The sequence below is a fragment of the Pseudomonas sp. HLG18 genome, assembly GCF_051903985.1.
In the GTDB taxonomy this organism is placed as follows: domain Bacteria; phylum Pseudomonadota; class Gammaproteobacteria; order Pseudomonadales; family Pseudomonadaceae; genus Aquipseudomonas; species Aquipseudomonas fluorescens_BT.
In genome coordinates, this window is record NZ_CP195831.1 from 1474563 (window position 1) to 1701496 (window position 226934).

Annotated in this window: 207 protein-coding genes, 2 tRNA genes, 3 rRNA genes, 4 pseudogenes and 1 riboswitch (2 of these 217 cut by a window edge); of the genes and pseudogenes, 115 read left to right on the forward strand and 101 right to left on the reverse strand. The window is 59.8% G+C overall.

Annotation, left to right across the window (positions count from 1 at the left end; all coding sequences use genetic code 11):
- The 6 genes in view from ACSPX5_RS06680 to ACSPX5_RS06705 are tightly spaced (at most 15 nt apart) and all read left to right on the forward strand, a layout consistent with a single transcriptional unit that may run on beyond the window.
- A protein-coding gene (locus ACSPX5_RS06680) for an amino acid adenylation domain-containing protein (RefSeq protein WP_439821231.1) crosses the window boundary here: on the forward strand, positions 1–2816 show its end. 6193 nt of this gene lie to the left of the window's left edge; the window shows 2816 of its 9009 coding nt (coding positions 6194–9009); its start codon lies off the left edge, out of view; the stop codon is at positions 2814–2816.
- Complete coding sequence (locus ACSPX5_RS06685) at positions 2813–6925, forward strand: amino acid adenylation domain-containing protein (protein WP_439821232.1); 4113 nt, start codon at positions 2813–2815, stop codon at positions 6923–6925. The genes ACSPX5_RS06680 and ACSPX5_RS06685 overlap by 4 nt, the downstream gene beginning before the upstream one ends.
- Positions 6922–16020 carry an amino acid adenylation domain-containing protein gene (locus ACSPX5_RS06690; RefSeq protein WP_439821233.1) on the forward strand — a complete coding sequence of 3033 codons (9099 nt, stop codon included), beginning with the start codon at positions 6922–6924 and terminating at the stop codon, positions 16018–16020. The genes ACSPX5_RS06685 and ACSPX5_RS06690 overlap by 4 nt, the downstream gene beginning before the upstream one ends.
- The gene (locus tag ACSPX5_RS06695) at positions 16017–16700 is read left to right on the forward strand and encodes a hypothetical protein (RefSeq protein WP_439821234.1); all 684 of its coding nucleotides are present in this window, start codon (positions 16017–16019) and stop codon (positions 16698–16700) included. The genes ACSPX5_RS06690 and ACSPX5_RS06695 overlap by 4 nt, the downstream gene beginning before the upstream one ends.
- Positions 16697–16903 (forward strand): MbtH family protein, encoded by a 207-nt coding sequence (locus ACSPX5_RS06700; RefSeq protein ID WP_207867573.1) that lies wholly within the window; start codon positions 16697–16699, stop codon positions 16901–16903. The genes ACSPX5_RS06695 and ACSPX5_RS06700 overlap by 4 nt, the downstream gene beginning before the upstream one ends.
- Before the next feature lie 15 nt (positions 16904–16918).
- A complete protein-coding gene (locus ACSPX5_RS06705; RefSeq protein WP_439821235.1) occupies positions 16919–17788 on the forward strand; it encodes a TauD/TfdA dioxygenase family protein in 870 nt (289 codons plus the stop codon).
- A 42-nt stretch (positions 17789–17830) separates the two neighbouring features.
- Here ACSPX5_RS06705 and ACSPX5_RS06710 read toward each other — a convergent pair whose 3' ends face one another.
- The 5 genes from ACSPX5_RS06710 to ACSPX5_RS06730 all read right to left on the reverse strand — a co-directional run bounded on the left by ACSPX5_RS06710 (position 17831) and on the right by ACSPX5_RS06730 (position 22381).
- Positions 17831–18520, reverse strand: a complete 690-nt coding sequence (locus ACSPX5_RS06710; RefSeq protein WP_439821236.1) for a hypothetical protein — start codon at positions 18518–18520, stop codon at positions 17831–17833.
- On the reverse strand, positions 18489–19475 hold the full coding sequence (locus ACSPX5_RS06715; protein WP_323162111.1) for a GSCFA domain-containing protein: 987 nt from the start codon (positions 19473–19475) through the stop codon (positions 18489–18491). The genes ACSPX5_RS06710 and ACSPX5_RS06715 overlap by 32 nt, the downstream gene beginning before the upstream one ends.
- An 86-nt stretch (positions 19476–19561) precedes the next feature.
- Positions 19562–20077, reverse strand: a complete 516-nt coding sequence (locus ACSPX5_RS06720) for a GNAT family N-acetyltransferase (RefSeq protein WP_439821237.1) — start codon at positions 20075–20077, stop codon at positions 19562–19564.
- A 238-nt stretch (positions 20078–20315) separates the two neighbouring features.
- Positions 20316–21365 (reverse strand): NAD(P)-dependent alcohol dehydrogenase, encoded by a 1050-nt coding sequence (locus tag ACSPX5_RS06725; protein ID WP_085708518.1) that lies wholly within the window; start codon positions 21363–21365, stop codon positions 20316–20318.
- Positions 21366–21463: 98 nt separating this feature from the next.
- Positions 21464–22381 carry a LysR family transcriptional regulator gene (locus ACSPX5_RS06730; protein ID WP_323162109.1) on the reverse strand — a complete coding sequence of 306 codons (918 nt, stop codon included), beginning with the start codon at positions 22379–22381 and terminating at the stop codon, positions 21464–21466.
- 125 nt (positions 22382–22506) lie between these two features.
- Between ACSPX5_RS06730 and ACSPX5_RS06735 the strand changes: the two genes are divergently transcribed.
- The 6 genes from ACSPX5_RS06735 (at position 22507) to ACSPX5_RS06760 (ending at position 28254) form a co-directional block, all read left to right on the forward strand.
- Positions 22507–23265, forward strand: coding sequence for a 5-oxoprolinase subunit PxpA (locus tag ACSPX5_RS06735; RefSeq protein ID WP_439821238.1), 759 nt, complete (start codon positions 22507–22509; stop codon positions 23263–23265).
- An 85-nt stretch (positions 23266–23350) separates the two neighbouring features.
- Positions 23351–23596, forward strand: a complete 246-nt coding sequence (locus ACSPX5_RS06740; protein ID WP_169429973.1) for an acetyl-CoA carboxylase — start codon at positions 23351–23353, stop codon at positions 23594–23596.
- Between the two features lie 10 nt (positions 23597–23606).
- Entirely contained in the window at positions 23607–24980 is a 1374-nt protein-coding gene (locus ACSPX5_RS06745) for an acetyl-CoA carboxylase biotin carboxylase subunit (protein ID WP_323162108.1), read from the forward strand.
- Positions 24977–25849, forward strand: coding sequence for a 5-oxoprolinase subunit B family protein (locus tag ACSPX5_RS06750; RefSeq protein WP_439821239.1), 873 nt, complete (start codon positions 24977–24979; stop codon positions 25847–25849). The genes ACSPX5_RS06745 and ACSPX5_RS06750 overlap by 4 nt, the downstream gene beginning before the upstream one ends.
- Positions 25846–26820, forward strand: coding sequence for a biotin-dependent carboxyltransferase family protein (locus ACSPX5_RS06755; protein ID WP_439821240.1), 975 nt, complete (start codon positions 25846–25848; stop codon positions 26818–26820). The genes ACSPX5_RS06750 and ACSPX5_RS06755 overlap by 4 nt, the downstream gene beginning before the upstream one ends.
- Positions 26821–27003: 183 nt before the next feature.
- Positions 27004–28254, forward strand: coding sequence for a purine-cytosine permease family protein (locus ACSPX5_RS06760; protein ID WP_439821241.1), 1251 nt, complete (start codon positions 27004–27006; stop codon positions 28252–28254).
- A 92-nt stretch (positions 28255–28346) separates the two neighbouring features.
- Here ACSPX5_RS06760 and ACSPX5_RS06765 read toward each other — a convergent pair.
- The 3 genes and pseudogenes from ACSPX5_RS06765 to ACSPX5_RS06775 form a co-directional block, all read right to left on the reverse strand.
- Positions 28347–28493: pseudogene (locus ACSPX5_RS06765) on the reverse strand (LysR family transcriptional regulator); the annotation flags it as partial.
- 136 nt (positions 28494–28629) lie between these two features.
- Positions 28630–29499 carry an AraC family transcriptional regulator gene (locus ACSPX5_RS06770; protein ID WP_323162106.1) on the reverse strand — a complete coding sequence of 290 codons (870 nt, stop codon included), beginning with the start codon at positions 29497–29499 and terminating at the stop codon, positions 28630–28632.
- A 122-nt stretch (positions 29500–29621) separates the two neighbouring features.
- Positions 29622–31589 carry an alkyl/aryl-sulfatase gene (locus tag ACSPX5_RS06775; protein ID WP_439821242.1) on the reverse strand — a complete coding sequence of 656 codons (1968 nt, stop codon included), beginning with the start codon at positions 31587–31589 and terminating at the stop codon, positions 29622–29624.
- Positions 31590–31693: 104 nt separating this feature from the next.
- Here ACSPX5_RS06775 and ACSPX5_RS06780 point away from each other — a divergent pair, with 104 nt between their 5' ends.
- The 8 genes from ACSPX5_RS06780 (at position 31694) to rrf (ending at position 41865) form a co-directional block, all read left to right on the forward strand.
- A complete protein-coding gene (locus ACSPX5_RS06780; protein ID WP_439821243.1) occupies positions 31694–32605 on the forward strand; it encodes a LysR family transcriptional regulator in 912 nt (303 codons plus the stop codon).
- 104 nt (positions 32606–32709) lie between these two features.
- A complete protein-coding gene (locus ACSPX5_RS06785; RefSeq protein WP_439821244.1) occupies positions 32710–34908 on the forward strand; it encodes an OsmC domain/YcaO domain-containing protein in 2199 nt (732 codons plus the stop codon).
- An 80-nt stretch (positions 34909–34988) separates the two neighbouring features.
- Positions 34989–35444: a VOC family protein gene (locus ACSPX5_RS06790; RefSeq protein WP_207867596.1), complete on the forward strand. Its 456-nt coding sequence runs from the start codon at positions 34989–34991 to the stop codon at positions 35442–35444.
- A 95-nt stretch (positions 35445–35539) separates the two neighbouring features.
- Positions 35540–36046, forward strand: coding sequence for a peptide-methionine (S)-S-oxide reductase MsrA (gene msrA / locus ACSPX5_RS06795; protein WP_169429986.1), 507 nt, complete (start codon positions 35540–35542; stop codon positions 36044–36046).
- A gap of 56 nt (positions 36047–36102) precedes the next feature.
- Positions 36103–36318 carry a helix-turn-helix domain-containing protein gene (locus tag ACSPX5_RS06800; RefSeq protein WP_439821245.1) on the forward strand — a complete coding sequence of 72 codons (216 nt, stop codon included), beginning with the start codon at positions 36103–36105 and terminating at the stop codon, positions 36316–36318.
- Positions 36319–36845: 527 nt separating this feature from the next.
- Positions 36846–38382 (forward strand): 16S ribosomal RNA (locus ACSPX5_RS06805).
- 311 nt (positions 38383–38693) lie between these two features.
- Positions 38694–41584 (forward strand): 23S ribosomal RNA (locus ACSPX5_RS06810).
- A 165-nt stretch (positions 41585–41749) separates the two neighbouring features.
- Positions 41750–41865: ribosomal RNA gene (gene rrf, locus ACSPX5_RS06815) — 5S ribosomal RNA — on the forward strand.
- The 16S, 23S and 5S rRNA genes sit together here, the layout of an rRNA operon.
- 147 nt (positions 41866–42012) lie before the next feature.
- Here the strand turns inward: rrf and ACSPX5_RS06820 are convergent.
- The gene (locus ACSPX5_RS06820; RefSeq protein WP_169429987.1) at positions 42013–43569 is read right to left on the reverse strand and encodes a sensor domain-containing diguanylate cyclase; all 1557 of its coding nucleotides are present in this window, start codon (positions 43567–43569) and stop codon (positions 42013–42015) included.
- A 226-nt stretch (positions 43570–43795) separates the two neighbouring features.
- Here ACSPX5_RS06820 and ycaC point away from each other — a divergent pair, with 226 nt between their 5' ends.
- On the forward strand, positions 43796–44428 hold the full coding sequence (ycaC, locus tag ACSPX5_RS06825) for an isochorismate family cysteine hydrolase YcaC (protein ID WP_169429988.1): 633 nt from the start codon (positions 43796–43798) through the stop codon (positions 44426–44428).
- Positions 44429–44504: 76 nt separating this feature from the next.
- Here ycaC and ACSPX5_RS06830 read toward each other — a convergent pair whose 3' ends face one another.
- Positions 44505–45494 (reverse strand): zinc-dependent alcohol dehydrogenase family protein, encoded by a 990-nt coding sequence (locus ACSPX5_RS06830; RefSeq protein WP_439821246.1) that lies wholly within the window; start codon positions 45492–45494, stop codon positions 44505–44507.
- Positions 45495–45619: 125 nt separating this feature from the next.
- Between ACSPX5_RS06830 and ACSPX5_RS06835 the strand changes: the two genes are divergently transcribed.
- From ACSPX5_RS06835 to ACSPX5_RS06845, 3 genes are all read left to right on the forward strand, one after another.
- A complete protein-coding gene (locus ACSPX5_RS06835; protein ID WP_439821247.1) occupies positions 45620–46519 on the forward strand; it encodes a LysR family transcriptional regulator in 900 nt (299 codons plus the stop codon).
- A gap of 88 nt (positions 46520–46607) precedes the next feature.
- A tRNA-Arg gene (locus ACSPX5_RS06840) sits at positions 46608–46682 on the forward strand.
- A gap of 24 nt (positions 46683–46706) precedes the next feature.
- Positions 46707–48983, forward strand: a complete 2277-nt coding sequence (locus ACSPX5_RS06845) for a hypothetical protein (protein WP_439821248.1) — start codon at positions 46707–46709, stop codon at positions 48981–48983.
- A 116-nt stretch (positions 48984–49099) separates the two neighbouring features.
- On the opposite strand, the gene ACSPX5_RS06850 is transcribed toward ACSPX5_RS06845, so the two are convergent.
- The 4 genes from ACSPX5_RS06850 to xylA form a co-directional block, all read right to left on the reverse strand.
- Positions 49100–50236 (reverse strand): sugar ABC transporter permease, encoded by a 1137-nt coding sequence (locus ACSPX5_RS06850; protein ID WP_323161957.1) that lies wholly within the window; start codon positions 50234–50236, stop codon positions 49100–49102.
- On the reverse strand, positions 50237–51793 hold the full coding sequence (xylG, locus tag ACSPX5_RS06855; protein WP_439821249.1) for a D-xylose ABC transporter ATP-binding protein: 1557 nt from the start codon (positions 51791–51793) through the stop codon (positions 50237–50239).
- Positions 51794–51871: 78 nt separating this feature from the next.
- Complete coding sequence (gene xylF / locus ACSPX5_RS06860; RefSeq protein ID WP_169429994.1) at positions 51872–52873, reverse strand: D-xylose ABC transporter substrate-binding protein; 1002 nt, start codon at positions 52871–52873, stop codon at positions 51872–51874.
- 143 nt (positions 52874–53016) lie between these two features.
- Positions 53017–54333 carry a xylose isomerase gene (gene xylA, locus ACSPX5_RS06865; RefSeq protein ID WP_439821250.1) on the reverse strand — a complete coding sequence of 439 codons (1317 nt, stop codon included), beginning with the start codon at positions 54331–54333 and terminating at the stop codon, positions 53017–53019.
- A gap of 188 nt (positions 54334–54521) precedes the next feature.
- Between xylA and ACSPX5_RS06870 the strand changes: the two genes are divergently transcribed.
- Positions 54522–55697 carry a XylR family transcriptional regulator gene (locus tag ACSPX5_RS06870; RefSeq protein ID WP_439821251.1) on the forward strand — a complete coding sequence of 392 codons (1176 nt, stop codon included), beginning with the start codon at positions 54522–54524 and terminating at the stop codon, positions 55695–55697.
- Positions 55698–55705: 8 nt separating this feature from the next.
- Here ACSPX5_RS06870 and ACSPX5_RS06875 read toward each other — a convergent pair whose 3' ends face one another.
- The 5 genes from ACSPX5_RS06875 to ACSPX5_RS06895 form a co-directional block, all read right to left on the reverse strand.
- Positions 55706–56968 carry an NAD(P)/FAD-dependent oxidoreductase gene (locus ACSPX5_RS06875; RefSeq protein ID WP_439821252.1) on the reverse strand — a complete coding sequence of 421 codons (1263 nt, stop codon included), beginning with the start codon at positions 56966–56968 and terminating at the stop codon, positions 55706–55708.
- Positions 56958–58550 carry an aldehyde dehydrogenase (NADP(+)) gene (locus ACSPX5_RS06880; RefSeq protein ID WP_439821253.1) on the reverse strand — a complete coding sequence of 531 codons (1593 nt, stop codon included), beginning with the start codon at positions 58548–58550 and terminating at the stop codon, positions 56958–56960. Before ACSPX5_RS06880 ends, ACSPX5_RS06875 begins: the two co-directional genes overlap by 11 nt.
- A 79-nt stretch (positions 58551–58629) precedes the next feature.
- Positions 58630–59577 (reverse strand): dihydrodipicolinate synthase family protein, encoded by a 948-nt coding sequence (locus ACSPX5_RS06885; protein WP_439821254.1) that lies wholly within the window; start codon positions 59575–59577, stop codon positions 58630–58632.
- Positions 59578–59632: 55 nt separating this feature from the next.
- The gene (locus ACSPX5_RS06890) at positions 59633–60559 is read right to left on the reverse strand and encodes a 4-hydroxyproline epimerase (RefSeq protein ID WP_207867809.1); all 927 of its coding nucleotides are present in this window, start codon (positions 60557–60559) and stop codon (positions 59633–59635) included.
- Between the two features lie 22 nt (positions 60560–60581).
- Positions 60582–62213 carry an APC family permease gene (locus ACSPX5_RS06895; protein ID WP_439821255.1) on the reverse strand — a complete coding sequence of 544 codons (1632 nt, stop codon included), beginning with the start codon at positions 62211–62213 and terminating at the stop codon, positions 60582–60584.
- A 222-nt stretch (positions 62214–62435) separates the two neighbouring features.
- Between ACSPX5_RS06895 and ACSPX5_RS06900 the strand changes: the two genes are divergently transcribed.
- The 3 genes from ACSPX5_RS06900 to ACSPX5_RS06910 all read left to right on the forward strand — a co-directional run bounded on the left by ACSPX5_RS06900 (position 62436) and on the right by ACSPX5_RS06910 (position 64216).
- Positions 62436–63206, forward strand: coding sequence for a helix-turn-helix domain-containing protein (locus ACSPX5_RS06900; protein WP_439821256.1), 771 nt, complete (start codon positions 62436–62438; stop codon positions 63204–63206).
- Positions 63207–63270: 64 nt separating this feature from the next.
- A complete protein-coding gene (locus ACSPX5_RS06905; protein WP_169430003.1) occupies positions 63271–63543 on the forward strand; it encodes a hypothetical protein in 273 nt (90 codons plus the stop codon).
- A 46-nt stretch (positions 63544–63589) separates the two neighbouring features.
- A complete protein-coding gene (locus ACSPX5_RS06910) occupies positions 63590–64216 on the forward strand; it encodes a DUF3885 domain-containing protein (RefSeq protein ID WP_439821257.1) in 627 nt (208 codons plus the stop codon).
- A 73-nt stretch (positions 64217–64289) separates the two neighbouring features.
- On the opposite strand, the gene ACSPX5_RS06915 is transcribed toward ACSPX5_RS06910, so the two are convergent.
- Positions 64290–64610: a hypothetical protein gene (locus tag ACSPX5_RS06915; RefSeq protein ID WP_169430005.1), complete on the reverse strand. Its 321-nt coding sequence runs from the start codon at positions 64608–64610 to the stop codon at positions 64290–64292.
- 140 nt (positions 64611–64750) lie between these two features.
- Here ACSPX5_RS06915 and ACSPX5_RS06920 point away from each other — a divergent pair, with 140 nt between their 5' ends.
- The 25 genes from ACSPX5_RS06920 (at position 64751) to ACSPX5_RS07040 (ending at position 96341) form a co-directional block, all read left to right on the forward strand.
- The gene (locus ACSPX5_RS06920; RefSeq protein ID WP_439821258.1) at positions 64751–66877 is read left to right on the forward strand and encodes a TonB-dependent receptor family protein; all 2127 of its coding nucleotides are present in this window, start codon (positions 64751–64753) and stop codon (positions 66875–66877) included.
- Between the two features lie 148 nt (positions 66878–67025).
- Positions 67026–67982, forward strand: a complete 957-nt coding sequence (locus ACSPX5_RS06925; protein WP_439821259.1) for an AraC family transcriptional regulator — start codon at positions 67026–67028, stop codon at positions 67980–67982.
- Between the two features lie 141 nt (positions 67983–68123).
- The gene (gene benA / locus ACSPX5_RS06930; protein WP_439821260.1) at positions 68124–69479 is read left to right on the forward strand and encodes a benzoate 1,2-dioxygenase large subunit; all 1356 of its coding nucleotides are present in this window, start codon (positions 68124–68126) and stop codon (positions 69477–69479) included.
- Complete coding sequence (gene benB / locus ACSPX5_RS06935; protein ID WP_439821261.1) at positions 69479–69967, forward strand: benzoate 1,2-dioxygenase small subunit; 489 nt, start codon at positions 69479–69481, stop codon at positions 69965–69967. Before benA ends, benB begins: the two co-directional genes overlap by 1 nt.
- Positions 69968–70013: 46 nt before the next feature.
- A complete protein-coding gene (gene benC / locus ACSPX5_RS06940; RefSeq protein WP_439821262.1) occupies positions 70014–71021 on the forward strand; it encodes a benzoate 1,2-dioxygenase electron transfer component BenC in 1008 nt (335 codons plus the stop codon).
- A gap of 27 nt (positions 71022–71048) precedes the next feature.
- The gene (locus ACSPX5_RS06945; RefSeq protein WP_207867793.1) at positions 71049–71810 is read left to right on the forward strand and encodes a 1,6-dihydroxycyclohexa-2,4-diene-1-carboxylate dehydrogenase; all 762 of its coding nucleotides are present in this window, start codon (positions 71049–71051) and stop codon (positions 71808–71810) included.
- 22 nt (positions 71811–71832) lie between these two features.
- Positions 71833–72954, forward strand: coding sequence for a muconate cycloisomerase family protein (locus ACSPX5_RS06950; protein WP_439821263.1), 1122 nt, complete (start codon positions 71833–71835; stop codon positions 72952–72954).
- A gap of 18 nt (positions 72955–72972) precedes the next feature.
- Positions 72973–73263, forward strand: coding sequence for a muconolactone Delta-isomerase (gene catC, locus ACSPX5_RS06955; protein ID WP_439821264.1), 291 nt, complete (start codon positions 72973–72975; stop codon positions 73261–73263).
- Positions 73264–73304: 41 nt separating this feature from the next.
- Positions 73305–74219 carry a catechol 1,2-dioxygenase gene (gene catA / locus ACSPX5_RS06960; protein ID WP_439821265.1) on the forward strand — a complete coding sequence of 305 codons (915 nt, stop codon included), beginning with the start codon at positions 73305–73307 and terminating at the stop codon, positions 74217–74219.
- Between the two features lie 321 nt (positions 74220–74540).
- Complete coding sequence (locus ACSPX5_RS06965) at positions 74541–75056, forward strand: Hcp family type VI secretion system effector (protein WP_439821266.1); 516 nt, start codon at positions 74541–74543, stop codon at positions 75054–75056.
- A gap of 127 nt (positions 75057–75183) precedes the next feature.
- On the forward strand, positions 75184–78090 hold the full coding sequence (locus ACSPX5_RS06970) for a type VI secretion system Vgr family protein (protein ID WP_439821267.1): 2907 nt from the start codon (positions 75184–75186) through the stop codon (positions 78088–78090).
- Entirely contained in the window at positions 78087–82808 is a 4722-nt protein-coding gene (locus tag ACSPX5_RS06975) for an RHS repeat-associated core domain-containing protein (protein ID WP_169430017.1), read from the forward strand. Before ACSPX5_RS06970 ends, ACSPX5_RS06975 begins: the two co-directional genes overlap by 4 nt.
- Before the next feature lie 8 nt (positions 82809–82816).
- Positions 82817–83257 carry a hypothetical protein gene (locus tag ACSPX5_RS06980; RefSeq protein ID WP_169430018.1) on the forward strand — a complete coding sequence of 147 codons (441 nt, stop codon included), beginning with the start codon at positions 82817–82819 and terminating at the stop codon, positions 83255–83257.
- Between the two features lie 86 nt (positions 83258–83343).
- Positions 83344–83607 (forward strand): PAAR domain-containing protein, encoded by a 264-nt coding sequence (locus ACSPX5_RS06985; protein WP_169430019.1) that lies wholly within the window; start codon positions 83344–83346, stop codon positions 83605–83607.
- A gap of 130 nt (positions 83608–83737) precedes the next feature.
- Positions 83738–84133, forward strand: coding sequence for a hypothetical protein (locus ACSPX5_RS06990; protein ID WP_169430020.1), 396 nt, complete (start codon positions 83738–83740; stop codon positions 84131–84133).
- Positions 84134–84382: 249 nt separating this feature from the next.
- A complete protein-coding gene (locus ACSPX5_RS06995) occupies positions 84383–85435 on the forward strand; it encodes an isopenicillin N synthase family dioxygenase (protein ID WP_439821268.1) in 1053 nt (350 codons plus the stop codon).
- 27 nt (positions 85436–85462) lie between these two features.
- Complete coding sequence (locus tag ACSPX5_RS07000) at positions 85463–86272, forward strand: MetQ/NlpA family ABC transporter substrate-binding protein (RefSeq protein ID WP_439821269.1); 810 nt, start codon at positions 85463–85465, stop codon at positions 86270–86272.
- Entirely contained in the window at positions 86269–87069 is an 801-nt protein-coding gene (locus ACSPX5_RS07005) for a methionine ABC transporter ATP-binding protein (RefSeq protein ID WP_439821270.1), read from the forward strand. Before ACSPX5_RS07000 ends, ACSPX5_RS07005 begins: the two co-directional genes overlap by 4 nt.
- Entirely contained in the window at positions 87066–87737 is a 672-nt protein-coding gene (locus ACSPX5_RS07010; protein WP_207867780.1) for a methionine ABC transporter permease, read from the forward strand. The genes ACSPX5_RS07005 and ACSPX5_RS07010 overlap by 4 nt, the downstream gene beginning before the upstream one ends.
- Positions 87738–87745: 8 nt before the next feature.
- Positions 87746–89302 carry a sugar ABC transporter ATP-binding protein gene (locus ACSPX5_RS07015; RefSeq protein WP_439821271.1) on the forward strand — a complete coding sequence of 519 codons (1557 nt, stop codon included), beginning with the start codon at positions 87746–87748 and terminating at the stop codon, positions 89300–89302.
- On the forward strand, positions 89295–90320 hold the full coding sequence (locus ACSPX5_RS07020; protein ID WP_439821272.1) for an ABC transporter permease: 1026 nt from the start codon (positions 89295–89297) through the stop codon (positions 90318–90320). Before ACSPX5_RS07015 ends, ACSPX5_RS07020 begins: the two co-directional genes overlap by 8 nt.
- A 31-nt stretch (positions 90321–90351) precedes the next feature.
- Positions 90352–91407, forward strand: coding sequence for a substrate-binding domain-containing protein (locus ACSPX5_RS07025; protein ID WP_439821273.1), 1056 nt, complete (start codon positions 90352–90354; stop codon positions 91405–91407).
- Between the two features lie 9 nt (positions 91408–91416).
- Positions 91417–92082: a sulfite oxidase-like oxidoreductase gene (locus ACSPX5_RS07030; protein WP_439821274.1), complete on the forward strand. Its 666-nt coding sequence runs from the start codon at positions 91417–91419 to the stop codon at positions 92080–92082.
- 387 nt (positions 92083–92469) lie between these two features.
- Positions 92470–94857: a TonB-dependent receptor plug domain-containing protein gene (locus ACSPX5_RS07035; RefSeq protein ID WP_439821275.1), complete on the forward strand. Its 2388-nt coding sequence runs from the start codon at positions 92470–92472 to the stop codon at positions 94855–94857.
- 56 nt (positions 94858–94913) lie between these two features.
- A complete protein-coding gene (locus tag ACSPX5_RS07040; RefSeq protein ID WP_439821276.1) occupies positions 94914–96341 on the forward strand; it encodes an APC family permease in 1428 nt (475 codons plus the stop codon).
- Here the strand turns inward: ACSPX5_RS07040 and ACSPX5_RS07045 are convergent.
- Complete coding sequence (locus ACSPX5_RS07045) at positions 96275–96736, reverse strand: DUF3574 domain-containing protein (protein ID WP_439821277.1); 462 nt, start codon at positions 96734–96736, stop codon at positions 96275–96277. The two genes, ACSPX5_RS07040 and ACSPX5_RS07045, sit on opposite strands and share 67 nt — an antisense overlap.
- A 390-nt stretch (positions 96737–97126) precedes the next feature.
- On the opposite strand from ACSPX5_RS07045, the gene ACSPX5_RS07050 reads away from it, so the two are divergent.
- A complete protein-coding gene (locus ACSPX5_RS07050; RefSeq protein ID WP_439821278.1) occupies positions 97127–97636 on the forward strand; it encodes a hypothetical protein in 510 nt (169 codons plus the stop codon).
- A 62-nt stretch (positions 97637–97698) separates the two neighbouring features.
- Here the strand turns inward: ACSPX5_RS07050 and ACSPX5_RS07055 are convergent, their stop codons facing one another.
- Positions 97699–98289: a helix-turn-helix domain-containing protein gene (locus tag ACSPX5_RS07055; protein ID WP_439822007.1), complete on the reverse strand. Its 591-nt coding sequence runs from the start codon at positions 98287–98289 to the stop codon at positions 97699–97701.
- Between the two features lie 53 nt (positions 98290–98342).
- Positions 98343–98504, reverse strand: coding sequence for a hypothetical protein (locus tag ACSPX5_RS07060; protein WP_166673434.1), 162 nt, complete (start codon positions 98502–98504; stop codon positions 98343–98345).
- 336 nt (positions 98505–98840) lie between these two features.
- On the opposite strand from ACSPX5_RS07060, the gene ACSPX5_RS07065 reads away from it, so the two are divergent.
- Positions 98841–99503, forward strand: a complete 663-nt coding sequence (locus tag ACSPX5_RS07065) for a hypothetical protein (RefSeq protein WP_439821279.1) — start codon at positions 98841–98843, stop codon at positions 99501–99503.
- 88 nt (positions 99504–99591) lie between these two features.
- Here ACSPX5_RS07065 and ahr read toward each other — a convergent pair whose 3' ends face one another.
- Positions 99592–100623, reverse strand: coding sequence for an NADPH-dependent aldehyde reductase Ahr (gene ahr, locus ACSPX5_RS07070; RefSeq protein WP_439821280.1), 1032 nt, complete (start codon positions 100621–100623; stop codon positions 99592–99594).
- Positions 100624–100677: 54 nt separating this feature from the next.
- A complete protein-coding gene (locus tag ACSPX5_RS07075) occupies positions 100678–100920 on the reverse strand; it encodes a hypothetical protein (protein ID WP_169430027.1) in 243 nt (80 codons plus the stop codon).
- Between the two features lie 163 nt (positions 100921–101083).
- Here ACSPX5_RS07075 and ACSPX5_RS07080 point away from each other — a divergent pair, with 163 nt between their 5' ends.
- The 3 genes from ACSPX5_RS07080 (at position 101084) to ACSPX5_RS07090 (ending at position 102708) form a co-directional block, all read left to right on the forward strand.
- A complete protein-coding gene (locus tag ACSPX5_RS07080; protein ID WP_439821281.1) occupies positions 101084–101731 on the forward strand; it encodes an ATPase in 648 nt (215 codons plus the stop codon).
- 86 nt (positions 101732–101817) lie between these two features.
- Positions 101818–102159, forward strand: coding sequence for a hypothetical protein (locus tag ACSPX5_RS07085; RefSeq protein ID WP_115077529.1), 342 nt, complete (start codon positions 101818–101820; stop codon positions 102157–102159).
- A gap of 156 nt (positions 102160–102315) precedes the next feature.
- The gene (locus ACSPX5_RS07090; RefSeq protein ID WP_439821282.1) at positions 102316–102708 is read left to right on the forward strand and encodes a DUF1801 domain-containing protein; all 393 of its coding nucleotides are present in this window, start codon (positions 102316–102318) and stop codon (positions 102706–102708) included.
- Between the two features lie 50 nt (positions 102709–102758).
- Here the strand turns inward: ACSPX5_RS07090 and ACSPX5_RS07095 are convergent.
- From ACSPX5_RS07095 to ACSPX5_RS07115, 5 genes are all read right to left on the reverse strand, one after another.
- Positions 102759–102833 (reverse strand) — tRNA-Gln (locus ACSPX5_RS07095).
- Between the two features lie 201 nt (positions 102834–103034).
- On the reverse strand, positions 103035–104498 hold the full coding sequence (locus tag ACSPX5_RS07100; RefSeq protein WP_439821283.1) for a GDL motif peptide-associated radical SAM/SPASM maturase: 1464 nt from the start codon (positions 104496–104498) through the stop codon (positions 103035–103037).
- A gap of 104 nt (positions 104499–104602) precedes the next feature.
- Entirely contained in the window at positions 104603–105181 is a 579-nt protein-coding gene (locus tag ACSPX5_RS07105) for a DUF1842 domain-containing protein (protein WP_439821284.1), read from the reverse strand.
- Positions 105182–105223: 42 nt separating this feature from the next.
- On the reverse strand, positions 105224–105856 hold the full coding sequence (locus ACSPX5_RS07110) for a DUF1842 domain-containing protein (protein ID WP_085708430.1): 633 nt from the start codon (positions 105854–105856) through the stop codon (positions 105224–105226).
- A 34-nt stretch (positions 105857–105890) separates the two neighbouring features.
- Positions 105891–106076 (reverse strand): DUF1843 domain-containing protein, encoded by a 186-nt coding sequence (locus ACSPX5_RS07115; protein ID WP_085708738.1) that lies wholly within the window; start codon positions 106074–106076, stop codon positions 105891–105893.
- A gap of 549 nt (positions 106077–106625) precedes the next feature.
- On the opposite strand from ACSPX5_RS07115, the gene ACSPX5_RS07120 reads away from it, so the two are divergent.
- Positions 106626–107543 carry a LysR substrate-binding domain-containing protein gene (locus tag ACSPX5_RS07120; RefSeq protein WP_439821285.1) on the forward strand — a complete coding sequence of 306 codons (918 nt, stop codon included), beginning with the start codon at positions 106626–106628 and terminating at the stop codon, positions 107541–107543.
- 39 nt (positions 107544–107582) lie between these two features.
- On the opposite strand, the gene leuD is transcribed toward ACSPX5_RS07120, so the two are convergent.
- The 3 genes from leuD to ACSPX5_RS07135 all read right to left on the reverse strand — a co-directional run bounded on the left by leuD (position 107583) and on the right by ACSPX5_RS07135 (position 110155).
- Positions 107583–108191, reverse strand: a complete 609-nt coding sequence (leuD, locus tag ACSPX5_RS07125) for a 3-isopropylmalate dehydratase small subunit (RefSeq protein ID WP_169430035.1) — start codon at positions 108189–108191, stop codon at positions 107583–107585.
- 3 nt (positions 108192–108194) lie between these two features.
- Positions 108195–109616, reverse strand: a complete 1422-nt coding sequence (gene leuC, locus ACSPX5_RS07130) for a 3-isopropylmalate dehydratase large subunit (RefSeq protein WP_439821286.1) — start codon at positions 109614–109616, stop codon at positions 108195–108197.
- 116 nt (positions 109617–109732) lie between these two features.
- On the reverse strand, positions 109733–110155 hold the full coding sequence (locus tag ACSPX5_RS07135) for a RidA family protein (protein ID WP_439821287.1): 423 nt from the start codon (positions 110153–110155) through the stop codon (positions 109733–109735).
- A gap of 134 nt (positions 110156–110289) precedes the next feature.
- Between ACSPX5_RS07135 and ACSPX5_RS07140 the strand changes: the two genes are divergently transcribed.
- Positions 110290–111231: a LysR family transcriptional regulator gene (locus ACSPX5_RS07140; protein WP_439821288.1), complete on the forward strand. Its 942-nt coding sequence runs from the start codon at positions 110290–110292 to the stop codon at positions 111229–111231.
- Here ACSPX5_RS07140 and ACSPX5_RS07145 read toward each other — a convergent pair.
- From ACSPX5_RS07145 to ACSPX5_RS07180, 8 genes and pseudogenes are all read right to left on the reverse strand, one after another.
- A pseudogene (locus ACSPX5_RS07145) lies at positions 111194–111391 on the reverse strand (LysR substrate-binding domain-containing protein); the annotation flags it as partial. The gene ACSPX5_RS07140 and the pseudogene ACSPX5_RS07145 sit on opposite strands and share 38 nt — an antisense overlap.
- 11 nt (positions 111392–111402) lie before the next feature.
- Positions 111403–112065 carry a glutathione S-transferase family protein gene (locus tag ACSPX5_RS07150; RefSeq protein ID WP_439821289.1) on the reverse strand — a complete coding sequence of 221 codons (663 nt, stop codon included), beginning with the start codon at positions 112063–112065 and terminating at the stop codon, positions 111403–111405.
- A gap of 30 nt (positions 112066–112095) precedes the next feature.
- Positions 112096–112503, reverse strand: a complete 408-nt coding sequence (locus ACSPX5_RS07155) for a RidA family protein (protein ID WP_439821290.1) — start codon at positions 112501–112503, stop codon at positions 112096–112098.
- 24 nt (positions 112504–112527) lie between these two features.
- Positions 112528–113022, reverse strand: a complete 495-nt coding sequence (locus ACSPX5_RS07160; protein ID WP_439821291.1) for a PaaI family thioesterase — start codon at positions 113020–113022, stop codon at positions 112528–112530.
- Positions 113023–113136: 114 nt separating this feature from the next.
- Complete coding sequence (locus ACSPX5_RS07165) at positions 113137–113421, reverse strand: FecR/PupR family sigma factor regulator (protein ID WP_169430042.1); 285 nt, start codon at positions 113419–113421, stop codon at positions 113137–113139.
- A 184-nt stretch (positions 113422–113605) separates the two neighbouring features.
- Positions 113606–113674 (reverse strand): annotated as a pseudogene (locus tag ACSPX5_RS07170) (hypothetical protein); the annotation flags it as partial.
- A gap of 7 nt (positions 113675–113681) precedes the next feature.
- Positions 113682–113853: riboswitch (yybP-ykoY riboswitch) on the reverse strand.
- A gap of 29 nt (positions 113854–113882) precedes the next feature.
- Positions 113883–115274 (reverse strand): ATP-binding protein, encoded by a 1392-nt coding sequence (locus ACSPX5_RS07175; RefSeq protein WP_439821292.1) that lies wholly within the window; start codon positions 115272–115274, stop codon positions 113883–113885.
- Positions 115271–115933 (reverse strand): response regulator, encoded by a 663-nt coding sequence (locus ACSPX5_RS07180; RefSeq protein ID WP_169430045.1) that lies wholly within the window; start codon positions 115931–115933, stop codon positions 115271–115273. The genes ACSPX5_RS07175 and ACSPX5_RS07180 overlap by 4 nt, the downstream gene beginning before the upstream one ends.
- Positions 115934–116103: 170 nt before the next feature.
- Between ACSPX5_RS07180 and ACSPX5_RS07185 the strand changes: the two genes are divergently transcribed.
- From ACSPX5_RS07185 to ACSPX5_RS07205, 5 genes are read left to right on the forward strand one after another with little or no spacing between them, the layout of a single operon-like run.
- The gene (locus ACSPX5_RS07185) at positions 116104–116370 is read left to right on the forward strand and encodes a PepSY domain-containing protein (protein ID WP_114882494.1); all 267 of its coding nucleotides are present in this window, start codon (positions 116104–116106) and stop codon (positions 116368–116370) included.
- Positions 116370–116915, forward strand: a complete 546-nt coding sequence (locus ACSPX5_RS07190; protein ID WP_207867762.1) for a cytochrome b/b6 domain-containing protein — start codon at positions 116370–116372, stop codon at positions 116913–116915. Before ACSPX5_RS07185 ends, ACSPX5_RS07190 begins: the two co-directional genes overlap by 1 nt.
- A 51-nt stretch (positions 116916–116966) precedes the next feature.
- A complete protein-coding gene (locus tag ACSPX5_RS07195) occupies positions 116967–118262 on the forward strand; it encodes a sialidase family protein (protein WP_439821293.1) in 1296 nt (431 codons plus the stop codon).
- Positions 118262–118864, forward strand: a complete 603-nt coding sequence (locus ACSPX5_RS07200) for a hypothetical protein (RefSeq protein ID WP_207867760.1) — start codon at positions 118262–118264, stop codon at positions 118862–118864. The genes ACSPX5_RS07195 and ACSPX5_RS07200 overlap by 1 nt, the downstream gene beginning before the upstream one ends.
- A gap of 3 nt (positions 118865–118867) precedes the next feature.
- The gene (locus tag ACSPX5_RS07205; RefSeq protein ID WP_439821294.1) at positions 118868–120901 is read left to right on the forward strand and encodes an LTA synthase family protein; all 2034 of its coding nucleotides are present in this window, start codon (positions 118868–118870) and stop codon (positions 120899–120901) included.
- 35 nt (positions 120902–120936) lie between these two features.
- Here ACSPX5_RS07205 and ACSPX5_RS07210 read toward each other — a convergent pair whose 3' ends face one another.
- Positions 120937–122613 carry an MFS transporter gene (locus ACSPX5_RS07210; RefSeq protein ID WP_439821295.1) on the reverse strand — a complete coding sequence of 559 codons (1677 nt, stop codon included), beginning with the start codon at positions 122611–122613 and terminating at the stop codon, positions 120937–120939.
- A 227-nt stretch (positions 122614–122840) separates the two neighbouring features.
- On the reverse strand, positions 122841–123224 hold the full coding sequence (locus ACSPX5_RS07215) for a DUF6124 family protein (RefSeq protein ID WP_439821296.1): 384 nt from the start codon (positions 123222–123224) through the stop codon (positions 122841–122843).
- 450 nt (positions 123225–123674) lie between these two features.
- On the opposite strand from ACSPX5_RS07215, the gene ACSPX5_RS07220 reads away from it, so the two are divergent.
- From ACSPX5_RS07220 to ACSPX5_RS07230, 3 genes are all read left to right on the forward strand, one after another.
- Positions 123675–124106: a DNA methylase gene (locus ACSPX5_RS07220; RefSeq protein ID WP_439822008.1), complete on the forward strand. Its 432-nt coding sequence runs from the start codon at positions 123675–123677 to the stop codon at positions 124104–124106.
- The gene (locus ACSPX5_RS07225; RefSeq protein WP_439821297.1) at positions 124103–124834 is read left to right on the forward strand and encodes a DUF72 domain-containing protein; all 732 of its coding nucleotides are present in this window, start codon (positions 124103–124105) and stop codon (positions 124832–124834) included. Before ACSPX5_RS07220 ends, ACSPX5_RS07225 begins: the two co-directional genes overlap by 4 nt.
- Positions 124835–124935: 101 nt before the next feature.
- Positions 124936–125316, forward strand: coding sequence for a RidA family protein (locus ACSPX5_RS07230; RefSeq protein WP_007955413.1), 381 nt, complete (start codon positions 124936–124938; stop codon positions 125314–125316).
- 120 nt (positions 125317–125436) lie between these two features.
- Here ACSPX5_RS07230 and ACSPX5_RS07235 read toward each other — a convergent pair whose 3' ends face one another.
- Together ACSPX5_RS07235 and ACSPX5_RS07240 are read right to left on the reverse strand one after the other, a co-directional pair.
- Complete coding sequence (locus ACSPX5_RS07235) at positions 125437–126327, reverse strand: ATP-binding cassette domain-containing protein (protein ID WP_439821298.1); 891 nt, start codon at positions 126325–126327, stop codon at positions 125437–125439.
- 148 nt (positions 126328–126475) lie between these two features.
- Positions 126476–127006 carry a hypothetical protein gene (locus tag ACSPX5_RS07240; protein ID WP_439821299.1) on the reverse strand — a complete coding sequence of 177 codons (531 nt, stop codon included), beginning with the start codon at positions 127004–127006 and terminating at the stop codon, positions 126476–126478.
- A gap of 333 nt (positions 127007–127339) precedes the next feature.
- On the opposite strand from ACSPX5_RS07240, the gene ACSPX5_RS07245 reads away from it, so the two are divergent.
- Positions 127340–129328, forward strand: a complete 1989-nt coding sequence (locus tag ACSPX5_RS07245) for a peptidase U32 family protein (RefSeq protein WP_323161910.1) — start codon at positions 127340–127342, stop codon at positions 129326–129328.
- A gap of 60 nt (positions 129329–129388) precedes the next feature.
- Here the strand turns inward: ACSPX5_RS07245 and ACSPX5_RS07250 are convergent, their stop codons facing one another.
- Positions 129389–130699: an MFS transporter gene (locus tag ACSPX5_RS07250; protein ID WP_207867989.1), complete on the reverse strand. Its 1311-nt coding sequence runs from the start codon at positions 130697–130699 to the stop codon at positions 129389–129391.
- Positions 130700–131052: 353 nt separating this feature from the next.
- Between ACSPX5_RS07250 and ACSPX5_RS07255 the strand changes: the two genes are divergently transcribed.
- Entirely contained in the window at positions 131053–132078 is a 1026-nt protein-coding gene (locus ACSPX5_RS07255; protein WP_439822009.1) for a GlxA family transcriptional regulator, read from the forward strand.
- 21 nt (positions 132079–132099) lie between these two features.
- Here the strand turns inward: ACSPX5_RS07255 and ACSPX5_RS07260 are convergent, their stop codons facing one another.
- Together ACSPX5_RS07260 and ACSPX5_RS07265 are read right to left on the reverse strand one after the other, a co-directional pair.
- Positions 132100–133164, reverse strand: coding sequence for an alpha/beta fold hydrolase (locus ACSPX5_RS07260; RefSeq protein ID WP_439821300.1), 1065 nt, complete (start codon positions 133162–133164; stop codon positions 132100–132102).
- 210 nt (positions 133165–133374) lie between these two features.
- Entirely contained in the window at positions 133375–133569 is a 195-nt protein-coding gene (locus ACSPX5_RS07265; RefSeq protein ID WP_007955366.1) for a PLDc N-terminal domain-containing protein, read from the reverse strand.
- A 166-nt stretch (positions 133570–133735) separates the two neighbouring features.
- Here ACSPX5_RS07265 and ACSPX5_RS07270 point away from each other — a divergent pair, with 166 nt between their 5' ends.
- The 4 genes from ACSPX5_RS07270 (at position 133736) to ACSPX5_RS07285 (ending at position 136238) form a co-directional block, all read left to right on the forward strand.
- The gene (locus ACSPX5_RS07270) at positions 133736–134572 is read left to right on the forward strand and encodes an AraC family transcriptional regulator (RefSeq protein WP_439821301.1); all 837 of its coding nucleotides are present in this window, start codon (positions 133736–133738) and stop codon (positions 134570–134572) included.
- Positions 134573–134623: 51 nt separating this feature from the next.
- Positions 134624–135220, forward strand: coding sequence for a LysE family translocator (locus tag ACSPX5_RS07275; protein WP_439821302.1), 597 nt, complete (start codon positions 134624–134626; stop codon positions 135218–135220).
- 105 nt (positions 135221–135325) lie between these two features.
- Entirely contained in the window at positions 135326–136021 is a 696-nt protein-coding gene (locus ACSPX5_RS07280) for a tRNA (adenine(22)-N(1))-methyltransferase (protein ID WP_439821303.1), read from the forward strand.
- A 52-nt stretch (positions 136022–136073) separates the two neighbouring features.
- Positions 136074–136238: a DUF2986 domain-containing protein gene (locus tag ACSPX5_RS07285; RefSeq protein WP_169430071.1), complete on the forward strand. Its 165-nt coding sequence runs from the start codon at positions 136074–136076 to the stop codon at positions 136236–136238.
- A gap of 55 nt (positions 136239–136293) precedes the next feature.
- On the opposite strand, the pseudogene ACSPX5_RS07290 reads toward ACSPX5_RS07285, so the two are convergent.
- From ACSPX5_RS07290 to ACSPX5_RS07315, 6 genes and pseudogenes are all read right to left on the reverse strand, one after another.
- Positions 136294–136410, reverse strand: a pseudogene (locus tag ACSPX5_RS07290) (fluoride efflux transporter CrcB); the annotation flags it as partial.
- A gap of 27 nt (positions 136411–136437) precedes the next feature.
- Positions 136438–138084, reverse strand: coding sequence for an alkaline phosphatase D family protein (locus ACSPX5_RS07295; protein WP_439821304.1), 1647 nt, complete (start codon positions 138082–138084; stop codon positions 136438–136440).
- A 137-nt stretch (positions 138085–138221) separates the two neighbouring features.
- A complete protein-coding gene (locus tag ACSPX5_RS07300) occupies positions 138222–140606 on the reverse strand; it encodes a DUF3772 domain-containing protein (RefSeq protein ID WP_169430073.1) in 2385 nt (794 codons plus the stop codon).
- A 117-nt stretch (positions 140607–140723) separates the two neighbouring features.
- A complete protein-coding gene (arsH, locus tag ACSPX5_RS07305; RefSeq protein ID WP_085604534.1) occupies positions 140724–141413 on the reverse strand; it encodes an arsenical resistance protein ArsH in 690 nt (229 codons plus the stop codon).
- Between the two features lie 11 nt (positions 141414–141424).
- On the reverse strand, positions 141425–141895 hold the full coding sequence (locus ACSPX5_RS07310) for an arsenate reductase ArsC (RefSeq protein ID WP_207867972.1): 471 nt from the start codon (positions 141893–141895) through the stop codon (positions 141425–141427).
- Between the two features lie 9 nt (positions 141896–141904).
- Entirely contained in the window at positions 141905–142252 is a 348-nt protein-coding gene (locus ACSPX5_RS07315; protein ID WP_169430076.1) for a metalloregulator ArsR/SmtB family transcription factor, read from the reverse strand.
- Positions 142253–142406: 154 nt separating this feature from the next.
- On the opposite strand from ACSPX5_RS07315, the gene ACSPX5_RS07320 reads away from it, so the two are divergent.
- Entirely contained in the window at positions 142407–142835 is a 429-nt protein-coding gene (locus tag ACSPX5_RS07320) for a hypothetical protein (protein ID WP_169430077.1), read from the forward strand.
- The gene (locus ACSPX5_RS07325) at positions 142832–143347 is read left to right on the forward strand and encodes a hypothetical protein (protein WP_439821305.1); all 516 of its coding nucleotides are present in this window, start codon (positions 142832–142834) and stop codon (positions 143345–143347) included. Before ACSPX5_RS07320 ends, ACSPX5_RS07325 begins: the two co-directional genes overlap by 4 nt.
- A 116-nt stretch (positions 143348–143463) precedes the next feature.
- Here the strand turns inward: ACSPX5_RS07325 and ACSPX5_RS07330 are convergent, their stop codons facing one another.
- Complete coding sequence (locus ACSPX5_RS07330; protein ID WP_207867968.1) at positions 143464–144084, reverse strand: LysE family translocator; 621 nt, start codon at positions 144082–144084, stop codon at positions 143464–143466.
- 328 nt (positions 144085–144412) lie between these two features.
- Here ACSPX5_RS07330 and ACSPX5_RS07335 point away from each other — a divergent pair, with 328 nt between their 5' ends.
- On the forward strand, positions 144413–144889 hold the full coding sequence (locus ACSPX5_RS07335; protein ID WP_169430080.1) for a hemerythrin domain-containing protein: 477 nt from the start codon (positions 144413–144415) through the stop codon (positions 144887–144889).
- Between the two features lie 276 nt (positions 144890–145165).
- Here ACSPX5_RS07335 and ACSPX5_RS07340 read toward each other — a convergent pair whose 3' ends face one another.
- The 4 genes from ACSPX5_RS07340 to ACSPX5_RS07355 all read right to left on the reverse strand — a co-directional run bounded on the left by ACSPX5_RS07340 (position 145166) and on the right by ACSPX5_RS07355 (position 147601).
- Complete coding sequence (locus tag ACSPX5_RS07340; protein WP_439822010.1) at positions 145166–146083, reverse strand: AraC family transcriptional regulator N-terminal domain-containing protein; 918 nt, start codon at positions 146081–146083, stop codon at positions 145166–145168.
- Between the two features lie 81 nt (positions 146084–146164).
- Positions 146165–146422, reverse strand: coding sequence for an Atu4866 domain-containing protein (locus tag ACSPX5_RS07345; protein WP_439821306.1), 258 nt, complete (start codon positions 146420–146422; stop codon positions 146165–146167).
- A 24-nt stretch (positions 146423–146446) separates the two neighbouring features.
- On the reverse strand, positions 146447–146659 hold the full coding sequence (locus ACSPX5_RS07350; protein ID WP_439821307.1) for a hypothetical protein: 213 nt from the start codon (positions 146657–146659) through the stop codon (positions 146447–146449).
- Positions 146660–146836: 177 nt separating this feature from the next.
- Positions 146837–147601: an SDR family NAD(P)-dependent oxidoreductase gene (locus ACSPX5_RS07355; protein WP_011333890.1), complete on the reverse strand. Its 765-nt coding sequence runs from the start codon at positions 147599–147601 to the stop codon at positions 146837–146839.
- Positions 147602–147885: 284 nt separating this feature from the next.
- On the opposite strand from ACSPX5_RS07355, the gene ACSPX5_RS07360 reads away from it, so the two are divergent.
- Complete coding sequence (locus tag ACSPX5_RS07360; protein WP_439821308.1) at positions 147886–148830, forward strand: helix-turn-helix domain-containing protein; 945 nt, start codon at positions 147886–147888, stop codon at positions 148828–148830.
- 180 nt (positions 148831–149010) lie between these two features.
- A complete protein-coding gene (locus ACSPX5_RS07365; RefSeq protein ID WP_439821309.1) occupies positions 149011–149745 on the forward strand; it encodes an SDR family oxidoreductase in 735 nt (244 codons plus the stop codon).
- Between the two features lie 66 nt (positions 149746–149811).
- Here ACSPX5_RS07365 and ACSPX5_RS07370 read toward each other — a convergent pair whose 3' ends face one another.
- From ACSPX5_RS07370 to ACSPX5_RS07385, 4 genes are all read right to left on the reverse strand, one after another.
- Positions 149812–150729 (reverse strand): bifunctional helix-turn-helix transcriptional regulator/GNAT family N-acetyltransferase, encoded by a 918-nt coding sequence (locus ACSPX5_RS07370; RefSeq protein WP_439821310.1) that lies wholly within the window; start codon positions 150727–150729, stop codon positions 149812–149814.
- A 57-nt stretch (positions 150730–150786) separates the two neighbouring features.
- A complete protein-coding gene (locus tag ACSPX5_RS07375) occupies positions 150787–151479 on the reverse strand; it encodes a phytanoyl-CoA dioxygenase family protein (RefSeq protein WP_439821311.1) in 693 nt (230 codons plus the stop codon).
- Positions 151480–151559: 80 nt separating this feature from the next.
- Positions 151560–152597, reverse strand: coding sequence for an alpha/beta hydrolase family protein (locus tag ACSPX5_RS07380; RefSeq protein ID WP_439821312.1), 1038 nt, complete (start codon positions 152595–152597; stop codon positions 151560–151562).
- A gap of 18 nt (positions 152598–152615) precedes the next feature.
- Positions 152616–153047 (reverse strand): bleomycin resistance protein, encoded by a 432-nt coding sequence (locus tag ACSPX5_RS07385; protein WP_207867947.1) that lies wholly within the window; start codon positions 153045–153047, stop codon positions 152616–152618.
- Positions 153048–153258: 211 nt separating this feature from the next.
- On the opposite strand from ACSPX5_RS07385, the gene ACSPX5_RS07390 reads away from it, so the two are divergent.
- The gene (locus ACSPX5_RS07390) at positions 153259–153705 is read left to right on the forward strand and encodes an anti-virulence regulator CigR family protein (RefSeq protein ID WP_439821313.1); all 447 of its coding nucleotides are present in this window, start codon (positions 153259–153261) and stop codon (positions 153703–153705) included.
- 33 nt (positions 153706–153738) lie between these two features.
- Here the strand turns inward: ACSPX5_RS07390 and ACSPX5_RS07395 are convergent, their stop codons facing one another.
- On the reverse strand, positions 153739–154221 hold the full coding sequence (locus tag ACSPX5_RS07395; RefSeq protein ID WP_169430090.1) for an HIT family protein: 483 nt from the start codon (positions 154219–154221) through the stop codon (positions 153739–153741).
- 155 nt (positions 154222–154376) lie between these two features.
- Here ACSPX5_RS07395 and ACSPX5_RS07400 point away from each other — a divergent pair, with 155 nt between their 5' ends.
- From ACSPX5_RS07400 to ACSPX5_RS07410, 3 genes are all read left to right on the forward strand, one after another.
- On the forward strand, positions 154377–154679 hold the full coding sequence (locus ACSPX5_RS07400) for a DUF7660 family protein (RefSeq protein WP_169430091.1): 303 nt from the start codon (positions 154377–154379) through the stop codon (positions 154677–154679).
- Between the two features lie 51 nt (positions 154680–154730).
- Positions 154731–154991 (forward strand): hypothetical protein, encoded by a 261-nt coding sequence (locus ACSPX5_RS07405; protein ID WP_169430092.1) that lies wholly within the window; start codon positions 154731–154733, stop codon positions 154989–154991.
- 75 nt (positions 154992–155066) lie between these two features.
- The gene (locus ACSPX5_RS07410) at positions 155067–155465 is read left to right on the forward strand and encodes a DUF695 domain-containing protein (RefSeq protein ID WP_169430093.1); all 399 of its coding nucleotides are present in this window, start codon (positions 155067–155069) and stop codon (positions 155463–155465) included.
- Between the two features lie 101 nt (positions 155466–155566).
- Here ACSPX5_RS07410 and ACSPX5_RS07415 read toward each other — a convergent pair whose 3' ends face one another.
- The 3 genes from ACSPX5_RS07415 to ACSPX5_RS07425 all read right to left on the reverse strand — a co-directional run bounded on the left by ACSPX5_RS07415 (position 155567) and on the right by ACSPX5_RS07425 (position 157858).
- Positions 155567–155866, reverse strand: coding sequence for a hypothetical protein (locus ACSPX5_RS07415; protein WP_169430094.1), 300 nt, complete (start codon positions 155864–155866; stop codon positions 155567–155569).
- Positions 155867–156031: 165 nt separating this feature from the next.
- Complete coding sequence (locus tag ACSPX5_RS07420) at positions 156032–156940, reverse strand: alpha/beta fold hydrolase (RefSeq protein WP_169430095.1); 909 nt, start codon at positions 156938–156940, stop codon at positions 156032–156034.
- 174 nt (positions 156941–157114) lie between these two features.
- Entirely contained in the window at positions 157115–157858 is a 744-nt protein-coding gene (locus tag ACSPX5_RS07425; protein ID WP_169430096.1) for an NYN domain-containing protein, read from the reverse strand.
- Between the two features lie 468 nt (positions 157859–158326).
- Between ACSPX5_RS07425 and ACSPX5_RS07430 the strand changes: the two genes are divergently transcribed.
- Positions 158327–158584, forward strand: coding sequence for a DUF2790 domain-containing protein (locus ACSPX5_RS07430; RefSeq protein ID WP_169430097.1), 258 nt, complete (start codon positions 158327–158329; stop codon positions 158582–158584).
- Positions 158585–158629: 45 nt separating this feature from the next.
- Here the strand turns inward: ACSPX5_RS07430 and ACSPX5_RS07435 are convergent, their stop codons facing one another.
- From ACSPX5_RS07435 to ACSPX5_RS07455, 5 genes are all read right to left on the reverse strand, one after another.
- Positions 158630–159565, reverse strand: a complete 936-nt coding sequence (locus tag ACSPX5_RS07435; RefSeq protein ID WP_439821314.1) for a LysR family transcriptional regulator — start codon at positions 159563–159565, stop codon at positions 158630–158632.
- A 72-nt stretch (positions 159566–159637) separates the two neighbouring features.
- Positions 159638–160588, reverse strand: coding sequence for an aldo/keto reductase (locus ACSPX5_RS07440; RefSeq protein WP_169430099.1), 951 nt, complete (start codon positions 160586–160588; stop codon positions 159638–159640).
- A gap of 22 nt (positions 160589–160610) precedes the next feature.
- Positions 160611–162029 carry an efflux transporter outer membrane subunit gene (locus ACSPX5_RS07445; protein WP_439821315.1) on the reverse strand — a complete coding sequence of 473 codons (1419 nt, stop codon included), beginning with the start codon at positions 162027–162029 and terminating at the stop codon, positions 160611–160613.
- 18 nt (positions 162030–162047) lie between these two features.
- A complete protein-coding gene (locus ACSPX5_RS07450) occupies positions 162048–163514 on the reverse strand; it encodes a DHA2 family efflux MFS transporter permease subunit (protein WP_207867934.1) in 1467 nt (488 codons plus the stop codon).
- On the reverse strand, positions 163514–164638 hold the full coding sequence (locus tag ACSPX5_RS07455; protein ID WP_323161886.1) for an HlyD family secretion protein: 1125 nt from the start codon (positions 164636–164638) through the stop codon (positions 163514–163516). Before ACSPX5_RS07455 ends, ACSPX5_RS07450 begins: the two co-directional genes overlap by 1 nt.
- A gap of 228 nt (positions 164639–164866) precedes the next feature.
- On the opposite strand from ACSPX5_RS07455, the gene ACSPX5_RS07460 reads away from it, so the two are divergent.
- The 7 genes from ACSPX5_RS07460 (at position 164867) to ACSPX5_RS07490 (ending at position 170933) form a co-directional block, all read left to right on the forward strand.
- Positions 164867–165490, forward strand: coding sequence for a TetR/AcrR family transcriptional regulator (locus ACSPX5_RS07460; RefSeq protein WP_169430102.1), 624 nt, complete (start codon positions 164867–164869; stop codon positions 165488–165490).
- The gene (mug, locus tag ACSPX5_RS07465; protein WP_439821316.1) at positions 165487–166038 is read left to right on the forward strand and encodes a G/U mismatch-specific DNA glycosylase; all 552 of its coding nucleotides are present in this window, start codon (positions 165487–165489) and stop codon (positions 166036–166038) included. The genes ACSPX5_RS07460 and mug overlap by 4 nt, the downstream gene beginning before the upstream one ends.
- 73 nt (positions 166039–166111) lie before the next feature.
- Complete coding sequence (locus ACSPX5_RS07470; protein WP_169430104.1) at positions 166112–166606, forward strand: hypothetical protein; 495 nt, start codon at positions 166112–166114, stop codon at positions 166604–166606.
- Positions 166607–166898: 292 nt separating this feature from the next.
- Complete coding sequence (locus tag ACSPX5_RS07475; RefSeq protein WP_439821317.1) at positions 166899–167420, forward strand: AidA/PixA family protein; 522 nt, start codon at positions 166899–166901, stop codon at positions 167418–167420.
- Between the two features lie 334 nt (positions 167421–167754).
- The gene (locus ACSPX5_RS07480; protein WP_439822011.1) at positions 167755–169065 is read left to right on the forward strand and encodes an ArnT family glycosyltransferase; all 1311 of its coding nucleotides are present in this window, start codon (positions 167755–167757) and stop codon (positions 169063–169065) included.
- A gap of 156 nt (positions 169066–169221) precedes the next feature.
- Positions 169222–170760, forward strand: a complete 1539-nt coding sequence (locus tag ACSPX5_RS07485; protein ID WP_439821318.1) for a cryptochrome/photolyase family protein — start codon at positions 169222–169224, stop codon at positions 170758–170760.
- Positions 170721–170933 (forward strand): DUF2256 domain-containing protein, encoded by a 213-nt coding sequence (locus tag ACSPX5_RS07490; protein WP_439821319.1) that lies wholly within the window; start codon positions 170721–170723, stop codon positions 170931–170933. The genes ACSPX5_RS07485 and ACSPX5_RS07490 overlap by 40 nt, the downstream gene beginning before the upstream one ends.
- Here ACSPX5_RS07490 and ACSPX5_RS07495 read toward each other — a convergent pair.
- From ACSPX5_RS07495 to ACSPX5_RS07545, 11 genes are all read right to left on the reverse strand, one after another.
- Positions 170833–171219 (reverse strand): cupin domain-containing protein, encoded by a 387-nt coding sequence (locus tag ACSPX5_RS07495; RefSeq protein ID WP_207867922.1) that lies wholly within the window; start codon positions 171217–171219, stop codon positions 170833–170835. The two genes, ACSPX5_RS07490 and ACSPX5_RS07495, sit on opposite strands and share 101 nt — an antisense overlap.
- Positions 171220–171291: 72 nt before the next feature.
- A complete protein-coding gene (locus tag ACSPX5_RS07500; protein ID WP_207867921.1) occupies positions 171292–172116 on the reverse strand; it encodes an AraC family transcriptional regulator in 825 nt (274 codons plus the stop codon).
- 111 nt (positions 172117–172227) lie between these two features.
- On the reverse strand, positions 172228–172569 hold the full coding sequence (locus ACSPX5_RS07505; RefSeq protein WP_439821320.1) for a hypothetical protein: 342 nt from the start codon (positions 172567–172569) through the stop codon (positions 172228–172230).
- 246 nt (positions 172570–172815) lie between these two features.
- A complete protein-coding gene (locus tag ACSPX5_RS07510) occupies positions 172816–173175 on the reverse strand; it encodes a DUF6124 family protein (protein ID WP_439821321.1) in 360 nt (119 codons plus the stop codon).
- Between the two features lie 495 nt (positions 173176–173670).
- Positions 173671–176193: a hypothetical protein gene (locus tag ACSPX5_RS07515; protein ID WP_439821322.1), complete on the reverse strand. Its 2523-nt coding sequence runs from the start codon at positions 176191–176193 to the stop codon at positions 173671–173673.
- 145 nt (positions 176194–176338) lie between these two features.
- Positions 176339–177025, reverse strand: coding sequence for a hypothetical protein (locus tag ACSPX5_RS07520; protein WP_439821323.1), 687 nt, complete (start codon positions 177023–177025; stop codon positions 176339–176341).
- 489 nt (positions 177026–177514) lie between these two features.
- Positions 177515–178282 carry a phosphonate ABC transporter, permease protein PhnE gene (phnE, locus tag ACSPX5_RS07525; RefSeq protein WP_439821324.1) on the reverse strand — a complete coding sequence of 256 codons (768 nt, stop codon included), beginning with the start codon at positions 178280–178282 and terminating at the stop codon, positions 177515–177517.
- Positions 178279–179106: a PhnE/PtxC family ABC transporter permease gene (locus ACSPX5_RS07530; RefSeq protein ID WP_439821325.1), complete on the reverse strand. Its 828-nt coding sequence runs from the start codon at positions 179104–179106 to the stop codon at positions 178279–178281. Before ACSPX5_RS07530 ends, phnE begins: the two co-directional genes overlap by 4 nt.
- On the reverse strand, positions 179100–179897 hold the full coding sequence (locus ACSPX5_RS07535; protein ID WP_439821326.1) for a phosphonate ABC transporter ATP-binding protein: 798 nt from the start codon (positions 179895–179897) through the stop codon (positions 179100–179102). The genes ACSPX5_RS07530 and ACSPX5_RS07535 overlap by 7 nt, the downstream gene beginning before the upstream one ends.
- A complete protein-coding gene (locus ACSPX5_RS07540) occupies positions 179894–180754 on the reverse strand; it encodes a putative selenate ABC transporter substrate-binding protein (protein WP_169430113.1) in 861 nt (286 codons plus the stop codon). Before ACSPX5_RS07540 ends, ACSPX5_RS07535 begins: the two co-directional genes overlap by 4 nt.
- A 100-nt stretch (positions 180755–180854) precedes the next feature.
- Positions 180855–181751: a LysR family transcriptional regulator gene (locus ACSPX5_RS07545; protein WP_085709857.1), complete on the reverse strand. Its 897-nt coding sequence runs from the start codon at positions 181749–181751 to the stop codon at positions 180855–180857.
- A gap of 165 nt (positions 181752–181916) precedes the next feature.
- Between ACSPX5_RS07545 and ACSPX5_RS07550 the strand changes: the two genes are divergently transcribed.
- Positions 181917–182666 (forward strand): SDR family NAD(P)-dependent oxidoreductase, encoded by a 750-nt coding sequence (locus tag ACSPX5_RS07550; RefSeq protein WP_207867494.1) that lies wholly within the window; start codon positions 181917–181919, stop codon positions 182664–182666.
- 10 nt (positions 182667–182676) lie between these two features.
- Here the strand turns inward: ACSPX5_RS07550 and ACSPX5_RS07555 are convergent, their stop codons facing one another.
- The 3 genes from ACSPX5_RS07555 to gstA all read right to left on the reverse strand — a co-directional run bounded on the left by ACSPX5_RS07555 (position 182677) and on the right by gstA (position 184699).
- Positions 182677–183348, reverse strand: coding sequence for a paraquat-inducible protein A (locus ACSPX5_RS07555; RefSeq protein ID WP_169430115.1), 672 nt, complete (start codon positions 183346–183348; stop codon positions 182677–182679).
- Positions 183345–183941 carry a paraquat-inducible protein A gene (locus ACSPX5_RS07560; protein ID WP_439821327.1) on the reverse strand — a complete coding sequence of 199 codons (597 nt, stop codon included), beginning with the start codon at positions 183939–183941 and terminating at the stop codon, positions 183345–183347. The genes ACSPX5_RS07555 and ACSPX5_RS07560 overlap by 4 nt, the downstream gene beginning before the upstream one ends.
- 146 nt (positions 183942–184087) lie before the next feature.
- Complete coding sequence (gene gstA, locus ACSPX5_RS07565; RefSeq protein WP_439821328.1) at positions 184088–184699, reverse strand: glutathione transferase GstA; 612 nt, start codon at positions 184697–184699, stop codon at positions 184088–184090.
- A 108-nt stretch (positions 184700–184807) separates the two neighbouring features.
- Here gstA and ACSPX5_RS07570 point away from each other — a divergent pair, with 108 nt between their 5' ends.
- Together ACSPX5_RS07570 and ACSPX5_RS07575 are read left to right on the forward strand one after the other, a co-directional pair.
- Positions 184808–185704, forward strand: a complete 897-nt coding sequence (locus ACSPX5_RS07570) for a transcriptional regulator GcvA (protein ID WP_439821329.1) — start codon at positions 184808–184810, stop codon at positions 185702–185704.
- 122 nt (positions 185705–185826) lie between these two features.
- Entirely contained in the window at positions 185827–186252 is a 426-nt protein-coding gene (locus ACSPX5_RS07575; protein ID WP_439821330.1) for a cupin domain-containing protein, read from the forward strand.
- A 101-nt stretch (positions 186253–186353) separates the two neighbouring features.
- Here ACSPX5_RS07575 and ACSPX5_RS07580 read toward each other — a convergent pair whose 3' ends face one another.
- The gene (locus tag ACSPX5_RS07580; RefSeq protein ID WP_169430120.1) at positions 186354–186515 is read right to left on the reverse strand and encodes a hypothetical protein; all 162 of its coding nucleotides are present in this window, start codon (positions 186513–186515) and stop codon (positions 186354–186356) included.
- Positions 186516–186787: 272 nt separating this feature from the next.
- On the opposite strand from ACSPX5_RS07580, the gene ACSPX5_RS07585 reads away from it, so the two are divergent.
- Positions 186788–188218, forward strand: a complete 1431-nt coding sequence (locus tag ACSPX5_RS07585; RefSeq protein ID WP_439821331.1) for an amino acid permease — start codon at positions 186788–186790, stop codon at positions 188216–188218.
- Between the two features lie 13 nt (positions 188219–188231).
- Here ACSPX5_RS07585 and ACSPX5_RS07590 read toward each other — a convergent pair whose 3' ends face one another.
- Positions 188232–188651, reverse strand: coding sequence for an organic hydroperoxide resistance protein (locus tag ACSPX5_RS07590; protein ID WP_085709867.1), 420 nt, complete (start codon positions 188649–188651; stop codon positions 188232–188234).
- 284 nt (positions 188652–188935) lie between these two features.
- Complete coding sequence (locus tag ACSPX5_RS07595; RefSeq protein WP_439821332.1) at positions 188936–189862, reverse strand: universal stress protein; 927 nt, start codon at positions 189860–189862, stop codon at positions 188936–188938.
- A 270-nt stretch (positions 189863–190132) separates the two neighbouring features.
- Between ACSPX5_RS07595 and ACSPX5_RS07600 the strand changes: the two genes are divergently transcribed.
- The 4 genes from ACSPX5_RS07600 (at position 190133) to ACSPX5_RS07615 (ending at position 193758) form a co-directional block, all read left to right on the forward strand.
- A complete protein-coding gene (locus tag ACSPX5_RS07600) occupies positions 190133–191206 on the forward strand; it encodes an NAD(P)-dependent alcohol dehydrogenase (RefSeq protein ID WP_323161454.1) in 1074 nt (357 codons plus the stop codon).
- Between the two features lie 23 nt (positions 191207–191229).
- Positions 191230–191439: a hypothetical protein gene (locus ACSPX5_RS07605; RefSeq protein WP_439821333.1), complete on the forward strand. Its 210-nt coding sequence runs from the start codon at positions 191230–191232 to the stop codon at positions 191437–191439.
- Positions 191440–191469: 30 nt separating this feature from the next.
- On the forward strand, positions 191470–192708 hold the full coding sequence (locus ACSPX5_RS07610) for an MgtC/SapB family protein (RefSeq protein WP_439821334.1): 1239 nt from the start codon (positions 191470–191472) through the stop codon (positions 192706–192708).
- Positions 192709–192834: 126 nt separating this feature from the next.
- A complete protein-coding gene (locus ACSPX5_RS07615; RefSeq protein ID WP_169430127.1) occupies positions 192835–193758 on the forward strand; it encodes a universal stress protein in 924 nt (307 codons plus the stop codon).
- A gap of 52 nt (positions 193759–193810) precedes the next feature.
- On the opposite strand, the gene ACSPX5_RS07620 is transcribed toward ACSPX5_RS07615, so the two are convergent.
- Positions 193811–194374, reverse strand: a complete 564-nt coding sequence (locus ACSPX5_RS07620) for a GNAT family N-acetyltransferase (RefSeq protein ID WP_169430128.1) — start codon at positions 194372–194374, stop codon at positions 193811–193813.
- A gap of 225 nt (positions 194375–194599) precedes the next feature.
- Between ACSPX5_RS07620 and ACSPX5_RS07625 the strand changes: the two genes are divergently transcribed.
- The gene (locus ACSPX5_RS07625; RefSeq protein WP_169430129.1) at positions 194600–195511 is read left to right on the forward strand and encodes a universal stress protein; all 912 of its coding nucleotides are present in this window, start codon (positions 194600–194602) and stop codon (positions 195509–195511) included.
- Here ACSPX5_RS07625 and ACSPX5_RS07630 read toward each other — a convergent pair.
- Both ACSPX5_RS07630 and fnr read right to left on the reverse strand, forming a co-directional pair.
- Positions 195501–196484 (reverse strand): zinc-dependent alcohol dehydrogenase family protein, encoded by a 984-nt coding sequence (locus ACSPX5_RS07630; RefSeq protein WP_439821335.1) that lies wholly within the window; start codon positions 196482–196484, stop codon positions 195501–195503. The two genes, ACSPX5_RS07625 and ACSPX5_RS07630, sit on opposite strands and share 11 nt — an antisense overlap.
- A gap of 24 nt (positions 196485–196508) precedes the next feature.
- Positions 196509–197255, reverse strand: a complete 747-nt coding sequence (gene fnr, locus ACSPX5_RS07635; RefSeq protein ID WP_169430131.1) for a fumarate/nitrate reduction transcriptional regulator Fnr — start codon at positions 197253–197255, stop codon at positions 196509–196511.
- A 245-nt stretch (positions 197256–197500) separates the two neighbouring features.
- On the opposite strand from fnr, the gene ACSPX5_RS07640 reads away from it, so the two are divergent.
- The gene (locus tag ACSPX5_RS07640) at positions 197501–199876 is read left to right on the forward strand and encodes a phosphoketolase family protein (RefSeq protein ID WP_439821336.1); all 2376 of its coding nucleotides are present in this window, start codon (positions 197501–197503) and stop codon (positions 199874–199876) included.
- A gap of 4 nt (positions 199877–199880) precedes the next feature.
- On the opposite strand, the gene ACSPX5_RS07645 is transcribed toward ACSPX5_RS07640, so the two are convergent.
- The 3 genes from ACSPX5_RS07645 to ACSPX5_RS07655 are packed head-to-tail and all read right to left on the reverse strand — an operon-like array spanning position 199881 to position 202834.
- The gene (locus tag ACSPX5_RS07645) at positions 199881–200306 is read right to left on the reverse strand and encodes a potassium channel family protein (RefSeq protein ID WP_439821337.1); all 426 of its coding nucleotides are present in this window, start codon (positions 200304–200306) and stop codon (positions 199881–199883) included.
- Between the two features lie 16 nt (positions 200307–200322).
- Positions 200323–202164: an ATP-dependent zinc metalloprotease FtsH gene (ftsH, locus tag ACSPX5_RS07650; protein WP_439821338.1), complete on the reverse strand. Its 1842-nt coding sequence runs from the start codon at positions 202162–202164 to the stop codon at positions 200323–200325.
- A 22-nt stretch (positions 202165–202186) separates the two neighbouring features.
- Positions 202187–202834 (reverse strand): BON domain-containing protein, encoded by a 648-nt coding sequence (locus ACSPX5_RS07655; RefSeq protein WP_169430135.1) that lies wholly within the window; start codon positions 202832–202834, stop codon positions 202187–202189.
- A gap of 223 nt (positions 202835–203057) precedes the next feature.
- On the opposite strand from ACSPX5_RS07655, the gene ACSPX5_RS07660 reads away from it, so the two are divergent.
- From ACSPX5_RS07660 to ACSPX5_RS07690, 7 genes are all read left to right on the forward strand, one after another.
- Positions 203058–203291, forward strand: a complete 234-nt coding sequence (locus tag ACSPX5_RS07660; RefSeq protein ID WP_169430136.1) for an Lpp/OprI family alanine-zipper lipoprotein — start codon at positions 203058–203060, stop codon at positions 203289–203291.
- A gap of 72 nt (positions 203292–203363) precedes the next feature.
- Positions 203364–204284, forward strand: a complete 921-nt coding sequence (locus tag ACSPX5_RS07665; RefSeq protein WP_169432627.1) for a universal stress protein — start codon at positions 203364–203366, stop codon at positions 204282–204284.
- Between the two features lie 97 nt (positions 204285–204381).
- Positions 204382–205767, forward strand: a complete 1386-nt coding sequence (locus ACSPX5_RS07670; protein WP_169430137.1) for an MBL fold metallo-hydrolase RNA specificity domain-containing protein — start codon at positions 204382–204384, stop codon at positions 205765–205767.
- Between the two features lie 45 nt (positions 205768–205812).
- Complete coding sequence (gene mgtA / locus ACSPX5_RS07675; protein ID WP_439821339.1) at positions 205813–209409, forward strand: magnesium-translocating P-type ATPase; 3597 nt, start codon at positions 205813–205815, stop codon at positions 209407–209409.
- Between the two features lie 335 nt (positions 209410–209744).
- Positions 209745–210635, forward strand: coding sequence for a universal stress protein (locus ACSPX5_RS07680; RefSeq protein WP_323161448.1), 891 nt, complete (start codon positions 209745–209747; stop codon positions 210633–210635).
- 56 nt (positions 210636–210691) lie between these two features.
- The gene (locus tag ACSPX5_RS07685; protein WP_439821340.1) at positions 210692–211396 is read left to right on the forward strand and encodes a phosphoribosyltransferase; all 705 of its coding nucleotides are present in this window, start codon (positions 210692–210694) and stop codon (positions 211394–211396) included.
- Positions 211389–212042 carry a dienelactone hydrolase family protein gene (locus ACSPX5_RS07690; RefSeq protein WP_169430141.1) on the forward strand — a complete coding sequence of 218 codons (654 nt, stop codon included), beginning with the start codon at positions 211389–211391 and terminating at the stop codon, positions 212040–212042. Before ACSPX5_RS07685 ends, ACSPX5_RS07690 begins: the two co-directional genes overlap by 8 nt.
- A gap of 89 nt (positions 212043–212131) precedes the next feature.
- Here ACSPX5_RS07690 and ACSPX5_RS07695 read toward each other — a convergent pair whose 3' ends face one another.
- The 3 genes from ACSPX5_RS07695 to ACSPX5_RS07705 form a co-directional block, all read right to left on the reverse strand.
- Positions 212132–213499 carry an erythromycin esterase family protein gene (locus ACSPX5_RS07695; protein WP_439821341.1) on the reverse strand — a complete coding sequence of 456 codons (1368 nt, stop codon included), beginning with the start codon at positions 213497–213499 and terminating at the stop codon, positions 212132–212134.
- Positions 213500–213593: 94 nt separating this feature from the next.
- A complete protein-coding gene (locus ACSPX5_RS07700) occupies positions 213594–214073 on the reverse strand; it encodes a GNAT family N-acetyltransferase (protein ID WP_439821342.1) in 480 nt (159 codons plus the stop codon).
- Between the two features lie 247 nt (positions 214074–214320).
- Positions 214321–214968, reverse strand: coding sequence for a BON domain-containing protein (locus ACSPX5_RS07705; protein WP_085696450.1), 648 nt, complete (start codon positions 214966–214968; stop codon positions 214321–214323).
- A gap of 170 nt (positions 214969–215138) precedes the next feature.
- On the opposite strand from ACSPX5_RS07705, the gene ACSPX5_RS07710 reads away from it, so the two are divergent.
- Positions 215139–217421: a heavy metal translocating P-type ATPase gene (locus tag ACSPX5_RS07710; protein WP_439821343.1), complete on the forward strand. Its 2283-nt coding sequence runs from the start codon at positions 215139–215141 to the stop codon at positions 217419–217421.
- Between the two features lie 43 nt (positions 217422–217464).
- On the opposite strand, the gene ACSPX5_RS07715 is transcribed toward ACSPX5_RS07710, so the two are convergent.
- The gene (locus ACSPX5_RS07715) at positions 217465–219144 is read right to left on the reverse strand and encodes an HAD-IIB family hydrolase (protein WP_439821344.1); all 1680 of its coding nucleotides are present in this window, start codon (positions 219142–219144) and stop codon (positions 217465–217467) included.
- Between the two features lie 356 nt (positions 219145–219500).
- Between ACSPX5_RS07715 and ACSPX5_RS07720 the strand changes: the two genes are divergently transcribed.
- The 3 genes from ACSPX5_RS07720 to ACSPX5_RS07730 all read left to right on the forward strand — a co-directional run bounded on the left by ACSPX5_RS07720 (position 219501) and on the right by ACSPX5_RS07730 (position 222753).
- Positions 219501–219962, forward strand: a complete 462-nt coding sequence (locus tag ACSPX5_RS07720) for a hypothetical protein (protein ID WP_439821345.1) — start codon at positions 219501–219503, stop codon at positions 219960–219962.
- 200 nt (positions 219963–220162) lie between these two features.
- On the forward strand, positions 220163–221983 hold the full coding sequence (gene polX / locus ACSPX5_RS07725; protein ID WP_439821346.1) for a DNA polymerase/3'-5' exonuclease PolX: 1821 nt from the start codon (positions 220163–220165) through the stop codon (positions 221981–221983).
- Positions 221971–222753, forward strand: coding sequence for a CHAD domain-containing protein (locus tag ACSPX5_RS07730; RefSeq protein ID WP_169430148.1), 783 nt, complete (start codon positions 221971–221973; stop codon positions 222751–222753). The genes polX and ACSPX5_RS07730 overlap by 13 nt, the downstream gene beginning before the upstream one ends.
- A 222-nt stretch (positions 222754–222975) precedes the next feature.
- Here the strand turns inward: ACSPX5_RS07730 and ACSPX5_RS07735 are convergent, their stop codons facing one another.
- A complete protein-coding gene (locus ACSPX5_RS07735) occupies positions 222976–223206 on the reverse strand; it encodes a hypothetical protein (protein ID WP_169430149.1) in 231 nt (76 codons plus the stop codon).
- Between the two features lie 63 nt (positions 223207–223269).
- A complete protein-coding gene (locus tag ACSPX5_RS07740) occupies positions 223270–223767 on the reverse strand; it encodes a BCAM0308 family protein (protein WP_439821347.1) in 498 nt (165 codons plus the stop codon).
- Between the two features lie 258 nt (positions 223768–224025).
- Here ACSPX5_RS07740 and groL point away from each other — a divergent pair, with 258 nt between their 5' ends.
- The 3 genes from groL to ACSPX5_RS07755 all read left to right on the forward strand — a co-directional run.
- On the forward strand, positions 224026–225642 hold the full coding sequence (gene groL, locus ACSPX5_RS07745) for a chaperonin GroEL (protein ID WP_085702069.1): 1617 nt from the start codon (positions 224026–224028) through the stop codon (positions 225640–225642).
- A gap of 67 nt (positions 225643–225709) precedes the next feature.
- Entirely contained in the window at positions 225710–226597 is an 888-nt protein-coding gene (locus ACSPX5_RS07750) for a universal stress protein (RefSeq protein WP_323161439.1), read from the forward strand.
- A 34-nt stretch (positions 226598–226631) separates the two neighbouring features.
- On the forward strand, positions 226632–226934 hold the 5' portion of the coding sequence (locus tag ACSPX5_RS07755; protein ID WP_323161438.1) for a nitroreductase family protein. It continues 258 nt past the right edge of the window; only the first 303 of its 561 coding nucleotides appear in the window; the start codon lies at positions 226632–226634; its stop codon lies beyond the right edge, outside the window.

Below are 226934 nucleotides of genomic sequence, written 5' to 3' on the forward strand. Positions count from 1 at the left end.
GGCACATGCACAGCATCACCCAGACCCCGCAGGTGTGGCTCGACCACACGTTGCTGGAGCTGGAAGGGCGCCTGTTGTTCAACTGGGACAGCATCGACGAGCTGTTCCCGCAAGGCATGATCGAGCAAATGTTCGTCGCCTATAACACACTGCTCGACAGCCTCTGCGAGCCGACAGCCTGGGGCGCGAACACCCCACAACTGCTACCGCAGGCGCGGTTGCCGGCGCCGGTCGACCATCAGCAAACGCTGCCGTTGATGCACGAGCTGTTCGAACGTCAGGCCCTCGCCACGCCGGATGCACTGGCGGTGATCGGCACGCGACAGCTGACGTACGCCCAGTTGCGCAAAGAGGCCCGCCAACTCGGCGCCCGACTGCAAGCGCAGGGCGTACTGCCGAACCGGTTGGTCGCGGTGGTGATGGAGCGCGGTTGGGAACAAGTGGTCGCGACTCTGGCGATTCTGTATGCCGGCGGCGCTTATCTGCCCATCGAGCCGACCCAGCCGGCGGAGCGGCTGCGGCATATTCTGGAACGGGCGGAGGCGAGTCTGGCCCTGACCCAACCGGTGCTGCTCGACAAGATCGAATGGCCGGCACAGGTCACGGCCATCGCGGTGACCGATGAAATCTCAAACGATGGACTGCCACTGCAACCGGTGCAGGTGAACGAAAGCGACCTCGCTTACGTGATCTACACCTCCGGCTCCACCGGCCAGCCGAAAGGCGTGGTGATCGACCATCGCGGTGCGGTCAACACGCTGCTCGACATCAACCGGCGCTTTGCCGTCGGCCCGAACGACCGCGTATTGGCGATCTCCTCGCTGAGTTTCGACCTGTCGGTCTACGACTTCTTCGGCACGTTGGCGGTGGGTGCTGCGGTGGTGCTCCTCGAGCCGCAACTGTCACTCGATCCGGCGCACTGGCTGGCGTTGATCGAACGTCATCGGGTCAGCCTGTGGAACTCGGTGCCGGCGCTGCTCGGCATGCTGGTCGAATACGTGGAGGGCGAGGGCGGTGCGTTGCCTGTCAGCCTGCGGGTAGCGATGTTGTCCGGCGACTGGATTCCATTGACCTTGCCCGAGCGGGCCTGGGCCTTGCAGCCGGACTTGCAGTTGATCAGCCTGGGCGGCGCCACCGAAGCGTCGATCTGGTCGATCTGCTATCCGGTGCAGCACGTCGACCCGGCGTGGCGCAGCATTCCCTACGGCAAGGCTCTCGATCATCAGCGCTTCTACGTGCTGGACGAAGCACTGCAAGTGCGACCAGCCTGGGTCGCGGGGCAGTTGTACATCGGCGGCATCGGTCTGGCGAAAGGTTACTGGCGCGATGAAACACTCAGCGCGGGCAGCTTTTTTGACCATCCACTGACCGGCGAACGGCTGTATCGCACCGGTGACCTGGGGCGTTTGCTGCCCGACGGCAATATCGAATTCCTCGGCCGCGAAGACAATCAGGTCAAGGTCCAGGGTTATCGCATCGAGCTGGGCGAAATCGAAGCCGCGCTCAACCGCCACCCCGGGGTGCAGAGCGCGGTGGTGCGGATTTTGGGCAGCACGCTGGGCGAAAAGCGTCTGGCGGGCTACGTGCTCAAGGCCGACCCGGCGTTGCAGGCCAGCGATTTCAGCGCGTACCTGAGCGACAAGCTACCGGCCTACATGATTCCGGCGTCGTTCACGTTCGTCGAGGCGTGGCCGTTGTCGTCCAACGGCAAGGTCGACAAGAAGCGCCTGCCGGAACCTGAGCAGATCAAGGAACAGGGACCGGCGCTGGAAGTCGAGGGCTCGCAGGAGCAGCGGCTGGTGGAAATCGTGCAGGGTGTGCTCAAGCGCGAATCCATCGCCGCCAACGCCAACCTGCTGAACCTCGGCGCGACCTCGATCGATATCGTGCGGATCAGCAACGCCTTGTCTGGTGCCTTGCAGTTCCGCCCGCACGTGGCGCAACTGCTGGCCCAGCCGACGTTGCTGCATCTGCTTGGCATGTACCGCCAGAACCGGGCGCGGCAGGATCTGCTCGGCAATGTTCAGCAGGCCCCGGAGCCCGTGCAGGACATCATCGAAGATCCACAGCAACGGGCGCAGTTCAAGGCTGAGCAACGCGGTCGCCGCGCGTTCGCGGAAACCCTGCCGGCGCTGGCGCTGGACCTGCCGCAAGATCCGGCCTTTGTCCGGCGTCTGAGCGATTACCGCTCGGTGCGCCAATACGCTCTGCAGCCGATCGCCACCCAGGCCTTCGCGCACGTACTGGCGGCACTGGCCCAGGGGCAACTCGACGGCGAGGTGAAATACCAGTTCCCGTCGGCGGGCGGGCTGTACCCGATTCAGGCCTACCTCTACATCAAAGCGGATCGCGTGCTCGGCGTGCCCGGTGGCGCGTATTACTACGATCCGCGTCAGCACCGTTTGCTGGCGCTCCAGAGCGGATTACTAGACCCGGACACCTACGACTATTTCGTCAACCGTCCGGTGTACGAGAACGCTGCGTTCTCGCTGTTCTTCATCGCCGACATGGCCGCGATCCGCCCGCTGTATGGCGAGCGCAGCCGCGACTTCTGCCACATCGAAAGCGGGGCCATGGCGCAGTTGCTGAGCATGACCGCCGTCGAGCACGGCCTGGGTCTGTGCGGCATCGGCTCGGTCGAGGAACAGCAACTGACGACGCTGTTCGACCTCGGGCCGGACCATGAATTGATCTACTCGATGATCGGCGGGCTGCGCACGGCCGATGAACAACACCGCGCGCCGGTCGAGGCGTTTGCCATCGAGCCTGCGTCCGCCAGCCTGGACGACGAAGACATGGAGGAGTTCGAAGTATGAATGCCGATCAATTGCTGGCGTTGTTCGCTCGCCATGGCGTGATGCTCGAAGTGGACGGTGACAGGCTGCGCTGCAAGGCGCCGCGCGGGTTTCTCACCGAAGAACTGACCCAGGCGCTCAAGCGTCACAAACAGGAACTGATCGCCTTGCTCGGCAGGCACGATGACGCGGTGATTCCCCGTCGTGCCGGCGAGCACGCATCCTGGCCGTTGTCATTCTCGCAGCGGCAATTGTGGTTTCTCGATCAACTGGAACCCGGCAACCCGTTCTACAACGTGCCCACGGCGGTGATGCTCAAGGGGCGGCTGGACGTGGCGCTGCTGGAGCGGGCGCTCAACGAATTGGTTGCCCGCCATGAAGTCCTGCGCACGACGTTTTGCAGCGTGGACGGAGAACCGCGTCAGGTGGTGCACCCGTCGATGCCGCTGTCGTTGTCGGTAACGGATGTGCGCCAGTTGTCAGTCGATGAGCGCGAGCAACAAGTGCGATTCGCCGTCGAACAGGATGCCCGGGCACCGTTCGACCTGGCCACCGGGCCGTTGCTTCGCGCGTCGTTACTGCGCCTGGCCGACGACGAATACCTGTGGCTGTACAGCGTGCACCACATCATCGCCGATGGCTGGTCGATGGGCGTGATCCTGCATGAAGTCGCGACGCTGTATGGCGATTATCTGCGCGGAGAAGCGCCGAGCCTGGCTCCGTTGCCGGTGCAATACGCCGACTACGCCTGCTGGCAGCAACAGCGAATGGGCGGTGCGGTGCTGGACGCTCAGCTCGATTACTGGCGTCGCACCCTGGAAGACGCGCCGCTGTTGTCGACCTTGCCCGCCGACCGGCCGCGGCCGCTGGTGCAGCGTTATGTCGGCGCCACGTTCAGTTCCTCCGTCGATGGCGGCACCTTGCGTGAACTCACGGCGCTGGCCCGGCAGACTCAGGGCACGCTGTTCAACGTGTTGCTGGGCGCTTTGGCGGTGCTGCTGTGGCGCCACAGCGGCCAGCAGGACTTGTGCATTGGCACGCCGTTCGCCAACCGCAATCGCCCGGAAGTCGAGCCGCTGATCGGCCATTTCGTCAACACGCTGGTGCTGCGCCAGCGCCTGAATCCACAACAGACCTTCGCCGAATTGCTGCGCGAAGTACGCGGGCAGATGCTCGACGTCCACGCCCATCAGGACGTGCCGTTCGACCGCGTGGTCGAAGCCGTCAACCCGCAACGTGATCCCGGCCATTCGCCGTTGTTCCAGGTGATGCTGGTGTTGCAGAACACGCCGGGCAACGCGGTGCAGATGCCCGGTCTGGAACTGGCGCCGTATGGCACCAGCAATGCCACGGCCAAGTTCGATCTGGCGTTCGAGTGGGTCGAACGGGAAGGGCGGCTGGACCTGTTGGTGGAATACAACACCGACCTCTATGACGTCGAGACCATCAAACGCCTGAGCGGGCACTACCATCATCTGCTCGAAAATATCGCCGCTGATGCCAAGCAACCGATCAATGCCTTGCCGTTGATGAATGAGGCCGAGCGTCAGCAAGTGCTTGTGGACTTCAACCGCGCCGCGCCGCTGACGCAAGCGGCGCCCTGTGTGCATCAACTGGTCGAAGCGCAGGCCGCGAGCAACCCTCAGGCCTGCGCGGTGGTATTCGAGGGCGAATCCTTGAGCTACGCCGAACTCAATGCCCGCGCCAACCAACTGGCGCGGCATTTGCGCACCTTGGGCGTCGGTCCGGACGTGCGCGTGGCGGTGTGTATCGAGCGTTCGCTGGAGTTGCCGGTGGCGCTGCTGGCGGTGCTCAAGGCCGGCGGCGCCTACGTGCCGCTGGATCCGGATTACCCGCTGGGACGCCTGAGCCATATGCTCGGCGACAGCACACCGGCGGTGCTGCTGACCCTCGGTTCGGCGCACGGGATTTTGCGCCAGGCTGTGCAAGACTCGACCTGGGAAGCGCCGATTCTCGACCTCGAAAAAGATGCCGCGAGCTGGGCGTCGTTGCCGGCGGACAACCTCGATCCACGCAGTGTCGGCGTCACCCCTGACCATCTCGCTTACGTGATCTACACCTCGGGCACCACCGGTTTGCCCAAGGGTGCGATGGTTGCCCACCGTGGGCTGAGCAACCTGCTGTTGTGGTGCTTGCAGGTCTGCGGTGAAGCGGGAGCGATGCTGCACAAGATCCCGTTCGGTTTCGATGCTTCGGCGTGGGAGACGTTCTGGCCGCTGGCAACCGGCGGAAGGCTGGTGATTGCGAAGCCCGGTGGGCATTACGAGCCGGCGTATCTGGCCCGCGAGGTGCGCGAGCAGCAGGTCACGGCGCTGGTGTTCGTGCCGGCGATGTTGCAGCTGTTTCTGGAGGTCGAGGAGGTCAGTCAGTGCGCTTCGCTGACCGATGTGTTCAGCGGCGGCGGTGAACTGCCGCCGGCCCTGGCCCGGCGCTTTCAGGAGCGTCTGTCCCATGCGCGGCTGCACAACGTCTACGGCCCGACCGAAACCACGGTGATCAACAGCATCTGGACCCTGGAGCCCGGCGCCGAGGTACCGGCCCGGCAACTGCCGATCGGTCGGCCGATTTCCAACAACCGTTTTTACGTGTTTGATGACCGCGACCAGCCGGTGCCGGTGGGCGTGACCGGGCATCTGCATATTGGCGGCGTGGGCGTGGCCCGGGGTTATCTGGGGCTGGCGCAGCTCAGTGCCGAGCGCTTTATCGACAACCCGTTTGTCGCGGGAGACCGGCTCTATCGCAGCGGCGATCTGGCGCGTTATCGCCCGGACGGTCAGCTGGAATTTCTGGGTCGCAACGACTTTCAGGTCAAGTTGCGCGGTGTGCGCCTGGAGCTGGGCGAGATCGAATCCCGGCTCGAAGCGTTTCCCGGTATCCGCAGCGCCGTGGTGTTGATGGTCGGCGAAGCGGCGCAGGATCAGCGACTGGTGGCCTGTTGTGTGGTCGCCGAATCGATGGACCAGGCGGCGGTACAAGCCCATCTGGCGACGACGCTGCCCCGTGCGGTCGTTCCCGGCAGTTATCTGTGGCTCGATGCCTTGCCGCTGACCGCCAATGGCAAGGTCGACCGTGCCGCGTTGACAGCGCTGGCGGACGAGGAAATGGTCAATCGTCAGGTCAATCTGAGCAGCCCGCGCGATCACATTGAACTGACGCTGTACCAGATCTGGAAACGCCTGTTGCTGGTGCCGCAGATCGGCATCCGCGACAACTTCTTCAATGTCGGCGGTACCTCCATCGCCGCGATCAAGATGGCCCATGAAATCAGCCAGGTGTTCGCGGTTGAAATGCCGGTGCGCGTGGTGCTCAGCTACCCGACCATCGAGGCACTGGGCGGCTGGCTGCGGGTCGGGGCCAGCCCTGCTGTTGCGCAGGGCAATCTGATCGAGTTCCGTCGAGGTGAGGGGTACAGCAACGTGGTGTGCATCCACCCGGCGGGCGGCACGGCGTTCTGTTACCTGTCGCTGGCCAAGGTGCTGCCGGATGAAGCCGGCGTGTACGGGGTGCAATCGCCGGGACTGAATCCGGGGGAGAGCACCGAGCCGACGGTCGAAGCGATGGCCGAGGCTTACTTGCACCAGATCGAACCGCTGACACAGCAACCGCTGATCCTTACCGGGTTGTCGTTCGGCGGCCTGGTGGCCTATGAAATGGCGCGGCGATTGACGGCGGCCGGGCATCGTCAGGTGACGGTGGTGCTGCTCGACACCCAGGGCAGCGACGATCCGGGTTTCCGCGAGCAGATCGGCACCGTGGACATGGCCGAGTTCCGCGACAAACTGGTGCGCTTCAACGGCATGTACCCCGGCATTGAAGACGAGCAGGTCGAACGCTACTTCAACATCTACAACCACAACCGACTGGCCATGGCCGCTTATGAGTGCGCGCCGCGAGCCGGGCGTGTTGTGCTGATTCAGGCACGGGAAGACTTCAGCCGCCATCAGTTGCATGAACTGCGCGGATTCTGGCGTCGCCGCGCGGGTAGCGGCTATCTGGCGAAACTGGTCAGTGGCGGGCACTGGGACATGCTCGAAAGCGCGGAAATCCATCGGGTTTCGCAGATCATCCGTCGGGAGCTGCAACGCTTCACCGCGCAGGAGGCGAAATGATGAGTGCGTCCAATGACCTGACTTTGCTCGCACGCTTTGCCGAGCAAGTGCAGCGTGATCCGAAGGCTGCGGCCGTCATCGACGGATCGGTAACCCTGAGTTACACGGAACTGGCCAGCGCCAGCGAGCGCATCGCCCGAGGGTTGCTGGCGCGTGGCATCAAGCCCGGCCAGTCGCTGGCGTTGTGCATGCCGCGTTCATGGCAATGGCTGGCGGCGATCCTTGGCGCGCTGAAAGTCGGCGCAGTGGTGGTGCCGCTGGATCGGGCCAGCCCGCGTAAACGCCGCGAATTGATGTTGGCAGATGCGGCGTGTGTCGGCCTTGTTACCTTGGGCGAAGAGCCGTTGTGGTCGTCTTCATTGTGGCAAACCCGTGTCGAGGACTTGCTCGATCAACCGGATGCTCCGCCGCAAACACTGGCCGAAGATTGTGCCGAGGTGATGTTCCTGTTCTACACCTCGGGCACCACCGGCATGCCGAAAGCAGTCGAGGTCGGCGAGCGCGGCTTGCTGCGTCTGGCGCACACCGATGGCTATATCGAGATTCGTCCGGCGGACCGGTTTGCCTGCCTGTCCAACCCGGCGTTCGATGCGTGCAGTTTCGAGCTGTGGGCGCCGCTGCTCAACGGCGGCTGCTGCGTGATGATCGCCGACGAGGACGTGCTGGATGCGCGTCGGCTGGCCGAGGTGCTGGAGCGGACGCAGGTCGACAGCCTGTTCATGACGGTGTCGCTGTTCAACACCTTGATCGCCGAATGGCCGTCGTGCTTTTCCAGCGTGCGTCAGGTGCTGATCGGCGGCGAGCAGATCAGCGCCGCAGCCGTGCGTGCGTGGTACCGGGCCAACCCCGAGAGCCGCTGCCGGATCTTCAATGTCTATGGGCCCACCGAATGCACCACGTTTGCCCTGTGCTGGCCGATCAGTCGCGACTTTGCCGGCGACTCGGTGCCCATTGGCCGACCGCTGCCGGACACTGGCGTGCAGGTGTTGGACGAGCAGCAACGGCCGGTGCCGGCGGGCGAGGTGGGCGAACTGTATTTGAGCGGCAGCGGTGTCGCCCGTGGCTATCGCAACCGGCCAGAAGAAACCGCCCGTCAGTTCGTCCGTTTGCCCGACTTCGACGGTGGCGCGTCGGTGCATTACCGCACCGGTGATCTGGTGCGGCGCAACGCCGAAGGCTTGATCGAGTACCTGGGGCGGGTCGACCGGCAAGTGAAGATCCGTGGTTTCCGGATCGAGCCGGGGGAGGTGGAGCAACGGATGCTGGAGCATCCGGGCGTGGCGCAGGTGTACGTCTGCACCCGGCGCCAGGCGGCGGAGGATCATCAGTTGCTGGCATTCATCGTGCCTCGCGGGAACCTCGACTATCACGCACTTGAAACCCATCTGCGGGCGCAATTGGCGCCGTATATGCGCCCGCATCAACTGTTCCTGCTGGAGCGCCTGCCGCTGACGGCCAATGGCAAGATCGATCGCGACAGCTTGCTGGCCCAACCGCTGAATCCGTGGCATCCAGTCTTGGCGACGATGGAAAACGTCAACGCTTCACCGGCGCTGGACTGGTTGTTGGGTCAGGCCCGTTCGCTGCTCGGCCAACCGTCCCTCAGTGCCCAGGATGACTGGCTGGGCAGCGGCGGCGATTCGCTCAAGGCCATGCGCCTGCGTTCGGCGATCCGTGTTCGCTGGCAGCGCGAGATCGCGCTCGACACGTTGCTCAACGAGCCTTTCTCGTCATTGGCCGAACAACTGACCGGTGAAACGAACTGCGAGTCGATCTACCCACCTGCGCCTCCGATCAGTCGCGCAAAACGCTTGCCAGCCACCGCCGAACAGCGCCGCCTGTGGCTGTTGCAGCAACGTTCGCCGACCTCGACCGCTTACAGCGTGCCGCTGATTCTGCATCTGGCGGCAGGTGTCGATGTCGCGGCACTGGCCGAGGCCGTGGGGCGTCTGGTGCTACGCCATCCGGGGTTGCGCACGGCTTTTGCAACCGGTGGTGATGGACTCGATCAGGTAATCGCCGAACAGGGTCCGGTCTGTCGAACCTTCGCGGTTGGGCATTTCAACGAGGACAACTGGCAGGCCTTCGCCGAGCTGGTGTTCGCCGCGCCGTTCGACCTGACCACCCCCAACCTGTTTCAGGCCTGGCTGTTGCCGTTCGCCGATGGCAGCTGCCGGCTGTTGCTGAACCTGCATCACATCATCGTCGATGGCTGGTCGGTGAACCTGCTGTTCGCCGACCTGAATCAGCTTTACACCGATGTCCTGCAAGGCCGCGACAGCCCGCAACCGGCGGGCCGATTGACGACGCTGGAGTTTGGCCAGTGGCAGCGCCAGTGGAGCGTCGATCCACATTACCGTGACCAGCGCCGGGCCTTGGCCGAGTTGTATCGCCGTCAGGAAGAACCGTCGCCTGCATTGATGCCAATGCGCGAAATCAGCCCGGACGCCCGGTTGCACCGAGAACCCTTGGGCACCCTGCGCAGCGCCGCCCTCGAACGCTTTTGCACGCAACAGCGACTGACCCGTTTCGAAGTGCTGTTCAGTGTCTTCGCCTGGAGCCTGTACGCCCTGACCGGATGCGAGCGGCCACGGATCGCCAGCCCGGTGTCCAACCGGCCGCTGGCGGAGTTCGAAGACACGGTCGGCATGTTTGCCAACACTGTGCTGATCCCCACCGCCGTCGAACAGGCATTGACCCTGAGCGAGCAGATGCGCAAGCAGATCGCCAGCGTGCGCGAAGTGCTGGCGTTGCAGGACGTGGCACTGGCGGATCTGGTGGAAGACCTGCGGCTGTCATCGAGCCCCTTGCTGTTCGATTTCATGTTCGTGCTGGAAAACACTGATTACGCGGCACTGGCGGACTCGAGCCTGCGCGCCACGCTGGAATTCAACGAACTCTTGCACGCCAAGTGCCCGCTGACCTTGCTGATGGTGGGCAGTGGTTCGCAACTGGAGTGCTGGTGGGAATATCAGTGCAGCTATTTCGATGGCGAACAGATGCGGGCGGTGAACGCACTGTTTCGCCGAGGCCTTGACCTGCTGTTGGAAACCCCGGCGGCGAACCTCAACGATTTGCTGGAGCCGTATCGACGCAGCCTGCCACCGGCCAGCGAGGGCCCTCGAATCGCGTTACCGTTCAACACACTGGCGGACGGGTTCGAGCATCAGGTGCATTGCACGCCTGAGGCGGTTGCGCTGGTTCAGGGCCAGCAGCGCCTCACCTATAGCGAACTGAATGCGCTGGCCAATGCTCTGGCGGCAAATCTGATCTCGCGTCATCCGTTGCCGGCCGCAAACGCGCCGCTGCATGTGGTGCTGTTCCTCGATGCCTCGGTGGAACATATCGTCGCCTTGCTGGCGCTGGCCAAACTCAACCTGACCGCTGTGCCGCTGGATCCCGCTTATCCGGTGGCGATCCAGCGTCAGGTGCTGGAACAGGCGCAGCCGCATTGTGTGCTGTTCAGCGATGCGACCGAAGCGGCGCTGGAGGAGCTGAACGCGGGGCGATTCGCCATGCACCGGGTTGACCTGCGCGCCGATGCAGGGACATTCGAGCGTCCACGCCACGCTGGTGAGCGGCCGCTGTACACGCTGTTCACCTCTGGCTCGACCGGCACACCGAAAGGTGTACAAGTGTCGGAACGGACCCTGTGCAATCTGCTGCAATGGCAGCGCACCGAGGGGCAGTTGCCGGCGAAAGCGGTGACCTTGCAATTCTCCATGCTGTCGTTTGATGTGTCGTTTCAGGAGATTTTCAGCACCCTGTGTGGCGGCGGTTGTTATCACCTGATCACACCGCGCTGGCGTCAGGATGCCGAGGCGTTGCTGGGCTATATGGTCGAGGGTCGGGTCGAGCGCCTGTTCCTGCCGTACGTGGCGTTGCAGTACCTGGCGCAAACCGCTGTGGTTCGCGGAATCTACCCGTCGGCATTGCGCGAAGTGATCACCGCCGGGGAACAGCTGCTTTGTACCGAGGCGTTGCGCAACTGGTTCGGCGGCATGCCGCAAGCTTCATTGTTCAATCACTACGGCCCGACCGAAACCCACGTGGTCAGCGCCTTGCGCCTGCCGCCCGTGGCGCGGGACTGGCCGTTGCGCGCGCCGATCGGCCATGCCGTCGGCAGCGCCCGATTGCTGCTGGTCGATGAACACGATCGCCCGGTGCCGGTCGGCAGTCGCGGCTATCTGCTGGTGGCCGGACCGATGGTTGCCCGTTGCTACCTGGCTGATCCTGCGCTGAACGCTACGCGGTTTGTCGAGTTGGCAGACGGCTGTTTGTACTATCGCACCGGCGATTTGGCGTGGGCCGACGCTCACGGCTGTCTGCATTACCTGGGACGTGACGACCAGCAGATCAAACTCAGCGGTCATCGTCTGGAACTGGGGCAGATCGAGGCGGCGCTGATGCAGGTGCCTGAGGTGATCAGCGCGGTGGTGGCGGTTCAGGCTGAGCCACCGCGACTGACAGCGTGGCTGCAACTCGAAGGCGAGCCTGCGACCTCGCAACTGCTGGATCGTCAGGTCGCGCGGCTGCTGCCGGCCCATGTGCGGATCGATGAATATCGGCGGATCGATGTCTGGCCACGCACCCCCAGCGGCAAGATCGACCGCAAGGCCTTGCCGGCTCTGGGCGAGGCGCTGGAACGGCGCAGCACGCCCCGGCCGGTCGTGCAATTGACCGCACTGGAACGGCAACTGAGCGAGTTGTTCCAGGCCGTGATCGGCCGCGACATCGAGCCGGAGCAGACCTTCTTCGAGGCCGGCGCCACCAGCCTCGGCCTGATGCGTTTGCATGGCCGTTACGCCGAAGAGCTGCCGCACAAGGTGACGATGGCCGATCTGTTCGAACACGTCACGATTCGGCGCCTGGCGGCGCATCTGTCGACAGCGCCGGTGGCAGCGGCGGAGCGCGTAAGGCAAACCGATTCAGGTCACCAGCCGATGGCGATCATCGGCATGTCGGTCAATGTGGCCGGGGCGCAGAACCTGTCCGAGTTCTGGGCGATGGTGCAAGGCAATGGGCTGGGCATCGAGCACTTTACCGCCGAAGAAGGTCTGGTCGGCGCCCGCAGCCAACTGGCCGGCATGCTCGACTTCGATCCCGAGTACTTCGGCATCAGCCGCCAGGAAGCGCGCCTGATGGACCCGCAACAGCGGCATCTACTCATGGGCTGTGTGCAGGCCCTGCAGCACGCGGCCATCGTCCCGTCCGCGGACGGCCCGCGCATCGGCCTGATCGCCAGTTGCGGCGAAACCACGTACTTCCAGCAGATGCTGCGCGACACCGCGCAAGGCGATCTGCCGGACGGTTTCCAGATGGCGCTGCACCACGACAAGGACTTTCTGGCGACCAAGGCGGCGTACTACCTGGACCTCAATGGCCCGGCCCTGAGTGTGCAGGCGGCGTGCGGCAGTTCGCTGATCGCCGTACACCTGGCCAGTTCGATGCTGCGTCAGGGCGACAGTGACGTGATGCTCGCGGCGGGTGTGCTGATCGACCCGACCCTGACCGATGGCTATCGTCACCGTTCGCAGCACATCTTTTCCGCCGATGGTTTGTGTCGCCCGTTCAGCGACGATGCCAGCGGGACCATCGGCGCCAGTGGTTATGGCGTGGTGGTGCTCAAGCCATTGGCCAGGGCGCGGGCCGATGGCGACCGGATCTATGCGTTGCTCGAAGGCTCGGCACTGAACAACGATGGCCGGGCCAAGATGAGTTACACCGCGCCGTCGGTGGCCGGGCAAAGCGCGGTCATCCGCGATGCCTTGAACCGGGCCGGGTTGACCGGTGCCGACATCGGCTACATCGAGGCCCACGGCACCGGCACCTTGCTGGGCGATCCGATCGAAGTCGCGGCGCTGACCCAGGCCTTCGGCGATGCGCCGGCCGGCCATTGCGCATTGGCCTCGGTGAAGAGCCAGATAGGCCACTTGGGCGCGGCGGCGGGGGTGGTCGGGCTGATTCGCGCCAGTCTCGCGGTATTCCACGGCGTGCTGCCACCGAACCTCGGGTTTGGCCGGATCAATCCGCAGATCGATCTGGAGCATTCGCCGTTCTACGTGCCTACCACGTCCAGACCATGGCCGGAAGGGCGTCGGCGTCTGGCCGGGGTCAGCAGTTTCGGGATTGGTGGGACCAACGCTCATGTGATTGTCGGCGCTGCACCCAAAGCGCAGGAAGTGACCGAGGAAACGCTGCCACTGCTGATGGTTTCGGCCCAAAGCCGATCCGAATTGCTGCGCGATATCGCAGCGATCCGCGAACACCTGCAAGCGCATCCGGAGCAGCGCACCGCGTTGCTGCGGCACTTGCAGTCAGGTCGACCCCAATTGCGCTGGCGCTTTGCGATGGTTTGCCAGCCGGGTGACGACATTCCTTTGCAGCCGACAACGGTCAAGGAAATCACCACGCCGGGTGTACAACTGATCGCCCGTGATCATTCACCGCAGGCATTGCTGGAGGCCTGGTACGAAGGCGCCCATATCCAGTGGCCGCAGCGCTCGGCACCGCCACCCTGGGACTTGCCGCCAGCGTCGTTCGATCTTCAGACGTATCGCTTTCAACCCACTGCCGAAATCGTTGCCCCCGTTTCGGCAGGTATCGAGCGCCAACCGCTGGCGCAGTGGTTTCACCAGCGGCAGTGGATGCGTGCCCAACGCCTGAACGCAAAGACACTGAGCGGCGCACGAGAAACGGTCATTCTTTGCAGCCATGAAGCACCCGGCGCGGCATTGCTGGAACATCTGCGAACGGTTTATCGACGTGTGGTTCAAGTGCGCGCGGGCAATGGCTTCAAGCAACTCGGTGCGGACCGTTTCGAGCTGGACCCGCTGGATACCGAAGCCCTGAGCCGATTACTCGGTGAAGTGGCCGAAGCGTCCCTCGGCGAGCTCGACTGGCTGCACACCTTGCCGCTGGCTGTGTCAGGCGCGGTCAACGAGCAGTCGCTGGATCTGGCGCAGTGGGCCTGTCTGGACACGATCAGCGCGCTGATGCAGGCCTGGGGGCACATCGCACGCACGACACGCCTGCGGTTGTGGTTGATGTCGTGGCAGGCGTGTCCGGTGGACGGCGAAGTACAGCGTCCCGAGCTGGCGGCACTGGCCGGGGTCTGCGAAGTGGTGCCCCAGGAATACCCGGTGCGTTGCCACTGGCTGGACTGGCCGTCGCCGCACCTTGATAGTCAGGCCGAGGAACTGGCGGCGCTGCTTGGCGATCCGGCGGGATTGCCTCGGCGGATGGCGGTGCGCGACGGTTACCTGTGGCAGCCACGGTTGATCGCTCACCCATTACCGGGCCCGACCACAACACCCAGCCTGTTGCCGGAGGACGGCACGTTTCTGGTGCTGGGCGGCACCGGCGGGATCGGTCGCACCCTGTGCGAACACCTGCTGCTAGCGCCTGGGCGGCGTGTGGTGTTGCTCTCGCGTCAGGGACAGTTGCCTGCAAATCTCACGGCTTATGCGCCGCGAATCGACTGTGTTCAGGCGGACATCGCTGACCTGTCGCGCTGGCCGCAGGTACTCGATCAACTGGCCCGACGCTACGGTTGCCTGAGCGGGGTGATCCACGCAGCAGGTGTCGGTGCAGGCAGTCTGATTCGCCATCGCGACGCCCGGCAGATGGCCGAGGCGATGGCTGCCAAGACTCGCGGCATGCTCGCGGTCGAAAGCCTGATCGAACAGCTTTCGCCGGGTTTCGTCCTGTACTGCTCATCAATGTCGGCGCTGTTCGGCGGCGCGGGGCATCTGGATTATTCAGCAGCCAGCGGTGTGCTCGACGGCTTCGCGCATTACCGTCCGGACACGGCCAATGCTTGCCTGCGTCTGGGGATCAACTGGGACATCTGGCGCGACATCGGCATGGCCACGACCCACAATGGCGGAGACGCTGCGCATCAGGAGCATCTGACGGTCGGCTTGTCGGCCGAAGAGGGGGGGCGGGTGTTCGATCTGGCGATGGCGACGCAATTGCCGCAATTGCTGGTTTCCACCACCGGTATCGACACGGCGCGGCGCTTCTATCCGGTTCGCCATGGCGTCGTGGCCGCGGCGGTTGCGGTGCCCCAAGGCGTGGATCTTTCGGTGCGCTTGCGTGAGTGCCTGTGCAAATGGCTCGGTGTGACGGATCTGGAAGACGATGATTCGCTGTACGACCTGGGTGCGGATTCGCTGACGTTGCTGGACCTGATCGACGAGCTGCAAGCGGCCACGGGTGAGGTGTTTCAGTTGTCGCAGTTCAGCCACAAGGTCAGCCTGAGCGAGGTGTTGGGGCTGGTGGCAGATTCCACGGCAGAGGCTTCAGCGCACGCGCCGCACGACTGGAACGACGCGGTGCGGGTCGATCAGTGGCATGCCGGCGTCGGGCGCGACTGGCTGTACCTGATTCACCCGGTGGGCGGAGATGTTCAGGCCTATCGGGAACTGGTTTCAGCGTTGCCTGCAGATCTGGGGGTGTGCGTGATTGCGGACCCTGCGTTGCGTCTGCCGGCGCTACCGAACATCAGCATTGTCGAGCGGGCCCGGTGGTATCTGCAGGCGATCAAGGCCCACCTCCCGGACGGTTGCGCCTGGCGCCTGGCGGGCTGGTCGTTCGGGGCCTGGGTGGCGCAGGCACTGTGTCAGCAGGCGCAGGCTGAAGGCTTCAGGCAACCGCTGCTGTACCTGATCGACCCGCCCGCACCGGATGCCGGAGCGGAACTGGCCGGTATCGACGAGCGGACCATCGAGCAGGTGTTCCAGCGAGAGTTCGCCCAGCGCTGGCCCGACGTCGAAGGGCAGGCGATGTCCGAAGACCGTCAGGCTTACCTGCAACGGCTGACGGTGTGCTGCCGCAACAACATGAGCAGCATGGTCGACTTCCAGCCGCCAGCATTGGCGGCTACACCGGTGCGGATGTTTATCGCCGGACGCGCTAACCCCTATGGTCTGGGCGATGCCTGGAGTCTGGACGACCTGCAACGCCACTGGCGGGCACTGCTCCCGCAGTTGCAGAGCTGGCAGCGGCTGGACACCGATCACTACGGCATTGTGGCGGGGCACTGGGCGCGGATGCTGGCCGAGGTGATCGGCGCGCAGGAGGCGTCGATATGAAGGAAATGATTTCGATGCCTGACTGGTTGTCTGCCTTGTCGCAGGTGCTGTGCGACGGCCAGCCCGAGGTCTTGTGCAAGCGGATTTGCAGGCTCGACGAAACGCCGTCGCTTCGGCTGATTCATCGTTGGCAAGCCGAGGTGGTTCTGCCGGTGCTGTGCGAGGCGCTGTCGGAGCATCGGCCAGCGCTGCTCGCTTTGCAAAGCCTGCATCATCGGGCGGCACTTGGCGTGGGCGCACGCCTGGGCGAGTGGCGCGCCACGCTCAAACCGGTTTTGCTGGCGCTGTATCGACGGGCCTATGCCTACGACGCGGCATACGCCCAGGCCCATGCCAGCGCGATGACTTACGGTCTCGCGCCGAGCAACACCGCCATGATCGCCGAGCACTTCGGCGATGCCGAGGCGTTCGCAGCGTATTACGCGCAATTGAATACCGAGGCCAGTGCCACGGCGTTCGCCCAGGCTCATGCCGCCGCCAATGCTGAAATCTCCGCCCGGGCCTTTGCGGCTGACGATGCTGACACGTACGCGCAGGTCTGCGGTACGTCGGTGCGGGTGTTTGTCTGGGCTTGCGCTCAGACCGACGAGCAGCGGCGTGCGCTGTTCCACCAGTTTGCCGAAGGGTTGGTCGTGCATCTGACAACCCTGCAATCCCGTTCAACAGGAGAGACGACATGAATGACGCACAGCAGCAATTCGATGTGGTGATCAACGCTCAGGGTCAGTATTCCCTGTGGCCGGCGGGCAAGCCGATGGCCAGCGGCTGGAACGCGGCCGGGATGCGTGGCGAACGTCAGGTCTGTCTGGATTACATCAACGAGCACTGGATCGACATGCGCCCGCGTTCTCTGCGCGAGCAGTCATCGGCGTCGTTCCAATAAAAAGGGTGAGGGAACATGGATCAGTTGGCACTCAAGGCAATCGAGCGCATCGCCGCAGAAAAACGTGCGCCGTATCACCACATCACGGTCGACCGGATCACACCGATCATCGGTGCCGAAATCGGCGGCGTCGATCTTTCACAACCGCTGGAGGACGATCAGCTCGCGGAAATCCGTCGGGCCTTTCTGGAGAACCACGTGCTGGTGTTCCGCGATCAGCATCTGACGGTGGAGGAGCACAAGGCGTTTGGCCGGCTGTTCGGCGAACTGCGGGCGTTGCCGGTGGAAGACATCGACGGCGATGACCCGGAACTGGTGGTGATCCGCGCCAATGCGCAATCGCGCTATGTGGCCGGCGAAACCTGGCACACCGACGGCACCGCTGATCTGGCGCCGTCCATGGGCTCGATGCTGTACGTCAAGGAAACCCCGGCCATCGGCACGGGCGGCGATACGCTGTTCGCCAACATGCATCTGGCGCTGGAAATGTTGTCGCCGACGATGCAGCAGTTTCTCGGCGAACTGACTGCGATTCACGACGGTGCAATTCCGTGGAAGGGCTATGAGGCGCCCGCCAACCTGCCAAAAACCGAACACCCGGTGGTGGTTCGTCACCCGCAAACCGGGCGCAAGTCGTTGTTCGTCAATTCCGGATTCACGTCGCACATCGTGCAATTGTCCGGAGGCGAAAGTCAGGTGCTGCTGAACATGCTGTTCGACCTGGTGGCCCGGGAGCCGTCCCTCAGTTGCCGCGTTCGCTGGGCACCGAATACGCTGGTGTTCTGGGACAACCGCTGCACCCAGCACCATGCGATCTGGGATTATTTCCCGCATTCGCGTTATGGAGAGCGGGTGACGATCCTCGGGACGCAGCCCAAGGCTTGATGGTGCTGAAAAACCTGTGGGAGCCAATGGCTCCCACAGGTTCTAGACGCCGCGCCGGATCAGTTGCTCGACGATCAACTCACCGAACGCCAGATTGCCGTGCAGCGGGTCATCCACTTCGCAGAACGCTTCACGCTGAAACCCCAGCTCATCGTTCGCCGCCTCGCGCACGTCGATCAGCTCCACGCCAAGCCCTTGCAGGCGTTCGATCAGCAATGACTGCGCCGCCATGAATACGCGCGGGTCGGACAGCGCCGGCACCCGTTGCGGCGGCAGCACGGCGAACACCTTGAGGTTCAGCGCCAGGGCCTGTTCATAGAAGGCCAGGGCGGGTCGGGACAGGGTGTCGATGACGGCCTCGAACAACGGCCCGGCGAGAAAACCGTCGTCGAATTCACCGTGCGCATTCTGGTAGCAGGTCCAGTTCGGCGCAGTGGCGAGGTAGTGCAGGCTCAGGCCGATGGTGCTCACCAGCGGCACGTCGACCTGCGCCAGTTGCGGCACTTCGAGCGTGTCGAGGGCCTGGCGATACAGCCGATCCATTTCAGCATCCCGAAAGACCACGTCATGTCGGGTCAGGCTGAAGAAATCAACCGCGAAATCCCGGCCGGTGCCCAGCGGGCCACCACCGAACGATATTTCGCGAGCCTGCGCCGCCTTGCCGATGACGCCGGCATGGGAGTCGCCCAGCAGCAGAAACCTAGGCGTAGTAATCGAGTACGGCGTCTTCACAGACAAGATCCTCGCTGGACACGCGGGTGGAAGGAGTCGGCGCCTGCACCGATTGGACGGCTTCAAGTCCGGCAAAGAATTGCTGCATCACGAACGCCACGCCCTCTGGCGTGACTTCCCGCTGGTTGGGCTGGTAGAAGGCGCCCTTGAACGGCGTGCCGGTGATGATTTCGTAGGACGGGAAATAGTCGACGTCGGGCAGGTCTTCACACAACTGCCCGGCGACGGCGCGCAGGACCGATTTGGAGTAGGTCGTGGCGCTCAGCACATGTTGCCCGGTGGCCGTTGCCGTCAGGGGCACCGGTGAAACGGTCAGCAGCAGACGCAGTTGCGGGTTGATCGAACGCATCAGCTCCAGTGCCCTGACCATGTCGCCATAGGTGTCCATGAAACCGAAGTTGCAGAACCGGTGGAGTTGCGGATCGAAGGTGCCGCGAACAGTGCCGGGGCACACGGGATATACCAGACCGGTCTGCCGATGTTGCCAGGCTTCGGTCAGGCCGAGAGTAAAGACGAACACTTTGGCCCGGCGCAGCGCTTCGCGGATGGCGTCCAGGGTCGCCTCGCGCGACTCGAACAGGGCCTGCTCGCTGGCAAATCCGTCAGGCTCCACGGCAGGGCGGAACGGGTCGAAGAAACGCCCGTCATGAGCCCAGGTCTCCTCAGGCGGAGCGCTTACGCCCAGCGCCCATTCGAGCCATTGGCACAGCATGGCCGGGGTGTAGAGGTTGCCGGTGCGAAAGGAGAACACGCCATAGTTGTGGGCCTTCCAGTCGGCCTCAGGCAACGCTTGCGGGGCGGGTTCCGCGTCCAGCCAATTCATGCCGCGCGCCACCAGCGCACGGCCGATGTGCTGGGCGAAACAGGAGCCGGCGGTGACGATTGCATCCTTGTTGCCGATCTCGAATTGCGGCGTCCACAGTTGATCGATGTCCGGCGCGGATTTGTCAGCCACGGCCGTACGCCAGAAGGAGCGGGGGGGCAGATATTGATAGGGATTCACGACGGGAGGCCTCCTTGGCGAGTCGTTGAGCGCAAGGCTCAGCGGATTTGATAGTGGTAGATCAGATCGTCGAACCACCGATCACCGATCTGGTAGGCCTGCGGCACACGACGTGCGAACACAAAGCCGCATTTTTCCAACACCTTGCAGGACGCGATATTGCCGTCGGTCACGGTCGATTCCAGCGAGTTCAGCCCGATGGCCGCGGCGTAATCGATGATTGCCTTTCTCGACTCGGTGCCAAAGCCTTTGCCCTGATGCTCCGGCAGCAGCAGACAACCCACTTCGGCGTGCCCCGGCGACAGAATGCGAAAACCGGTCACGCCCAGCTCATGCCCGCTGGCCTTGTCGGTCACCACCAGGCACAGCCAGTGCTCCGACTGCGGCCCCCATGCCGGGAGCCGGTGCTCGAAGCCATGGCGAACCTGTTCCTCGGCAATCTCGCCGAACACGTACTGCATGGTCTGCGGCTCGGAATGCAGCCTGAGAAACAACGGCCAGTCGGACTCGACCATCGTGCGCAGGTCCAGTCGTTGCGTGGTGAGCTCGAGCATCCGCTGCTCCTTGCGAGGGTGGAAAAAGGAGAGGGTTTTTTACTTGGTGTGAGGGGAAAGATCAATGAGTCGATGGGGAGATGCTGAGGGTAATGGCGGATGCCGGCCATCGATGGGTACAGGCACGCAGATTGGAGGGCCCGTAAATGGAGGAAGTCGCCCAGCTTGGCGGGGCGGTGGGGAGAAAGGCGCTCGTGTCGGAACGGGCAGGCGCAACGCCTCTCTCCAGAGGTGCTTGTCAGCCCGCCAACGTCGCGTTATCAATCACAAACCGATACTTCACGTCGCCCTTGAGCATCCGCTCATAAGACTCATTGATCTGATCCGCGCGAATCAGTTCGATGTCCGAAACAATGCCGTGTTCGGCGCAGAAATCCAGCATCTCCTGGGTCTCTGGAATGCCGCCGATCATCGAGCCTGCGATGGTTCGGCGTTTCATGATCAGGTTGAACACGTTTGGCGATGGGTGCGGCGAGGCGGGTGCGCCCACGAGAGTCAGTGCGCCGTCGCGTTTGAGCAGCACCAGGAACGCATCGAGATCGTGAGGGGCGGCGACGGTGTTGAGGATGAAGTCGAAGCTCTTGGTGTGCGCGGCCATTTCTTCCGGATTGCGCGATACCACGACCTCATCGGCGCCCAGGGCTTTCGCCGCTTCGCGCTTGGATTCCGACGTGGTGAACGCCACCACGTGCGCACCCATCGCATGAGCCAGTTTGATGCCCATGTGACCCAGGCCACCGATACCGACCACGCCGATTTTCTTGCCCGGCCCGGCGTTCCACTGACGCAGTGGCGAGTAAGTGGTGATGCCCGCACACAGCAGCGGCGCGACGGCGGCCAGTTGTGCTTCGGGGTGGCGGATGCGCAGCACGTAGCGCTCATGCACCACGATATTTTGCGAGTAGCCGCCGAGGGTCCAGCCGGGGGCGTCCGGAGTCGGAAAGTTGTAGGTGCCGATCATGCCGTCGCAGTAGTTTTCCAGGCCGGTTTCGCAGTCTTCACAGTGTTTGCAGCTGTCGACGATGCAACCGACGCCGACCAGATCGCCGACCTTGTATTCGGAAACGTGCGCGCCGACCGCCGAAACGCGGCCGACGATTTCGTGTCCCGGGACGCACGGGAACTGGGTGCCGGCCCACTCGGAGCGCACCTGATGCAGGTCGGAGTGGCAGATGCCGCAGAAGGCGATGTCGATCTGGACGTCATGGGCCGCAGGGGCGCGGCGATTGATCTGGATAGGCTCAAGGGGTTTGTCGCCCGCGTGGGCACCGTAGGCTTGTACAAGCATGGGAACGTCCTCGATGGATCTGTCGGACAGCCATCCTCCCGCTCCGAACCCGCATTCCGTTAGTGCATTTCTACTGAATTCTTGCCTGATCCTGTGCGTCAGCGCCGCGCTGAAAGCTGCTGCGGGGCCAGAAACGCATCGTGGAAGTAATTGCGCAAGGCCTGCATCGCGGGGCTGAATTCGCGCTCGCGGTGCCAGGCCAGGCCGACACTCATCGGGGTCACCTTGTCGGTGATGGTCAGGGTCTCGATGCGCTTGCCTTCCAGCGACCAGGGGCGGTGCACCAGGTCCGAGAGAATCGCCACGCCGCTGCCATTGGCGACCATGCTGCGCACGGCCTCTACAGAACTGGTACGCACCCGCACGTTGGGTTGTTGGCGGGCGTTTTCCCAATAGCGCATGGCACTTTGTTCAGCTTCATCCACGGTCAGCAGAATGTAGGGTTCCAGCGCGACATCCGCGAGGCTGACAGCCGACCGCTCACAGAGTGGATGGTGGCTGGGCAGCCACAGACGGCGTTCGGAGTTGAACAGGGTTTCCGAAACGATGTCGGGGTGCGTGAGGTTCGCGGTAAGCACCACCGCCATATCGAATTTTCCTTCCAGCAATCCCTGTTCGATGGCCTGCCGTTCCTGCTCGTGGACTTCGATGGCAACGTCGGGGTGCCAATGTTCCAGCCGTTGCAGATGATGCGGCAGAAAATAGCCAATCACCGTGTAGCTCGCGGCCAGGCGAATCAGGCCACTGGCGCGTATGTCGGGTAGCGGGCTGTTCAGCGCGTCGTCGACGCTGCGCAAAATCACATAGGCGCGGTTCAGAAAGTGTCGACCGGCATCCGTCAGGGTCATGCCTTGTGCCGAGCGCTGGAACAGCAACGTGCCGAGCAAACCTTCCAGTTCCTTGATCGCCGTGGTCACCGCCGACTGGGAGATATTCAAATGGATCGCTGCCTGAGATATCTGCCCGATCTCCGCGGTGGCAACGAAGTAGCGAATCTGACGCAAGGTCAACGACATGGATGTTCCTGTTTTTCAGGTATCTGTTTTTCAGAAGATACCCTATCTGTTAATAGATCTTCCCAAGGGGTTGGCGGGAATTTAACGTGGCCTGCATGAAGTCACAAGGGTCAGGAGCAAGGGTTATGCAGGCAGTAGATTTCAACTCGGACATGGGCGAAGGCTTCGGCCAGTGGACCATCGGCGATGGTGTCGACGACGAACTGATGGCGTTCATCAGTTCCGCCAACATCGCCACCGGTTTCCATGCCGGCGACCCCGGCACCATGCGTCGCACCGTCGAGCAGGCCAAGCGCCTGAACGTCGCCATCGGTGCCCACCCGGGGTTCCGGGATCTGGTGGGGTTCGGTCGCCGGCACATTAATGCACCGGCCCAGGAACTGGTCGACGACATCCTTTATCAACTGGGCGCACTGCGTGAACTGGCACGGGTGCAGGGCGTCGCGCTGCAACACATCAAGCCTCACGGCGCGCTGTACATGCATCTGGCCCGGGATGAAGAAGCAGCGCGTCTGCTGGTGGAAAACCTGCAACGCCTGGAACCCGAACTGTTGCTGTATTGCATGCCGAATTCGGTTATCTGGCGTGTCGCCAAAGAGCTCGGCCAACCGGTCGTTCGCGAATTCTATGCAGACCGCGAATACGACTTGAGTGGCTCCATCGTCTTCACCCGCAATGTTCGCGCATACGATCCTGGATTCGTCGCCACCCGTGTGCTGCGCGCTTGCCAGGAGGGCGTGGTGCGTACCGTCGAGGGTGAGGATCTGGCGATCGAGTTCGATTCCATCTGTCTGCACAGCGATACGCCGGGCGCTTTGGCGCTGGTCGAGGCCACCCGTGGTGCGCTCGATGCCGCCGGGATCGAGGTGCGCCGACCTCGCTGAATCACTACGCGACACCCGGCCAACAGACGCCGGGGTTCAAACATTTTTTGCCTGCCTTTCTACAACTATTCCAAGAGGAACAGACATGGCTGAACACACTGTCATCACCCCATTACCCGGGACTTTCTACCGAAAGGCCACACCGGATTCGGCGAATTACGTCGAGGTCGGCGATTCTGTCAGCGCCGATACGGTGATCGGTCTGATCGAAGTCATGAAGCAGTTTTCCGAACTGACCGCCGGGATGGCGGGGCGCCTCAGTGCTTTTCAGGTTGAAGACGGTGATCCGGTGGAGCCGGGTCAGGTCGTCGCTACGCTTGATAGCGAGTGAGGGCGTGAACATGACTCAACCTATTCGTAAATTGCTGGTCGCCAACCGTGGCGAAATCGCCGTGCGGATTATCCGTGCGGCCAAGGCCCTGGGTATTCCCACCGTTGCCGCGTGCAGCGAGGCCGATATCGACTCTCAGGCCGCACGCCTGGCCGATGAAGTGCATCTTCTGGGGCCGGCTCGCGCGGATAAAAGCTATCTGAACATCGAGGCGTTACTGGGTGCCCTGCAAGCGACGGGCGCCAATGCGGTTCACCCTGGATACGGTTTTCTGTCAGAGAACGCCGGGTTTGCCGAAGCCGTGATTGCCAGCGGCGCGATTTTCGTCGGGCCGGCCCCGGACACCATCCGGCGCATGGGGGACAAGGCCGAGGCGCGGCGTACTGCCCAGGCGGCAGGTGTTCCCGTGGTGCCGGGTTCGCCAGGCGAGCTGTTTGATGTCGAGTCGGCGCTTCGGGCGGCGGAATCGGTCGGTTACCCGTTGCTGATCAAAGCCTCGGCCGGCGGTGGTGGGCGGGGTATTCGTCTGGCAGAAAATGCCGCGCAATTGAGTGAAGAATTTCCCCGTTCGCAGCGCGAGGCTCAGGCCGCTTTCGGTAATGGTGCGGTGTATCTGGAGCGTTTTATCGGCAAGGCCCGGCACATCGAAGTACAGGTTCTGGGCGACGGGAAAAACGCCGTGCACCTGTTCGAGCGCGAGTGTTCGCTACAGCGTCGGCGTCAGAAAATCTTTGAAGAAGCACCATCACCGGTACTCGACGCGCAGCAGCGGGAGGCACTCTGCGCCAGCGCCGTACGTTTGACCGAGTCCCTCGGCTACAAGGGAGCGGGCACGCTGGAGTACCTGTATGACGATGTCTGCGGCGAGTTCTTTTTTATCGAGATGAACACCCGAATCCAGGTGGAACACCCGGTCACCGAACTGGTCACCGGCATCGATCTGGTACAGGCGATGCTGCGAATTGCCGGTGGCGAACCACTGGGCCTGAAGCAGAGTGACATCCGTCTGAATGGCGCGGCCCTGCAAATGCGCTTGAATGCCGAAGACCCGGCCCGGGATTTTTTCCCCAGCCCCGGTCTGGTCGAATCGTTGGTCTGGCCGCAAGGCGAGGGCGTTCGTGTGGACACCCACCTGTATGAAGGATATCGGGTGCCACCGTACTATGACTCGCTGTTGGCCAAGCTCATTGTGCATGGGCCGGATCGCTCCACAGCCCTTGCGCGTGCCCGGACAGCGGTGGCGCAAACCTTGCTGACCGGCATGGCCAGCACCTTGTCGCTGCACGCTGAACTGCTGCAACAACCGTGGTTGCAAACTGCCGACTTTCATACCGGGACGCTGGAGAACTGGCTGTCCGCACGCCGCAGCGGAGGTGAAGCATGACTCGTCCGATCCGCTACAGCTTTGGTGCCGATGAGCATCTGTTTGCCGAAGTCAGTGAAAGCATGTCCCTCGAGGCGTTTTTCAAGGGCATGGCGGTCACCCGCGCCGTGGAACGGCTGAAACTCGATGGCGTACTCGATGTGTGCCTGGCCAACGCATCCTTCCAGATCCGCTTCGACCCGGATCGAATTGCGCCGCAGGCCTTGCTCGAAGCGGTGCAGGGCGCCGAGGCTGACGCCGTTGCCGAACGCACATTGCAGACCCGGATCATTGAGATTCCGGTGCTGTACAACGATCCCTGGACCCACGAAACGCTGATGCGTTTTCGCGACCGGCACCAGGACCCGGGCGCCACGGATCTGGAATACGCCGCGCGCATCAATGGCCTGGCGGATGTCGATGCGTTCATTGCAGCTCATAGCGCAGCGCCATGGTTTGTCTCGATGGTGGGATTCGTCGCCGGTTTGCCCTTCATGTTCCAGATGGTCGAACGCGAACGTCAGTTGCAGGTGCCCAAGTATCTGCGTCCACGTACCGACACGCCGAAATTGACACTGGGTCACGGTGGCTGCTTCGGGTGTATCTACTCGGTGCGTGGCGCCGGGGGCTATCAGATGTTCGGTGTCACACCGGCTCCCATCTACGACCCGCAGCAATCGCTGGTGTACCTGAAGGACCATATGGTGTTTTTCCGTCCGGGTGACATTGTGCAGTTCAAGCCAATGGATCGTGCAGCGTATGACCAGGCCGTTGCAGACGTGGAGGCCGGGCATTTCGATTTGCGGATCCGGCCGGTGGAGTTTTCACTGGATGCGTTTCTCGCCGATCCGGTCGGTTATCCCGTGTCGCTGCAGGAGGTGTTGGCATGATCAAGGTACTCAAACCCGGTCTCGCCACGTCGGTTCAGGATCTGGGCCGCGAAGGTTACTACCACCTCGGCATCCCGCCGTCCGGCGCGCTCGATCAATATGCGCTGAGAGCGGCCAACCATCTGGTGGGCAACGCGGCGGATTGCGCCGCGCTGGAGTGTACGTTGCTGGGCCCTGAGCTGGCGTTTCAGCAAGACGCACTGGTCGCGGTGTGCGGTGCGCACATGGCGCCTCGACTCGATGGTGTGGAAATGCATCACGCCACCGCGTTCGCGGTGAAGGCCGGCCAGGTTCTGCGTTTCGATTTTCCCAAGGCGGGTGCGCGGGCTTATCTGGCGGTGGCAGGCGGAATCGACGTGCCGCTTGTGTTGGGCAGTCGATCGACTTATGCGCTCGGGGCGTTGGGCGGGTTTGCCGGACGACGCTTGATCGCCGGAGACGAATTGCCGGTGGGCAAAGCCAGCGGCAAGGGGCGTGCCGGGGCCAGTCTGCCCATGGCGCTGCGCCAGTCACTGGGTGGGGAGATCACTCTGCGCGTGGTGCCGGGGCTTTATTACGATCGCCTGACCGATGCGGCAGCGAGGAGTTTTTTCGCCGAGCCGTGGACAGTCGGATCGGAAGCAGACCGCATCGGCTATCGCTTCAAGGGCGGCAGCGCGCTGGACTTCCAGCCGCGAGAGCAACCATTTGGTGCAGGCTCCGATCCGTCGAACATCGTTGACAGCTGCTACCCGATCGGCTCGATTCAGGTACCCGCCGGCCTCGAGCCTATCGTGCTGCATCGCGATGCCGTATCGGGAGGTGGTTACGCCATGATCGGCACCGTCATCAGTGCCGACCTGGATCTGATCGGCCAGATGCAGCCCAACCAGAAGGCTCGCTTTGTAGCGGTCAGCCTCGACGAGGCCCTGGACGCACGGCGCTCCTACAAGAAAAAACTCAGCTGCCTGAGCAAGCTTTTCCCTTCCTGACTCTGCCCGCCGCACCGCGCGGGCTCTGCCATACGCCAGGCCAACGCCGCGCTTCGGTGCGGTGAAGGCTGCCCGCGTTTCAACCTTTGACTGGTTCTGGAGTACACGCATATGGCTGCTTTATCGCAATCGAGTCAAACCGGGCAAGATCCGGCCCATCATCCCGTTTCCGCAGAGGCCCGCATGGGCCGACTGTCTCTGACCATGGCCTGGTGGGCCGTATGCAGCGCCATGTTCTACATCGTGGTCGGCGCTTCGTTGGCCTTGTCTTTCGGTGCACGCAATGCGCTGATCGGGATGGTGCTGTCGGTGATCAGTTATGGGCTGGTCAACAGCGTTCTCAGCCGTTTCGCCATGCGCAGCGGATGGTCGGTCGCGTTGTTTTCAAGCGTGTTGTTTGGCCGGACCGGAGCATGCCTGGCCACGCTGATTTTCTTTTCGACGGCGATTTACTACGCCGTGTTCGAAGGATCGGTGATCGCCGTGGCGCTCAATCACCTGTACCCGGAACTGGTCTATCCACTGGCTGCCCTGCTGGTGGTGCTGTACAGCGTGCCGATGATTCTGGGTAGCGTGCAGCACTGGCTGGACAAGCTCAACGGCGTGTTGTTGCCGGTGTACCTGGGCGGTTTGCTGGTGGCGGTCGGGCTGTCGATCAGCCGATATGGTTACCAGCCGCAATGGCTCGATTTCGGTCCGGCAACACCTGCGACCTTCGGCTGGTGGGATTGCTTTGTGGCCTACATGGGCGTCTGGATCCTGATGCTGTTCACCTTCGACTACGCCCGTTTCGGCAAGCCGCAGGACGCTCAGTATCATGGGCGCTGGAACTTCGGCATGCCGTTCTATGCCGTGACTTTTCTGCTCAACGGCGCGGCAGGCATCTATCTGGTCAGCAGTATTCCCCATGAAGGCGCGCTGAACGAAGTCTCTGTGGTGATGGCAATTCTGCAGTTGATGGGGCTGTGGGGCCTGCTGTTCGTCTGGGCCACGCAAACCCGGATCAACACCGCCAACTACTATCTGGCGACCCTCAACATGCAGGCATTCTTCGGCCGTTTCGGCGTACGCGGTTCTTATCTGCTGTGGGCATTGGTGGTCGGGGTGATCGTGTACGGCTTGATGCTCGCTGACGTGTTTTCCTACTTGCTCAAGGCATTGGCGTATCAGGGCATTTTTGTGGTCGCCTGGGTCGGTGTGGCATTGGCGCAGATTGTCTATGGCAGCAATGACGCAGGAGTACTTGAACGCAGCCCGGCGTTCAATCCGATCGGTCTGATGGCATGGTTCGCTGCCACGGCGCTGGGGTTGTTGCTGATGTGGACGGGCGGTGTTCCCGGCAGTTTTTCTGCGCCGGCGACGGTGGTGCTCGCGTTCGGCTTGCAGGCGGGGCTGGCTTATCGGCATCGGTGGGTAGGGCAGAGGGCAAGTTAAGAGGATCGGCGCTGGCCCGCACGACTGCGGGCCAGCGTCGCTAGTCCATACCTGGCGCAGATTGGGGTAGTAGAGGTGATAGCCGGAAAACTATCGGTCAGGCCGTAGTCGACGATGATTTCGACATCCGGGCCGGGGTTGTCGGGCAGCAGCTTTGCGAGGGCCGGTTGCAGGATCGTGATTGTGGAATGCCCGCCGGCGGTAATCCGCAACTTGCCGGCCGGTTTGTCGCGAAACTTATGCCATGGGTGGTATCACACGTCGGGAAACTACATCGGCTTCTTTGCGGTTTCATGGGTGGACGGCCTCTCCTGAGCAGCGCTGAATGTGCGCAGGAGAGTAGGTATCCAGCTGAACCTGAGGGGCAGGCGATTGTTAGCACAGCGGCACGTAAATATCCGTTTGCCACTGATCCTGCGGGATCTCGGGGCTGATGCTCAAGTACTCGAAAAACAGCGGGTGATCGCGCAGTTCTTCGCCGCTGGCGGGCAGCCAGTCGCGGTAGACCGGGTAGATGGTTTCACCGATGTGATCGGTTGAACCTGTGTGACGCACCACGGCGCAGCGGCCGGCAGGAATGCCCAGCTCGCGGACGTTGAAGTCATTCGGCGCCACCGCTTCACGGATTTCGCCGCAGATCGCGAAATGAAAATCCTCCGGCGGCGTCGTGTCGGGATTGCCGTAAGGAATCCCGAAGGTGCGGCTTGATGCCACCGGCGACTGCCCGCTTTGCTGGCGCCACTGAATGAAGCGTTGCACGCTTTGATTGACAAGGCCTGGTGGCCCTCGGTGATCGAGTGCAGCGACCTGGATTCCGGGGAAGTCGACGATTCGTACCTGCATGGCAATGCTCCTTGAAAAGTGAGGTATGGCGAAGACCGTGTGCCAGACGCTCCAGTCCGGAGCCTTGCGAAATGCCCCCGGCGAGGTGCCGAAGGCTCGCTTGAATGCCCTTGAAAACGCTTCGGGACTTTCGAACCCGGCGTCGAGCGTAGCTTCCATCACCGAATGGTCGGGCACGGTGCTCAAGCGGTGCGCGGCACGGCGCAGGCGCATCAGCTGCACATAGCGCGAGACGGGTACGCCGACGTATGCCGTGAACTGCCGGTGAAAGTGGAACTCGGAGAAGTTCGCCACCTGGCTCAGCGCTTTCACCGACAGGTCGCCTTCAAGGTTGGCGTCGATGTAGGCGAGTACGACGGTGAAGCGCTTTGCGTAGGCAGTTTGCGTCGGTGCGTCTGGCACGGCGTGAAGCTCCTGGAGTAACGGTCGGCCCTAGAATCGTCGAAAGCGGCGTACAGATACCTAGCCGGACTTGCTCAGGGATAGACCTCTTCAGGCATTACATCCGATCGACCCTGCACGAATCAATCGCGCGCCTGTGCGACGATTGCAAAGTTGCCGGGGGCTTTCTCCAGCAATCCAAGGAATCTCACCAGATCCACCGTGCTGCCATCGACTTTCAAGTCTTTTGAGGTGAGGGCATCCTTGAACCCCGCCGTGCCGCCCAGCAGTTGCACGAACAAGTCTTTGGTGACAGTCAGCGTTGCGTTGGCATTTGCTGCTGGCGTGCCTTTTCGGTAGTGCAGTACGGCGTTCTCGATCCACAGCACAAAGGACTCGCGGGTGTCGGTCAGCACCAGATTGAAGGCCCAGTTCTTGCCGTCGGCGGCCGGCCCATCGAGACTCGCGGCCATGGCTTCGAGGAAGCGTTCTGTCGGCGTCTGTTTCATCAGCTCGATCAGATCCGAACGCCTCACGCCTTTGGCCGGTGGGCCGTTGCGCAGTTCCTGGGCGGCGGTCAGGTAGCTGTTGCGCCAGGTCGCGGATTCAGACTGGTAGCCCAGCTGTTCATAGGTCTGGGCCAGCAGTGCCTTGGCGGCTTTGTCATCGGGTTTATCGAGGACCGCTTGATCCAACAGCTCGGCGACCCAACGGTATTCGCCTTTGTCATAGGCCACGCGCGCGGCTTCGACCACTTTGGCGTTGCCGCCCATCAGTTCGACGTAGCGCCTGGCGGACTCTTTGGGCACCAGCGGATTCAAGTGCGCCGGGTTGCCATCGTAAGCGCCCAGGTACATCTGATAGATCGCTTTGACGTTGTGTCGCACATCGCCGTAATAACCACGGGTGCCGAAGTACGACGCCAGTGAGTCGGGCAACTGGATTTTGTCGGCGATCTCGTTGGGCGTGTAGCCGGCATTCATCAGTCGCACGGTCTGGTCGTGCATGTATTTGTAGACGTCGCGGTGCTTGGTGATGAACTCGCGGATGCGCTCATTGCCCCAGATCGGCCAGTTGTGCTGGCCGAAATAGACCTCGGTGTCGCCCAGTTCATCGAGGGCGATCTGGGCGTAATCGGACCAGAGCAACGCGTCGCGGACCTTGGCGCCGCGGATCGGCAGCAGATTGTGCATGGTCTGCGCGAGCAGCTCGGCGCCGCCGTAGGCCTTGCGTTCGGGGATGGAAAAGGTCAGCTCGGCCGGAGCCTCAGCCCCCGGAATGTTGTGGAACACGAACGTCACGCCGTCGATCATCAGCGTTTGCGTCGGCTGATCGATGATCTGCGTGGGCGGCAGAATGCCGATGCTGCCGTAGGCGACGTTTTTGCCCAGCCCGGTATCCACCATGCCGGTTGCGCCCGGCGCCAGGTTCTTGCCGAACTGATACATCGAACGGCGTGACATCGCAGGTCCCGCCAACACGTTTTCGCTGGTGGCTTCCTCCATGAATCCGGCAGGGGCCACCACGGGAATCTTGCGCTCGGCCACTTCCGCGACCGAGGTAATGCCCAGCACGCCGCCGAAGTGGTCGGCATGGTCGTGGGTGAAGATGATGGCGGTCACGGGTTTGTCGCCCAGTTGTGCGCGGGCGAATGCCAAGGCAGCGGCGGCAGTTTCTTTCGAGGTCAGCGGATCGACCACGATCCACCCGGTCTGGCCTTCGATCAGCGTCATGTTGGCGATGTCGAAGCCGCGCAACTGGTAGATGCCGTCGGTGACTTTGAACAGACCGATCTGGGCGTTGAGCATTGCGTGGCGCCACAGGCTCGGATTGACCGTGGCGGGGGCCTTGCCTTCGACGAATCTGAACGCATCGAAATCGATCAGCACCGAGCCGTCGGCACCGAGGATCTGTCCGCTCGGCCGGGCGATAAAACCGCGCTGGGCGTCCGTCATGTCTCGAGGGTCGTTGAGGTCCAGGCCCTTGATTGATGCTTCTATCACCGCAGCCGTGGCAGGCGTCGCTTCGCCGCTGGCAACGCTCGGCGGTTTGTCGCAGCCGGCGAGGGAAATCAACGTCAGGGCGATCAGGGTGTGGAGGGTCGGTCTCATTCTTGTTGTTCTCCGATGGACGATTCATCAGAGAGTAGGGAGGCTGGCGTGATGTATCCAATGCATTGTTTACATCCAGACAATGCGTAGCTAGCATCGGCCAGATGGATCTCAAACGACTGACACATCTGCTGGCCCTTGCCGATGAACGCCATTTCGGCCGCGCCGCCGAACGTGTGCACCTCAGCCAGCCGGCCCTGAGCCGCAGTATTCAGGCGCTCGAAAGCGAAACCGGTCAACGCCTGTTCGATCGGGACAGCGGTGACGTACGCCCGACGCCGGCAGGGGAATTTCTGATCGGGCGGGCGCGACGGCTGCTGTTCGATGCTCGCTCGCTGGAGCGTGATCTGGCGCTTTACGGCGATGGCCGGCTCGGCAACCTCGCGTTCGGTGTCGGGCCGTTTCCGGCGGCCATGTTGATGCATCAGGTCGTGCCGCGATTGCGCCGGGAATATCCGCAAGTCACTCTGCGGGTAGAGATCAACAACTGGCAGATACTCGAAGCACGGCTGCGAGATGAAGCGATCGAATTCTTCGTCGCGGACATTCGTAATTTCTCGACTGCCACCGATCTGCTGATCCGGTCGCTGGGTCAGGCCTCGGCGGGGTTCTTCGTCCGGCCACAACACCCGTTGGCCGGACGCGTGGTGACGATGAGAGACCTGGAAAAGTACGGCATCGCCACGACGCGTCTGCCGGCCGTGGTGAAGGAAGAGACTGCGCATACTCTGGGCATTTCCACGCGCCAGGCCTTGCCGCTTGCACTGGAGTGCGACGATGTGGCGTTGCTCAGGACGGTGGCCTGTTCGACCGATACCATCCTCGGCGTGATTCACGGCGCCGTGGCTGAAGACCTGCGCATCGGTAACCTGATCGAACTGCAGGTCGTGGACAGACCCGGGCTGCATTCCGAAATCGGCGTCGTCAGCCTGCCCAACAGAAGCCAGTCACCGACCGCCCGCTGTGTGATCGACGCCATTGTCACCGAGATGACGCAACGCAACGTCTCGACTTGATCGGCGCTCCGGTCGGCGGCCGAAACGCCAAAGCACAAGACTTCCCGCTCAAAAACCGGATAATGGCGGCCATTCTGTTCAGCTCGCTATTCTGGTAGTCCCCCATGGAAATCAAGGTCAACTTTCTCGACAACCTTCGACTTGAAGCCAAGTTCGACGACTTCACGGTGGTGGCCGACCAACCGATCCGCTACAAGGGCGATGGCTCGGCACCGGGTCCGTTCGACTACTTCCTGGCTTCGTCGGCGCTGTGTGCGGCGTACTTCGTGAAGCTGTATTGCGAAACCCGCAATATCCCGACCGATAATATCCGCCTGTCGCAGAACAACATTGTTGACCCGGAGAACCGCTACAACCAGATCTTCAAGATTCAGGTCGAGTTGCCGGCGGACATCTCCGACAAGGACCGCCAGGGCATCCTGCGTTCCATCGACCGCTGCACGGTAAAGAAAGTCGTGCAGGACGGCCCCGAGTTCGTCATCGAAGAAGTCGAAAACCTCGACGCCGACGCCCAGGCATTGCTGATGCCGGGTGCGAACTCCAGCGCCAGCACCTACATTCCGGGCAAGGACCTGCCGCTGGAGCAGACCATCGCCAACATGTCGGGCATTCTCGCCGACCTCGGCATGAAGATCGAAATCGCTTCGTGGCGCAACATCGTGCCCAACGTGTGGTCGCTGCACATTCGCGACGCGCACTCGCCGATGTGCTTCACCAACGGCAAGGGCTCGACCAAGGAAGGTGCGCTGGCGTCGGCCCTGGGCGAATTCATCGAGCGCCTGAACTGCAACTTCTTCTACAACGATCAGTTCTGGGGTCTGGACCTCGCCAATGCGCCGTTCGTGCACTACCCGGACGAGCGCTGGTTCAAGCCGGGCAGCAATGACGAGCTGCCGAGCGAAATCCTCGACCCGTACTGCCTGAAGATCTACAACCGCGACGGCGAGCTGCGCGGCTCGCACCTGATCGACACCAACTCGGGCAATGAACAGCGCGGCATCGTTTCGCTGCCGTTCGTTCGTCAATCGGATGGCGAGGTGGTGTACTTCCCGTCGAACCTGATCGAAAACCTGTACCTGAGCAACGGCATGAGCGCCGGCAACACCCTGGCCGAAGCCCAGGTGCAGTGCCTGTCGGAAATCTTCGAGCGTGCGGTGAAGCGCGAAATCATCGAAGGCGAATTCGCATTGCCGGACGTACCGCAGGAAGTGTTGGCGAAATACCCGGCCATCATGGCCGGTATTCAGGGCCTGGAAGCCCAGGGTTTCCCGGTGCTGGTGAAGGATGCGTCGCTGGGCGGGGAGTTCCCGGTGATGTGCGTCACGTTGATGAACCCGCGCACCGGCGGGGTGTTCGCCTCGTTCGGCGCACACCCGAGCTTCGAGGTGGCGCTGGAGCGCAGCTTGACCGAACTGCTGCAGGGCCGCAGCTTCGAAGGTCTTAACGACCTGCCGCAGCCGACCTTTGAGGGGCAGGCGGTCACCGAACCGAACAACTTCGTCGAGCACTTCATCGACTCCAGCGGTGTGGTGTCGTGGCGCTTCTTCAGCGCCCAGGCGGAATACGAGTTCGTGGAGTGGGATTTCACCGGCCATGGTGAAAACTCCAATGTCGAAGAAGCCGAAACCCTGTTCGCCATCCTCAAGGGCATGGGTAAGGAAGTGTACATGGCGGTGTACGAGCATATCGGCGCCACCGCTTGCCGCATCCTGGTGCCGGATTACTCGGAAATCTACCCGGTGGACGACCTGATCTGGGATAACACCAACAAGGCGCTGTTCTTCCGTGAAGACATCCTGAACCTGCATCGCCTGAATGAAGACGAACTCCAGTCGCTGGTCGAGCGCCTGGTGGAAAGCGAACTGGACGATTACACCGATATCACCACGCTGATCGGCATCGAATTCGATGACAACACCGTGTGGGGGCAACTGACGATTCTGGAACTGAAACTGCTGATCTGGCTCGCCTTGGGACAAATCGAGGAGGCTAAAGAAGCGGTGGAGATGTTCCTTCAGTACAACGACAACACCGTTGAACGCGGTCTGTTTTATCAGGCGGTCAACGGGGTGCTGGAGATGCAACTGGACGAAGACCTGGAGCTGGCGGATTACGAAGCCAACTTCCGCCGCATGTTCGGCAACGAACGGATGGACGCGGCGATCGGTTCCGTTGACGGCAGCGTGCGCTTCTACGGTTTGACGCCGACCAGCGTGAAACTGGAAGGCCTCGATCGCCATCTGCGACTGATCGACAGCTACAAGAAACTGCACGCGGCCCGGGCCAGCGTGAAGACTTCGTAGCGCTGACAGCGGCGACAAAAAAAGCACCTTCGGGTGCTTTTTTGTTTTTAAGATGGGCGCCTGCCAGAAGGAGCTTTGCAATGGATCTGAAGTTCAGTCACGTCGATGTACTGGTCAACAACCTCGAAGAGGCCTGCGCCTACTATGCGCAGATCCTGAAAGCCAGAATCTCCAGAACCCTCGTCTGGGAGCGGGGTGGCCTGCATGTTCGCTACGCGGTTGCGTTGATCGGCCAGGAGCGTTTCATGCTGGTCCAGCCGTTGGCGGGCAACCTCAGGGAACTGCTGGACTCGTCGGGGGAGGGGATGATCTATCGCCACTGCTATTCGACACCGGACATCGAGAAGGCCTACGACGAACTGGTGATCGCCGGCGTGCAGCCCGAAGACGAAAACGGCCAGCCACTGGAGCGCGCCAACCTGCAATCACCGTCTGGCACACGCATCATCTGGCTGCCCAAGCGCTTCGGGCATTTCTCCATCGAGATTCTCGAAGAGCAGGCGCTGGAGGCGTTCATCGCGTCTGCGTTTACGTGAGCTTTTTAATGAGGCCCCTTTTGGGGGCTTGGAATCGGCCAACACGCCCTCATAACAATGGCTACCTCCAACATCCCTGAGGGGAAGGACAGACCATGACCAGCCAGACCGAAACTGCCATCCTCGCCGGTGGCTGCTTCTGGGGCATGCAAGACTTGCTGCGACGCTACCCCGGGGTGCTGAAAACCCGTGTCGGTTATAGCGGTGGCGATGTACCGAATGCCACCTACCGCAACCATGGCAATCACGCTGAAGCCATCGAGATCGTTTTCGACCCGGCCGTGATCAGCTATCGGCAGATCCTCGAGTTCTTCTTCCAGATACACGACCCGACCACGCCCAACCGTCAGGGCAACGACCTGGGCCCCAGTTACCGTTCGGCGATCTATTACCTCAGCGAACAACAACGCGACATTGCCGAGGACACCGCCGCTGACGTCGACGCTTCGCGCCTTTGGCCAGGCCGGGTAGTCACCGAAATCGAACCGGCGGGGCCATTCTGGGAAGCGGAGCCGGAACACCAGGATTACCTGGAGCGCATTCCGAATGGTTACACCTGTCACTTCATCCGTCCGAACTGGAAGCTGCCAAAGCGCGGCTGAGATGTAGCTGCGCCTTTATAAGCCGACCGCTCGGCGTCGAGGAGCAGCTGGCCGGGGTGGCACACTTGAGCTCTCGCCAGTTCACCCGTGTGTTCACAGCAGAAACCGGTCACTCTCCCGACAAGGCCATCGAGGGGCTGGGTCTGGAGACGGCCCGCTTGAGGATCGAACAGAGCCGGCACTCACTGGATGTCATTGCCAGCGAGTCCGGCTTTCGTGACCGCCGACCTATGCGGGAAGCGTTCATTAGTGGTTTCGGCAGTCGTGACTGATCGGGCCGGGCGAGTTGACGTGGGTGGAGAGGCGGGCAGTGGCGTTCCTCATCCGGGCACAAGTGAACGTTGACCGAGGGCCATTTCGCTTCCCCTTTTTGTGCGTAACACCCTTCAGCTGAAAGCATTGACTGCGCACCGATGCGACGACAGGAACGCTGCGAAAACAATTTTCAGGAGAGGGTTGACCACCTGTTTTAATCCTGTATTATTCGCCTCCCGCTAGCGAGCAACTTGATGTCGCTGCTAGCGCAAGTGATTGATTTGATTGAAGAAATTTTAAAACTTCTGAAAATAATCACTTGACAGCAAATGAGGCTGCTGTAGAATGCGCGCCTCGGTTGAGACGAAAGCTCTTAACCAACCGCTCTTTAACAACTGAATCAAGCAATTCGTGTGGGTGCTTGTGGAGTCAGACTGATAGTCAACAAGATTATCAGCATCACAAGTTACTCCGCGAGAAATCAAAGATGTAACCAACGATTGCTGAGCCAAGTTTAGGGTTTCTTAAAAACCCAAAGATGTTTGAACTGAAGAGTTTGATCATGGCTCAGATTGAACGCTGGCGGCAGGCCTAACACATGCAAGTCGAGCGGATGAAGGGAGCTTGCTCCTGGATTCAGCGGCGGACGGGTGAGTAATGCCTAGGAATCTGCCTGGTAGTGGGGGACAACGTTTCGAAAGGAACGCTAATACCGCATACGTCCTACGGGAGAAAGCAGGGGACCTTCGGGCCTTGCGCTATCAGATGAGCCTAGGTCGGATTAGCTAGTTGGTGAGGTAATGGCTCACCAAGGCGACGATCCGTAACTGGTCTGAGAGGATGATCAGTCACACTGGAACTGAGACACGGTCCAGACTCCTACGGGAGGCAGCAGTGGGGAATATTGGACAATGGGCGAAAGCCTGATCCAGCCATGCCGCGTGTGTGAAGAAGGTCTTCGGATTGTAAAGCACTTTAAGTTGGGAGGAAGGGTTGTAGATTAATACTCTGCAATTTTGACGTTACCGACAGAATAAGCACCGGCTAACTCTGTGCCAGCAGCCGCGGTAATACAGAGGGTGCAAGCGTTAATCGGAATTACTGGGCGTAAAGCGCGCGTAGGTGGTTCGTTAAGTTGGATGTGAAATCCCCGGGCTCAACCTGGGAACTGCATCCAAAACTGGCGAGCTAGAGTATGGTAGAGGGTGGTGGAATTTCCTGTGTAGCGGTGAAATGCGTAGATATAGGAAGGAACACCAGTGGCGAAGGCGACCACCTGGACTGATACTGACACTGAGGTGCGAAAGCGTGGGGAGCAAACAGGATTAGATACCCTGGTAGTCCACGCCGTAAACGATGTCAACTAGCCGTTGGGAGCCTTGAGCTCTTAGTGGCGCAGCTAACGCATTAAGTTGACCGCCTGGGGAGTACGGCCGCAAGGTTAAAACTCAAATGAATTGACGGGGGCCCGCACAAGCGGTGGAGCATGTGGTTTAATTCGAAGCAACGCGAAGAACCTTACCAGGCCTTGACATCCAATGAACTTTCCAGAGATGGATTGGTGCCTTCGGGAACATTGAGACAGGTGCTGCATGGCTGTCGTCAGCTCGTGTCGTGAGATGTTGGGTTAAGTCCCGTAACGAGCGCAACCCTTGTCCTTAGTTACCAGCACGTAATGGTGGGCACTCTAAGGAGACTGCCGGTGACAAACCGGAGGAAGGTGGGGATGACGTCAAGTCATCATGGCCCTTACGGCCTGGGCTACACACGTGCTACAATGGTCGGTACAAAGGGTTGCCAAGCCGCGAGGTGGAGCTAATCCCATAAAACCGATCGTAGTCCGGATCGCAGTCTGCAACTCGACTGCGTGAAGTCGGAATCGCTAGTAATCGCGAATCAGAATGTCGCGGTGAATACGTTCCCGGGCCTTGTACACACCGCCCGTCACACCATGGGAGTGGGTTGCACCAGAAGTAGCTAGTCTAACCTTCGGGAGGACGGTTACCACGGTGTGATTCATGACTGGGGTGAAGTCGTAACAAGGTAGCCGTAGGGGAACCTGCGGCTGGATCACCTCCTTAATCGACGACATCAGCTGCTCCATAAGTTCCCACACGAATTGCTTGATTCATTGAAGAAGACGATGAGTCTATACGGGCTTGTATGTCTCTTTAGAGATAAGAAATGAGTATTCAAAACTGAATATTGATTTCTAGTCTTTAACTAGATCGTTCTTTAAAAATTTGGGTATGTGATAGAAAGATAGACTGAGCGTTACTTTCACTGGTAACGGATCAGGCTAAGGTAAAATTTGTGAGTTCTCTTAGTTGAGAAATTCGAATTTTCGGCGAATGTCGTCTTCACAGTATAACCAGATTGCTTGGGGTTATATGGTCAAGTGAAGAAGCGCATACGGTGGATGCCTTGGCAGTCAGAGGCGATGAAAGACGTGGTAGCCTGCGAAAAGCTTCGGGGAGTCGGCAAACAGACTTTGATCCGGAGATGTCTGAATGGGGGAACCCAGCCATCATAAGATGGTTATCTTGTACTGAATACATAGGTGCAAGAGGCGAACCAGGGGAACTGAAACATCTAAGTACCCTGAGGAAAAGAAATCAACCGAGATTCCCTTAGTAGTGGCGAGCGAACGGGGACTAGCCCTTAAGTGGCTTTGAGATTAGCGGAACGCTCTGGAAAGTGCGGCCATAGTGGGTGATAGCCCTGTACGCGAAAATCTCTTGGTCATGAAATCGAGTAGGACGGAGCACGAGAAACTTTGTCTGAATATGGGGGGACCATCCTCCAAGGCTAAATACTACTGACTGACCGATAGTGAACTAGTACCGTGAGGGAAAGGCGAAAAGAACCCCGGAGAGGGGAGTGAAATAGATCCTGAAACCGTATGCGTACAAGCAGTGGGAGCAGACTTTGTTCTGTGACTGCGTACCTTTTGTATAATGGGTCAGCGACTTATTTTCAGTGGCGAGCTTAACCGAATAGGGGAGGCGTAGCGAAAGCGAGTCTTAATAGGGCGTCTAGTCGCTGGGAATAGACCCGAAACCGGGCGATCTATCCATGGGCAGGTTGAAGGTTAGGTAACACTGACTGGAGGACCGAACCGACTACCGTTGAAAAGTTAGCGGATGACCTGTGGATCGGAGTGAAAGGCTAATCAAGCTCGGAGATAGCTGGTTCTCCTCGAAAGCTATTTAGGTAGCGCCTCATGTATCACTGTAGGGGTAGAGCACTGTTTCGGCTAGGGGGTCATCCCGACTTACCAAACCGATGCAAACTCCGAATACCTACAAGTGCCGAGCATGGGAGACACACGGCGGGTGCTAACGTCCGTCGTGAAAAGGGAAACAACCCAGACCGTCAGCTAAGGTCCCAAAGTTATGGTTAAGTGGGAAACGATGTGGGAAGGCTTAGACAGCTAGGAGGTTGGCTTAGAAGCAGCCACCCTTTAAAGAAAGCGTAATAGCTCACTAGTCGAGTCGGCCTGCGCGGAAGATGTAACGGGGCTCAAACCATACACCGAAGCTACGGGTATCACGTAAGTGATGCGGTAGAGGAGCGTTCTGTAAGCCTGTGAAGGTGAGTTGAGAAGCTTGCTGGAGGTATCAGAAGTGCGAATGCTGACATGAGTAACGACAATGGGTGTGAAAAACACCCACGCCGAAAGACCAAGGTTTCCTGCGCAACGTTAATCGACGCAGGGTTAGTCGGTCCCTAAGGCGAGGCTGAAAAGCGTAGTCGATGGAAAACAGGTTAATATTCCTGTACTTCTGGTTATTGCGATGGAGGGACGGAGAAGGCTAGGCCAGCTTGGCGTTGGTTGTCCAAGTTTAAGGTGGTAGGCTGAGATCTTAGGTAAATCCGGGATCTTAAGGCCGAGAGCTGATGACGAGTGTTCTTTTAGAACACGAAGTGGTTGATGCCATGCTTCCAAGAAAAGCTTCTAAGCTTCAGATAACCAGGAACCGTACCCCAAACCGACACAGGTGGTTGGGTAGAGAATACCAAGGCGCTTGAGAGAACTCGGGTGAAGGAACTAGGCAAAATGGCACCGTAACTTCGGGAGAAGGTGCGCCGGTGAGGGTGAAGGACTTGCTCCGTAAGCTCATGCCGGTCGAAGATACCAGGCCGCTGCGACTGTTTATTAAAAACACAGCACTCTGCAAACACGAAAGTGGACGTATAGGGTGTGACGCCTGCCCGGTGCCGGAAGGTTAATTGATGGGGTTAGCTAACGCGAAGCTCTTGATCGAAGCCCCGGTAAACGGCGGCCGTAACTATAACGGTCCTAAGGTAGCGAAATTCCTTGTCGGGTAAGTTCCGACCTGCACGAATGGCGTAACGATGGCGGCGCTGTCTCCACCCGAGACTCAGTGAAATTGAAATCGCTGTGAAGATGCAGTGTATCCGCGGCTAGACGGAAAGACCCCGTGAACCTTTACTATAGCTTTGCACTGGACTTTGAATTTGCTTGTGTAGGATAGGTGGGAGGCTTTGAAGCGTGGACGCCAGTTCGCGTGGAGCCATCCTTGAAATACCACCCTGGCAACTTTGAGGTTCTAACTCAGGTCCGTTATCCGGATCGAGGACAGTGTATGGTGGGTAGTTTGACTGGGGCGGTCTCCTCCTAAAGAGTAACGGAGGAGTACGAAGGTGCGCTCAGACCGGTCGGAAATCGGTCGTAGAGTATAAAGGCAAAAGCGCGCTTGACTGCGAGACAGACACGTCGAGCAGGTACGAAAGTAGGTCTTAGTGATCCGGTGGTTCTGTATGGAAGGGCCATCGCTCAACGGATAAAAGGTACTCCGGGGATAACAGGCTGATACCGCCCAAGAGTTCATATCGACGGCGGTGTTTGGCACCTCGATGTCGGCTCATCACATCCTGGGGCTGAAGCCGGTCCCAAGGGTATGGCTGTTCGCCATTTAAAGTGGTACGCGAGCTGGGTTTAGAACGTCGTGAGACAGTTCGGTCCCTATCTGCCGTGGACGTTTGAGATTTGAGAGGGGCTGCTCCTAGTACGAGAGGACCGGAGTGGACGAACCTCTGGTGTTCCGGTTGTCACGCCAGTGGCATTGCCGGGTAGCTATGTTCGGAAAAGATAACCGCTGAAAGCATCTAAGCGGGAAACTTGCCTCAAGATGAGATCTCACTGGAACCTTGAGTTCCCTGAAGGGCCGTCGAAGACTACGACGTTGATAGGTTGGGTGTGTAAGCGCTGTGAGGCGTTGAGCTAACCAATACTAATTGCCCGTGAGGCTTGACCATATAACACCCAAGCAATTTGCGTCGGCTCTCTAAACCAGAGCAACCAGATTGCGGTGTGTGAAGACGAAACGAACCGAAAGTTCGACGCTCACAAAGCACCGAAAACTATCCCATACCCAATTTGCTGAAGCGAGGCCGTCCGGTCACGAGTCAGTACCCGAATTTCTTGACGACCATAGAGCGTTGGAACCACCTGATCCCATCCCGAACTCAGAAGTGAAACGATGCATCGCCGATGGTAGTGTGGGGTTTCCCCATGTGAGAGTAGGTCATCGTCAAGATTAAATTCCGAAACCCCAATTGCGAAAGCAGTTGGGGTTTTGTTTTGCCCGCGGGAAAGTGCTCGATGCGGGGGGGGGGGCTGACTGTCGCGATGGCAGCCGTTAAAGGTGATGCGCTCGCGTACGTTATGGGTTGAGTCTCCTGCATCACGCAGGCTCATCCTTGGAGCTCCAGCGATTTCGCCCCAGCCGTTTCGCTTGATAAAGGCATGTATCAGCCGACTTCAACAGCATGGCCGACGTCACTGAGTCGTCAACCGGGTGGCGTGTGGTAATCCCTGCGCTCGCAGTCACATACCCCAAGGGATGCCCGGTGTGTTCCAGTTCCAGCGAGCGGATGGTTTGAAGAATGTCCTCGGCGACCTGTATGGCGCCAGCGTTGTGGGTGTTGGGTAACAACACGGTGAACTCCTCTCCGCCGTAGCGTACAACGAGGTCTCCCGGGCGTTTGACCGCCTGCTGTAGCGCGCGCCCGACCGCGTTGAGGCAATCGTCGCCAGCGGCGTGTCCATAGCGGTCGTTGTAGCGTTTGAAGTGATCGACATCGAGCATGATCAATGACAACGGCGAGCCCTGACGCCGGGCCAGACGGATTTCATCCGCGAGCGCGGCGTCCAGGCGTCGGCGATTGCCGAGACCTGTGAGGCTGTCGGTCAGTGCCATGTCGCGCATAGCCTGATGAGCAGAGCGGATTTCCCGCTCCATCGCGATTCGCTGACGTAACTGGCTCAGGACAATCAGCCCGAAACCGGCGAGTACCAGGATCAGAAAAATCAACACAAAGCCGTTTTTCAGCAGATCCCGACGCCATGGCGCGGTGATCGAGTCCTTGGATAACCCCGCTTCGACCACCAGCGGATAGGTGGTCAAGGCGCGATAGCCGTACAAGCGCTCGGTGTCATCCACTACCGCCCGGATCTGGGCTATACCCTCGTTGGAGCTGGGCAGATAGGTCTTGAAGATCTCGCTGTTTGCCAGACTCTTGCCAACGACCGATGCGATAAAGGGACGGCGGACCAGGATCGTGCCATCGCGCATGGCCAGCACCAGCGCGCCTTTGTCATCGATGCGGAAGTCACCGTAATAGTCGACGAAATAGCTGACTTTGACCGTCCCCAGCAGCACGCCCGCGAACGAGCCGTCAGGATTGTTCAAGCGGCGGGAAATAGGAATGATCAAGTCATGAGTGGAGCGACTCTCGACCACCTGACCGATGCGTACTTGCCGATCCTCGTGGGTGCGGTGGTACTGGAAGTAATCGCGGTCGGCGTTGTTGGCCATTTCCGGCGTGACTTCCTTGTCGGTCACGATCCAGTGACCATCCGGGCCATAAATGAACAGGCCATGTAACTGCGGCATGATCTTCGATTGCTGCACCAGCAGCTTGTGAATGCGCGCCACGTCGAGGTTTTGCAGGCCGTCACCCTCGACGCGTTCCGCCAGTCCGACGGTGAGCACGTCGACCTGGCGAATGGTGTCTTCGGCGTGCTGAGCCGTGGCGCGAGCGAGGTTGGTCACCGAATCCCGAGCGGAGGCAAATACCGAACGATAATCCCGCCACGTTCGCCAGCTCTCGACTGCCAGAAAGGCCACGACCACCACCACCATGAAGCTGACAGTCAGCCGAAAGGTTGAGCCAGCCTTCATTGTTTTAGTGCGCCGTGTGGCGTTTGCAGTTGGCTCTTGAGAATTGCGTCCGAGCATCAACTTTTCCTTGAGTGTCATTCTGAACGTAGTGCTGACAACCATTATGACAAGGATCGGCATCACGTTCGGGACGGCAGTGTGATCTGCGCATCACTTTGAATTTATTGTCTCTTTACAGTTGACGGTTAAACCCTTTACAGGCGATTTATCCCGTTCAACCAAGTCATTAATCTGTGCCCATCTTGAACGCAACCGAACTTGCACAACTAAAAAGGGATTCAACATGAGCACTGCAACCTACAACCGCCTGAACAAAGACGATGCCGTCGTTCTGCTGGTCGACCACCAGACCGGCCTGATTTCCCTGGTCCAGGACTTCTCGCCGAACGAGTTCAAGAACAACGTGCTGGCCTTGGCCGATCTGGCGAAGTTCTTCGAATTGCCAACCATCCTCACCACCAGCTTCGAACAAGGCCCGAACGGCCCGCTGGTACCGGAACTCAAGGAAATGTTCCCGGATGCGCCGTACATCGCTCGCCCTGGCCAGATCAATGCCTGGGATAACGAAGACTTCGTCAAGGCAATCAAGGCCACCGGTCGCAAGCAGATCATCATCGCCGGTGTCGTGACCGACGTGTGCGTGGCGTTCCCGACGCTGTCGGCACTGGCGGAAGGGTTTGACGTGTTTGTGGTGACCGACGCCTCCGGCACCTTCAACACCACCGTGCAGCAAGCCGCATGGAACCGCATGACCCAGGCTGGCGCACAAATGATGAACTGGTTCTCGGTGGCCTGTGAGTTGCACCGCGACTGGCGCAACGACATCGAAGGCTTGGGCAATCTGCTGTCCCAGCGGATTCCAAACTATCGCAACCTGATGAATGGCTATGCGGCGCTGACGGCCCAGCAGAAATAAGGTCATGCCGAACCACGAAAGCCTGCCCTGAAAAGCAGGCTTTCGTCGTTTACTGCGAGAGCCGGAGGGTAGGGCTTCAGACGGTGACGACTACTTTCCCGACTTGCTGATTGGCCTCAAGGAAGCGATGCGCATCCTGAATGTCGTCCATCACAAATGTCCTGGCGATGACCGGTTGCAGAGCGCCCGATGCCAGACCGTCGACAATGAAGGCTTTTGCGCGGGCCAGTGTGGCGGGGTCCGACACGATTTCCGAATAGAGGTAACCCTTGAGGGTCAGGCATTTACCCAGCACGGTGAACAACGGGAACGGCGTGGGTTCGGGGCTCAATGCACCGTACTCCAGCAAGATGCCGCCGCGAGCCATGCTTTGGGTCAAGGGCTCGAACGAGGGGCCGCCCACTGGATCGAACACCACCCGCGCGCCTTTGCCATCGGTCAACGCCATGACCGCTGCCACCATATCTTCTTCGTCGCTGACGATCACGTGCGCCGCGCCGGCATCCAGCAATGCCTGTTTCTTGGCACGGGTTCGGGTCACGGCAATCGAAGTGGCGCCGACCATCCGGGCGATCTGGAGGGCCGCGAGCCCGACACTGCTGGAGGCGGCAGTGACGATCACGAAGTCGTTTTTCTGAAGTTTCGCTTGTTCGATCAGTGCTCCCCAGGCGGTGACGTATTGCATCCAGGATGCAGCAGCCTGTTCGAAGGACAGGTTCGAGGGATGCTTGACGGTGAGGCTTGCCGGTACGTTGGCCAGTTCGCCGTAGGTGCCCCAGTGCGCGATGTCCAGCGGTGGAATCACGCTCACAGCATCGCCAGCCTTGAATTCGCTGACACTATGACCGACCGCGACCACGATGCCGGCTGCTTCATAACCGAGACGGCTGGGAAACTCCGCTTCCTGCAGATAGGCGTGATTGCGGAACATCACTTCAGCGCGATTCAGGCCGAAAGCTTTGACCTCGATCTGCACTTCGTCCGCTGCGGGTGCCGGGACGTCGACGTTTTCCAGTTTCAGGACGCTCGCGTCACCGTATTCATGAATCCTGACAATGCGTGCCATGTGTACTTCCTCGGTTAACGATAAATTGCACCTGCATGATCCGGTGCCTTGGACGCCAATTTAGTCTTTGGCCTGCTTCGGATAAAGGCCTAGGATGGCGCAACACTAGAAACAACGAGTTTCCAATGGATCGCCTCACACTCATGTCCACGTTCGTCAAAGCGGTTGAACTGGGCTCCTTCAGCGCGGTGGCGGATGAGCTCAATCTGTCCCCGCAGATGGTTGGCAAACAGGTAAAGATGCTTGAGCAGCATCTGGGCGTTTCGCTGCTCAACCGCACCACCCGCAAGCAGAGCCTCACGGATTTCGGCCGCACCTTCTATCAGCGGGCCAAGCTGATTCTGGCCGACATGGACGCCGCCGAAGAAATGGCCGCCGTGACCCGGGGCGTGCCCAGCGGCCGATTGCGGATCAATGCGCCCGTCACGTTCGGCGTCAGCACGCTGTCGCCGAAGCTGCTGGAGTACATGGTTCGTTATCCGCAAGTGTCGGTGGACCTGACGCTCTCGAACGAACTGGTCGACCTGGTGGACGGCGGATACGACGCGGTGTTCCGCATTGGCGAACTCGCCGACTGCGGCCTTAAGGCACTGCCGCTGATGCCCTATCAAATGGTGCTTTGCGCAGCGCCGTCCTACCTCGCACGTCGTCCACCCATCACCACACCTTGGGATCTTCAGGAACATGAATGCCTGGCGTTCGCCTATTCGGACGGCCGCTCACACCTGCGATTCGAAGGCCCGGACGGCTGCATCGACGTGCCGATTAAAAGCCGATTGACGATTAATCAGGGCGATCCGTTGCTGTCCGGAGCGGTGGCGGGGCTGGGGGTAGTGATGTTGCCGCTGGAGCTGGTCAAGGATTCGCTGCGAAGCGGCACGCTGGTGAGTCTGTTGCCGCAGTACAAGGTGCCGGTTTCGCCGATGAATCTGTTGTATGCGCCGGACCCGAGGCTGACACCCAAACTGCGCAGCTTTATCGATTTTGTGAGGGGGCGTTTGGACAAGAGCTTCATTGAGTGGTAAAGGCTGAATGACCAGAGATCTGTTGCAACAAAATCCCTGAATCCGAGCTTCACATGCTTTCGCCACTCATTGACAATGCGCGCTCTGTTCCGGGGTAGTTCAGCGGTAGAACACTCGGCTCCTAACCGGGTGGGCGCTGGTTCGAATCCAGCCCCCGGACCCACTACATAGTAGGTCACAAGGAAGTATGTCCAGGCCTGAAGGTGAATCGGATGCGCTCGTCGGAATTAATGCCGGCTATGCGCACTTTCAACTGTCTCGTGCGCTCGCTGCACGCGACAACGACGCCAGTCCGAAAGCACTTGCGCGGCTCGAACGCTGGCAAAAGGTTCTCGAGAACCTGATGCTTGGCCGTGCCCTGTATGGCTCGCGGACACCGTTCGCCGACCTGCCAGAATGGATAACGCTGGAAGTAGCCACTGGCGGCTTTGCAACGGGCAACCTTCTGGCCGGTGGCGAGTTGACCGCTCATGAGCGCCAGTTGGCGTCATCGATTCCCGGCATTCGAGCGGGTTACGAACGACTCGATTTGAATAGGTGGCATCTTTCAGACGAAGGCGTCAGAACACTGCAAGATCGATTGACGAAGCAAGACTATCGGATCGATGTACCGGAAGAGGCTGCGTTGCTGACAGTGGCCTGGTTTCTGGGACAACAACGCGCCGAAGAAGCCAGGACGTTGATCGAGCAGATCGCGCCTTTCTTCGAGCGAGTGCGTTTTTTTCCGGCGGCAGCCAACGAGCGCCCGCTCTCGATGGCTGAAGTTGAAGTTTTCAATGCTGCTCAAATCAGCCTGCGCCTGTCTGTCCTCTTACCCCAGCCTCGTCTTACCGTTCAAAAGCATATTGTTGAACGCAGGTTGCCTCTCTACGACGCGGCGGTCTCGCTTTTTCTGCTGACGTACAACGATGGTTGGCCTTGCAGGTATTACCCTGCAGGCTGGTTCGAGCGCGCTTCGGTGCTTGGTACAGAATTTGATACCGCCACTGAGGCTGATCCCCGCCGCACAGGAAACTCCAGTGATCGGGTGGCGGAATTGCTGGCATTGCTCAAGCAATGCGCCATTGATCCAGCATCGTTAACGGGGCGTCAGGTTGGGCGCATTCGCAGAATCGTCGATGACTTTATAGCCAAGCATGGACATCCTGATTCCGAAGCCCATTCCAGCAAGCGTGCACAGCAGCGTCTTCACGTATCAGCCTCGGCACATTATCTGATTGCCAAGGCTGCTTCCGAGCGTCTGGCGAGATACCCCGGCTCGGAAGGCATTTCTGATTTCGCACCGTTACTGCAGCCGATCACAAACGAAGAGGCAAAGGTTTATTCATTGACGGAGGGGGAGACCATTCCTCCTTCGATTCGTCGACGCCTCGAACGTTGCCGAAAGGGAACGGTTGCAGAGTTGATTGACCATGGTGTCATTACATCTGCAGATACAGTGGCGAAAGTGCTGCCGGCGATGACGGCGCAAATCTGTAGCGCCGGATATCGAGATGTAACGTTGCGGGCACTGTCTGTCGCTACCTATCGTGCTTTCAGGCGTCGACGCTCTCTATTGTTGCTGAACATGCAGCGTCAGGTGAAAATCGATGACTTGCCTTGGGTGAAAGCCCTGGAAACCGAATACGAGGCGGATGCTCTTGCGGTTGAAGGTGCTAGGCAGGCTTTGATCGAAGCGTCCGCGTTGACTCTTGTTGCATTTCCTCAGGCCATTCTGCCAAACAAGTTGCTTCAGGAATTTTCCTCGCTTGCCGAATCGGCCAAGCTGGATCTTCCATTCGTAGAGGAGATCGCGGCTGATATTTTCATGGGCACTTTCTCCGGCAAGTTCGTGAAGGCTGCCAAGCGTTCAGTCAGGTTGATGGGCGGATCACTTTACGCACGCTATTACGATATCGATATGGATCAGTTGGCTGCACTACCCAAGCAGCGGAATTCACGAAGCAACAGTGGTGTGCTGGCTGGTTTGTGCGCGCGGCGGGCGAAGGCCGATATCGGAAGAAGGAGTCCAGCGAACAACGGCACAATCATCGAACAGCAACAGATATTGACCACGCAAAACCTGGCAATCCTGTTTGATGATTTGGATCTGAAGACGCTGTTACATGATCGCTTGGGATCAATGGCCGAGGCATGTTTCAAATGGATCTGCGGTCGGCAGCAGATGCAGATCAAGCTCTACCATGCATGTCTGGTTATGTTGAAAAACACAGCGTATGCGTGGCGCCAGATGATGTTTTATCTGTCGATGCTGGATCAGTCTCGATTGGAGAGTGTGCTTGGAAACATTGAAGTGCATTTTGCTGCTCAATCCAGCGCATTTCAGGGGCGATTTCTTCCCGCCATGATCGGCTTGCGCATGGCGGTATCTGGGTGTCGGTTGACTTCGGCTCACCAAGAGCGTGAGGGAAGTAAGGTTTTTCTGGGGTGGACCACTGAACGGCACTGGCTAATGCCTTCCTAGATATCGGAAAGCTCCCGGCGTAACGAAAAGCCTGCCTTCAAAAGCAGGCTTTTCGCATTTTCAGAGATGCCTTCATTTGTAGCTCAAGTGCCTACGAAACCTTCACTTGCAGCCTGTCAACGCCGCCCGGTCCGCGTACTCACATCCACCCAGACAGCCAACACCAGAATGCTGCCTTTGACGATCATCTGCCAGTAACTGTCGACGTCGAGCATGGACATGCCATTGTCCAGGCTGGTGATGACCAGTGCGCCGAGGAGGGCGCCATAGACCGTGCCGGAACCGCCGCGCATCGAGGTGCCGCCGATGAAGCAGGCGGCGATGGCGTCGAGTTCGCCCATGCTGCCGGCCGAAGGCGAGCCGGCGGCCAGGCGCGCAGTGTTGACCACGCCGGCGAGGGCACACATCACGCCCATGATGCCGAAAATCCAGAGCTTCACGGCCTGCACATTGATACCGGACAGGCGCGTCGCTTCCATGTTGCTGCCCACGGAATAGACGCGTCGGCCGAACACGGTCTGGCTGGTTACGTAGCTGAAACCGCCCAGCAGGATCAGCAAAAGCAGGACCGGTACGGGAATGCCGTCATAGCTGTTGAGGGTCTGGACGAAACCTGCCAGTACCGCGCCGATCAACAACACCCGTGCCACGTCACGCACCAGTGAATGTGGCGCGAGGCCGTGAAGGGCGCGATTGCGCCGTTGCTTCCAGGTCAGGAACAACGTCAGTGCGAACAGCAGGACACCCAGACCCGCGCCGATCGCATGTGGCAGATAACCCTGGCCAATGTAGACGAGTTCCGGCGACACCGGCGCAATGGTCGTGCCGCCGGTGATACCCAGCAAAATCCCCCGAAAAGCCAGCATGCCGCCCAGCCCGACGATGAACGACGGAATGCGCAGGTAGGCCGCCATGTAGCCATTGGCGAGGCCGATCAGCAGGCCGCACACCACCACAAGGCTCAGGTTCGCCAGCAACGGTACGTGATAGACAACATCGAGAATGGCTGCCACGCCACCGAGCAGGCCCAGCAATGAGCCGACCGACAGATCGATCTCACCGCTGATGATCACCAGCACCATGCCGCAAGCGAGAATCCCGGTAATCGACATCTGGCGCAGCAGGTTGGAGAGGTTGCGCGGTGTGAGGAATCCGCCCTCGGTCTGCCAGCTGAAGAACAGCCAGATCAATGCCACGGCGAACACCAGTGCGAGCATCTTGTAGCGGGTGAAGAGTTGTTTGACCTGATTCATTTACGCGGATTTCCGAGCTTTATTGTTATGGCTGTCAGGCTGGCTGAGCGCCGCGGCGAGCACCTGTTCCTGGCTGAGGTCATGGTTGATGAAGTCACCCCGCAGTTGACCTTCGCCGATTACCAGGACGCGGTCGGAAACGCCGAGCACTTCGGCCAGCTCCGAAGACACCATGATGATCGACACACCTTCGGCAGCCAGCATCCCCATCAGTTTGTAGATCTCGTACTTGGCGCCGACATCCACCCCTCGGGTTGGCTCGTCGAGAATCAGCACCCGGGGCCTGGTCAGCAGCATCTTCGCCAACACGGCTTTTTGTTGATTGCCCCCGGACAGGCTGGTGATCGGCAGGAACGGGCTCGCGGTCTTGAGGTGCAGGCGCGAAATTTCCCGATCGATGCTGCTCAGTTCAGCTTCGGCGTCGATGCGGGTCAGTTTCGAGTAACTGTCCAGCACCGCCAGGGTGATGTTCTGACCGACGCCCAGATCGGGAATGATTCCCTGGCGTTTGCGATCCTCGGGCACCAGGCATACGCCGGCGCGGATTGACTTGAGCGGCGTGCGGGTGTCGATGGGTTGGCCGTCCAGCCAGACTTCACCTTCGTGGTGACCGGGGTAGGCACCGAACAGCGCGGTCACCAGCTCCGTGCGGCCGGCACCGACCAGCCCGGCGATGCCGAGGATTTCCCCGCGTTTGAGGCTGAACGAAACATCGTCGACCCGTTTGCGTTTGGGGTTGTCGACGTCGTAGCAGGTGATGTGGCGCGCCTCGAAAATCACCTCGCCGATGTCGTGTGGTTCGGTGGGGTAGAGGTTGCTCATTTCCCGACCGACCATCTGAGTGATGATCTGTGGAATATCCATATCCGCCATGGCAGTCGTGGCGATGTGTTTGCCGTCGCGGATCACCGAAATGGTGTCACACACGGCGGCCACTTCATCAAGCTTGTGGGAGATGTAGACGCAGGCGACACCTTTGGCCTTGAGATCGCGGATGATGTCCAGCAACACCTCGATTTCCGAACGGGTCAGGGCCGATGAAGGCTCGTCGAGGATCAGCAGGCGTGCCTGTTTGTTCAGGGCCTTGGCGATTTCCACCAGTTGCTGATAGCCGCCGCCGTACTGCGAAACCGGCAGCGACACATTCATGTCCGGCACTTTCAGCTCACGCATCAGGGCTTCGGCGCGGTGGATCATCGCCGGGTAATTCATCCGCCCACCCGGCAGCGTCAGCTCATGGCCCATGAAAATGTTCTCGGCCACCGAGAGGTCGGGAACCAGCGTCAGTTCCTGGTGAATGATCACGATGCCGGCGGCTTCCGTTTCGCTGATCGATTGCGCCTTGAGCGGTTGACCGTCCCACAGGATTTCACCGTCCCAGGTGCCATGGGGATAGACCGCCGACAGGATTTTCATCAGCGTGGACTTGCCGGCACCATTCTCGCCGCACAGCCCGACGCACTCGCCCGGCCGGACCTTGAGGTCGATACCGTTGAGTGCTTTGACACCGCCGAAGGTTTTGACGATGCCGTTCATTTGCAGCAGATAGTCGGACATGGCAGAGACTCATAAGCGGCAGATACTGGACTGAACCCGCAGGAGCAGAACGCCTGCGGGGGCATCACTCAACGAGTGTTACTGTCCGGCGATCTGCGCCTTGGTGTAGAAGCCGTCCTGTTCCAGCAGGTCGATGTTGTCCTTGGTCAACGGAGTCGGGGTGAGCAGGATGGTGTCGACTTTTTTGCTGCCATTGTCGTACTGCGAGCTGTAGGCGGGTTTCTCGTTGCGCGCCAGTTGCACCGAGAGTTTGGCGGCTTCGGAGGCAATGAGTTTCAGCGGTTTGTAAACCGTCATGGTTTGAGTGCCGGCGATCACCCGCTTGACCGCTGCCAGGTCCGCGTCCTGCCCGGAGATCGGCACCTTGCCGGCCAGCTGCTGAGCGGCCAGGGCCTGAATGGCGCCGCCGGCCGTGGCGTCGTTGGAGGCGACGATGCCGTCGATTTTGTTGTCGTTGCGGGTCAGGGCGTTTTCAACAATGCTCAGCGCCTCGGTAGGGTTCCATTCCTTCACCCATTGCTGGCCGACGATCTTGATATCGCCCTTGTCGATGGCCGGTTGCAGCACCTTCATCTGACCTTCGCGCAACACTTTCGCGTTGTTGTCGGTGGGCGCACCACCCAACAGGAAGTAATTGCCCTTGGGCGCTGCGTGCAGCACGCCGCTGGCCTGCATTTCGCCGACCTTTTCGTTATCGAAGGAGATGTAGGCGTCGATGTCGGCGTTGAGGATCAGACGGTCATAGGAGACGACCTTGATGCCGGCTTTCTTCGCTTCGGCCACCGCATTGGTCAGCACGGTAGCGTTGAACGGCACGATGACGATGACATCGACGCCACGGGAAATGAGGTTTTCGATTTGCGAAATCTGCTTCTGCTCGTTGGCATCGGCCGACTGCACGAAGACCTTGGCGTCCATTTTCTCCGCTGCTGCTACGAAGTAGTCACGGTCCCGTGACCAGCGCTCCAGCCGCAGATCATCAATGGAGAAACCGATTTTCGGATGGGCCGCATCGGCCATCACCGGCAGCGACAACAGGGCCAGGGCGCTGGCCAGCAGCGTGCGTTTTACATTCTTCATGGTGGGGCGTCCTTTTATTTTTGTTTGAAAGACACGGCCTGACGATGAATATCGGGCTGGTGGAACTGTAGAGAATCAGCAGGAGAAACGGACTACAGATTTGTCGCGCAAATGTCACAGCGCCTGCAGTCCCCCGTTGGCGATCAGCGATAGATAAACCGGTTGACGACGTTCTCGAGCATTTCCTGGCGGCCGCTGACGGCCTGCGGGTTCAGTTCGTGGGCGAAGGCGTGCTCGGCCAGTGACTGGAGATTGAACTCACCCGCCAGCACCGACTGGCCGAACGGCTGCTGCCAGCCGGCGTAGCGTTGATCCTTGAGTCGCTGAAGCTGATCGTTCTGCACCATGGCGGCGGCCCGCTCGAGCGACAGGGCGAGGACGTCCATGGCGCCGACGTGACCGTGAAACAGATCGACCTCGTCGAGGCTCTGGCGGCGTACCTTGGAGTCGAAGTTGAACCCGCCATTGCCGAAACCGCCGGCCTTGAGGATTTCATAGGTGACCAGGGTCATTTCCTCGACACTGTTGGGAAACTGATCGGTGTCCCAGCCGTTTTGCGGGTCGCCCCGGTTGGCGTCGATGCTGCCAAAAATCCCCAGCGAGACGGCCGTCGCTACCTCGTGATGAAAACTATGACCGGCCAGGGTCGCGTGGTTGGCCTCGATGTTGACCTTGATTTCCTTTTCCAGACTGAACTGCTGGAGAAAACCGAACACCGTGGCGCTGTCGTAATCGTATTGGTGCTTGGTCGGTTCCTGCGGTTTGGGTTCGATCAGCAGGTCGCCTTTGAAACCGATCTTGTACTTGTGCTCGACCACCATGCGCATGAAGCGCCCCAGTTGCTCGCGCTCGCGCTTCAAGTCAGTGTTGAGCAAGGTTTCGTAACCTTCTCGGCCGCCCCACAACACATAATTGGAGCCCTTGAGGCGCTGAGTCGCGTTCATGGCGCTGAAGACCTGGGCAGCGGCGCAGGCGAACACTTCAGGATCCGGGTTGCTGGCGGCGCCGGCGGCAAAGCGCGGATTGCTGAAGCAGTTGGCGGTGCCCCACAGCAGCTTGATTCCGCTTTCTTCCTGATGGCGTTCCAGGTGATCGACCATTTGGGCGAAGTGGTTGCGGTACTCCTTCAGCGAGTGGCCTTCGGGGGCGACATCCGTGTCGTGAAAGCAGTAGTAGTCGATACCCAGTTTGGAGAAAAACTCGAACGCGGCTTCCGCCTTGCCGATGGCCAGCTCCATCGGGTCACCGGCGTGTTGCCACGGGCGCTTGAACGTCCCGGCGCCGAACACGTCGGAGCCCGGCCAGACAAAGGTGTGCCAATAACAGGCGGCCATGCGCAGGTGTTCGCGCATGGGTTTGCCGAGGATGATTTTGTCGGCGTCGTAGTGACGGAAGGCAAGGGGAGAGTCGCTGGCAGGACCTTCGTAGCGAATCCGCTCGACATTGGGGAAGTACGGCATTGGCAATGTCCTTGTTGTTCTTGGTTGTTGTTCTTGGGCGTGTCCCGATACTAGCAACGGCCCTGTGCCTGCCGATTACGAAAATCACCAACGCGCAGTGCGATTTTGCGTATTGAGATTCGCCTGCTGCGCGCCTAGTCTGTGCAGACCGCCTCTACGGCAAGGGGCCCGGAACAGCATAAAAAACAATGAAAACCATACCGCCTGTTCACCGCATCGCCCTGTTGTTCAACGGGAGCAAGATCTATGACCGCGGCATCATCAGCGGCATCGGCAACTACCTGAGCAGCACGCGCGCGTCCTGGGATCTGTTCCTGGAAGAGGATTTTCTCTGCCGGTTGAAGGGCATCGAGCGCTGGCAGGGCGACGGCATCATTGCTGACTTCGACGACCCGCTGATTGGCGAGGCGCTGGCCGACATCAAATTGCCCGTGGTGGCGGTGGGAGGTTCTTATCAGGATGAGCGGGCCTACCCCAAAGGGGTCCCGTACGTCGCGACCGACAATAACGCGCTGATCAAAATGGCTTATGAGCACTTGATCGAGGCCGGGCTGCAACGGTTCGCCTGCTTCAGCCTGCCTGAGGCGCAGGCGAACCGATGGGCTCAGGAGCGCGAAAAGGCCTTTTTGCGATTGATGCACCGGGACGGGTTGCGCGCCGAGGTCTATCGCGGCATGGGCACCAGTGCACCGCTGTGGGACAGCGCCGTCGAACAACTAATCGCCTGGCTGCAAAGCCTGCCCAAGCCCATTGGCATCATCGCGGTCAGTGACGCCCGCGCCCGGCAGTTGCTGCAAGCGTGCCTGACCGCCGGCATCGCCGTTCCGGAGCAGGTGGCGTTGATTGGCATCGACAACGACCCGCTGACCCGCAGCCTGACCCGGGTCCCCCTGAGTTCGGTGATCCAGGGCACCGAAACCATGGGCCGCACCGCCGCGCAACTGCTGCACCAGATGCTGCACGGCAAGCCGTCAACGGGCGAGCATGTCCTGATCCCGCCTGAAGCGATAAACGTCCAGATGTCGAGCTTGCATCAACCGTTGGGTAACCCTTACGTCATGCAGGCGCTGCTGTTCATCCGCCAATATGCCTGCCAGGGCATCAAGACCGCGCAAGTGGCGGCTTATGTCGGCGTGTCGCGCTCCTCGCTGGAGTCGCACTTTCGCACGGTGCGAGGCTGCAGCGTGCATGACGAGATTCTGCGTTTCAAACTGGCGGCGGCCACCCGCGGGCTGGAAAAAACCGACACGGCGATTGCAGACGTTGCCCGCACGTGCGGTTTCAAATCCGCGCAGTACCTGCATACGGTGTTCCGTCGAGAGTTCGGGTGTACGCCCCGTGAATATCAGCAGGGCGCCCGATAGACCGCCACTCAAAAGCGATCCAGTCGATAGGGCTCGTTCAACGGAAGCCTACGAGCGGTGTCCTGCGTCGATGGCAACACCATTCCCCCAACCATCTCCGCCGTCACCGCCGCCTGCGTCAGCCCCAGATGCTGATGCCCGAATGCGAGCAACACCCTCCCGTCACACACCCGATCGATCACCGGCAACGAGTCCGGCAGCGACGGCCGAAAACCCATCCACGGTGTGGCCGCCTCGACACTCAGTTCCTCACTAAACAACCCCTTGCTCAACCGATGCAGTTGCCAGGCGCGAGCCATGGTCGGCGGGGCTTCGAGGCCGGCGAATTCGACGGTGCCGGCCAGGCGCAGCCCTTCGGACATCGGGGTCATGATGAATTTGCGTTCCAGCGAGGTGACGGGGAAGGGCAGTCGGTTGTGTTCGTGGGGCAGCATCAGGTGGTAGCCGCGTTCGGTATCCAGCGGGACGTTTTTGCCGGTCAGTGCGGCCGTGAGTTTTGCCGAGTGGGCGCCGCAGGCGATCAGTACCTGGCGAACGGATAGGGCGCCGGCCCCGGTCATCAGATTGACGCCATGCTCGTTCAGTTGTCCGCTCTGAACCTGCTGCTTCACAAACTGCACGCCGCTGGCTTTCGCCGCTTCCACCAACTCACGCACGACACGGTGGGGATCGATGAAATGCCCGGTGTTCGGGAAAAACAGTCCGCCCTGAATCTGTTCGCTCAGTTGCGGCGCGGTCTCGCGTACCGCGCCGGCCTGCCACCAGTCGACTGGCACCTGTTGCTGTTGCAGGCGTCGCTGCAATGCTTCGAGGGCCGTGCGTGAGTCGGGGCGTTCGAACACCAGCAGCGAACCTTCCATCTTCAGCAGCTCGGGGCGCTGGATGTCTTTGAGCAAGCGCTGCCAGGCGTCGAGCGATCTTTCATTCAGCGCGCGTAAACCGGCAACAGTGCGCTGGAACGGCGCCGAGCGCAGGTTCAGCAACAGCCGCGCAAACCAGGGCAGGGCGCGGGGCAGGTATTTCCAGTCCAGGCGCAGCGGGCCCATCGGGTCCATGAGCATGGCCGGCAAGCGTTTGAGAATCGACAGGTCGGCAATTGGAAACACCTGCTCGGTGGCCAGATGACCGGCATTGCCGAACGATGCGCCGTGACCGGGTTCCTGCGGGTCGATCACCACCACCCGCAAGCCCTGACGGGCCAGGCGCAGGGCACTGGCGACGCCGATGATGCCTGCGCCGACCACGGCGATGTCGTGCGGGCTATTTGGCATTTTTCACGGTTTCCCTTTGGCCATCGAGCAGGCGTCGCAGCGACAGTGGATTGGACTGCTTGAGCGCGGTTGGCAGCAGGCTGTCGGGAAAATCCTGATAGCAGACCGGGCGCAGGAAACGCAGGATCGCCGCCGTACCCACCGACGTGGTGCGCGAATCGGAAGTCGCCGGGAACGGTCCGCCATGCACCATCGCATCACAGACTTCAACGCCGGTCGGCCAGCCGTTGACCAGCAAGCGTCCAGCCTTGCGTTCCAGGGTTGGCAGCAAGGCGCGGGCCTGTTGCAGATCCTCGTCATCCAAGTGCAGCGTGGCGGTCAGTTGGCCTTCCAGCTGTTCGAGCACCTGGCGGATTTCCGCGTCGCTGGCGCATTGCACGATCAAGGACGCGGCGCCAAAGGCTTCGTCCTGCAAGGTGTGATCGGCAAGAAATTCGGCGGCATCGGTGACGAATAGATGGGCCTGGCCCTGATTCGGGTCCGTTGCTCGCTGGCCGACGGCGGCAATACGCGCCCGGGTATTTTCCGTGAGGGCATTCACGCTGGATTCGTAAGCATTGAAGATCCCCGGCGTGAGCATGGTCTGCGCAGGACTGCGTTGGATGAGTTCGCTGGCGGCGCCGATGAAGGCGTCCAGCGCCAGCCCTTTGCGGGCGATCACCAGACCGGGATTGGTACAGAACTGACCGGCACCCAGCGTCAGCGAAGCGACAAAACCTTGGGCCAACGCCTCGGCGCGATTCTGCAACGCTGCCGGGAACAGCAACACCGGGTTGATCGAACTCATTTCCGCGTACACCGGAATCGGCTCGGGCCGTGCCTGAGCCGCTTTGATCAGCGCGAGCCCGCCACTACGCGAACCGGTGAAGCCGACGGCCTTGATCCGTGGATCGCTGACCAGCGCGATTCCGACTTCACGGCCTGAGCCGTACAACAACGAGAACACACCTTCCGGCAAATCACAGGCCTTAACCGCCCGCGCAACGGCACGGCCAACCAGTTCGCTAGTGCCGGGATGGGCGCCATGGGCCTTGACGATCACCGGACAGCCGGCGGCCAGTGCCGAAGCGGTATCGCCGCCCGCCACTGAGAACGCCAGTGGAAAGTTGCTCGCACCGAACACGGCCACCGGGCCCAGTGGAATCTGCCGCTGACGCAGATCCGAACGCGGCATTGGCTGGCGCTGCGGTTGCGCGGTATCGACTCGCACATCCAGCCATTCACCGGTCCGCACGGTGCGGGCAAACAGCCGTAGTTGCTGGCAGGTACGGCCCCGCTCACCCACAAGGCGCGGGCGCGGCAGGCCGGTTTCGGCCAGGGCGCGGTCAATCAGTTCATCACCGAGGGCTTCGATTTCGCCCGCGATGGTTTCAATGAATTCGGCCCGTGCCTCGAGCGATGTCTCGCGATAACGGTCGAGCGCCGCCCAGGCCAGTGCGCAGGCCTGCTCGACATGTTCGGCAGAGCCGCCGGCGTAACCCGGTTCCAAAGGCGAGTTGGTAGCGGGATTAATCCCTCGGATAACGTCGCGGTCGCCGGTGAGGGTTTGCTGACCGATCAGCAGTTGGCCCGTCAGGGTCATGGCGCATTCCTTATCAATAAAGCAGGTCACGAAAAGGCCCGCCGCCGTGGGGGGCGGCGGGCTTGAGCGCAGCGGCAGGTCAGGCGAAGCTCTGCTGCGCCGACCAGTTTTCGTACCAGTGACGGAACAGCGTGTACTGGGCTTCCGCGTACCGACGCTGAGAGTCGCTGAGGGCATCGGTCTCGTTGAAATGCAGGGTGTATTCCTTGTCGCCGTTGAGCACCATCAGGTGTTTGTAATACAGCACCAGATCCGTACCTTCATCGAAGGACGACAGCACCGCCAGCGCCGATTCCAGCTCCCGCGCCTGACGCCGGGCCTTGGCATCACCCTTGGCCGCCTGCTTGCTCAGCGCCACCAGTTGCAGCACTTCGCGGGGCAGCGCGTTGCCGATGCCGGTGATGGCGCCGGTGGCGTTGCAGTTGACGAAACCGTGCACGACCTGGGTGTCGACACCGACCATCAGGGTCACGTCATCATCCTTGGAGGTGATGTTTTCAGCGGCGTAGCGCAGGTCGGCGCCACCACCGAATTCCTTGAAGCCGATCAGGTTCGGGTATTCACGGCGCAGTTCGAAGAACAGGTCGGCGCGGGTGGCGAAGCCGTAGTAAGGGCTGTTGTAGATCACCGCCGGCAAGTTCGGCGCGGCTTGCAGAATCGCGGAGAAGTGCGCCTTCTGCGCGGCGAGCGAAGCGCCTCGGGACAGCACCCGTGGAATCACCATCAAGCCCTGCGCGCCGACCTTCGCCGCATGGGCCGCGTGGGACACCGCTTCACGAGTGTTGATGGCGCCAGTACCGACGATGGTCGGAATCCCGGCACCCACCAGCCGCGCCACGCCTTCCTGACGCTCGGCTTCGGTGAGCAGCGGCCAGTCACCCATGGAGCCGCAATACACGACCGCGCTCATGCCGATATCGATCAGCTCGCGACCCTTGGCCACCAGCGCATCGAAGTCCGGTTTGCGTGCGGCGGTGCACGGGGTCATCAGGGCGGGCATGCAGCCGGTGAAGATGTTGTCGCTCATTATTGTTCTCCTTGGAACGGTCATTCAGAGAGGTTTGGAAAAGCAGCGCAGCGGCTCAGATGCCCCACGCGAACGGATCTGTTTCGTCGATCAGCAGCGTGCTGTCGGCGGTCATGTGGGCGCGGCCGGTGATGTAGGGGCGGATGCGTTCGCCTTCCCATTCAAAGCGGCCTTCGAACTGGCTGCCGGTGATGCTCGCCTGCACCCAGCGCTCGCCCGGCGCGAGTTTTTCGTCGGCGGCCAGGCACGCCAGTTTGGCGCTGGTGCCGGTGCCGCAAGGGGAGCGGTCGTAGGCCTTGCCGGGGCACATGACGAAGTTGCGGCTGTCGGCCTCGGCGTCATCGGCGAACAGTTCGATGTGGTCGATGACCGCGCCGTCCTCGCCATGAATGCCTTGGTCCTCCAGGGCCTTGAGCATTTTCCAGGTGAAGTCGGTCAGGGTTTCGACGTTGTCCATCGTCAGCGTCTGGCCGTGTTCGCTGACCAGGAAAAACCAGTTGCCGCCGTAGGCCACATCACCAAGGAAACGGCCGTATCCCGGCACTTGCACCGCCACCTGTTTGCGTGAGCGATAGGCGGGCACGTTGCCCAGGGTCACGGCGCCGTCTTCATGCAGCGTTGCACTGACCGGGCCGACCGGCGTGTCGATCTTGTGCACGCCCGGTGCGATCAGCCCCAGATGTTGCAGCGAAGCAACGAGGCCGATGGTGCCGTGGCCGCACATGCCGAGGTAGCCGGCGTTGTTGAAGAAGATCACGCCGCAGGTGGCGTCCGGCGACACCGGCTCGCAATACAGCGCGCCCACCAGCACATCGTTGCCGCGCGGTTCCAGCAGGCAGGCGCGGCGCCACTGGTCATGCTGGTGGCGCAGGGCGTCGCGCTTTTCGGCCATGGTGTTGCCGGGCAGATCGGGAAAACCCTTCATCACCAGACGCGTGGGTTCGCCGCCGGTGTGGGAATCAATGACGTGTACTCGTTTCATGGACAGGTCCCGTTGAGTGATTTCAGTAAGCGCCGGCAGTGCGCGGATTGGTGGCGGAGGCAGGGGACGGCGAAGCGACTTCGCTTTCATCCTCTTCCGATTCCAGGCGCAGCAGGTGCGCCGGTACGCCGGTGGCGGCGCCCCAGTAATAGATGCCCATCGCACAGGCCGCGACGACCAGGGTGTCGAACGGATGAGTGAGGATGCCCAGGCCGCCAAAGGTGCCGAGTTTCGACAGGACGATGGTCACGCCGTAGAACGCGATCAGCCACGCCGACGAACGCACTTGCCGGGACAGGCTGAGGTGGGCGGTCGGCACGAAGCGGCCGCAAAGCAGGTAGACGACGAACATCAGGATTTGCAGGCCGAGCAGCCAGGACACGGTGTCCCAGCCCGACCAGTAAACGATCAGCGCCGCGATGATGAACGACACCGGCCCCAGCACGCCCATGCTCTTGACCCGGAACGGGCGCGGCATGTCGGGTGCATTGCGCCGCAGCGCGGCGACGGTCACTGGAGCGACGGCGTAGCTCAGCACCAGCGCGGCGGAGACCACGTTGATCAGCGCTTCCCAGGAAGGGAACGGCAGGGTCCAGAACACCGACAGGGCGAAGGTCAGCCACAGCGCCGGACGCGGGATCCCGGACTTCTCGTCGATGTGGGTGAAGACCTTGAAGAACGTGCCGGTCTGCGCCCAGCCGTAGATCACCCGAGGCGTGGCGTTCATGTAGATGTTGCCGCAGCCGCTGGGGGAGATCACCGCGTCCGCCACCACCAGATACGCCAGCCAGCCCACGCCCAGCGCCAGGGCGATGTCGCGGTACGGCAGGGCGAATTCCTTGGAAACCCCGGCCCAGCCATTGGCGAGTAATTCGGTGGGGATGCCGCCGAGGAAAGCCGTTTGCAGCAGCACGTAGATTGCAGTGGAGAGCAGCACCGACAGGATCAGCGCAATCGGGATGGTGCGCTGGGGATTTTTCACTTCGCTGGCCACCGAGATGATCGGGGTCAGGCCGAGGTAGGCGAAGATCACGCCGCCGGCGGAAACCGCCATTTCGATGCCCGAGAGCCCGAAGGGGGCGAAGCCTTGAACCTGAAAGTTTTCCGGTTTGAAGAAGGTGAACAGCACGCCGATCACCAGCAACGGCACGATGAACTTGAACACGCTCACCAGATTGTTGGCCTTGGCGAAGGTCTTCACGCTGCGGTAGTTGAGGAGGAAGAACACGCAGAGCAGGCCGAACTGCACCAGCCAGCCGAGCAGGGTCGGATCACCGCTGCCGGCCTTGGTCAGGCTCGGAAACCAGGCCGCCGCGTATTGGCGCGATGCAACCACCTCGATTGCCACCAGACTGGAAAACGCGATCAGCGTGATGAAACCCATCAGATAACCGAGCAGCGGCCCGTGGCTGTAAACCGGGTAGCGCACCACACCGCCAGCCCTTGGCAAGGCCGCGCCCAGTTCGCAGTAGACGATGCCCAGCAGCAACACGGCGAAGCCGCCCAGCAGCCAGGAAAATATCCCCGCCGGCCCGGCAATCGCAGAGACGTGACTGGCCGCGAACAACCAGCCGGAACCGAAGATCGCCCCCAGTCCGATAAAGGTGAGGTCGATCAATGAAAGTTGTTTTTTGAACTTGCCTTGGCCTGACATGGCATCGCCTTCTTGTGAGTTATTGGATAGGCAGGTGTGAGTCACTGGAACGGCTAAACAGTGAACTCATCGGGCGTCGGGCGATTGATGTTTTGCGCAGCTCTGGATGACGAATTCGGCACAGTTGCGAAGAAAGACAGCGGCGCTCGACACGCTTCGAACGTTGCTGCAATCTGCACGCGAACACTTCAGGCCGATCCATTCACCGGGGAAGACCTTCACATGCAGAACGCGTTTGCGATCCTTTGTCAGGGCGATGAGCGCCAGCGTCCTCATACCCTCGACGCGCTGCTGGCCGGCGTGGCGCCGCTGTTGCCGATGCTGGACGTGATTCCGAACGCGGTCATTTTCATCAAGGATGTGCAGGCGCGGTACGTCCTGGCCAATCGCACGCTGGTGCAACGCTGCGGCCTGAAAGACTTGAAACCGCTGCTCGGGAAAACCAGTGCGCAGGTGTTTCCGGCGCAACTCGGGCCCGGTTATACCGAGCAGGATCGTCGGGTGCTGGAAGAGGGGTTCGTGCTGGAGGATCAACTGGAACTGCATCTGTACGGCAGTCGCGAGCCGGGCTGGTGCCTGACGCACAAGCGCCCGCTGTACAACCGCGACGGCGAGATCATCGGCCTCGCCGGGATTTCGGTGGACCTGCAATCGGCCAGCGAAACCCATCCGGCGTTTCAGCGCCTGGCGGCCGTCGATGAACACATCCGCGCGCATTTCAATCGGCGGGTGACACTGGGTGAATTGACCCGGATTGCCGGTATTTCGGTGGCGCAACTGGAGCGCTACTGCAAACGGGTCTTCCACCTGACGCCGAGGCAGATGATCCAGAAGGTACGGCTGGAACATGCCCATCGCCTGTTGCACACCGAACTGCCGATCACCGAGGTGGCGCTGCGATGCGGCTACACCGATCACAGCGCCTTCACCCGGCAGTTCAAGGCTTCGACCGGGTTCACCCCGCGTCAGTATCGACAGGCGACGGAGCAATGAGCGGCTCGCGGGTCATAGCGGCTAGACTGACCCTGTCAGCCCCACTTGCTGCAGGTGAAACGAGATGAGCGAATTCTGGGTACGCCGATGCTCGTATGGCCTGTGCGCGATCCTGCTGACGCTGACGGCGTCCTGTTCGAGCAAGGCTCACTACGCGACCACCGGTGATCGCTGCTATGCCAAAGCGGTGCCGACGATGGGCGAGGGTGGCCTGGCGTGGGGATCGACCCTGGGCCAGGCACAGAAAAAATCCATGGATAATTGCATGCGCTACGCCGGCCGCTCGGGCGGTACGCCCGGTACCTGTCAGGTAGTGTTGGCCAAGTGCAAGAATTGATAAGGCGCGATAGCCGCCCGAGCCATAATGACCGGAAAGGACTTCAGTGAACCTTCATCTTGAAATCGAGCGGATTTTTACCGACCAGGCCTTCGCAAGGCCGCTGTTTTATTCCTGCCCGGGAGGACTGCGTTTCGAACTTTCCGAAACGGGAGGGATGATCGAACAGTTCCTGTTGGCCTTGCGAAAATCGACCGAAATCTGCACCGACATTTTCAGTGGCGAGCCCACGCTCGTGACCTGTCTGCGCTTTCACTCCGGCGGCCAGCGATTTACCCATCGAGCGTTGCTTCAGTCCCTTCGGTCGGCTGGCATCGAGATACCTGCAGAACGCTCGATCTGGAGTGAACGCACTGATATGGATGATTGGTTCTGCGAAAGCGAACCCGAGTACTGGATCAACCTCGCATTCGAAGCGCCCGCAAGGTCGCTTCAAGCATTGCTCTGGTGCGCACTGGCGACGGACTTTGGCGCCATTGCGCCGAATCCACGCTGCGCGGTCTACCTGTTCAACTTGAAGGCCGGAGTGATGGTTTTCCCTTACGACGACCGAGGGATGGACGTGGTCGGGCCCAACAAGGCACTGCTTTCAAGGCTGTATCACCGCCATCAAGCGTATCTCCTCGATTACGACCGGCCCGCGATGGACGCTGACTTCGCGGGCGCTGCCTGAGATTGGCCCCGAGCCCTTGATGCCGATCAGAGAGGTCCGAGGGCTCAAGAGCATTTAAATCAAGCCCCGTTCACTAGGTGCGTTGCAAGGCTCGCGACACGTACATTTTGGTAATCATTGACACCATCTCTTTCGCCCCGAAACAACGGAAGTAAAAGCAGCCGTAGTCGGTTTCCAGACACACAATCTTGGTCATGAACCCCCATTCCAGGCTGACCTTTCGAATCGATGCCATGGGGATTTCAATATCCAGAGCCCCGTCCTGAACCATACGGTTCATGGCATTGGCGTTCATGAAAATCGTGGAGTGGGTCACCGTTACCTTCCCGCCAACCCAGAGTCCGCCGGGGGCCAGAAAATTGACCAGTTTCGTCTTCAATACTGCTTCGGCCATCCCTGCATCTCCCTCGTTCAAATCACAATTCAGCATTTCAGCCGCCTGTTTACCTGACAAAAAACAAAATCACCATGTGTTTACTTCGTTCATTCATACGTCGCAGTTCTCACTGCCCGTTTCTGTCTGGAGTTCTTTCGATGCCCTCGCTCAAAACACTGCCCGCTGCATTGCTGGGGCTGGCCCTTGCTTGTCCGGTGGAAGCCGAGTCTCAGGGCATGGAGTTGGGGCAAGTGCTGATCGGGGCTGAAGACCAGAGCGGCGAAGACCTTTCGCTGGAGGAGGCCAAGGCCCGGTTGGCACAGGTGCCCGGTGGCACCGACGTGGTCGATATGCGCCGCCCGATGCAGGGGCGGGTGGCGAGCAATCAGGATGTGCTGGCGTATCAGCCGGGGGTGTATGCCCAGTCGGCGGGCAATGAGGGGGTGAAAATCTCGATTCGTGGTTCGGGCATCAATCGGGCTCCCGGTGCTCACGCGTCGGGGCTGTACACGATGCTCGACGGCCTGCCGCTGACCGGTCCCGGCGGCACGCCTTACGAGTTGCTGGAGCCGCTGTGGCTCGATCATGTGGAAGTATTGCGTGGTGCCAACGGCTTCGATCGTGGTGCGCTGGCCCTTGGCGGGGCGGTCGATTACGTCAGCCACACCGGCTACAACGCGCCACTGCTGAATGTGCGCTACGTCATGGGCAGCCACGGCTATGCGCAACGGCAAGTCAGCTCGGGCCAGGTGCTCGGCGATTTCGATTACTACCTGTCGATGACCGATGCGCACTCCGACGGCTATCAGGATCACACCGCCAGCAAGAGCCAGGGCGTGATCGCCAACTTCGGTTATCGCTTCAATCCGAATCTGGAAACCCGCTTCTACATTCGTCACCGCGAGACCGACAACGACCTCGCCGGGCGAGTGACCAAACACTCCATCGAACACGATCCGCGCGCGGCCAACCCGGCCTACGTGACGCGCAACGACAGCCGCGATCAGCCGGGCAGCACCTTCATCGGCAACAAGACCACGTACTACATCGACGACGATTCGAGCATCCAGACCGGCCTCGTTTATCACGATTACCCGATGGACCTGCGCGAAGGTCCCAACCGCCTGAAGGTGGCGTACACCGATGTCAGCGGCACGTTCGACTACAAGCGCCGCGATACCCTCTGGGGGATGGAAAGCAACAGCACCGTGGGCCTGCGAGTGACCAAACACCTGCCAAACGACGGTGCCAGCGAACTGGTGCGGATTCCCGGCGGCAACACCGCTGGTTATACGCCGGGCACGCACATGCGCAACTTCACTTATCAGGGCTCAGATTCTGTCCTGCATGTGGGCAACGACCTGGAAATCGCCAACGACCTGTGGCTGACCACCGGCCTCGCCGCGATCTACACCCGCCGCGAAAGCGCCGTGACCTACCCGGAAGGTGGCGGCAAAACCAGCCTCGGCGACTGGGATTACGCGCCGCGCCTGGGCTTGCGTTATCAGGTGACGCCGGACCTGCAACTGTTCGGCAACCTCAGCCGCTCCGTCGAAGCGCCGCATCCGTGGTCGCTGATCTACAGCTCGAACGTACGGTTCCCGGCCGGCAGCGGTGCGGCCACCGGCACTCAGCGCGACCCCATCAAACTGCAGAACCAGACCGCGACCACCCTGGAACTCGGCGGCCGTGGCGACAGCGCGCTCGGCGAATGGAGCCTGGCCTGGTACTACGCCCAGGTGCGCCACGAATTGCTCTCGGTATTGCCGGACGCCAACGCCACCACGCCTTACGAACTCAATGCCAGCCCGACGGTGCATCAAGGTATTGAAGCCAGCCTCAACAGCAACCTGTGGTCAGCGAACGATGGCGGCAAGTTGAGCCTGCGCCAGGCCTACACCTTCAGCGACTTCCATTACCGCGATGACGACCGCTTCGGCGACAACCGCCTGCCGGGCTTGCCGATGCATTACTACCAGGGCGAATTGCGTTACGACTTCCCGCAGGGCTTCTTCGCGGCGGTCAACACGCAACTGGTGTCGAAAGTCGCAGTGGATTACGCCAACAGCTACTACGCCGATCCTTACGCCACCTTCGGCGCGACCCTCGGTTACAACGCGCCGAAAGGCGACTGGCAGACCTGGCTGGACATGCGCAACCTGACCGACAAACACTACGCCGCTACAGTTACGCCAGGCTATGACGATAAAGGACTGGACGCCGCACGCTCCACGCCGGGTGAGGGGATGGCGATGTACGTCGGGGTGTCGTGGAGTCTGCTTTGATCTCACGACAGAACGGTGATTGAAACCGTTCGATCACCGGACAGCCAAACCTTCGTCCAATTGCCCGATCCTGCTTGCCGGCGTACTGTGACCGGTGATGGCGTAAACCGTGACCATCACCATAACGACAAGATCGAGTGCCCTGCCCATGGACAGCCGCCTGCTGAGCGACCGCAGCAGCGTGTTTCGCCACGCTGACCCGTATGCCGTCTCCGACTATGTGAACCAGCACGTCGGCCAGCATTTCATCGGACTGTCCAAAACCACCCACCCGCAAGCCAGCCTCAACCACCGCAAACTCGCCGACCTCGATCTGTGCCGCATCAGCTATGGCGGCAGCGTTCGCGTCACGTCGCTGGCGCTGGAAACCGTGTATCACCTGCAAGTCTTGCTGCAAGGCAACTGCCTGTGGCGCGGGCACAAGCGCGAGCAACACCTGGTGCCGGGCGAATTGCTGTTGATCAACCCGGACGATCCGGTCGACCTGACCTATTCCGACGATTGCGAGAAATTCATCCTCAAGGTGCCGGTCAGCGTGCTGGAGTCGGTGTGCGACGAACAGCGCTGGCTGCATCCAGCCGGGGGCATCCGGTTCCTGCGCAATCATTACCGGCTCGACGAGCTGGAAGGGTTTACCCACCTGCTGGGCATGATCTGCCAGGAAGCCGAAGCCAGCGATCCGTTGTTGCGGGTGCAGGAGCACTACGCGCAGATCGTCGGCAGCAAACTGATCTCGCTGATGCGCACCAATGTCAGCCGTGAATGCCTGAGTTCGCCGAGCGTCAGTTTCGAGCGGATCCTCGACTATATAGAGCGCAACCTGAAGCTGGATCTGCCCGCCGAACACCTGGCGGCCCAGGCGAACATGAGCCCGCGTTCACTGTATGCGCTGTTCGAACGCCAGCTCGGCGTGACCCCGATGCAATACATCCGCCAGCGCAAGCTGGAACGCATTCATGCCTGCCTCAGTGATCCGAGCTGCCCGGTGCGCAACCTCACCGAACTGGCGCTGGACTACGGCTTCCTGCACCTGGGGCGTTTCTCCGAAAGCTATCGCCAGCAGTTCGGCGAATTGCCGTCCGTGACCTTCAAACGCCGCCACTGAATTCCCGCCCCGAAATAATCTGAAGCACCTGCCGCGCCGTCCTGCACAAAACGGATAGCGCTCTGCAGGATTCGGATATTGCCGCCCGCGTTGCCTCCCTAATCTGACTTGGCCTGAACAATAACAATGGAGGCCCCGGCCATGTCCCTGGGAATCGACTACCTCAATGCCATGCTTGAAGAGGATCCCGAAAAGGGTGCCTACCGCTGCAAGCGGGAGATGTTCACCGATCCACGGCTGTTCGAACTGGAGATGGCGCACATCTTCGAAGGCAACTGGATCTACCTCGCCCACGAAAGCCAGCTCCCCAACGTCAACGATTTTCTGACCACCACCATGGGTCGCCAACCCGTGTTCATCGCCCGTAACAAGGCTGGCGAACTCAACGCCTTCCTCAATGCCTGCAGCCATCGCGGCGCCATGTTGTGCCGGCACAAGTCCGGCAACCGTTCCAGCTATACCTGCCCGTTCCACGGCTGGACGTTCAACAACAGCGGCAAACTGCTCAAGGTCAAGGACCCGAGCGAGGCCGGCTACCCCGAAGGCTTCAACTGTGAAGGCTCCCACGACCTGACCAAAGTCGCGCGTTTCGAATCCTATCGCGGCTTTCTGTTCGGCAGCCTGAACGCCGATGTGAAATCCCTCGCCGAGCACTTGGGCGAGTCAGCCAGGATCATCGACATGATCGTCGATCAGTCACCCGAAGGCCTTGAAGTGCTGCGCGGTTCCAGTTCCTACATCTATGAAGGCAACTGGAAACTCACCGCCGAAAATGGCGCCGACGGTTATCACGTCAGCTCCGTGCACTGGAACTACGCCGCCACTCAAAACCAGCGTCAGCAGCGCGACGCCGGCGAAGAAATCAAGACCATGAGCGCCGGCAGCTGGGCGAAGAAGGGCGGCGGTTTCTACTCGTTCGATCACGGCCACTTGCTGCTCTGGACCCGCTGGGCCAACCCCGAGGACCGCCCGGCCTACGAGCGTCGCGATGAACTGGCCCGGGACTTCGGCCAGGCCCGCGCCGACTGGATGATCGAGAACTCGCGCAACCTGTGCCTGTACCCCAACGTGTACCTGATGGATCAGTTCAGCTCGCAGATCCGCATCGCCCGGCCGATCTCCGTCGACAAGACCGAGATCACCATCTATTGCATCGCGCCCAAAGGCGAAAGCGCGGAGGCCCGAGCCAAACGCATCCGCCAATACGAAGACTTCTTCAACGTCAGCGGCATGGCCACCCCGGATGACCTCGAAGAATTCCGCTCGTGCCAGACCGGCTACGGCGCCGGGCGCGGCTGGAACGACATGTCCCGTGGCGCGACCCATTGGGTCGAAGGCGCGGACGCGGCGGCCAAGGAAATCGACCTCAAGCCCTTGCTGTCCGGCCTGCGCACCGAAGACGAAGGCCTGTTCGTGCTGCAACACAAGTACTGGCAGGAAACCATGCTCGAGGCCGCCGCCAGGGATAAAAACCTGATCCCCGTGGAGGCTGTGTGATGAGCAATCTCTACGACACCGTGCGCGATTTCCTCTACCGCGAAGCGCGTTATCTGGACGACGGCCAGTGGGATCAATGGCTGGAACTCTACGCCGCCGACGCCAGTTTCTGGATGCCGGCCTGGGACGACCACGACACCCTGACCGAAGACCCGCAAAGCGAAATCTCGCTGATCTGGTACGGCAACCGTGGCGGCCTCGAAGACCGGGTATTCCGGATCAAGACCGAGCGCTCCAGCGCGACCATCCCCGATACGCGCACCTCGCACAACCTGAGCAACATCGAGATCGTCGAGCAGGGCGAAGGGCAATGCCAGGTGCGCTTCAACTGGCACACCCTGAGCTTTCGCTATCAGGTCACCGACAGCTACTTCGGCAGCAGTTTCTACACCCTCGACCTGCGCGGCGAACAGCCGCTGATCAAGGCCAAGAAAGTCGTGCTGAAGAACGATTACGTCCGTCAGGTCATCGACATCTATCACATCTGATCGAGACGGCGGCGAGCCGGGCTCGACGCTGTGAGCGAGGTGCACCATGAGTTTCCAGATCGCACTGAATTTCGAAGACGGGGTCACTCGTTTCATCGAGGCCTCGGGCCACGAAACCGTTGCCGACGCGGCGTATCGCCAAGGCATCAACATCCCGCTGGACTGCCGCGACGGTGCCTGCGGCACCTGCAAGTGTTTCGCCGAGGCCGGGCGTTACGACATGGGCGACAACTTCATCGAAGACGCCCTGAGTGAAGACGAACTGGCCCAGGGTTACGTCCTGACCTGCCAGATGCGCGCCGAAAGCGACTGTGTGGTGCGGGTGCCGGTCGGCTCGCAGATGTGCAAGACCGAACAGGCGAGTTATCAGGCGTCGATCAGCGATGTCCGGCAGCTCTCCGAAAGCACCATCGCGCTGTCGCTCAAGGGCGAGTCCTTGAGCAAACTGGCGTTCCTGCCGGGGCAATACGTCAACCTGCAAGTGCCGGGCAGCGAGCAAAGCCGGGCCTATTCCTTCAGCTCGTTGCAGAAGAACGGCGAGGTCAGTTTCCTGATCCGCAATGTCCCCGGCGGCTTGATGAGCAGCTTCCTGACCGGGCTGGCCAAGGCCGGCGACAGCCTGAATCTCGCAGGGCCGCTGGGCAGTTTTTACCTGCGCGAGATCAAGCGGCCGTTGTTGCTGTTGGCGGGCGGCACCGGGCTGGCGCCGTTTACCGCGATGCTGGAGAAAATCGCCGAGCAGGGCAGCGAGCATCCGGTTCACCTGATCTACGGCGTGACCAACGACTTCGATCTGGTGGAGCTTGACCGCCTCGAAGCCTTCGCCGCGCGTATCCCGAACTTCAGCTTCGGCGCTTGTGTGGCCAATCCGCAGAGCCGGCACCCGCTCAAGGGCTATGTCACCCAGCACATCGAACCGCGCCACCTCAACGAAGGCGACGTCGACGTGTACCTGTGTGGCCCGCCGCCGATGGTCGAGGCGGTCAGCCAGTACATCCGCGAACAGGGCATCACGCCGGCGAATTTCTACTACGAGAAATTCGCGGCGGCCTGAGTCTTCTTTCTGAATGTCGAGGTTGTCATGAACAACAGATTCGCCAACAAGGTCGCGCTGGTCACCGGCGCGGCGCAGGGCATCGGTCGCCGGGTGTGCGAGCGATTGCTGGAAGAGGGCGCACACGTCGTCGCCGTCGACCGCTCCGCACTGGTTCACGAACTGCAAGGCGAGGGCGTTTTGTCGCTGACCGCCGACCTTGAGCAATACGCCGATTGCGCTCGGGTGATGAGCGCCGCCATCGATGCTTTCGGGCGCCTGGATGTGCTGGTCAACAACGTCGGCGGCACCATTTGGGCCAAGCCGTTCGAGCACTACGAAGTCGAGCAGATCGAGGCCGAAGTGCGCCGCTCGTTGTTCCCGACGCTGTGGTGCTGCCATGCCGCATTGCCTTACATGCTCAAGCAGGGGCGCGGCGCGATCGTCAATGTATCGTCGATTGCGACCCGCAGCCTGAACCGCGTTCCCTACGGCGCGGCGAAGGGCGGGATCAACGCGCTGACTGCCTGCCTGGCTTTCGAGAATGCCGAGCGCGGGATCCGGGTCAACGCCACCGCACCCGGCGGCACCGAAGCGCCGCCCCGGCGGATTCCGCGCAACAGTGGCGAACAGTCCGCGCAGGAGCAGGCCTGGTATCAGGAAATCGTCGCGCAAACCCTCGATAGCAGCCTGATGAAACGCTACGGAACCCTAGACGAACAGGTCGGCGCGATCCTGTTTCTGGCCTCGGACGACGCCTCCTACATCACCGGCGTGACCCTGCCGGTCGGTGGCGGTGACCTCGGTTGATCACGCTTGAATGGACACTGAAATGAACCGGATCCTGATTGAAAACCTGTCAGCGGTCATCGTCGACCTGCCGACCATCCGCCCGCACAAACTGGCGATGCACACGATGCAGAACCAGACGCTGGTGATCCTGCGCCTGCGTTGCAGCGACGGTATCGAAGGCATCGGCGAAGCCACCACCATTGGCGGCCTGGCCTACGGCTATGAAAGCCCGGAAAGCATCAAGGCCAACATCGATGCACACCTGGCGCCGGCGCTGATCGGCATGGACGCGGACAACATCAACGTCGCCATGCAGAAACTCGACAAGATCGCCAAGGGCAACACCTTCGCCAAGTCCGGCATCGAGAGCGCATTGCTCGACGCCCAAGGCAAACGCCTTGGTTTGCCCGTGAGCGAATTGCTCGGCGGCCGGGTCCGCGACAGCCTCGAAGTGGCCTGGACCCTGGCCAGCGGCGACACCGCTCGGGACATCGCCGAGGCCGAACAGATGCTGGAAGCGCGGCGGCACCGGATCTTCAAACTGAAGATCGGCGCCAACCCGCTGGAGCAAGATCTGAAACACGTAGTGGCGATCAAAAAAGCTTTGGGCGAGCGCGCCAGCGTTCGGGTCGACGTCAACCAGTATTGGGACGAGTCCCAGGCAATTCGCGGCTGCCAGGTGCTCGGCGACAACGGTATCGACCTGATTGAGCAGCCGATCTCGCGGGTCAACCGCTCCGGGCAGATTCGCCTGAACCAGCGCAGCCCGGCGCCGATCATGGCCGACGAATCGATCGAAAGCGTGGAGGACGCCTTCAGCCTTGCTGCCGACGGCGCCGCCAGCGTGTTCGCCTTGAAGATCGCCAAGAACGGCGGCCCGCGCGCCGTGTTGCGCACCGCGCAAATCGCCGAAGCCGCCGGCATCGCTGTGTATGGCGGCACCATGCTCGAAGGCTCCGTCGGCACCCTGGCCTCGGCCCATGCGTTCCTCACCCTCAGGCAACTGACCTGGGACACCGAGCTGTTCGGCCCGCTGTTGCTGACCGAAGACATCGTTACCGAGCGCCCGCAGTACCGCGACTTTCACCTGCACATTCCACGCACCCCGGGCCTGGGCCTGACGCTGGATGAACAGCGTCTGGCGCGTTTTCGCCGGCACTGATTCCCCAAGGAGAACGCCATGCTGTTCCACGTAAAAATGACCGTGAAATTGCCCGCCGACATGGACCCGGCCATTGCCACCAAGCTCAAGGCCGACGAGAAGGAACTCGCCCAGCGCCTGCAACGTGAAGGCCAGTGGCGCCACCTCTGGCGCATCGCCGGGCACTACGCCAATTACAGCGTGTTCGACATGCCCAGCGTCGAAACGCTGCACGACACCCTGATGCTGCTGCCGCTGTTTCCCTACATGGACATCGAGATCGACGGCCTCTGCCGCCACCCCTCGTCGATCCACTCCGACGACCGCTGAGCCCGGACTCGACCCCACAACAACAAGATGAGGTGAACACCATGACCGTGAAGATTGCCCACACTGCCGAACTGCAAAAATTCTTCGAAGAAGCCGCCGGTTTTGCCAACGATGGCGGCAGCTCGCGTCTGAAAACCATCGTCCTGCGGATGTTGCAGGACACCGCCCGGATCATCGAAGACCTTGAGATCAGCGAAAACGAATTCTGGAAAGCCGTCGATTACCTCAACCGTCTGGGCGGCCGCTCCGAAGCCGGGTTGCTGGTGGCGGGCCTCGGCCTCGAGCATTTCCTCGACCTGTTGCAGGACGCCAAGGATGCGCAGATCGGCTTGACCGGCGGCACGCCGCGCACCATCGAAGGCCCGTTGTACGTGGCCGGCGCGCCGCTGTACGAAGGCGAATGCCGGATGGATGACGGCAGTGAGGAGGGCGTCGCCACGGTGATGTTCCTCGAAGGCCAGGTGTTCGATCCGCAAGGTCAGCCGTTAGCGGGTGCCACGGTCGACCTGTGGCACGCCAACACCAAAGGCACTTACTCGTTTTTCGATCAGAGCCAGTCCGAGTACAACTTGCGCCGCCGGATTATCACCGACGCCGAAGGTCGCTACCGCGCCCGCAGCATCGTGCCGTCCGGCTATGGCTGCGACCCGCAAGGCCCAACCCAGGAATGCCTGAACCTGCTTGGCCGCCACGGCCAGCGCCCGGCTCATATTCACTTCTTCATTTCTGCACCGGGGCATCGGCACCTGACCACGCAGATCAATTTGTCGGGGGACAAATACCTGTGGGATGACTTTGCGTATGCGACCCGTGAAGGGTTGGTCGGGGAAGTCGAGTTTTTGGAAGATGCAGCGGGACGTCGCGCTGAATTGAAGTTCGACTTTCAGTTGCAGCAGGCGCCGGATGCGGCGGCGCAGCAGCGCAGTCAACGGCCAAGGGCGTTGCAGGACTACTGATTCCGGAGCTCTCTTCGGATTGGCTGAACTGCGCAAAAAGTTGCGCAGTTGTTCGTAATAAAAGCACGGTGAAAACCGCTGGAGGCCTTGTCTTTAAAGGCCTGCAGCCAAGTGCGCAAGAAGTTGCACAGTACTGCGCAACTTCTTGCGCACTTTTTCGCTGTTTCCTACAGAAAAAATTGGAAAATTCCCACGAGAGCTTCGTAAACCCTTGATGGGTAATGGCCATGTGATTGCTGGCACGACTTTTGATAACTCCTTCGCTACCTGGGCAGGCAATCACGCCGTCCGGTTCTGTCTATCGAGCAAGGAGCACACCCCATGGCAACACCCGCGTACATGTCGGTTACCGGCGAAAAACAAGGCTTGATCACTGCCGGCGCCTTCACCGCCGACTCCGTTGGCAACACCTACCAGGAAGGCCACGAAGACCAGGTCATGGTTCAGGCGTTCAGCCACGACGTGATCATCCCGCGTGACCCGCAATCCGGTCAGCCAACCGGTCAGCGCGTGCACAAGCCAGTTGTGATCACCAAGGTCTACGACAAGGCTTCGCCGCTGCTGCAAGCAGCTCTGACTTCCGGCGAGCGCATGAGCGAAATCGTTATCCAGTGGTACCGCACTTCGGCTCAAGGTACCCAGGAGCACTACTACACCACCAAACTGGAAGACGCGATCATCGTCGCCATCAACAACAAAATGCACAACTGCCAGGACCCGGCGAACGCCCACTTCACTCATCTGGAAGAAGTGCAGTTCACCTACCGCAAAATCACCTGGACCCACGAAGTATCCGGTACTTCGGGTTCCGATGACTGGCGTGCTCCGGTCGTTTAATTACGGCTGATCGTTTTACTGTCTCGGCCAGCGCTGCTGGCCGAGATCATGAATTTCAAAAGAATTTTTTGCCGCCAGATCCTTATCGATCTGGCGCGCATCGCAGCACTGTGCGAGGGACAAGGGAATGTTCTCACCGGCCAACCAGCCCCATTTCAATTTGACCATCGATGGCGCGGACAGCGATTTTCAGGTGCTGTCGTTCACCGGTCGGGAAGCCCTCAACACGCCCTTCGAATTCGAGCTGGAACTGGTCAGCGAAAAGGCCTCGATCAACCTCGAAAGCCTGCTGCACAAACTGGCATTTCTGCAGCTGTCGCCGAGCGGAACCGGGATCCACGGGCTGATCTACAGCATCGCCCAGGGCGAGGCGGGCAAGCGCCTGACCCGCTACAAGATCTCGCTGCGCCCGCAGCTTTCCTACCTCGCACACCGCTTCAACCAGCGCATCTTCCAGCAGATGACGGTGCAGCAGATCATCAGTCAGGTGCTGGAAGAACACGGCATTCTTGCCAGCGACTACCACTTCCAACTCAGCGCGGTGTATCCCGAGCGCGTCTACTGCACGCAGTACGATGAAAGTGACCTGCATTTCGTCCAGCGCCTGTGCGAAGAGGAGGGGATTCACTACCACTTCCAGCACACATCCAGCGGCCACAAACTGACCTTCGGCGATGACCAGACGGTGTTCCCGAAACTCGCGCCCGTGGCCTATCAGCAGGACTCCGGGCTGGTGGCGGACAAGCCGGTGGTCAAGCGTTTCGGCCTGCGTCTGGCCACCCGCACCAGCCGCACCACGCGGCGCGATTACGACTTCGTCAAACCGAAGATCGAGCTGGAAAGCGACGCCAAAAGCAGCGCCCAACCGGATCTGGAAGACTACGATTACCCGGGCCGTTTCGTGGACCGCGAACGTGGCAAGCACCTGGCCAACCGCAACCTCGAACGCCATCGCAGCGACTATCGCCTGGCCGAGGGCAACAGCGACCAGCCGATCCTGGTCACCGGACATTTTCTGGCCCTGACCGACCACGCCAACCCGACGTGGAACGACCTTTGGCTACTCACGGAAATCTTCCACGAAGGCAAACAGCCGCAAGTGCTGGAAGAGTCAGTGACCAGCGACACCACCGACCACAAGGACGATTTCCATCAGGGCTATCGCAACCGCTTCAACGCGATCCCGTGGGACGTGCCGTACCGCCCGCCGCTGGATCACCCGAAACCCAAAGTCCTCGGTTCGCAAAGCGCCGTGGTCACCGGTCCCGAAGGCGAAGAAATCTTCTGCGACCAGTACGGCCGGGTGAAGGTGCAGTTCTTCTGGGACCGCGAAGGCCAGCACGACGACAAGACCACCTGCTGGATGCGCGTGGCCTCCAGCTGGGCGGCGGAAACCTTTGGCTCGATCAACATTCCGCGGGTCGGCATGGAGGTGCTGATCACCTTCCTCGAAGGCGACCCCGACCAGCCGCTGATCACCGGTTGCCTGTACCACGGCGCCAACCTGCCGCCGTACAAACTGCCGGACTTCAAGACCCTGGCCACGGTCAAGAGCAAGGAATACAAGGGCAGCCGCGCCAACGAACTGCGCATCGACGACACCACCAGCGAGATCAGCATCGCGCTGCGCAGTGACCACGGTGCGAGCGCGATCAACCTGGGTTACCTGACCCATCCGCGTCCAAGCGGCGGCCAGCCGCGCGGCGAAGGTTTCGAACTGCGCACCGACCGCCACGGCGCCGTGCGTGCCGGCGCCGGTCTGTTGATCACCACCGAACCACGCCCGAACGAATCCAAACACCACAAGGACCTGCCGGAAACCGCCGAGCGCCTGGCCACCGCCAGCGATCAACAGGACGGTTTCGCCACGCAGGCCAAGGAACTTCAAGCCCAGGAAGCCGGCGATCAGGACGACGTGGCCAAGGCCTTGCACGCGCAGCATCAGGGCGTGCTTGGCTCGGGACCGGCGAACCTCACCGCCAATGAATTTCCCGAGTTCACCGAGCCGCATCTGGTGTTGGCGAGCCCGGCCGGCATCGCCCTGACCACACCGCGCTCCAGCCACATCGCCACCGGCGAACACCTGGCGCTGAGCAGTACCGGTCACACCAGTTTTTCCATCGGCAAACGCCTGCTGGCCAGTGCCAGTCGCGGCATGCGGCTGTTCGTGCAGAGCATGGGCTGGCGGCTGGTGGCGGCGTCCGGCGACATTGACGTCAAGGCGCTCAAGGACAGCATCAACCTGCTGGCCAAACTCAACATCACCGCCAACGCCGACCGCATCACCATCACCGCCAAAACCGAGCTGGTGATCCAGGGCGGCGGCAGCGCCACGACCTACAACGCCGGCGGCATCACCCACGCCACCAGCGGCCCGTACACCGCCCACGCGGCGAACTTCGCCTACACCGGCGCCAAAAGTCTGGCCGGCGTGTTCCCGGAACCGCCGAAACCGGGCAAGGGCAACCTCGAATTGTTCAACCAGTACGCCGGCCGCCAGGGCATCAAGGACGGCGACTACGAAGTCATCGATGCCTTGGGCAAAAGCATCAAGGGCAAGCTCGACGCGAAGGGGTTCGCCAGCGTCGCCGGCGCCGCACCGGGCCCGGCACGGGTGCTGTTCGGCAAGGATCCTGCGGACACCTGGAGCGAAGGCAGCTACATCGGCAAGCCGGAATGGCCGTTGAATCCACCGGGTGCGGAAGACATTCCGAGCCAAGTGCAAGCCATGGTGGCGCAGGCGTTGCCGAGCAAGAACTGGGACATGTTGGAAAAGGGCAAGGAATTGGCACAGACAGGGATGGGTGCAATGCAGACCGCGCAAGGTGCGATGCAAACGGCGCAGCAGGTGAAAGGGGCAGTGCAGGGCGGGGTGGCCGGACTGCCGAAACTGGCGAGTGCGGCGATGCCGAGTGCGTCGGGGATTCTCGGGGCGGCGAGCAAAGCGGGCAAGTTGCCAACGCTTCCGGCTCCAGCCCTGCCAAAAGCTTCCTTGAAAACCCCGGGCCTGCTGGCGGGAGAGGTGTTGTCATGACGACTGGATCCGATGGTGCGAAAACGCGTGAGCCGCAAGTCGCGGTGGTGCCACTCAACACGATCGATATTCAGGATGTCGGACGCGGCGCTGCCAAATTCGATGCCTGGTTGCAGTCCATCAGCGGCGGTGTCGTCACACTCGATCGGGTCAAGAACGTCGCGGGTGCTCTTCCTGTCGTGGGCAACATCATGGCGTTGGTTGATGCCCTTGGAGACATCGTCACCCTGGCCAAAAGCAAACAGCGTCAAGTGCTGGATTGGGTCAGCCTGGGTATCAACCTGATTGGTGTATTGCCTGCGCCACCGACCATGGCTTCTGCGCGCATGACACTACGCCCGACCCTGGGGTTGGTGCGTCAGGAGCTGCGTAACAGCGCCAAGATGCTGCTGGGGGACTCTCTGATTGAAGTGTTGATCGGGCATCTGAACGCGACCATCGTCGGCACCATCGATGACTTCGTCAAACAGGCACAACCCAAACTGGCGGGCATTCTCGACGACGCTGGAAAACTGGGTCAAAGCGCGGTGAACGAGATCGCCAAGGGCCTGGAAAAGGTGGTCAATGGCAAGCTCGATGCGAAGGGAGACCTCAATGCGGCCGGTTCGAAAATCACGGCGGCGCGCGGTCAGTTGTTGCATGACCCCAAGGCGGCTATCAGCAACATTTTCGGTGCCGCTTTCAGTGCCTACAAGGCTGCAGGCAAAGGCGTTGCCAACAGTGCCGCCAAGAACTTGCTGCCGGAGAAAGCCAAGGCTCTGGTACTGAGCAACACATCGATGCTTCGCACGCTGGGGGTGGAGCTGCAATCCCAGATGAAAAAGCTTGGTGACCCGGGCGTTCAGCATTCCATCGGCTGGCTGTTGCAGATGTTGGCGGGCTCGGTAGTAACTTGGCGCAAACGTCGCTCTCATGGTCAGGCCGCCAGTGTCAAACCGGGGGCCACGAGCAAGGCAGAACAACGCGCCGGCAAAGGCCAACTGGAGTTGCAGCAAAGCCAGGTTCGAGCCCGTTCTGATGCCAGTGATTGCAAGAATCGCGTCCCGACAGGCACGAAAAGAAACATCAGCTTTGCACGCGGCACGGAAACCATCACCCACACGGATTTCCGTTTGCCGGGCCCGTTTCCCGTCGTCTGGAACCGTACTTATTACTCGAATCTGGAGGCCTACGACAAAGGCAGCCTAGGTGCTCGCTGGATCAACGAGTTCACCACTCGTTTCGATTATGTGGATGACGGGTTGGTCTTTCATGCGGCCGATGGCCGAAGTCATGAGTATGCGTTGCCCAAAGTCGGCGATGCCCATCATGACCCGATTGAAAACCTGACTCTGATTCGCTCAGGTGAAAATCAATTGCTGCTGTGCCGCGGTGTCGAGAGAAAGGAGACCTACGTGCGTCGTGGGGCACGCTTTCTGCTCGCCGGCATCGAGCTGCGCAGCGGTGCTGGAATCATGCTGCACTATGAGCACATGCATGGTAATGAACCGGTGCTCTCTGACCTGCTCACCTATCAGGGGGACGTTACAAAGGTTCATCTACAACTCGGAACACTGATCGATGACCACGGACGTCTGACAGGTTTGTGGGAGATCGCCGATGGCATTCCTCAGCGCCAACTGTGTGCCTATCACTATGATGCGTTGGGCGATCTGGTTCAGGCACGGGATGAAAACGGTTATGCCTGGAATTATGAATTCCGCAGCCATCTGATCACGCGATACACCGACCGGACCGGGCGGGGCATGAATTTGCAATGGCAGGGGGACGGCTCCGATGCCAAAGCGATTCGTGAATGGGCGGATGATGGAAGCTTCGATACTCGACTTGAGTGGGACGAAAACATTCGTCTGACCTACGTCACTGACGCTCACGGCAATGAGACCTGGCACTACTACGACATTCTTGGCTACACGTACCGTATCCGTCATCCGGATGAGCGTTCGGAATGGTTGTTCCGCGATGAGGCCAAAAATGTCGTGCGACATGTCCACACCGATGGAAGCGTTGATCGGTTCAGCTACGACGAGCGTGGCAATCTTCTCGAACACATCCGTGCCGATAACACCGTAGTGCATTACGCATACGATGATCTGGACCAACTGATCAAGGTTAGTGATGCAGAGGGCGGACAGTGGACCAGAGCTTATGACGACAGCGGCAATCTTGTGGAAGCTGTCGATCCTCTGGGTAACAAGACGGAGTACACCTACACATCTGCCGGCTATCCGGAGACCGTCAAGGATGCTAACGGAGCAGAGAAGAAATTCGAATACAACGATGCCGGTCAGTTGACCGGGTACACCGATTGTTCCGGCAAAACCAGTACCTGGGAGTACAACGGCCTGGGTCAGTTGATTTGCTTTACCGATGCGGCAGGGCAAAGCACCGAGTATGAGTATGTGGCAGGTCAACTGGTGTTGATCAGGCATCCGGACAAGTCTGAGGAGCGTTTCAGTCGCGATGCCGAAGGGCGACTGTTGGCCCATGTCGACGGCCTGAACCGCTGCACCACCTGGAACTACAGCGCCGCCGGCCTTATCGCCGAGCGAGTGGATGCGGCTGAGCAAACATTGCGCTATCGCTGGGACCGTCTCGGTCGTTTGACCGCTTTGGAGAACGAAAATGAGCGTAGCGCCCATTTTCACTACGATCCGATGGGGCGGTTATTGGAGGAAACAGGTTTCGACGGCCATATTACGCGCTACCAGTACGACACTGAATCAGGTCGTTTGAGCAGCAAGCTTGATGGCGAGCGGCGAGTGGCTTTCCAATTCGACCTGATGGGCCGCCTGATAGAGCGCCGTGCGAGTCTGGGCGAACAGGTACAAAGTGAAACATTTGCCTACGATGGCAACGGCAATATGACACTGGCTGAAAATGATCACAGTCGCTTGCAGTGGTTCCACGATCCGGCGGGCAACCTGCTGCGTGAACATCAGCATTATCTGAGTCTGGAGCAGCCTCGGATCGCAGTCTGGCAACATGAATACGATGCCCTGAATCAGCGGGTAGCGACTGTGCGTCCGGATGGCCAAAGAGTCAGTTGGATGACCTACGGCAGCGGGCACTTGCTGGGATTGAAAGTGGATGACCACGAGTTGCTGGCCTGGGAGCGTGATGATCTGCATCGCGAAATCGCCCGTCATCAGGGCAACCATTTATTGCAGACGCAGAAGTGGGACCCGGCTGGGCAGTTGCAGGAGCAATTGTTGGGTCGCAGCGATGACAAGCGCACGTTGCTCAAGCGTGAATATCAATATGATCCTGCGGGCCAACTGATCCTTCTCAACGACACGCGACGCGGGCCGCTGACGTATCAGTACGATCCGGTGGGGCGCCTGATCAAGGCGGCGAGTCGACAGGGTGTGGAAACTTTCGCCTTTGATCCTGCCGGTAACTTGCTTGATGAGCCGGTTGAACAGATGCGCCGACCTCTGGATCAGGACCCGATGCGTAGCAAGCGGGTGGATAACCTGCTGCGCGAGTACTCGGGTACCCACTATGAATACGATGATCGAGGCAATCTGATACAGCGTTGGCACAACGGCAGTATCGCCAGAATGCGCTGGGATTTGTTCGACCGTTTGGTTCACTTTGATGATGCCCGACTGGAAGTCGAGTATGCCTACGATGTATTGGGACGCCGCCTTTACAAGAACTCGACTGCGCATTTCAAGCGACGGCCTGAAGCCGGCTCACAGTGGAACGACAATGAGTTTGTCCGCAAGCAGCGAGAGTCGGGTTGTGGTTTCACATTGTATGGCTGGGACGGCGATACGCTGGCCTGGGAGAGCAGTCCGGCTCTGCTGGATGGTGATCCCGGACGCACAGTGCATTACATCTATGAGCCGGGTACTTACATTCCGGTTGCGCAAGCTTTGCGACACCAACCAATCATTCTGATGGGGCAGCCTGACTTCAGCGGCGAGTATCAATTGGAGGACGACCCGGTGTGGAATCACGTACCTGTGGCACTGCCAATCGACGTGTTGAGTTGGTATCAATGCGACCGAATGGGGGCGCCTCTGGAGTTGACCGACCAGAATGGCGAAATAGCCTGGAGCGCTCAGTACAAGGCATGGGGGAGCGTGTCTGAGCAGCGTTCGCCAATGGCGCAGCAACAGGGTATTGGCAACCCGATTCGCTTCCAGGGGCAATATCACGATCATGAAACGGGGCTGCATTACAATCGTTATCGTTATTACGATCCGTTGATTGGACGCTTCATCAGCAAAGATCCCATCGGTTATGACGGTGGGTTGAACCTCTTTGTATATGCGCCGAGTCCACTGGGCTGGATTGACCCGCTAGGCTTGGCAAGATGTCCGTGTGCCGATCTGAAGAAAGGCAACCCTGAAGGAACCGGGCCATTCAGAGGTGGATCTTACGGAGGCACCACGGCCTCGGGGATCGAGTCGCATCACATGCCGGCAGACAGCACCAGTCCGATTAAGAGAAGCCAGGGGCCAGCAATACAAATGGAGCCCTATGACCATAGCCAAACAATGAGTCACGGCCACCAGGGTAATCCCGGAAAAGCCTATCGAGCTCAGGTTCAGTCAAAAATCGAAGTGGGAGACATGAGAGGTGCAATGGCGATGGAGATCAGAGATGTGCGCCGTGTAGCCACTCAGGTCGGACAACCCAGAAAGTACAATGAAGCAATGCAAGAAATGCTGGCGTATGCCAAGTGCCGTAAATTTCTGGATAAGTGAGAGAAACCATGAATGATCAAGCGTTCAAAGTGTGGCGAGATAAACTGGTTTCATTGGATCGCTACGAGAACCCGGAAGATGCTCGTGAGTTCTCGGCGCTCGTGAGCAGTGTCCGCGACGAACTCGATGCAAAAACCATTGATGCACTACTGTCGACCTTTTGCGATGAAGACGACTACGGTGTGCAAGAGCGCGTGGTGGGTGTTCTTGATCATGCTGAAGCGGGCGTTTTTGCTGAAAGGCTTGCGGTGAACTTCTCAACGTTGCAAAGACAGGCAAGTGGCAAGGAATGGCCTCTTATTCTGATCGGTCGTGTCGTGAACTCGGACAACGCAGAGAAGATCAAGGCGATTGTCGCGGCTGCGAAGAAGTCCCCGGATCTTGACGCCTTTATTCGAAGTGATGAGTTCCTGGATGAGTATCCGGAGATCGAAAGCTACTTCCCCTGATACGACTCAAGGCCCGCCGTTTTCACGTTTGATGGGTTCGACGGCCCCATTTGGCATGCCAGAAGTCAGGTCAAAGGAGAGACAACATGAAAGACGCAATCCGCCTCGGCGACTCCACCACCCACGGTGGCAAGGTCCTCGAAGCCTTCTCCCAAACCAACCTCAACGGCAAGCCGATTGCCGGGGTCGGTCACAAGGTCAGTTGCCCATTGTGCAAAGGGGTATTCCCGATTGCCGAGGGCAGCAGCACCTACACCGTCGATGGCACACCCATTGCGCTGGACGGTATGAAAACAGCCTGTGGGGCGGCGCTGATTGCCAGCGGGCCCAAAGGGGCCGTTGTCAGCTAAATCGATATTTGTAATTGCCGTCTCCATGACGCGGCCTTTTCGGCGCGTTATTTGAACAAGACATGCTTCACCCAAAACATGCTTCACCTCAAAAAGAGCTCAAAACGCTCCAACATTTAAAGGAATAAATATGAAGACCGCTTCTTTGATTCTCGCCATGGCAGCCGCGTTTGGCACCAGCACGCTTGCCTACGCCGAAGGGCAAGACGCCGCCACTTTGAAAGGGATATACGACAACGGTCGCAACATGTCAGGCCTGATCAAAAGCTGTGTCGACAAGGGGTTCCTGAAAGCGGACAGCACCGAGAACGCCAACAAGATGGCTGCATTCGTTAGCAACATGCCGGGTGATTTCGACAAGCGTGACGGCGACAAGAACGAACAGTTTGGCCGCAAGGGCGAAGTGTTCACGGAGGGGGAATACAAGAGCCTGGAAAGCAACCTGCCACCGAACCTCACGCTCAAGCAGTGGTGCGAGCAGGCGGATCAGGGCATGCGCGAAGGGTTGAAGCGCGTCGGTTTGTAGCCGTCAGCTGATTCAGGACCGATGGTAACGGCAAGTCGAATGCCGTGGTCGGTCCTGAGGTCAGTCGAGCCGCTCGATAGACCGAACTAAGCTAATGCAAAAAAGATATTTGTTCGGTGTTTTTAATATCGTTTAGTTTTGTTTCATAGACGAATCAAAAGCATCAAACCGACAGACCCCCGATTGCCATGACGGCACACGCTGAATCGATCACAGGCTCTTCAGGTTTGATTCACACGGGAGTGAATCATGCCGCACACCTCAGCTATCACCGCATTACCCACCCTGGACTTGTCCCTGCTCGACGGTACGCCGTCGCAACGCCAGGCCTTTCTCGATGATTTGCGTCACGCTGCTCGCGATGTCGGGTTCTTCTACCTGACCGGCCATGGCATCGACGCCGCCCTGCTCAAGCAAGTGCAGGACTACGCACGCCAGTTCTTCGCCTTGCCTGACAGCGAGAAAACCGCCGTCGGCATGATCAATTCGCCGCACTTTCGTGGCTACAACCGCGCCGCCTCGGAGATCACCCGTGGTCAGCCCGATCAACGTGAACAGTTCGATCTGGGCGCCGAGCGCGAGGTCTTGCCATTGAACGCCGACAGTCCGTTGTGGGCGCGTCTGCAAGGGCCCAATCAATGGCCCGAAGCATTGCCGCAACTCAAGCCGCTGTTGCTCGACTGGCAGCAGGCGATGACCCAAATGTCGCTGCGTCTGCTGCGCGCTTTCGCCCAGTCACTGTCGCTACCGGAAGATGCCTTCGACCGCTTGCACGGCGACAAACCCAACGAACACATCAAGCTGATGCGCTATCCGGGGCAGTCCTCGACGGCGAGCAATCAGGGCGTCGGCGCGCACAAGGATTCGGGTTTTCTCAGCTTTCTGCTGCAAGACCAGCAGGCCGGACTGCAAGTGGAAATCGAAGAGGGGCGTTGGATCGATGCGCTGCCTCGGGACAACACCCTGGTGGTGAATATCGGCGAGCTGCTGGAGTTGGCCACCAACGGTTATCTGCGCGCCACGGTGCATCGCGTGGTTTCGCCGCCAGCGGGCAGTGAGCGCTTGTCCATCGCGTTTTTCCTGGGCGCGCAACTCGACGCTGTGGTGCCGCTGTACCCGTTGCCGGCTTTGCTGCTGCGCGAAGCTAAGGGGCCGGCGAGTGATCCGCTCAATCCGTTGTTTCGCGATGTCGGCTGGAATTATCTGAAGGGCCGACTGCGTTCGCATCCCGATGTCGCGCAGCGCTTCTATGCCGATGCGTCGAACACTCAGACACCGCTTCGCAAGACCGCCAACGCCTGATCCATCACTCGCAAAAGGACTCTTCCCATGTTGAAAAAAGCAGGCTTGACCCTGGCCGTCCTCGGCGCGCTGGTGACTTCGTTTGGCGCTCAGGCGCTGGAACCGTTGCGTGTTGCCGCCGACCCGGTGCCCCACGCACAGATCCTGGCCTACATTCAGAAAATCGATCCGCAACTGAACCTCAAGGTGATCGAAATCCCGCAGGGCGTGAACTCCAACGAGCTGCTGGTTCACGGCGATGTGGACGCCAATTACTTCCAGCATCTGCCGTACCTGCAATCCCAGGAAAAGGCCCTCGGCGAAAAACTGGCGGTGGCCGCGACGGTGCATATCGAACCGTTGGGGATTTATTCCCATCGCCACAAAACCTTCGCCCAGGTGCCGGACAAAGGCACGGTTGCAGTGCCGAACAACGTCACCAACCTGAGTCGTGCGTTGTACCTGTTGCAGGACAACGGCCTGATCAAGCTCAAGCCCGGTTTCAACGACCCGGCGGCGGATCAGGCAACGCCCAAGGACATCGCCGAAAACCCGAAACACCTGAAGATCCTCGAAATCGAATCGCCGCAATTGCCTCGTGCGCTGGATGACGTGGATCTGGCGGTGATCAACGGCAACTACGCGCTGGAAGCGGGTCTGGTGCCGGCCAAGGATGCGCTGGGGCTGGAGAAGGCCGAGCACAATCCTTACGCCAACATTCTGGTGACCACGCCGAAACTGGAAAACGATCCGCGCATTCAGCAGCTGGCCAAGGACCTGACCTCGCCGCAAGTCGCCAAGTACATCGCCGAGAACTTCAAGGGGTCGGTGATCCCGGTGGCGGATGCCACGCCATGATCGTCGTCGAGCAGTTGAGCAAGACCTATCCGTCAGCGTCGACCCCGGCGCTGGATCAGGTATCGCTGAGCATTCCCGATGGTGCGATCTACGGGATTCTCGGGCGCAGCGGTGCGGGCAAGTCGACGTTGCTGCGTTGCCTCAATCTGCTCGAACGCCCGGATTCGGGGCGGATTCTGCTGGATGGCGAGGATCTCACCGCGCTGTCCGATAGCGAACTGCGCCGCCAGCGTCAGCGCATCGGCATGATCTTCCAGGGGTTCAATCTTCTGCATTCGCGCAACGTGTTCGACAACGTCGCGGTGCCGTTGGAAATCGCCAAAATCGCCAAACCACAACGCCATGAACGGGTTCGCGAGCTGCTGGATCTGGTGGGCCTGGGCGACAAGGCCGAAGCCTTTCCATCGCAACTGTCCGGCGGGCAGAAGCAGCGGGTGGGCATCGCCCGGGCATTGGCGGCGCGGCCGGCGTATCTGCTGTCGGACGAAGCCACCAGCGCCCTCGACCCGGAAACCACCGCGTCGATTCTGGAGCTGTTGCGCGACATCAACCGCCAGCTCGGTTTGACCATCGTGCTGATCACCCACGAACTGGACGTGGTCAAGTCGATCTGCAATCACGCTGCGTCCATGGCAAACGGGAAACTGGTGGAAGCGGGGCCGGTCGCTCGTTTGCTCGCCGATCCAAAGTCGGCCCTTGGCGCTTCGCTACGACCCAGTTGCGGCTTGCCGCTGGGGCATGACGCGCCGGGCCTGAGTTTTCTGCGGCAATACGGCGTACGGGCGGCCCACTCATGAACCGCACCGTCGACTGGAACGAAATCCTGCAACTGGTGCTCAACGCCACCGGCGAAACCCTTTACATGGTGCTGCTCGCCGGTCTGTTCACGTTGCTGATTGGCTTGCCGCTGGGGGTGTTGCTGTTCATCAGTCGTCGTCAGGGGTTGTACCCGTTGCCGAGGCTCAATCAAGCCTTGGGCGCGATCATCAATCTGGGACGTTCGCTGCCGTTCGTGGTGATGCTGATTGCCCTGATCCCGCTGACCCGGCTGGTGGTCGGCACCACCCTGGGCAGCACCGCCGCCGTCGTACCGATCACCATCGGCGCCTTTCCGTTTTTTGCGCGGATCGTCGAAAACGCCCTGGACGAAGTTGAAAAGGGCCGGATCGAAGCGATCCTCGCCATGGGCGGCGACATCCGTCATGTGATTTTCAAAGTGCTGCTGCCCGAAGCGCTGCCGGCCCTGCTGGCAGGCGTCACCTTGACGCTGGTGATGCTGATCGGTTTTTCCTCCATGGCCGGGGTCATCGGTGGCGGGGGACTGGGCGACCTGGCGATCCGCTACGGCTATCAGCGGTTCAACAACGAAGTGATGGTCGCCACTGTCGTGGTGCTGGTCATCCTCGTTCAGGGCGTGCAGAGCCTGGGCGATCGGCTGGTGCGATCGCTGGCTCATCGACGTTAAGGAATTTTATGGGTGCGCCTGTCGCCGTGGTCTCCGAACCACTGATTCGTGTACGTGAACTGAGCAAGACCTTTGGCTCGAACCGGGCGCTGGACCGGGTCAGCCTGGATATTTTTCCTGCCGAAGTAGTGGCGCTGCTCGGCGCCAACGGTGCGGGCAAGTCGACGCTGGTGAAGATCCTCGCCGGCAGCCAGGCCCACGATGGCGGAGAGATCCGGATCGATGGCCAGCCCCGGCATTTCAGTTCGCCGCTGTCGGCGCGCCGCTTCGGCATCGTTGCGGTTCATCAGCAGATCAATGAAGGCATCGCGCCCGGATTGAGCGTGGCGGAAAACCTGCTGCTCGATGAACTGTGCCACCCCGACGCCGACTTTTGGCTCAATCGCAAACGCCTGCTGGAACGCGCCGCGAACATTGCCGCCGGCCTCGGACTGGTGCTGCCACTGGAGCAACCGATCGAGCACCTCGGCCAGGCCGAGCGGCAACTGGTGGTGCTGGCCCGCGCCTTCGCCCTGCAACCGCGACTGCTGATTCTCGACGAGCCCACGGCGGCCCTGTCGGATGCCGAAGCGCAGCGTCTGTTCGGGCTGATCGACACCTTGCGCAGTCGTGGCGTGGCGATTCTGTACATCTCCCATCGTTTGTCCGATCTGCAGCGAGTGGCCGACCGCGCCGTGGTGTTGCGTGACGGGCAACTGGCGGGTGAGTTCAGTGCCAGGCAATTGCCCGAGGCATTGGAAGCGATGCTCGGTCAGGCGCTGGAAGCTCACGTCTACACGCCGCGAGCGGCGGGGCACGAAGTGCTGAAACTGCGCAACGTGAAAGTCCTGCCGCGCACCCAGGCCTTTGATCTGACCCTGCACGAAAACGAAGTGGTGGTGCTGACCGGATTGCTAGGCGCCGGCAAAAGCGAGATCGCCGAAGTGCTGTTCGGGCTGCGCAAACCGTTGTCCGGATCACTGCAACTGGACGGCACCGACTGGCAACCGGGCTCGCCCCGGCAGGCGATCCAGAGCGGTGTGTTCTTCGCCGCCGAAGACCGCGCCAGCCAATCACTGGTGCCGGATTTTTCATTGCGCCGAACCCTGACCCTGCCGTTCCTCGAACGCTTCACCCGTGGCGGTTTCATCCGCAACCGTGCCGAAGCAGCAGCGGTCGAGGCGCAAGTCTCGGCACTGGGAATCAAGACCGCCGGCATCGATGTGCCGATGAGCGCGTTGTCCGGCGGCAATCAGCAGAAAGTCGTACTCGGCCGTTGGCTGCTCGGCGAGGGCAGGGTGCTGATCCTCGACGAGCCGTTTCAGGGCGTCGATGTGCGTGCCCGGCGCGAGATCGGCCAACTGCTGCGCGACAGCGCCGCTGGCCGCGCCACGTTGGTGATTTGCTCGGACGTCGATGAAGCGCTGGAGATCGCCGACCGGATTCTGTTGGTGCGCGATCACGCGGTGGTGGCCGAGTACCCGCGTGCCGGGCTGGATCGCGCCACCCTGGTCGCCGCGCTGGCCGGCAGCGACCCGCAAAATTCTAATGTTCACGCCGCGCCAAGGAGTAGAGCGAGTGCCTGATTCGAGTTCCCTGTTGTCATCCGCCCCGGCGCCGTCCGAGCGCTTCGTGCAAGCGCTGATCCGCTACGGCCTGCTGTGGGTGCTGGCGTTGATCGTGGTGTTTTTCAGTGTGGCGGAACCGGCGTTCCTGCGGGTCGGCAACCTGTTCAGCATCTTGCAGTCGGTGTCGATTGTTGCGCTGCTGGCCTTGGGCGTGACGCTGACCATGGCTGTCGGCGGACTGGATCTGTCGATCGGCGCGGTGGCCGCCATGAGCCTGATGATCGCCAGCTACGTGATGGTGGTGCTCGGTTGGGGCGCTGTGCCGGCGATGCTGATCAGTCTCGCGGCTGGCGCGCTGGTGGGACTGCTCAACGGCTGGCTGATCGTGAAGATGCGCGTGCCGGACATTCTCGCGACGCTCGGCAGCATGTTCCTGGTGATCGGCGTGCAACTGATTCCCACGGGCGGGCGCTCGATTGCGGTGGGAATGACCCTGCCCAATGGCGATGAGGCCGAAGGCGCGTTCAGCGCATTGTTTCTGGCGCTGGGCCGTGGGCGGCTGTGGGACGTCGTGCCGGTTCCGGTGTTGATCACGGCGGTTGTCGCGGTGGCGGTGTGGCTGTTTCTCGAGCGTACACGCATCGGTCGATTGTTCTATGCGATTGGCGGCAACGAGCAGGCGGCGCGTCTGGCCGGTGCGCCGGTGCAGCGCTTCAAGTTGCTCGCTTACGTGCTCGCGGCGCTGCTGGCGTCGCTCGGCGGATTGTTGTTGGCGGCGCGGTTGGGGCGCGGCGATGTCAGCTCCGGCAACGGTCTGGTGCTGGATGCACTCGGCGCCGCACTGATCGGTTTTGCTGTGCTCGGCGCGAAGAAGCCCAACGCGTTCGGCACGCTGGTCGGTGCGCTGCTGGTGGCTTCGTTGCTCAACGGCCTGACCATGCTCAACGCACCGTATTACGCGCAGGATTTCGTCAAGGGACTGGTGCTGGTGCTGGCCCTGATGTTCACCTTCGGCCTCGCGCATCGGGCGCGCTGAGCCGGTTCATTGATGCTTCAAGGAAAGATCCATGCACGGTTCAATCAAGCAGTTCGCACGCCATTGCCTCACTGGCGCCTTGCTCTCGGCGCTGGCGCTCAATGCCCAGGCCAAAGCCTTGCCGGGGGCGCCGGCACCGTTCGACAAAGGTCAGGTACAGATCGCGCTGGTGGGTTATCTGTTCTCCGGGGATTTCCCCGAAGCCTACCTGCGCGGCGTCGAGAGACAGACCGAAGCGCTGGGCGCCAACCTGCGGGTGTTCGACGCCCGGCAACAGGCGGCCAGCCAGGGCGAAATGATCGATCAGGCCGCCGACCTCGGCGTCGACGGGATCATCGTGCAACTGGGTCTGGCGGAAACTCTCAAGGGGCCGATTGACCGTGCGTTGGCCAAAGGTATCAAGGTGGTTGCGTTCGACGTCGACCTGAACACACCACAGGTGACCCAGGTCGAGCAGGACCACCACGCGCTGGCGCGGTTGGCACTCGATCAGGCAGTCAAGGACAACGGCACCCGTTTCGACGCCGGGTACGTCTACATCAGCGGTTTCACACCGATGGAACGCCGCGACGAGATCTGGAGTCAGGTCAAGGCGAGCAATCCGGGGATCATCGAGAAGGCGCGCTTCGGCACGCTCAATCCGCCGATTGCCAACTCGGTGGCGGATCAGGCCAGCGCCGTGCTGCGGGCCAATCCGGGGATCAGCGTGATTTTCGCGCCATTCGATGAGTTCGCCAAAGGCGCGAAAATCGCGGTGGACGAGGCCGGTCTGAGCCGCAAGGTGAAGATCTACAGCGCCGACATTTCCACTGCCGACATCCAGATCATGAAAGAACCGGACAGCGCCTGGGCCGCCACCGCTGCGGTCAATCCGCAAGTGGCCGGCGCGATCAGCGTGCGCAGCCTGGCGATGCTGATCGCCGGGGAAAATCCGGGGCACAAGGTGCTGGTTCCTCCGACCCTGATCACCCGCCAGCAACTGCTGGATCTGGACGTGAAGAACGTGCGCGACCTGGGGCAGAAACTGCCGTCCTTCGGTGATTCCGCCAATGTGGCGCGGGCGCCGTGGATTCCTGTGGCGAACTGAGGAGCCGACATGCACGACAAGGCTGCGCGCCTGCGCAAGAGCCGTTCGCCGAAAGCCGATGTGGTGCTGGGCGAACGCCTCCCGCCAGGGCAGGTGCTGACGGAGCGGTTTCCAATCCTGCACGAAGGTGAGGTGCCGGCCTATGACCTGACGACGTGGTCGTTGCGCCTGTTCGGCACCTTGGCGACCCCGGTCGAGCTGACCTACGCCGATCTGCAAGCGCTGCCGCAACGCTCGTTGCAATGCGACATTCATTGCGTGACACGCTGGTCGAAATTCGACACCCGCTGGAGCGGCGTGCACCTGCAAGATCTGTTGCAGGCCCTGGACATCCGGCCGACATCGTCCTTCGTCATGGCCCACGCCGATCACGATTACCAGACCAACCTGCGTCTCGATGACCTGCTGCACCCGGACAGCCTGCTGGCCACCCATTACGACGGTCAGCCGCTGACCGCGCAACATGGCTGGCCGTTGCGTCTGGTAGTGGCGGGGCGGTACTTCTGGAAAAGCGCGAAATGGTTGCGCGGGCTCGAGTTCACCGATCAGGAACTACCGGGCTTCTGGGAGCGCAACGGCTTTCATTTGCATGCCGATCCGTTCATTGAACAGCGTTTCAGCGGCGACGCGCTGGACATTGCCGAAGATGCCTGGCGGGAAAGGGACTTCGACTGACGGCATCTAACTTCGCGCCAAAAAAAGCACAACTTAATAAAGTACTCTACAACAACGTGGAGTGCTTTTTTGTGCGTGATTAGTTGTTGGTTATTTGGATTTTCATGTTGTTGCGCAAACACAAGTGTTGCTCAGGTAACACTCCGTTAACCGGGCATAACCTAAGCGTTATTGGTTCTTTTGCGGCACGCGACCGCTCGTCTAGCATCGGTATACAGGGGGTTCTACTAACTTTGGGGTTCTTGCGCTCTAACAGCAGATAGTTGTTCAACACACTTGCTGCCTTTCTGGATATCAAAACTACAGCAGAAATTGCCGTGCACCGATTGCCGACACTTCATGATTCGGCAGCGGCCAGTTATTAACTGCGATTCAAGGAGCTGTCGCATGATTCACCGTTCGCATTCATTACTCGCCATCGCTGTTGTCAGTGCCATCTGGCAACTTCCTGCGCAAGCCGAAGAGACTTCCGCGCGCGTCGACGATGACACACGGCTGGGCACCGTGCTGGTCACCGGCACCCGGGGCACAGCACGCACGGTGCTGGATTCGCCGGTGCCGGTGGATGTGTTGACCGCCGAGGACCTGAAGACCGCCGGCGCCAGTGGCGGCGAGCTGGGCCAGGCGTTGCAGACGCTGTTGCCGTCGTTCAGTTTTCCGCGTCAGTCCAACTCCGGCGGCGCTGATCACGTGCGCGCTGCGCAGCTGCGCGGGATGAGCCCGGATCAGGTGCTGGTGCTGGTCAACGGCAAGCGCCGCCACACCTCGGCGGTGGTCAACGACTCATCGAAAATCGGTCGCGGCACGGCGCCGGTGGACTTCAACTCGATCCCGATCAGCGCGATCAAACGCATCGAAGTGCTGCGTGACGGCGCCGGTGCGCAGTATGGCTCGGACGCGATTGCCGGGGTGATCAACATCATCCTCGACGACGCCCCCGAAGGCGGCGAAGTCTCCACCAGCTACGGCGCCTACCACACCCACCAAGACGCCATCGGCAAAACCACCACCGACGGCCAGAACAGCGTGACCACCGCCAAGATCGGCACGCGGCTGGGCGAGGAGGGCGGCTTCATTCGCGGCGGTACCGAGTACAAGGATCGCAACCCGACCAACCGCGCTGGCTACGACGGTTTCGCCGACACCCCGGGCCAGCGCAACTACGTGATGGGCGACGGCGTGGCGCGGGACGTCAACGCCTGGTTCAACGGCGAATTGCCGCTGGCCGGCGGCAAGGCCTACAGCTTCGGCACCTACAACGAACGCCACACCACCGGCGCCGAGTTCTATCGCTATCCGTCCGAGCAGCCGCAGTTCTACCCCAACGGCTACCTGCCGCAATCGCTGGGCGACAACACCGACATCTCCGCCACCGCCGGCTACAAGGGCCTGATCGGCGACGACTGGGATTTCGACAGCAGCGTCACCCACGGGCGCAACCGCTTTGAATCGGCGACCCGTCGCACCCTCAACGTCAGCCTCGGCGCGGACTCGCCGACCCGCTTCGACACCGGCGACTATGAGTTGCGCCAGACCACCACCAACCTCGATTTCAGCCGCGAATTGCGCCTCGGTGGCCGCTCGTTCGTGCTGGCGGTGGGCGGTGAATATCGCTACGAAAACTACCTGACCTTTGCCGGGGACGAGGCTTCCTATATTGGTTCCGGGGCCGATGGCGCCAACGGCCTGCGCCCGAGTGAAGAGTCTGATCTGGATCGCAACGTGTTCGGCACCTACGCCGAATTGTCCGGTGATCTCACCGACCGTTTCTTCGTCGACGCCGCCACTCGCTGGGAACATTACGACGACGCCGGCAGCAAACTCACCGGCAAGCTCAGCGGTCGCTACAAATTGACCGATCAATGGGCGTTGCGCGGTGCGGTGTCGAACAACTTCCGCGCGCCGTCGCTGGCCCAGAGCGGCTTCCAGAACACCACCAGCAACTTCGGCGACGGCGGCACGCTCACCGATATCCGCGTGCTGTCGGTCAACGATCCGATTGCCCGTGCCCTGGGCGCGGAAAAACTCGATCCGGAAACCTCGAAGAACTTCAGCCTTGGCCTGACTTTCCAGTTGAACGAACGCTTCGATGCGTCGCTCGACGTGTTCCGCATCGACGTCAAGGACCGCATCACCCTGTCGCAGCGAATCGGCAGCGACGCGCTGGAAAGCTACATCAACGACAACTTCGGCGTGCCGGGCGTGCATGACGTCAACTTCTTCACCAACGCCGCTGACACCAGCACCGACGGCGCCGAACTGGTGCTCAACTACCATCAGCCGCTCTACGACGGGCAATTGGGCCTGACCACCGCATACACCTACAACCACACCAAGGTCACCAGCACCAAGGGCACGCCGTCGCAGCTGACCGCCTTAGGGATCGGCAATGACGCGCTGGTCGGCGTCGAGGAACGCAACACCCTGACCGACGCCGCGCCCAAGGATCGCTTCGTGTTTTCCGCCAACTGGACCAGCGAACACTGGGGCCTGCTCGGGCGTCTGACTCGCCAGGGCGAGACCACTCGGGTGTTCGATTTCGGCGACTCGCAGCCTGAGCAAACCTATGGCGCGGTGTGGCAACTGGACGCCGAGGTGATCTACAAATTCACCCCGAAATTCAGCATCGCGCTGGGCGGCAACAACCTGACCGACAACTACCCGGAACGCTCCGGCTCGGCCATCAACTACGGCGGCAACCTGCCGTATGACGTGCTCTCGCCGATCGGCACCAACGGCGCGTACTACTACGCCACCGCTACTTACGGCTTCTGAGTTTTGCCGCCATGGATGGCGGATCCCTATGCAGGATGAAGCATGCAGGACGAACCATGAGCAAAACCCACGGCCCCCAACGCCATCTGCCGGTGTTCCAGGCGTTGCTGATCACGCTGGGCATGGTGATCACCACCGACATTCTCAAAACCGCGCCGACCGTTGCCTTGAACGTCGGGCCGGAACATTTCTATTGGGTCTGGGTGCTCGGCGGGCTGGCGTCGATGGCCGGGGCCTTGTGCTTTGCCGAGATGGCCACCGCATTTCCGCATCCGGGCGGTGACTATCATTTCCTGCGCACCGCTTACGGCGAGCGCATGGGGTTCCTGTTTGCCTGGTCGCGATTCTCGGTGATGCACACCGGGTGGATCGCGTTGTCGGCGTTCATGTTTGCCGACTACTTCAACGCAGTCGTGCCGTTGGGGCATTACGGGTCGGGGCTGTTTGCCGGTGCGATCATTGCCGGGTTGGTGCTGTTGAATCTGACGGGCAGGCACATTGGATTCATTACTCAGACTGTGTTGGTCGGGTTGCTTGCGCTCGGGTTCCTGAGTATTGCCAGCGCCGGGGTCTGGCTGGCGTGGCAAGGGATCGAACCCGCGCTGCCCAGCGATCCGGTGGTGCCCGAACACACTGGCGCGGCGGGATTTTCAGCGGCGATGATCTTTGTGTTTCTGGCCTTCGGCGGCTGGAGCGATGCGGCGACATTGTCCGCCGAAGTGCGCGATGGTCGACGCGGTATTTTCATCGCCATGCTCGGTGCGCTGACGGTGCTGATGGCGATCTATCTGGCGCTGAACTGGGCGTTCGTCCAAGGGCTGGGATTCGAAGGCCTGGCGGCGAGCAACGCGCCGGCGGTGGAACTGTTGAACCGCGCCTTCGGTGCCCCTGGCGTTTTGCTGATCCTGCTGATGGTCGGCCTCGCGGCCATCGCCACCATCAACTCGACCTTGCTGGTCGGCGCCCGCACCACCTACGCCGCCGCCCGCGATGTTCCGCAATTGCGCCGCTTTGGCGAATGGGACGAGCGTGACGGTGTACCGCGAAAGGCATTGCTGGCGGAGGGCGCGGTGGCGTTGTTGTTGGTGTTGTTTGGCAGTTTTACTCAGAGTGGCTTCAACACCATGGTTGAGTATCTGACGCCGGTGTACTGGTTGTTTCTGAGCTTGAGCAGCGTGGCTTTGATTATTCTGCGCAGGCGTTTTCCCGAGGTGCCCCGGCCGGTGAGGGTGCCGCTTTATCCGGTTTTGCCGCTGCTGTTTTTTGGGTTGTGCGTTTACATGTTGTATTCCAGCGTGACGGTGGTTGGTTTTGGCGCTTTTCTGGGGATTGGGGTGTTGGTGGTGGGGGCGCTGTTGCTGACAGGGTTGAGCCACCTGGTGTCGACACCTCGGCAGGCTCTGCAAAATACCTCGGATCAGAAGGACACCGCCGCCGGCTGCGACAACCGCAACACCGACAAATCCCCCGTAATCCGCTTGTAAGCCAAACGAATCGCCTCGATGTCACTCTCACGCTTCGGCCCGCTTTCGTGCAGGATCACAATCACCTTGGTCGCCAGCCGCTCGGGCACTTTTGCGTCATGGTCTTTCCACTGCCCATACGCATCCAACACGCTGAACCCGTCCGGGAACCGCGTCGTCACTTCCTGATCGAGAAACTCGCGCCAGCGCGCCGGGCTCACCACACTTTCCTTGCCCTCCAGCGGCCCCACCGAGAAATACAACTCGGTGCGCACCCACTGCGCCTGCGCCGGCCGCGTGGCATCGCCTTGCAGGGTCGAACTGGCGGGATCCTTGGTATGCACGGAAACCGGAGGAGGGCTGGCACACCCGGCGACCGCCAGGAACAGTGCTGCCAGTAGTAAACGTTGCGGCATGGAACTTCCTTATTGTTAAGAACTGTCCCGAATTATAGAGGGGACGGTTAATAGCAATAAAAGATTAAAAAGTGGGGCGACACTGAACTAATGGAATAAGCAAACAAAGTAAAAATAATGTTCGCTGGTTAGAACGATTATTTCTTTAAGTTATTTGCTTGGTGTTGGATCGCATATCCATGACATTCAAAAACCTGCTACAGCATTTGTCGGATCTGCCATGGCGTCTACTCTGCTGCTGCGACGGTTCAAGTCGCACGGAACGCTGCACTTGACGTGTTTGAACAGCACTTTTTGCTGCTTGATGGACAGCTTGTTGCAGATTTTCCAGTCCTTAGAATCCGCTCCATCAACTTCTCATCCAGTTCTTAATCCTCAGGGAGCTACACCATGATGAACGCCATGCAGATGCAAATGCCGATGAACGCCAACATGCCGATAATGCCGATGACAGGCATGCCGATGATGATGGCGACCATGAGTTGCGACATGATGGATGACGGCATGATGTGCAAGATGATGCCGGCCGCTGGCATGGACATGGCCATGTTCAAGAACAGCGCGCAAATGATGCAGATGATGATGGACTGCGGCATGCCGATGATGATGCATTGCGGCAACATGAGCATGATGTGCATGTCTGCGGCGGCTATGGCCATGCCGATGATGAACATGATGATGCCGATGCCGATGATGGGCATGCCGATGCCATCGATGAAGTGCGTGATGGAATGCACCATGATGGCAGACTGCATGATGTGCAAAATCATGCCGATGCCGGGCATGAACATGGACATGATGAAAAACTGCTGCGCCCTGATGATGAAGATGATGAACGACTGCGGCATGCCGATGATGATGAGCTGCAACGGCATGCCGATGATGTGCTGCGCCTGCTAAGTCTTCAGGTATGAAAAAGCCCGACCGGGAGATTCCCGGTCGGGCTTTTTGTTGTCTGTTTGTCAGTCCAGGCGTTCGGGGTAGGTCACCACCAGATATGCCACCGCCTCACTGTCGGCAGGGTTGCGATACCGGTGGGGCTGGTCGGCGTAAAACAGAATCGAGTCGCCCGTCGACAGCAGATAACGCTCATCGTTGACGCTGATCTCCAGCACACCCTGGGCCACCACCAGGTTTTCCTGCACGCCCGGGCCGTGGCCTTCGGATTGATCCTCGCCCAGCGGGCTCAGGCGCAGCTCATAGAATTCCGACTGGCGCGCCACATCAAAGGGAAACAGCGCGCGGCTGACAAAGGCGCCACTGGCGCTGACCAGTCGCTTGCTCTGGCTCGCCGACAACACGGCCACGCCTTCAAACGCGCGATGTTCGAGAAACGCCGCCACCGATACCTTCAAACCCTTGGCGATTTTGCACAGCACCTTGATCGACGGCACGCTGCGCCCGGATTCGATCTGCGCCAGCATCGCCCGACTCACGCCGCATTGGCGGGCGAGGGCATCGAGCGACAGATGCCGCTTGCTGCGAAGGCGTTGCAGGTTCTGCGCGACACGTTCACAGATCGGGTCTTCTTCCAGGGAGTCGAGGTTGTTCAGGTCCAGCACAGGTTCATCGGCGCTCGCCAGAAAGCGCGAGGGTTCACGCGCGTTCACGCTTGACGCGTCTCGCCGGAACGAGCGGCCTGCACCCACTGGTAAGCCTGATAGCCGGCATTGCGCGCATACATTTCCCACATCAGCCGGGCCTGTTGCTGGGCGTGGCGGCGTTTGCGGTAGACGGCGAAGTCGATCAGGTTGTCAGTCGGTTTCATGGCGCACTTCACTGTGTTCAATGACGGGATGAGGTGAGAGTACGCCGAGATTTTTATAACAATAAATACTGATTGTTTATTTATTAATGCTTTCTGGTTATTTGATCGGTTCGCCGATTTTTCTTTGTCATCGGCGGTAAGGGGGGGCGATACACACTCGGCTTCTTTTCTGCGAATTTGGCAAATCGAATTTTAGGTTGGTCTTCGCGCAGGTGACGGATAGCGTCTGTGCTTTGAAATCCAGAGACGTTCTTAATGCCCCCCTTACTTCGTCGAGCTTGGCGCCTTCTACGCGGAGCCAAAGCCACTGCCTACGTTTTGCTGATGCTGGGCCCAATGTTTATCAAACCCTTGGCATTTGTGAGAGTGCCTCATGAGGCTCAGCCGATCTATGCAAAACTGCCAGGCCTTTGGGGAGCGCCCCTGTTGGTGGCCGGCGTGGCTGCGGCGACTATCCGGTCGGTTTACCAGTGGGTGTTCTGGCGTGAAATGAACAAGTCCGATCCTTCCAGGCCAGCGGCCGACTTGCTGCTCATGCTGCACAATACCGAGGGACGCTATTTCTGGTTTGCGTTCGTTTTTTCCGCAGTATTGGTCTATGCCCTGGCCGGCCTGCGCTGGAGCTATCACTTCGGGGCTATTTCGTTCATACGCAGATGGCGTCCCAATCTGAGCAATCCACCGCTGAAGTACTTCGTGGTCACGACAGCAGCGTGGGGGCTGTGGCTGAGTCTCTACAGCGCTGTCGTTGTGTATGGCTTGTGGCAGTGGAAGGCTCAAGGTGACCTTGCGATGCTCTTGAATCAATACGTTGAACAGCATCAAACCGGAGTGCTCGTGACATTGCTTGGTATAGGCGTAGCCATGAGGCTCGCCGGGCGTAATGGCGAGCTTGGCATGAAGGCTCTGTATGGCGGATCCAAGTGGCTGAGCATGGCCGTGAGTCTGGTCGCTATCAGTGCGTTGTTGCTATTGGCATTCCTGTTGCCGAGCATCTGACGTTCCCTTGGGGGCACCAGCGAACCTCAGGCCAGGATTTTTACGAGAGCGGGAAGGCGCGTTCGACGTCAGCCGACGCGCCAATCCTTCATTTGCTGGCGTTCAACACAATCCGATACCGCGCCTTGCCGCTGCGCAGGTGATCGACAGCTTCATTGACCTTGCTCATCGGAAATTCCTCGACCTGCGGCAGGATCTTATGCCGCGCGCAGAACTCCAGCATGGTCGCCGTCGTGGCAGGCGAGCCGACTGGTGAGGCTGACAGGGATTTCTGTTGAGGGATCAGGTTGAACACGTGCACCGGAATCGCGTCGGGCACGATGCCGACGAAGTGCAGCCGGCCTTTGCCGCGCAGGGTGGCGAGCATGGCCGTCCAGTCGAGGTTGGCGTTGGCGGTGATCAGCAGGAAGTCGAGAGTGCCGGCAATCGCTTTCAGCGCTTCGCTGTCGGTCGAGGCGACGACCTTGTGGGCGCCGAGGCGTTTGGCTTCGTCCTGTTTGCTCAGAGAGGAGGTGAAGGCAGTAACGTCGCAACCCCAGGCATTGAGAAACCGCAGGGCCAGGTGTCCGAGGCCGCCGATGCCCACCACGCCGACCCGGTCGGTCGGCTTGATGTCGAATTCCACCAACGGATTGAAGACCGTGGAGCCGGCGCAGAACAGCGGGCCAGCGAGGGCCGGGTCGAGGTTGTCCGGAAGTTTCAACGCCCAGGCCCAGTGGGTGCGCAGCCGATCGGCGAATCCGCCATGGCTGCCGATGATCGTCGGTTTTGCGGTGGCGCACAGGTGATGGGAACCGCCGATGCAGGACGAGCAATGCATGCAGCTGCCCTTGTACCAGCCGATCCCCACGCGCTGGCCGACTTCCAGACCACGTACCTGCGGGCCTGTGCGCACGATGCGGCCGACCACTTCATGGCCGGGAATGAACGGGTATTGGCTGATGCCCCAGTCGTTGTCGATCAGCGACTGGTCGGAGTGACAGACGCCGCAATATTCCACGGCGACTTCGACCTCTTCATCTCCCAGCGGGCCGGGGTCGTAACTGAAGCGCTCCAGCGGCGCGCCGGCCGAGGTGGCGGCCCAGCCGGTGAATGTAGTGGGTTCGGTGTTATTGCTCATGGGACACCTCCAGGTCTGGCGCTGCGGGCGCAGCCTGAAGAGTCTAGCGTGTCATCAAGCGGGCGCTAGCCAAGTGTCCAGCACGCGCCGGTCGAGCTCTTCCCAGTCCGCCATGCCCAACACTCGCGTGGTGTTGAGGCCGCGCAGATAGCCGCGCAACTGATTGGCCACGGCCCGTACCGACTCCGAATCATCCGCTGACCGGCCCAGCACGGTTTCGTATTCGACAAGGTATTCGGCCACCCGGTCGCGGAATTCGGGCAGGACGGCATCGCGGATCAAATCAAAGGTTCGCACGGAAAATCCTCATTTGTTTTCGTTGTGATCGAGTGTGCAGCAGTCTGCACGCAGCGCAACTATTGGTTCAAGTAATAGTGATCATCAAGAAACGCAAGTTCTGCTTTGTGGCCGACAGGCGGAAAATCGCCTCCATCGAAACGCAGCTCAAGGAATTTGCGCGATGAAGACTTTGACCCGACTGGCTTTGGTCGCCCTGCTGATGGGCGGGGTAGCCGCCACCGTAGCCCCGGCTTACGCAGACGACGCCAAATCGTGCCATTTTCTGCCCGTCGCCGGCAGCAGCGCCGCGCTGCAGCACTCGCAAACCGTCGGTGTGCTGTACAGCGAAAACACCCTCGAAAACCTGCAATACCTCGAGCGTTACCACGATGTGGCGGTCAACGGTGCCAAGGACGCACTCGATGCGCGGATCCGTGACGCCTTCGTCAACAGCTCCGATCCGGAACTGGCCATCGACTGGTTGATGAGTTCGCTGCAACAGCAGTTTCTCTCGGTGACGGTCTACGACAGCCTCGATGCGCTGGTGCAGGCCCATCCCGACGTGGTGGTGATGCTCGACACCCACAACCGTCTGCTGACCCAACGCAACAGTCAGGTCGAAGCGCGGTTCGCTGCACGCTTCTACGACGCCAACCTGCAATACATCGGCAAGGCCGAAGGCGCGGTGGAGAAGCAACTGCCTTCGGTGTGGGTACACAACAAGGCAGCGCCCGAGATTGCAGCCCAGATCGAAAAACAACGCGACCTGCAATTCAGCGCCTTGAAGCAGTTCGATGATTCGCTCAAGGCCCTGGTGAGTGCAGGCTAAGCACCCAGATCAAAAAGCGCGACGCCAGCGGCCGTGACGCTGAACGTTGCTTGAGAACCGAACCTTTTATTTTCAGGATTTTATCCATGCGTGCTTTTTTTATCCCTGCCATGGCTTCTGCCACGTTACTGCTGACCGCCTGCGCCTCTGCGCCGAACGACCCGACGCTGACCCTGCAGACGCACAAGACGCCTGCCCAGTACGCCGAATGCGTCGTGCCGAAACTGCAGGGCAGTGCGCTGAACCCGACCGTGTCGCAGACCCAGCGCAGCTACCGGATCGTGGTGCCGAGCAAGGTGGCGGCGGACAACGTGCTGGAAGCCTACAAGGCACAGGATGGCGGCAAGGTCTTTTTATATGAACGCCATTTGCTGGCGTCGAGTTTCATGCCATCGAGTTTTGAACGGGCTGCACAGGAGTGCCTGTGACGGCTGACGGTTAACGCTTTTGACGATGCTCCTTTGGTTGGCCGCAACCAACCAATTCCTTTGCCCCGCATATTGCGGGGCTTTTTTTTGCCCGGCGTTTGGTGCAGTCGGCGCTACGCTGGATAGCGAATAAGGCTTTTTCGGGAGAACAAGGAGATGAAGAAGGACAGCAGCGGCGCGGCGACCGAGGATCCCTCTGTGCTGATCGACGCGAGAATCAAGGAATTGAACGACTGGCGCGGCCAGAAGCTGGCCGAGATCCGCGCGATCATTCACGAGGCCGATCCTGAGGTTGTTGAGGAATGGAAGTGGCGGGGCGTTCCGGTCTGGTCGCACAACGGCATCATCTGCACCGGGGAAACCTACAAGGCCGTGGTGAAAATGACGTTTGCCAAAGGCGCGGCACTGGAGGATCCGACGGGGCTGTTCAACGCCAGTCTGGAGGGCAACACCCGGCGGGCGATTGATGTTCACGAAAACGACAAAATAGATGCAAAGGCACTGAAAGCGCTGGTGCGTTCGGCGATTACGTTGAATTCGAAAAAGTGATTTGCCGTTGAGGCAGAGGTGAAGCGGAGGAGGGTGAAACGAGGAAAAAATGGCAGGGGCGGCTGGATTCGAACCAACGCATGGCAGGATCAAAACCTGCTGCCTTACCGCTTGGCGACGCCCCTGTAGCTATTGTGTTCAGTCCCGGGAGGACCTCTGCAACAGTGGGCGGCACTTTACCAGTGCTCTTGCGTTCTGGGAACCCCCGAGGCAAATAAATTTCATGGAAAACAGCTACTTATTTTCCGGGGTGGTTGAATCGGCCGGATTTTCAAGATGCCTGAGCGGTCCAGGCGCCCGAATCCTGCGGGCGCCTGGACCCGATTTCACACCAGGGTACTCGGCGCCACCCCCAGCAACCCCGTCAACGTGTTCATGATCGCCTGCTGACGGGCGCGGTCCGTCTGGTGCCTGGCCTCGGCGGCCGCGACGTCGGCGTGGCAGTGCGGGCAGATCGATTCGTGGGGATGAATGTACTGAAGGCAGCTGCGGCACAGCGCCAGTTGCACGGGGATGCGTCCTTCTTCCGGCGATTTGTGGCCCTGATTGACCCACGCCAGTTTGATCACTTGTCCGCTGTCGCTGACGCTGCTGACTTTTTCGCCGGTGTCGATGCGTTCGGTGATCAGGTCAAAACGTCCGACCGCAAACGAGCGCTGGGCGGCGTCCTCGACTTTGACGATGCGCTCGCGCAAACCCTGTTTCTGCAATTCCAGGGTTCGGTAGTGGCAGTAAGGATTGTTGCCGGGTTTGCCCAGCAGCGAGTGCGATGTCCAGGTGCAGCCGCCCCGGCAGACGTCGTTGTAATAGCAACTGCGGCAATAACCCCAAAGATCGTCGACCGAGCGCAAACGGCCGAAGTGGATGCCTTCGCTGTAGTGCCAGATGTCGTGCAGGCTCATGTTGCGCACATTGCCGCCGGAAAACCCGACGGTGGCCAGCGACGGGCAGCCTTTCACTGTGCCGTCCGCCTCAAGCGCCAACACAGTCTGACCGGCCGCGCAGCCGCTCCAGTGCACGCGTTCGTCACCGAACCCACGCCACAAATGTTCGTAAGGACCGTAGTAGCCGATGTTGTTGCCGACGTTCATCAGCAGGCCGCGATCCACGCCTTCGCGGTACAGGCGCGCGAGCAGCGGCATCACTTCCAGTAATTGATAGGGTTGCAGCAGCAGTTCCGGGTGATCCACCGCATTGCCCATGGCCACGGTGATCTGGATCTGCCAATGGGTGGCGCCCAGTTCAATGATCGTGTCCATCAGCTGCGGCAAATCGGGCAGGGTCGCCGCGCCGATCTGAGTGTTGACGCTCACCGCCAGCCCGGACGCCTTGGCCCGGCGCAGGGTGTCGACCGCCTTGTCGAACGAACCGGGCACGTTACGCACTTTGTCGTGCAACGGTGCGAGCCCGTCCAGAGAAATCCCGACCCCGTTGAGGCCCGCATCAACCGCTGCCTGCATCTTCGCCGGCGTCAGGTTGCGCCCGCCGGTCTGGATCGCGCAGTACATGCCGTGGTCGTGGATGGCCTGGATCAGTTGCGTCCAGTCCTTGCGCAAGTAGGCTTCGCCGCCGATCAGGGTGATCTCGCGGGTGCCGAGGGCGGCGAGGGAGTCGATCACGTCGAGGCATTCACGGGTGTTCAGTTCATCGGGGCGTCGATGCCCCGCGCGCGAGCCGCAATGCAGGCATTTGAGGTCGCAGGCCAGGGTAATTTCCCAGACCACATGCACCGGCACGTAGCGTTTGAGGTCGGTGTCACTGAGGTAGCGGGCAGGGCGGATGTCTGTCATGGGAGATCCTTGCGCACGGTCCTGTGCGCGGCACGATTGGACTGATCTCGATTCGCTGCAAGACCGGGCGAGGCCAGCAGTGACCTCGCCCGGATCGTGCGCTTTTAGCGTGCTTCCAGTCGGGCAATCTCCGCGTTCAGTTGCTCAAGGGCACTGCGCAATGCGCCCTGGTGGGCCAGTTGCTGTTCGCCCTGTTGCACCACGGTTTTCAGCTGCACCAGATCGCCACTGGTTTGCGCTTGCTGCACGGCCACGGCATACAGCGGCTGGAAGTGACGCTCTTGCGGTTGCGGCTCGATGGTCGGCGCCTGATGCACAGCAACGTGCCTCACGTAATGCCACTGACCTCCCTCGTTGTAACGGTAATCGACAAAGCCGCTGGTCCAGTCGTTGAGGATGCCCTTGAGGCTGAAGGTCTGCGCAATCTGACTCAGCGGACCGCTCGGGCTGCCATCGAGGGTGAGAATGATGTAATTCTCGGTCGATGGGGTCAGCCGTGCCTCGGAATAATCGCCCCAGACCCGTGCATGGAAGTTGACCGGTGGCCAGGTGCTTTGAAAGACGCTCGCAGCGCCGCTGACTTTTTTACGCGCGGTATCGACCACGAGGTCGAGGGTCAGGACCGGTGCGCCAAGCAGTGAATTACTGGCGATGAGGCGGGTATGAAAAAGTCCAATCGACATGGTGCTTACTCCCTTAAGTGAATGGCGGACTCAGTGGTCGAATCAGCGGGCCTGCAGCTTGCTGATTTCGCTTTTGGCGGCGTCCAGTGCCTTCTGCAGTTGGGGTTGCTGATCCAGTTGCTGCTGGGCGAGCTTCGCCAGGTTTTTCATCTGGGCCAGGTCGCCACTGGCGATGGCGCTCTGGATCGGCGCGGCATACAGCGGCAGGATCGGCGGATGCGGAAGAATCACCGGACCGGGATGGAACGGCTGGAAGACATTCGAGGGCACCTCGACCAGATGCGCCGGTACGTTGTTCAGTTCGTGCCAGCGTTGTCCGTCGAAATACTCGTAATTGGCCACGCCTTCACGCCAGTCGGTGCCGACCACCAGTTGAATCTTGAAGTTCACGATGGAGTTGGAGCCGGGGCCGCCTTCATTGCCCTCGGCGGTAATCAGGATTTTACTGACACCGGGCTTCATGACCGTCAGGTAGGTGTATTCGCCCCAGACATCCGAATCGATGTCCAGTGGTGGGTTGGTTGCCTGAGTGATGGCGGAGGTGCCACTGACTTCATGCTGTGGTGTGGAAACCAGCAGGTTGAGCGCAAGGCTTTGCGCCCCCGGCTGACCCGTACCGATCCGGTAGCTCACGGGGAACAAGCCGACATTTTGTTGCTGAACTGAACCAGACATGTGAATTGCCTCCATTGCAATGTGGGAAATGGCCTTAGTGTTTTTCCAGGCGGGAAACTTCCTTGGCCAGTTTTTCGTACGCGGTTTGCAGCTCTTTCGCTTCCGGCTTCGTCGAATCGCGCTGCTTCAACAAAGTCTTCATCTGTTGCAGATCGCCTCCAGTGATGGCGCTCTGGATGGCGACGCCGTAAGGCGGCATGTTGTGTTTTGAGCCAGTCATATCGAGGGTCTCCTCGTGGTGGTTGCCAAACGTCCCCTTCAGGCAAGGGGCGCCTTCCCTGACAGGCAGGCGACAGCCAGCGCCAGGAATCACTGGCGAGGTAATGCCTGATCCGTCCGGATCCGGTGAAGTGATCAGTTGAGTGGCGCGGGAGTGAGGGGGCTGTCCCGACTCACGCGCAGGCGTCGTCAGCCAAAACCGTCAGGCCTGGTATCGGGCGTCAGTAATGAGGTTTGCCGGAGCGGCAAAGGGGAAAAGTTCGCCTGTACGTTGGTCATCTTTCTGTCCTTGATAGAAAGCAACGAAACACAGGGATAGGTCGCTCACTCATCAAGAGTGCATTAACCCGCAAGCACAAAAAACCATCCCTGATTTATCTTCCAGTGCTGCTGATGGCGCTCATCGAAAGATGTTTGCCAAGTGGCCAGCATATCGCCAGCCACAAAACCCTAGCCCTGTTTGTTCGCGACTGCCAGAAAAAGCGCCGAACGGTCATGGCCGCTGCTATCCTGCGCCAATCATGAAGCAAGCAGTGGGTGAGCGCGCTGTATGAACACGAATCGTGACCAGTTTCCCTTGCCCGAAGACCTCAAGGTATTCCTGACGGTCATCCGCAAGAACAGCTTTGCCAGCGCCGCCGACGAGTTGGGCTATTCGCCGGCCTACGTCAGCAAACGCATCGCGATGCTCGAAACCACGCTCTCGACAAAACTGTTGCACCGCACCACCCGGCGCATCGCGCTGACCGACGATGGCGAGCGGGTTCGCATCTGGGCGGAAAAGCTGCTGGGGGATTTCGATGACTTTCTCGGCGAAATGGCCCAGGCCCGGCACCAGCCAGCCGGGTCGCTGCACATTTGCAGCAGCTTCGGCTTCGGTCGCAATCACGTCGCACCGGCGATCAGCGAGCTGTCCCGAACGTGCCCGAAGCTCGATATTCGCCTGGACGTGTTCGACCGCGTGGTCGATCTGGTGGGCGAGGGTTTCGATCTGGAAATCCTTGTCGGCGATGATCTGCCGGGCCAGCACCTGGCGCGCAAACTGGTCAGTAATCGACGGGTGCTTTGCGCCACGCCGCAGTACCTTGAGCGCCGGGGTACGCCGCATTCGCTCGAGGATCTGAAAGACCATGATTGCCTGGTGCTGAAGGAACGCAACAATGCGTTCGGCATTTGGGAGCTCACCAAAGACGGGCAGCAGGAATCGGTGCGGGTCAGCGGCCCGTTGTCCTCCAACAGCGGCGAAATCGTGATGGAGTGGGCCCTCAGTGGCGGCGGGATTCTGTTGCGCTCGACGTGGGACGTCAAACCGATGCTCGAACAGGGGCGGTTGGTGCAGGTACTGGCGGATTACACCCAGAGCGCCAACGTCTGGGCGGTGTACCCGACGCGGCTCAGCGAGTCGGCCAAGTTGCGGGTGTGTGTAGAGTTTCTCGAAGAGTATTTTCGCGACTTGTCTGTTGAATGAAAAACCGGGTGGTTCAGTGAGCCACCCGGTTTTTTGCTTTCAGCCCAACCAGGGATTTTCCGCCAGATGACGCGCTTCAAAGGCGCGAATCTGCTCGGTCCGTTGCAGCGTCGTGCCGATGGCGTCCAGCCCCAGCAGCAGTGACTGTTTGCGCAGCTCATCAATCTCGAACCCGATCAGTGTTCCGTCCGCCAGTTCAATGGTTTGCTCGGGCAGGTTCACGCGGATATACGCGGTCGCCTGAACGCTGATGACTTCGGCGACCTGTTTGAACTGCGCGGCATCGAGCTGAATCGCCAACACGCCGTTGCGCTGACAGTTGTCGTAGAAAATTCCGGCAAACGTGGTGCCGATCAGCGCCCGGATTCCGACCTGCTTCAGGCCCCACACCGCGTGCTCACGGCTGGAACCGCAACCGAAGTTGGGACCGGTCACCAGAAATGCTGCGTCCTGCCAGGCGGGCTGATTGAGCACGAACCCGGGATTGGGCTCGCCCGAGGCCAGAAAGCGCAGATCGAAGAACAACCCCCGATCCAGCCCCTGACGATCAATGCCCTTGAGGAACTGCTTGGGCATGATCACGTCGGTGTCGATGTTGGCCGCCAGAAACGGCGCGGCGCTGCCGCTGATAGTAGTGAACGCTTGCATGGTTCAAACTCCCGGCGCGAAGGTGCGCACGTCAGTCAAGTGGCCGGTGATGGCGGCTGCGGCGACCATCGCCGGGCTCATCAGGTGGGTGCGCGCCCCCGCGCCCTGACGACCTTCGAAGTTGCGATTGGTGCTGGACGCGCAGCGATCACCCGGCGCAAGGACGTCGTCGTTCATCGCCAGACACATCGAGCAGCCGGATTGCCGCCATTCGAAACCGGCGTCGCGAAAGATCTGCGCCAGCCCTTCGTCTTCCGCTTGATCGCGAACCCGCGTCGAGCCGGGCACGATCATCGCCCGTACGTGGGGCGCCACGTGTCTGCCGCGCACCACACGCGCCACATCTCGCAAGTCTTCGATCCGCGCATTGGTGCAGGACCCAATGAAGGCGTGGCTGATCACCACTTCGCTCAGCGGCGTGCCGGGTGTCAGGCCCATGTAATCGAGGGCGCGTTGCAGGCCCTGACGCAAAATCGGATCGGGCTGGCTGGCCGGGTCCGGCACTCGTCCGCCGACCGGGGAGGCCTGATCCGGGCTGGTGCCCCAAGTGACCATCGGTTCCAGAGCCGAGACATCCAGGCTGACTTCACTGTCGAACACCGCACCCTGGTCGCTGTGCAGGCCTTTCCAGCGCTCGACCGCCAGCGCCCAGAGTTCGCCTTTCGGCGCACGTGGCTTGAGTTGCAGATAGGCGAAAACCTTGTCGTCCGGCGCCATGAACGCCCCACGGGCGCCGGCTTCCACCGCCATGTTGCAGATGGTCATGCGCGCTTCGACGCTGAGTTCGCTGATCGCCGGGCCGGTGAATTCGATGGCATAACCGGTTGCTCCCGAAGCACCGATTCTTTCGATCAGGGCCATGATGATGTCTTTCGACGTGATGCCCGCACCGAGCTTGCCGTTCACCGTCACCCGCATGGTTTTCAGGCGCTTGTAGACCAGGGTCTGCGTCGCCAGCAGGTGTTCGATTTCCGAGGTGCCAATGCCGAAACCGAAGGCACCCAGTGCGCCGTAAGTGGTGGTGTGGCTGTCGCCGGCCGCGACCACCATGCCCGGCAGAATGAAACCCTGTTCCGGCGCCACGACGTGTTCGATGCCCTGGCGTTTGTCCAGCACATCGAACAGCTCGATGCCGAAGTCGCGGCAGTTTTCTTCGAAGTACGACACCTGACGCGCCCCCCCGGCGTCAGGCATGGTCGCAATGCGCATCGGCGCCGTGGGGTTCACATGATCGACCACCGCCAGCGTCGCCGCAGGCCGCCACACCGTGCGCCCGGCATCGCGCAAACCGCTGAAGGCCTGGGGGCTGGTGTATTCGTTGGCGACCTGACGGTCGATGTAAAGCAGCACGTGGCCCTGATCGTCGAGGGTGCAGACGGTGTGACTGTCGATGTGCTTCTGGTACAGCGTTCTCGGGCTGGGCATCGCTTGCGCTCTTTTCTGTCCGGGGCAAAAACAACATGACGCCAGCATATTGATTGCGCAAACGTCATCAAGAGCACTTCAGTGAAGCCGTTGAACACGGATTGTGAGCAATTGCCTCAGATTTTCGCCTGCGTTTCCTCCGGCACTTTGGCAATCACCTTGATCTCGAACTGAAACCCATACAGCCACGTCACGCCGACCGCGGTAATGGTCGGATGCGGTGCCTCGCCCCAGAACTCCGGCACCACTTCCCAGATGCTTTCGAAGGTCGATTGCGGGTCGACCATGAACACCGTCACGTCCACCACGTCATCGAAGCTGCCGCCGGCTGCGCCGAGAATCGCATTGAGGTTGGTGAAGGCCAGGCGCACCTGTTGTTTCAGATCCGGTTCCGGTGAGCCGTCCTCAAGGCTGCCGACCTGGCCTGAGACAAACAGAAAACCATTGGAACGAACCGCCGGGGAATAACGATTGCGCTCGTAAAGCGCATGGCGTCCGGGCGGGAAAACCACGTCGCGTTTTGGCTGGGCATCAGTCATGGGGTGTCTCCTTCAATGGGGTGAAAACTTCTGATGGAGAAACTCTAGGGACTTGCTTCGGCGCGATAAACGCGCAACCTTGGCGATCACTGTTTGTAAATACCAAACAATCGAGCCGCTTTCAGGGGGGGAATATGGACCGTTTTGACGCGATGCAAGCCTTCGCCCGGGTGGTGGAGGCGGGCAGTTTCACCAAGGCCGCCGAGACCCTGCACATGAGCAAGACCACCGTGACCCAGCTCATCCAGCAACTGGAGGCACGGCTGCGAGTGAAGTTGCTCAACCGCACCACGCGCAAGGTCAACGTCACGGCGGACGGCGCGGCCTATTACGAGCGGGTGATCAAGTTGCTGGCGGACATGGACGATGCCGAGACCAGTCTTCCCGGCGCGGCAGCGCAGCCCAAGGGCCGCTTGCGGGTCGATGTGCCTAGCCCTTTGGCCAATCTGATTCTGGTGCCGGCGCTGCCGGAGTTCTACGCGCGTTACCCGCAGATCCAGATCGACATGGGCGTCAGCGATCGGATCGTCGACATCATTGATGAAAACGTCGATTGCGTGGTGCGCGGGGGCGAGCTGCGGGATCAGTCACTGATGGCCCGGAAGGTGGCGGATCTTCAGCTCGGCGTGTATGCCGCGCCGAGCTATCTGGCCCGTTCCGGCACCCCGGTGCACCCCCGTGAGCTGGAAGATTCCCATCACCGGGTAGTCGGTTTCCTCTGGGCGCGCACCGGCAAACCGGTGCCGTACGCCCTGCACAACGAACACGAAGACTTGCAGATCAAGGGCCGCCACGTGCTGGCGGTGGATGACGGCAATGCTTACCTGGCGGCGGGCCTCGCGGGGCTGGGCGTGTTGTGGTTGCCCAAGTACATGTCCAGGGCCCGAGAGGCCAACGGGGAGCTGGTGCCGCTGTTCGAAGACTGGTGCCTCGATCCGATGCCGCTTTACGTCGCGTACCCGCCGAACCGCCACATCAGCCGCAAGTTGCGGGTGTTCATCGACTGGATCGCCGAGGTGATGGCCCGCCACGCACCCGTCATGGATCGCCCAGGTTCGCCAGCAACCACTCGATAAAACTGCGGGCCATCGGATCGTTTTCGCTGTCGCGGTGGGTCAGCAACGCCCAGTTCGGGCCGCGAATGGTGTCGTCCACCAAAGGCTGCAACAGCCCGTCGGCCCGGGCCTTGTGGCTGAGCAACTGGCTGACCAGCGCGATCCCCAGACCTGAGCACGCAAGGCTATGCCTCAGCGGAAACGTTGAGGCAGGGCTTCGGCAAAGGGATAGAAGTCAAACCACGGTTTGGCTTCGTCGATCACCTGCCTGAAGGAAGGGCGCTGAACCAGCCGCTCGAAATAGGCGGTCAGGCGAGGGTGGTCGGCGGCAAACGGCACCAGCGTGCTGGCGTAGAACAGGGCCGGTGCGGCGGAGCAATCGGCCAGGCTGAAATCCGCGCTGGCGATCCATTCGCGGTCGGCCAGTTGTTGTTCGAGCATGCCGTACGCCGTGGCCAGCATTGCCCGCTGACTGCTCAGGTCGCCCTGGGCGGACTGGATGCGGTCGGCGACGATCTGCTGCATCGGCGTCATCACGTAATGGTCGCAGAAGCGGTCCCACAGACGCACGTCCAGCGCGGTCTCCCAGTCTTCGGGAATCAGTCGCTTTGACTGCCCCGGTTGATGATCCAGGTACTCGATGATCACGCTCGATTCCGGCACTGTGCGCTGGCGGGCGTGATCACGCAGCACCGGGAATTTGACCAGCGGCCAAAGCGCCTGCAGCTCGGCCCGTTCGGCTTCGTTGGAGAGGTCGATCAAGCGTTTTTCGAAGGCGACGCCGTTTTCGTAAAGAGCAATCAGCGCTTTGTGGCAGTAGGACGACAACGGGTGGTAATAGAGGGTCAAGTCCATCGTTCAACACCTCGATGAGGGGAAATGGCGTTACTCAGGTATAGCCCGCCTGCGCACGGCCACGCATTTGATTTCCACCAGCAGCCCCGGATGGGCCAGTTCGCTGACGCCGACGCAGGTCCAGGCGCAGAAGCCTTTGGGGAAAACGCGATTCTTCACCTCGCGAAACACGGGCATGTGCCGGCTCATGTCGACGTGATAGGTGGTCATCTCCACTACATCGTCGAAGCTGCAACCGCCAGCCTTCAACACTTCGTCGAGGTTTTCCCAGGCGCGGATGAATTGCTGCTCGGGGTCTTCGATGACTTTCAAATCAGCTGTCCGGCCCACCTGACCGGCGCAGTAAAGCGTGTCGCCGACCAGAACTGCCGGAGCATATCCGGCGCGTTCGACGATGGGTTTCATGGATTCGGGGATGATGATTTCGCGATCGGGCATCGTGTTTTCCTTCAATGACGGATTTCAGCGACCGTGCGCGGCCGCCGCCAACTGCTCGGTATCCACCCGAACGAACACTGAGTCACCTACCGCCGTCAGCACATCCCCGGCGTACACCTCGCAGATCACCCGGCTCTTGCGCCCGACTTCACCCTCGACTTTCGCCTTCAACGTCAGCGGCACGCCCATCGGCGTCGGCTTGATGAATTTGATGCCGAGGTTGCCGGTGACGCAGTTGATGCGCGGCGAGCTCTCGGCTTCACGGTTCTCCGCCCGGTAGTGGTAAGCCATTGCGGTCCAGTTGGAATGGCAGTCCACCAGCATCGCGATCAGGCCGCCGTAGACCAGCTCCGGCCAGCCGCAGTATTTGGCTTCGGGCACGTGCTCGGCCATGACGTGCACGCCGTCCTCATGCCAGAAGCTCTTGATGTGCAAGCCGTGCGGGTTGCGACTGCCGCAGCCGAAGCAGACGCCGTCGGGGGCGGCGGAGTCTTGCAGGGAGGTGTCGAGAGTGGACATGCCGGGATCATCCTTAAACGGGTTTGCCAAACCGGGGGATTCTAACCCTGAATCAAGGACAAGGCGTTGCCTCAAGTGACGCCTGCCGCTGTTGGCGTCGATACCCGCACGATGCTAATTGCGCTGCGCCAGATTGCGTTGAAACTCTTCAAAGCTGCAGGGCAGGCTCGTGGCTTTGCGTTTTTTCGATGCGTCGTGCTCGTCGGGCAATTGATCGCTCAACTCCCAGACCTCAAGCATCTTTGCGTACTCGAAGGCATGGCGCGGGCTGCTCTGAATCCATTGCTGGAAGGCCTGGCGCTCGTCAGGTGTACAGGTTTCGTCTTGCAGGCGCAGGCACCAGTGCGCCGCCTGATTGAGGATTTCATCGTCGGCGTCTTGAGGGCTTTGGAGGTTCATTGACTGCTTCCAGGATGGCCGGAGAGGGCACTTTACCCTGCCTCTTGCAAAAAAAACGTCAAAGTTCGACAGGGATTTAGCCTGCCTGACGGACAGAACGCGCGCCGGCCGGACAAATCGCGCCGCCACCGACGATTTCCGCACGCTTGCCGACCACGGTGCCGAGCACCCGGCCCAGCATCACGCCGATGGCGGCCGAGAAGGCATCCGTGGACATGGCGAGTGCGAGGAAAATCAGGGAAACAGGATTCACGGGCAATACTTCCAGTCGGGCCATGAGTCAACGACACAACCACACGCCCGACTTTCGGCATGGATGTGTCGTCGGTCTCACCAACCAGAAGGTGTTCGCACCACGGCATGTTGCCGAATATGTTGATACGAACGCTTCCGAGGGGCTCGGAAGCAGGTTACTCCCCAACGAAGGCCCGGATCATGGGCAGGTAAACATGAAAGTTTCGTTAAATGCCCGGCGCAGGTTCGGTTGATCCTGCAGGGATTCGCAGCTCGGCACACAGCCCGCCTTCAGGCCGGTTGTACAGCTGCAAGGTGCTGCCGATCTTGCTGACGATCATCTGCACGATGGCCAGCCCCAGACCCGCGCCATTGGCGTGGCCCTCGCTGTAGAAGCGTTCGAACAACCGCGCATATTGCTGCTCATCGATGCCGGGGCCGGCATCTTCGACGCTGATCGACACTGAACCGCAGGCCTGTGGCTGCACCTGAATCCGCACCTCGCTGCCGGGCGGGGCGAAGTTCAGCGCATTGGTTACCAGATTTTGCAGAGCGATGGCCAACGCCACCGGATCGGTATCGACCGGGCAGTGATGGTCGCTGTCGAGGATCAGGTCGACGTCTTTTTCCAGGGCCAGCGGCGTCAGTTCGGCCAGTTCCTCGCGCACCAGGGCGGTCAGTTCGACATGGGTGTTCTCCGGGGATGCCAGACGCGGTTCGATGCGCGCCATGGTCAGCAATTGGCTGGCGATGCGCGTGGCGCGGTCCACGGCACTGACCAGAAACTCCAGTGCTTCTTCGCGTTGTTGCGCGGTGCCCGCCAACTGCGCGTTCTGTGCATGAATCCGCAGGATCGCCAGTGGCGTACGCAGCTCGTGAGCGGCGTCGGCGATAAAGCGTCGCTCCCGGGCCAGCAGGTTGTCGATCTGTTGCAGCAAGCGGTTGAGCGCAGTCTGCATCGGCTCCAGGTCCTGGGGCAGGGGGCTCAGGTGCAGCGGTTTCAGGGTGTCGGTGTCGCGGCCGCGAATCGATTGGGCCATGGCGCGCAACGGCTGCAAGCCCCAGCCGATGGCCAGCCAGATCAGGATAGTCAGCAGCGGCACGCCGATCAGGCTCGGCCACAGGGTATGGCCGACGATGCGGGTGATCAGGTCCTGGCGGATGTCGTCGCGTTCGCCGACCCAGATCAACAAGTCCTGTCGCGGGTCCTTGAGCAGAAAGGCGCACCAGTCGCGGCCGTTCTCCAACAAGTCATGGGCGCCGAGGGTGGCGGGTGGTGCATCCAGAATCGGGGCTTCGGCCGAGCGCATCAGCAACTGACCGTCATTGCGCCAGACCTGAAAGGTCAGCCGCGTCTCGTAGGGATGCGCCGCCTCGCCATCGCCGACCCGACTCATTGCTTCATCGAAGGCCTGGTGCAGACGCTCCCAATCGTTGTCACCGGGTGCGCGTTGCGCGAGCACGGCTTGCAGCAAACGCGCACTCTGCGCCAATTGGGCGTCGTAGATTTCTTCGACCTCATGATGGCTGTAGCGCAACACCGCCCAACTGATCAGCACATCGCCGAGCAATACCAGAATCAGCACCGGTAGCAGAATCCGTGCGCGTATCGAGTTCATGGCTTGAGCTCCACGACGTAACCCACGCCGCGCACGGTGCGGATCAGTTCGGTCGAAAGTTTCTTGCGCAGGTTATGGATCAGCACTTCCAGCGTGTTGCTTTCGACCCGTTCCTGCCAGCCGTACAGCGTGCGCGACAGGCGTTCGCGGGTAACAACCTTGCCGGGACGGGCCATCAGTTGATGCAACAGCTGATATTCCATCGGTGTGACCACCACCGTGCTGCCTTGCCAGGTGACTTGCTGGCTGCTCGGGTCGAGGCAGACGCCGGCGTGTTCCAGCACCGGTTGCGCACGCCCCTGACTGCGTCGCAGCAAAGCGCGGATACGCGCCTTGAGTTCGTCGACATCGAATGGCTTGACCAGATAGTCGTCGGCGCCGGCATCCAGCCCGGCGATGCGTTCGGCGGTGCCGTCGCGGGCGGTGAGGATCAGCACCGGCAAATCATGCTGCGTGGCCCGCAATTGTTGCAGCAGCGTCAGCCCGTCGAGCCTTGGCAGGCCGAGGTCGAGCAACAACAGATCGAAGCTTTCGCTGCGCAACGCGTGCAGCGCACTGACGCCGTCCTGCAGCCAGTCAAGGGTGTAACCCTCGTTGCTCAGGGCGACGCGGATGCCCTGACCGAGGGCACGGTCATCTTCAACCAGAAGTAGGCGCATGGCATTTTCTCTGTAGGAAAGCGGGCGTGTGATCGGCGGCATCATGCCGCTCGCCTTGTTGCCGTGGCAGCCCTTGTGGCGGCGAAGATGTAACGGCTCGTTGCCAACTAAGCTTTCGCTAAGCTTGGTTTTGCACAGTGAAGCCTTTCCCATCCAGCGAGAGTGCTTCCATGCGCAAACTTGTGCTGTTGTCCCTGATTGTCGCCAGCCCCCTGGCCGTCGCCGGCCCGCAATGCACCACGGCCGAACGTTCGCAGTGGCAGGACCAGAAAGCGTTTCAGGAACAGCTGAAATCCCAGGGGTATGAAATCAGCAAGTTCAAGGTCACCGACGGCAACTGCTACGAGATCTACGGCTTCGACAAGGACAAACGCAAGGTCGAGATCTACCACGACCCGGTCAGCGGCAAAGCGGTGAAAACCGAGATCAAGGGCTGATGCCACGCGAGTCCCTGCGCCTCTGGGACCCGGTGGTACGGGTGTTTCACCTGTCCATCGCCGGGGTCTTTGCCGCCAACTACTTCTTCAATGAGGCCGGCGACGACTGGCATGTCTGGCTCGGTTATTACGCCATGGGCTGGCTGTTGGTGCGTCTGGTGTGGGGATTCGTCGGGCCGCGCAGTGCGCGTTGGTCGGACTTCTGGCCGACGCCGTCACGGCTCGCGGCCCATGCCCGGTCGCTGATCGCCGGGCGCCCCGAACATCGTCTCGGGCATTCGCCGATCGGCGCGCTGGTGATGCTTGCGATGCTGCTGGCGATGCTGACTGTCGGCGTCAGTGGCTGGGCCATGGAAGAAATCGACGCCCTGTGGGGCGCCGACTGGCCGCTGCAAGTCCACGAAACGGCCGCCGATGTTTTGCTGGCGCTGGTCATCGTGCACATCGCGGCCGCGCTGTTTGAAAGTGTTCAGGTGCGCGACAACCTGCCGTTGTCGATGCTCACCGGGCGTCGGCGTCGCTTGCCGGACGATCCGGGCCCGTGACAGGGAGGTTCTTTCGATGGTTTGCCATCTCGTAACTGCCATGAGCTGCCTATGCGTGCCTTGTCCTTTCGTTTGAAATTCGTTGTCGCCGCGCTCGCCGTGAGCCTGATTTTTATCGCCGCGTGGCGCAGTCACCCGGAGCACGTGCTGGCGCCGTTTGCGGTTGAAGCGCCTGTCGCTCAGGCTTCGGCAAATCCGGCCGAGCCGATGTACAGCAGCCGTTTCGTGTCCTCGGAACTGGATGATTTCGTGCACTCGTCTTCGGTCACCGCGCTGCCCGGCGGCGACCTGATGGCTGTGTGGTTTGCCGGCTCCCGGGAGGGCGCCGCCGATGTGCAGATTCGCACCGCGCGCTTCAACGCCAAGACCGCAGAGTGGGGCGCCGAACAGGTGCTGGCCACCCGCGAATCCACCGTCGCCGGCACCCAGCGCTATATCCGCAAGCTTGGCAACCCGGTGATCGCCCTGGCGCCTGACCAGCGCTTGTGGATGTTCTACGTGTCGGTGTCCGTCGGCGGCTGGGCTACCAGCGCGATCAACGTGATGGTCTCCGATGACCTGGGGCGCAACTGGACGGCGCCGCGACAGCTGATCACCTCGCCGTTCTTCAACATCAGCACACTGGTGCGTGCCGCGCCGGTGTTCCATGCCGACGGCTCGATTGGCCTGCCGGTGTATCACGAGTTCATGGGCAAGTTCGCCGAATATCTGTACCTGAGCGCGGACGGCGCGGTGATCGACAAATTCCGCATCAGTCGCGGCAAGCATTCGCTGCAACCGACCATCGTGCCGCAGGACGAACGCCGCGCCGTGGCGATGCTGCGTTATGCCGGTGAAACCCATCACAAGGTGCTGGCCAGCCGTACCGAAGACGCCGGGCAGACCTGGAGCGAGCCGTATCCGCTGGAGCCAGCCAACCCCAACTCGTCGCTGGCGGCGGTGGGCACCGCCGATGACGGTTTGCTGGTGGCGCTCAATGACCTGCGCGACGGTCGCTTCAAGCTCAGCCTGTACGGCACCGATGCGAATCTCAACGACTGGCGCAACGTGATCGAACTCGACCAGTCCCCCGATCCCCTCGGCCAGCCGTTTTCGCCCGAGGCCTACAAGGCAATCATCGGCGAAGGCTTTCGGGCATCGAGCGGGGCGCAGCGTCTGCCGCTGGAACAACGCTTTCTGAGCAACCTCGACTACCGCGTGTGCAAACCCGAAGGCTGTGAGTTCGAGTACGAATACCCGTACTTCAGCCGTGGCAGCGATGGCCTCTATCACCTGGTGTATTCCTGGAACAACACCTTCATCAAACATGTCAGCTTCAACGATGCCTGGCTGGCGGAGCGCCTGTGATGCTGTTTCTCTGGCAAGCCCATTTGAGTTTCATCCTGCTCGGTTTTGTCCTGCTGGGCTCCCTGCAATTTACCCGGCGCTGGCGTCCGTGGCTGTTGCCGGCGTTGGCGCTGGTCAGCTTCATTCCGCTCAATGGCCTGCCGCTGGCGGCATATGTGCGCAGTTTTACCGATGACCTGGCGATCACCACGCTGGTGTTTCTTGGCTGGGCCGCGTTGTTGCGCCTCGGTGTGGTTCACCCACTCAAACCGCTGACGCGGGCGCAGGTGCTGGGGCTGTTCGTGGTGCTGACGGTGCTGCTGTACCCGGCGACGATGGGCCTGACGTATGTCGATCCTTACCGTTGGGGCTTCAATCCCCGACCGATGATCGTGGTTGTCGGGCTGGCGACACTGGTGCTCTTGCGACTGCGCAATACGCTCGGCGTGGCGATGCTGGCGCTGGCAACTCTGGCGTTCGCGCTGCGCCTCAAACCTTCGGAAAACTATTGGGATTACCTGATCGACCCTTTGCTGGCGGGTTATTGCCTGATTGCCGGTTTCGCATTTCTCGCCAAAGCAGCGTGGCAACACCTGCAATCCGAACGAACGACACAGAGGTAAATGATGGGGTGGTTGCAATCGCGCCGCCTGCGCTATGGCGTGGGCGCGACAGGTTTGGCGTTTCTGCTGTTTGCCTTGCTGCGGCTGGTGTTCTTGATCGGGTTTTCCGGGGTGGATGTCGCGCAGTTGTTTGCCGACCCGCAATGGTTGCAAACCCTGGGCATCGGGTTTCGTTTCGACTTGAGGCTGGCGCTGTTGCTGGTGCTGCCATTGGCGGTGCTGGCGTGGCTGCCGCGCTGGAACCTGACCACAGTGCCGTTACTGCGCGGCGTGGCCCGGGTTTATCTGCTGCTGGCGTTGGGGGTGATCGGACTGGTCTACATCATCGATTTTGGCCATTACGCCTACCTCGGCGTGCGGATCAACGCCACGGTATTGCGTTATCTGGACGATGCGCAGATCTCGCAGCAGATGGTCCGGGAAACCTATCCGGTGCTGTGGATTGCGCTGGGTTGGCTCGCGGTTCTGGCGCTGTGGTTCTACGGGTTTGTGCGGCTGGAACGGTTGACGCTGGCCCGTGAACCTCAAGTGATCCGCCGCAGCTCAGTCGCCGTGGGCGCGGGGCTCGGGTTGGTGGCTGTGCTGCTGGCGCTGTTGGGCCGGGTCGACAAACTCAACCTGGAAAATCCGGTGCCGCTGCGTTGGAGCGATGCGTTCTTTTCCGGCAACGGACAGATCGCCGCCGTGGGCCTGAATCCGGTGCTGTTCCTCTACGACACGCTCAAGGCCGGCCAGGCGCAATTCGACGAGGCGCAAGTGCGGGCGCATTACCCGGTCATTTCCAGGTATCTGGGAGTGGATCGAGCGGATGCGCAAAGCCTTGCGTTCGAGCGCCGGCAAGCCGTACAGCCCTACAGCGTCGCGGCCGAGCGGGCACCGAACGTGATGTTCGTCATGCTCGAATCCCTGGGCACCAGCGCGGTGGGCGCGTATGGCAACCCGTTAAACCCCACGCCCAACCTTGATCGTCTGGCAGGTGAGAGCTGGTTCTTCAAACACTTCTACGTCCCGGTCACCGGTACTGCAAAAACCGTGTGGGCGAGCATCACCGGCGTTCCCGACGTCACCCGGCAGGAGACCGCCACCCGTCATCCGCTGATCACCAACCAGCACACGCTGATCAATGCGTTCACCGATTACCAGAAGCTCTACATGATCGGCGGCAACGCCGGTTGGGCCAACATCAATGCGCTGATCCAGCAAAGCATCGACGGCGTGCGTCTGTACGAGGAGCGCGACTGGCGTGCGCCACGTGTGGATGTGTGGGGGATTTCCGATCTGGACCTGTTCAAGGAAGGCGATGAGATCCTGCGCGCACTGCCCAAGGACAAACCGTTCTTCGCCTACGTGCAAACGTCGGGCAATCACCGGCCTTTCACCATTCCCAGGGACAACGACGGCTTCGAGGTCAGCAACCTGTCGCTGGAACAGGTGCAAAACGCCGGTTCACGCAGCGTCGAGCAATACAACGCCGTGCGGCTGCTGGATTTCAACATCGGTCGCCTGATGGAACTGGCCAAGGCCGGCGGCTATTACGACAACACGATTTTCGTCTTCTTCGGTGACCACAACACCCGCATCAGCCGCATCCCGCACATGCCGCCAGCCTTCGAACAACTGGGGCTGGAGAGCAACCATGTACCGATGCTGATTCATGCGCCGGGCCTGCTCAAACCCAAGGTGATCGAAGAAGCGGTGGGGCTTGCCGATCTGTTGCCGACGGTGGCGGGCATGGCCGGCGTGGCTTTCGAGAACCGCGCCATGGGGCGCGACCTGCAGCAACCGGCACCCGAAGGCGAGCGTGTGGTGCCGCTGGTGTTGCGCGAGGGAACGTTTCCGCTGATTGGCGGGGTGACCAAGGACCATCTGCTGCAAATGCAACACGACGGCAGCGCGCCGACGCTGCATGACTTGAAATCGGCGACACCGCTGGAGAATGTGGCTGATGCGCATCCTGAGGAGTTTCAACGACTGGTCGAGCTGACGCGGGGGCTGCACGAAAGCGCACGGTTGATGCTGTATCGCAACGTGCGTTGACGGCCCTCTCTCGATGAAAGAGGGCCGCCCCGGTTTCAGGTGTGATGGATGTCGCGATCCTTGGTTTCCGGCATGAAGAAGATCCCGAGAATCGCCGTCATTACCGCGATGACAATCGGGTACCACAAGCCGTAGTAGATATCCCCGGTGGCCGCGACCATCGCAAACGCCACGGTCGGCAGGAACCCGCCAAACCAGCCGTTGCCGATGTGGTAGGGCAGCGACATCGAGGTGTAGCGGATGCGCGCCGGGAACAGCTCGACCAGCCACGCCGCAATCGGGCCGTAAACCATGGTCACGTAGATCACCAGTACGGTCAGCAGGACCAGGACCATCGGGTAATTGGTCTTGGCCGGGTCAGCCTTTTCCGGGTAGCCGGCCTCTTTCAACGCGGTGCTGAGGCTGGCGGTAAAGGCGTCGTTGCGGGTCTTGAAGTCGGCGGCCGGCAGGGCGGTGCCTTCGAAACTTTCGATGACTTTGTCGCCAATGCGCACCTGGGCCACGGTGCCCGGTTCCGCCACCACGTTTTCGTACGGGATCGCCCGTTTGGCCAGGAGGGTTTTCGCCAGGTCGCAGGAGCTGGTGAATTTGGCCTTGCCCACCGGATCGAACTGGAACGAGCAATGGTCAGGGCTGGCGACCACTTTGACCGGGTTCTTCTCCTGAGCGACGAAGACATCAGGGTTACCGTACTGGGTCAGCGCATGGAAGATCGGGAAGTAGGTCACCGCCGCCAGAATGCACCCGGCCATGATGATGCCCTTGCGCCCGATGCGGTCGGACAGGCTGCCGAAAATCACGAAGAACGGTGTACCGATCAGCAGCGAACCGGCGATCAGCAGGTTGGCGGTCTGCGGGTCGATCTTCAGTGTTTGCAGGAGGAAAAACAGCGCGTAGAACTGCCCGGTGTACCAGACCACCGCTTGGCCGGCGGTGCCACCGAGCAGGGCCATGATCACGATTTTCAGGTTGTCCCAACGGGCAAAAGACTCGGTCAGCGGGGCTTTCGAGGATTTGCCTTCTTCCTTCATTTTCTTGAACACCGGCGACTCGTTCAGTTGCAGCCGGATGTATACCGAGACCGCCAGCAGCAGGATCGACAGCAGGAACGGAATCCGCCAGCCCCAGGCCTCGAACGCCTCTGTGCCCAGCGCCGTGCGGCAAGCCAGAATCACCAGCAGCGACAGAAACAGCCCCAGCGTCGCGGTGGTCTGAATCCACGAGGTGAAATACCCGCGTTTGCCCTTCGGCGCATGCTCGGCGACATAGGTCGCCGCGCCGCCGTATTCACCGCCCAGCGCCAGACCTTGCAGCAGGCGCAGGGTAATCAGAATGATCGGCGCCGCGACTCCGATGGTCGCGTAACCGGGCAGGAAGCCCACAATCGCCGTCGACACACCCATGATCACAATCGTGATCAGAAACGTGTGCTTGCGCCCGATCATGTCCCCCAGCCGCCCGAACACCACCGCCCCAAACGGCCGCACCGCAAAACCGGCGGCGAAGGCGAGCAGGGCGAAGATGAACGAGGTGGTCTCGTTGACCCCGGCAAAGAAGTGCTTGGCGATGATCGCGGCGAGAGAGCCGTAAAGGTAAAAGTCGTACCACTCGAACACCGTGCCGAGGGACGAGGCGAAGATGACCTTGCGCTCCTCACGGCTGACGCTGTGGTGCGGGGCACTGCCGGTGGACATGCTGTCGAGTACGGCCATGGGTGTTCTCCGTTGTGCTTGTTTTTGTAGGCCGGAGCACCTATCAGTGTTGCTGTACCCGTGGCCTGGGGGTGTTGCGCTTCACCGGGTGGGGGGAGCGCGGACAGACTGACGGCCTCGCGGATTGGGCGAGGTTCTATTGAGCATAATTGGGTTTGGGGGGATATCCAGTTGCGAAGAGTTATCAAACAACTCAGTGACGGCGGGGGAGACCCCGCCGCTAGGTATTACTCGGTCGGTACGACCTTATCCAGAACCTGATTCACCGCCAGTTCCGCCAACATCACCACCTGCGCAATACCTTGGGCAGTCTTGCGGTGAGGGCCCTGGAGGAGGTCGGCGAAGTTGTTGAGCATGACGTTGGCCGAGCCGAGGGTTTCGGCGGCGTCGACCAGCAGGGATTCGTTGCTGCTGGCCGGGTTGGCCTGGTAGAGGCGGTTGGGTGAGTAGGGCGCGGCCATCATGTGGGCTGTCATCGGGCCGAGGTGGTAGTCGAGGGCGCGGTTGGCAGCTTCGTTGAATTTCTTCGAATCAGGGCATTCGTAGGGGGAAGTTGGGTCGGTGATGCTGGCCGGTTCGGTGACCGGGGGATTCGGAGTTACTTTGAACATGGTGATGTGCCTCATTGAGGCTGCAACCGTCTCGCTGCTAAACGAAAGGTGGCAGCTGTGCGCAAGTTAGCAGACCGGTCATCACCAAACCCGGCGCACCCGAAGGTGCCATGCGCACAGCCACCGCAAAATGCAGGCGAAAACCTGACAAGGTGAGATGTGCAACCGTGGTAGATGAGCCGGGCTGCTAAACCCGATCACTGCGAATCAGTGACCCGATCCAAGTTACCGGCCGACCCCAGGGCGCACAAGCCGGCGGATTCTGGCGTAGCCGTAGGCTCTGGCGCAAGGATTTGTAGGCATCTGGAAGCATTCAGACATGCCTTTAAACGGCGTGATCCAAACATGTTTATCGATCATCACACGACAAGGAAAAGCCTGACGCTTTACGCTTCGAAACCATTCGTCGCCAGCGCCGCACGCGTCACGCGACTCTTGCTCAAAAGCTACATGACCAAAACCATCAACGCCGAAGACTTGCACATCGATCTGCATCCGCTGAACGAATCAGCCCTGTTCAAATGGCTGCTCGCCAGTTTCGTGATGGGCAAAAGAATCCAGGCCGACATCTCCGCCGAAGCCTACCGAGTGATCGTTGAGCAGCACCAGCGCGATACCCCGCGCAAACTCGCCGATTGCACCCACCGCGAACTGGTGCGGATGCTCGGCCAAGCGCATTACGTGCGCTACGACGAAACCACCGCCGAACGCTTGCTGGCCCTGGCCGCCAAACTGAATGACGAGTACGCCGGTCGTGTGATGAACATGGTCGAGGCAAGCGCTGACCGCCAAGACTTCGAAAAGCGTTTGCAAGCCTTCGACGGTATCGGGCCGAAAACCGTGGAAATCTTCATGCGTGAAGCGGGCAGGGTGCTGTTTTGAGTACGCCGTCGGTTTTCATTGGCTGCGCCGGCTGGAGCCTGGCCCGGCAGCACTGGCCGGCCTTTCCGGAGCAGGGCACTCACTTGCAACGTTATTCCGCGCTGCTCAATGGCGTGGAAATCAACAGCTCCTTCTACCGTCCGCACAAACGCCAAACCTACGTCCGATGGGCAGAGTCGGTGGCGGACGGATTTCGCTTTTGCGTGAAGATGCCGAAGTCGATCAGCCATGAGCGACGTCTGCGGGACTTTGAACCTGAGCTTGACGCCTTTCTCGAGCAGTGTTCGGGACTCGGTGATCGCCTGGGTTGCCTGCTGCTGCAGTTGCCACCGTCGCTGGTGTTTGACGAAACGGTTGCCGAGGCGTTTTTTATCGGCTTGCGCCAGCGTTATTCCGGGGCCGTGGTGATGGAGCCGCGCCACGGATCCTGGGCCGCCGCCGAACTGTTGTTGATGGCGTATCGCATCGCGCAAGCGGTGGTCGATCCCTCGCGAATCAGCACCGACACGGCTCCGTGCGGCTGGCCGGGCGTGCGCTACTGGCGGCTGCACGGTTCGCCACGGATTTATCACAGCCCCTATGATTCGGCGTATCTGGAAACGCTCGCCGGCGATTTGCAGGTAGCGGCTGCCGATGGTGCCGACACCTGGTGCATCTTCGACAACACCGCCAGTGGCGCGGCACTCGGCAATGCGCTGGAACTGCGGCGGATACTGGTGCAGGGCTGACACACCGTGTCGGGACTTCCCACCGGCGACCGGGTCTGTAAACTGGCCGCCCGAAACGGCGCGCGATGGCGCCGTCCTCACTGCCAGCGAAGGACTTTCCCATGGCCAACCAAGACATCACCTACACCCCGGATCCGGATGCAGACTCGATCTCTTCGGACGTGACCGAATTCAACGGCATCCTGATGTCGACCCAGATTCCGACCCGTGCCGATGGCAGCCTGGAACTGGGCGATGTCACTGCGCAAAGCGAATGCACGTTGCAGGCGCTGAAAGTAGCGCTGGAGAAGGCCGGCAGTTCGATGGATCGCGTGCTGCACCTGACCATTTACCTGACCGACATGGCTGATCGCGCTGCGTTCAACGAGGTGTACAAGCGCTACTTCGCCAAGCCTTGGCCGGTGCGAGCGGCGGTGGGTGTGGCGGCGCTGGCGGTTGAAGGGATGAAGGTGGAAGTGACTGCGATGGCTGCCAAGGCCTGATTTACGCGTCAGCGGCTATTTCAGATAACAGCATGGCGGCATTGAGTATCAATCAAACGACTCGGGCCGCCATTTGAAATTCAGATTTGAGATTCAGTTTTTGCGAATTAAATAGATGTTCTAAAGTTCTATGGCAACTCCGTATTTTTTCTTCAGAAGCTCATCGTGAGTAACAATAATCAAACAAGGGATGTTGGCAATCAGCCAGTCCATAATTCTTTTGGCCGTTATTCTGTCCAGTGCCGAGGTGGGTTCATCCAGGATTATTGTTGTTTTCTCTCTTAAAATCGCTCGCCCTATGGCAATTCTTTGTCGTTCTCCGCCGCTAAGTCCTCCTCCTGAAATGTCTATGGCGGTGGATAGCAAAGCTTCAATGTCAGCGTTGTCTCTAGAGAATCCTAAAAGTTCAAGAATCAAAGCCAATTTTTGTGGGCTGGCACTTTCAGTTCCATAAAGCAGATTGTCTTTTAGCGTTCCGGGTAATAGCACCGGATTCTGTGGTGCAACAGAAACTTCGGACAGTATGTACTCACTTAATGATTCATCTATGGGGTGTCCTTTATAGTGGGCTGTACCTTTATAGCTGTCTTCAAATCCTAGCAGGGTGTTTATGAGTGTCGTTTTTCCAGTGCCGGATCGGCCAGATATTATGTGTATGCCTGGACCAAATTTATAACTGACGCTGCTTAGGATGATTTTGTTGTCTTTGGTGAGTGATACACCATGCAGGGAGAATAGATGTGTGTCTTTGTGCTTTTTTGGGTAATGCGGTTTATTGATATTCTCTTCGATGTATTTAATTCCAATGTTCAAAGATACGAGATTTGCCTGAAGATTGATTAACGTTCCGGCCAATATATGTAACTGCATGGTGAACATGGTGATGTAGCCCACAATCATGACAAAGTCACCGGCGGTAAGGCGAGTAGGGTCGTTCATCCCCGAAAGTATGACAAAAAAGGTTAGTGTGGTGCCGATCGCCAGCCCCTGCAAGCCGAGGCGCATTCCCATGTGAAGATTTGCTTTTCTGATTGTCTTCACGTATTTGTCGAAGAAGGATCGCCCCGAAAGAAGTTCTTTGGGGAGGCTGTTGTTGAGCCTTATGTCATAAATTCTTCCGAGCCTTTGAATGGTGTAGCTGGAAAGCTCATTGTCAGCCTCAAATATGGACTTGTGAATATGTGAGCTCGATTTGGCTACGTGGACGGCTATCAAAATCAAACCAATGCAAAAAACAAAAAACAGGATTGCATAGAAATAACCCATGGTCGTAAAAAAGAACGCTCATTGCAATAATCATTTCAAATGCGATGGGAACGATTGTCCAAAAGATGCCTATGGTGACCATGCTGAAACTGCCTGCTGATCTGTTTATATCGGCGACAATGTATCCAGGGTCAAGGGTCTGCTGCTTTCGATGGGAGTATCTAAAAAACCTGGAAACTATTTCTTCGTAAAGGGTTGCATCGCATTTGGCCAATATCCACGCTGAAAATACCCCGCGAACATTGGAGAGAATCTGTGATGCTGTCCACAGGATTGCATAGGCACTGGCAAAAACAAGGAATTGAGTCTGTGCGCTCTGTATTTCATTAATAGCGTTGGCTGCATTTTTCAACAAGATGGGGAGGGCCGAACTCAAGGTGCTGCATGCAATGAATATCGTGGAGACCCCGATGAAACCCGTCACGAATCCTCGATAGTTCTTCGATATGATCTTGAAAGTTTTTAAGTAGTAACTGATCCAGTTCACTTGCGACCCTTTATATGTAAGCAACTGCTCGAACGGGGGTGCCGCAAACCAGTACGCACTCGATAAATCGATCAGTTCTTTTCTGTGGTCAGGAACGGTAAGGAACTCGCTCTAAACTCTCCAGTCGGCGCATTCCGGTGTAGTTGTAGGTAACGGCGCAAGATTCTGTAGCCGGATTTATAGCAGCCACCCGGCAGCACAGACGTGCCGCCCACGCGTTTCGCGGCTACAATGCGCGCCTCAACCGTGACAGCCTGACTAAAAAAACATATGTCCTTGCCCAAACATCACCTGGAACTGCTCAGCCCCGCCCGTGACGTGGCCATTGCCCGCGAGGCCATCCTGCATGGCGCCGACGCGGTGTACATCGGCGGCCCGAGCTTCGGTGCGCGTCATAACGCGTGCAACGAGGTGAGCGAAATCGCCGAACTGGTGGAATTTGCCCGTCGCTATCACGCGCGCATCTTCACCACCATCAACACCATCCTGCACGACAACGAACTGGAGCCGGCGCGCAAGCTGATCCATCAGTTGTACGACGCCGGCGTCGATGCGCTGATCGTCCAGGACCTGGGCGTGATGGAGCTGGACATTCCACCCATCGAGCTGCACGCCAGCACCCAGACCGACATCCGCACCCTTGAGCGGGCCAAGTTCCTCGATCAGGCCGGTTTTTCGCAACTGGTACTGGCCCGTGAACTGAACCTCAAGGAAATCCGCGCAATCGCCGATGAAACCGATGCCGCCATCGAGTTCTTCATCCACGGCGCGTTGTGCGTGGCGTTTTCCGGTCAATGCAATATTTCCCACGCGCAGACCGGGCGCAGTGCCAACCGGGGCGACTGCTCCCAGGCCTGCCGTCTGCCGTACACCCTGAAAGACGAAAAGGGTGGCGTGATCGCCTACGAAAAACACCTGCTGTCGATGAAGGACAACAACCAGAGCGCCAACATCCGCGCACTGGTCGAGGCCGGTGTGCGTTCGTTCAAGATCGAAGGTCGCTACAAGGACATGGGCTATGTGAAGAACATCACCGCCTATTACCGCCAGCGCCTCGACGACGTGCTCGAAGACCGCCCGGACCTGGCCCGCGCCTCCAGCGGCCGCACCGCGCATTTCTTCATGCCGGACCCGGAAAAGACCTTCCACCGTGGCAGCACCGACTACTTCGTCAGCGAGCGCAAGATCGACATCGGCGCGTTCGATTCGCCGACCTTCACCGGTCTGGCGGTGGGCACGGTCGAGAAAGTCGGCAAGCGTGACATGCAGGTCATCACCCACGAGCCACTGTCCAACGGCGACGGCCTCAATGTGCTGGTCAAGCGCGAAGTGGTGGGGTTCCGCGCCAACATCGCCGAAGCCAAGGGCGAGTTCGAGGAAGAAGGCGAGAAGCGCTATCGCTACCGCGTCGAGCCGAACGAGATGCCGGAAGGCCTGTACAAGCTGCGCCCGAACCACCCGCTGAACCGCAACCTCGACCACAACTGGCAGCAGGCCTTGCTCAAGACCTCCGCCGAGCGTCGTATCGGCGTGAGCTGGCTGGCGAAGCTTCGCGAAGAGCGTCTGGAACTGACCGTGACCAGCGAAGAGGGCATCAGCGCCAGCGTCGCGCTGGAAGGCCCGTTCGGTGTCGCCAACAAACCGGAACAGGCGCTGGAGACTCTGCACGACCTGCTCGGTCAGCTCGGCACCACCGAGTACCACGCGACCTCGATCAAGCTGGATGCGCCGCAAGCGTTCTTCATCCCGAACTCGCAGCTCAAGTCGTTGCGCCGTGAAGTGATCGAAGCGCTGACCGCCGCCCGCGTTGCCGCTCACCCGCGCGGTTCGCGCAAGGCCGAGACCACGCCTCCGCCGGTGTACCCGGAAGCGCATCTGTCGTTCCTGGCCAACGTCTATAACCAGAAGGCTCGCGACTTCTACCACCGTCACGGCGTGAAGCTGATCGACGCGGCGTACGAGGCCCACGAAGAGGCGGGCGAAGTGCCGGTGATGATCACCAAGCACTGCCTGCGGTTCTCCTTCAACCTGTGCCCGAAACAGGCCAAAGGCGTGACCGGCGTGAAAACCAAAGTTGCGCCGATGCAGCTGATTCACGGCGACGAAGTGCTGACCCTGAAGTTCGACTGCAAACCGTGCGAGATGCACGTGATCGGCAAGATGAAGGGCCACATCCTGAATCTGCCGCAGCCGGGCAGTGTGGTGGGGCATATCAGCCCTGAAGACCTGATGAAGACCATTCCTCGGGCACCGCACTGATTCCGAGGCAATAAAAAACCGGTGACGCAAGTCACCGGTTTTTTTATGCCTGCCAGAAACTCAACTGGCTTCGTAGCGCGATGCCGTTGGCGGTGCCGCTTCGCCGCTTAACGCATCGACCATCGGCGGATGCTCCTGCGCTGCCTGACGCAAGTCTTCGGTCACCCGCAGCTCGGCGCCGGTCGGCGAGAAGGTCGCCGCTGCTGCGAACGGCGCCGGGTTGGCCGGCACCGGACGCTTGCCGCGACGCCAGAAGAAGAACGTCACCATGCTCAGGTTGACTAGCGCGAAGGCCCAGAACAGACCGGTTTCGCCGTGGGCGTTCATTGCCGGCGAGATCAGCAGCGGGCTCATCGCCGAGCCCAGGGAGTTGATCAGCAGCATGCCTTGAATCATCGGCACCAGGGTTTCGACCGGCGCACGGTCGGCGGCGTGGCTGACCGCAACCGGGTACAACGCGAACACGCCGCCACCCAGCAGGAACAGCATCGCTGCGAGCATGGCCGAGGACAGCGGCACCAGCACGATCACCAGCGACAGCACGGTGCACGCGGCGCACAGCACGGTCAGCACTTGCAGGCGATCCTTGCGGTCGGACCAGCGCCCGACCGGGTATTGCAGCAGCATTGCGCCGAGGATCGTCCAGGCCATCATGCTGCCGACTTCGCCGACGTTCAGGCCGATGCGTTGCAGGTACAGCGGCAGCAGGGTGTAGATCGCCGCGATGGTCACGCCGGAGCCGAAGCAGCCGACCAGTCCGGTAGGCGATACGCCGAGCAGTGCCCGTGGCTTGAGCGGTTCGACCTGTTCCAGCAGCGGCGAAACGCGCGGCAGGATCACGATCGGCAGCACCGACAAGGTCGCGAGCATGCCGGCGACCATGAACGGCGCGGTGTCGCCGAGCCCGGTGACTTTCCCCAAAAATGCCTGACCCAGCACGCCGGCGCCGTAGAGGACGATCATGTACAGCGCCAGCAGACGGCCGCGAATCTTCGCGTCGCCGGCCAGCAGCAGCCAGCTTTCGATCACCAGAAACACGCCGACCGTGGCCCAGCCGTTGATCAGGCGCAGAACGACCCAGCCCCAGGTGTCATAAAACAGCCCTTGCAGCAGGATGGTCGCGGCGATCAGCGAGGCGAAGCTGCTGTAGGCGCGGATGTGGCCGATGCGCAGGATCAGCCGGTCATTGAAAATCGCGCCCAAGGTAAGGCCGATGAAATAGGCCGAGGACACGATGCCGATCATCGTCGCCGATTCGCCGGCCGCGCCCAGGCGCAGAGTGGTCAAAGAAGACAGAAAGCCGTTGCCCAGGGCAACAATGAATAGCCCGAGCAGGGGCGCCAGCGCCATGGCCAGCAAACGCGGTGTCATAAAAACCTCAAGTGATCGAACAGCGGAACGTGCGCCTCTGCGCATGCGAGTGCCAAGCCGAAGTGTGTTGAAGACAAACGACCGCCGAACGGGCAGGACGATTGAGCCAGGCTGACTTCGTGAAAGTCGCCGGCTGTTCAAACCTGAGGGTTGTCATGGCTGCGGGCAGGCGCCGTTCGGGCGACTGCAAGAGGAGGCGCGATTTTAAGCCTTGTGGGGCGTTTGCCAAGGTGCCGGGCCTGCGACGTTGGGACGCAGGCCGCAGGTACGTTCGTTCAGGGTGGGGCAATTGCGTTCATTCCCGAGTATTTTGCCGCCCCGGCGGTTAGCATGGCGCTACAACAATGAAACCGATGGACCCCACCTTGATCGAACGACGCCAATTCAGCGGTGGCATGAAGGGCAAGAACCTTCGCTACCTGAACGAGCCCGCCAGCGGGCCGGGACGCATGACCCGCACCGGGTTCGTGCTGCTGGAGCATTTTTCCCTGCCGGCCTTCACCCAGGCGCTGGACACCCTGGTCACCGCCAATCTGCTGCGCCCCAGTCTGTTTTCCACGCGCACCTTCGGCCTCAGTGACGGCGAAGTGATCAGCGATCTGGGGCTGGTGATCCGCCCTGATTCACGACTGGATGCGGGTGCGATACAGGAACTGGATCTGCTGGTGATCTGCGGCGGTTACCGCACGGAATTGAAGGCGAGCGACGAGTTCATCAACCTGCTGAAAATGGCCGCCGAGGCCGGCGTGATGCTGGCCGGGTTGTGGAACGGCGCGTGGTTCCTGGGCCGGGCAGGGGTGCTGGAAGGCTATCGCTGTGCGATTCACCCGGAGCATCGGCCAGCGCTGGCGGAGATTTCCAAGGCGACCCAGGTCAGCAGCGAACCCTACGTGATCGATCGCGACCGGTTGACCGCTTCCAGTCCATCCGGCGCGTTCCACATGGCGCTGGACTGGATCAAGGGCCTGCACGACAAGGCGTTGGTCGAGGGCATCGAAGACATTCTGGCGTTCGAGGAATCGCGTTACCGGCGGATCAAACCGACCGAGAACATCTGCGTCAGCGCGCCGTTGCGTGAAGTGGTGAAGCTGATGGACGCCAACCTCGAAGAACCTTTGGAGCTTGAACAACTGGCGGTGTATGCCGGCCGATCCCGGCGTCAGTTGGAGCGGCTGTTCAAGGAGCAACTGGGCACCACGCCGCAGCGTTATTACATGGAACTGCGCATCACCGAGGCCCGGCGTCTGCTGCAACACACCGAGCTGTCCCAGGTGGACGTGCTGGTGGCCTGCGGGTTCGTGTCACCGAGCCATTTCAGCAAGTGCTACAGCGCCTATTTCGGTTATCGACCGTCCAAGGAAAAACGGCTCGTCAAATGACGAGCCGTTTGGCGTGCCGCTTCAGAGGTGATCGGCGTCGATGATCGCCTGAGCGAAGGCTTTCGGGTCTTCCTGCGGCAGGTTGTGACCGATGCCGCCGTTGATCAGGCGGAACTGGTACTTGCCGGTGAAGCGTTTGGCGTAGTCCTCCGGCGCCGGGTGCGGCGCGCCGTTGGCATCGCCTTCCAGGGTGATGGTCGGCACGCTGATCGACGGCGCGGTGGCGAGTTTCTGTTCCAGTGCCTCGTACTGGCTTTCACCCTGCACCAGGTCCAGACGCCAACGGTAGTTGAACACGGTGATCGCGACGTGATCCGGGTTTTGCAACGCCTTGGCGCTGCGGTCGAAGGTGGCGTCGTCGAAGGCCCATTTCGGTGACGCCAGTTGCCAGATCAGCTTGGCGAAATCATGGGTGTTCTTGGTGTAGCCGGCCTCACCACGGTCGGTGGCGAAGTAGAACTGATACCACCATTGCAGCTCGGCCTTGGGCGGCAGCGGGTTCTTGCCGGCCGCCTGATTACCGATCAGGTAACCGCTGACCGACACCAGCGCCTTCACCCGTTCAGGCCACAGCGCCGAGACGATGTCCGCCGAACGCGCGCCCCAGTCGTAGCCACCGAGTACGGCTTGTTTGATTTTCAGCGCGTCCATGAAATCGATCACGTCACTGGCCAGCGCCGCCGGCTGACCGTTGCGCACGGTCTTGTCGGACAGGAAATGCGTGTCGCCATAACCCCTGGCGTACGGCATCAACACCCGATAACCCTTGGCTGCCAGAATCGGTGCGACTTCGTCGTAGCTGTGAATGTCGTACGGCCAGCCATGCAGCAGAATCACCACCGGACCATTGGCCGGGCCGGTTTCGGCGTAGGCGACGTCCAGCAGGCCGGCCTTCACATGTTTCAGCGGGCCGAAGGGCAGGTCGGCTTTGACGCTGGCGGCTTCGGTTTTGACCGGCTCGGGTGCTGCGGTTTGCGCCTGAGCGAACGCGCCGAACTGCAGCAGCGCGGTGGCAAGAATCGACAGGCCCAGCAGGCGGCGACGGTTTTTCCCGGTGGTGACAGTGGCGTGTGGTGCGTGCTTCATGGCAAGTCTCCTTATGATCGGCGAGGGCCGGGTTCTGGCTGAACCCTTCGAATCTGGAGTCCATTAAAGACTGGCCACGTATCTGCGCTGTTTCCGTTTTCGTTGGCTGATGCGCAGGGATGTATCCGGGAGGCGTTCGTACACACTGCGATACAAACCCGCGGCCAATAAAAAGCCCCGAATGTTCGGGGCTTTTGCTTGCCTTGGGTTTCAGGCCTGAGTGACGTGCTTGGGCCCGGCCAGTGCCCAGGCGATCAGCCCGAACAGCGGCACAAACACGATCAATACGATCCAGACGCCTTTGTTGCTGGCTTTCCCCTCACTCTTGCGCACCCTGTTGATCGCCCACAATTCGATGAGCAAAAGAACGACGGCCAGTACGATCCACGTGGTTTCAAGTTGCATGGGCTACCTCCTGATGGTCATTGGGTTAGGCGCGGCATGCCACTCAGGGTTCATTTAATTTGCTTGGTGGTCTGCCTGGCCCACGTGCACAAATGTTCTAAACCGATCGGCAAAGTCGCGGTAACGTAGACGTCCTCAACGACCAACACTGCCTTCGGAGCCTTGCGTGGACAAACGCAACTGGATCGACCTGTCCCAGGATGCCGACACCGGGATCGAGTCGATTCGTGCCCATTTCCAGGGCCATGCCTACGATCCGCACTGGCACGACAGCTTTCTGGTGGGCGTCACCGAGCAGGGCGTGCAGCAGTTTCATTGCCGGCGCGTGCGCCATCTGAGTACGCCGGGCAAGATTTTCATGCTGGAACCGGGGGAGATCCACGACGGGCACGCGCCGACGGAGGAGGGCTTCACCTATTCCATGCTCTACCTCGACCCGCACTGGCTGGAGCGCGAATTGCGCGTGCTGTTCGAGCACGCACCCGACAACAGCCAGCTCGGGTTCACCGATACCCTGAGCCAGGATCCGCGTCTGGCCACTTCCATCAATCAGGCCTTTCAGTCCCTGCATCACGGCGACCTGCGCATCGTCCGGCAGAGCGCTGTCGACCACTTGCTGGGTGCTCTGACGTCCCACCTCGACTGGCGCAAGCGTCAGGCGTTCGATCCACGCTTGCCCCGCGTGGCGCAGGTGGCGCGGGACTATTTGCATGCCCACGCGTTCGAAGACATCGGACTGGATGATCTGGCCCGGGCCTGCGGGGTGGATCGTTTTCGGCTGACCCGGGCCTTCAAGTCGGCCTTCGGGATGGCGCCCCATGGTTACTTGATCCAGTTGCGGCTGGCTCGGGCCCGGCAATTGCTGGCGCGAGGCGAAACGCCTGCCGACGTCGCCAGTGCGCTGGGCTTTGCCGATCAAAGTCACTTGGGTCGCTGGTTTCGTCGGGCCTATCACCTCACGCCAGCCGACTACCGTAAACGCTGCTCAAACCTTCCAGACTGAACCCCATGCAACCGCGACCATGGACTCTTGTTCTGATCCGGAGTCCATGCCATGGAATCGTTGTTGCCCTTTCTGCTGTTTTCCTTCGTCGCCTCGATCACCCCGGGGCCGACCAATATTCTGGTGATGAGCCACAGTTCGCGACGCGGTCTGACGGCCACGCTGCCGATCATCTTCGGTGCCTGTCTGTCGGCGGCACTGGTGGTGCTGGTGGTCGGGCTCGGCGTCGGCGAAACGCTGCTGCGCTATCCCCGTGTGCAGCAGACGATGGCCTGGGCCGGGGTGCTGTGGCTGAGCTGGCTGGCGTGGCAGATCTTTCGCAGCACGCCGCCATCGCTGGACTCGGCGACAGCGGCGGATGACGGCTTCAGCGTATTCGGCGCCGTGGGCCTGCAATTGATCAACCCCAAGGTGTGGATGATGGCGGTGGCGGTGGTCAGCGTGTTTGGCGGCAATGGCGACGAGCGCGCGCGGATGCTGCTGTTGTCGGCGGTGTTTCTAATGGTCTGCCTGCCGTGCATGACGGCGTGGGCGCTGCTGGGCGTGGGCAGCGCGCGGTTCTTTGGATCGCCACGGGCATTTCGGCGGATGAATGCGGGTTTGGCGTTTTTGTTGTTGCTGTCGGCTTGGTTGGCGGTGTTGGTCTGATCGATGCGCCCGGTCATATAAATTTGAAATACACCGCGCAGCCCCCCAGAATCGCGCCCCGATCCGGCCACCCGCGCCGGGCGTTCAGAGTGAAAGGGGTTGCGGTTGAACGAACAGACATTGTCCATGCGCCTGGAGCGGGTGGCGGCGCACGTACCCGCCGGTGCGCGCCTGGCCGATATCGGCTCGGATCACGGCTACCTGCCGGTGGCGTTGATGCGTCGCGGCGCCATCGAGGCGGCAGTGGCGGGGGAGATGGCGTTGACGCCGTTTCGCTCGGCCGAGCGCACTGTGCGTGAGAACGATCTGAGTCAAAAGATCACCGTGCGCCTGGCCGATGGCCTGACGGCCATCGAGCCCCAAGACGCAATCACCGCGATCAGCATTTGTGGCATGGGCGGCGAGACCATCCGCGACATCCTCGAGGCCGGCAAGGTGCGCCTCAGCGGTCACGAACGCCTGATCCTGCAACCCAACGGCGGCGAGCAACCCCTGCGGCAATGGCTGATGGACAACGACTACCGGATCCTCTGCGAAGAAGTCCTGCGGGAAAATCGCTTCGACTACGAAATCATCGTCGCCGAGCGCGGCGACCCGGTGACCTACACCGACGAAGAACTGTACTTCGGCCCGCATCAATTGCAGGCGCGTAGCCCTGCGTTTGTCACAAAGTGGCAGCACCGGTTGCGACACAAGCAGCAGACCCTGAACCACTTCGGGCGGGCGCGGCACGGGGTGTGCGAGCACAAGGTGCAGGATCTGGTGCGGCAGGTGCGCTGGATCAATGACGTGCTGGGGTGAGACAGACCCAACGCTGATATCATTCATCCACTTTCAAGCCAGGCAAGACACCATGAACCGTCAGAAGAAACTGCAACAACTCTTCAAGGAAAAATCCAGAAAGGCCAACGCCAAACTGGCGCCGAAAAGCAACAAACCCAAGTACATCAGCAAGGCTGACCGCTTGAAGATGGAAGCTGAAGCCAGCCAGGCGCCGAGCCTTTCCACTGAAGAGTGATGCAGGTTAACGCGGCAGATACAAAGCACCCGCATCGTACGGTTTTGTCTCCTTGACGCGTGCCAATCAATTGATAGGAAAACAGCCCCGCCGCAGTCATTGCGAGCGAGGCGACGACGTGTACCGAAATCGAGCCGAGTGCCCAGAGCAGTAGTCCCTCCTGAATCAAAGCACCGTTTCGGCTGGCCCCTTTTGTGGTCTATTTCAACTCGAGGGTCTTGATGACGGCTTCGCCTTCGGTGCCGCCAGGCCAGCACAGATCGACGGTGATCGAATCACTGTTTTTCACGTGGAAAATGGCGAAGTTCTTGTCTTCCGAATGGCTGAACAGGTGCTCGAACTGGACATTGTCATTACCACTCAGCGTACCGGATTTGGCTATTGCGCCAGAAACAGTCTGCCCGGCGGGCATTCGCGAAATGGCACTCGAGGTAATCTGGTAAACGTTGGCCCTGCGATAGATCTGGTGCTGCAACCTGAAGGCGGCAGCACAATGCACATCGCCGCTTAAAAACACCAGGGTCCGGCCTTCGGCATCGAAGGCGGCGAATATCTTTTCCAGCAGAAGGTTTCTTTCAACATGGTTGGAGGGATGATCCCATTCATCCATGAAGTCGTCCTTGAGACTGTTAATCAAGGACCCTGCCGTCAGGACGATGGATCGCCAGTGAACGACTGGAACGGAACTGACCACAAACACGATTTTTGATTTTTTGACGGGCGGCGTATCCAGCCAGCCTAGAAAGCGGTCAACCTGATCATCTCCAAGCAGCCTGTTTTTGGCCCTTTCAACATCATGATGCCCGCGCAGGTCGAGCACATAGAAGGGGGTTGTCCCCTTCATGAAGTGATAGTCCCAAACGCATTTTTCGGGTGTTTTCAATAACGACCTGACAATGTTGGTGGGAGGGTTGTGACTGTGGCCATATTCAAAATAGGCTGTTCTTGCGGCATTCCACATCGAGTTTATAAGTTGCTGGTCAATGTCTGGATCGTCTTTCTTGAAGTACCTTGAAAGAATTTCCAGACGCTCCTTGTTGGTTCGCGATCCCCAGCCATCCATGATTTCATGGTCATCCCAAATCATGTATTGAGGCGTTTTCGAAAAGATCTCCTGCATTTGAGGGAAATTCCAGTACACACGGTAATACCAGCGGTAAAGGCTCAGAAGGTAGGCATCAAGACCAGCGGTGAGCAGTTTTCCGTCTTTTGTGAATGCCGTGATCAGATCGTCCTTGTTGTTCTGCAGCCATTCCCAGATGTCTGGAAAGTATTTGTTTTCCTGGCAGTCCACATAGACCTGGTCGCCACCGCCAATGACGAATCTGACTTTCGCGTTATTGGCCCTGCTGAGAAACAATGGCCACGCCCCATTGCTGTTATTGGCGTTGAACGGGTCATGGCAGCTATAGAATCCAAAGCTGAAATCAGGCATGGATTGCGCCATGGTGGTAAAGGAGTAGAGCTTTTGATATCCGATTTCTGTTCTGCGCCACATGCTCTTGGACGTTGGCTTCTGACTCATCAAGTAATAGTAGTAGGTGGTGTTCGGTTTCAGATTGGCTATGTCAAAGGTGTTGGTCAGGTCCGAGTCTTCACTGAACTTGTACGACAGTATGTTTTTCGGGTCGCCCCCCTGGTTTTTGAGGAACAGTTCAATGGGTTTGTCGTCAAGCGTGAACAGGTCCCCGACCAACGCCTTTTCGGACCAGACCAGCGCCCATTCTCCTGCCTTATAGACGCGAATCCAGATTCGAGCACTGTCAGTGCTTACATGCCCGACGATGCTGGCAGTGCCAAGTTTGTTCACGTCGTATTCGTTGTTCCGCGGATCGACCAAGGCCATGACTTTCTCCATTTTCACTTGGGTTGTCAGGGGAACTGGCGTTCTGATCGAACACGGCCAACAGCAAACTTCTGACGAATCCCCATGAGGTGCGCGATTTGACTATAGAGGGTATCGGCTCATTGGGCTCAAGGGCCTCAACCGCCCGGCTGCGGTGGCTTGGCCAATTCGATCCCCGCCGCCCCCAGCCGCTTGAGTATCTCGAACAACAGATCACTCTTGGTCTTGCCGACAATCCTTGGGCTGTCGACATAACCCGTCACGGTCAGCGTGATGCCATCGGGTGAAAGTTTGCTGAAACGCACGAACGGCGCCGGTTTGCCGAGGATGGTTTCGTGCTCTTTGTAGGTGTCGAGCAGCAGGCTTTTGACTTGCTCGGGGTCGATGTCCAGCGGGAACATCAGTTCCAGCGTCGCCACGCCCTGGGCGCTGCCGCCGAGGGTGACGTTGCGCAGGTTCTGCGAAATCAGTTGCGAGTTGGGCACGATCACGATGGAGCGGTCGCTGAGCTGGATCTCGGTGGCACGCACGTTGATCCGGCGGATGTCGCCCTCGACGCCGCTGATGCTGATCAGGTCGCCGACCTTGACCGGGCGTTCGGTCAGCAGGATCAGCCCGGAAACGAAGTTCTTCACGATCTCCTGCAGACCGAAACCGATGCCCACCGACAGGGCGCTGACGATCCACGCCAGGTTGGTCCATTGCACGCCCAGCGACGACAGCGTCAACAGAATCACCACGGCGTAGCCGATGTTGGAAAACAGCGTGCTGAGTGACGCGCACATGCCCGGGTCCATGTCGGTCTTGGGCAGGAACTCGTTGTCGAGCCAGCGGCGCAGGGCGCGGATCAGGTAGATACCGATCAACAGGGCCAGCACCGCGTTGAGCAAATGACCGGGGACGATATTCAGCTTGCGCAGGCCGGCACCGCCCAGAATGGTGCCGATGTTGTTTGCCAATTGACCCAGCGTGGTGCCGATGCCGCCGACGAACAGCGTGATCACAGCCAGCAACAGCAACGCCGCCCGGCCCACGCCGGCCAGCAGGGTCGAGGCCTGCTCAAGTCGCCGGTCGCCGACACCCAGCAGCTGCTTCAAGGCCTTGCCGCTGGAGTGGCGGGGCGAGAAGAAGTATTCGCAACTGTCCTTGAGCAACTGCATCAGCAGGTAGAAACCGGAGAGCACGATAAACGCCCACACCAGTTCATAGGTGATGAACCGCGCCAGCGATACGTAGCCTGTCAACAACGTGCCGAGTGAAATGACCATCGCCAGCGTGGTCACGGTGTAAATCACCCCGGCGAGGGTATTGCCCGTCGCCTGCGCATCTCCTGTCGCCGCCAACTCCTTGCGCACCTCGCCGACGCGCATCAGCAGCACCGTGATGATGCCCAACACCACCAATGCGATCACGCCGCGGCCGGTGATCACGATCTGGCTGCTCATACCGGACGCATTGCCGACCTGCACCGCCGTCACCAGCACCAGCAGCGTCGCGGCGAGGATTCTGGCGAAAGGCTTGAGCGTGAGGGCCACCGGTTCGGCAATCACCGGCAGCCGCCACGACGGGTGCTCGGTCGACAGCAACGCCCGGCTCAGGCCGGTAATCATCACGCAGGCGTACACGACTTTCTGGAACTCGTCGGAGAACGTCGCCAGCATTGGTGGCAGCGGCACATGCCGGGTACAGGCGTAATACAGCAGTTCCAGGGCTATCGCGGTGGTCGCCAGTGTCGCCAGCGCCGAGGCGAAGGCCAGCGAGCTGCGGCGCAACCGGCCTTCGGGCATGCGATGGATGCACACCCACGCCAGCCAACGGTCGGCGAGACGTCGGCCCAGGGTCCAGACAATGAAGGACAGCACCACCAGCACGCCGGTGTAGAACCGTTGCTCCGGCTGCCAGGCCTCGGTACCGGTTTCCTTGATCTGGTCAACGAACATCTGCAAGCGTTGGCGATCGGCAGGATCGGGATCGATCATCGGCGACCAGAAATCAGGGCTGAGCACGCTGTCGGTGCGCAGGGTCAGTTCGCTTTCCAGCAACGTGCGGCGAATGCCGGCGATCTGGGTGATCAGGTCCGTGGCGTTCTGCTTGAGCGTGGCCAGATTTTTCAGTGCGGTATCGACCTTGTTCTTCTGCTCGATCAGCGCCGCCCGCTGTTCGGCGATATCGGCCTGTTCGGCGGCTACCGTTTCCGTTGGCGCTGCGCCCAGCACGCCCAGTTGTACCGTCAGCTGCGCCTGTTGTGGCAACAGCGAGGTCGACAACCGGTCGATGTCCAGAATGAACGCCTGCACCCGATCCTGGGGGCCTTCGAGCTGGTTGTAATTGTTGGCGGACGAGATCTGCTGCTTGAGGCCGTCAAGGCGTTGCTGCAACGCTTGCAGATCATTCTGGGTGACGCCGGGGAGCGGGGCGCCGACATCGGGCGTGCCGGGCAGGTCGGCGGCCGACACCATCGAGACACCCGGACAGAGCAGCGTCAGGGTGATGAACATCAATAACTTCAATGCATTACGCATGAGAATGGGCGAGTCCGGTTGATCACACAAACATTGAGGTTAGGTGATGGGGCCGGAGGGCGCGGAAAAGTTTCGGTGACCCGGGCGACGGGCCACCGTTCGCGGTGTTGCGGTTATTCAGATCGACCGCTGATTGACCCGCTGCATCAATTCCTCCGCCGATTCCTTGCGCTCGGAATAGCGATCCACCAGGTCCGGGCGATCACGCAGCAACAGCGTGAATTTCACCAGCTCTTCCATCACGTCGACCACCCGGTCGTACAGCGCCGAGGGTTTCATGCGGTTGCCTTCGTCGAATTCCAGATAAGCCTTGGGCACGGAGGACTGATTGGGGATGGTGAACATGCGCATCCAGCGGCCCAGCACGCGCAGTTGATTGACCACGTTGAACGATTGCGAACCTCCGCAGACCTGCATCACCGCCAGGGTCTTGCCCTGGGTCGGACGCACCGCACCGAGGGCCAGCGGCACCCAGTCGATCTGCGCCTTGAACACCGCCGACATCGCGCCGTGACGTTCGGGCGAACACCAGACCTGGCCTTCGGACCATTGCATCAGTTCCAGCAGTTCCTGGACTTTCGGGTGATCGCCGGGCGCGTCGTCCGGCAGCGGCAGACCCGAAGGATTGAAGATCCGTGTCTCGGCACCGAAGTGCTCCAGCAGTCGTGCGGCTTCTTCCACCAGCAAACGGCTGAAGGAACGCGGGCGGGTCGAGCCGTAGAGCAACAGGATGCGCGGTTTGTGGGCGCCTTCGTCATGCGTGGTTGTTTGAACCAGTGAAGGATCGAGATTGGGCAGGTCGGTCATGTCGGCTCCGGTTACAGCGTGCTGATGCGGTCGAGCTCGCGCTTGAGGGCATCGCGGTCAAGTTCGGCGAAGGGCAGGGCGAGGAAGGCGCGGCAGCGGGTTTCGATCCGGGCGAGGGTGGCGTGAAAGGCTGCATTGATGGCAGCTTCGTCGCCGCGGATTTCCGACGGATCCTCCAGTCCCCAATGGGCTTTCAGGGCCGGGCCGAAGTACACCGGGCAGGCTTCACCGGCGGCCTTGTCGCACACGGTGATGACGATGTCCGGCGGGTTGTCTTCGAAGGCTTCGTTGCCCTTGCTGCTCAACCCAGCGGTGGAAATGCCGGCCTCCTGCAACGTGGTCAGGCTGCGCGGCAGCACCTGGCCCTTGGGAAAACTGCCGGCGCTGACCGCTTCGAAACCTTGCGGTGCCAGGTGATTGAACATCGCTTCGGACAGAATGCTGCGGCAGCTGTTGGCGGTACACATGAATAGAACGCGCATGATCGGTCCTCAGCAGCAGGCAGATGTATTGAGCGGGCGGTCGCCCATGGTGGCCAGACGCGCGCTGTTTGCTTCCAGCCAGGCGGTGTTGGCGGCCAATGTGGTTTCAAGCAGGGTGCGGATCCAGGTGGGCAGGTCAGGGTTGAGCCGGTAATAAACCCACTGGCCCTGGCGACGATCCAGCAACAGACCACAGGTGCGCAGCTGCGCGAGATGGCGGGAGATTTTCGGCTGACTGTCGTCCAGCGCGCAGACCAGTTCGCAGACACATAACTCACCCTCACGAGTGATCAGCAGCGTGGCCCGGGCGCGGGTTTCGTCGGCGAGGCATTTGAAAACGGAGGTAGGGTCAAGCATGGGAGTGCCGTTATATATGTGGAAAGCCGAATATACGGATTTCCGTATGTGTCGGGCAAGGTCTGAATTTTTCTGAGGCGAGTGATAGCATGTGGCCTTCATGGAGGTGAGGCTGGCAAACAGCCTCCTCGGACAGCGTGCAAGGATACAAGGCATGAAGAACAAACTGGCCATCGGCAAACGCAATGAGTTCGCCATCTGGGGTTATCTACTGGAAGCCGGCTTCGACGTTTTCCCATCCCTGGTCGACGATAAAGGCATTGACGGAATCGTCGGGCACAACGGCCGATACTTCGAAGTGCAAGTCAAAAGCGGCGTGAACTGGAACAACCAGCGGGGACTCAGTCGCGCAGCGGTCAGCATGAACCCCGAGCGGATCTTTCTGATCTACAACACCACCGCCGATGAAGTTCGCTACTTCACGGGCCAGCAAATTCTGGCCGAATCCGAGTGGGCGCAATCCATTGATTGGCGCCTGTCTCAGATAAAACTGCCCAAACGCATGCTGGAAAAATACCAGCAGCACGATTGGGCTGGCTTCATTGCTTATTTGCGCGGCGAAACCAGCAACGCTTTGGCTTGATTGCCTTTCAGCGCATCAGTTTTTTATTTTCAATCAATGCAGATTTACCCATGATCAAGATTGCGATACCGACGCTCGTCCTGTTGCTGTGCCTGCAGGGTTGTGCAGAAATGCCTGCGTATTCGAACGTAAAGTCCGGTGAGCCGAGCGACGAATCCCGTTACACCGTCATCGAAACTGATACCTATGCAGGAAGGCCCCAGCGCTCCTGGGGGGACGGCGAGCCAAACCTGAACATCATTAGAATCAACGACAAGAAAGTGGGGAATATTCCGTTTTCCACTTACTACTACAAGAATGATTCCCCCCAGCGTGCAGTGCTGATCCCGGGGAAATACACGATTCAACTGGAATACAATCTGCCGTTGCACTTCCTGTTCGCCGATCTGGAGTTCGAAGGCAAACCCGGTCAAAAGATCATCGCCCGCTCGCAATATGTGGGTCTCAACCGGCTGGAGGTTTGGCTGGAAGATGCGGCGACCGGTGAAGTCGTTGGTAAGCGTGTGCACTGACAAAATTGACGCGATGGCTGTGAAGTACCGTGCTTTCAGCCATTGAACGAAGAGGGGGGATTTTGAATAAGCATTCAAAATCCCCCTTTTGTTTTTTGACTGTAAGTTCGGGCGATTCAGCGCTTGCTGAAAGCCAGCCGCGCCGCAAACAGCACGAAAATCATCCCGGTGGTGCGATCCATCCAGCGAATCACTTTCTCCCGTCGCAGAAACCCGGACAGCGGCTGTGTTGCGCCGATCAGCACCAGCGACCAGATCAACCCGAGCACCACATGAATGCTCACCAGCCCGAACGTCCACGGCACCAGCGGCTGCCCCTGCGGAATAAACTGCGGCAGAAACGACACGTAGAAAATCCCCACCTTGGGATTGAGCACGTTGCCCAGCATGCCCTTCAAGAACCAGCTGCCCCTCGGCTTGCCATTGACTTCGGCGGGCGCCAGCGAGCGGCGAGGGCGCAGCAGCATGTTCAACCCCAGCCACGCCAGATACGCCGCACCGCAGTACTTCAACAGGTTGTAGGCCAGCTCCGACACCGCAATCAATGCCCCCAACCCAAACGCCACCGCCGCGCCCCACAACAGACAACCGGCATTGATGCCCAACGCCGCGCGCAAGGCCTGTTGCTTGCCTTCGACGGTGGCGGTGCGCAGGACCAGCGCGGTGTCGAGGCCGGGTGTCAGTGTCAGCAGTGTGGCGGCGAGGGTGAAGGCCAGGAGGTTGTCGGCGATGGACATGGCGCGTGGGTTTCCTGTTCTGGATGGGGAACGGTAGCGGTTTCAGGCGAGGGGATCCAGCAAGGAGATGAGGCGGGGTTCGAAATCGCCAGTGTGACCGGCAGCTTGAAACGATGAGGGGCGGGGCTGCTTCCGCTATTTGCAAGAACCTCAGCCCCCATTCATGCAGAGTGCATGCCTATATTTGGCCATCACCTTGCGCAACCCGTTGATGTTTAATGACCTCTAAAATCTGAGGGGCTGGCACACAATATGCGAGGTCTGTCTGGAATTACGCGAAAATTGCCGACCTGGATCGGCGAACAATAATCCGTGACAGAGGCCTCAAATGAACGCCATCGACCTTCTGAAAACTGACCACGAAAAAGTTAAGGGCATTCTGAATCAACTCAGTGAATCCACTGATCGCGCATTAAAAAAACGTGCGGAGTTGCTCGAAAAGCTTGAACTGGAAATTACCATTCATACCCAGCTCGAGGAACAGATTCTGTATCCGGCTTTCAAGGAAGCAGGCGGTAAGGAACAGGATGAAATGTACTACGAGGCGAAAGAAGAGCATCGCACCGTGGATTCACTGGTATTGCCTGACCTGAAATCCACCGATCCTTCTACACCCGAATTCGCCGGCCGCGTGAAGGTGGTCAAAGAGCTTCTGGAACATCATATCGAGGAAGAGGAAACCGAGATGTTTCCCCAGGCCAAAAAGCTTTTGGGCAATGCGAAGCTCGAGGCGTTGGGCAAGGAAATGGAAGTGATGAAAGCTTCACTGAAGAAAAGCCTCAACGGGTCGAATATGGCGGCCTGAACAAATAGACAGACGAACCTGCGGTGCAATCAAAAGCCCGGCTTAATGCCGGGCTTTTCCTGTGGATACGCCTGGCGCATCCATATTTGTCTTGCGCCAACACGCTTCAGAGAAACGGTAAACCGAGGAGGCAATCAGCCCCAGGGCACGACTTCAACTGGCAACCCGTTTTGTCCGGGAGAAACTTAAGCCTCCGACCGCTGACCGACAGTGATTTCGAAGAGATATTTCTGGCCGCGAGGACTCAAAATCAGCCGTAGGCCGCCGGCCAGGCGATCACGCAGGATGCCGAACCCGGCTTGCATCTCTGGAGGGCGGGCATCCGAACTGGCGACTGTATTCCCGGCTGAATTGCGAAGGACTTTCGTAGCCCACTCGATAACAGGCGCTTGCCACATCCAGCCCCTCGCCAAGCAACAGGCGGCGGGCTTCCTGCAGGCGCAGTTGTTTCTGATACTGCAGCGGACTCATGGCGGTCACGGCCTTGAAGCGATGATGCAATGTTGAGTTGCCCAAATTGGCGACCCGGGCGAGTTCTTCGATGCGCAAGGGTTGGGTGTAGTGGTTGTTCAACCAATCGATGGCCCGTGTTACTCGCCGTGTTTGCGAGTCGCCGAGGGCAAGCTCGTACAGACGACGTCCATGCGCACCCCGCAGGAGGCGGTAATACAACTCGCGAAGGGCGAGCGGTGCCAGCATGCCGATGTCTTTCGGTGTTTCCAGCAGCCGGACCAGCCGCAGCATTGTTTCCAGCAGGGGTACATCGACTTTCTCAAGAAAGAGGCCAAGCTCCGGCTCGTCCGGTACGCCCGCCGGCGGAGCGTCGGCGATGACCTGAGCGATTTCCGTGGCCTCGAAATCAAACCGGATACACAGGTAGGGCGCCTCCGGGCTGGCCATCAGTACGCGGCCGGACACCGGAAGGGTGACCGACACCACCAGGTAGCTGAGGGGGTCGTACAGGTAGTGGTCGTCACCCAGGCCGATTTCCTTTTGTCCTTGCACGATCAGGCAAAGTGCCGGTTTGTGCACGGTATGGATCAGCTCCGAAGGCGCATCGAAACGAATCACATGCAGGGGGGCTATGGCGGTCTCATAGATCCCGGGTGTGGTAAACCGTTGCGTCAGCAGGCGAACCAGTTCGTCACGGTAGATGGCCGTGTTCTGAAGGATGAAAGCATCGCTTTGTTCCATTTCAAGGCTCTCACAAGTGTTCATGAGCGTCTGTCCGGAACTGCCCGGGCAGACGATATTCACCCGACATCATCAAAGTACTCATTGCCGATAGAGGATCATTCCGGCGTGATACAACACGTCGTCATGAAAGTGGCCATCCGCGGTGAAGCCGGTGTCGTCCCAGTACTGGATGTAATCACCGACCAGTTGGTAGCGGCCCTGATAGGCGCTCTTGTTTTTACCACGGGCCTCGTCGTAACGACCAGTCGTCAGAAGCTCATGACGGATCAATCCATCCGCGGTGACCCACATGCCTGCGTAACGATGGTCCTGAGTGGTTTTTTTGGCATCTTTCATCACTTTTCTCCGCGATTGTCCGGCTCAGCAGATACGACCCAAAGCCGTGCGGTCAGAGCCGTCTTCGGCAACGCGAAAACCCGGTGTGCGGTCACTGCCACCTTCACTTACGCGCATGCCGGGAGTTCGATCCGCACCGTCAGCGGCCAGGTACAGGCTGGTCGAGGAAATGTTGATCGCGCAGGCCACCATCGCGCCGATCACCAGTGAAAGGGAAAGCCGTTTTGCGTTTTTCATTGTTCAGTCCTCATTGACGTTGTTCATCTGAGCGGCCTGCCGTGGCCTGTGTCTGCATCCGTTGCGTGCTTTCAGATTACGTAGCCGAGCTCAGCGGTGTTAGGACGAAACTGCCGCAGATTTGCCTGATCCTCTCGGGCTGGTCGGGCATGTCGTGCGGCGCGTTTGTGCGGCGGCTCAGCCGGCCGTGACGGTCATCCCGCCGTCAGCCATGACCACCGAACCGACCATGAAGCTGGCCCGATCCGAGGCGATGAACGCGACCACTTCGGCGATTTCTTCCGGTTGGGCGGCGCGGCCGATCGGCGCGGCTTCGCCATGTTGGGCGAGAAAGGCAGGGCCATCATCGACCACATTGTTGAGAATGTTGGTCACCACATCGCCGACACCGACTGCATTGACGCGGATGCCGTGGCCAATGACCTCAAGTGCCAGGGTGCGCGTCAGTTGGGCCAGCGCGCCTTTGGAGGCGGTGTAGGCGGCAATGGTGGGGAAGGCGAAATAGGAGGCGTAGGACGCGATGTTGACGATCGATCCGGACTTGTTGGGCATCATCGCTTTGACCGCCTCCCGGCTATGCAAAAAGGCCGCCGTGGCGTTGACCGCCTGAATGCGTTCCCAGTCTTCGCGGGTCATGTCGATGACCAGTTTGTTGATGATGATGCCGGCGTTGTTGACCAGAATGTCCAGCCGTCCGAATTGCTCGACGGCCAGGGCGACCGCGCGTTCGGCTGCCCCGTCCTGAGTGATGTCGGCCACCAGGGGGACCAGGCCGGGGCGGGCCAGTGCTTCCACCTCAGGGTTTATGTCTTCAGCAATGACCTGGGCGCCGCGGGCATGCAGCAACAGTGCGATGGCCTTGCCGATACCACTGGCCGCGCCAGTGACCAGCGCGACTTTACCGGCCACTTCGTTTGGGGTGCTGTTCTTGAAGTCGGTCATGATGTTCTCCAGCGATTTGATCAAGTAGGGACAAGCCGTGTTGGCGCCGGGGAGGCGCTGTCATCGGCGACGGGCCTACTGTCTCGCAGCGAGGCGAACGCGGCTTTCGTGAGATTGCCCACGCTGTCGGGGTTTTGCGCTGAATGTCAGTGAGGGAGGTTCGGCGCTCGATTCAACCAACGGGAAAAGCCCGATATCATCGACCGGTCTGCGTGACGCGGTGTGCGGGCAAGCATCCGAGTCCTGTCTGGCGTTGCACAGCCGAATCTGAAAAGGACAAGTTCATGGCAAATACCGGGCGCACCTCCCAGGAACCGATGTCGACATCTTCTCGAGACTTGCGCATCACCGGTAAGTCGATGGGTGAGTTCCTGCCAGGCGAACCACAGGCGTTACCCTCGCGCCCGGAAATCACGGACGTCGTGATTCAGCTGTTCACCCATCGCAGCGTTACTGAGCCCATTCTCGTGCCTGCAGTGGTGGAACCGCTGCTCGTTCTGGTTCTGGCCGGGGCGGCGACGGTAGAGGAGCGCGCATTGGGGGGCGAGTGGGAAGCTGCGCAGGTCAGTGCCGGGGATTTTTTCCTCACCAGTTCCGATGAGCCGTATGAAATGCGCTGGCAGACGCGCGGAGGCGATACCTTCGAAGTCATGCACCTTTATCTCGGGCTGCCGCTGATCGAGCAAGCGTCTCGAGAGCTGTCGGGTCAGCACGCCGGGCTTGTGCGTTTGCGCGATGTTTCGGGGGCACGGGACGCACGCGTCGCGTTTGTCATGGAGCAATTGCGCACCGAACTGCTTCTGGAACGCTCGCCCAGCGCGCTTTTCGCCCGTTCTCTGGCGCAGGCGCTGGCCGTGCATCTGGTGCGCAGCTATCTCGCTGAAAGCCAGCCCGGGCGTCGAGTCAACGCCTTGCAAGCCTACAAGCTGCGCAAAGTCACCGACGCCATGAACGCGCATCTGAGCGCTGAATTCAGCCTGGCAACACTGGCCGGTCTTGCCGAGCTGAGCGAGTACCACTTCAGTCGCCTGTTCAAGCGTGCGACGGGGCTTTCGCCGTCGCAGTACTTCATTCGCTTGCGCATGGTTCGTGCGAGGCACCTGCTATTGGAAACCCGCCTCAGCGTCATCGACGTCGGGCTGGATGTCGGCTACTCAAGCCCCAGCCACTTCTCTCAAGTATTCCGGCGTGAAGTGGGCGTAACGCCCAGCGAGTTCCGTGGGGCCTGAGCGCCCCTACGCTACAAATTTGCAGGCGATGCACACAGACACGAATAGGCAAAAGTTGCGCAGGTTTCGGCACGCGCCGACGAGGCCCGCGCCCTTAATCTTTTCGACGTACCCCGCAGCAACGAACGCGTCTTGAGCGGTCGGTGCTGAACCTCAATGCAGACAGCAGGAGCTACGGATATGTCGAACATTCAAAACAAAGTCGTCCTGATTACCGGTGCAAGCAGTGGTATTGGCGAAGCGGCAGCCAGGTTGATCGCCGCCAAAGGCGCGCATGTGGTCCTCGGTGCCCGCCGTACCGAGCGTTTGGACAAACTGGTCAGCGAGATCCAGGCCGGAGGTGGTTCCGCAAGTGCCTGCGCACTGGACGTTACGGATCTGCAATCGATGCACGCCTTCGTGGCATTCGCCAAGACGCAACATGGCAAGGTCGATGTGATCATCAACAACGCGGGCGTGATGCCGTTGTCTCCCCTGGCCTCGTTGAAGGTCAACGAGTGGAACCAGATGCTCGATGTCAACGTTCGTGGCGTACTGCACGGTATTGCCGCTGTCTTGCCGGACATGCAGGCGCAGGGTTTTGGTCAGGTCATCAATATCTCGTCCATTGGTGGACTCGCGGTTTCTCCGACAGCGGCGGTGTACTGTGCGACCAAATTTGCGGTCAGGGCTATCTCGGATGGCCTGCGCCAGGAAACGGACAAGATCCGGGTCACCGTGGTGTGCCCGGGGGTCGTCGAGTCCGAGTTGGCGGATACGATTTCGGATGATGTGGCCCGCGAGGAAATGAAAGCCTTCCGGCGTGTGGCGCTCAATGCAGACGCCATTGCGCGGGCGCTCGCCTATGCCATCGAGCAGCCTGATGATGTGGACGTGAGTGAGATTGTGGTTCGTCCGACGGCCAGTCCGCACTGAGCCGTTCCGGGCGCAATCCCCCGTGGTTTGTGCCCCGTCCTGCCTGACAACGACTGGGCGTAGACCTCACAACTCAATCGCCCACGTCTGACTCACCAGTTCCTTGCCGAAGCTGTGAATCGGCTCTTCCTCAACCAGCTCAAACCCCGCCCGCTGATACAACCGGCGGGCATCCACCAGATTGCTGGTGGTCCACAGAATCATCTTTTTGTAGCCGACATCCCGGGCAAAACGCAGGCATTCCTCGACCAGCCGATTGCCGATCCCCAGGCCCCGCGCACTGGCATCCACGTAGAGCATGCGCAATTTGGCGGTGGTTTCGTCGTGGCGGATGACGAACACTGAGCCCACCACCTTGCCGTCCTTTTCCGCGATCCAGCAGCGCTCGCCCGTGGGGTCGAATTCGCGCAGGTATTTGGCGACGACCTCTGACACCAGCGCTTCGAACTCTGAATTCCAGCCGTACTCGCGGCTGTAGATTGCGGTCTGCTGATGCACCACCAGACCCATGTCACCGGGTTGCGGGTCGCGCAGCAGGTAGGTCGTCGACTTGCCGCCCTCGAGTAGCGTCTGGATCTGCTTCATCGACGCGATCAGTTGCAGTTGCTGCGGTTCGGACAGGCGTTCGAGCAGGGTGATGACTTCTTGTCGTGATGCCTGTTCCAGAGGGGCGAGGATCTCGCGGCCGAGGTCGGTGATGTGCAATTGACTGGCGCGTGCGTCGGTGGCGCAGGGGACTTTCTGGATCAGGCCTTTTCTGTCGAAGCCGCTGATGAGGCGGCTCATGTAGCCCGCGTCGAGGCCGAGCATCTGGCGCAGGTCGGTGCTGGTCAGATCGCCCCGGGACGCGAGTTCGTAGAGGATGCGCAGTTCGGTGAGCGAGTAATCGCTTTGCAGCAAGTGTTCCTGCAACACGCCGATCTGATGGGTGTAGAAGCGGTTGAACTGCCGGACGCTGTCGGCGCGGTCGGTGATCGTGGACATGGCGTGATACCCATATGTTTGCTTCAGGCAACTATATAGTTGCCTGAAGCAAACAAGTCAAATGGATGATGTCACGATCCCGAATGCAAAATCAGCCGGATCGAACCGCTCAGTCGTGTCCATTTGTATGTTGCGCAGGCCCACCGTTTCCAGATGCGTTGAGTAGAGCGCTTCGGAAAACCAGGTGATCAACAGGGTGCGCCGGCGTGCACCGCTGGAGTTCAGGCTGCCGGCGTGGATCAGGTCGGCATCGAAGATCAGGATGTCGCCCGCGCTGCCCGTCAGTTGCACGGATCGGGACTCGTCATTTAAATCGAACGGGGGCTCGCTCAGAGCAGGGCGATGGCTGCTAGGGACGATGCGGGTTGCACCGTTTTCCGGGCCGTAGTCGTCGAGATACACCAGCGCGTTGACAGTGTCGCCGGGGCGTTGCGCCGACAAGTCGCGGTGCAGCTGTTGGTGGCCGCCATTGATGAGCGGTTCGCGGCCCTCGACCTGAGAGAGGAAGAAGCGTTCGCCGATCAACTCGCCCACCACCGCCAGCAATGGTGGCAATCGGCAGAGGGCCTGAACAACCGGGTCAGTGTCCAGTTGCGAATGGCGCCAGTCGATGCCGCGGGGCACGGGCCATTGGTTTGAAGGCTTCACGCCCGCATCGAATGCAGCGCGAAGTGTCTCCAGCCATTCCGGCAGAATCGCTCGGCGCAGCAGGACGTAGCCATTTTGGTGGAGTTGCTCGCGGTCAGCCACAGGCGTCCTCGGTTTGGTTGGCTACCGCGGAGCGTAGACAAAAGCCTCGACGATTGCGCCGTCGTCTAGCGTCACGGTGATCAGTTCTGCGCCGACCGGCTCAGAAACCCGTCGATCAACGCCACCACCTGTTGCTGGATCACCTTTCGCGAGCGAGCGCCGCCGTCCCCGCAAATAATGCCGTCGCCTGGCGAGTCCTCTTCGAGCAGCGCCACGGCGCCGGGCTTGCACAACGACATGAAGCTGAAATGGCTGGCGTCGCTGATCTCGACATACTGCGAGGTAGCCGAAGGCAGGCGTTTGGCGAGATTCGCCGATTCCAGTTGAGCGGGAAGTTCTTCGGACGGCACGCCCGCGCCGATCACCAGTGTCGGAACCGCCAGCGCGGCGAGGCTGGCGTCGGTCATCCCGCGTGACAGGCCCAGGTCCAGTGACACGATGGCGCTGACGCGTTTATCGCTCAAGTCTGCACTGATCCGGCTCTTCGCTTGCGGTGTGTCGGCGACGTTGATCGTCTTGTAGACCGAGCAACTGGCGAGTTTTTGATGGACCGCGCAGTCCTCGGCGAAGCGTTCAGGGTCGAAGCGTGTGCCGGCGATTTCCAGAGCGGTCCAGCCGCCAAGGGAATGGCCGGCGACTGCGATTCGCTGCTTCGAGACGGAGCCAAATTGCTCCGGTTGGGCCGTGACCGCATCGATCACACGGCTGATGTCGGCAGGGCGTTGCCACAATTGTGCAGCGGCTTTCGGACTGCGGTCATGAGTCGTGGTGCCGGGGTGATTGACCGCCGCGACGATGTAACCCTGACGGGCCAGCGCGCTGGCGAGCCACGCCTGATTGCTCCAGTTGCCCCTGAAACCGTGCGAGAGCACCAGCAATGGATGATCGCCGGCTGTTGGCGGCGCCTCGCGCACCGCCGACGTCCCGACGAACACCGCGTCGTCGGCAATCAATTGCGCAGGAGCGGTGGTCTTGGCGGGATACCAGACGACCATGTCCAGCGGGCGCTCGTTGCGCACGTCCGCCAGCGTGGCGGAGCGGAAACCGATGGGGTTTTCATCAGCGTTTGCGCCGGCCGAAAGGCAGATCAGTAGCAGAATGCGGAAAGCGTTTTTCATTGTTTTTATCTTCCTTGATCAAATCGGGCAAACAGGACGTTCGCCCAGACGTTCTACCAGTCTTACGAGATACCCGTCCGGATCCTGAACGAGAAATTCACGCTGGCCGACTTCGACAGCGTCAGCGCGGTACCAGGTGTCTTTGCAGGTTTTATAGAGTGAGACCTGAGCGGTGCCCAGTCTTTCGATGATGGGGGCAACCGCCTCAACGTCAATCTGCAGATTGACGCCTCTTCCGAAGGGCTTGCTCAGTTCCGCCGTCAGCCATTGGCCTGCATCCGGATCAACCTGCTCGAGCATGACTTGAGCGCCATTCAGGTCGAGGTAGGCGAAGCCATCTTCCGGGCGTTGATAAGCGATGTTGAAGCCCAGGCAGGAGACCCAAAACGCGAGGCTGGCCTGCAGATGCGTGACCATCAATTCTGGAACCAGTTTGTTCCGTTCGAACATGGGGTGAATTCCTTTTCGTTGAAGTCGGGGCGGCGCCAGACTTCTTCCCCGCGATAATACGAGTCGGGCGCATGGTAAGCGCGAATCGGGGAGCACCGAAAGCTGCACGCATCGAAAATCGTCACAAACCGCGATGACAGGGCCATCTCTCCATACCTGTAAAAAAAACTGACTAGAATCCACACACACCCATTCATTCAAGGAGCGACCCATGTCCGGTTTACGCACGTTGGTTGCGACCACGACCTGTATTGCGCTGCTGAGCAGTTCGGTGACCGCGCTGGCCGATCCAGGCAACGGAAAGGGGCAGGGCAAAGGCAATCCGCATAACAGCCAGGATCATGGCAATCAGGGGAAAAAAGGCGGAGGCGGTTATCAGGGGCATGGCCCGAGTATCGACCACGCCGGGGTGATCGGGATTGTTGACGGGTATCGCGGCTACTGGACCCCGGGCCCCGCGTTGCCGCCCGGCATCCAGAAAAACCTGGCCCGGGGCAAGCCACTGCCGCCCGGGATAGCTAAGAAACTCGATGGTCGACTGGTTGGCAGACTGCCGCACTACGACGGCTACGAATGGCAGCAGGTCGGTACCGATCTGATCCTGGTCGCGCTGGCTACAGGGCTGATTTATGAAGTGCTGAATGGCGCCTTCGATTGAGTCATCCGCGCAGCGGGCGACTCGATGAGCTGATCATTTGAAGGCGCTGCGCAGTTCCTCAATCACCTCTTCAACAGAGCGCCCCTGAATCGCTGGCGGTGTGGGGGTCTCGGCAAATTCTCGCCAAACGAACAGCGTCAGTTCTGCGCCATCGGTCGATGGCAAGGGATTCTCGGCGTAGGCAAAAGATTCGAGCAAGCGATAGCGGGAGTCTTTCCAGAACAAGTCTTCGACCCAGTCATAGACCGGTATGAAATGGAAGTGGAGGGGAAGACCGGGTTCATGACCGAAGCGGCCGATATAAAGGCGCTTGGGCTTCAGATGGCGCTCAATGATTTGCTGAGTTCTTGCGAGCAGCCCTCCAAGCTCCGCCAGTGCCTCTGTCGACAGCTCGGCCAGTGAATTGGTTTGGATTTTGGTCCCCAGCATCAGATAGCCGGGAAGTGCACTGGCCAGATGGTGGTTGATGATCCAGTACTCGGTTTCATGAAGAATGAAGTGCGGGGCAATTTCCATGTGCCATGGGTCCTGGGGCAAGCGGTGCGCCAGCGTAGCAAAAGTGCAGACCTTTCTGCCGGAGGAACTGTGCCGTAACGTCCGACGGTGAGTTGACCGTTCGCGTTTCCCTGTCGCAGCATGCATTCACTCAAAACGCCTTACCCGGAAAACCTATGCACACGCCTGCAGATCTTGATGAATTGTTAGCGCTTGTCAGAGATGAGCAGTCGTTCATTCGATTTGTCGAGGCGCTGGGGGCTGATTTTGCCAGTGAACGTTTGTTGGAACATAACGCTCCCTCATCAATAGATCGATCAGATAGTCAGGAATGGGAAAACGGAACGGTTGATGCGTTTCTCGATGCGGCAGCTGCATGGGCGCATGCCAGCAACCGATCTCATTTGGACGATAATGCCCAATCGAATGTATGGCAGCGCTGTGCAGCGATTCTGTTCGCTGGAAAGTTTTATGAGTGACAGTTGGGCTGGTTTGCAGCCGCAGGTCAAGGTTTAAAGGAAAAGCTATTCATGGTCATTGATAAAACCGGGCGCTCTCTGATGAGGTCCGGTTTTGGCGTAATGCACGCCACAAACCGCTTCCGCTTGCTGGCGATAGTCAGCGTAGTCGTCGCTGGCTGCTCCAGCTCCAAATCGCCGCCTCCGGTCGAGCGTGACGCGTGCCTGGCGGCTGGTCCGGCCAAAAGTGTTGATTACGATAATTGTGTAGCGAATCGAGAACGCAAAAGCAGGGCGGCGCTCGAAGCGCTTCTCGACGACAAATTCGTTTAACCCCCACAGCAGCAAATTGTCGAGGCCTCTGAAAGCAAGTATCAGCCATCCGATTTTCCAGAGTCCCCCGCACCCATGATCTACAAGGGGCTGGACTCGATATCGCTGACTGAGAAACGAGCGTTGCCTTTCAAAATCAGGATCGTCTGGAAGTACACATCGACAGGCGTGATACCGGAGCGTCGGGACGCCATCCGCATGGCTGAAATGGAGAAGTTGATAGTGCCGGCGGTAGAGGACAAGGGACTGGCGAAGTGGGTCTGCACGGTGACGGGTGGACACCAGCGGGAGTGGATTTTCTATGCGCAAAACGATGAAGCGTTTACCGCCAGGACGCGGTCGGCGCTCTCGCAGGGCGGGCCATACCCTATCGAGTTGAGTGCACGCCGGGATGTGGTGTTGAGTACCGGTTCGCAGCCTGCTGATAACCTGGCGGAGGTGATTCGCATCACCCCCAAAAAATGCGTGGAGTGAAAGCTGCATAGCCACAAAGGACAGGGAGATACCCATCAGACATGAAAAAGCCCGGCGGATAAGGCCGGGCTTTTGTCGAGTACTGCTGTAAAACGCTGCATTCAGACGTTACGACGTTCGATCAGACGGTCAGAACCACCTTCGGCAACCGCATCGCTGAACAGCGGATCAGTTTCGGTCGCGGCTACGGCATCGCTGAACAGCGGATCGGTTTCGGTCGCGGCTACGGCATCGCTGAACAGTGAATCAGTTTCAGTCGCGGCAACGGCGTCACTGAACAGTGGATCAGTCTGAGTCGCAGAGGCAACAGCATCGCTGAACAGTGGATCGGTTTCAGTCGCCGCAAAAGCATTCAGGGCGAAGAGCGAGAAGGCGATACCGAGGAGGGTTTGGCGTTTCATGGTTCTGTACTCCGTGTGCAGTGGGTTGGTATGGAGCAGATCCTACGCTTTGGATTCGATATGAAAACTTCATTGAGTTAATGGTTGTTATTGATGCAGTCAATAATTGAACTCGGTGGCCTGAGATGCGCTGAACCGCACCGATGACACCAATTCGCTTGCCAGTCACTGCGCAATAAACCTGCGAATCGCTTGAGTGGTTTCCACCGGCGCTTCCTCCATCAGCCAATGACCCGCACCGGCGATCACCAGTTCGGTGACGTTGTCGGCGGCATTACGCATCACGATGGCTTCGTTGTTGCCGAAGGATTTCTCACCGCCGACCGCCAGCACCGGCATTTTCAGTTTGGTCTTCATCGATGCTTCGTTGTCCACCGCGTCCTGGCGGATCGCGCGGAACTGGGCGAACGCCGCGTGCATGGCGCCGGGGCGGGCGTAGAGTTTGGCGTAGTGTTGGCGGGTGGCTTCGTCGACTTTTTTCGGGTCGCCGGCGAACTCGTTCCAGAAGCGGTCGAGGTAGATACGCTCACGCCCTGCCACCAGTCTTTCTGCGTCCGGGCCGCCGAAGTCGAAATGCCAGAGCATCGGCGAGCGAACGATCTCGTTCCACGGCGGAATCCCCGGAACGGGCGCATCCATCACCACCAGGCGATCGGTCTGCTGCGGATACCGCGAGGCGTAGGCGAAGGCGACCATGGTGCCGATGTCGTGGCCGACCACCACCGAATGCTCGATGCCCAGCGAAGCCAGCACCGCGCGGATATCACCGGCCTGAGTCTTCTTGTCGTAGCCATCGGCGGGGATCGACGACAGGCCCATGCCCCGCAAATCCGGCACCACCACGGTGTGATCCTTCGCCAGATCCGCCGCCAGCGGCGCCCACATATCACCGGTGTCGCCGAAACCGTGCAACAGCACCACCGCCGGGCCTTTGCCGCCGATGCGCGTGTGGATTTTCGCACCGTCGACGGCGATGTCCTGAGTGCGGAACGAGGCGGGGAAGGGCGTCACGTCCGCATGGGCCGGAACACTCATAGCCAGCAGCAGGGAAGCGGTGAGCAGGGCGCGGATCATGGCGTTCACTCCAGAGGGGGTGGCTGGAGCGTAGACGGATTTGTTGTCGCTGAAGTGTGAAAAATGGGCACAGGTCGGTTTGTAGACTGGAATTTGGCAACCGCTTCAGGAAAGGTAGCCGCTGCCCCCTGGCCAAAACAGCTTCATCCCCTTGGCCACACGCCAGAGGATGGATCACTCGGATGAACTCAAAGCTGCAGTGTTATCGTTTGATACCGGTCGAAGCGCGGGCTTGGGGCATGTTGAACGCAGTCCATCTATATGCTCCATCAAGCTATCTGGAATGCTCTGCCACATCGGGTCGAGTATGAAATCAACACCTTCGCGCCGAGCCATCTTCGCCGCAGGTACAAAATCCGCATCACCTGCAATCAGGACGATTTGATCGACCTGTTGTTTGAAAGAAAGTGATGCGACATCGACACCAATTCTCATATCAACACCTTTTTGTCGGGTCTCGATGCTGACGTCGGTTTCGGTGAGGTCTGCTATCTGGATTTTTCCCTTAAGTAGCTCGGCAATCCTCGAAGGTTTGATTGTCCATTTCACATCTTTGGAAAGGTGTCCCAGACGCAATGCCAGTTTTCGTTTGCTTCGCAACCGAATGTGCAGCTCTTTTCGAAACACGGCTTCTCTTGATTTGGAGAAATCGACGAGTTTTTTTGTGATGGGGTTGTGTTGCTTGGTGTCCAGAGGAGGGCAGTCGTAAAAGAATATTCTGTAAAGGTCTTTTCTGGAGGGCTGTTGCAGCCTTGAAGCCGGGCAGTTTGGGCGAGATGGCATCCTGGTTATCAGATGCGCCGTCGCCCATCGGTGGACGAGATCAGCGGCCCGTTCAGCATTGAATGCATTGTGGGGCTCGATCCTTCGAAATCGCTTGATGAAGTAGGCGCCGTCAACCAAAACTGCTGTGGGCATGCGTTCTTCCTGAAAACAAAAACGCCCAAGGGTTTGGCACGTCCTGGATGATTAGGACGGCTTACTGCCTTGGGCGGGATGTGGGCAGATTAGGGAGCGATGACGATGGCGTCAACCGTTCACTCTTTGAGTCGATCAAGGGATAACCTTCGATCCTGAATGTCTTCTGCGTTCAGTCGATGGGCAGTGACGGAAAAAGCATACGGTTTGAGGGCGAACTCTGAAAGCCGGCGCTTTCTGGCAAATTTGTAGGTACTTGCGCAAGGGTTTGTAGGCTCAAGTATCGAATTTCAGATGTTTAAACGTTGGTGTTTAAGTACTGATTCGCCAACATCATTCGTAACGCTGATTCATACGAAATCCAGCAACAGTGTTTGTCCAGCCAGCCGATTTTTCAGCACCACTCCAACCCTTAGCATCGTCTCCAATCCGTGAACAAACACGGTCCTCAACGAGACGGTGAACATCATGAGCCTCAAGAAAATCGCGCTGGTCTTAATGCTTGGCAGCTTCGGTGCACACGCTTACGCCGATAATGCGGACGCGGCGAATCTCCCGGTCGAGACTTACAGCTCTTCGACAAATCTGGACATCGAACACGTCATTTCCATCACTGAACCGGCCAACGAATGCGCCCCGGTGCCGGTGCAGATGACCTACGAAGACTCCCATGGCGAGCGCCACGTTCTGCAATATCAAGTGATGGGCACTGGCTGTTCCAGTTGAGCCCGGTGCAAGGGATGGAGGGTCGACACTCCATGCCAGCCACGCTCAGAATGCTTTCGTTCCAACGACGTCTTCATCCGATGCCAGCAATTGCGGGATCGACTGCTTCAGAAATTCCACCCAGGTCTTGATCTTCGCATCGACGAACTTGCGCGACGGATAGATTGCAAACAGGTTCAACTCCTCCAGCCGGTACTCCGGCAATATCCTCACCAGTGTTCCCGCCCTCAAACCGTCCACGGCCGAAGCAATCGGCTGAATGCCGATACCCATGCCTTTTCTGATCGCGATGGTCATGCCGTCGGCGGTGTTGATGTGAAAGGGCGACACGGGAATGGTGATGGTTTCCATGCCTCCGGGGCCTTCGAACGTCCAGTTTTCTACCGGCATCACCGTGTTGACGATGCGCAGACACTCGTGTTCGCAGAGTTCGCCGGGTGTTTGCGGCAGGCCGCGCTTTGCCACGTAGGCAGGCGATGCGCAGAGGACGCTGTAGGTGATGCCCAGGCGTTGCGCGACGAAGCCGGAATCCGGCAGATCACGGGCCAGCACGATGGACATGTCGAAGCCCTCTTCGAGCAGATCCGGGACGCGGTTGGTCAGGGTCAGGTCGAACATCACCGTGGGGTGGATGTCACGATAGCGAGCGATGGCGTCGATCACGTAGTGGTTGCCGATGGCCGACATGGTGTGAATCTTCAAGCGGCCGACGGGCAGGGTCCGGGCGGTGCCGGCTTCTTCGTCGGCTTCGCGCACGTCATCGAGGATTTTTTCGCAGCGTTCCAGATAGCGCACACCGGCTTCGGTCAGGGCCAGACGGCGGGTGGTGCGGTTGATCAGCCGGGTGTGCAGGCGTGCTTCGAGAGCCGAGATGGCTTTGGAGACGTTGGTGGTGTTGGTGTCCAGCAGCTCGGCAGCGGCGGTGAAGCTGCCGCTTTGGGCGACGGCGATGAAGAAGCGCATGCTTTGGAAGACGTCCATCGGTGTCGTCTCAACAGTCAGGTGGAAAGAGTATAGGGGCGGCCTCGCAGGAGGCCGCCCCTTTGCCATGTGTCACTTTTTGCGGGGGATAAAACCGGGTACGCCCGTCTCGACCACCGAGTTGAAGCGGATTCGCGTCGTGATCTCTTCCTTGATCTCGCGCATCGCCCGATGCGGCAAGGTCGCGATATCGAAGTTTTCCTGAATCCGGCTCGGGTTGGCCGAGGTCGTCAGGAATGCCGTACCCCGCTGCACCGCCCAGGCCAGGGCCACTTGCGCCGGGGTTTTGCGTACGTGCCGGGCAATCCCGGTGAGTACGGAATCCTCGAGCACATTCGGCTCCATGCCATGCCCCAGTGGGGCGAAGGCGAGCAGGATAATGCCGTGTTCCTTGCAGAATTCCAGCATCTCCCACTCGGGCAGGTACGGATGGGATTCGATCTGCACCACCGCCGGCTTGATCCGCGCGGCGGCGACAATGTCCTTCAGCGCATCGAGGGTGATGTCGGAAAGGCCGATGGATTTGCAGCGGCCTTCATCCACCAGCGCTTCGAGTGCACGCCAAGTGTCGATCAAACGGGTTTCGCCATCGTAGATCACGTGCCCGAACACATCCCGCGGATCCTGATCGTCACCGGGCTGAAAGGCAAACGGCGTGTGGATCAGGTAGCAGTCGAGGTAGTCGACCTGCAACCGCTGGCAACTGGCTTCGAACGCCGGTTTCACCCGCTCGGGGCGGTGGTTGGTGTTCCACAGCTTGGTGGTGATGAACACGTCTTCGCGGCGGATCTCGCCCACCGAAAACACTTGCGCAAAAGCCTCGCCAATCTGCGTTTCGTTGCGATAGCGCTCGGCGCAGTCGAAGTGGCGGAAGCCCACTTCCAGCGCACATTTGACCGCTTCGGTGGTGGTGCTCAAGTCGCGAAACAGCGTGCCGAATCCCACGGCCGGCATCGAGCCTGCGCCGTTGTTCAACGGCATGCGGGTGTCGCGAAGTTCATCGTGGAAAGCTTCGTAGGTCATGTTGCGTCTCCGGTATCTGCCGTTAAAGAAGTGTTGAGGTTTTGCGGGCGGCGAGCTTCTGATCGAGCACACCCACCGAGTTGCCACCCAGCGCAACGAACAGGCGCACCGAGTCGAGATAACGTGCGGTCTTCACCTGAATCTGCCCGAGCAGCGCCTGTTGATAGGCGCGTTCGGCTTCCAGCACTTGCAGCAGGCTGGTTTCGCCTTGGGCGTAGGCCTGGCGATTGAGGCGCAGGCTGGTGTCGGCGGCGCGCAAGGCGTCGTCCTGCGCCAGGTTTTGTTCGGCGCCGTGGTTGAGCGCCTGCAAGGTGTCCGCGACCTGGCCGAAGGACTGAATCACCGTCTGTTGATAGCGGGCGAGCGACGCGTTGTAGCCCTCGACGGCGCCTTCGCGCTCAGCCTTGAGCGTGCCGCCATTGAAGATCGGCGCCGTCAGACCGGCGGCAAATCCCCAGAGTGCTGCGCCGCCATTACCCGACGCGGCTTGCATCAGCGAGGCTGACAGCTCGACATGCGGGTAGAGATTGGCAGTCGCGACGCCCACCGCCGCGCTGGCGATGTGCAGTTCGGATTCAGCCTGGAGAATGTCCGGCCGGGTACGAGCCATGGCCGATGGCAGGCTGACCGGGATGTTCGACGGCAAGGCGAACTCATCGAGGCTGAAGTCCGGCGCGATCCAGTCCGCCGGGCCTTTGCCGGTCAGAATCGACAATGCGTGACGGGCCGCATCGCGCTGTTGGGCGAGGGGCGGCAACAGCGTGCGATCCTGTGCAAGGCGGGTTTCGGCCAGCGACACGTCGATTTGGGTGGTGGTGCCGCTCGTTTGAGCCCTGCGCACCAGATCGAGGTTTTTCGCGTCGTTGGCCAGCAGGGTTTCCACGGCCTGGATCTGCGCGTTGGCCGACGCCAGCACGAGTGCCTGACTGGCAACGTCGCCGGTCAAGGTCAGCCAGGCTGCTTCGTAGCGATGTTTTTGCAGATCGGTCAGCGCTTGTTGCTGCTCGACCGCGCGTTTGTTGCCACCAAAGACGTCCAGATCGAACGCGACCCGTGGCCCGATCCCGTAGAAATTGGAGACCACCGGCTCAGGCCCATTGTGGGTGCGCTGGCGCCCGGCAGAAGCAGCGAAATCCACCTGCGGATACAAGGCACCTTCCGCCGCCGCGACCGAAGCGGCGGCCTGGCGAAGGGTGGCATCGGCTGCCGCCAGTTCGAGGTTGCCGTCGATGGCGCGGCGTACCACTTGATCGAGTTTTGGCGAACGGAATGCCGCCCACCAGTCGCCGTTGATCCGCTGGCCCATGGCGAAATGCTGTTCGGCCGCTTGATCGTAATGCTGCGACGGGCTCTCGGCAGGCCGCTGAAAATCAGGGCCGACGGTGCAGGCGGACAACATCACCAGCATCGCCAGCGGGGTGAAGCGCATAGAAGCTTTCATGGTTCAGACTCCACGTCATCAGTTGGCCGCAACAGGCTTGCGCAGGAACATCACCAGCGGACTCACGACGAGCATCGCCAGCATCAGAATCTTGAATTGGCCCATCACCGCGACGAACGCCGCCTGGTGGGTGACCAGATGGTTGAGGCCTTCGAGCGCCGGCAACGACGTCGGCAGGGCCACGCGATAAGGCGTCAGCTGACTGACTAGCGCCGAGTGCACCGTCTGGGTGTTGTTGAAGAAAAAGATCTGCACCACGGCCACGCCGAGGGTGCTGCCGTAGACCCGCATCAGGTTGAAGAAACCGGTGGCTTCCGGGCGCAGCTTGGGGTCGATGGTGCTGAACGCGGTCTTGCTGAGCGCCGGCATCAGGATGCCGAGACCGACGCCCTGGATAAACCCGTTGACCGCCACGGGCGTCCAGTCCATCAGCGGCGAGTAACCGAGCATCAGCCAGTTGGCGTACACCACCAGCGCGATGCCGGCCGCGACGAATAACCGGGCATCGATCCACGCCGGCGCGCGCATCATCAGCAGAAACGCCCCCACCAGTCCGATGCCACGGGGGACGGTCAGCAACCCGGTGGTGTCCGGCGGATAACCGAGGATTTCATCGAGCATCGGCGAGGTCAGGGCCATGGTCGACAACAGCACGAAGCCCAAGGCGAAGAACATCACAGTCGAGAGCATGAAGTTGCGGTCGCCGAACAAGCCTTTGCTGAGGAAGTGCGTCTTGCGGGTCAGCGTATGGACGACGAACAGGTACAGGCCGAGTGCGCAGGTCAGTGCTTCGATCCAGATTTCCGGTGAGTCGAACCAGTCCAGCCGTTCGCCGCGATCGAGCAGCATCTGCAGGCCGATCATGCCGGCGGTGAAGCTGGCGAAACCGAAAAAGTCGAACGTCGGGCGCGGGTCCGCTTTCTTCTCGGCGAGCAACAAAGTCACCACCATGAAGATGTACGCCGTCAGCGGCAGGCTGAGGTAGAACATCGGCCGCCAGTCGAAATACTCGCAAATCAGACCGCCAATGCTCGGGCCGCTGACGATGCCGAACAGCACCAGCGCCGTCCATTTCGGCCCGAACGCAGGGCGCTTTTCTGCTGGCAATGTCTCCAGGGCGATGGCCATCGACAACGGCGCAATCACGCCGCTGGCCAGACCTTGCAGGATGCGGGCAGCGATGAATTCAAGCGGTGTGCCGGCCAATGTGCCGAGCCACAGACCCAGGGCGAACAGCAGCAGTGAGGTCTGGTAAACCCGTTTCAAACCGAAGCGTCCGGCCAGCCATTGCGCGACCGGCATCGTGATCGCGCTCGCGGCCAGATAAGACGTGAAAATCCACCCGGCCTGATCGTCGGTCATCGACAGACTGCCCTGAATCAAGCGCAGCGCGGCGTTCGGCAACGGCAGGTTGGCTGACTGCATATAGGTGGCGAGCAGGACGACAAACCGCAGTGCCCGCGCATCGGCTGTTGAGCTGTTCATCACGAATTACCCGCAGACAATAACGACTTGAGCGGATGCCACCAGGGCGAGCGATGCCCGGTGTCGACTTTGACCGTGGCGCTGGTGCCGGAGAACAGCGGCAGGGCAGAGTCGGCCTCGTCCAGTTCCAGACGCACCGGCACCCGCTGCACCACTTTCACCCAGTTGCCGGTGGCGTTCTCCGGCGGCAGCAGGGCGAAGTCGGCACCGGCGCCGGGGCTCATGCTGATCACGTGCGCCTTGAGCGGGCGATCCGGGTAGGTATCGAGGGTGACGGTCGCGGTCTGACCGGGGCGCATGTGCGTCAACTGGGTCTCGCGAAAGTTGGCCTCGACCCAGATTTCCCGGTCGGAAATCAGCGCAAACGCCGGTGCGCCGTTGTTGACGTAGTTGCCCACCTGCAAATCATCGACCTTGGCGACGATGCCGTCGTCCGGCGCCGTCACCGTGGCGTAGGACAGATACAACTGCGCTTCATCGAGCTGAGCCTTGGCTTCGCGCACGGTCGGGTGATTGTCGAGGGCGATGTCCGGGTTGCCGTTCAACGCGACGACGGTGTTGGCGATCTGTTGCTCGATGGACGCGATGCGCTGGCGCGAGACTTTCAGGTCAGTTTCGGCGCGCTCGAAAAGCGCCTTCGACACGAATTCGGTGGCGATCAAGGCTTTCTTGCGGGCGAACTCCTTCTGGTCGTAATCCGCCGAGGCTTTCGCCGATTGCAGCTCGGCTTGCTGCTGGCGATAACTGGCCTTGAGCCCGTCGATGCGCAGGCGTGCGTTGGCCAGTTGCGCTTCGGCCCGGTCAACGGCGATCTGCAACGGCTTGGGGTCGATGCGAAACAGCACCTGGCCTTTGCGTACTGGCTGGTTGTCGTCCACGGCGATCTCGACCACTTGCCCGGAAATCCGTGCGTTGATCGAGGCCTTGGCCACGCGGGCGTAGGCGTTATCGGTGGAGACGAAGGGCTCGTTGGCCACGTACTGGCCGTAGCCAATCGCGGCGCAAAGCGCGGGGAGGCCCCACATGAAGACCGGACGCAGTCTCTGCTTGAGCGGTATTTTCGGCGGCGCGTCGACGGGGTGAGCGCGGGCTTGTTCTGCGGTGAGATCGAATTGCTGAGTCATGAACGGCTCTCCAAAAGGCTGGGCGCCTGGACGGCATTGAATGCGTGAGTCATCAAATCCATTCGCGGCGGGGGAGGATCACTCCGTGCCGCTGTTTTCGTCGTCGCCGGACCCGGTTCGAGCGCTGTTACAACAAACCTGCCGATCAAGGAATTTCTGATTCCTTAATTTTGTGCGATGGTGTAAGAATATGAGCGACTTCATTTCCCCGCAAGGAATTTGTACGACATGGCACAAAATAAACCGACAGAAGGAAAAGGCCGTGGCCGGCCACGGGCCTATGACCCGCAAACCGCGCTGCAGCAGGCCCTTGGCGTGTTCTGGAACACCGGCTATTCCGGCGCTTCACTGGATAGCATCGCCAGCGCCGCCGGCATGAACCGCCCCAGCCTGTACGCCGCGTTCGGCGACAAACACGCGCTCTACATCAAGGCGCTCGACCAATACTGGGCCTCCGCCCACGCCGCCATGCAGGCCGCGCTGAACGACAGCAGCCTGACCCTGGAACAGGCACTCATCGCATTTTACGAAGGGCAACTTGCGATCTACTTTTCCGGCGACGGCCAGCCACGCGGCTGTTTCGCCATCGGCACAGCCACCACCGAAGCGGTCGAAGACCCGGAAATCCGCAACGTGCTGTCCCGCCGCCTTAGCCAGCTCGATGCCGATCTTGAAGCCCGTCTGCAACGGGCGATCGAATCCGGTGAACTGACCGGCGATGTCGATGCAGCGGCGCGGGCGATGCTCGCATCATCGCTGCTGCACAGCATCTCGATCCGTGCCCGCGCCGGTAAATCCCGCGAAGAACTGGCGGGTCAGGCGCGCGATGCGGTGAAGGTGATCTGCGGTTGAACGGGCTTGAGGACATCCTGACCGAAGGCCTGTCCGTGGTGTTCTGCGGAATCAATCCGGGGTTATTGGCGGCAGAGCAGGGACATCACTTCGCCGGACGCAGCAACCGCTTCTGGCGCACCTTGCACCTGGCCGGTTTCACGCCCCACGAGCTCAGCCCGCAGGACGATCGCTCGATCCTGCAGTTTCACTGCGGGCTGACGGCCGTGGTCGAGCGGCCGACGGCACGGGCGGATCAACTGTCGGCGCAGGAATTCACCGCAGCGGCGGGGGACTTTGAGCGCAAGATCAAACGTTATGCGCCGCGTTATGTGGCGTTTCTCGGCAAGGCTGCCTATGCCGGTTTGTCCGGGAAAAAAACGTTTGGATGGGGCGCGCAGGACAGGACGTTCGGCGGAGCAAATGTGTGGATCCTGCCCAACCCCAGCGGCCGCAATCTGGCGTTCAATCAGGATCAATTGGTGACGGCATATCGACTGCTTTATCGGGCCTCCCGCGAGGGTGCGCCTGGCTTCGGAAGCGGGCCTTCGAGGCATTTTCCGGTTTGATCCCCCCCTGTGCGCGACAGGATTCGTCTATCGTCTAGAAAATCAGTACACGGCCAGGATCAGGGAGCTGATCATGAATCGTCAGGAAGACCTCAACGTTATCTGGAAGCGCATATTCTGGATTTTCATCGCCCTGTTGGTGCTGGCGATTGCCGTCACTTACAGTCTGCCCGACTACAAAGTGCCTTTTATCGTTTGTATCGCCGGGAACGTTGGAGGCTATGTAGGGTTTCACCGACGACTGTCGATACTCACCGACCCGGAAATCGAAAACCTCTCCCGATCATGGTTCGCGCTGATCCTGCCTTCGTTCATAGGCGGGATACTGGCGGGGCTGTTGTACCTCTTGTTCCTTTCCGGCGTTATCCGGGGCGATCTGTTTCCGGTGATCGTTCCGGATGAGGATCCACAATGTCTGAAGCAAATCTTCAATGACATCTTTTGCCAACATGCAGAAGGGTACGCGGCCTACGCCAAGTTGCTGTTCTGGTCATTTGTCGCGGGTTTCAACCAGGACTATGTGGTTGACCTGATTGAAAACATAAAAGGCAGCGACAAAAAAGGCTGATGAAGGCTGAAGGGAACTGTTGCCCGGCAAACGCCAGCAAAGTCTGTACGTCTTCTGCAGTTCAATCTGTCAGAAATTGCCTTGTAGTCGATGAGGGGATCGACCCGGGCAGCCCTGGATCAACACTTTGGTCACGGCGTGTTTCGCTGCGTTTTCCCCGCGTCAACTGATCGCACGTTGACATCACAAAGCCATCTCCTATCGTTCTCCGCAGACCGCATCCAGGGACCGGATGAGCCGGACAGCCTTTGCGGGCGCGGTCGTTTCTGCCATTCCAACAAGGAGCAGCAAAATGTCCAGTGCGACCAATACTTACGACGTGCTCGTCAATATCGATGCCGATTACCTGATTGCCCATCCCGGTGACGTCGGCGGTGCGATTTCCATGCTGGTAACGCGCGATGCCGTCGATCCCCATGCCAGTGGCAACACCGGCGAAGGCGGCAACGAGTTGTGGATCGATGTCAAAACCGGCGACAACATCCGCTGGCGTGCCACTACGCTGTCGCGCAACTTCGACCGCATCGCCCAGATCAAGAACGTCCAGCCCGGCGATCCTCATCAGGGCGGCGATTACAAAGGCACCATCTCGCCACCGGTCTCTTTCAACGTACCGGGTGTGGTGATCTATCTGAACAAGGGGGCTCCCGGCGGTATTTCCAAAACCGATGTAACGTATTCCATGTGGCAAGCCACTGCTCTGAATCCAGGCAAGCTCTGGTACACCATCGAGTTTGCCTTGTACGACCGTGACCTTAACCAGATTGGCCCGGACCACACCTGGGACCCCTACATCACCGTCAATAACCAGTAACTGAACAGCCAAAAGCCCGGCTGGATACTCTTCGTCAATGACGAAGGTGTCTGGCCGGGCTTTTTATTGACTTTCATCCGTCTTGTTCAGGGAGTGTTGGGGCGCGTCATGCTTGAATAGTCCCTGCCGTGGGCTAGGCTCAAATTCAACTTTCCGGAAAACATAACTTCAATATCTGCGTTATCGGAACTTCAGGATTCTGGCCAAAAAGAACAACTTCACTAAAGGGTTAACGATGGATCGATATGATGCCCCGCTTGTTGTAGAGCGCACTTGGCGGGCAGGCATGTTGAAAGGATTGATTGCAAGAAATCCATGCCTGAGCATTTTTTTCATGACACTGGCCATGTTCATGGTGTTGCAGTACAAACCGGCTGTTCTCAACTACACCACACGTTTTGTCGACTTTGCCGAGTACATGTTGCTGCACGGCGTCACGCTGTTCCCCATTGCCGACGACCTCAAGCCTTATCCCGACTACACCGTCCTCAATACCTTGTTGGTCTATCTGGTTTCCTTGCCGTTCGGCCGGGTGTCCATTCTTTCAATGGGATTTCCGTCTTGTGTGGCCGCGTCGCTGATGCTGGTGTTCACTTATCGGTTGGGGGCGCTGCACAGCAAGAAGTGGGGCGCCTACGGCGTACTTTTCAGCCTGTTGACCTGGGCCTTTCTCGATGGCGTGAACTCGCTGGCACTGGATATCTATCCGGCGCTGTTTACGGTGATGTGCTTCTACGTGGCCTATTCGGCCGAAATGAAAAAAGACCCGCGGCGCCTGGCGTTTCTGTTCGTGGGCCTGGCGCTGGGCTTTGCGTTTCGTGGGCCGATCGGTTTGATCGGGCCGGCAAGTGTGATTGGTGCTTACTACGTTCTGAGCCGCCAGTGGCGCATGTTGCTGCTGTTTTCATTTCTATCGGGCCTGATTCTGGCCGTTGGCGTTGTGCTGCTGGCATGGGCAGCCTACGCGCAAGGGGGGCCAGCGTTCCTGGAAGAAGTGCTGAACATGCAGGGCATCGGACGCTTCGGTTCCGACCACGCGCCGCGCTATTACTTCTACTTCTCCGCAGGCCTGTTTACCTATGGCATTACGGTGTTTTACGCCATCAACGTGATGCTGAAGAAGTACAAACTGTTCTTCCGCTCGACCCGCGATAAAGACATCGACCTGCTGCTCTACTTAACGGGGTGGTTGTTGGTACTGCTCGTACTGTTCACGATCCCAAGCTCCAAGAAAGCACGCTACATACTGGCAATCACACCGGCCATTTCCCTGTTGGCGGCCTACCTCTTTGTCAGCCATGAAGCGACATTCGTACGCGCCAAAAACGGCTTGATGCAGTTTTGTCTCAAGTTGCCAGTGTTGGGTTTGGGCCTGCTGTTGTCGGTGCTGGTGTACAACAACTTCGCCCAAGTCCCATTGCAGCCCAACTACTTGGGTGCAGGCTCAGGGCTGTTTGCGCTGTTGAGCTTTTACCATGCCAGGCGCGAGTACTTCGCCGGGCATCGCTACCGTGAGTTCATGACACTGTCGTTTGGGGTAGGGGCGTTTCTGATACTGGATATGTTCTTCTTCAACCCCATCACCTACCACCTGGAACTCATGATCGAGCCTACGCCGAAGTTTTTGCCGTATTGGTTTTGGTGAAGCGCTTGGCGTGTCGCAGTCGATACTCTGCAATAAAATTGTACATTTCTGATTTCTTGTATAAGAATTCAAGCCCTCACTTCTTGAAAGCCGTTCTGTGGATCACATCTACGCAGTCATTGGGCCTGTACGCCCCCATCAACTGGAACCTGATTGATGAATACGACTCGCCGATTGTGCCTCGTCCTGGGCGACCAATTATCTTTCGACCTCGCTTCTCTGCAGGGGCTGGATCAAGAGCGCGATACGGTGCTTCTGGTCGAGGTGATGGAAGAGGCCAGCCATGTTCCTCATCATCCGCAAAAGATTGTTCTTATTTTCAGCGCTATGCGTCATTTCGCCGAAGCGTTGCAGCAGAGGGGAATCAGGGTGCAGTACGTAACGCTCGATGATCCGGAAAATACCGGCTCCGTGCCGAGCGAATTACGCCGCTGGCAGTCACGCCTGCAACCGGATGAACTGCACATCACGGAGTGCGGTGACTGGCGGTTGGAGCATTCAATCAGGGACTGTGGCTTGGCGATCAAGTGGCATTCCGATCGTCGCTTTCTTTGCTCACGTGCCGATTTCGCTCACTGGGCGCAGGACAAAAAACAGCTGCGCATGGAGTACTTTTATCGAGAGATGCGCCGCAAGAGCAAGTTGTTACTCAATGGTGACGGCACCCCGGTCGGAGGTGCCTGGAACTTTGATGCGGAAAACCGCAAAGCCTTGCCCAAGGGCGTCAGGCCGCCTTCGCCGGCCCGTTTTACGCCAGACGCAATCACCCGGGATGTGCTGGCGTTAGTTGCCAAACACTTCTCCGGTCACTATGGCGCCCTCGACACGTTCGACTATCCGGTCACCCACGCCGAAGCTCAGACCCTGTGGGATTACTTTCTCGATTGGGGCCTGGCAGCCTTCGGCGACTATCAAGACGCCATGGCCAGCGATGAGCCGTTTCTGTTTCATGCTCGTATAAGCGCGGCACTTAATATCGGCTTGCTGGATCTTCGCCAGCTTTGCAGTGATGTGGAATCTGCCTATTGGTCCGGCAGCATTGCACTCAACGCCGCCGAAGGCTTTATTCGACAACTGATCGGCTGGCGTGAGTATATCCGAGGGGTCTACTGGCTGAAGATGCCGGACTATGCCCAGGGAAATGCCTTTGGTAATACGCGGTCGCTTCCAGAGTTCTACTGGACAGGTAAAACACAGATGAACTGCATGCGCCAGGCCATCAGCCAGAGCCTGGAACATGCCTACGCGCACCACATCCAGCGACTGATGGTGACCGGCAACTTCGCACTGCTCGCGGGTATCGCACCGAGTGAAATATGTGAGTGGTATCTGGCGATCTACATGGACGCCTTCGACTGGGTGGAACTACCCAATACCCTGGGCATGGTCATGCACGCCGATGGCGGCTATCTCGGTTCCAAACCCTATTGTGCGAGCGGCCAATACATCAAACGCATGTCCGACTATTGCCGTGGTTGCGCTTACAAAGTGAGCGAAAGCACCACAGACGACGCTTGCCCGTTCAACTCGCTCTACTGGCACTTTTTAATGCGTCATGGCGACCGACTGCGTGGCAACCAACGCATGAGCATCATCTACAAAAACCTCGACCGCATGCCTGAATCCAAACAACAGGCGCTTTGGCAGCGCGGCGAGTGGTTGCTCAAGCAATTGGACGATGGGGAGTCGCTGTGAAAAAAAGCGAGCCCCCCATCAAAACCTGCGCGACCTGCGGCCTTCCATTCACATGGCGGGATGTGCGTTGGATTATATCCAGACGTCATTCAAGGCCGTTCTTTCGTCATCTTCATGTCCGGTGTTCAAAATACCTCGTGGCTCGATCATCATCAGTTTTGCTTCACCTTTAGCAGCCGTCCGATGTTCAACGCCACGGGGTACCACATAGAGTTCACCCGGATTCACATAGACGCAGCCTTCCGGCAGGTCTATGCGCAGGGTGCCTTCCAGGACAAGAAATGCTTCGTCGGTCTCAGGATGTGAGTGCCAGATGAATTCGCCTTCGATTCGCACAACCTTGAACTGGTAGTCATTCATCTCTGCAACAACCCTGGGGCTCCATTGCTGTTCGATGAGCGAAGCCTTGCGTATCAGGTTTACAGGAACTGATGATTGGTGATGACGGTGCACTGACATGACGGATCCTCTGTGGTTGAAGTCGCCAGCCTATAGCGCATGGAGCAGGGCACTCTTGTACGATCCTGCAAGTCAGCGTGCGGCCCGCAATCGTTCCAGCCAGCGCATGGGTGGTATTCCGTAGCAGCGAGTGAAATGTCGCGTCATATGACTTTGATCGTGGAAACCCGCGACGAGGGCGGCATCCACCAGAGTGAAACCTTCAAGCACCAATGCGCGGAACCGATCCAGGCGGCGCAGGGTGACGAATCGGTAAGGGCTCGTACCGTAAAGCGTTCTGAAGTCGCGTGACAGGCTCCAGCGTTCGCGCCCACTGGCACGCTCCAGCATCTCCAGCGTAATGCATGAATGCAGATGTTCCAGGATGAACGCTCTGGCGCGCTCGGCTGCACAGTAATCCAGACGCTTGCGCCCGCGTGGCTTGCCACCGACGGCACGCAACGCCATTGCCAAGTCAAATAGCGCGTCCTGTTCCTCCAGTGTCTCCAGTGGATGATCCATTGCTTGCATGAAAGCTGCACTGGCATGGAACAGACGCGGATCGCTCGAAATTCCCCCCGCGATAAAGGGCAAGGGTTCTCCCCCCAGGATGTTCTGGATTAGTGCGGGATCAACGTAGGCCATACGGTAACGAAAGCCTGCATCGGTGCCGGCCATACCATCGTGGAGTTCGTCGGGGTGAAGCACGAGCGTGTTGCCGGGAACACCGTGGCGCAGCGAGCCTTTGTAGTGAAAGCTCTGCACGCCTGCCAACGTTCGACCGATCGAATAGGTGTCATGGCGATGCGGATCGTAGCCGTGGCTGCCAAACCACGCTTCGATTCGCTCGATTCCTCCAGGTTGAACACTGCGGATGACCCAGTCGACATTGCCAGCCTGGCCATTTTTCTGATCCATAAACGTGTGCCTTCCTGATTCAGCGCGTTAGTGGTGAAGATCTGTCTGTCGGGAATATACAAGTGCAGGTATTTAGATGTCCGCTTGGGGCGTGACCATTAAAAAGGGATCTCAATCCTGCTCAGGGCATGTGAAGTTCCAGGAATAGACCTTCATGTCTTTGACCTCTTCCCCTACAGTCGCCACACCCAGGCAGACGCCGTTCCTGACGTAGTTGAAACTGCAGAATTGAAGACCCATCGTGCACGACTCGATTTCAGTGAAGCCTTTTCTCTGAAGGATGTTTTCGACCCCGTATTCACCTGTGTAGGTCGGGTTCGGCTTCCAGCCGTTTTTGATCAAGGCCTTTCGGGCGTTTACAAAGGGCATGTGTTCTTTGATCGGGACGTCGGTTGCCTGGGACAGGGGGCTGATGCAGCAGAGAAGGCTGATGAGGAGTGGTTTTAGTTTCATGCTTGCGACAACGCACGAATGACATTCGGCGACATCGAGTCAACGCTGTTTCGAGCCAGCGTGACCACGCCCGCACACGAAGCCCCTGCAATGTAAATTCGCAATGTTTCCTCCATGAATACAAGCCGGTTTCGTGGCCGCAAGGTATCGCATACCCGCCGAAATCGCATCCGTTCCTGCAACAAAAACACTCAACGAATGGCGCTGTAGAAGCAGCCATCGACTGCTTCTACAGGAACCAGCCGGTTACACCACTTCGACGTGATCCAGCGCCTGATTCACCGCCAGTTCGGCAATCATCACCACCTGCGCAATACCCAGCGCCGTCTTGCGGTTCGAGGGATCGAGCAGGGCGGCGAAGTTACTGAGCATCTCGCTCGCAGAACTCAGGGTTTCGCTGGCATTGGCTAGCAAACATTCGGTGTTGAACTTCGGATTGGCCAGGTACATCCGCTCGGGCTCGTTGCAGGACGACATGACCCCGGCGGCGGGGAAGAGGTAGTGATCCAGCGCACGCTCGGCGGCGTCGTGGAGTTTTTTTGAGTTGGGGGATTCGTAGGGGGAGGTTGGGTCGGTTTCGGGAGGGTTGGGTGTTGGTTTGATCATGGATGTATCTCCTGGAAAGCTATCTAGGAGCCATCAACCTTCGCTACCAAACGTAGGGTGGCGGCCATGCTCAGGTTGGTAGACCGGTCCAGGAACCCGGCGCTTCCGAAGAAGCCCTGCGCACGGCCACCATAAAAAAGCAGAGACGAGAACGATCCCTGCAAAGAGGTGGCGCCATGCGCCTGGAATACCGGGCTACCAAACCCGATCACTGTTTTTCAGTGACCCCGAAACGATAAGACCCGCATGCCAGACGCACAAGCCGGCGGATTCTGGCGTAGTCGTAGGCAATGACGCAAGGCGTTGTAGCCTTGGGGAGGTTACGGCGGATGACTTTAAACGTGGCTGTGTAAACCGCTGATAATCGACATGAGGAACGTGAGCCAGCTCACCTATCAAGGTGCGATTCAAGACCGCGTTGCTCGTTGCGAGCGTCCGCTATCGGCAAAAGCAGTCATTGGAGAATGTCTATAAAATGGGAGGATTCACTACACCTCATTGCCGAACACTAACATAATATTCAATCTTGAAATCGACGCACTCACCATTGTCGGTAAAGCTAATACTTATTGGAAGTTCATTTTCTTGGTGAGCATAGCTAACTTTAATCAGACTTTCACCAGGAAAAACCAAGTAATACCCACAGCCATCGCAATTGATTTCAATGAATTTCATACTACCCCTCCCGTCAGGCCATGTAATGTTTCGACCAGAGGTTGCAAATCCAGCTGTTTGAAATTTTTTCAGCGCGTTAGATGAGCAAATCATCCATTCCGCTTTGCGAGTGGGTAGTGTGAATTCTGAGTTCTCAGTCTGTTGATTGCGGAGTAGTATTTGAGCATTTAGCCAGTTGTGAACTTCTTGAGCCAGATTAAAGCCGTATGTGTCGAACACGTAATATGTGTCGTTCCCCGAAAGAAAAGCTTCGCGCGGGAGACTAATATTTGAAACTATTGGTGCCACTTCGCCTAATGTGAGTCTTTTGAATAAATCAAATCTCTTTACGGATGATCCAAGCGCCTCGGTAACTTCGCGCTTAAATCTTTCTAGAGATGCAGCATCCAGCTTTTGATTTGCAATCTTAGATCTCGTATTCTCTGTGAGAACCACACTCAGTCGGTCGCAAAATTCGCAAGCATATTCCCGTAACGTTAACGCTTGCTCCGTTAAAATCCCTAACCGGTCTATAAATCTAGTATTGGCTAATGCTTTTAGAAGTGATGTTTTAAGTAGGGAGACCCTTTGCGCTGCAGCTTTTAATTCGCTAAGTTGGCAATTTGGTATCGCTGGTATAGACATCTCAGGCTTGATGGTCGCACCACTTGCGCGCAATATGAAAGTATTCCAAAGCTCATAAACTATAAGTGCTCCTATCGCGTCTACTATTTTATATTCTTGGAGGTCGTTGCGAACTGTATAAGAGTCAGAGAAATTCTTCGCAGATAGAAATGCCGTGACGCACTCGCTCAAAGAGGTTGGAACTGGTGAATGCCCCACATTGAATAATTGCGATCCTGCTGGATTGCGTAACTCCCTACATTCTACGAATATCTCTGGGTGTGTGGATAACAAAGTAGATAAGGCCCGAAGGGTTTCTATTTCTATTTCGCTAGAAAATCTATTTAGTGCTATGCCGTGCCAACACTCCTTTAAGGCCGCATCTATTGCATCAAGTTTTTCTCTGATGACTATCTTGTCTGCAATTTTTCCTTCAATGTATGCTTGCATCTCGGGCTTGTATTTTGTCTCTATTTTTTTTTCAAGCTCGTCTGTCGCTAATCTTCCAGCATAAGTATCGCCAACATCTTTATCAAACTCTGCCATGGGTGAGTATCCCCATAATTCCGCAACCCTCTCAGGGATGTCCCAAGCGCCTTTGTTGTAGTTGCTCTTGAACTGTATTACTTGTCGAATATTTCTCAATAGTTCTGGGATGTTTTCTGGCTGCTCGCGAGCGGATGTTTCGATAAGTAAGTTAAAGTGTGCTTGAAGGTATATATAGGCTTCATTGCCAGATGTGGTTTTGTTAGCAAAGCTAAGAAATAAGCGGCCATTTCGGCAAAAACGACCGTATGAAGGAAGCTTATCCTCTCTGAATCTCGCGATTCTTTCAATTACCCCAATCTGGGATCTGTATTCTTCTTTGGCGAGAATTGCGCCCATGGCTAAATTCAAATAAAAGCCAGCGATGTTTTGATAAACATCTACCTCTCTAGAGACTTCAACTGTCGCTAAAACAGACGGAAGAGAAGCTAGCAAATGACGTGCGAACTCATTTGCATCATGGTTTTCTAGGTTGTTGAACGCTTTGTACGAAATAGTTCTGATTCGGATATCTAAGTTGGTTCTGATCGGATCTGCACAGAGCAGATACGACTCCAACTCCATAAGCGCAGCTATATTATCCTGTATTCTAATTCGGCTAGAGAATAGGCTATTTGTTTTTAGCAAGCTTCTAACAAATATCCCATGCTCATCGTTATATAGCAAAAAACTGTGGTTGGCATATTTGTTTATGTCCCGATAAATGCGCTCATGAATTGCTTCTATATTAGACATAAAAGTGTAAGTGAACTTGAGATGTCGGTATACTTGGCACACTACGATGCTGAATCCGACCGTTAGCCCACACAAATATGGAACCAAGGAAATCAAGTCAAGCACTCGAATTGAAATAAGAAACTTGGCTGCGAGAGAAAACCCTAAAGCCATAAATAGATGTTGGTTTAGCCTTTTGGTATCTACCCCTGAAAGCGAGGAAGTTATTTTTAATAGTGATGGGCTTCTGTAACGCGTTCTAGTTGTCTCGATGACGTTCAATGATATTGGAAGTGCGAGTGCTCCAAGGGCTGCGGCAATAGTAATTATATCGGTTACTAATGTTGCCCATATTGAGCTCTTTTCGTCCAAGATTGCTGCTTGCGCGGCAGTCATTATCGGGTCTTTTAATTTATTGAACGCTTGATTAATCTCTGCGCCGAACTGAAATATGGAACTTGTGAATTCTGAGAGGTCCATTTCGTATATCTCATTTGGCGGTTAAAATTGCTGATGTTTGTATTTGAGAGAGTTGCGGCGGGGGCTTCTTGCATTAAGCAGTCCTTGGTTGAACGTGCTCTCTTTGCCGATAGTTGCCCATCGCTGGGCCAGTGCTAGAAGCTCTTTATTGGCAATTTAGTAGTTTTCCATCGTGAAAAAAGTGCACGGATCGAGAGCCAGCAGAATAAGAACCGGAGCTTGTTTGTCGTAACTCTCCGTGTCTTGATAGGCGTTTGAGCCGTTCTGCTTGCGATATGTTGGGTGCGCAGTGATCAAGGCGACTCTGATCTTCCTTTACATCGAGCGCAAGATCTGGCGGTACCTTGGTTTCCAGGGTCCATTCGACCTGAAGATGCTGAAACCTCTTGTAGTCCTCGATTGAGACATATTCTTGAAGTTGGGTTCGAAGGCCAATTTTCTCGCCCTTCGCGCCTACGATGCCACTAAATTCGGAAAGCTCGATTGGTTTGCTGAAGACTCTGAAGCCGTCTTGGTCGACGAAGTAGATGATGAGTTGTGCTTTCTGGTTTCGGTCAGCCAGGCGAGGGTCCGATAGGTAGGCCGGATATCCGACGACATCTACGGATAACAAGAGCTTCCCGGACACAACCTTTGTCTTAGCCTGAAGTTGTAAACCGAGATTTGTGCTGAGGTCTGCTGACCACACCTTAATGGTCTCGTACTGCTCGGCCTGGCTACTCCTGTAGCTATCGGTTGCCCAGGAGAAAAGCGCGATCGAAATCGCGAGGGCCAAACCTGCAAAGAAGAGGGCTGTGGCGAGTTTCGCTGCTGCGAGAAGAAAACTCTTCATAATGACGCCTAACTACTATTGGGCGACATTACTGTCGCATTGAGACACTACCGTAATGTCGTATACGTTCCTTGTCGTCCCGTAAACCCTAGCTTAGCTGGGAGGGAGTCGCAGCAAACGCGACACGTAGCCCAAAGAGAAAAGCCACATGGATGACGGCGAGTTCGACCGCGTCAAAGATTCAGCGCAGCAACGAGACGCTACCAATTTGCCACTAACCTGTCTACCGACTGCTTATGGCCGTAAGCGGTCTTTTCCGAGCGTCCGCTACCGGCCCAGAGTGTGTAAAAACGCTTCACCAAAATTGAAGTGCCCGCGTCTACGTTAAATCTGAAATTTATCGGCACGTCAGCAGATTTGGATTTTGCGTAGAAGCGCGATTTTCAGTCCGGTTCTGAGTACCTGTCGCGCTCAAAAACGTTTTTACACAGCCTCGGCCGAAAGCGGACCCCGGCGAACGCCTGCTTTTACTCGGCGTTACTATCCAACTTACGCCTTAACCCACCGTCCCCGACCCCAACCACTCAACCAATCCACCCCCCACACTAAAATCAGCATAGCCAAAATCACCGTCCCCGCCTGCGCCTCCTGAAACAGACTCAAGCTCACATACAACATCTGCCCCAATCCCCCAGCCCCGACAAACCCCAACACGCTGGCCATCCGGATATTGTTCTCCCATCGATACAAACAGTACGCCAGCAATTGCGGCGCGAGGTTCGGCAGCGTCCCGTAACAAAACGCCAAAACCGGATTCCCGCCCTGCAACCGAATCGCCTCCGCCGGTTCCGGTGGCGTATTTTCCAGCGCTTCCGCAAACAAGCGCCCCAGTACGCCCGTGGTGTGCAGGGCGAGGGCGAGGGTGCCAGCGTTAGGCCCAAGGCCGGCGGCGAAGACCATGAGTGCAGCCCAGACCAGTTCCGGAATGGCACGCAGGGCGTTGAGCAGCAGGCGGGCGGCGCTCTGAAAAAACCAGCCAAACCGGCCAGCGGCGGGGAGTGCCAATAACAGTCCCAGGACCGCGGCGAGGAGGGTGCCGAGGGCGGACATGGCCAGGGTTTCCATGGCGCCGTGGAGGATGGCGTTGAGGTAACCGGCGCTGAAGTCAGGGCTCAGGAAGCGGCCGACATACGAGCCCATTTGTTTCAGGCTGGTGGCGCTGCCGAGTTCTTCGAGGTCGAGGCCCAGGTAGGCGAATGAGGCGATGACAGCGGCGATGATCGCGACAATCAGCAACGGGTTGATCAGACGCTTCATGTCAGCCTCCAGCGCAGCAGGCGGCTGAGTTGGTCGGCGCCGAGGACGAGCAGCAGGAAGGTCAGGAGCATGCTGGCGACTTCGCCGCCGGCGAACATGCGGATCGACAGGTCGATCTGTTGGCCGAGGCCGCCGGCGCCGACGAAGCCCATCACCACTGAGGCGCGGATGGCGCATTCCCAGCGGTACACGGTGTAGGAGAGCAGTTCCGCCGCGACGTTGGGCAGTACGCCGTAGGCGAAGCTCTCGAGGCGTCCGCTGCCGGCCTGGAGCAAGGCGTGGGCCGGGCGTTGGTCGGTGGATTCGAAGATTTCCGCGTAGACCTTGCCGAGCATGCCGCTGTAGGTGATCGCGATCGCCAGCACGCCCGCCGCCGGGCCGAGGCCGACGGCGCGCACGAACAACAGCGCCCAGACGATTTCCGGCACGCTGCGCAGGAAGATCAGCAGCCCGCGCACCGGCCAGCGCAGCAGCCGGCCCAACAGGCTCGGGCGGCCACCGTGGGAAGCGGCGGACAATGACAGGGCGCGGCTGGCGAGCAGGCTGGCCGGCACTGCCAATACCAGCGCCAACGCCATGCCGGCCGTGGCGATGGCCAGGGTTTGCAGGGTGGCCTTGAGCAGCAGTTGCAGAAAGTCCCGGTCATGGGCCGGCGGCCAGAAGGTCGAGACGAAGCGGCCCATTTCGCTCTGGCTGTCGGCGTGCAGCAATACGCCGAGGTCGAGTTCGCTGAGCTGAATGCCCGGCCACAGCAAGGCAATCGCCAGCAGTGTCAGCAGCAACCGTGGCAGCGCGGCGGGGTCGCGGGTGTCGGCGGTCAGCATCGTGGAATCTGCACAATCAGTGGCGTCAGGGCCGGCGCCGGGGAATGCAGTTGTTCGTTGGCGTACAGGGTGTCGAGCATGTCGTGGCTGACTTGATCGGACGGGCAATCGAACAGGATCTGCCCCTCGCGCAAACCGATGATGCGCGGGAAGTGGGCGAGTGCCAGTTCCACGGCGTGCAGGCTCGCCACCAGCGTGACGTTGTGCTCCCGGGCGTGGCGCGACAGGACCGTCAGCGTGTGCCCGGCGAGGACCGGGTCCATGGCCGACACCGGTTCATCGGCCAGCAACACCTGCGGCGCCTGATACAGCACGCGAGCGATGCCGACCCGCTGCAATTGGCCGCCGGACAGTTGCTGGCATTGGCTGAAGAGTTTTTCTGCCAGATCCAGCCGAGCCAGAGCGGCGCGGGCGCCGGGGATGTCCAGCGGATGCAGCAGATTGACGAGGCTTTTGCCCAGGCTCCATTGCCCGAGTTTGCCGGCCAGCACCGCCGTCACCACCCGTTGCCGGGGCGGCAGGGGCGGTGCCTGATGCACCAGGCCGATTTTTGCGCGCAGGCGTTGGCGCTGGCGGGCGGACAAGTGCCAGGCCCGCTGGCCCAGCACTTCGATGTCGCCGCTGCTGGGCCGAATCGCGGTGGCCAGCAGGTTGAGCAGGCTGGATTTACCGGCGCCGGACGGGCCGATGATCGCCACCTGCTCGCCGCTGTTGATCTGCAAATCCACACCACGCAGGGCTTCGACGCCGTTGGCGTGGTGCAGAAAGACTTGCTTGAGGCTCAGGGTCATTTCAGCAGTTCGGCGGCGCGGGCGGCTTCCTCGATGCCTTTGTAGTTGTCCGGGCTGGTTTCGATGAAGCGGCTGGCAGCTTGCAGGTCGAGGATTTTCTTCTGCTCGGGGTTGGCCGGGTCGAGGGCGAGGAAGGCTTTTTTGATTTTCGCCGCCAGCGCCGGGTCGAGGGTGCCGCGCACGGTCCAGTTGTAATCGAAGTAGGCCGGGGTGGTGGCGAAGACCTTGACCTTGTTGGTGTCGACCTTGCCGGCGTCCACCAGTTTCTGCCAGACGCTGGCGTTCAGCACACCGGCATCGACCTTGCCGGCCTGGACCCAGGCAACGGTGGCGTCGTGGGCACCGGAGTAGCCGACGCGGCTGAAATAGGTTTCCGGTTTGATGCCGTCCTTGAGCATGAAGTAGCGCGGCATCAGGCTGCCGGAGGTTGACGACACGGAGCCAAAGGCGAAGGTCTTGCCCTTGAGGTCGGCGAGGCTTTTCACGTTCGGGTCGGCGGTGATGAATTTGCTGGTGAATTGCGCGTCCTGCTCACGCTGCACCAACGGGATCACCGGAGTGGTGGCATCGGTTTTCAGCCGTGCCTGGACGAAGGTGAAACCGCCCAGCCATGCCATGTCGAGGCGGTCGGTGGCCAGCGCTTCGACCACCGCCGGGTAATCGGCCACGGGAACGAACTGCACCTTCATGCCCAATTGCTGCTCCAGATAAGCCCCCAGCGGTTCGAACTTGCGCAGCAGTTCGGTCGGGGCCTCGTCGGGAATTGCGCTGACTTTCAACACGTCGGCGGCCTGGGCCAGCAGGGTGGAAAAGGACAGGGCCAGACCGGCAGTCAGTGCCAGGGTGCGTTTGAGCATGGGAATCTCCGTTTCATGGGCGTCAGGATCGGTGCGTAGCCTGCGGAAAAACGTCGTCGGCTGCAACGTCAGGTTAGTCGAATCGGCGCGACAGCGAGGCTCAGTCCACCTGCGCGAAGCGCTCCACCAGCCAGTCGATGAACACCCGCACGCGGTTGCTCAGGTGCCGGTTCGGCGGATACAGCAGGTGGAACGGGTACGCCGGCGGACGCCAGTCGGTGAGGATCGGCACCAGTTCGCCGCGCTCGATGGCCGCCCTGACTGTGTAGCTGAATGTGTGAATGATCCCCAGCCCCGCCAGACCGGCCGCCAGATGCGCGTTGCTTTCGTTGACGCTGACCAGGCCTTTGCCTTCGATCTGATGGCGTTCGCCGTTGCGCTGGAAGTTCGACGGCAGGATACGCCCGGTGGAGGCCGAGCGGTAAGCGATCATCTGATGTCGGGCCAGCTCCAGCGGGTGCATCGGCGTGCCGTGGCGCTGCAAATAATCGGGCGTGGCGCAGGTGGTCCAGGACACTTCGCCGAGGCGGCGCACGGCGAGGGCCTGTTCGGTCAGCGGGCCGCCGCGAATCACGCAGTCGACGCGCTCGCTGATCAAGTCCACCGGGCGGTCGCTGACGCCAAGATCGACCTGAATGTCCGGGTAGCGCTCGAAGAACTTCGGCAGTTCGGGAATCACCAGCATGGTCGCGGTGGAGCCGCCGATGTCCACGCGAATCCTGCCACGCGGCAGCCCCTGGGCCTGACTGAAACCCTGATCGATGTCGTCCAGTTGATGCAGCAGTTGCTGGGTCAATTGGTAGTAGGACGCGCCGTCGGCCGTCACGGTCAGGCGCCGGGTGGTGCGTTGCAGCAGGCGCACGCCGAGGTGGCTTTCCAGTTGCCCGATCAGTTTGCTGACCGTGGTTTTCGGCTGGTTCAACGAGTCGGCGGCTTTAGTGAACGAGCCGCTTTCCACGACGCGGGCAAAGACGCGGATCGCCAGTAACTGATTCATCAGGCTGCACTCAAGGATCGAAAACAGGGCTGAGTATTGTGCATGTCTGTGCACAAACAAAACCGATTTTGCGGATTTTTCAAATCAATCCATCGGCCTAAAGTCGCTTCCAACGGCTCACCTGCGACCCGTCACCTTCCTTGAAACGGCTACTGGAGATTCATCATGAGCAACAGACTTGAAGGCAAAATCGCCCTGATCACTGGCGGCACCACCGGCATCGGCCTGGCCTCGGCGCAGGAATTCGTCGCCCAGGGCGCCACGGTGTTCATCACCGGCCGGCGTCAGGCCGAGCTGGACAAGGCCGTCGCCGCCATCGGCCCACGGGCCATCGGTATTCAGGGCGACGTGGCAAAACTGGACGATCTGGATCGCATCTACCGCGAAATCGCCGAGAAGGCCGGCCACCTCGACATCCTGTTCGCCAATGCCGGTGGCGGCGACATGCTGCCGCTGGGTTCGATTACCGAAGAGCACTTCGACCGGATTTTCGGCGCCAACGTGAAAGGCACGTTGTTCACGGTGCAAAAGGCACTGCCGCTGCTGCGCGATGGCGCATCGATCCTGCTGACCTCATCGACCACTTCGGTGCAGGGCACGGAAAACTTCAGCGTCTACAGCGCAAGCAAAGCCGCGGTGCGCAACTTCGCCCGGTCGTGGCTGCTGGACCTGAAACCACGGCGCATCCGCGTCAACGCCATCAGCCCCGGTCCGGTGCGCACGCCAGGTCTGGCGGGGCTGGTGCCGGCGGAACACGCTCAGGGGCTGTTCGACCAGTTGGCGTCGGTGGTGCCGATCGGGCGTCTGGGTGAGCCGAGCGAGATTGCCAAGGCAGCGTTGTTCCTCGCTTCGGATGACAGCAGCTTCGTCAACGGCATCGAATTGTTCGTCGACGGCGGCACCGCGCAGATCTGACTGGCGTCAGTCAATGCCCCGGCACTTGTTCATTCGAGTGCCGGGGCTCGTCTGTTTCATCCGTTTCTTCGGCCGGTGCCTTGTCCCAGATCAGGCGCGGATCGAAGCTCATGGCCGAGAGCATGGTGAATACCACCACCAGGCCGAAAAACAGAATTCCCGGTCGCGGCTCGATATCTCCCAGCGCCTGGAACTTCACCAGTGCCGCCACCAGCGCGACCACCAGCACGTCGAGCATCGACCAATAGCCGATCAGCTCGACGAATCGATACAGCTTCGAACGTTCCCGGCGCGCCCAGTGACTGTCCCGTTGCACGGTGACCAGCAGCAGCGTCAACGCGACGAATTTCACTCCCGGCACCGCAATGCTGGCGATGAAGATGATCAGCGCAATGTCCCACGCGCCGTGGTCCCAGAACTCCAGCACGCCACTCATGATGGTGCTGTCGGCGCCGTTGCCGAGCAGCGTGGTGTTCATCACCGGCAGCAGATTCGCCGGTACGTAAAGCGCCAGGGCGGCGAACATGTAGGCCCAGGTGCGGGCCAGCGAGTTGGTCTTGCGCCGGTGCAGCGGTGCGTCGCAGCGTGGGCATTGGTGCGGCTCGTCGGTCATGTCGCAGGCCAGTCCGCAGCTGTGGCACAGGCAGAGATTGAGTTCGCTGGCGGTCGGTGGTCGTTTCACAGGATGTCCCACAAATCACGTATGTCGCGCCCGGCAATGCGGATCAGCAACAGGCTCAATACAGCGAGGGCGAACAGGCCGATGCCGGGGATCACATCGAGCATGCCCGCCAGTTTGAACACCGCGACCATGGCGCCGAGCAGGCAAACCTCAAGCATGCTCCACGGCCGTAACGTTTCCAGCCAGCGCATGCACACTTTGAAGGCCGGGCAGCGGCGCGAGGCGAGGGCGAAGCTCAATACCCAGATGAGCAAAACCAATTGAAAGGCCGGGGCGATGATGATCGAGATCGCCGCGACCATGGCCATGAAAGTAATCGGCCCCTGACTCAGGGCCAGCACCGAATCCCACAGGGTCGCGCTGTTTTTCAGGCCCTTCATGCTGATGCTCATCACCGGATAGAAATTGGCGAACAGCCATAGCATGGCGGCAGTGAAACTCAGGGCCAGACGTTGCTCCACGCTCAGGTTGTTGTGGCGCTGGAGCACGCCGCCACAGCGGGCGCAGAGGGATATCTGGTAGCGGGCGAGCGTGGCTTTTTCGTACACGCAATCGCAATGCTCGCAGATGATCAGGTGATCAGTCGTGGCCATGGGGCGCTCGAGGGAAGGAGGGCTGAACCTTCTTCAATATAGGCGCGTTGGGGCATCCGACAACTGTCACATCCCGAAATGCACCTTTGATCTGCCGCTGCACCGCGCCGAATCTGGCCCCGGACAGCGACCACGCAACCGGGCGTTCAGACCGGTTGCGTGGCTTCCTCTTCCGCTATCGCAGCCTTCACACCGGGCCGCTCGGCGATGCGGGTCATGTAGTTCGCCAGCGCCGGCCAGTCTTCGATGGCGATACTGAATGTCGGCAACCACTTCAGCACCGTGAACAAATAGGCATCCGCCACGCCGAACGCCTGCATCAGAAACGGCTGGGTCGCAAGGAGGCGGTTCAGGTAATCCAGTCGTTTGAAGAGTTTGTGTTTGAAGATCGTCTTGGTGGATTCCGGGATTTCGCGGCTGAACAGCGGCGCGCTGCCCCCATGAATTTCCGAACTGATGAAATTCAGGTATTCCTGCAAACGCGAGCGCTCCCAGGTGCCATTGGCCGGGGCCAGCGTTTGACCGGGCAAAAGGTCGGCGAGGTACTGCAAAATGGCCGGGCCTTCGGTCAGTACCTCGCCGTTATCGAGCATCAGTGCCGCCACGTAGCCTTTCGGATTGATCTCGCGAAAGTCCCGGCCGTCGGCGGTGCGCTTGGTCTGGTTGTTGACCCTGATCAGTTCGAACGGCAGCGCCAGTTCTCGCAGCACAATATGCGGGGCCAGCGAGCAGGTCATGGGGGCGAAGTACAGTTTCATGGGATCTCCTTCAAATGAGAGCCCAGAATCCGGCATTGTGGCGGCGCTTCGCAAAGGACATCTGCGGTGCTAGCGTATGACAAAATCTCATGGATTGAAGAGACCCCTATGCTCACCCGACTACCGTCGCTCAACGGATTGCGAGCCTTCGAATGCGCGGCCCGCCACATGAGCTTCACCCGCGCTGCTGAAGAGCTGAATGTCACCCAAACCGCAATCAGCCATCAGATCCGTCGCCTTGAAGATGAACTCGGCGTTCGCCTGTTCATGCGTTTGAAGGACGGATTGGCGTTGACCGAGGAGGGCAATGTTTATTTGCCGGGTATTCGTTCGGCGTTCATGGAACTGCGCCACTCGACCGAGCGCTTGCTGGAGGCGAACAATCAAAGCGTCCTGACGATCAGTACGCTGGTGTCGGTGGCGTCCAAATGGCTGTTGCCGCGCCTGCCGTCGTTTCGTCAGGCGTTTCCCGAAATCGATGTGCGCATCAGTGCATCCACCGAGCTGGTGGACTTTCGCAAGGGGGGTATCGATGCAGCGATCCGCTACGGCAACGGAAACTGGCCGGGACTGCGCGCCGACTGGCTGATGGCCGACGAGATTTTCCCGGTGTGCAGCCCGCGCCTGCTCGCCGGACCGGATCCGATCAAAGCGCCGGCCGATCTGGCCCGGCACACCTTATTGCACGTCAGCGAGCAGACTGCCGATGACTGGAGCGCCTGGCTGAACGCCGCAGGTCAACCGCCACCCTCGGCCAAAGGCCCGCGCCTGACCTTCGATCTGGCCATGATGGCGGTGCAGGCGGCGATTGACGGGCAGGGCGTGTGCATCGGTCGTTCGACCTACGTCGAGGACGATTTGCGCGCGGGGAGGCTGGTGGCGCCGTTCGATCTGCGGCTCAAGTCCGACTCGGGCTTTTACTTCGTCACCCCCCACGAATATGCCGACTCAAAGAAAATCGTCGCGTTCAGGCAATGGCTGTCGCAGGTGGTGAGAGTTGTATGAGCGTGTATCAATCCCGCCCTCGTACACAGTGAGCTAACAAGCGCCGGTATCGGGACACATTCCCGGTACACGCCCTCTTCAAAGTAGAGGCGTCACTTCACTACTTCCGAGAGGGCAACACCATGCGCCGCACACTCCTGATGACCGCAGCCGCCGTACTGGTTTCAATGACCGGCCTCGCACACGCCGCCGACACCCAGCCTGCGGCTCCCGCCAAGAGCTGGCAACAGGGCCTGAGCCGCACGGATCTGGTCCATCAGGATCTGGGCGCTGCCGATCGCGAAGTGATTCAGGCCCGGGTCGATTTCGAACCGGGCATCACTTCGCCCCGGCATGCGCACCCGGGCGTTGAAGTCGCCTACGTCATCAGCGGCACCTTCGAATACCAGCTCGAAGGCCGTGCGCCGGTGACGCTCAAGGCTGGCGATTCCCTGTTCATCCCCGAAGGCGTGGCGCACATCGCGAAGAACGTCGGGAAGGACAAGGGTTCGGAACTGGCGACTTACATCGTCAAGAAGGGTGAGCCGTTGCTGATCCTCAAGCAATAACCCCCGGGATACTGAAAAGGCCTGCCAATGTGGCAGGCTTTTTTTTTGCTGTCGGCGGATTCAATGCAGGCTGATGCCGCCCGACTCAGACTGAAGGAACTTCAGCGCACATCCACCTCTTTCACAACCCCGGCAGATGCCCTTTGCTTGCGCCTCTTGAGCCAACTGAAAAACGCATGCACCGGATGCAGAACGGCCGTCAACACGCCCAGCAGCAGGATGATGAAGAGGATGATCAGCGGGATGCTTTCGTGCGAGAACATGGTGGGTTACTCCTGTAGTCACTATGTTGGAACCCCCAGACTAGACGCATCCGACGATGTTTTTGGTGAACGTATGTTCATCCTCGGTCGCTTCGATTGTGCTACGGGAGGCCCGGGATCGGCTCCGCGTTCGTGAGCAGTTCTAAGGCTCGTTTTTCCCGCTGATGGTCACCCGGGCATGTCGAAATCAGGCATCGGCATGCCGCACACGAGCTATTTGCGTTCAACTTCAGCCACGTAAGGTGAAGCGTCCATCAGAGAACAAGAAAACAATGAACAGCCTGAATTCGAAGGAATCGAGCGGTCAGTTGGCGCAGGGATTCAAGCCTCGCCACGTGACCATGTTGTCAATTGCGGGAATCATCGGCGCGGGGTTGTTCGTGGGTTCCGGACACGCCATCGCAGCGGCGGGGCCGGCGGTTTTGTTGGCGTATCTGTTTTCCGGCCTGTTGGTGGTGCTGGTCATGCGCATGCTGGGGGAAATGGCGGTGGCCCGACCGGACACCGGATCGTTTTCCACCTATGCCGATCAGGCCATCGGCCGCTGGGCCGGCTTCACCATCGGCTGGCTCTACTGGTGGTTCTGGGTGCTGGTCATTCCCATCGAGGCGCTGGCCGCCGGGCATGTCTTGAATCAGTGGTTTCCCCACGTCGATGCGTGGTTGTTTGCGCTGGTGTCGATCATCCTGCTGGTGATCACCAACCTGTTCAGTGTCGCCAAATACGGCGAGTTCGAATTCTGGTTCGCCATGGCCAAGGTCGTGGCGATCATCGGTTTCATCGGTGTGGGTTTTGCCGTGCTGATGGGCTGGATTCCCGAGCGTGAAGTCAGCGGCCTCAGCCGCTTGATGGAGGAACATGGCGGGTTCGCTCCCAATGGTTTGTCGGCGGTGGTCGGCGCGTTCATCACCATCATGTTCAGTTTCATCGGCACCGAAGCGGTGACCATCGCCGCTGCCGAATCGGACAACCCGGCACAGAACATCGCCAAAGCCACGCGTTCGGTGATCTGGCGCATCGGCGTGTTTTATCTGCTGTCGATCTTCGTGGTGATTTCCGTGGTGCCGTGGAACGATCCGCTTTTGGCGTCCGTCGGTTCCTATCAGCGCGCACTGGAACTGATGAACGTTCCCCACGCCAAATTCATGGTCGATGTGGTGGTGCTGATCGCCGTGGCCAGTTGTATGAACTCGTCGATCTATATCGCTTCGCGCATGCTGTTTTCACTGGGACTTCGCGGCGATGCACCGCAGGCCTTGAAAGTGACTTCCGGCGCAGGCGTGCCGAGGGCGGCGGTGATTGCCAGCAGCGTCATCGGCGCCGGGGTGACACTGCTCAGCTACTTCATGCCCGCCGGCCTGTTTCAATTCCTGCTCGCCAGTTCCGGGGCCATTGCGCTGCTGGTGTACCTGGTGATCGCGGTTTCTCAACTGCGTATGCGCCGGATGCTGCTTCGGCAGAATGTCGAGCTGACCTTTCGCATGTGGCTGTTTCCGTGGCTCACGTATCTGGTGATGGCCTTCATCTGCGCCGCCCTCGCGGTGATGATGCTGACGCCGGAGCATCGTCTGGAAGTAACTTCGACCATTGGCCTGGCGCTGGCGATTTCCTTTATCGGGCTGGTGACCACGCGTCAGCATGGGCAGGCGAGTTCTTTTGTCCCAGTCAAACAAAACGCCCGAGGCAGTGCCTCGGGCGTATAGGGAGGATCGGGATTCAGATCAGGCGCAGGGTCACGTCGATGTTGCCGCGCGTGGCCTTGGAGTAAGGGCAGGTCTGGTGCGCGGCCTCCACCAGCGACTGGGCGACCGAAGGTTCCAGCCCCGGCAGGCTGACATTCAAGCGTGCCTGCAGGAAAAACGCGTCGCCGGTCTTGCCCAGATCGATTTCGGTTTCCACCGCCACATCCGCCGGTAGCCTGATCTTCAGCGCAGCTGCCGCCTTGCCCATGGCGCCGATGAAGCAGGCTGACCAGCCAGCCGCCAGCAGTTGTTCCGGGTTGGTGCCGCTGCCATTGGAGCCAGGTGGCGACAGTTTGACGTCCAGGTTGCCGTCGGAACTGCGCGAGGCGCCATCGCGTCCGCCGGTGGTGCGGGTCTTGCCGGTGTACAGCACGGTGTCGATTTGATTGATCATGAGAATGCCTGCCTGTGTGAGTGGTGGAGTCGGAGGTAAGGCTCCGATGGCCCACACTTTTGCATTGGCATGTACCGGGGATGTGTCGCGCAACGGGGGGTTATGTATCGCTGTGTAGCAATGCAGTTCAGCCTCATCGCTGAGAGCGCGTCAGCAGAATTCCGACGCCCACGCGTGGGTTGATCGCATTGAGCGGCATGTCCCAACCATGTACGACTGCGGGGCGTCCGGGTCGCAGTGCAGTCCCGAACGTTGAGGACTGCACTGCGTGCAACGGCGAGGGCTCATCCCTCCTGGCTTTCCGGGGCTACCACCCACACGCTGCATGGCATTTTGTAGAGCAGGTGCTCGACGGTGCTGCCGACCAGCCGGCCGATTCCCCGGTGGGCCACACGCCCCATGACGATGAGATCGACGTCGTACGCATCGGCATAACTGGACAGCACCTTGGCCGGGTCGCCGAGGATCATGTGTTGATTCTCGGCGGGAATGTCATTGCGTTCAGCCAGTTCACGGAAGGCCTCACCCTGGGCATCGAACAGCTTTTTGGCGGCATTCGAGGAAAAGAACGCCGAGGCGTTATCGAAGCCGAATTCTGCTGCGCCTATCGAGGACAGGTCGTGGGCGTAGATCGCATCGAGTTGAGCGTTGCAGATGCTCGCCAGTTTGGCCGCTTCGCGCAGAATCCGGTCATTGAGCCCCACATAGCGGTCATCGCGATGGAACGGGTCGACCGCCGCGACGATACGGCGCGGCAGAGCGTGCAGTACGTGGCTGACGAAGTGCAGCGGCACCGGGCATTCGCGCAGCAGATGGACGTCAAGGGGAGTGAACATCAGGCGCGACAACGCTGATTCGTGCTCCAACGCCTTGATCATGGCCGCCATCGGCTGCTCCTTGAGGTGAATGAGGATCTCCTTAAGCGGGTTTGCCACCCACACGACTTCCGTCGTCACGTGCACGCCGAGTTTGCGCAAAGGGCGGGCCTGATCCTCCAGCCATTGCCGATGCCGCTCGACATAGCCCACGCGCATCTGTTCCAGCGCCTGTTCATTGACCAGACCGGCAGTTGCCAGGCCCTCCAGATAATCGAATGCCACGATGTGCAGCGCGGCATCCGCGGCTTTGGCCAGTGCCGCCGCACGGTCGAACGCAGGACTGTTTTCCATCAGGGGTGAGACGACGAGCATGAAGCGTGATTGCTCAGACATGGCAGATCTCCCGTAGGCAAATGCAGGAACGTCTGGACTCGAGAGCGACCGCGCACTCGGGCTGTACCGCTTAGTGCCTATCCTGCCGACGCTGGTGGGGAGGGCCTTGATTTTTGTCAACCCGGTGAGTGGCCGCCGATCTGGCCGGATCGGCGGTCAGGGGCGACTGATCCACCGATTGTTGACCATTATCAATCTTTGCCGTGTCCCTCGGGCGCAGTCTGCTTTCAATGCTGACCCCACGTTCACGGCTGGCCCGGAGGATCGACCATGGCGACCATGAAAGCTGCAGTTTTCGTTGAAAAGAACCGTATCGTGCTCGAAGACAAGCCGATCCCCGAGGTCGGCCCGCTGGACGCTCTGATCCGCATCACCACCACGACCATCTGCGGCACCGACGTGCATATCCTGCGCGGTGAGTACCCCGTGGCCAAAGGGCTGACGATCGGCCATGAACCGGTGGGCATCATCGAGCGGCTGGGTTCGCAGGTGCGCGGTTTCGTCGAAGGGCAACGGGTGATTGCCGGGGCAATCACGCCGAGTGGGCAAAGTTACGCCTGCCTGTGCGGCTGCGGCTCCCAGGACGGCCCGGACACCCGGCACGGCTTCAAGGCCATCGGCGGCTGGAAGTTCGGCAACACGCTTGACGGCTGCCAGGCCGAGTACGTGCTGGTGCCGGACGCGCTGGCCAATCTGTGTCCGATTCCCGAGGGCCTGACGGACGAGCAGGTGCTGATGTGCCCGGACATCATGTCCACCGGATTTTCCGGGGCCGAGCGCGGCGAGATCAATATTGGCGATACCGTCGCGGTGTTCGCGCTGGGGCCCATCGGCCTGTGCGCCGTGGCGGGCGCGCGCCTCAAGGGCGCTACGCGAATCATTGGCGTTGACGCCGTGCCGCAGCGAATGGATGTCGCTCGTCGGCTGGGGGCAACCGACGTGATCAACTTCAAGGACGGCAACGTGGTCGAGCAGATCATGGCGCTGACCGACGGGCGTGGCGTCGATGTGTCCATCGAGGCCCTGGGTACCCAGGGCACTTTCGAATCGGCGTTGCGGGTGCTGCGGCCCGGCGGGCGGTTGTCCAGCCTCGGGGTGTATTCCAGCGACCTGCGCATTCCGCTCGACGCCTTTGCCGCCGGCCTCGGCGATTACAGCATCGTGTCCACCCTGTGTCCGGGCGGCAAGGAACGGATGCGCCGGTTGATGGCGGTGGTGCAGAGCGGGGCGGTGGATCTGTCGCCGCTGGTCACACATCGTTTCAAACTCGACGACATCGAGGCCGCCTACGAGCTGTTTGCCCATCAGCGCGACGGCGTGATGAAAGTCGCGATCACGCCTTGAATGTCCGGTTTGCGGAGACGTCCATGAAAATCGAGATTATCCAGAGACACAGCCCCGATGGCTGGGTGGTGCACATGGATCGGTTGCAAGTGCGCTTCAACAGCCTGGAGCAGGCCCGGGCATTCGTCGACCAGCTCCAGGCCCGGATCGACGCACCGCACCCCTGGCCGCAGCCGGTGGTGCAAGGCTGGCGTCCCGATGGACGCCGCACGGCCGTTGGCGGCAAGCGTTGACTGGTTGCGGCCAGCAGAGGCGGGCAGAGCGTGAATGAATCCCTCGACCTGGCGGGCGCAGCGGCCGCGCTGGGCATCGGTATGCTCATCGGACTGGAGCGCGAGCGGCACAAAGGTACCGACAGTACCCGCGATTTTGCAGGCATGCGGACTTTCGCCATCACCGCGTTGCTGGGGTATGTGGCGATGCAGGTCGGTGGCGCGTTGCTGCTGGGGATTGTGGCGCTCGGTCTGACCGCGCTGATCACCGTGGCGTACTGGCGAAGCCTGAGCGACGACCCGGGCGTCACCAGCGAAGTGGCTTTGCTCACGGTATTGCTGCTCGGCGCCTGGTGCGGTTCTGCTACAGGGTTGGCGGTGGCGACAGGCGTGGTGGTGGCGGGGTTGCTGGCGTACCGGGAAAAACTGCATGACTTTGCCAACAGCCAGTTGACCGAGACCGAAATGCGCGACGGTCTGGTCCTGCTGGTGGCGGCACTGGTCATCCTGCCGCTGGCGCCGGACCGCTACATCGGGCCTTATCACGCGATCAACCTGCGGACCCTCTGCACACTGACGGTATTGCTGATGCTGGTGGGGGCCATCGGGCACATCGCCGTGCGAATTCTGGGCAGTCGTTATGGCTATGCCATCAGTGCCATTGCCTCCGGTTTTGTTTCCAGTACCGTCACCATCGCGTCCATGGGGCAGCGCGTCGCCAGGGCGCCCGGGCAGGTGCGAACCTTCGCGGCGGCCGCCATCGTGTCCAACCTGGCCACGGTGATTCAGATGGCGCTGATTGTCGGTACCGTGGACCCCTCGCTGTTGCGCAGCCTGTGGGTACCGCTGGGCTGCGGGCTGGCGACCACCGCGTTGTATGGCGCATGCCTGATGTTTCCCGGGTCGCAAGGAGGTGCCGAGGAACCCCTTGAGGGCGGGGGGGCGTTCAATCTCAAGCTCGCCGTGGTCGTGACGTTGACCATGACCGCCATCACGCTCGTGTCATCGGTAATGCTCAACTACCTTGGCCAGGTCGGGGTGATGCTGACCGCAGCCTTCAGCGGTTTTGCCGACGCGCATTCGTCCATCGCGTCCATCGCGTCTCTGGCCAGGGCCGGGCTGTTGCCCGTCGATGCCATCGTCCCGCCGGCGCTGATTGCCTTCAGCAGCAATTCGTTGAGCAAGTGCCTGGTGGCCTGGGTCAGCGGCGGCCGGCGGTTTGCTGCGTATGTCATTCCCGGCCAGCTTTTGCTGACGCTGGCCATGTGGGCGGGCACCTTGCTGCATTGAAGCGTGTCTGGAATCTACGGGCCTGCCCGGCAGAACAGCCAAAGCTGACAAAGATCAAATGGCTTGCGGCTGCATGGCTCAATCTGTACCGGTGTTCTTTCAGATGGCTGCATGCCGAGGTGTCCCATGTCACAGACTCAGCGTTTATTGTTGGTCGCTCCCCCCGCCATGACGCGCACACCGGCGTTCGAACGCGCCGGCGCACTGGCGCAGGTCATGCAGTTGCCGTTGCATATTGTCGCGTTCGATTACTTGCAGGCGCTGGCGGTGGCGGGGCTGTTTGCTGCCGAAGAAATCAGCGTGGCCCGGGAAAGTTATCTGCAGCGCCATCGCGATTGGCTCGCGGAGCAGGCTGCACACTTGGGCAAGCATGGTATCGAGGTCACCAGCGAGGTGCTCTGGGTGCAGCGCCCTTATGAGGAAATCCTGCATTTCGTCCATGAACAGTCGTTGGCGCTGATCATCAAGGATGCGCAGGAAGAGTCGGCCCTCAAGCGCGTGTTCTTCACCCCGCTGGACTGGCAGTTGCTGCGCGATTGTCCGGTGCCGGTGCATCTGGTGACCAATGACCGCCACCCTCGGCCGCGCCATATCATGGTCATCGTCGATGTGCTGCGCAGCGAGGAGCAGGATCTGGTGTTCAACGATCAGATCATCGATGCGGCGGTGAAGCTGGCCGAGCAGTGTGGCGCCGACCTGGATCTGGTCCATGTGTATGACTGGGCTGCGGTGTACGCAACGGACATGGGTGTGGGCGCCTTGCCCTTGGCGACCGGGCTCTATGAATCCTTGGGTACGGCTCAACATGAAGCCTTCGCCGCGCTGGCGGAGCGTCACGGGGTTGAGGTGCAGCGGCGCCATTTCATCGAGGGCGCGCCAGTGCCGAACATTTGCGAGTTCGCCAGCCAACATGACACGGACGTGATCGTCATGGGCACCGTGCAGCACAATGGCTTGAACAAGTTATTGGGCACGACCGCCGAGCAACTCCTGCATCGCGCACCCTGCAGTGTGTTTGCGATCAAGCCGGGCGGGCAGTCGCAGAGCTGAACCTGGATCACCCCGCGATGAACCGTTGGCCTGAACATCGCGGGGTGATTTTTTACAGGTGGAGACTGTGGATCACCTGACTGCTGCTTTCGGGGTCATGATGCGTCTCGAAACCCAGCTCTCTGGCCAGGTCGCGCATGGGTGCATTGCTGGACGCGTCCACCGAATACATCCGATGGAAACCGTTGCGGCGGGCAGCCTTGATCAGGTGTTCCATCAACAAGGTCCCCAGCCCCAGATGCTGCCATTCATCGGCGACGGTCACGGCGCATTCACATTCGTGTTCGTCAGTGGCGGCATAGCGGCTGACGCCGATTTCGATGAGTTGGCCGTTTTCGTGCACCAGAGCGATGTAAGCCATGCGCTTTTTGTTATCGGTGTCCATCAACTGGTCGAGCATCGCCTTGCCCGGCTCGTTGATCTGCGCGAGAAAACGCATGTGCCGTGACTCGGGAGAGAGCCGCTTGATGAAGGCGTATTCGCGCTCGCGATCCTTTTGCGCCAATGGGCGGATCAGAATGTGGCGACCATCCTTGAGTGCTTCGATCCAGTATTGCCCGGACACCGCGGCATAGGCCGCAGCAGCGCGTTCGTTGTGGTCTTTGACAGTGAGCATGGGGTGGTCCTCCTGGCGCTTTTTCTCAGGTTGGCGCGGGGTGATGCACCTCGCGGTTGAGTCCTTTCTACGCCGCTGGCGCGACCGGAATCTGATCTGGATCAGAGACCGTCGATGTGTGGCGCTGATTTGCGCCTTTCTGATGTAAATCAACCCGGCCATGGGCATGGCAGGCGCAGTCTTGGCTCATTGGCATGGGTGAATATGTCCGAACCGAGGTGTGTGATGGGCCAATATCAACGTTTATTACTGATCGCCGACCCGAACCTGCATCCGTCTGCGGCGATGACACGCGCCGTGGCGCTGGCCAAGACGTGTGGCGCGGTATTGCATGTGCGAGCGTTTGCCGATCCCGTGCCGGTGGTGCATGTGTGGGAAGAGAAAACCGACGACGCCAGCTACCAGCGCTATTTGCGTCGCTATCGCCGCTGGGTCGCGGATGAAGAACAGCGTCTGGGCGACCTGGGCATCGAGGCCACCGTCGAGGTCGTGTTCACCACGCACCCGCTGGCGGACATCCTGCGCGCCGTCGAAGACCTCAAGCCGGATCTGCTGATCAAGGACGTCACCCTGGAACCGGCGCTCAAGCGCGTGTTCATCACGCCGCTCGATTGCCACCTGCTGCGCGAGTGCGCGGTGCCGGTGCACCTGGTGAATCAGGCGCGTTACGGGGTGCCGCACCGTGTGGTGGCCGCGGTCGATCCGTTTGATCCGGCCACGCAGATCAGCGGTCTGAACGACACCATCATTCAAACTGCCAATGCCCTGGCCTTGCAGTGCGATGCGCCGCTGCACCTGCTGTATGCCTACGATTTGTCGGCTGCGTTCAACGGCGACGCGCCGCTGGTCGGTGGCGGCTGGGGCGTGGATTTTGCCGAAGAGTTGCGCCAGGCGTTGCACATGGCTTTCGTCAGTCTGGCCGACCGTTATGGCGTGCCCCCGGAGCGCCGGCACTTTGTCATGGGGTTGCCGGTGCCGGTGATCAGCGAGTTTGTCGAACAGTATCAGGCCGATGTGGTGGTGATGGGCACCGTGCACCGGGTGGGTATCGACCGCTTGATCGGCAGCAACACCGAGCGGGCGCTGTACAGCGTGCCGGGCAGTATTCTCGCGGTGCGGCAAAGCATCAGGGGGTGAGCACGATGGCGCCGTTGAACCGGCCGCTGCGCAAACAGGCCAGGGCCTGATTGGCGTCATCCAGCGCAAACCGGGTGATGTCGCAGTGCACCGGCGTGTGTTGCAGTTCGGTGAAAAACGCGGTGCCGTCCTCACGGGTCAGGTTGGCTACCGAGCGCAGGCTGCGTTCGCCCCAGAGCAGACGATAGGGGAAGGCGGGAATGTCGCTCATGTGGATACCGGCGCAGATCACGCAGCCTCCCTTGACCGTTGCCGAGAGCGCCATAGGCACCAGCGCACCGACCGGGGCGAAAATCAGGCCGGCGTCCAGCGGATGGGGCGGCAGTTGATCCGAAGGGCCGGCCCATACGGCCCCCAGCGTGCGGGCATAGGCCTGGCTTTCGTGATCCTCGGGCCGGGTGAAGGCGTACACCTGTTGGTGGCGACCCTGGGCGATCTGGATCGCCAGGTGGGCTGCCGCGCCAAATCCGTAGAGCCCCAGGTGTCGGGCGTCACGGGCCATTTGCAACGCACGAAAGCCGATCAGCCCGGCACACAGCAGTGGCGCGGCCTGTTGGTCGCTCAGCGTATCGGGAATCGGGAAGCAGAATCGCGAGTCGGCAACGGTGTACTCGGCGTAACCGCCGTCCAGTTGGCAGCCGGTGAACTGCGCCTGATCGCAGAGGTTTTCCCGGCCCGAGCGACAGAACGAGCATTCGCCACAGGTCCAGCCCAGCCAGGGAACACCGACCCGTCGCCCGATCCACTCCGGGGCGACGTCGCCGCCCACGGCGGTGACTTCACCGACGATTTCGTGCCCTGGCACCCGTGGCAACACCGCTTGCGGCAGTTCGCCGTCGAGCAGGTGCAAATCAGTGCGGCACACGCCGCAGGCCAGGACTTTGATCAGCAGTTGCCGTGCGCCGGGCACCGGGACCGGACGATCTTCCCGTTGCAGCGGCTGTCCGGGCGAATGCAGAACCATGGCGCGCACAGGCAGGCTCCAGATTTGACGGGATCAGCACAAGGTAGGGCGATGGCAACCGGCGATCATCTGTTTGAGCCCTTCCAGATTGTGGATTTTCACATCGCGCCCGGAGATTTCCACCAGGCCCTGATCGCGCAGGTGCGCGATGCCCCGGCAGATGGTTTCCAGGCGCAATCCCAGGTACGAGCCGATTTCCTCGCGGCGCATTTTCAGTACGAAGTTTTTCGCCGAGTAGCCGCGCTGGTTCAAGCGTTGCGACAGGTTCAGCAGGAAGGCCGCCAGGCGTTCGTCGGAGTTCATCGTACCGAGCAACATGAGCATGTCGTGGTCGCGCACGATTTCCCGGCTCAGCAGCTTGGTCAGGTTGTGCTGCAGCGAGGGCAGTTGCTGCGCCAGTTTTTCCAGATGGGTGAAATGGATCGGGCAGACTTCGCTGTCTTCCAGCGCGAAGGCGTTACAGGCGTGCGCGTCAGTGCTGATGGCGTCCAGGCCGAGCATTTCTCCCGGCATTTGAAACCCGGTGACCTGTTCGCGCCCGTCGACGGACAGCACGTTGGTCTTGAATGACCCCAGGCGAACGGCATACAGGGATCGCAGCGGATCACCCTCGCGATAAAGTGCCGCGCCTTTCCTGACCTTGAAACGCTGCACGATCAGCGCATCCAGCCGCTCTACCTCTTGCCCGGACAGGCCGATCGGCAAACACAGTTCCAACACACTGCAGTTGGAGCAGGCAGACTTGAGCTGACGAAATTGCAGTGGTTTTGTATCGGGCATGAATGTGATCCCCATCACGTTGTGCTTTTAAGCATAGTCGCCAGCCTGTCAGGGGAACTCAAACCGGCGTCGGCAAAGGTAAAAAACGACCAACGGAATATGTCGCCCATCATCTATTATCGCTTCCGGACAGGTGGTCAATTGAGCGTTTTCGCTGATGGCGACGCTTGATTTATATCAAGTCTTGCGGGCTTCAGGCTTCCAGAATCGATGAACCGGTGTTGAATGGTCTGGCGGGCAATCTCATGAGCGAGTTTCTCAGTGCAGAGCAAGTGGAAGGTCTGGACGCTTACTGGCGGGCGAGTAATTACCTGGCCGTCGGGCAGATTTACCTCAAGGACAACCCGTTGCTCGCGATGCCGCTGCGTCGCAGCCATATCAAGCCGCGTTTGTTGGGACACTGGGGGACGACACCGGGGCTGAACCTGATCTACACCCATCTCAACCGGTTGATCACCACCTATGACCTGAACATGCTGTTCGTTGCCGGCCCCGGTCATGGCGGGCCGGCTGTGGTGGCGCATACGTATCTGGAAGGCACTTACACCGAGGTCTGTCCGACGGTCGAGCGCAATGCCAATGGCCTGTTGCGTCTGTTTCGGCAGTTTTCCTGGCCGTATGGCCTCTCAAGCCACGTGTCGGCGCAGATTCCCGGTTCCATCCACGAAGGCGGTGAACTCGGTTACAGCCTGGCGCACGCCTATGGTGCAGCGTTCGACAACCCTGATCTGATCGTCGCGTGCGTGATCGGCGACGGCGAAGCTGAAACCGGTACGCTGGCCGCCAGCTGGCATTCAAACAAGTTTCTCAACCCGGTGCGTGACGGGGCGGTGCTGCCGATCCTGCACCTCAATGGCTACAAGATCGCCAACCCCACGGTGCTGTCCCGAATCCCCGAGGACGAACTGTCGGCGCTGATGCGCGGCTATGGCTACGATCCGTACTTCGTAGAAGGCGATGATCCGATGCAGGTGCATCAGGTGCTGGCGCAGACCCTGGATACGATGCTGCTGAAGATTCGCCGGATCCAGCGTGACGCGCGTCGGCGGCCGGCCCATGCCGTGGCGCACCGGCCCGTCTGGCCGGTGCTGATATTGCGCACGCCCAAGGGCTGGACCGGGCCACAGTTTGTCGATGGTCACCGCGTCGAAGGCACCTGGCGTGCGCATCAGGTGCCGCTGGCCGACTTCAGCCAGCCGGTTCACCTGCAACAGCTGGAAGCGTGGTTGAGCAGTTATCGTCCCGAAGAGCTGTTTGACGCCCAAGGGACGCTGATGCCGGAGATCGCGGCGCTCGCGCCCACGGGCCATCGGCGCATGAGCGCCAATCCCCACGGGAATGGCGGGCTGTTGCTGCGGCCACTGGATCTGCCCCGGTTTGCCGACTTCGCCGTACCGCTCGACACCCCCGGCAGTGTACGTGCCGAGGCCACGCGGGTACTGGGGACGTACCTGCGCGAGGTGATGAAGAACAGCCTGGCGACCCGCAATTTTCGCTTGTTCGGCCCAGATGAAACCGCCTCCAATCGTCTCGATGCGGTGTACGAAGTCACCGGCAAGACCTGGCTTGATCCGCTGGAGCCTGACGATTTGAACCTGAGTGCCGATGGCCGGGTCATGGAGATACTCAGCGAGCAGGTGTGCGAGGGCTGGCTGGAGGGTTATCTGCTGACCGGCCGCCACGGCTTGCTGTCCTGCTACGAGGCGTTCATCCATATCGTCGATTCGATGGTCAATCAGCACGCCAAGTGGCTCAAGACCGCTGCCGAAGTACCGTGGCGCAAACCGGTGGCGTCGCTCAACTATCTGCTCACGTCCCATGTGTGGCGCCAGGACCACAACGGTTTTTCGCATCAGGACCCGGGGTTCATCGATCTGCTGGCGAACAAAAAGTCCGACATCGCGCGGATCTACCTGCCGCCGGACGCCAATTGCCTGCTGTCGGTGGCCGACCATTGCCTGCGCAGCCGCCATTACATCAACGTCATCGTGGCCGGCAAACAACCGGAATGGCAGTGGCTGGACATCGACGCGGCGCAACGCCATTGCCAGGCCGGTATCGGTCGCTGGGCCTGGGCCTGCCGCGACGACCCGGCACCGGATGTGGTCATGGCCTGCGCCGGAGACGTACCGACCCTGGAAACCCTGGCCGCGGTGACCCTGTTGCGCGACTGCGTGCCGGATCTGCGGGTGCGGGTGATCAATGTCGTGGACCTGATGGTGCTGCAACCGTCGTATCAGCATCCTCACGGCTTGTCGGACAGTGCATTCGACACGTTGTTTACCGTCGACAAACCGGTGATCTTCGCCTTCCACGGTTACCCGGCACTGGTTCACCGGTTGCTCTATAAACGTGCCAGTCATGACAATTTCCATGTCCGTGGCTTCAAGGAGGAGGGCGCGACCACCACCCCGTTCGACATGGCCGTGATCAACAGTCTGGATCGCTATCGGTTGATGCTCGATGTGTTCGAGCGCGTGCCGCGGTTGCAGGACCAGGTACATGAAGCACGGGCCCGCTACTGGTCGCAAATGGAGCGGCACAAACTCTATCTCATCGAGCATGGCGAGGACCTGCCCGAGGTGCGTAACTGGCAGTGGACGCCTCCGTCATCCCCGTGAGCGGCTACTTGCTCTTCCAGTATTTCTGCATTTCGAGGAACAGAAACGAGGCGGTCCAGGTAATGAGGACCAGACCGGTCAGCGCCTCCAGGCCCGTCAGGTATTTGAGGTGGCCGACCGGGGAAATGTCACCGAAACCGATGGTCGTGTAGGTGGTGAAGGAGAAGCACACGCAGTCCATGAAGGTGCCGTCGAAGTTGCCTGTCAGATAGCCCCATTTACCGGAATGCGCCATCAGGTAATACGCCAGGGCAAATGCCCAGACTTCGATGGCATGGGCCAGCAGGCTGCCAAACACGCCGACGACAATCCTGAATCGGCGCCACAGTTTCAGGCGCGGCAACCAATCGTTCAGACGCAGCAGGCATTCGTAGTGAATGACTACGGCGACGATCACCACCAGCGTGTTGATCAGCGTGACTGCCAGCATTGACCAGCCTCCCGGTTCAGGACGGTGCCGTGTCGGTCCGCACAGGTTGCGCAACCGGCTGCAGGGGTCGTAGCGGGGCGAATTCCTCGGGGGTCAGGGTTTCCTTTTGCAGCAAGAGGCGGGCGCCGGCATCCAGGTCGGGCCGCAACCTTTCGAGCAGCGCTTTGGCGCGCTGCCAGGCTTCGTCCAGCAGGGCGCGAATGGCCAAGTCGATTTCCCGCGCGGTCTGTTCCGAATAGTCTTTTTCGCCGGGCCCCGGCACGCGTTCGCCGAGCCAGGTCGCGTTGCGCCGCTCCAGAACGGCCTGGCCGAGTTCGCGGCTCATGCCAAAGCGGGTGACCAACTGCCGGGCGATGTCCGTGGCGTGGGTCAGGTCATCGGCGGCGCCGGTGGAAATCTCCCCGATCACGAGGAATTCCGCAGCCCGTCCTGCCATCAGCACGACCATGCGGTCCTTGAGCATCTGGCAACTGATCAGAAAGCGGTCTTCGGTCGGTCGCTGCAAGGTATACCCGAGTGAGCCGATAGCGCGTGGCACGATCGAGACTTTGTGTACCGGATCCATGGCCGGCAAATGGCTGGCGGCCAGCGCGTGGCCCATTTCGTGATAAGCCACTACCCGGCGTTCCTCAGGGCGCAGCACACTGCTTTTGCGCTCGACGCCGGCAATCAGCCGTTCCACGGCGGCGGTGAAGTCGACGATGTCGACCTGGTCGGCGCCGCGCCGCGTCGCGACGATGGCCGCCTCGTTCACCAGGTTTGCCAGATCCGCGCCGGTGAAACCGGTGGTGATGTCGGCGATACGCTCGCTATCGATGTTCGGTGCCACGGTGATTTTCTGCAGGTGTACCTTGAGAATCGCCTGTCGGCCCTTGCGGTCCGGGCGGTCGATCAGCACTTGCCGGTCGATTCGCCCTGCGCGCAACAGCGCCGGATCGAGAACCTCCGGCCGATTGGTTGCAGCCAGAAGCACCACGCCTTCCCGAGGATCGAAACCATCCAGCTCCGAGAGCAGTTGATTGAGGGTCTGCTCCTTTTCGTCATTGCCACCGAACGCACCGGCGCCGCGCATCTTGCCCAGCGCATCCAGTTCATCGATGAAGATGATGCACGGCGCGGCCTGGCGTGCCTGCTCGAACAGATCGTGGACCCGCGCGGCACCGACGCCGACGAACATCTCCACGAACTCAGAACCGGAGATCGAGAAAAACGGTACGCCAGCCTCGCCGGCAATGGCTTTGGCCACCAGCGTCTTGCCGGTACCGGGTGGACCGACCAGCAGCGTACCCTTGGGAACGTGCGCGCCGAGGCGGGCATAACGGGCCTTGTCCTTCAGGAACGAAACGATCTCCATCAGTTCGAGCTTGGCTTCCTCGATCCCGGCAACGTCGGCGAAGGTGACGCCGGTATCCCGCTCGACAAACACTTTGGCCCGGGATTTTCCGATATTCATCAGGCCGCCCAGCCCCTGTTTTTCAGCGAAACCGCGCAACGCAAAGTGCCAGACCACCATGATCAGGATCAGTGGCATCAACCAGCCCAGCAGCCCGCTGAGCAGGGTGTTCTCATTGACGCCGCTGAACGTCACCCCCGAATGCACCAGGTCCGTGGCCAGCGTCGAATCCACCCGCACCGTGGTGAACAGTTCACGGCCATCGACGGGTTCGCGCAACTTGCCGCTGATCTGGTCTTTCTCGACCCGCAGATCACTGACCTTTTGCTCGTTCACCAACTGCAGGAACTGACTGTACGGAATGTTTTGCACGGCATGGCGTTCGGCGAACAGAAACTGCACAAGGGCCAGCACCACAAAAGCGATCAGGAAATACGACAGGTTCCACGGGTGATTGTTTTTCATGGTCATGGCTCGACGAGGAGGTTTATGCCAGCAGCAGATGGTCCTCGACCCGACTGACGCCGGGCACCGACCAGGCGGCACGCTCGGCGATCTGCCGTTCACGCCACAGGTGAACCCGGCCTTCAAGCGTCACCACATCGCCTTCGACCTTGACGCGAATATCCTTGGCTTCGACTTCGGCATTGCGTTTGAGCGCGGCTTCGATGCGTTGCTGGATATCGAAGACGTCCAGTCGCGGACGCAGGGTCAGGCAATTGTTCACGGCGGTGACGCCCGTGAGCTTGCGTACCGAGCGCTCGACGGTTTCCTTCTGGTATTGCCAGTCGACTTCGCCTTCCAGCGTGATCCGCCCGCCCTGCACGATGACCTTGATATCGCCCTCGGGTACGTCGGAACTCCAGTGGATGATTTTCAACGCGCGGCTGGCGATGGTGTCGTCTGCGGTACCGGCATTTCTCTCGAGCCTGACTTCGATTTCTTCGGCCAGCGCACGTACGCCCCTGACCCGTTTTACCGCACGTTCTGCGCTGACTTTCTGAGCGTAGCTTTTGACATGCCCCGTCAACGTGACCACGCCATCCTCCACGGACACACCAATGTTGGCAGCGTCGATTTCAGGCTGGAATTCGAGCTCCTCCAGAATGCATTTGCGCAGGCTCAAGTCGTTCATGACGGTCTCCTCGTGGCTATGTGAGAGGGCAGGGAACAGGTGCCCGGTGTTTTTTTTCTACGCCTGAGCGACAAAATTTCGTTGAGGAATATCAACAATGGCTGTTCGGGCTGCAGCGGCCGCAAGCGAGCGATTTGTTTGACAAAGATCAGAGCCGGCGGCGGCCAACGCCAGATACTCAAACCGACACGATCTTCAGCATTGATCCATCGAGGAGAAAACCATGAACAGGCGCTTGGTCATTGTCGTGCTCGGTGTGCTGGTGGCGGCGACTGGCGGTTGCGGTCATCGCCAGACCGAAGAGTTCGACGCTCGACTGGAGTCCGCCGAGGACAATGCCGCAACCGCCAGGCTTCGGGCCGATGAGGCGTTGCTCAAGGCAGAGCAGGCGCAGCGAGCGGCGCAAGAGGCGTATGAGCGCGCAAGACGCATAGCCGAAAAAGCGGCACGCAAGTAATCGAGATCATCCGTGAGTCGGAACAGGGACGTGAGGCTGGCAGGGACCGGCCAGGCATTGCCGGAGAAAGTGATGCTCAAACTCAAACGTATTTTGTTGATTGCTCCCCCCGAGATGAACCGCTCACCGGCCTTCGAGCGGGCTCAGGCGCTGGCCAGGGCGACCGGAGCGCTTTTGCACATCGTGGCATTCGATTATGTCCAGGCGCTGGCGGTGGCGGGGCTCTTTGACCCGAATGCGATGGCGCAGGCGCGGGAGGGCTACCTGCAAGTGCATCGGCAGTGGCTGGAACAGCAAGCGCGGTTTCAGCGCAGCGCCCGACTGCCCGTCAGCACCGAAGTGGTGTGGGCCAGGACCACGCCCGCCCATGTGCTCGAATACATCAATGACTTCCATGCCGATCTGGTGATCAAGGACATGCACTATGTGCCGGCACTCGAGCGTGCCTTTCACCGGCCGCTGGACTGGGTATTGCTGCGCGATTGCCCGGCTCATCTGCACCTGGTGAGCGAAAACGCGAACTCCATGCCTGCGAAAATACTGGCAGCCGTCGACCTTTCTCATCTGGAAGAGCTGACCCAGGGCCTCAACGACCGGATTCTCGACCTGGCTACCACCCTGGCGGACGCAACCGGGGCGACGTTGCACCTGTTGAACGTCTGTAACTGGTCGGTGCTGGGGGACGCTGCGATGAGTGTGCCGACATTGAGTCTGGACCACAGCTTGTGCGAGGCGATCACCGATACCCAGCAAGAGGCATTCGATGCGCTTGCCGAACGCTACGCCATCGGCAAACCGTGCCGGCATCAACTGACCGGCATTCCCCACAAGGTGATCGAACTGTTCGCCCGCCAGAACGCTTTCGACATGCTGGTGCTGGGGTCGGCCTATCACCGCGATGTCGATGGTTCTGTCGGCAGTACGGTCGAAACGTTGACGAACCGGGCACCGTGCAGCCTGATGATCGTCAAACCCACGTCCGGTTTCGACTGATGGCAGCGCCAGTCAGGGGAGCAGTTGATAAAAATCAAAGGGCAGCGAGGCAAAAAGAGCGATCAATGACGCTCTTGTCGAGGCTGGGGAATTGGCCATGCGAATCACTTTTCTGGGTGCGGCCGGCACCGTCACCGGTAGCAAGTATCTGCTGGATCACAGGGATCGGCATGTATTGATCGACTGCGGCCTGTTTCAGGGCTACAAGCAATTGCGTCTGCACAACCGGGACCCTTTTCAGTTACCTGTGCAGGATCTGGACGCGATTGTCCTGACCCATGCCCATCTCGATCACAGCGGCTACCTGCCGGTACTGGTGCGCAACGGCTATCGAGGGCCGATCTATGCGACAGAGGCGACCTGTGAGCTGGTGAAAATCCTCTTGCTTGACAGCGGCCGCCTGCAGGAAGAGGAGGCCGGTTTCGCCAATCGGCACGGTTTCTCCAAACACTCGCCGGCATTGCCGCTGTACACCGAGCAGGACGCCGAGCAGACGTTGAAACTGTTGCACCCGATCGAGTGGCACCATCGGGTCGAAATCGTCCCTGGCCTGAGCGTCCTGTTGCGCGGGGCCGGTCATATTCTGGGGGCCAGCACCGTGGAAGTGGTCGCTGACGGGGTGACACTGGTGTGTTCCGGCGATCTCGGGCGCCCTGAAGACCCGTTGATGTTTGCCCCTGAAACCATCGAGCAGGCGGATTATCTGCTGGTGGAATCGACCTACGGTGATCGCAAGCATCCAGACGAGGACCCGGAGCACCAATTAGCCGACGTGATCAATCGTACGGCGCTGCGTCACGGTATTACCCTGGTGCCTTCATTTGCGGTGGGCCGGGCGCAATTGTTGATGTACCACTTGTACCGCCTCAAGCAGCAGCATGCGATCCCCGATCTGCCGATCTATCTCAACAGCCCGATGGCTACGGATGTCACGCGTTTGTACCAGCGCTTTCGCAGCGAACACCGGTTGTCGCCGCAAAGCTGCGAAGGGATGTGCAGCGGGACGCATTTTGTGCGTTCGACCGACGAGTCGATCGAACTGGACAGGCAGCGCACGCCGGCGGTGATCATCGCTGCCAGCGGCATGGCCACGGGCGGGCGGGTGCTGCACCACCTCAAGGCGTTGGCACCGAACCCGTCGAACTCGCTGCTGATGCCGGGCTTTCAGGCGGGTGGTACCCGTGGTGCACAGATCGTGGCAGGAGCCCCTTCGGTGCGCATTCACGGCCAGGAGGTCCCGATCCGTGCCGAGGTGGTGCCGATGCAGACCCTGTCGGCGCATGCCGATGCCGATGAAATCATGCAATGGCTGCGCGGCTTCAAGCGCCCGCCGAAACACACCTTCGTGGTACACGGCGAACCCAATGCATCGGACGTACTGCGCCGGCGCATCAGTCTGGAGCTGGGCTGGTCGGTGTCGGTGCCGGAGTACCGCGACAGCGTCGAACTGGCCGCTGTCGGTGATACACCAGACAAGGCCTGACGGGCAGACGAAACCGTTACGCGAATGAATGCGCAGGGGCACGGCATGGCGTTAAAACCGCCCGTTTCAGAGATCCACCGGCGGCCTGCACTGGAACTTGACCGGCATTACAGCCGGTCGGCCCTGTGGCTGACCTGGCTGCTGGGCGCCGCGATGTTTGCGACGGTGGTAGCGGTTGCTCTGCATTTTACCGATGTTGAATCCTTCAGCCGCTTGCTGACGCAGGCGGAGCCGCAATGGCTCATCGTTGCTTGCGTTCTGCAGGCCCTGACATACGTTGCCCAGGGCCAGGTGTTTCGCGTAGTGCTCAAGGCCGCAGGCCAGGACCTGTCCCTGTGGGTCGCGGGCAAGCTCAGCGTGATGAAGCTGTTTGTCGACCAGGCGCTGCCATCCTCCGGGATCAGCGGGGCGTTCGCTGTCGTGGCCTCGTTTGTTCGTCTGGGCTTTGTCAGGCCGGTGGTGCTGGCGTGTCTGGTACTGGACCTGTCGGGGTATTTTCTGGCCTATGCCTTGTCAGTGGGCCTGGCGTTGCCGGTCATCATTGTTCAGGGGCACGGCACGACGGCCGTGCTGACCACCTGCGTGATCTTCGTCGCATTCAGCCTGCTGCTGGCGATTGTCACTCCGGGTCTGGCGGGTAATGCACGACTGACGACACATGTGCCCGGCCAACGGTTGGCGATCGTTGCCAGAAGCCTTGCCTTGCTGACCGGCGCGGACCGGCGCCTGGTGCGCAACCACCTTCTGCTGTTGCGCATCACCTTGCTGGAACTGGCAATCATCCTTCTGGACAGCACAACCCTGTGGGTTCTGGTGCGCTCGCTGGGTGTTTCGGCACCGCCTCTGGGCCTGTTTGCAGGCTTCATGCTCGCCAGCGTCTTGCGCAGTATCGGCATCGTGCCGGGAGGCCTTGGGGCGTTCGAGGCGGCTGCCGTCGTCACCATGCACTGGGCCGGTATCGATGTAGCGGTGGCGCTTTCCGCGACCTTGCTGTTTCGCGGCCTGACGTTCTGGTTGCCGATGCTTCCCGGTCTTTGGCTGGCGCACCGGGAATGGCATTCCTCCGCCCACGGGCACGGCCCTGCGGCCAACACGGATTACTGGAGTCCGGCGGTCAGTCAATTGTTCAGTACCTTGCACAGTGGGCCGGCAGGATTGAGTCACGCTCAAGCCAGGGCACGACGGCGTCGAGCCCCCACCCCGATCAAGGATCGACCCCAAGGACTGGGCAGGCTGGTACTGGAGCAGATGCGCACGCCGTTGGTATTGATTCTGATCGCCGGCGCCGGTATTGCCGTGTGGGTGGGGGACTGGCTGGATGCGGCAATCGTCGGGTGCATTGTGCTGATCAGCGCGGTGCTCAGTGCCTGGTACGAGAATCGTGCCAGCCGGGCGGTTGAGCAGTTGCGCAGCAAGATTGCCTTGCGCGCGACCGTGCGGCGAGAAGGTCACTTGCTGGATGTGGCCGCCAGCGATGTGGTGCCCGGGGACATTCTGGTGCTCAGCGCCGGCAGCCTGATCGCGGCCGACGGTCGTATCCTGCAGGCACTCGATTGTTTCATCGGCGAGAGCCTGCTGACCGGCGAAACCTACCCGGTGGAGAAAGCACCGGGGGACTGCGCCCCGGAAGCCACCCTCGCGCAGCGTCACAACTGTGTGTTCATGGGCACCTCGGTGCGCAGCGGTTCGGCCGAAGTCCTGGTGACCCGCTACGGCCAGGACAGTGAGATCGGTCATATCGCCAGAACCCTGGCGTTACGCCCTCCGGAAACGGAGTTCGAGCGAGGCCTGCGGCACTTTGGCGGCCTGCTGCTGCGCGTGATGCTGGTGATCACCATCGTGGTGTTCGGCATCAACATCCTGCTGCATCGTCCACCCCTCGACACGCTGATGTTTGCGATTGCTCTGTCCATCGGACTGTCGCCGGAACTGTTGCCGGCGATCCTCAGTATCACCCTGGCCAAAGGTGCGCAGCGCATGGCCGGCAAGGGCGTGATCGTGCGTCACCTCAATGCCATTGAAAATCTCGGGACCATCGACATTCTGTGTACCGACAAGACCGGAACCCTGACCCGTGGGGTGGTGGTTCTGGACGCAGCGATGGATGTCGAAGGCATCGCGGCACCGAGCGTTCTGCAACTGGCAGTGCTCAACGCGAGCCTGCAGACCGGCATGCGCAATGCCATGGACGATGCCATCACCCTGGCGGGCAAAGACCTGGGGACGGACGACGGGGTGCGGAAAATCGATGAAATCCCTTATGACTTCGTGCGCAAGCGCCTGAGTGTGGTGGTCAGCCAGAAGTCGCCGGCTCCCCGCTTGATGATCACCAAGGGAGCGTTGGACAACGTGTTGCAAGTCTGTACCCATGTGCGGCGTGGGGGCCAGAGCCTGGCACTGGACAGCGCTGAACGGGCACTGATCGCGCAACGCTTCGGCGAGTGGAGCGAGCAGGGCTTCCGCGTCCTGGGACTTGCCACGCGTGAGCTGCCGGAACAGATGCACTATGGCCGCGAGGATGAGCGAGACATGAGCTTTCGCGGTTTCCTGTTGTTCTTTGATCCGCCGGAACCAGGAGTCACGGAAACCATCGCCACCCTCGACAGGCTCGGCGTGCAGGTGAAAATCATCAGCGGCGACAACCACCTGGTGGTGCGGCATGTCGGCCGGGCTGTCGGCCTGCCTGTGGAGCGCATCATGACCGGCGCCGAGCTGGCGGCGATGAAGGATGAGGCGCTGATGCACCTGGCAGCGCGCACGACCCTGTTCGCCGAAGTCGACCCCAATCAGAAGGAGCGCATCATCCGCGCCCTGCAGAAGACCGGTCATGTGGTCGGGTACATGGGCGACGGAATCAACGATGCCCCGGCGCTGCAAGTGGCGGACATCGGGATCTCCGTGGACAACGCTGCCGACGTGGCCAAGCAGGCCGCCGACTTCGTGCTGCTGGAACATGATCTGGACGTGCTGCGTGAGGGCATCGAAGAGGGGCGGCACACGTTTGCCAACACCTTGAAGTACATTTCCATCGTTTCCAGCGCCAATTTCGGCAACATGATCAGCATGGCCCTCGCGTCGCTGGCGCTGCCCTTTCTGCCGCTGCTCGCCAAGCAGATCCTGCTCAACAACTTCCTGTCGGACATTCCCTCCATGGGTATCGCCAGCGATAACGTTGACCGGGAATGGCAAAGTACCCCGCATCGCTGGGACATCAATCAGATCCGCAATTTCATGGTGGTCTTCGGGCTGGTGAGCTCGTTGTTCGACCTCATGACGTTCGCGGCTTTGTACCTGCTGTCACAGAGGGTGCCCGAGGTTTTTCGTAGCGGCTGGTTCGTGGAGTCGCTGCTGACCCAGCTGCTGACGATTTTCATTGTGCGCACCTACAAACCGTTCTATCGCAGTCGCCCGGCGACGCTACTGATGGTCAGTGCCTTGGCGGTGGGGCTGCTGGCCATCGGGCTTCCGTACAGTCCGATGGCCGCTTCGCTGGGGTTGGCGCCCTTGCCGTTGCCGATCCTGGCATCGGTGCTGGCGATCAGTCTGCTGTACACGATATGCGCCGAAGGCGCGAAGCGTGTGTTCTATCACCGCCAACGATCACCACAGCGCTGCGCGAGGGGCGGTGCGGTCATCGGTTGACCCCTGCAGATTGAAGCTCGTGAGCACCTTTGGGTGTGCATCTCGATCCGCCAGCGTTGACGTCATCGCCGTCAGCGAGTGGCACCGTGGCGCACGACCTCTACCGACTCGAAGGGCGGCACATTGCATTCGACACCGTCTGAAGCGGTAACTTGCAGGTTGTCGGTGTAGCGCTTGACCACGAGTCGCCTGCTGGTACAGGCACTTGACATAAATCAACGTCAAGGCCGCCTTCACGGTGGATTCTGAAATCCATACAGGTGCCTGGTCACCGGACAGCAAGCGGTTCGTTCAGGGTGGCGGGCAGCGACAAGCAAGCTTCGTGGAGTCCGATCATGAGCCAGTATCAACGATTATTGCTGATCATCAACCCGGCCCTGCGCCAGTCCAAAGCCCTGGATCATGCCGCCGCGCTGGCCAAGGCCAGTGGTGCCAGCCTGCACGTCGCCGCCTTGATCCCAACCTGGAAGCTCTTGTCGCTACTCGAAGAAGGCGATCGGGAAAAAGCACGCAAAGAGTACCTGCAAGACCAGCGCAACTGGCTCGAATACCACACCGGTCACCTGCGCAGCAGGGGGCTTGAAGTAACCGCCGAGGCGAAATGGGCCGATGACCTGCAGCAAGACATTCTCGATTATGTCGCGGAAATGCAGCCCGACCTGTTGATCAAGCAGGTGCAACGCGAGCCCGCGCTCAAGCGCGGTTTCTTTACCCCACTGGACTGGCGTCTGTTGCGTCATTGTCCGGTACCGGTGTACCTGCCTGGCGAAGGTGATCATCCTTTGCCGCGCAAGGTAGTGGCAGCGGTCGATGTGGCCGACACCCTGGAACAGGAGGACGGGCTCAATGAGCGAATCATCCAGCAGGCGTCCAGCTTGGCTATCCAGTGTCAGGCCGAGTTGCACCTGGTGTATGCCTGCGACGCATCTGCGCTGTTCCTGGGGGATATGGGCGGCGGGGGCCTGACCCTCCCGGATCTCTACAGTCAGTTGCGCCAAGGCCATGAAAAATCCTTCCTCGACCTGGCTGGTCGGTATGGCGTGCCGGCTGACCGCCGGCATTTCATCGAGGGGCATCCCGTGGCCGTGCTGCAAGCGTTCGCCGATGAGCGAGAGATGGACGTGATTGTGATGGGCAGAGTCGAGCGCCACGGCATGGACAAACTGTTGGGCAGCACCACCGAGCATGTCCTGTACCAGGTGACGTGCAGCATCCTGGCCGTTTAGCGCGGTCATGAATCGCCATTGTTCAGCTTCCTTCTTCAACTTCCCAGGAGGTTAACGTGATCCACAGTCCCTCACTGCAAACGACCTTGCCTAACCGCGCCGAAGCCGGTCGGCGCTTGGTCGAACCCTTGCTCAAATACGCTGACAGGCCTGAGGTAATCATCCTGGCCTTGCCCCGTGGCGGTGTCCCAGTGGCTTATGAAGTCGCCATCGCCCTGCGTGTGCGGCTGGACCTGATGCTGGTACGCAAGCTCGGCGTCCCTTCGCACCCCGAATACGCCATGGGCGCCATAGCCAGTGGCGGTGTACAAATCCTCAACGAAGATGCGCTGCGGGCGCACCCGATCGATCGAGCCGGTTTCGAGGCGGTGGTCGCCCGGGAAGCGCAGGAGCTGTCGCGACGTGAAAAAGCGTATCGGGGAACCCGCCCGCCACCGAAAGTAAAGGGCCAGGTGGTCATCCTGATCGACGACGGTCTTGCCACAGGTTCTTCGATGATGGCTGCGATCCAGGCGGTAAAGATGCAGGCGCCGGAGCGCGTCATCGTTGCGGTACCGGTTGCTCCTCGGGAAACAGTCGAGGATTTATCGATGCAAGTGGACGAAGTGATCTGTCCGCTCATTCCTGACTGGATGATGTCGATCGGCTACTGGTATCTGGATTTTCCCCAGACCTCGGACGAAGAAGTCATCGATCTCTTGCAACGCGCTTGGGAGCGAAAATTGCCGAGCGTTTCCTGCACGGAACATCGCGATGCCTGAAGCTGAATTTAGATGCCTGGATCTGCCTGGCGTTGAATTGTCCGCCGATTTGCGTTTGCCGGAGAACGCGCGCGCCCTGGTCATCTTCGTACACGGCAGCGGGAGTGGTCGATTGAGCCCGCGCAATCAATACGTGGCCGATGTATTAGCCCTTCGGGGCTTGGCCTCGCTGCTCTTCGACTTGCTGACGGAACCGGAGCAGCGCCTGGATAATCTTAGCGGGGTCCTGCGCTTCGATGTTTCCCTGCTGGCTAGACGGTTGATCGATGTGATCGATTGGGTCGGGCGGGACCGTGAGTTGTGTTCTTTGCTCATTGGTCTGTTCGGCGCCAGTACCGGTGCGGCGGCAGCAATGGTGGCTGCCGCCGAGCGGGCGTCGGTGGTAGGGGCAGTGGTCAGCCGGGGTGGGCGAACCGATCTGGCCGGGCCGGCCCTGGCCCGAGTGAAGGCGCCAACGTTGCAGATCGTTGGCGCACAAGACCCTATGACACTGGCCTTGAATCGCCGGAGCTCACAAATCCTGCGGTGTGAGCAACGGATGGAAGTCGTGGAGGGTGCCACGCATCTTTTTGAAGAGCCTGGCACGCTGGAAGAAGTCGCCAGGCTCGCCGGCGACTGGTTTGAGCAGCACCTGCGGACGACGTAGTGGGTCGTTCTTACTATCGCAGCAGATTGCCAACACTCAATTGCTCGCGATAGTCGTCAACCATAACGCTGGACATCGTTTCAGGTTCATCACACGCCAAACGGATAGGTTTCATCTTCTGCTTCCAGTCGCTGGTTTTTCGGCAGCGGCAGCGCGGTGATCGGCCTGGTTTGCTCGAACCAGATCATGGCATCGAATTGCTCCGCCAGCATTGACTCGAAGTAGTGACTGAAGCGTTCAGTCTGGGGACGGTAAATCACCCCGATGGCGCGTCCCAGCAAGACCGCGGACAGAGCACTGCGAAGCTCCTTTTGCTGCGGAGCACGCCAGTCCGTCAATGATGCTGCAACCCCGGCCTTGAGAAATTGATGTTCCCAGCTGTCTGGTCGAGAAGGGCGAATGTCCTTGATCAACATCTCGCCGTCCCAGTCATCGGCCGCTGCGACCTGACCACGGTCGGTAGCCATACCAATCAGGACCACATCACGTCCAAAGGCATTGCGGCACAGTTGGCCGATATTGAACTGCCCCTTCCAGCCCATTTCCGTGGCGGCGGCATTGCCGATATGGGAGTTGTGGGCCCAGACCACAGCCTTGGCCTGCGGACCCCGATGTTCCAGTACTGCGCGCAACGTATCGAACATGTGTCGGTCTCGCAGGTTCCAGGAGGCTGCCGAACCCCGATAGATCGCGCGGTAATATTGCTCGGCCGCTATCACTACGCGGGCATTCTGCGTCGCATTGAAGAATGTTTCGTTGTTTTGGACAAGCCCCGTCAGTTGGTCAGCCAGCATGGCACTGAGCTGCTCGATCACCGGTTGCTCACAGGGCATCACGCCGCCACGCTCGACGAAATGACCGTACAAAGAGGGATCATCCTGCCATGGGGTCAGACACCCATAGCGCCGACGCGCTTCTTGGGCCAATTTCGGGTCAATCCGATCCAGATAACTCAGTACCTCATGGATGGAGTTGCGCAAGCTGTAGACATCCAGGCCGCGAAACTCGACGCGATGTTCAGGGCTCTGCCGATGGTTGAATTGATGCAGCCAGTGGGCGAAGGCTTTTACTTCGCCGTTTCGCCACATCCAGGTGGGGAAACGGCTGAAAATGTGGCGTGTCCACGCCGTGTGCGCCAGACCTCGGACATACTGATCTACATGGCCGGCGTCCGGCCAGTCGGCTTCCACTGCGACGATATTAAAACCGTGTCGCTCGATCAGGCTTTGGGTTATGACTGCCCGGGCTCGATAGAAGTCGGCGGTTCCATGGCTTGCTTCGCCAATCATCACCACCCTCGCGTCAGCGTAGCGATCAAACAGGTCCCCGAAAGCGGGGGAGTCCAGGTCTGGTAGCGGCTCGGCGTATTGACGCAACACTGGCGGTATGTGCGATGTGTCATGGAAGTGTCGCTGGCCGATTAATTTGTCCAGCAATGTGTGCGTATGAGAGTTCATGAGTGTCGTCCTCCGAATGGCGAGCAACTGGTGGCGGCAAGGCGCTCGGGTCATACCAGAAGTTGATGCGTCGGCTTGAAACTTTGCACAGGCGTTACAGGTACAGGCGATGAATGACCTTATGGGGGTCGAAAGGATCGTCGTGGGTTTCAAAACCCAGACATCTGGCCAACTCACGAAAGGGCGCGTTGCTGGAGGTGCTAACTGAGTACAAGTGGTGGACGCCATTGCTGCGGGCAGCGTCGATCAAGTACTCCAGCAATAACGTTCCCAGACCGAGGCGTTTCCAGCCAGATGCGATGGTCACGGCGCATTCGCACTGGTATTTGCCCGTCGCGGCATAGCGACTGGCGCCGATTTCGATCAAGCGGCCATTCTCGTGGGCCAGCGCGATGCAGGCTTGGGTCTGGTGGGGGGCATGCTGCTGCCTGAGTAAAAGCGCATGCCGGGATTCGGGCGCCGAATGCCGGACCAGAGCGTATTCACGAACTTGATCTGCTTGCGTGACATATCTGATTAACACCGGGCGGCCGTTGCTGAGAATATCAATCCAGGAATTTTCAGGGGCGTTCACCGTTCAGCCTCCATCGGGCGGTCACTTGACGCGAAGAAATCCCAAACGCTCAAGTTCTTTCTTGCGCTGTTGGCCGTCACCGGACTTGATCTGCATATGGACTTAAAAAAACAGGTCCACGTAGATGCCAATTTCCTCATTCATGTTGCCCGGCAGCATCAGCATGTCGTGATCACACACGATTCCCCGATGGAGGCGGCGTAGCATGGACAGCCCCGGATATTCAGGGAATTTCCGGGGCCATGATTCAGGCTATCAATAGTTGGTCTTCCACTTTGCTGACGCCCGGCACCGACCACGCTGCTCGTTCGGCGATTTCACGCTCACGCCAGAAGTGCACTTTGCCTTCGAGTTTTACAACACTGCCATCGACCTTGATCCGTATGCCCTTGGCATCAACTTCGGCATTGCGCTTGAGGGCTTCTTCGATACTTTGTTGGATATCGACGACCTTCACTCTCGGGCGCAGGGTGATTCGGTTATCCACCCCGACAACGCCTGACAATTTGCGCACCGCACTTTCAGCGACTTCTTTCTGATACTGCCAGTCCACCTGGCCTTCCAGGGTTACCCAGCCTTTTTGCACGACGACCTTGATGTCGCCGGCGGGTGTGTCGGAACGCCACGAGATGATATTGACGGCACGGTTTGCGATGGTGTCATCGTCCGTACCTGCACCCTTATCCAGGCGAACCTGTATTTCTTCAGCCACGGCACGTACTCCTTTGATCGCCTTGACCGCGCGCTCGGCGCTGATTTTTTGAGCGTAGCTTTTCACGTGGCCGGACAGTGTGACGATGCCATTTTCCACGCTGACGCCAATGTGGGCGGCATCGATGTCGGGTTGAAAGTCAAGCTCGTCCAAAATGGTATTGCGCAGGGTGATGTCGCTCATGATCTTGTCCTCTTTCAGGTGACTGAAATGCATGGGCCGGCAAAGCCCATGTCTTTTTTCTACGCTGGAGCGATAGAAAGACTTTGAGCTAAATCAAAAAGACCACAACTCCCGGGTGCAGAGCTCCGGTAACAGGCGGGGCTACATTCGGTTCAGAGGCGTGAAGAGCAATGTTCAGTAAATGGCTGGATCCCATACTTTTGCTGCTTACAACGCTGGCGTTGCTGGCTGGTGTCGTTGCACATCGTGCGCAAGAGAATGATTGGGCATCGTATTGCTGGGCCGCAGGCAGCCTGACGATGGCATTGGTTCTGCTCGTCGAGATTGCCGGGCGATTGGCCCGACGTGAGGCAGGAGTGGATTTGATCGCACTGTTGTCGATCAGCGCCGCCCTGTTTTTCGAGCAGGCTTTGGTCGCAGCAGTGATCGCTCTGATGCTGGCGACCGGTCGCACGCTGGAATTCTTTACCCGTCAACGAGCCGAGCGTGAACTGCGTGCGCTTATCGATCGGGCACCGCGTTTTGCCTGGTTGCAGGAGAAGGGGGGCTTACGCCAGATTCCCGTTGAACAGATTCATCCAGATCAGACATTGCTGGTACGGCTAGGAGAGGTTGTACCGGTCGATGGTCGCTTGCTCAGCCCGACAGCGATTCTGGACGAGTCGGCACTCAGCGGTGAATCCTTGCCCGTGACCCGAAGAGAAGGTGAGCAGTTGCCCAGCGGAGTCTCCAACGTTGGCGCCCCCATTCTGCTGGTCGCTACGCGAACGGTTGCGCAAAGCACCTACGCTGCCATCGTGCGGCTGGCCGAGGCGGCGCGCCGTTCACGCGCTCCTTTTGTGCGCTTGGCTGACCGCTATGCACTGTTTTTTATCCCGTTGACTTTGTTGGTGGCGGCGCTGGCGTGGCATCTGAGCGGCGACCCCTTGCGAGCGTTGGCGGTGCTGGTGGTGGCCACGCCTTGTCCTCTGATTCTGGCAGTGCCCATTTCGATCATGTCGGGTATATCCCGAGCCGCGCGGCGCGGAATATTGATCAAGGATGGCGCCACCCTGGAAGCGCTGGCCGGGATCAAACAAGTGTTTTTCGACAAAACCGGCACGCTGACCAGTGGACACGCGCGCCTGCAGTCGATCGAAGTCAATGGACTGGCCGATCCGCAGCAATTGCTTGGCCTGGCGGCCTCGCTCGCACAGGCTTCGACGCATCCCATCTCTCAGGCCATTGTCGAGGCAGCGCAACAGCGCAGGGTGTCCCTCAGCCTGCCAACCGAGGTGCAGGAGAGTCCGGGCGAGGGGCTTTGCGGGCTCATCGACGGTAAGCAGGTGCGATTGGGCACACTGTCTTTTGCTCATCAGGACGCTTACGAAACCGATTGGGCTGTCGCCATGCTTCGCCACATGGATTATCTGGCCTGTAGCGGAAGCTTTATCGAAGTGGATGGGAAACTGGCGGGCCTTTTGGTCCTCGCTGACACTGTTCGGCGCGAAACTCCACAAACGCTGCGCCGGTTACGCTGCAAAGGGATCGAGAGAATCGTCATGCTCACCGGTGATCGCCCGGAAACTGCCGAGATGATCGCAATGTCTGCCGGAATCGACGAGCTGCGCGCGGGTTTGACACCCGAGGATAAGGTGCGGGCTGTGCAGGAGGGCTGTTTGCGCAGCCCCACGCTGATGGTCGGTGACGGCATCAATGATGCGCCCGCATTGGCGGCGGCTAACGTTGGTGTGGCAATGGGGGCCAGCGGTGCAACCGCTTCGGCACAAGCCGCGGACGTCGTTCTGCTGGTCGATCGCCTGGATCGTCTGGTCGAGGCCCTGGACATCGCTCAGCGAACCCGTCATATCGCTGTCGTCGGTGTGCTGGCCGGCATGGGCCTATCGTTGCTGGCCATGGTCGCGGCGGCGCTCGGCTTTCTTGCGCCACTCATCGGCGCTGTGGTGCAGGAGGGCATTGATGTGCTGATTATCCTCAATGCGTTGCGGGCATTGGGGCCACTGTGGGGGCGTCGAAAGGGCATGCTGACTGCAGAGCATATTGATCGGCTGCAGGATGAACACCGGCAACTGTCCAGCGTGCTGAGTGACCTGCACCACCTGGCCGCTGACTTCGCCCGGCGCCCGGTTGTACAGGCACGAACCGAACTGCAGGAGCTGGTCGACAGGTTACAAACCTCATTGGCGCACCACGAGCATGATGATGAACAGCTGCTTTACCCGCTTTTAACGCAACGGTTGCCAGGCGAGGACCCGATGTCAGCCATGAGTCACGCCCACCGAGAGATCTTCCGCCTGATCCATTTGCTGGCGCGCATGAGTCGTGATTTCAATGCCGAATCGGCCAGGGCCGATGCCGACGAAATTCAGCATCAATTGATCAGGCTCGATACCCTGGTGCGCCTGCACTTTGACCAAGAGGAGGAGCTGTTCCGTTTCCTTGACGCACGCTGAACGAACGTTGTGCATACCGGCTGAGCGCCTGACTCCGGCCAATTCAGAGGTGATAGCGCGATTGGACGATGCGCCTGATCTGATCCATCGCCTTTTTGGGGGCCATGCTTTTGTCCATTTCGATAAGGCGGGTCTTATTGGCAAGTACATCGTCCCGGATCACTTTGCGAAACCAATTGGAGAAATCCCCGGCATCGAGATGCTCGCGAAGGGCGGGTTCTTCAATTTGCGTTAAACAGGATAAAAACTCAGTCAGGTTGGCGGCACTCCGGCCAAGCGCAGGAAAGTAGAATGATCGCCATGTACCGACGTCTCCCGCAACGTACTTGCCGCTGTGACGATGGTGCTTTTGATGCGGCTGCATCTGTTCGATCAGGTATACCTCGTCGTCTCCGTGCAAACTCCAGAGACAGGCATGCTCCAGACCTGGCGTTCGCTCTGGAAACCGAGGGGAAGTTCGCTGCATGCGCTTGGCGAATTGTTCGACCAGTTCCCGAGCAGTGCTGCCAAGCGTCACCAGCACGTCGACCCCATCAAGTAGCTCCGGGCAGACCTGGTCGAAGTCGAGGGCTACGATGATTGCACCGATGTCCTTGAGAAAGCCGGGCGGCCAACTTGAACAGTGGGGAAGCATGTAATGCGCTTCGTCGACGATCAACCAGTAGGGGCGACCTGAAGTGCTGCGCAAATGCTGAAGAAAAGGCAGCAGGTCGCCAAACAACTGCACGCGCGCCGAGAGATCCAGGGCAAGGGCATTGACCACCACATTGAGCTGCGCCTGCAAAAGATAGTGCACGGAATCTTCTGTCGTCGGGGGCGCAGTGAGGCCGCCGATGGTCACCGCGTCTTCCAGCGTGAGGTAGTCGCCCTCTGGATCGATGATGCAGAATCCCTGATGAGCCTGGACCATTCTTTCTGTCAGCCAAGTGATGTAACTGGATTTTCCGGCCCCGGAATTGCCAATAACCAACATCACCGATTCTGGAGGCAGCCATAACGGGTGCCCATCGGTGGACTGCCCCAACTGAACCCCGATGCGTTCGACGCCAACCAGTGCGGCATCTTTTTCCAGAAGCATCTCGACCAGCTCGCACACCCCTTGACCATGGTCACGCGTCAGGCATAGGTCAGCGCTGGATTTTATGGAGGCTATGGCATTGCTGACCGCTGCGGCACAGCCGCAGATCGACAGAAAGGAGTGGTCGTTTTCCGCATCGCCCACTCCGACCACGTTCAATTCGCATATGCCTAAATCTCGTAACGCTGCAACAAGGCCGGACGCTTTGTTCACGCCAGGCGGCAGGATCATGATGGCGTCCTTGTTGAAGGTTATCTGCAGTTCAAGACCCAACTCGTGAATGCTACTGATCACTTCATTTTCGAATGGCTGCCAAGTAGCGATGACCGACTGTCCGATCGACAACGGTGACACCCCTTTGGCGCGCAGGTGACCAACCAGCTCGGTTGAGGCGGGATCTGCAATAAGCTCCTCGGTATCAGTACTCGGGTCGTACAAGAGCGCGCCATTTTCCGCAACCACCCTGTCAAAAAGATCCAGATGCGGAAAATGATGCTTGAGCGCTTGCAATTCCCGGCCTGAAATCAGCAATAACTTGCGACCGCTTTTTTTCACCTCGCTGAGCGATGCGCAGACTTGAGCAGGAACGCTACCGTTTTCGGCAATGGTCCCGTCGTAGTCTACTGCCAAGGCAAGGAAGTGCATGCTCGATCCCCATCAGACTCAATTGAGTGCAAAGGAAGACAACTGGAACAGACTATCGACCGACTCCTCGACTGTATTGAGAGGCAACTTATTGGGGCCAACATTGATTTTTATCAATTTTAAGTCGAGCGTTTGCTGATTGACGTCGGGCCCCATACGCGTGCAACCACAGTTGTTCAACAGCGTTGCTTTGATTGATCAAAAGCACATGTTTCTTTTGTTATTAATAACCCGAAGTGCTTAAGCCTGCAGATTACTGAACATGAGTAAGCTGCATGCAGCAGGTTGATCTAAATCAATGGGCAGCCTGTCATCGGTTCCATGCTCTGGTCACATGCGGAGATTGGCGCCGGGTCATGAATACCAACAAACCAATAGGGATTCACGCGGTGCAAGACTGGCGGCGGAGCAGGGGAGCAACAGCAGGAAATCTGCGCCAACCGGGCAAAGGGCATTGGAAACGTGACGCAACCCACCTGTTGATAATCTTGCTGCTGTTGCCGGTTGGATACTTCACTGCGTATCACTTTGCTGCCCATACGTTGAGGGAGTTGGTAAACTTTTGTACCGCGCGTTTTGAAGTAGATTTCGAACAGGCCGAAGTAGAGCCTCCGCTCGAAGTTCTATCGCGATCCTTGTGCGAATGTCAGGCAAAAGCGCTGCTCAAAAAAAACGGAGTTGTGCGACTTGCCTTGGTCGACAGCCACTTACTGGCTCCGCAGTCACTTGAGCCCGTAACAAAGCAAGATGCAGAAGCCTGCATCAATGCTCTGTGGAAGCATGATGCTGAATGGGCCAGGCGCTTGCCCGTTGAATGAAAGGCTGCAGTTCTTTAATCATTGAAAGGCAGGCAGCCCCCAACGCCAATTTACAAACGTTTGCACCATGAAAACCGCCTGGCCTCAACCGGTTATCCGGCCGTCCGACCGTTCATTGGGCGTATCTGATCTACATCAAGGAACGGACATCGGGATCAGCAAAGCTGTCGACATCGATAGCCACAGCAGCAGGATTTTCCATGCCTCGGCCGGACAGAACCTCATGCGAACCATTGGCAACCCTGCCGTCTTCATCGCTCGGCCAGGGCTCTGTGAATGAACAGATTGCCAGGGTTTTCGACGATATTGCCGATTTGCTGGAGTTGGACGATGCCAACCCTTTCCGGATCAGGGCCTATCGTAATGCTTCGCGAACGCTGAGGGCGTTGACAATCGATCTGGCGAAGATCATCGCGCGTGGTGAGCCGTTGCCAAAACTGGCTGGGATCGGTGTCGACCTGGCGGGCAAGATCAACGAAATCGTTACCACTGGCGATTGTGCGTTGCTTTCACGGTTGCAGAGTACTTCGCCGAAAGGACTGGCCCAGTTGCTATCTATTGCCGGTTTGGGACCGAAGCGGGTCAGGCACCTCTATCACGATCTTGGCATCGAAACCGTACAACAGTTATGCCTGGCCGCTGAAAGTGGGCGCATTCGCCATCTTCCAGGCTTCGGTGAAAAGTTGGAGGCCCGGTTATTGAGTGCAGCGCAGAAAGGAATCGGCAAAGATCGCCGTGTTCCGCTCGCACATGTCGAGCCATTGGCAGAACGGTTGGCGCGCTATTTGAAGCAGATCTCGGGTGTCGAACAAGCGACCGTGGCCGGAAGCCTGCGACGCATGAGGGACACCGTCGGCGATATAGATATTCTTGTTGCTGCTCGCGTTGATGTCTGCCAGCAATTCATCAAACACCCGGATGTTGCCACTGTGCTGGTTCAGGGACAGACACGTACCAGCGTTGTTCTGGGTTCAGGCATGCAAGTCGATTTACGGGTCGTTGACCCGGCTGTGTATGGGGCGGCCCTGGTGTACTTCACTGGCAGCAAGGCGCATAACATCGCTATTCGCCAAAGAGCACAGAACAAGGGGCTCAAACTCAGTGAGTATGGAGTATTCAAAGGTGGTCAACGGTTAGCCAGTAGCACTGAAACCGATGTTTATCGGGCGCTGGATCTGCCCTGGATAGTGCCTGAGCTTCGCGAAAATCGCGGTGAAGTCGAAGCGGCGCTTTCCAATCGCTTGCCCAGACTGATCGAGTCATGCGATCTCAAAGGTGACTTGCATGCCCATACCTGTGAATCAGATGGCGTCAACAGCCTGGAAGATATGGCGCTCGCCGCGCAGGCAGCGGGGTTGCAATATTTGGCAATCACCGATCATTCCCAGTCCCTCAGGGTAGCCCATGGTCTGGACGGGGACCGGTTACTGAAGCAGATGGACCAGATCGATGCGCTCAATGATCGATTGCAGGGCATAACCTTGCTCAAGGGCGTCGAGGTCGACATCCTCGAAGACGGTAGCCTGGATTTGTCGGACGATATTCTGGGGCGCCTTGATCTGGTGGTGGGTGCTGTCCACAGCCATTTCAATCTGACTCGGCGCCAGCAAACCCGCCGCTTGCTCAGAGCGATAAACCATCGTCATTTCACGATTCTGGCGCACCCGCTGTGTCGGTTGATCAATGAGCGCGCCCCCATAAACCTGGACCTCTCAGCCATCATCAAGGCCGCCGCTGAACGAGGTTGCTGTCTGGAACTCAATTCGCAACCGCAACGCATGGACCTGTCCGATCTGCAATGCCAATACGTCAAGGATCAGGGGGTACTGGTCAGCATCAATTCGGATGCGCATCAAGCAGCTGATTTCTCCCACTTGCGTTTCGGGGTCGCACAGGCACGTCGAGCCTGGCTGGAATCCCACAACGTTTTAAACACAAGGTCACTTCCAGCGCTCAAGTCGTTTTTGCACGGGGGCGGGGGCGGGCACACAGAAAGGGATCAAAGCTTATGTCAGCTGTAGACGACATCGTCGCGCAGGTACTGACCTTGCAAGTAAGGATCTATCAGGCCATGGCACGACTGGAGGCGCGAACCGATCATGAGGCGTTGCATGATCTGCGTATTGCTGTGCGACGTATCAGAAGCTTGATGCGTCCATTTCGCGCCATTCCAGAAGTGCTGTGTTTGATCGATGCTGCAAAACAGGTTGGAGCGTTGACCACGCCAGTACGTGATCTGGAAGTAATGATTGAGGAACTAAAAAACCGTGGTTTTCACTCGCAAGCGAATTTGAGAGAAGCAAGGTTGAAATCTCACTACTCCACGATTATTCGAAGCACCGCCGTTGCGAATTTATTGAACCAGCTGGATTGCTGGCCCTCTGCATTTCGTAGCGTGGAGATAGACAAGGGGTCGAAGTATTTGACCACCCGAATCAGGAGAACCCTTAACCGGCAATTGAAACGCTTGCTCGCTGCGTTAGAGGATGCAGAGTTTGATCGCCATCAGCTCAGGGCGATGGTCAAGCGCGTTCGTTATCTGACCGAGTCCTTTCCGCAGTTTTCTCCTTTGTCCTGCGAAGCCGCCGGAGCGCTTAAGTCATTACAGTTCGCCTTAGGCGAGTGGCACGATCAATATCAATGGTGCCAACAAGCGCTCGTTGAAGTTGATTTGCGCCCCTTGCACAAGACCTGGCTCAAAGGCTCATCACGCGCGCTTGAAGCCGCTGAGGCTCAGCTGGCTGCATTCGCTGATTTGTTTCGAGATGGATCGCAACGTTTGAATAAATGAGTGGCAGACACCTCTCGGCACGCGGCCTGAGTGTTCTATTGCGCGTGTTCGCCGAGGGTGACGTTTGATTTATATCAAGTCCCGAGAGCTTCAGCCTTTCAGAATCTGGGAACTGGCGATGACTGCCAGCTGCGGTCATCGTCAGTCCCAGGCGTTCGCCCCCCGACTGAAGTCCGCTGAAAACAATGCCGCGACCGCCAGGCTTCGTGCAGATCAAGCAGCCTATTGAGCGTTTTCTCTTGCGAGCAGCCATGCTTGCCAAGCCTGCCGATATTTCTCATCTGCACATTTTTTGGCGAGCGAGAACTTGAGCATGGTCTGGGAGGAAAAGGGTTCATCCAGAACGGAGTAGGCTTGATCGCTGAGACGATCAGCTTCAAGAAACAGTGCCTGGCAGTGTTTGATGGCGTCGCTGTTGGCCACATAAGGGTTCGTTGATTCATTGATGGGCATGGCCGTTGACCTTGAGCAGGCAGTTAGTCGAGTCGGGGATGTACAACAACTCCGCTGTCCGGGTTATTCCTCACGGGACCAGCGCACGCTCATGCCATATTCGCTATCGCTGTAGTGGTATTCAGAGTTGCCTTTGAAAGCACCTTTCAGGGCGTGCCCCAGACGATTGGCAAGGTGAATGCCAGTAGTGGTCACGACCAGCTCATCGGCTGCGTCATCGAGCTTGATGATGCGCTCAAGGGGATGCTCGGCCTTTTCCTTTTCCTCAGTGTGTTTAATCAACTGGACGATTTCCCCACGGTGCTGGTGCACGTAGCCGCCGGACAGGGTCAGGATACCTGCAGGCCTGTTGTCTTCTATGCGCCGGCAGGCTGGACAGATCGTTGTTTGCGCACCGTGAACCACGGTGTTTTCCTGGCGTTTCCAGCTCCAGGTTCCCGCGGTATACACGGCCTCGCATTTCGGGCAAACGGCAGGGCCCTCCGTGCGTGCGGCGCTATATGGGTCATGCGAGACGTTCTTGAACAGTTTGTTTTTTTGGCTTTGCTGAAACTTGTCCATGATGTTCCTCCAGAGATGATCAGAACAACTGACGCTTGCTGAAGCGCACCCGCTCATTTCGACGCGATCCGGGTTCCAGCAGGTTGATTTTTATCAACTGTGATGCAAGCGCTGGAGGCGGCTCGAGCCAATGGTCCGCGTTTATGCATGAGGCGACAGGAGGACCGGGCTGCTCAGGGCTTTGTTGATAAAAGTCAACGTCGCCGGGAGTGGTTAATAGACCCTGCTTGAACGTGGAATTGTCAGGAGAGCGATCCGATGGCTCACAGCAAGCTGGTATTTCGCGGCGCCGCCCGCGAGAGGATTCTCAGCGGTGCCACTCAGTTGGCGGATGCCGTGCGCGTGACGCTGGGCCCCAAGTCCAAGTCGGTGCTGATTCAGAATAAATGGGGCAATCCAACAGTCTGCAATGATGGTGTAACCATCGCCAGGCGCATCGACCTGCTGGATCCGGAAGAAAATCTCGGTGCGCAAATGTTGCGTCAGGCTGCCGAGCGCACCGGTGACGCGGTGGGGGACGGTACCAGCACTGCAACGGTGCTGGCCCAGGCCATCCTCGCGGACGGTATCCGCAATGTGGTGGCGGGTGCCAGTGCGATCGACCTCAAACGCGGGCTCGATCGCGGACTCGCTTTGGTTGTGGAGTCGCTGAGGACGCTGTCGCGACCAGTGAGTACGCCCAGGGAAAAGGTCCAGGTCGCGACGCTATCCGCGCATAACGATGCGGTCATTGGCCAACTGGTAGCCGATGCCCTGGAGAAGGTTGGTATTGAAGGAGTGGTCAGCGTCGAGGAGTCAAAAACCACTGAAACGGTGGTCGAGGTCATGGAAGGCATGCGCTTCGACCGAGGTTATGTCTCGCCATATTTCGTCACCGATACCGAAAAGATGCAGGTGGAACTCGATGACGCTTACCTGTTGTTTTGCGACCACAAGATTCTGAATCTCAAGGAGTTGCTGCCCCTGATGGAGCTCGTGGCCAAGAGCGGCCAGCCCCTGGTGTTGATCGCGGATGACATAGAAGGGGAGGCGTTGACCACGCTGGTGGTCAATCAGATACGCGGTGTGCTGCGAGCGGTGGCGATCAAAGCTCCGGGCTTCGGTGACCGGCGCAAGGAGATGCTGCAGGACATGGCCGTTCTGACCGCAGGAACGGTGATTTCCAATGACCTGGGCTTTGCCCTCGAACAGATCGAGTTGAGTCAATTGGGCCGGGCGCATCGGGTGGTGGTGCAAAGGGACAGTTCGGCGTTGATCGGGGGGGCTGGCAATCGCGAGGCCATCGAGGCGCGGATGCAGCAAATCCGCGCACAAATGGAGACAACCACCAGCGACTACGACCGTGAAAAGCTACAGGAACGCTTGGCCAGGCTCTCGGGCGGCGTCGCGGTGGTCCGGGTCGGAGCGCCTTCGGAAGCCGAGATGAAAACCCGCAAGGATGCGTTGGATGACGCCATTTCCGCCACTCGTGCAGCCATCGCCGAAGGCATTGTGCCAGGTGCCGGCATGTCTTTGCTCAAGGCCGTCCCGAAGATTGCCGCCGAGGAGATGCAGTATGAAGGGGATGCCCGCACGGGTCTGCAAATCATGCGGCGCGCTTTGGAGGCGCCGGCCAGGGTCATCGCTGAAAACTCGGCAGTCGATGCCGGCGTCGTTGTCGCGAGGATGTTGGCTGAGCCTGGCAACATTGGCTTCGACGCGTCGGTCAATCGCTACGTCGATCTTTACGAGGCCGGAATCATCGACCCATCCAAAGTGGTGCGGATCGCCCTTGAAAATGCAGTGTCGGTGGCCAGCATCCTGCTGCTGACCGAGGCAATATTGACGGATATTCCGGAGAAAGAGTCGCCGATCCCGCCAGGGTTCAGCGAATGAGGTCCGGCAGTGTCGCCGGGCGTTTGAGCAAGGCCGGTCTCACGACCTGCCTGACGGGAGACAGATCATGAGCCAATATCAACGCCTTTTGCTGATCATCAACCCGCTCCTGCGTCGCTCTCCGGCAATCAACCATGCCGGCGCGCTGGCCAGGGCCAGTGGTGCGACATTGCACATCGTCGCCCTCGTCAAGACGCTGGACATTCTGTGGCTACTTGACGAGGGCAGCAGGAAACAGGTTCGGGAAAGCTATCTTCAGAACCAACGCGACTGGTTGAAGTCCCAGGCGGAGAAACTGTCTGGCCGAGGCGTAGCAGTGACCTGCGAAGTCGCTTGGGCGGACGACATAAAACAGGAGATTTCTGATCACGTTACAGAGTTGAATCCCGACTTGCTTATTAAGGAAGTGCAACACGAGTCACTGCTCAAACGTGCATTCTTCACCCCACTGGACTGGTATCTTTTGCGCCAATGCCAAGTGCCGGTGTACCTGCTTGGCGGCGCGGCCCATGCATTACCGTGCAAGGTTGTAGCCGCGGTCGACGTCTCTACGAACGGCTTGGAAAATAATCGGTTGAACGAGCGCATCATCCAGCAGGCCACTGCGCTGGCTATCCAGTGTGATGCCGAATTGCATCTGTTGTATGCCTATGACGTTTCGCAGGAATACCTGGCAGAACTGGGCGATGGCCTGAAAATCGCCGAACTGACTAAAGGCTTGCGCCGTGAGTTTGAAAAGACCTACCTCGACTGGGCCAGTCAGCATGGCGTACCGGCTGATCGCCGGCATTTTGCGGTGGGGCACCCCGTTGCAGCGCTCAGCGAGTTCACAGACGAGCATCAGGTGGATGTAATCGTCATGGGGCGCGTGCAATTCCACGGTCTAGACAAGCTGCTCGGCAGTACCACCGAACACATTCTGTATCAGGTCCCTTGCAACGTTCTGGCTGTGTAGCACCGCGCCGGAGGTCCCTGTAGGAGGAATGCTCATGAACATTGACCAGGCCATTTCTGGCCGTCATTCGACACGTGAATACACCGCGCAGGCTGTCGATGAAGAGGTCATTGTGCGCTTGATCGGTGCCGCCACCTTGGCGCCAAGTGCGATGAACCAACAACCCTGGCGATTCACCGTGGTTCGCGACCAAGCGTTGCTGGATCGAATTTCACGCGAGGCGAAAGCCTGCATGCTCAAGACGCTGGCACCGGGATCACAATCAGAGCGCTTTCACGCGTTGCTCGATGACGAGCACTTTCAGATTTTCTATCACGCACCGGTACTGATCCTGATC

Excerpts from the sequence above, each read along its gene's own strand:
- ACSPX5_RS07605 (WP_439821333.1), top strand. The coding sequence starts at position 191,230 with ATGAAAATCGAGATTATCCAGAGACACAGCCCCGATGGCTGGGTGGTG.
- ACSPX5_RS07350 (WP_439821307.1), bottom strand. The coding sequence starts at position 146,659 with ATGAAAAACGCAAAACGGCTTTCCCTTTCACTGGTGATCGGCGCGATG.
- ACSPX5_RS06965 (WP_439821266.1), top strand. The coding sequence starts at position 74,541 with ATGGCAACACCCGCGTACATGTCGGTTACCGGCGAAAAACAAGGCTTG.
- ACSPX5_RS07710 (WP_439821343.1), top strand. The coding sequence starts at position 215,139 with ATGTTCAGTAAATGGCTGGATCCCATACTTTTGCTGCTTACAACGCTG.
- benA (WP_439821260.1), top strand. The coding sequence starts at position 68,124 with ATGTCCCTGGGAATCGACTACCTCAATGCCATGCTTGAAGAGGATCCC.
- ACSPX5_RS06835 (WP_439821247.1), top strand. The coding sequence starts at position 45,620 with ATGGATCGCCTCACACTCATGTCCACGTTCGTCAAAGCGGTTGAACTG.
- leuC (WP_439821286.1), bottom strand. The coding sequence starts at position 109,616 with ATGCCCAGCCCGAGAACGCTGTACCAGAAGCACATCGACAGTCACACC.
- ACSPX5_RS07265 (WP_007955366.1), bottom strand. The coding sequence starts at position 133,569 with ATGCAACTTGAAACCACGTGGATCGTACTGGCCGTCGTTCTTTTGCTC.
- ACSPX5_RS06785 (WP_439821244.1), top strand. The coding sequence starts at position 32,710 with ATGGAAATCAAGGTCAACTTTCTCGACAACCTTCGACTTGAAGCCAAG.
- xylF (WP_169429994.1), bottom strand. The coding sequence starts at position 52,873 with ATGAAGAATGTAAAACGCACGCTGCTGGCCAGCGCCCTGGCCCTGTTG.
- ACSPX5_RS07100 (WP_439821283.1), bottom strand. The coding sequence starts at position 104,498 with ATGACAGACATCCGCCCTGCCCGCTACCTCAGTGACACCGACCTCAAA.
- ACSPX5_RS07550 (WP_207867494.1), top strand. The coding sequence starts at position 181,917 with ATGAGCAACAGACTTGAAGGCAAAATCGCCCTGATCACTGGCGGCACC.
- ACSPX5_RS06730 (WP_323162109.1), bottom strand. The coding sequence starts at position 22,381 with ATGTCGTTGACCTTGCGTCAGATTCGCTACTTCGTTGCCACCGCGGAG.
- ACSPX5_RS07285 (WP_169430071.1), top strand. The coding sequence starts at position 136,074 with ATGAACCGTCAGAAGAAACTGCAACAACTCTTCAAGGAAAAATCCAGA.
- ACSPX5_RS06900 (WP_439821256.1), top strand. The coding sequence starts at position 62,436 with ATGCAGAACGCGTTTGCGATCCTTTGTCAGGGCGATGAGCGCCAGCGT.
- benC (WP_439821262.1), top strand. The coding sequence starts at position 70,014 with ATGAGTTTCCAGATCGCACTGAATTTCGAAGACGGGGTCACTCGTTTC.
- benB (WP_439821261.1), top strand. The coding sequence starts at position 69,479 with ATGAGCAATCTCTACGACACCGTGCGCGATTTCCTCTACCGCGAAGCG.
- ACSPX5_RS07470 (WP_169430104.1), top strand. The coding sequence starts at position 166,112 with ATGAATCGTCAGGAAGACCTCAACGTTATCTGGAAGCGCATATTCTGG.
- ACSPX5_RS07000 (WP_439821269.1), top strand. The coding sequence starts at position 85,463 with ATGTTGAAAAAAGCAGGCTTGACCCTGGCCGTCCTCGGCGCGCTGGTG.
- ACSPX5_RS06850 (WP_323161957.1), bottom strand. The coding sequence starts at position 50,236 with ATGAATCAGGTCAAACAACTCTTCACCCGCTACAAGATGCTCGCACTG.
- ACSPX5_RS07040 (WP_439821276.1), top strand. The coding sequence starts at position 94,914 with ATGAGCAAAACCCACGGCCCCCAACGCCATCTGCCGGTGTTCCAGGCG.
- ACSPX5_RS07695 (WP_439821341.1), bottom strand. The coding sequence starts at position 213,499 with ATGAACTCTCATACGCACACATTGCTGGACAAATTAATCGGCCAGCGA.
- ACSPX5_RS06845 (WP_439821248.1), top strand. The coding sequence starts at position 46,707 with ATGTCCAGGCCTGAAGGTGAATCGGATGCGCTCGTCGGAATTAATGCC.
- ACSPX5_RS06705 (WP_439821235.1), top strand. The coding sequence starts at position 16,919 with ATGGATCAGTTGGCACTCAAGGCAATCGAGCGCATCGCCGCAGAAAAA.
- ACSPX5_RS07370 (WP_439821310.1), bottom strand. The coding sequence starts at position 150,729 with ATGTCCACGATCACCGACCGCGCCGACAGCGTCCGGCAGTTCAACCGC.
- gstA (WP_439821328.1), bottom strand. The coding sequence starts at position 184,699 with ATGAAACTGTACTTCGCCCCCATGACCTGCTCGCTGGCCCCGCATATT.
- ACSPX5_RS06925 (WP_439821259.1), top strand. The coding sequence starts at position 67,026 with ATGGACAGCCGCCTGCTGAGCGACCGCAGCAGCGTGTTTCGCCACGCT.
- ACSPX5_RS07120 (WP_439821285.1), top strand. The coding sequence starts at position 106,626 with ATGAACACGAATCGTGACCAGTTTCCCTTGCCCGAAGACCTCAAGGTA.
- ACSPX5_RS07645 (WP_439821337.1), bottom strand. The coding sequence starts at position 200,306 with ATGCTGGCAGTCACGCTGATCAACACGCTGGTGGTGATCGTCGCCGTA.
- ACSPX5_RS07245 (WP_323161910.1), top strand. The coding sequence starts at position 127,340 with ATGTCCTTGCCCAAACATCACCTGGAACTGCTCAGCCCCGCCCGTGAC.
- ACSPX5_RS07215 (WP_439821296.1), bottom strand. The coding sequence starts at position 123,224 with ATGTTCAAAGTAACTCCGAATCCCCCGGTCACCGAACCGGCCAGCATC.
- groL (WP_085702069.1), top strand. The coding sequence starts at position 224,026 with ATGGCTCACAGCAAGCTGGTATTTCGCGGCGCCGCCCGCGAGAGGATT.
- ACSPX5_RS07485 (WP_439821318.1), top strand. The coding sequence starts at position 169,222 with ATGAATACGACTCGCCGATTGTGCCTCGTCCTGGGCGACCAATTATCT.
- ACSPX5_RS07030 (WP_439821274.1), top strand. The coding sequence starts at position 91,417 with ATGCACGACAAGGCTGCGCGCCTGCGCAAGAGCCGTTCGCCGAAAGCC.
- ACSPX5_RS07445 (WP_439821315.1), bottom strand. The coding sequence starts at position 162,029 with ATGAAAGCTTCTATGCGCTTCACCCCGCTGGCGATGCTGGTGATGTTG.
- ACSPX5_RS07060 (WP_166673434.1), bottom strand. The coding sequence starts at position 98,504 with ATGAAACCGACTGACAACCTGATCGACTTCGCCGTCTACCGCAAACGC.
- ACSPX5_RS07115 (WP_085708738.1), bottom strand. The coding sequence starts at position 106,076 with ATGACTGGCTCAAAACACAACATGCCGCCTTACGGCGTCGCCATCCAG.
- ACSPX5_RS07045 (WP_439821277.1), bottom strand. The coding sequence starts at position 96,736 with ATGCCGCAACGTTTACTACTGGCAGCACTGTTCCTGGCGGTCGCCGGG.
- ACSPX5_RS06740 (WP_169429973.1), top strand. The coding sequence starts at position 23,351 with ATGGCTGAACACACTGTCATCACCCCATTACCCGGGACTTTCTACCGA.
- ACSPX5_RS07735 (WP_169430149.1), bottom strand. The coding sequence starts at position 223,206 with ATGCCCATCAATGAATCAACGAACCCTTATGTGGCCAACAGCGACGCC.
- ACSPX5_RS07590 (WP_085709867.1), bottom strand. The coding sequence starts at position 188,651 with ATGATCAATCAAATCGACACCGTGCTGTACACCGGCAAGACCCGCACC.
- phnE (WP_439821324.1), bottom strand. The coding sequence starts at position 178,282 with ATGAAGCGTCTGATCAACCCGTTGCTGATTGTCGCGATCATCGCCGCT.
- ACSPX5_RS07355 (WP_011333890.1), bottom strand. The coding sequence starts at position 147,601 with ATGACCGACTTCAAGAACAGCACCCCAAACGAAGTGGCCGGTAAAGTC.
- ACSPX5_RS07090 (WP_439821282.1), top strand. The coding sequence starts at position 102,316 with ATGAAGAAGGACAGCAGCGGCGCGGCGACCGAGGATCCCTCTGTGCTG.
- ACSPX5_RS07475 (WP_439821317.1), top strand. The coding sequence starts at position 166,899 with ATGTCCAGTGCGACCAATACTTACGACGTGCTCGTCAATATCGATGCC.
- polX (WP_439821346.1), top strand. The coding sequence starts at position 220,163 with ATGCCTCGGCCGGACAGAACCTCATGCGAACCATTGGCAACCCTGCCG.
- leuD (WP_169430035.1), bottom strand. The coding sequence starts at position 108,191 with ATGCAAGCGTTCACTACTATCAGCGGCAGCGCCGCGCCGTTTCTGGCG.
- ACSPX5_RS07580 (WP_169430120.1), bottom strand. The coding sequence starts at position 186,515 with ATGTTCTCGCACGAAAGCATCCCGCTGATCATCCTCTTCATCATCCTG.
- ACSPX5_RS06895 (WP_439821255.1), bottom strand. The coding sequence starts at position 62,213 with ATGTCAGGCCAAGGCAAGTTCAAAAAACAACTTTCATTGATCGACCTC.
- ACSPX5_RS07065 (WP_439821279.1), top strand. The coding sequence starts at position 98,841 with ATGTTTATCAAACCCTTGGCATTTGTGAGAGTGCCTCATGAGGCTCAG.
- ACSPX5_RS07220 (WP_439822008.1), top strand. The coding sequence starts at position 123,675 with ATGACCAAAACCATCAACGCCGAAGACTTGCACATCGATCTGCATCCG.
- ACSPX5_RS06915 (WP_169430005.1), bottom strand. The coding sequence starts at position 64,610 with ATGGCCGAAGCAGTATTGAAGACGAAACTGGTCAATTTTCTGGCCCCC.
- ACSPX5_RS07495 (WP_207867922.1), bottom strand. The coding sequence starts at position 171,219 with ATGTCAGTGCACCGTCATCACCAATCATCAGTTCCTGTAAACCTGATA.
- ACSPX5_RS06695 (WP_439821234.1), top strand. The coding sequence starts at position 16,017 with ATGAAGGAAATGATTTCGATGCCTGACTGGTTGTCTGCCTTGTCGCAG.
- ACSPX5_RS06685 (WP_439821232.1), top strand. The coding sequence starts at position 2,813 with ATGAATGCCGATCAATTGCTGGCGTTGTTCGCTCGCCATGGCGTGATG.
- ACSPX5_RS06885 (WP_439821254.1), bottom strand. The coding sequence starts at position 59,577 with ATGAGCGACAACATCTTCACCGGCTGCATGCCCGCCCTGATGACCCCG.
- ACSPX5_RS07690 (WP_169430141.1), top strand. The coding sequence starts at position 211,389 with ATGCCTGAAGCTGAATTTAGATGCCTGGATCTGCCTGGCGTTGAATTG.
- ACSPX5_RS07205 (WP_439821294.1), top strand. The coding sequence starts at position 118,868 with ATGGGGTGGTTGCAATCGCGCCGCCTGCGCTATGGCGTGGGCGCGACA.
- ACSPX5_RS06890 (WP_207867809.1), bottom strand. The coding sequence starts at position 60,559 with ATGAAACGAGTACACGTCATTGATTCCCACACCGGCGGCGAACCCACG.
- ftsH (WP_439821338.1), bottom strand. The coding sequence starts at position 202,164 with ATGAAAAACAATCACCCGTGGAACCTGTCGTATTTCCTGATCGCTTTT.
- ACSPX5_RS06920 (WP_439821258.1), top strand. The coding sequence starts at position 64,751 with ATGCCCTCGCTCAAAACACTGCCCGCTGCATTGCTGGGGCTGGCCCTT.
- ACSPX5_RS07335 (WP_169430080.1), top strand. The coding sequence starts at position 144,413 with ATGAACGCCATCGACCTTCTGAAAACTGACCACGAAAAAGTTAAGGGC.
- ACSPX5_RS06735 (WP_439821238.1), top strand. The coding sequence starts at position 22,507 with ATGCAGGCAGTAGATTTCAACTCGGACATGGGCGAAGGCTTCGGCCAG.
- ACSPX5_RS06725 (WP_085708518.1), bottom strand. The coding sequence starts at position 21,365 with ATGCTTGTACAAGCCTACGGTGCCCACGCGGGCGACAAACCCCTTGAG.
- ACSPX5_RS07330 (WP_207867968.1), bottom strand. The coding sequence starts at position 144,084 with ATGTCCATCGCCGACAACCTCCTGGCCTTCACCCTCGCCGCCACACTG.
- ACSPX5_RS07150 (WP_439821289.1), bottom strand. The coding sequence starts at position 112,065 with ATGGACTTGACCCTCTATTACCACCCGTTGTCGTCCTACTGCCACAAA.
- ACSPX5_RS06750 (WP_439821239.1), top strand. The coding sequence starts at position 24,977 with ATGACTCGTCCGATCCGCTACAGCTTTGGTGCCGATGAGCATCTGTTT.
- ACSPX5_RS07050 (WP_439821278.1), top strand. The coding sequence starts at position 97,127 with ATGATGAACGCCATGCAGATGCAAATGCCGATGAACGCCAACATGCCG.
- ACSPX5_RS07450 (WP_207867934.1), bottom strand. The coding sequence starts at position 163,514 with ATGAACAGCTCAACAGCCGATGCGCGGGCACTGCGGTTTGTCGTCCTG.
- ACSPX5_RS07730 (WP_169430148.1), top strand. The coding sequence starts at position 221,971 with ATGTCAGCTGTAGACGACATCGTCGCGCAGGTACTGACCTTGCAAGTA.
- ACSPX5_RS07085 (WP_115077529.1), top strand. The coding sequence starts at position 101,818 with ATGCGTGCTTTTTTTATCCCTGCCATGGCTTCTGCCACGTTACTGCTG.
- ACSPX5_RS06875 (WP_439821252.1), bottom strand. The coding sequence starts at position 56,968 with ATGCCAAATAGCCCGCACGACATCGCCGTGGTCGGCGCAGGCATCATC.
- ACSPX5_RS07640 (WP_439821336.1), top strand. The coding sequence starts at position 197,501 with ATGAGCGAGTTTCTCAGTGCAGAGCAAGTGGAAGGTCTGGACGCTTAC.
- ACSPX5_RS07500 (WP_207867921.1), bottom strand. The coding sequence starts at position 172,116 with ATGGATCAGAAAAATGGCCAGGCTGGCAATGTCGACTGGGTCATCCGC.
- ACSPX5_RS07195 (WP_439821293.1), top strand. The coding sequence starts at position 116,967 with ATGCGTGCCTTGTCCTTTCGTTTGAAATTCGTTGTCGCCGCGCTCGCC.
- xylA (WP_439821250.1), bottom strand. The coding sequence starts at position 54,333 with ATGCCGTACTTCCCCAATGTCGAGCGGATTCGCTACGAAGGTCCTGCC.
- ACSPX5_RS07750 (WP_323161439.1), top strand. The coding sequence starts at position 225,710 with ATGAGCCAATATCAACGCCTTTTGCTGATCATCAACCCGCTCCTGCGT.
- ACSPX5_RS07385 (WP_207867947.1), bottom strand. The coding sequence starts at position 153,047 with ATGTTCGAACGGAACAAACTGGTTCCAGAATTGATGGTCACGCATCTG.
- ACSPX5_RS07680 (WP_323161448.1), top strand. The coding sequence starts at position 209,745 with ATGAGCCAGTATCAACGATTATTGCTGATCATCAACCCGGCCCTGCGC.
- ACSPX5_RS07360 (WP_439821308.1), top strand. The coding sequence starts at position 147,886 with ATGGCAAATACCGGGCGCACCTCCCAGGAACCGATGTCGACATCTTCT.
- ACSPX5_RS07180 (WP_169430045.1), bottom strand. The coding sequence starts at position 115,933 with ATGCGCCTACTTCTGGTTGAAGATGACCGTGCCCTCGGTCAGGGCATC.
- ACSPX5_RS07515 (WP_439821322.1), bottom strand. The coding sequence starts at position 176,193 with ATGGACCTCTCAGAATTCACAAGTTCCATATTTCAGTTCGGCGCAGAG.
- ACSPX5_RS07595 (WP_439821332.1), bottom strand. The coding sequence starts at position 189,862 with ATGTCTGAGCAATCACGCTTCATGCTCGTCGTCTCACCCCTGATGGAA.
- catC (WP_439821264.1), top strand. The coding sequence starts at position 72,973 with ATGCTGTTCCACGTAAAAATGACCGTGAAATTGCCCGCCGACATGGAC.
- ACSPX5_RS07600 (WP_323161454.1), top strand. The coding sequence starts at position 190,133 with ATGGCGACCATGAAAGCTGCAGTTTTCGTTGAAAAGAACCGTATCGTG.
- ACSPX5_RS07410 (WP_169430093.1), top strand. The coding sequence starts at position 155,067 with ATGATCTACAAGGGGCTGGACTCGATATCGCTGACTGAGAAACGAGCG.
- ACSPX5_RS07340 (WP_439822010.1), bottom strand. The coding sequence starts at position 146,083 with ATGGAACAAAGCGATGCTTTCATCCTTCAGAACACGGCCATCTACCGT.
- ACSPX5_RS07530 (WP_439821325.1), bottom strand. The coding sequence starts at position 179,106 with ATGCTGACCGCCGACACCCGCGACCCCGCCGCGCTGCCACGGTTGCTG.
- ACSPX5_RS07320 (WP_169430077.1), top strand. The coding sequence starts at position 142,407 with ATGAAGAACAAACTGGCCATCGGCAAACGCAATGAGTTCGCCATCTGG.
- ACSPX5_RS07430 (WP_169430097.1), top strand. The coding sequence starts at position 158,327 with ATGAGCCTCAAGAAAATCGCGCTGGTCTTAATGCTTGGCAGCTTCGGT.
- mgtA (WP_439821339.1), top strand. The coding sequence starts at position 205,813 with ATGGCGTTAAAACCGCCCGTTTCAGAGATCCACCGGCGGCCTGCACTG.
- ACSPX5_RS07440 (WP_169430099.1), bottom strand. The coding sequence starts at position 160,588 with ATGACCTACGAAGCTTTCCACGATGAACTTCGCGACACCCGCATGCCG.
- ACSPX5_RS07250 (WP_207867989.1), bottom strand. The coding sequence starts at position 130,699 with ATGACACCGCGTTTGCTGGCCATGGCGCTGGCGCCCCTGCTCGGGCTA.
- ACSPX5_RS06990 (WP_169430020.1), top strand. The coding sequence starts at position 83,738 with ATGAAGACCGCTTCTTTGATTCTCGCCATGGCAGCCGCGTTTGGCACC.
- ACSPX5_RS07575 (WP_439821330.1), top strand. The coding sequence starts at position 185,827 with ATGCGCCGCACACTCCTGATGACCGCAGCCGCCGTACTGGTTTCAATG.
- ACSPX5_RS06790 (WP_207867596.1), top strand. The coding sequence starts at position 34,989 with ATGGATCTGAAGTTCAGTCACGTCGATGTACTGGTCAACAACCTCGAA.
- ACSPX5_RS06995 (WP_439821268.1), top strand. The coding sequence starts at position 84,383 with ATGCCGCACACCTCAGCTATCACCGCATTACCCACCCTGGACTTGTCC.
- ACSPX5_RS07255 (WP_439822009.1), top strand. The coding sequence starts at position 131,053 with ATGGACCCCACCTTGATCGAACGACGCCAATTCAGCGGTGGCATGAAG.
- ACSPX5_RS07455 (WP_323161886.1), bottom strand. The coding sequence starts at position 164,638 with ATGACTCAGCAATTCGATCTCACCGCAGAACAAGCCCGCGCTCACCCC.
- ACSPX5_RS07110 (WP_085708430.1), bottom strand. The coding sequence starts at position 105,856 with ATGTCTGGTTCAGTTCAGCAACAAAATGTCGGCTTGTTCCCCGTGAGC.
- ACSPX5_RS07510 (WP_439821321.1), bottom strand. The coding sequence starts at position 173,175 with ATGATCAAACCAACACCCAACCCTCCCGAAACCGACCCAACCTCCCCC.
- ACSPX5_RS06950 (WP_439821263.1), top strand. The coding sequence starts at position 71,833 with ATGAACCGGATCCTGATTGAAAACCTGTCAGCGGTCATCGTCGACCTG.
- ACSPX5_RS07705 (WP_085696450.1), bottom strand. The coding sequence starts at position 214,968 with ATGAGCGACATCACCCTGCGCAATACCATTTTGGACGAGCTTGACTTT.
- ACSPX5_RS07395 (WP_169430090.1), bottom strand. The coding sequence starts at position 154,221 with ATGGAAATTGCCCCGCACTTCATTCTTCATGAAACCGAGTACTGGATC.
- ACSPX5_RS07540 (WP_169430113.1), bottom strand. The coding sequence starts at position 180,754 with ATGCTCAAACGCACCCTGGCACTGACTGCCGGTCTGGCCCTGTCCTTT.
- ACSPX5_RS06820 (WP_169429987.1), bottom strand. The coding sequence starts at position 43,569 with ATGCTCGGACGCAATTCTCAAGAGCCAACTGCAAACGCCACACGGCGC.
- ACSPX5_RS06760 (WP_439821241.1), top strand. The coding sequence starts at position 27,004 with ATGGGCCGACTGTCTCTGACCATGGCCTGGTGGGCCGTATGCAGCGCC.
- ACSPX5_RS07235 (WP_439821298.1), bottom strand. The coding sequence starts at position 126,327 with ATGGGAATGCGCCTCGGCTTGCAGGGGCTGGCGATCGGCACCACACTA.
- ACSPX5_RS06720 (WP_439821237.1), bottom strand. The coding sequence starts at position 20,077 with ATGCTCGAGCTCACCACGCAACGACTGGACCTGCGCACGATGGTCGAG.
- ACSPX5_RS07345 (WP_439821306.1), bottom strand. The coding sequence starts at position 146,422 with ATGAAAGATGCCAAAAAAACCACTCAGGACCATCGTTACGCAGGCATG.
- ACSPX5_RS07715 (WP_439821344.1), bottom strand. The coding sequence starts at position 219,144 with ATGCACTTCCTTGCCTTGGCAGTAGACTACGACGGGACCATTGCCGAA.
- ACSPX5_RS07230 (WP_007955413.1), top strand. The coding sequence starts at position 124,936 with ATGGCCAACCAAGACATCACCTACACCCCGGATCCGGATGCAGACTCG.
- ACSPX5_RS06830 (WP_439821246.1), bottom strand. The coding sequence starts at position 45,494 with ATGGCACGCATTGTCAGGATTCATGAATACGGTGACGCGAGCGTCCTG.
- ACSPX5_RS07435 (WP_439821314.1), bottom strand. The coding sequence starts at position 159,565 with ATGGACGTCTTCCAAAGCATGCGCTTCTTCATCGCCGTCGCCCAAAGC.
- ACSPX5_RS07190 (WP_207867762.1), top strand. The coding sequence starts at position 116,370 with ATGCCACGCGAGTCCCTGCGCCTCTGGGACCCGGTGGTACGGGTGTTT.
- ACSPX5_RS07405 (WP_169430092.1), top strand. The coding sequence starts at position 154,731 with ATGGTCATTGATAAAACCGGGCGCTCTCTGATGAGGTCCGGTTTTGGC.
- ACSPX5_RS06975 (WP_169430017.1), top strand. The coding sequence starts at position 78,087 with ATGACGACTGGATCCGATGGTGCGAAAACGCGTGAGCCGCAAGTCGCG.
- ACSPX5_RS06870 (WP_439821251.1), top strand. The coding sequence starts at position 54,522 with ATGAAAACCATACCGCCTGTTCACCGCATCGCCCTGTTGTTCAACGGG.
- ACSPX5_RS06945 (WP_207867793.1), top strand. The coding sequence starts at position 71,049 with ATGAACAACAGATTCGCCAACAAGGTCGCGCTGGTCACCGGCGCGGCG.
- ACSPX5_RS07560 (WP_439821327.1), bottom strand. The coding sequence starts at position 183,941 with ATGGCCACGACTGATCACCTGATCATCTGCGAGCATTGCGATTGCGTG.
- ahr (WP_439821280.1), bottom strand. The coding sequence starts at position 100,623 with ATGAGCAATAACACCGAACCCACTACATTCACCGGCTGGGCCGCCACC.
- ACSPX5_RS07310 (WP_207867972.1), bottom strand. The coding sequence starts at position 141,895 with ATGCGCGTTCTATTCATGTGTACCGCCAACAGCTGCCGCAGCATTCTG.
- ACSPX5_RS07480 (WP_439822011.1), top strand. The coding sequence starts at position 167,755 with ATGACACTGGCCATGTTCATGGTGTTGCAGTACAAACCGGCTGTTCTC.
- ACSPX5_RS06700 (WP_207867573.1), top strand. The coding sequence starts at position 16,697 with ATGAATGACGCACAGCAGCAATTCGATGTGGTGATCAACGCTCAGGGT.
- ACSPX5_RS07420 (WP_169430095.1), bottom strand. The coding sequence starts at position 156,940 with ATGATCCGCGCCCTGCTCACCGCTTCCCTGCTGCTGGCTATGAGTGTT.
- ACSPX5_RS06690 (WP_439821233.1), top strand. The coding sequence starts at position 6,922 with ATGATGAGTGCGTCCAATGACCTGACTTTGCTCGCACGCTTTGCCGAG.
- ACSPX5_RS07380 (WP_439821312.1), bottom strand. The coding sequence starts at position 152,597 with ATGAAAAACGCTTTCCGCATTCTGCTACTGATCTGCCTTTCGGCCGGC.
- ACSPX5_RS07720 (WP_439821345.1), top strand. The coding sequence starts at position 219,501 with ATGAATACCAACAAACCAATAGGGATTCACGCGGTGCAAGACTGGCGG.
- ACSPX5_RS06970 (WP_439821267.1), top strand. The coding sequence starts at position 75,184 with ATGTTCTCACCGGCCAACCAGCCCCATTTCAATTTGACCATCGATGGC.
- ACSPX5_RS07275 (WP_439821302.1), top strand. The coding sequence starts at position 134,624 with ATGGAATCGTTGTTGCCCTTTCTGCTGTTTTCCTTCGTCGCCTCGATC.
- msrA (WP_169429986.1), top strand. The coding sequence starts at position 35,540 with ATGACCAGCCAGACCGAAACTGCCATCCTCGCCGGTGGCTGCTTCTGG.
- ACSPX5_RS07585 (WP_439821331.1), top strand. The coding sequence starts at position 186,788 with ATGAACAGCCTGAATTCGAAGGAATCGAGCGGTCAGTTGGCGCAGGGA.
- arsH (WP_085604534.1), bottom strand. The coding sequence starts at position 141,413 with ATGACCGACCTGCCCAATCTCGATCCTTCACTGGTTCAAACAACCACG.
- ACSPX5_RS07660 (WP_169430136.1), top strand. The coding sequence starts at position 203,058 with ATGAACAGGCGCTTGGTCATTGTCGTGCTCGGTGTGCTGGTGGCGGCG.
- ACSPX5_RS07175 (WP_439821292.1), bottom strand. The coding sequence starts at position 115,274 with ATGAACTCGATACGCGCACGGATTCTGCTACCGGTGCTGATTCTGGTA.
- ACSPX5_RS07165 (WP_169430042.1), bottom strand. The coding sequence starts at position 113,421 with ATGAACCTCCAAAGCCCTCAAGACGCCGACGATGAAATCCTCAATCAG.
- ACSPX5_RS07615 (WP_169430127.1), top strand. The coding sequence starts at position 192,835 with ATGTCACAGACTCAGCGTTTATTGTTGGTCGCTCCCCCCGCCATGACG.
- ACSPX5_RS06985 (WP_169430019.1), top strand. The coding sequence starts at position 83,344 with ATGAAAGACGCAATCCGCCTCGGCGACTCCACCACCCACGGTGGCAAG.
- ACSPX5_RS07005 (WP_439821270.1), top strand. The coding sequence starts at position 86,269 with ATGATCGTCGTCGAGCAGTTGAGCAAGACCTATCCGTCAGCGTCGACC.
- ACSPX5_RS06880 (WP_439821253.1), bottom strand. The coding sequence starts at position 58,550 with ATGACCCTGACGGGCCAACTGCTGATCGGTCAGCAAACCCTCACCGGC.
- ACSPX5_RS07570 (WP_439821329.1), top strand. The coding sequence starts at position 184,808 with ATGCTCACCCGACTACCGTCGCTCAACGGATTGCGAGCCTTCGAATGC.
- ACSPX5_RS07025 (WP_439821273.1), top strand. The coding sequence starts at position 90,352 with ATGCACGGTTCAATCAAGCAGTTCGCACGCCATTGCCTCACTGGCGCC.
- ACSPX5_RS07300 (WP_169430073.1), bottom strand. The coding sequence starts at position 140,606 with ATGCGTAATGCATTGAAGTTATTGATGTTCATCACCCTGACGCTGCTC.
- ACSPX5_RS07160 (WP_439821291.1), bottom strand. The coding sequence starts at position 113,022 with ATGTCCACTCTCGACACCTCCCTGCAAGACTCCGCCGCCCCCGACGGC.
- ACSPX5_RS07135 (WP_439821287.1), bottom strand. The coding sequence starts at position 110,155 with ATGACTGATGCCCAGCCAAAACGCGACGTGGTTTTCCCGCCCGGACGC.
- ACSPX5_RS06745 (WP_323162108.1), top strand. The coding sequence starts at position 23,607 with ATGACTCAACCTATTCGTAAATTGCTGGTCGCCAACCGTGGCGAAATC.
- ACSPX5_RS07185 (WP_114882494.1), top strand. The coding sequence starts at position 116,104 with ATGCGCAAACTTGTGCTGTTGTCCCTGATTGTCGCCAGCCCCCTGGCC.
- ACSPX5_RS07010 (WP_207867780.1), top strand. The coding sequence starts at position 87,066 with ATGAACCGCACCGTCGACTGGAACGAAATCCTGCAACTGGTGCTCAAC.
- xylG (WP_439821249.1), bottom strand. The coding sequence starts at position 51,793 with ATGTCCGACTATCTGCTGCAAATGAACGGCATCGTCAAAACCTTCGGC.
- ACSPX5_RS07655 (WP_169430135.1), bottom strand. The coding sequence starts at position 202,834 with ATGAACGACTTGAGCCTGCGCAAATGCATTCTGGAGGAGCTCGAATTC.
- ACSPX5_RS07105 (WP_439821284.1), bottom strand. The coding sequence starts at position 105,181 with ATGTCGATTGGACTTTTTCATACCCGCCTCATCGCCAGTAATTCACTG.
- ACSPX5_RS07140 (WP_439821288.1), top strand. The coding sequence starts at position 110,290 with ATGGACCGTTTTGACGCGATGCAAGCCTTCGCCCGGGTGGTGGAGGCG.
- ACSPX5_RS07670 (WP_169430137.1), top strand. The coding sequence starts at position 204,382 with ATGCGAATCACTTTTCTGGGTGCGGCCGGCACCGTCACCGGTAGCAAG.
- ycaC (WP_169429988.1), top strand. The coding sequence starts at position 43,796 with ATGAGCACTGCAACCTACAACCGCCTGAACAAAGACGATGCCGTCGTT.
- ACSPX5_RS07460 (WP_169430102.1), top strand. The coding sequence starts at position 164,867 with ATGGCACAAAATAAACCGACAGAAGGAAAAGGCCGTGGCCGGCCACGG.
- ACSPX5_RS07505 (WP_439821320.1), bottom strand. The coding sequence starts at position 172,569 with ATGAAACTAAAACCACTCCTCATCAGCCTTCTCTGCTGCATCAGCCCC.
- ACSPX5_RS07625 (WP_169430129.1), top strand. The coding sequence starts at position 194,600 with ATGGGCCAATATCAACGTTTATTACTGATCGCCGACCCGAACCTGCAT.
- ACSPX5_RS07665 (WP_169432627.1), top strand. The coding sequence starts at position 203,364 with ATGCTCAAACTCAAACGTATTTTGTTGATTGCTCCCCCCGAGATGAAC.
- ACSPX5_RS07315 (WP_169430076.1), bottom strand. The coding sequence starts at position 142,252 with ATGCTTGACCCTACCTCCGTTTTCAAATGCCTCGCCGACGAAACCCGC.
- ACSPX5_RS06755 (WP_439821240.1), top strand. The coding sequence starts at position 25,846 with ATGATCAAGGTACTCAAACCCGGTCTCGCCACGTCGGTTCAGGATCTG.
- ACSPX5_RS07520 (WP_439821323.1), bottom strand. The coding sequence starts at position 177,025 with ATGAAGAGTTTTCTTCTCGCAGCAGCGAAACTCGCCACAGCCCTCTTC.
- ACSPX5_RS07740 (WP_439821347.1), bottom strand. The coding sequence starts at position 223,767 with ATGGACAAGTTTCAGCAAAGCCAAAAAAACAAACTGTTCAAGAACGTC.
- fnr (WP_169430131.1), bottom strand. The coding sequence starts at position 197,255 with ATGCCCGATACAAAACCACTGCAATTTCGTCAGCTCAAGTCTGCCTGC.
- catA (WP_439821265.1), top strand. The coding sequence starts at position 73,305 with ATGACCGTGAAGATTGCCCACACTGCCGAACTGCAAAAATTCTTCGAA.
- ACSPX5_RS07365 (WP_439821309.1), top strand. The coding sequence starts at position 149,011 with ATGTCGAACATTCAAAACAAAGTCGTCCTGATTACCGGTGCAAGCAGT.
- ACSPX5_RS07260 (WP_439821300.1), bottom strand. The coding sequence starts at position 133,164 with ATGAAGCACGCACCACACGCCACTGTCACCACCGGGAAAAACCGTCGC.
- ACSPX5_RS07015 (WP_439821271.1), top strand. The coding sequence starts at position 87,746 with ATGGGTGCGCCTGTCGCCGTGGTCTCCGAACCACTGATTCGTGTACGT.
- ACSPX5_RS07295 (WP_439821304.1), bottom strand. The coding sequence starts at position 138,084 with ATGGCCTTGGTCGATCCGCGGAACAACGAATACGACGTGAACAAACTT.
- ACSPX5_RS06905 (WP_169430003.1), top strand. The coding sequence starts at position 63,271 with ATGAGCGAATTCTGGGTACGCCGATGCTCGTATGGCCTGTGCGCGATC.
- ACSPX5_RS07390 (WP_439821313.1), top strand. The coding sequence starts at position 153,259 with ATGTCCGGTTTACGCACGTTGGTTGCGACCACGACCTGTATTGCGCTG.
- ACSPX5_RS07425 (WP_169430096.1), bottom strand. The coding sequence starts at position 157,858 with ATGCCCACAGCAGTTTTGGTTGACGGCGCCTACTTCATCAAGCGATTT.
- ACSPX5_RS06775 (WP_439821242.1), bottom strand. The coding sequence starts at position 31,589 with ATGAGACCGACCCTCCACACCCTGATCGCCCTGACGTTGATTTCCCTC.
- ACSPX5_RS07210 (WP_439821295.1), bottom strand. The coding sequence starts at position 122,613 with ATGGCCGTACTCGACAGCATGTCCACCGGCAGTGCCCCGCACCACAGC.
- ACSPX5_RS07545 (WP_085709857.1), bottom strand. The coding sequence starts at position 181,751 with ATGAATCAGTTACTGGCGATCCGCGTCTTTGCCCGCGTCGTGGAAAGC.
- ACSPX5_RS07035 (WP_439821275.1), top strand. The coding sequence starts at position 92,470 with ATGATTCACCGTTCGCATTCATTACTCGCCATCGCTGTTGTCAGTGCC.
- ACSPX5_RS07155 (WP_439821290.1), bottom strand. The coding sequence starts at position 112,503 with ATGCCCGATCGCGAAATCATCATCCCCGAATCCATGAAACCCATCGTC.
- ACSPX5_RS07620 (WP_169430128.1), bottom strand. The coding sequence starts at position 194,374 with ATGCTCACTGTCAAAGACCACAACGAACGCGCTGCTGCGGCCTATGCC.
- ACSPX5_RS07200 (WP_207867760.1), top strand. The coding sequence starts at position 118,262 with ATGCTGTTTCTCTGGCAAGCCCATTTGAGTTTCATCCTGCTCGGTTTT.
- ACSPX5_RS07535 (WP_439821326.1), bottom strand. The coding sequence starts at position 179,897 with ATGACCCTGAGCCTCAAGCAAGTCTTTCTGCACCACGCCAACGGCGTC.
- ACSPX5_RS07400 (WP_169430091.1), top strand. The coding sequence starts at position 154,377 with ATGCACACGCCTGCAGATCTTGATGAATTGTTAGCGCTTGTCAGAGAT.
- ACSPX5_RS06980 (WP_169430018.1), top strand. The coding sequence starts at position 82,817 with ATGAATGATCAAGCGTTCAAAGTGTGGCGAGATAAACTGGTTTCATTG.
- ACSPX5_RS06780 (WP_439821243.1), top strand. The coding sequence starts at position 31,694 with ATGGATCTCAAACGACTGACACATCTGCTGGCCCTTGCCGATGAACGC.
- ACSPX5_RS07415 (WP_169430094.1), bottom strand. The coding sequence starts at position 155,866 with ATGAAACGCCAAACCCTCCTCGGTATCGCCTTCTCGCTCTTCGCCCTG.
- ACSPX5_RS07080 (WP_439821281.1), top strand. The coding sequence starts at position 101,084 with ATGAAGACTTTGACCCGACTGGCTTTGGTCGCCCTGCTGATGGGCGGG.